The sequence below is a fragment of the Shewanella khirikhana genome, assembly GCF_003957745.1.
GTDB lineage: Bacteria > Pseudomonadota > Gammaproteobacteria > Enterobacterales > Shewanellaceae > Shewanella > Shewanella khirikhana.
This window is the reverse complement of the sequence record NZ_CP020373.1, coordinates 2,247,504-2,478,189: the sequence shown is the minus strand read 5'-3', so window position 1 is coordinate 2,478,189 and position 230,686 is coordinate 2,247,504. Positions and strand designations below refer to the sequence as shown.

187 protein-coding genes, 1 tRNA gene, 1 other RNA gene and 1 pseudogene (2 of these 190 only partly in view) are annotated in these 230,686 nt (G+C 53.4%); 129 read left to right on the top strand and 61 right to left on the bottom strand.

Annotated elements, in window-relative coordinates; translation table 11 throughout:
- The 5 genes from STH12_RS10790 to smpB form a co-directional block, all read right to left on the bottom strand.
- On the bottom strand, positions 1-494 hold the 5' end (the start) of the coding sequence (locus STH12_RS10790) for a TonB-dependent siderophore receptor (RefSeq protein WP_126167555.1). It extends 1,633 nt beyond the left edge of the window; the window shows 494 of its 2,127 coding nt (coding positions 1-494); its start codon is at positions 492-494; its stop codon lies off the left edge, out of view.
- Positions 495-693: 199 nt separating this feature from the next.
- A complete protein-coding gene (locus STH12_RS10785) occupies positions 694-1,158 on the bottom strand; it encodes a hypothetical protein (RefSeq protein WP_126167554.1) in 465 nt (154 codons plus the stop codon).
- Positions 1,148-2,311, bottom strand: coding sequence for a PepSY-associated TM helix domain-containing protein (locus STH12_RS10780; protein ID WP_126167553.1), 1,164 nt, complete (start codon positions 2,309-2,311; stop codon positions 1,148-1,150). The genes STH12_RS10785 and STH12_RS10780 overlap by 11 nt, the downstream gene beginning before the upstream one ends.
- A gap of 467 nt (positions 2,312-2,778) precedes the next feature.
- Positions 2,779-3,134: a transfer-messenger RNA gene (ssrA, locus tag STH12_RS10775) on the bottom strand.
- Between the two features lie 95 nt (positions 3,135-3,229).
- A complete protein-coding gene (smpB, locus tag STH12_RS10770; protein WP_011760500.1) occupies positions 3,230-3,712 on the bottom strand; it encodes an SsrA-binding protein SmpB in 483 nt (160 codons plus the stop codon).
- A gap of 181 nt (positions 3,713-3,893) precedes the next feature.
- Between smpB and STH12_RS10765 the strand changes: the two genes are divergently transcribed.
- Together STH12_RS10765 and STH12_RS10760 are read left to right on the top strand one after the other, a co-directional pair.
- On the top strand, positions 3,894-4,328 hold the full coding sequence (locus STH12_RS10765) for an SRPBCC family protein (protein WP_126167552.1): 435 nt from the start codon (positions 3,894-3,896) through the stop codon (positions 4,326-4,328).
- Complete coding sequence (locus STH12_RS10760; RefSeq protein WP_126167551.1) at positions 4,318-4,650, top strand: RnfH family protein; 333 nt, start codon at positions 4,318-4,320, stop codon at positions 4,648-4,650. The genes STH12_RS10765 and STH12_RS10760 overlap by 11 nt, the downstream gene beginning before the upstream one ends.
- A gap of 72 nt (positions 4,651-4,722) precedes the next feature.
- On the opposite strand, the gene STH12_RS10755 is transcribed toward STH12_RS10760, so the two are convergent.
- A complete protein-coding gene (locus STH12_RS10755; protein WP_126167550.1) occupies positions 4,723-5,211 on the bottom strand; it encodes an outer membrane protein assembly factor BamE in 489 nt (162 codons plus the stop codon).
- Positions 5,212-5,547: 336 nt separating this feature from the next.
- On the opposite strand from STH12_RS10755, the gene STH12_RS10750 reads away from it, so the two are divergent.
- From STH12_RS10750 to STH12_RS10725, 6 genes are all read left to right on the top strand, one after another.
- Positions 5,548-6,339 carry an SAM-dependent methyltransferase gene (locus tag STH12_RS10750; protein WP_126167549.1) on the top strand — a complete coding sequence of 264 codons (792 nt, stop codon included), beginning with the start codon at positions 5,548-5,550 and terminating at the stop codon, positions 6,337-6,339.
- Positions 6,340-6,500: 161 nt separating this feature from the next.
- On the top strand, positions 6,501-6,716 hold the full coding sequence (locus tag STH12_RS10745; RefSeq protein WP_126167548.1) for a hypothetical protein: 216 nt from the start codon (positions 6,501-6,503) through the stop codon (positions 6,714-6,716).
- A 69-nt stretch (positions 6,717-6,785) separates the two neighbouring features.
- Entirely contained in the window at positions 6,786-8,639 is a 1,854-nt protein-coding gene (locus STH12_RS10740) for a tetratricopeptide repeat-containing diguanylate cyclase (protein ID WP_164551189.1), read from the top strand.
- Positions 8,640-10,026: 1,387 nt separating this feature from the next.
- Positions 10,027-11,658: a malate synthase A gene (aceB, locus tag STH12_RS10735; protein WP_126167546.1), complete on the top strand. Its 1,632-nt coding sequence runs from the start codon at positions 10,027-10,029 to the stop codon at positions 11,656-11,658.
- A 78-nt stretch (positions 11,659-11,736) separates the two neighbouring features.
- The gene (aceA, locus tag STH12_RS10730; protein WP_126167545.1) at positions 11,737-13,056 is read left to right on the top strand and encodes an isocitrate lyase; all 1,320 of its coding nucleotides are present in this window, start codon (positions 11,737-11,739) and stop codon (positions 13,054-13,056) included.
- 277 nt (positions 13,057-13,333) lie between these two features.
- Entirely contained in the window at positions 13,334-14,800 is a 1,467-nt protein-coding gene (locus STH12_RS10725; protein WP_126167544.1) for an HDOD domain-containing protein, read from the top strand.
- Positions 14,801-14,832: 32 nt separating this feature from the next.
- Here STH12_RS10725 and STH12_RS10720 read toward each other — a convergent pair whose 3' ends face one another.
- The 6 genes from STH12_RS10720 to STH12_RS10695 all read right to left on the bottom strand — a co-directional run bounded on the left by STH12_RS10720 (position 14,833) and on the right by STH12_RS10695 (position 20,829).
- Positions 14,833-15,297, bottom strand: coding sequence for a nuclear transport factor 2 family protein (locus STH12_RS10720; protein WP_126167543.1), 465 nt, complete (start codon positions 15,295-15,297; stop codon positions 14,833-14,835).
- 38 nt (positions 15,298-15,335) lie between these two features.
- Entirely contained in the window at positions 15,336-16,160 is an 825-nt protein-coding gene (locus STH12_RS10715; protein ID WP_126167542.1) for a M90 family metallopeptidase, read from the bottom strand.
- Positions 16,161-16,237: 77 nt separating this feature from the next.
- Positions 16,238-17,986, bottom strand: a complete 1,749-nt coding sequence (locus STH12_RS10710; RefSeq protein ID WP_164551188.1) for a GGDEF domain-containing protein — start codon at positions 17,984-17,986, stop codon at positions 16,238-16,240.
- 5 nt (positions 17,987-17,991) lie between these two features.
- A complete protein-coding gene (locus STH12_RS10705; protein WP_126167540.1) occupies positions 17,992-19,431 on the bottom strand; it encodes an ABC transporter substrate-binding protein in 1,440 nt (479 codons plus the stop codon).
- Between the two features lie 323 nt (positions 19,432-19,754).
- Positions 19,755-20,066, bottom strand: coding sequence for a CopG family transcriptional regulator (locus STH12_RS10700; RefSeq protein ID WP_335925336.1), 312 nt, complete (start codon positions 20,064-20,066; stop codon positions 19,755-19,757).
- A gap of 19 nt (positions 20,067-20,085) precedes the next feature.
- Complete coding sequence (locus STH12_RS10695; RefSeq protein WP_126167538.1) at positions 20,086-20,829, bottom strand: AAA family ATPase; 744 nt, start codon at positions 20,827-20,829, stop codon at positions 20,086-20,088.
- Positions 20,830-21,267: 438 nt separating this feature from the next.
- On the opposite strand from STH12_RS10695, the gene STH12_RS10690 reads away from it, so the two are divergent.
- Together STH12_RS10690 and STH12_RS10685 are read left to right on the top strand one after the other, a co-directional pair.
- Positions 21,268-21,480: a DUF3820 family protein gene (locus STH12_RS10690; protein ID WP_126167537.1), complete on the top strand. Its 213-nt coding sequence runs from the start codon at positions 21,268-21,270 to the stop codon at positions 21,478-21,480.
- Between the two features lie 103 nt (positions 21,481-21,583).
- Entirely contained in the window at positions 21,584-22,588 is a 1,005-nt protein-coding gene (locus tag STH12_RS10685; RefSeq protein ID WP_126167536.1) for a GNAT family N-acetyltransferase, read from the top strand.
- Here STH12_RS10685 and STH12_RS10680 read toward each other — a convergent pair.
- Both STH12_RS10680 and STH12_RS10675 read right to left on the bottom strand, forming a co-directional pair.
- Positions 22,585-24,306 carry a bifunctional metallophosphatase/5'-nucleotidase gene (locus STH12_RS10680; RefSeq protein ID WP_126167535.1) on the bottom strand — a complete coding sequence of 574 codons (1,722 nt, stop codon included), beginning with the start codon at positions 24,304-24,306 and terminating at the stop codon, positions 22,585-22,587. The two genes, STH12_RS10685 and STH12_RS10680, sit on opposite strands and share 4 nt — an antisense overlap.
- Positions 24,307-24,636: 330 nt before the next feature.
- Positions 24,637-25,701: a CNNM domain-containing protein gene (locus tag STH12_RS10675; protein WP_126169490.1), complete on the bottom strand. Its 1,065-nt coding sequence runs from the start codon at positions 25,699-25,701 to the stop codon at positions 24,637-24,639.
- Between the two features lie 149 nt (positions 25,702-25,850).
- Here STH12_RS10675 and rlmN point away from each other — a divergent pair, with 149 nt between their 5' ends.
- The 8 genes from rlmN (at position 25,851) to der (ending at position 34,790) form a co-directional block, all read left to right on the top strand.
- A complete protein-coding gene (rlmN, locus tag STH12_RS10670; protein ID WP_126167534.1) occupies positions 25,851-26,972 on the top strand; it encodes a dual-specificity RNA methyltransferase RlmN in 1,122 nt (373 codons plus the stop codon).
- Positions 26,973-27,004: 32 nt separating this feature from the next.
- Complete coding sequence (gene pilW / locus STH12_RS10665) at positions 27,005-27,793, top strand: type IV pilus biogenesis/stability protein PilW (RefSeq protein ID WP_126167533.1); 789 nt, start codon at positions 27,005-27,007, stop codon at positions 27,791-27,793.
- On the top strand, positions 27,790-28,827 hold the full coding sequence (locus tag STH12_RS10660) for a RodZ domain-containing protein (RefSeq protein ID WP_126167532.1): 1,038 nt from the start codon (positions 27,790-27,792) through the stop codon (positions 28,825-28,827). Before pilW ends, STH12_RS10660 begins: the two co-directional genes overlap by 4 nt.
- A 26-nt stretch (positions 28,828-28,853) precedes the next feature.
- Positions 28,854-29,972: a flavodoxin-dependent (E)-4-hydroxy-3-methylbut-2-enyl-diphosphate synthase gene (ispG, locus tag STH12_RS10655; protein WP_126167531.1), complete on the top strand. Its 1,119-nt coding sequence runs from the start codon at positions 28,854-28,856 to the stop codon at positions 29,970-29,972.
- Between the two features lie 139 nt (positions 29,973-30,111).
- Entirely contained in the window at positions 30,112-31,386 is a 1,275-nt protein-coding gene (hisS, locus tag STH12_RS10650) for a histidine--tRNA ligase (RefSeq protein ID WP_126167530.1), read from the top strand.
- A gap of 37 nt (positions 31,387-31,423) precedes the next feature.
- The gene (locus STH12_RS10645) at positions 31,424-32,044 is read left to right on the top strand and encodes a tetratricopeptide repeat protein (protein ID WP_126167529.1); all 621 of its coding nucleotides are present in this window, start codon (positions 31,424-31,426) and stop codon (positions 32,042-32,044) included.
- An 11-nt stretch (positions 32,045-32,055) separates the two neighbouring features.
- Positions 32,056-33,243, top strand: coding sequence for an outer membrane protein assembly factor BamB (bamB, locus tag STH12_RS10640; RefSeq protein ID WP_126167528.1), 1,188 nt, complete (start codon positions 32,056-32,058; stop codon positions 33,241-33,243).
- An 80-nt stretch (positions 33,244-33,323) separates the two neighbouring features.
- Entirely contained in the window at positions 33,324-34,790 is a 1,467-nt protein-coding gene (der, locus tag STH12_RS10635; protein ID WP_126167527.1) for a ribosome biogenesis GTPase Der, read from the top strand.
- Positions 34,791-34,856: 66 nt separating this feature from the next.
- Here the strand turns inward: der and xseA are convergent, their stop codons facing one another.
- Positions 34,857-36,200 carry an exodeoxyribonuclease VII large subunit gene (gene xseA / locus STH12_RS10630; protein WP_126167526.1) on the bottom strand — a complete coding sequence of 448 codons (1,344 nt, stop codon included), beginning with the start codon at positions 36,198-36,200 and terminating at the stop codon, positions 34,857-34,859.
- 120 nt (positions 36,201-36,320) lie between these two features.
- On the opposite strand from xseA, the gene guaB reads away from it, so the two are divergent.
- From guaB to STH12_RS10605, 5 genes are all read left to right on the top strand, one after another.
- Positions 36,321-37,787, top strand: coding sequence for an IMP dehydrogenase (gene guaB, locus STH12_RS10625; protein WP_126167525.1), 1,467 nt, complete (start codon positions 36,321-36,323; stop codon positions 37,785-37,787).
- 96 nt (positions 37,788-37,883) lie between these two features.
- Positions 37,884-39,461 carry a glutamine-hydrolyzing GMP synthase gene (gene guaA, locus STH12_RS10620; protein ID WP_126167524.1) on the top strand — a complete coding sequence of 526 codons (1,578 nt, stop codon included), beginning with the start codon at positions 37,884-37,886 and terminating at the stop codon, positions 39,459-39,461.
- Between the two features lie 777 nt (positions 39,462-40,238).
- The gene (locus STH12_RS10615; RefSeq protein ID WP_164551187.1) at positions 40,239-56,819 is read left to right on the top strand and encodes a Calx-beta domain-containing protein; all 16,581 of its coding nucleotides are present in this window, start codon (positions 40,239-40,241) and stop codon (positions 56,817-56,819) included.
- A gap of 248 nt (positions 56,820-57,067) precedes the next feature.
- A complete protein-coding gene (locus tag STH12_RS10610; protein WP_418856615.1) occupies positions 57,068-58,426 on the top strand; it encodes a TolC family outer membrane protein in 1,359 nt (452 codons plus the stop codon).
- Entirely contained in the window at positions 58,423-59,028 is a 606-nt protein-coding gene (locus STH12_RS10605) for an OmpA family protein (RefSeq protein WP_126167521.1), read from the top strand. The genes STH12_RS10610 and STH12_RS10605 overlap by 4 nt, the downstream gene beginning before the upstream one ends.
- Before the next feature lie 193 nt (positions 59,029-59,221).
- Here STH12_RS10605 and STH12_RS10600 read toward each other — a convergent pair whose 3' ends face one another.
- Positions 59,222-60,079 (bottom strand): GGDEF domain-containing protein, encoded by an 858-nt coding sequence (locus tag STH12_RS10600; protein WP_126167520.1) that lies wholly within the window; start codon positions 60,077-60,079, stop codon positions 59,222-59,224.
- 142 nt (positions 60,080-60,221) lie between these two features.
- Between STH12_RS10600 and tadA the strand changes: the two genes are divergently transcribed.
- Entirely contained in the window at positions 60,222-60,701 is a 480-nt protein-coding gene (gene tadA / locus STH12_RS10595) for a tRNA adenosine(34) deaminase TadA (RefSeq protein WP_237158862.1), read from the top strand.
- 407 nt (positions 60,702-61,108) lie between these two features.
- Here the strand turns inward: tadA and mltF are convergent, their stop codons facing one another.
- Positions 61,109-62,542, bottom strand: coding sequence for a membrane-bound lytic murein transglycosylase MltF (mltF, locus tag STH12_RS10590; RefSeq protein ID WP_126167518.1), 1,434 nt, complete (start codon positions 62,540-62,542; stop codon positions 61,109-61,111).
- A 236-nt stretch (positions 62,543-62,778) separates the two neighbouring features.
- Here mltF and purL point away from each other — a divergent pair, with 236 nt between their 5' ends.
- The 5 genes from purL (at position 62,779) to STH12_RS10565 (ending at position 70,990) form a co-directional block, all read left to right on the top strand.
- The gene (gene purL / locus STH12_RS10585; RefSeq protein WP_126169489.1) at positions 62,779-66,660 is read left to right on the top strand and encodes a phosphoribosylformylglycinamidine synthase; all 3,882 of its coding nucleotides are present in this window, start codon (positions 62,779-62,781) and stop codon (positions 66,658-66,660) included.
- 1,119 nt (positions 66,661-67,779) lie between these two features.
- Positions 67,780-69,336: a cytochrome ubiquinol oxidase subunit I gene (locus STH12_RS10580; RefSeq protein WP_126167517.1), complete on the top strand. Its 1,557-nt coding sequence runs from the start codon at positions 67,780-67,782 to the stop codon at positions 69,334-69,336.
- Between the two features lie 15 nt (positions 69,337-69,351).
- Complete coding sequence (gene cydB / locus STH12_RS10575; protein ID WP_126167516.1) at positions 69,352-70,491, top strand: cytochrome d ubiquinol oxidase subunit II; 1,140 nt, start codon at positions 69,352-69,354, stop codon at positions 70,489-70,491.
- Positions 70,492-70,503: 12 nt separating this feature from the next.
- Positions 70,504-70,617, top strand: coding sequence for a cytochrome bd-I oxidase subunit CydX (gene cydX / locus STH12_RS10570; protein ID WP_011760460.1), 114 nt, complete (start codon positions 70,504-70,506; stop codon positions 70,615-70,617).
- A gap of 94 nt (positions 70,618-70,711) precedes the next feature.
- A complete protein-coding gene (locus STH12_RS10565) occupies positions 70,712-70,990 on the top strand; it encodes a TfoX/Sxy family protein (protein ID WP_164551185.1) in 279 nt (92 codons plus the stop codon).
- Between the two features lie 87 nt (positions 70,991-71,077).
- Here STH12_RS10565 and STH12_RS10560 read toward each other — a convergent pair whose 3' ends face one another.
- Positions 71,078-73,078, bottom strand: a complete 2,001-nt coding sequence (locus tag STH12_RS10560; protein WP_126167514.1) for a methyl-accepting chemotaxis protein — start codon at positions 73,076-73,078, stop codon at positions 71,078-71,080.
- A 200-nt stretch (positions 73,079-73,278) separates the two neighbouring features.
- Between STH12_RS10560 and STH12_RS10555 the strand changes: the two genes are divergently transcribed.
- Together STH12_RS10555 and STH12_RS10550 are read left to right on the top strand one after the other, a co-directional pair.
- Positions 73,279-75,969: a TonB-dependent receptor domain-containing protein gene (locus STH12_RS10555; protein ID WP_237158835.1), complete on the top strand. Its 2,691-nt coding sequence runs from the start codon at positions 73,279-73,281 to the stop codon at positions 75,967-75,969.
- 155 nt (positions 75,970-76,124) lie between these two features.
- Positions 76,125-76,370: a YdcH family protein gene (locus tag STH12_RS10550; RefSeq protein ID WP_126167513.1), complete on the top strand. Its 246-nt coding sequence runs from the start codon at positions 76,125-76,127 to the stop codon at positions 76,368-76,370.
- Here STH12_RS10550 and STH12_RS10545 read toward each other — a convergent pair.
- Together STH12_RS10545 and STH12_RS10540 are read right to left on the bottom strand one after the other, a co-directional pair.
- Entirely contained in the window at positions 76,358-79,426 is a 3,069-nt protein-coding gene (locus STH12_RS10545; RefSeq protein WP_126167512.1) for an efflux RND transporter permease subunit, read from the bottom strand. The genes STH12_RS10550 and STH12_RS10545 overlap by 13 nt on opposite strands.
- A 3-nt stretch (positions 79,427-79,429) precedes the next feature.
- Positions 79,430-80,542 (bottom strand): efflux RND transporter periplasmic adaptor subunit, encoded by a 1,113-nt coding sequence (locus STH12_RS10540; RefSeq protein ID WP_126167511.1) that lies wholly within the window; start codon positions 80,540-80,542, stop codon positions 79,430-79,432.
- A 154-nt stretch (positions 80,543-80,696) separates the two neighbouring features.
- Here STH12_RS10540 and STH12_RS10535 point away from each other — a divergent pair, with 154 nt between their 5' ends.
- Both STH12_RS10535 and STH12_RS10530 read left to right on the top strand, forming a co-directional pair.
- Positions 80,697-81,317 carry a TetR/AcrR family transcriptional regulator gene (locus tag STH12_RS10535; protein ID WP_126167510.1) on the top strand — a complete coding sequence of 207 codons (621 nt, stop codon included), beginning with the start codon at positions 80,697-80,699 and terminating at the stop codon, positions 81,315-81,317.
- Positions 81,318-81,370: 53 nt separating this feature from the next.
- A complete protein-coding gene (locus STH12_RS10530) occupies positions 81,371-82,267 on the top strand; it encodes a DUF6268 family outer membrane beta-barrel protein (protein ID WP_126167509.1) in 897 nt (298 codons plus the stop codon).
- An 86-nt stretch (positions 82,268-82,353) separates the two neighbouring features.
- On the opposite strand, the gene STH12_RS10525 is transcribed toward STH12_RS10530, so the two are convergent.
- The 3 genes from STH12_RS10525 to STH12_RS10515 form a co-directional block, all read right to left on the bottom strand.
- Positions 82,354-82,905 (bottom strand): chalcone isomerase family protein, encoded by a 552-nt coding sequence (locus STH12_RS10525; protein ID WP_126167508.1) that lies wholly within the window; start codon positions 82,903-82,905, stop codon positions 82,354-82,356.
- A 21-nt stretch (positions 82,906-82,926) separates the two neighbouring features.
- The gene (locus STH12_RS10520; protein WP_126167507.1) at positions 82,927-83,406 is read right to left on the bottom strand and encodes a DUF2947 domain-containing protein; all 480 of its coding nucleotides are present in this window, start codon (positions 83,404-83,406) and stop codon (positions 82,927-82,929) included.
- Positions 83,407-83,608: 202 nt separating this feature from the next.
- Positions 83,609-86,089 carry a motility associated factor glycosyltransferase family protein gene (locus tag STH12_RS10515; RefSeq protein WP_126167506.1) on the bottom strand — a complete coding sequence of 827 codons (2,481 nt, stop codon included), beginning with the start codon at positions 86,087-86,089 and terminating at the stop codon, positions 83,609-83,611.
- 303 nt (positions 86,090-86,392) lie between these two features.
- Between STH12_RS10515 and pseB the strand changes: the two genes are divergently transcribed.
- From pseB to STH12_RS10485, 6 genes are read left to right on the top strand one after another with little or no spacing between them, the layout of a single operon-like run.
- Entirely contained in the window at positions 86,393-87,388 is a 996-nt protein-coding gene (gene pseB, locus STH12_RS10510; RefSeq protein WP_126167505.1) for a UDP-N-acetylglucosamine 4,6-dehydratase (inverting), read from the top strand.
- On the top strand, positions 87,385-88,530 hold the full coding sequence (gene pseC, locus STH12_RS10505; RefSeq protein ID WP_126167504.1) for a UDP-4-amino-4,6-dideoxy-N-acetyl-beta-L-altrosamine transaminase: 1,146 nt from the start codon (positions 87,385-87,387) through the stop codon (positions 88,528-88,530). The genes pseB and pseC overlap by 4 nt, the downstream gene beginning before the upstream one ends.
- 12 nt (positions 88,531-88,542) lie before the next feature.
- Positions 88,543-89,313, top strand: a complete 771-nt coding sequence (rfbF, locus tag STH12_RS10500) for a glucose-1-phosphate cytidylyltransferase (RefSeq protein WP_126167503.1) — start codon at positions 88,543-88,545, stop codon at positions 89,311-89,313.
- On the top strand, positions 89,314-90,390 hold the full coding sequence (gene rfbG / locus STH12_RS10495) for a CDP-glucose 4,6-dehydratase (RefSeq protein WP_126167502.1): 1,077 nt from the start codon (positions 89,314-89,316) through the stop codon (positions 90,388-90,390). It abuts the gene before it with no gap.
- Positions 90,374-91,690 (top strand): lipopolysaccharide biosynthesis protein RfbH, encoded by a 1,317-nt coding sequence (gene rfbH, locus STH12_RS10490; RefSeq protein ID WP_126167501.1) that lies wholly within the window; start codon positions 90,374-90,376, stop codon positions 91,688-91,690. The genes rfbG and rfbH overlap by 17 nt, the downstream gene beginning before the upstream one ends.
- Positions 91,683-92,543, top strand: coding sequence for an NAD-dependent epimerase/dehydratase family protein (locus tag STH12_RS10485; protein WP_126167500.1), 861 nt, complete (start codon positions 91,683-91,685; stop codon positions 92,541-92,543). The genes rfbH and STH12_RS10485 overlap by 8 nt, the downstream gene beginning before the upstream one ends.
- Here the strand turns inward: STH12_RS10485 and STH12_RS10480 are convergent.
- From STH12_RS10480 to STH12_RS10395, 18 genes are all read right to left on the bottom strand, one after another.
- Positions 92,486-93,448 (bottom strand): glycosyltransferase family 2 protein, encoded by a 963-nt coding sequence (locus STH12_RS10480; RefSeq protein WP_164551184.1) that lies wholly within the window; start codon positions 93,446-93,448, stop codon positions 92,486-92,488. The two genes, STH12_RS10485 and STH12_RS10480, sit on opposite strands and share 58 nt — an antisense overlap.
- Positions 93,448-94,884 (bottom strand): B12-binding domain-containing radical SAM protein, encoded by a 1,437-nt coding sequence (locus STH12_RS10475; protein WP_126167498.1) that lies wholly within the window; start codon positions 94,882-94,884, stop codon positions 93,448-93,450. Before STH12_RS10475 ends, STH12_RS10480 begins: the two co-directional genes overlap by 1 nt.
- Before the next feature lie 9 nt (positions 94,885-94,893).
- Entirely contained in the window at positions 94,894-96,720 is a 1,827-nt protein-coding gene (locus STH12_RS10470) for a cytidylyltransferase domain-containing protein (RefSeq protein ID WP_164551183.1), read from the bottom strand.
- Positions 96,627-98,528, bottom strand: coding sequence for a glycoside hydrolase (locus STH12_RS10465; RefSeq protein ID WP_126167496.1), 1,902 nt, complete (start codon positions 98,526-98,528; stop codon positions 96,627-96,629). Before STH12_RS10465 ends, STH12_RS10470 begins: the two co-directional genes overlap by 94 nt.
- 2 nt (positions 98,529-98,530) lie before the next feature.
- The gene (locus STH12_RS10460; protein ID WP_126167495.1) at positions 98,531-99,754 is read right to left on the bottom strand and encodes an ATP-grasp domain-containing protein; all 1,224 of its coding nucleotides are present in this window, start codon (positions 99,752-99,754) and stop codon (positions 98,531-98,533) included.
- Positions 99,754-100,938 (bottom strand): class I SAM-dependent methyltransferase, encoded by a 1,185-nt coding sequence (locus STH12_RS10455; protein WP_126167494.1) that lies wholly within the window; start codon positions 100,936-100,938, stop codon positions 99,754-99,756. Before STH12_RS10455 ends, STH12_RS10460 begins: the two co-directional genes overlap by 1 nt.
- Before the next feature lie 9 nt (positions 100,939-100,947).
- Positions 100,948-101,682: an SDR family NAD(P)-dependent oxidoreductase gene (locus STH12_RS10450; RefSeq protein WP_126167493.1), complete on the bottom strand. Its 735-nt coding sequence runs from the start codon at positions 101,680-101,682 to the stop codon at positions 100,948-100,950.
- Positions 101,675-103,417 (bottom strand): thiamine pyrophosphate-binding protein, encoded by a 1,743-nt coding sequence (locus STH12_RS10445; RefSeq protein WP_126167492.1) that lies wholly within the window; start codon positions 103,415-103,417, stop codon positions 101,675-101,677. The genes STH12_RS10450 and STH12_RS10445 overlap by 8 nt, the downstream gene beginning before the upstream one ends.
- Positions 103,414-104,274: an N-acetylneuraminate synthase family protein gene (locus STH12_RS10440; protein WP_126167491.1), complete on the bottom strand. Its 861-nt coding sequence runs from the start codon at positions 104,272-104,274 to the stop codon at positions 103,414-103,416. The genes STH12_RS10445 and STH12_RS10440 overlap by 4 nt, the downstream gene beginning before the upstream one ends.
- A complete protein-coding gene (locus STH12_RS10435; RefSeq protein ID WP_126167490.1) occupies positions 104,271-104,570 on the bottom strand; it encodes a hypothetical protein in 300 nt (99 codons plus the stop codon). The genes STH12_RS10440 and STH12_RS10435 overlap by 4 nt, the downstream gene beginning before the upstream one ends.
- Positions 104,563-105,891: a motility associated factor glycosyltransferase family protein gene (locus tag STH12_RS10430; protein ID WP_126167489.1), complete on the bottom strand. Its 1,329-nt coding sequence runs from the start codon at positions 105,889-105,891 to the stop codon at positions 104,563-104,565. Before STH12_RS10430 ends, STH12_RS10435 begins: the two co-directional genes overlap by 8 nt.
- 802 nt (positions 105,892-106,693) lie before the next feature.
- Entirely contained in the window at positions 106,694-107,434 is a 741-nt protein-coding gene (locus STH12_RS21445) for a hypothetical protein (RefSeq protein ID WP_164551182.1), read from the bottom strand.
- A 142-nt stretch (positions 107,435-107,576) separates the two neighbouring features.
- Positions 107,577-108,314, bottom strand: a complete 738-nt coding sequence (locus STH12_RS10420; protein ID WP_126167487.1) for a hypothetical protein — start codon at positions 108,312-108,314, stop codon at positions 107,577-107,579.
- A 174-nt stretch (positions 108,315-108,488) separates the two neighbouring features.
- Positions 108,489-109,061, bottom strand: coding sequence for a class II aldolase/adducin head domain-containing protein (locus STH12_RS10415; protein WP_126167486.1), 573 nt, complete (start codon positions 109,059-109,061; stop codon positions 108,489-108,491).
- 83 nt (positions 109,062-109,144) lie between these two features.
- Positions 109,145-109,561 (bottom strand): hypothetical protein, encoded by a 417-nt coding sequence (locus tag STH12_RS10410; protein WP_126167485.1) that lies wholly within the window; start codon positions 109,559-109,561, stop codon positions 109,145-109,147.
- A gap of 51 nt (positions 109,562-109,612) precedes the next feature.
- Positions 109,613-110,611 (bottom strand): hypothetical protein, encoded by a 999-nt coding sequence (locus STH12_RS10405; protein ID WP_126167484.1) that lies wholly within the window; start codon positions 110,609-110,611, stop codon positions 109,613-109,615.
- Between the two features lie 1,257 nt (positions 110,612-111,868).
- Positions 111,869-111,944 (bottom strand) — tRNA-Arg (locus STH12_RS10400).
- A gap of 54 nt (positions 111,945-111,998) precedes the next feature.
- Positions 111,999-113,183 carry a flagellar assembly protein FlgT gene (locus STH12_RS10395; protein WP_164551181.1) on the bottom strand — a complete coding sequence of 395 codons (1,185 nt, stop codon included), beginning with the start codon at positions 113,181-113,183 and terminating at the stop codon, positions 111,999-112,001.
- A gap of 223 nt (positions 113,184-113,406) precedes the next feature.
- On the opposite strand from STH12_RS10395, the gene STH12_RS10390 reads away from it, so the two are divergent.
- Positions 113,407-114,039 carry a FlgO family outer membrane protein gene (locus tag STH12_RS10390; RefSeq protein WP_126167482.1) on the top strand — a complete coding sequence of 211 codons (633 nt, stop codon included), beginning with the start codon at positions 113,407-113,409 and terminating at the stop codon, positions 114,037-114,039.
- Positions 114,036-114,488 (top strand): LPP20 family lipoprotein, encoded by a 453-nt coding sequence (locus tag STH12_RS10385; protein ID WP_126167481.1) that lies wholly within the window; start codon positions 114,036-114,038, stop codon positions 114,486-114,488. Before STH12_RS10390 ends, STH12_RS10385 begins: the two co-directional genes overlap by 4 nt.
- A gap of 310 nt (positions 114,489-114,798) precedes the next feature.
- On the opposite strand, the gene STH12_RS10380 is transcribed toward STH12_RS10385, so the two are convergent.
- From STH12_RS10380 to flgA, 3 genes are all read right to left on the bottom strand, one after another.
- On the bottom strand, positions 114,799-115,224 hold the full coding sequence (locus tag STH12_RS10380) for a flagella synthesis protein FlgN (protein ID WP_126167480.1): 426 nt from the start codon (positions 115,222-115,224) through the stop codon (positions 114,799-114,801).
- 113 nt (positions 115,225-115,337) lie between these two features.
- Positions 115,338-115,673, bottom strand: coding sequence for a flagellar biosynthesis anti-sigma factor FlgM (gene flgM, locus STH12_RS10375; protein WP_126167479.1), 336 nt, complete (start codon positions 115,671-115,673; stop codon positions 115,338-115,340).
- A gap of 74 nt (positions 115,674-115,747) precedes the next feature.
- Positions 115,748-116,455: a flagellar basal body P-ring formation chaperone FlgA gene (gene flgA, locus STH12_RS10370; protein ID WP_126167478.1), complete on the bottom strand. Its 708-nt coding sequence runs from the start codon at positions 116,453-116,455 to the stop codon at positions 115,748-115,750.
- A gap of 204 nt (positions 116,456-116,659) precedes the next feature.
- On the opposite strand from flgA, the gene STH12_RS10365 reads away from it, so the two are divergent.
- The 50 genes from STH12_RS10365 (at position 116,660) to STH12_RS10120 (ending at position 164,716) form a co-directional block, all read left to right on the top strand.
- A complete protein-coding gene (locus STH12_RS10365; RefSeq protein WP_126167477.1) occupies positions 116,660-117,580 on the top strand; it encodes a chemotaxis protein CheV in 921 nt (306 codons plus the stop codon).
- Positions 117,581-117,740: 160 nt separating this feature from the next.
- Positions 117,741-118,574, top strand: coding sequence for a CheR family methyltransferase (locus STH12_RS10360; protein WP_126167476.1), 834 nt, complete (start codon positions 117,741-117,743; stop codon positions 118,572-118,574).
- A gap of 142 nt (positions 118,575-118,716) precedes the next feature.
- On the top strand, positions 118,717-119,115 hold the full coding sequence (gene flgB, locus STH12_RS10355) for a flagellar basal body rod protein FlgB (protein ID WP_126167475.1): 399 nt from the start codon (positions 118,717-118,719) through the stop codon (positions 119,113-119,115).
- Positions 119,116-119,117: 2 nt separating this feature from the next.
- Entirely contained in the window at positions 119,118-119,534 is a 417-nt protein-coding gene (gene flgC / locus STH12_RS10350) for a flagellar basal body rod protein FlgC (protein ID WP_126167474.1), read from the top strand.
- Positions 119,535-119,559: 25 nt separating this feature from the next.
- Entirely contained in the window at positions 119,560-120,288 is a 729-nt protein-coding gene (flgD, locus tag STH12_RS10345) for a flagellar hook assembly protein FlgD (RefSeq protein ID WP_126167473.1), read from the top strand.
- A 34-nt stretch (positions 120,289-120,322) separates the two neighbouring features.
- Positions 120,323-121,684 (top strand): flagellar hook protein FlgE, encoded by a 1,362-nt coding sequence (gene flgE, locus STH12_RS10340; protein ID WP_126167472.1) that lies wholly within the window; start codon positions 120,323-120,325, stop codon positions 121,682-121,684.
- A gap of 168 nt (positions 121,685-121,852) precedes the next feature.
- A complete protein-coding gene (gene flgF / locus STH12_RS10335; protein WP_126167471.1) occupies positions 121,853-122,596 on the top strand; it encodes a flagellar basal-body rod protein FlgF in 744 nt (247 codons plus the stop codon).
- Positions 122,597-122,608: 12 nt separating this feature from the next.
- A complete protein-coding gene (gene flgG, locus STH12_RS10330) occupies positions 122,609-123,397 on the top strand; it encodes a flagellar basal-body rod protein FlgG (RefSeq protein WP_126167470.1) in 789 nt (262 codons plus the stop codon).
- A 12-nt stretch (positions 123,398-123,409) separates the two neighbouring features.
- Positions 123,410-124,084 carry a flagellar basal body L-ring protein FlgH gene (gene flgH, locus STH12_RS10325; protein WP_126167469.1) on the top strand — a complete coding sequence of 225 codons (675 nt, stop codon included), beginning with the start codon at positions 123,410-123,412 and terminating at the stop codon, positions 124,082-124,084.
- 11 nt (positions 124,085-124,095) lie between these two features.
- Complete coding sequence (locus tag STH12_RS10320) at positions 124,096-125,187, top strand: flagellar basal body P-ring protein FlgI (RefSeq protein ID WP_126167468.1); 1,092 nt, start codon at positions 124,096-124,098, stop codon at positions 125,185-125,187.
- Positions 125,188-125,214: 27 nt separating this feature from the next.
- On the top strand, positions 125,215-126,318 hold the full coding sequence (gene flgJ, locus STH12_RS10315) for a flagellar assembly peptidoglycan hydrolase FlgJ (protein WP_126167467.1): 1,104 nt from the start codon (positions 125,215-125,217) through the stop codon (positions 126,316-126,318).
- A 21-nt stretch (positions 126,319-126,339) separates the two neighbouring features.
- The gene (gene flgK, locus STH12_RS10310; RefSeq protein WP_126167466.1) at positions 126,340-128,256 is read left to right on the top strand and encodes a flagellar hook-associated protein FlgK; all 1,917 of its coding nucleotides are present in this window, start codon (positions 126,340-126,342) and stop codon (positions 128,254-128,256) included.
- A gap of 12 nt (positions 128,257-128,268) precedes the next feature.
- A complete protein-coding gene (gene flgL / locus STH12_RS10305; RefSeq protein WP_126167465.1) occupies positions 128,269-129,474 on the top strand; it encodes a flagellar hook-associated protein FlgL in 1,206 nt (401 codons plus the stop codon).
- Positions 129,475-129,565: 91 nt separating this feature from the next.
- Positions 129,566-130,387, top strand: coding sequence for a flagellin N-terminal helical domain-containing protein (locus STH12_RS10300; RefSeq protein ID WP_126167464.1), 822 nt, complete (start codon positions 129,566-129,568; stop codon positions 130,385-130,387).
- A gap of 248 nt (positions 130,388-130,635) precedes the next feature.
- A complete protein-coding gene (locus STH12_RS10295) occupies positions 130,636-131,454 on the top strand; it encodes a flagellin N-terminal helical domain-containing protein (RefSeq protein WP_126167463.1) in 819 nt (272 codons plus the stop codon).
- 124 nt (positions 131,455-131,578) lie between these two features.
- A complete protein-coding gene (locus STH12_RS10290) occupies positions 131,579-131,986 on the top strand; it encodes a flagellar protein FlaG (RefSeq protein ID WP_126167462.1) in 408 nt (135 codons plus the stop codon).
- A 23-nt stretch (positions 131,987-132,009) separates the two neighbouring features.
- Positions 132,010-133,374 (top strand): flagellar filament capping protein FliD, encoded by a 1,365-nt coding sequence (fliD, locus tag STH12_RS10285; RefSeq protein ID WP_126167461.1) that lies wholly within the window; start codon positions 132,010-132,012, stop codon positions 133,372-133,374.
- A gap of 15 nt (positions 133,375-133,389) precedes the next feature.
- Positions 133,390-133,713 (top strand): hypothetical protein, encoded by a 324-nt coding sequence (locus tag STH12_RS10280; RefSeq protein ID WP_126167460.1) that lies wholly within the window; start codon positions 133,390-133,392, stop codon positions 133,711-133,713.
- A gap of 6 nt (positions 133,714-133,719) precedes the next feature.
- Positions 133,720-134,130, top strand: coding sequence for a flagellar export chaperone FliS (gene fliS / locus STH12_RS10275; protein WP_126167459.1), 411 nt, complete (start codon positions 133,720-133,722; stop codon positions 134,128-134,130).
- A 291-nt stretch (positions 134,131-134,421) separates the two neighbouring features.
- Complete coding sequence (locus STH12_RS10270; protein ID WP_126167458.1) at positions 134,422-135,852, top strand: sigma-54 dependent transcriptional regulator; 1,431 nt, start codon at positions 134,422-134,424, stop codon at positions 135,850-135,852.
- Between the two features lie 103 nt (positions 135,853-135,955).
- A complete protein-coding gene (locus tag STH12_RS10265; RefSeq protein ID WP_126167457.1) occupies positions 135,956-137,023 on the top strand; it encodes a sensor histidine kinase in 1,068 nt (355 codons plus the stop codon).
- Positions 137,016-138,356 carry a sigma-54-dependent transcriptional regulator gene (locus tag STH12_RS10260; protein ID WP_126167456.1) on the top strand — a complete coding sequence of 447 codons (1,341 nt, stop codon included), beginning with the start codon at positions 137,016-137,018 and terminating at the stop codon, positions 138,354-138,356. Before STH12_RS10265 ends, STH12_RS10260 begins: the two co-directional genes overlap by 8 nt.
- A 118-nt stretch (positions 138,357-138,474) precedes the next feature.
- On the top strand, positions 138,475-138,810 hold the full coding sequence (gene fliE, locus STH12_RS10255) for a flagellar hook-basal body complex protein FliE (protein ID WP_126167455.1): 336 nt from the start codon (positions 138,475-138,477) through the stop codon (positions 138,808-138,810).
- Between the two features lie 36 nt (positions 138,811-138,846).
- Positions 138,847-140,532, top strand: coding sequence for a flagellar basal-body MS-ring/collar protein FliF (fliF, locus tag STH12_RS10250; protein WP_164551294.1), 1,686 nt, complete (start codon positions 138,847-138,849; stop codon positions 140,530-140,532).
- Positions 140,525-141,562, top strand: coding sequence for a flagellar motor switch protein FliG (gene fliG, locus STH12_RS10245; protein ID WP_126167453.1), 1,038 nt, complete (start codon positions 140,525-140,527; stop codon positions 141,560-141,562). Before fliF ends, fliG begins: the two co-directional genes overlap by 8 nt.
- A complete protein-coding gene (gene fliH / locus STH12_RS10240) occupies positions 141,562-142,500 on the top strand; it encodes a flagellar assembly protein FliH (protein ID WP_126167452.1) in 939 nt (312 codons plus the stop codon). The genes fliG and fliH overlap by 1 nt, the downstream gene beginning before the upstream one ends.
- A complete protein-coding gene (gene fliI / locus STH12_RS10235) occupies positions 142,469-143,809 on the top strand; it encodes a flagellar protein export ATPase FliI (protein ID WP_126167451.1) in 1,341 nt (446 codons plus the stop codon). The genes fliH and fliI overlap by 32 nt, the downstream gene beginning before the upstream one ends.
- 3 nt (positions 143,810-143,812) lie before the next feature.
- Positions 143,813-144,256, top strand: a complete 444-nt coding sequence (fliJ, locus tag STH12_RS10230) for a flagellar export protein FliJ (RefSeq protein ID WP_126167450.1) — start codon at positions 143,813-143,815, stop codon at positions 144,254-144,256.
- Between the two features lie 109 nt (positions 144,257-144,365).
- Positions 144,366-146,099, top strand: a complete 1,734-nt coding sequence (locus STH12_RS10225; protein ID WP_164551180.1) for a flagellar hook-length control protein FliK — start codon at positions 144,366-144,368, stop codon at positions 146,097-146,099.
- A gap of 63 nt (positions 146,100-146,162) precedes the next feature.
- Positions 146,163-146,687, top strand: a complete 525-nt coding sequence (gene fliL, locus STH12_RS10220; RefSeq protein ID WP_126167448.1) for a flagellar basal body-associated protein FliL — start codon at positions 146,163-146,165, stop codon at positions 146,685-146,687.
- 40 nt (positions 146,688-146,727) lie between these two features.
- Positions 146,728-147,756, top strand: coding sequence for a flagellar motor switch protein FliM (fliM, locus tag STH12_RS10215; RefSeq protein ID WP_126167447.1), 1,029 nt, complete (start codon positions 146,728-146,730; stop codon positions 147,754-147,756).
- 11 nt (positions 147,757-147,767) lie between these two features.
- Positions 147,768-148,142, top strand: coding sequence for a flagellar motor switch protein FliN (gene fliN, locus STH12_RS10210; protein WP_126167446.1), 375 nt, complete (start codon positions 147,768-147,770; stop codon positions 148,140-148,142).
- A gap of 20 nt (positions 148,143-148,162) precedes the next feature.
- A complete protein-coding gene (gene fliO / locus STH12_RS10205) occupies positions 148,163-148,531 on the top strand; it encodes a flagellar biosynthetic protein FliO (protein WP_418856599.1) in 369 nt (122 codons plus the stop codon).
- On the top strand, positions 148,528-149,274 hold the full coding sequence (gene fliP / locus STH12_RS10200) for a flagellar type III secretion system pore protein FliP (protein ID WP_126167445.1): 747 nt from the start codon (positions 148,528-148,530) through the stop codon (positions 149,272-149,274). The genes fliO and fliP overlap by 4 nt, the downstream gene beginning before the upstream one ends.
- Positions 149,275-149,282: 8 nt before the next feature.
- On the top strand, positions 149,283-149,552 hold the full coding sequence (gene fliQ, locus STH12_RS10195; protein ID WP_126167444.1) for a flagellar biosynthesis protein FliQ: 270 nt from the start codon (positions 149,283-149,285) through the stop codon (positions 149,550-149,552).
- The gene (gene fliR / locus STH12_RS10190) at positions 149,552-150,340 is read left to right on the top strand and encodes a flagellar biosynthetic protein FliR (protein ID WP_126167443.1); all 789 of its coding nucleotides are present in this window, start codon (positions 149,552-149,554) and stop codon (positions 150,338-150,340) included. The genes fliQ and fliR overlap by 1 nt, the downstream gene beginning before the upstream one ends.
- Position 150,341: 1 nt before the next feature.
- Complete coding sequence (flhB, locus tag STH12_RS10185) at positions 150,342-151,475, top strand: flagellar biosynthesis protein FlhB (protein ID WP_126167442.1); 1,134 nt, start codon at positions 150,342-150,344, stop codon at positions 151,473-151,475.
- An 88-nt stretch (positions 151,476-151,563) separates the two neighbouring features.
- Positions 151,564-153,663 carry a flagellar biosynthesis protein FlhA gene (gene flhA / locus STH12_RS10180; RefSeq protein WP_126167441.1) on the top strand — a complete coding sequence of 700 codons (2,100 nt, stop codon included), beginning with the start codon at positions 151,564-151,566 and terminating at the stop codon, positions 153,661-153,663.
- 12 nt (positions 153,664-153,675) lie between these two features.
- Positions 153,676-155,070, top strand: coding sequence for a flagellar biosynthesis protein FlhF (flhF, locus tag STH12_RS10175; RefSeq protein WP_126167440.1), 1,395 nt, complete (start codon positions 153,676-153,678; stop codon positions 155,068-155,070).
- 4 nt (positions 155,071-155,074) lie between these two features.
- Complete coding sequence (locus STH12_RS10170) at positions 155,075-155,956, top strand: MinD/ParA family protein (protein WP_126167439.1); 882 nt, start codon at positions 155,075-155,077, stop codon at positions 155,954-155,956.
- Positions 155,949-156,668, top strand: a complete 720-nt coding sequence (locus tag STH12_RS10165) for an RNA polymerase sigma factor FliA (RefSeq protein WP_126167438.1) — start codon at positions 155,949-155,951, stop codon at positions 156,666-156,668. The genes STH12_RS10170 and STH12_RS10165 overlap by 8 nt, the downstream gene beginning before the upstream one ends.
- 43 nt (positions 156,669-156,711) lie before the next feature.
- On the top strand, positions 156,712-157,095 hold the full coding sequence (gene cheY / locus STH12_RS10160; RefSeq protein WP_126167437.1) for a chemotaxis response regulator CheY: 384 nt from the start codon (positions 156,712-156,714) through the stop codon (positions 157,093-157,095).
- Between the two features lie 13 nt (positions 157,096-157,108).
- Positions 157,109-157,855, top strand: a complete 747-nt coding sequence (locus STH12_RS10155; RefSeq protein ID WP_126167436.1) for a protein phosphatase CheZ — start codon at positions 157,109-157,111, stop codon at positions 157,853-157,855.
- 15 nt (positions 157,856-157,870) lie between these two features.
- On the top strand, positions 157,871-160,159 hold the full coding sequence (locus STH12_RS10150; RefSeq protein WP_126167435.1) for a chemotaxis protein CheA: 2,289 nt from the start codon (positions 157,871-157,873) through the stop codon (positions 160,157-160,159).
- Positions 160,160-160,189: 30 nt separating this feature from the next.
- Positions 160,190-161,302, top strand: coding sequence for a protein-glutamate methylesterase/protein-glutamine glutaminase (locus STH12_RS10145; RefSeq protein ID WP_126167434.1), 1,113 nt, complete (start codon positions 160,190-160,192; stop codon positions 161,300-161,302).
- Positions 161,295-161,744: a membrane anchored protein in chemotaxis locus gene (locus STH12_RS21615; RefSeq protein ID WP_237158830.1), complete on the top strand. Its 450-nt coding sequence runs from the start codon at positions 161,295-161,297 to the stop codon at positions 161,742-161,744. Before STH12_RS10145 ends, STH12_RS21615 begins: the two co-directional genes overlap by 8 nt.
- Before the next feature lie 36 nt (positions 161,745-161,780).
- Positions 161,781-162,572, top strand: a complete 792-nt coding sequence (locus tag STH12_RS10135) for a ParA family protein (protein ID WP_126167433.1) — start codon at positions 161,781-161,783, stop codon at positions 162,570-162,572.
- A gap of 25 nt (positions 162,573-162,597) precedes the next feature.
- Positions 162,598-163,749, top strand: a complete 1,152-nt coding sequence (locus tag STH12_RS10130) for a chemotaxis protein CheW (RefSeq protein WP_237158828.1) — start codon at positions 162,598-162,600, stop codon at positions 163,747-163,749.
- Positions 163,750-163,756: 7 nt separating this feature from the next.
- Positions 163,757-164,248, top strand: coding sequence for a chemotaxis protein CheW (locus tag STH12_RS10125; RefSeq protein WP_126167431.1), 492 nt, complete (start codon positions 163,757-163,759; stop codon positions 164,246-164,248).
- A gap of 66 nt (positions 164,249-164,314) precedes the next feature.
- Positions 164,315-164,716, top strand: coding sequence for a DUF2802 domain-containing protein (locus STH12_RS10120; RefSeq protein WP_126167430.1), 402 nt, complete (start codon positions 164,315-164,317; stop codon positions 164,714-164,716).
- Positions 164,717-164,844: 128 nt separating this feature from the next.
- Here STH12_RS10120 and STH12_RS10115 read toward each other — a convergent pair whose 3' ends face one another.
- Both STH12_RS10115 and STH12_RS10110 read right to left on the bottom strand, forming a co-directional pair.
- The gene (locus STH12_RS10115; RefSeq protein WP_126167429.1) at positions 164,845-165,147 is read right to left on the bottom strand and encodes an EscU/YscU/HrcU family type III secretion system export apparatus switch protein; all 303 of its coding nucleotides are present in this window, start codon (positions 165,145-165,147) and stop codon (positions 164,845-164,847) included.
- Positions 165,148-165,165: 18 nt separating this feature from the next.
- Positions 165,166-166,536 carry a hypothetical protein gene (locus STH12_RS10110; protein WP_126167428.1) on the bottom strand — a complete coding sequence of 457 codons (1,371 nt, stop codon included), beginning with the start codon at positions 166,534-166,536 and terminating at the stop codon, positions 165,166-165,168.
- 432 nt (positions 166,537-166,968) lie between these two features.
- On the opposite strand from STH12_RS10110, the gene STH12_RS10105 reads away from it, so the two are divergent.
- Both STH12_RS10105 and STH12_RS10100 read left to right on the top strand, forming a co-directional pair.
- Complete coding sequence (locus STH12_RS10105) at positions 166,969-167,733, top strand: MlaA family lipoprotein (RefSeq protein WP_126167427.1); 765 nt, start codon at positions 166,969-166,971, stop codon at positions 167,731-167,733.
- 67 nt (positions 167,734-167,800) lie between these two features.
- A complete protein-coding gene (locus tag STH12_RS10100; RefSeq protein WP_126167426.1) occupies positions 167,801-168,907 on the top strand; it encodes a response regulator in 1,107 nt (368 codons plus the stop codon).
- Positions 168,908-169,182: 275 nt separating this feature from the next.
- On the opposite strand, the gene STH12_RS10095 is transcribed toward STH12_RS10100, so the two are convergent.
- On the bottom strand, positions 169,183-170,691 hold the full coding sequence (locus STH12_RS10095; protein ID WP_126167425.1) for a peptide MFS transporter: 1,509 nt from the start codon (positions 170,689-170,691) through the stop codon (positions 169,183-169,185).
- Between the two features lie 415 nt (positions 170,692-171,106).
- On the opposite strand from STH12_RS10095, the gene rfaH reads away from it, so the two are divergent.
- The 31 genes and pseudogenes from rfaH (at position 171,107) to STH12_RS09945 (ending at position 206,688) form a co-directional block, all read left to right on the top strand.
- Entirely contained in the window at positions 171,107-171,610 is a 504-nt protein-coding gene (gene rfaH, locus STH12_RS10090; protein WP_126167424.1) for a transcription/translation regulatory transformer protein RfaH, read from the top strand.
- A 766-nt stretch (positions 171,611-172,376) separates the two neighbouring features.
- Entirely contained in the window at positions 172,377-175,121 is a 2,745-nt protein-coding gene (locus tag STH12_RS10085; protein ID WP_126167423.1) for an SLBB domain-containing protein, read from the top strand.
- Between the two features lie 83 nt (positions 175,122-175,204).
- Positions 175,205-176,179 carry a Wzz/FepE/Etk N-terminal domain-containing protein gene (locus tag STH12_RS10080; protein ID WP_126167422.1) on the top strand — a complete coding sequence of 325 codons (975 nt, stop codon included), beginning with the start codon at positions 175,205-175,207 and terminating at the stop codon, positions 176,177-176,179.
- Positions 176,180-176,322: 143 nt separating this feature from the next.
- Positions 176,323-177,513 (top strand): UDP-N-acetylglucosamine 4,6-dehydratase, encoded by a 1,191-nt coding sequence (locus STH12_RS10075; protein WP_126167421.1) that lies wholly within the window; start codon positions 176,323-176,325, stop codon positions 177,511-177,513.
- 9 nt (positions 177,514-177,522) lie between these two features.
- A complete protein-coding gene (locus STH12_RS10070; protein ID WP_126167420.1) occupies positions 177,523-178,668 on the top strand; it encodes a LegC family aminotransferase in 1,146 nt (381 codons plus the stop codon).
- 10 nt (positions 178,669-178,678) lie between these two features.
- Complete coding sequence (gene neuC, locus STH12_RS10065; protein WP_126167419.1) at positions 178,679-179,857, top strand: UDP-N-acetylglucosamine 2-epimerase; 1,179 nt, start codon at positions 178,679-178,681, stop codon at positions 179,855-179,857.
- 6 nt (positions 179,858-179,863) lie between these two features.
- Positions 179,864-180,937 (top strand): N-acetylneuraminate synthase, encoded by a 1,074-nt coding sequence (gene neuB, locus STH12_RS10060; RefSeq protein ID WP_126167418.1) that lies wholly within the window; start codon positions 179,864-179,866, stop codon positions 180,935-180,937.
- Positions 180,930-181,568 (top strand): acetyltransferase, encoded by a 639-nt coding sequence (locus STH12_RS10055; RefSeq protein WP_237158826.1) that lies wholly within the window; start codon positions 180,930-180,932, stop codon positions 181,566-181,568. Before neuB ends, STH12_RS10055 begins: the two co-directional genes overlap by 8 nt.
- A gap of 11 nt (positions 181,569-181,579) precedes the next feature.
- Complete coding sequence (locus STH12_RS10050; RefSeq protein WP_126167416.1) at positions 181,580-182,632, top strand: nucleotidyltransferase family protein; 1,053 nt, start codon at positions 181,580-181,582, stop codon at positions 182,630-182,632.
- A gap of 2 nt (positions 182,633-182,634) precedes the next feature.
- Complete coding sequence (locus STH12_RS10045; protein WP_126167415.1) at positions 182,635-183,612, top strand: Gfo/Idh/MocA family protein; 978 nt, start codon at positions 182,635-182,637, stop codon at positions 183,610-183,612.
- A complete protein-coding gene (locus STH12_RS10040) occupies positions 183,609-184,307 on the top strand; it encodes an acylneuraminate cytidylyltransferase family protein (protein ID WP_126167414.1) in 699 nt (232 codons plus the stop codon). Before STH12_RS10045 ends, STH12_RS10040 begins: the two co-directional genes overlap by 4 nt.
- Positions 184,297-185,061, top strand: a complete 765-nt coding sequence (locus STH12_RS10035; protein ID WP_126167413.1) for an oxidoreductase — start codon at positions 184,297-184,299, stop codon at positions 185,059-185,061. The genes STH12_RS10040 and STH12_RS10035 overlap by 11 nt, the downstream gene beginning before the upstream one ends.
- Before the next feature lie 13 nt (positions 185,062-185,074).
- Positions 185,075-185,728, top strand: a complete 654-nt coding sequence (hisH, locus tag STH12_RS10030; protein WP_126167412.1) for an imidazole glycerol phosphate synthase subunit HisH — start codon at positions 185,075-185,077, stop codon at positions 185,726-185,728.
- Positions 185,721-186,530, top strand: a complete 810-nt coding sequence (locus STH12_RS10025; protein ID WP_126167411.1) for a HisA/HisF-related TIM barrel protein — start codon at positions 185,721-185,723, stop codon at positions 186,528-186,530. The genes hisH and STH12_RS10025 overlap by 8 nt, the downstream gene beginning before the upstream one ends.
- Positions 186,531-186,542: 12 nt before the next feature.
- Positions 186,543-187,817 carry an N-acetyl sugar amidotransferase gene (locus STH12_RS10020; protein WP_126167410.1) on the top strand — a complete coding sequence of 425 codons (1,275 nt, stop codon included), beginning with the start codon at positions 186,543-186,545 and terminating at the stop codon, positions 187,815-187,817.
- Between the two features lie 3 nt (positions 187,818-187,820).
- Positions 187,821-188,927, top strand: a complete 1,107-nt coding sequence (locus STH12_RS10015; RefSeq protein WP_126167409.1) for an N-acetyl sugar amidotransferase — start codon at positions 187,821-187,823, stop codon at positions 188,925-188,927.
- 61 nt (positions 188,928-188,988) lie between these two features.
- A complete protein-coding gene (locus STH12_RS10010; protein ID WP_126167408.1) occupies positions 188,989-190,470 on the top strand; it encodes a lipid II flippase MurJ in 1,482 nt (493 codons plus the stop codon).
- Positions 190,463-191,296, top strand: coding sequence for an aldolase/citrate lyase family protein (locus STH12_RS10005; RefSeq protein WP_237158824.1), 834 nt, complete (start codon positions 190,463-190,465; stop codon positions 191,294-191,296). The genes STH12_RS10010 and STH12_RS10005 overlap by 8 nt, the downstream gene beginning before the upstream one ends.
- Positions 191,280-191,834, top strand: coding sequence for a sugar transferase (locus STH12_RS10000; protein WP_126167407.1), 555 nt, complete (start codon positions 191,280-191,282; stop codon positions 191,832-191,834). Before STH12_RS10005 ends, STH12_RS10000 begins: the two co-directional genes overlap by 17 nt.
- A 1-nt stretch (position 191,835) precedes the next feature.
- Positions 191,836-193,623: an asparagine synthase (glutamine-hydrolyzing) gene (asnB, locus tag STH12_RS09995; protein WP_126167406.1), complete on the top strand. Its 1,788-nt coding sequence runs from the start codon at positions 191,836-191,838 to the stop codon at positions 193,621-193,623.
- A gap of 82 nt (positions 193,624-193,705) precedes the next feature.
- Complete coding sequence (locus STH12_RS21440) at positions 193,706-194,527, top strand: hypothetical protein (protein ID WP_164551179.1); 822 nt, start codon at positions 193,706-193,708, stop codon at positions 194,525-194,527.
- The gene (locus STH12_RS09990; RefSeq protein WP_126167405.1) at positions 194,524-195,567 is read left to right on the top strand and encodes an acyltransferase family protein; all 1,044 of its coding nucleotides are present in this window, start codon (positions 194,524-194,526) and stop codon (positions 195,565-195,567) included. Before STH12_RS21440 ends, STH12_RS09990 begins: the two co-directional genes overlap by 4 nt.
- A gap of 24 nt (positions 195,568-195,591) precedes the next feature.
- Entirely contained in the window at positions 195,592-196,818 is a 1,227-nt protein-coding gene (locus tag STH12_RS09985) for a glycosyltransferase family protein (protein ID WP_126167404.1), read from the top strand.
- A 124-nt stretch (positions 196,819-196,942) separates the two neighbouring features.
- A complete protein-coding gene (locus STH12_RS09980) occupies positions 196,943-198,880 on the top strand; it encodes a polysaccharide biosynthesis protein (RefSeq protein ID WP_126167403.1) in 1,938 nt (645 codons plus the stop codon).
- Positions 198,881-198,947: 67 nt separating this feature from the next.
- Positions 198,948-200,313 (top strand): annotated as a pseudogene (glmM, locus tag STH12_RS09975) (phosphoglucosamine mutase).
- 231 nt (positions 200,314-200,544) lie between these two features.
- A complete protein-coding gene (rfbB, locus tag STH12_RS09970) occupies positions 200,545-201,621 on the top strand; it encodes a dTDP-glucose 4,6-dehydratase (protein ID WP_126167402.1) in 1,077 nt (358 codons plus the stop codon).
- Between the two features lie 34 nt (positions 201,622-201,655).
- Positions 201,656-202,651, top strand: coding sequence for a glucose-1-phosphate thymidylyltransferase RfbA (gene rfbA / locus STH12_RS09965; RefSeq protein WP_126167401.1), 996 nt, complete (start codon positions 201,656-201,658; stop codon positions 202,649-202,651).
- Entirely contained in the window at positions 202,648-203,568 is a 921-nt protein-coding gene (gene rfbD, locus STH12_RS09960) for a dTDP-4-dehydrorhamnose reductase (RefSeq protein ID WP_126167400.1), read from the top strand. The genes rfbA and rfbD overlap by 4 nt, the downstream gene beginning before the upstream one ends.
- Before the next feature lie 66 nt (positions 203,569-203,634).
- The gene (rfbC, locus tag STH12_RS09955) at positions 203,635-204,165 is read left to right on the top strand and encodes a dTDP-4-dehydrorhamnose 3,5-epimerase (RefSeq protein WP_126167399.1); all 531 of its coding nucleotides are present in this window, start codon (positions 203,635-203,637) and stop codon (positions 204,163-204,165) included.
- Between the two features lie 116 nt (positions 204,166-204,281).
- Entirely contained in the window at positions 204,282-205,640 is a 1,359-nt protein-coding gene (locus tag STH12_RS09950; protein ID WP_126167398.1) for a UDP-glucose dehydrogenase family protein, read from the top strand.
- 28 nt (positions 205,641-205,668) lie between these two features.
- Complete coding sequence (locus STH12_RS09945; protein WP_126167397.1) at positions 205,669-206,688, top strand: NAD-dependent epimerase; 1,020 nt, start codon at positions 205,669-205,671, stop codon at positions 206,686-206,688.
- 55 nt (positions 206,689-206,743) lie between these two features.
- On the opposite strand, the gene STH12_RS09940 is transcribed toward STH12_RS09945, so the two are convergent.
- The 13 genes from STH12_RS09940 to STH12_RS09880 all read right to left on the bottom strand — a co-directional run bounded on the left by STH12_RS09940 (position 206,744) and on the right by STH12_RS09880 (position 221,679).
- Positions 206,744-207,295: a copper resistance protein NlpE gene (locus tag STH12_RS09940; RefSeq protein WP_126167396.1), complete on the bottom strand. Its 552-nt coding sequence runs from the start codon at positions 207,293-207,295 to the stop codon at positions 206,744-206,746.
- Positions 207,296-207,330: 35 nt separating this feature from the next.
- On the bottom strand, positions 207,331-208,569 hold the full coding sequence (locus STH12_RS09935; RefSeq protein ID WP_126167395.1) for a CDP-glycerol glycerophosphotransferase family protein: 1,239 nt from the start codon (positions 208,567-208,569) through the stop codon (positions 207,331-207,333).
- A 38-nt stretch (positions 208,570-208,607) separates the two neighbouring features.
- The gene (locus STH12_RS09930) at positions 208,608-209,003 is read right to left on the bottom strand and encodes an adenylyltransferase/cytidyltransferase family protein (RefSeq protein WP_126167394.1); all 396 of its coding nucleotides are present in this window, start codon (positions 209,001-209,003) and stop codon (positions 208,608-208,610) included.
- An 11-nt stretch (positions 209,004-209,014) separates the two neighbouring features.
- Positions 209,015-210,541: a sugar phosphate nucleotidyltransferase gene (locus STH12_RS09925; RefSeq protein ID WP_126167393.1), complete on the bottom strand. Its 1,527-nt coding sequence runs from the start codon at positions 210,539-210,541 to the stop codon at positions 209,015-209,017.
- A gap of 10 nt (positions 210,542-210,551) precedes the next feature.
- Positions 210,552-212,513, bottom strand: a complete 1,962-nt coding sequence (locus STH12_RS09920) for a WecB/TagA/CpsF family glycosyltransferase (RefSeq protein WP_126167392.1) — start codon at positions 212,511-212,513, stop codon at positions 210,552-210,554.
- A 247-nt stretch (positions 212,514-212,760) separates the two neighbouring features.
- Positions 212,761-213,801, bottom strand: a complete 1,041-nt coding sequence (locus STH12_RS09915) for a glycosyltransferase family 2 protein (RefSeq protein ID WP_126167391.1) — start codon at positions 213,799-213,801, stop codon at positions 212,761-212,763.
- Positions 213,764-215,263 (bottom strand): oligosaccharide flippase family protein, encoded by a 1,500-nt coding sequence (locus STH12_RS09910; RefSeq protein WP_126167390.1) that lies wholly within the window; start codon positions 215,261-215,263, stop codon positions 213,764-213,766. Before STH12_RS09910 ends, STH12_RS09915 begins: the two co-directional genes overlap by 38 nt.
- A gap of 113 nt (positions 215,264-215,376) precedes the next feature.
- Positions 215,377-216,669: an O-antigen ligase domain-containing protein gene (locus STH12_RS09905; protein ID WP_126167389.1), complete on the bottom strand. Its 1,293-nt coding sequence runs from the start codon at positions 216,667-216,669 to the stop codon at positions 215,377-215,379.
- Positions 216,624-218,039, bottom strand: a complete 1,416-nt coding sequence (locus tag STH12_RS09900; protein ID WP_126167388.1) for a GumC domain-containing protein — start codon at positions 218,037-218,039, stop codon at positions 216,624-216,626. Before STH12_RS09900 ends, STH12_RS09905 begins: the two co-directional genes overlap by 46 nt.
- Positions 218,040-218,048: 9 nt before the next feature.
- Complete coding sequence (locus STH12_RS09895; RefSeq protein ID WP_237158822.1) at positions 218,049-219,422, bottom strand: polysaccharide biosynthesis/export family protein; 1,374 nt, start codon at positions 219,420-219,422, stop codon at positions 218,049-218,051.
- An 86-nt stretch (positions 219,423-219,508) separates the two neighbouring features.
- Positions 219,509-219,853, bottom strand: a complete 345-nt coding sequence (locus STH12_RS09890) for an STAS domain-containing protein (protein WP_126167387.1) — start codon at positions 219,851-219,853, stop codon at positions 219,509-219,511.
- 184 nt (positions 219,854-220,037) lie between these two features.
- Positions 220,038-220,430 carry an ATP-binding protein gene (locus STH12_RS09885; protein WP_126167386.1) on the bottom strand — a complete coding sequence of 131 codons (393 nt, stop codon included), beginning with the start codon at positions 220,428-220,430 and terminating at the stop codon, positions 220,038-220,040.
- Positions 220,411-221,679, bottom strand: a complete 1,269-nt coding sequence (locus STH12_RS09880; protein WP_126167385.1) for a PP2C family protein-serine/threonine phosphatase — start codon at positions 221,677-221,679, stop codon at positions 220,411-220,413. The genes STH12_RS09885 and STH12_RS09880 overlap by 20 nt, the downstream gene beginning before the upstream one ends.
- A gap of 249 nt (positions 221,680-221,928) precedes the next feature.
- Here STH12_RS09880 and STH12_RS09875 point away from each other — a divergent pair, with 249 nt between their 5' ends.
- From STH12_RS09875 to STH12_RS09860, 4 genes are read left to right on the top strand one after another with little or no spacing between them, the layout of a single operon-like run.
- Complete coding sequence (locus tag STH12_RS09875) at positions 221,929-222,870, top strand: phosphate/phosphite/phosphonate ABC transporter substrate-binding protein (protein ID WP_164551178.1); 942 nt, start codon at positions 221,929-221,931, stop codon at positions 222,868-222,870.
- A gap of 2 nt (positions 222,871-222,872) precedes the next feature.
- Complete coding sequence (locus STH12_RS09870) at positions 222,873-226,220, top strand: PAS domain S-box protein (protein WP_126167383.1); 3,348 nt, start codon at positions 222,873-222,875, stop codon at positions 226,218-226,220.
- A gap of 16 nt (positions 226,221-226,236) precedes the next feature.
- Entirely contained in the window at positions 226,237-227,766 is a 1,530-nt protein-coding gene (locus tag STH12_RS09865; RefSeq protein WP_126167382.1) for a sigma-54-dependent transcriptional regulator, read from the top strand.
- Between the two features lie 12 nt (positions 227,767-227,778).
- Positions 227,779-228,531, top strand: a complete 753-nt coding sequence (locus STH12_RS09860; protein WP_126167381.1) for a phosphatase — start codon at positions 227,779-227,781, stop codon at positions 228,529-228,531.
- Positions 228,532-228,600: 69 nt separating this feature from the next.
- Here STH12_RS09860 and STH12_RS09855 read toward each other — a convergent pair whose 3' ends face one another.
- Complete coding sequence (locus tag STH12_RS09855; RefSeq protein ID WP_126167380.1) at positions 228,601-230,154, bottom strand: capsule assembly Wzi family protein; 1,554 nt, start codon at positions 230,152-230,154, stop codon at positions 228,601-228,603.
- A gap of 277 nt (positions 230,155-230,431) precedes the next feature.
- On the opposite strand from STH12_RS09855, the gene cysQ reads away from it, so the two are divergent.
- On the top strand, positions 230,432-230,686 hold the 5' end (the start) of the coding sequence (cysQ, locus tag STH12_RS09850) for a 3'(2'),5'-bisphosphate nucleotidase CysQ (protein WP_126167379.1). It continues 537 nt past the right edge of the window; 255 of the gene's 792 nt are visible here — the first part of the coding sequence; its start codon is at positions 230,432-230,434; the stop codon falls past the right edge of the window.

Sequence of the window (230,686 nt, the reverse complement as noted above, 5' to 3'; positions counted from 1 at the left end):
ACCTGGTTGACCATGCCGCCCGGCGGGGCAGAGCCATAAAGTACCGAGGTCGGCCCCTTAAGGACTTCGATGCTGTCGGTGGCGAAGGCATCTACCTGGGGCACCAGATTCCACAGACCGTTATATTGCAATGGCAGGCCATCATAATAGTTACGATAGCTCTGGAAACCACGAATGGTGTACTGATCAAAAATGGTGGTGGTTGGGCGGTTTTCCGGTGTAATACCAGCTACATAGCGCAGCGCCTCGTTGACGCTGTCGGCCTGACGCAGTTTCAGCAATTCGGCGTCATAGACCTCATAACTCATGGGGGACTCAATGGGGCTCAAGCGAGACTTACTGCCCGTGGTTCTGTAGCCCTGAGAGTAGATAACCAGGCGTTCAATATCGGTTGCCTGTGATGCTGTGGACGCTTCCTGCGCGTGGGAAACTGCAGTCGCTGATGTGAGCGCCAGAGCGATGGAGGACCCCAGCAGCGTGATTCTTCCTTTCATTTCTTCACCATTGATTAATCTCACGGGAGTGAGTGTTATGAGAATGGTGAGCATTGTAAGTGATAAGCATTATCATTTGAATGCGTGGAATGTAAAGATTGAAACATTCCACGCCGGGTGGGGAAACGGATTGGCACAAAAACGATGCGACTAATAATAGCCGCAGTAGCTGGGGAATTAAGGTTTTTACTATCTGTTTTTATTGAATAAAGGTTTCGGGTAAAGGCCAGCTGGCTGAGTAAGTCTGGTTCTGCCAGGTTTGCACTGAAATCCAAAGTTTGTCTTCGGCCGTAAACTGCTTTGGTGATAGCGCATGCACGTGAAGCCCGTGTCGGCTTCCATGTAATATGCCCATCTCATGCTGCTCGAATTCAACGAGTGTCAGTGGCCGTGGGCCAATATTCACATATGCTTGGCGTATATCGCGGATATCACCCTGACTGAGGGTAAAGTAAAAGTCTTTCACATTGTCGCCATGGTGGCTGTATGGCCTATCCAAATCCAGCGGCATGGGAACGAAGCTAAATTCACCTACGTGCTGTGCTTCCCATGAAGGGGGAAAAGACGGAGTCAATGATTGGTACAAAAACCACCAGGGTAAAATCAGCAGCAGGCCGTTTATTTGGTATTTATACCTTTGCCAGAAGGTGGGTTCAGTCTGCATAAATTGCCTCCACCGCGTCCGGTTTCCTGATTGATTTGACGACGCGACTTCCCCACATCATAAAGCCGGTAATCGACATGCCGGAAATCAATAAGCCGAACACAAACCAGATGAGTTTGGTCCAAAGCCCGCCAAAGGTGCCAAAATGCAGTGGGTCTGCAATGTGGCTCAGGGTTTGAAGGGGAGTCATCGTTTCAGGGGATTGTGTATGGCTGATCTCGCCTGTCCAGGGATTGATGCTAAGGCTGTAGGAATAGCCATCAAATAAGAGTTCTCCTCCGCCACCGCTGAGGTGATACATATCCCGGGTATGTTCCGGCAAAGCAACATAGCTTGGCTGAAACTGAGGAAAATGCTGATAGGCAAGTTGCATGGCGTCTGCGAGGCTGACCTCGGGGGACTGCTTTTGCATTGGAAGCTGGCTGGCTGCAATCAGGGGGGCATGGGGCTCAATATCAACCTCTGCATGCCATAGCACGGCTTGGATGAGATACCACAGGCCTGTGACGCTCATTACAATGAGGAACCAGATAGACCAGACACCGGCCAAGCGATGAAGGTCAGCCAATATGGTCTTCTTCCCTTGATGAAACCGCAGTTTCGGCTGGGTAAAGCTGCGCCAGAAATTTTTGTAAATCACCAGGCCGGTGATCAGCGCTCCCAGCATCACAATAGCCATGGCAGAGACTATGTAATAGCCAATGCTGTAGTTGGTATGCCAGGGAAACAGCAGCCATCCGTGTAAGCTGCGCATGAAATCAATGAAAGAGAGCCCAAGATTAAGCTCTTGAATTTCGCCTGTATATTGATTGACGTAAGCAATAGCATGCGGTTTGTCATGGTCTGTGAACACGACTGCGGTGACCAGATACGGCTCGAAGACCAGCACGTTTGTCACATCCGCGCTTGGGTATTCGCCAACAACAACATCAACCAGTTCTGCAATCGGCTTGGGCGGGACACCCTGTGGATTTGTGGCCCGCGCCTCAGGGTTGGTCAGCCAGGTCAATTCATGACTTACCACGGCAATGGTTCCCGTTATGCATACAAAGGTGAATACCAACCAGACTGGCAACGAAAACCAACCATGTAACTGGAACCAGAATCGATTGCTCACCGTCGCCTCATTATCCCTATCGTCAAAGCGTGGCATGTTATCGGTAATGGGAATCGTTATCAAATGAATGAGCGAAATTTACATTGGCATTTGCGAATGGTGCAGGGGCTGTGTGACTCGGCGTCTGTATGCGAAAAGGTGCTTTCGTTGACCTTAGCTGCATCATCAATAAGCGCCCAGTAATCGACTGGCCTGAGTCAGCGGCTGAATAACTTCCACGACAGAGCAGCTTCCGCGATAGAGCAACTTGCAGAGTATGGCAATGACGTGGCTGCGCCTGTCTTTGATGTAATCGTTTGATTTTTTTGATTAATATTAGCAGGGGGACTGCAGGCTTGGCTTGCCAGGCGCTATCACCACTTGGCGCTGGAATACCAACTGGTATACGAAAGGCCTAAGGTTTAGTTAGATGTCTTGAGATTTTTTGAGACATTAATTTATTGATTTATATAAATTAAAGGCAATAAAAAAGACGTCCGAAGACGTCTCTTTTATTTTAGGTTTGGTGGAGGCGGCGGGACTTGAACCCGCGTCCGAAAAACCTACGCTCAAGGCGCTACATGCTTAGTCTCTCTTTTATTTAACCGCTCGAACTCCGAAAGACAGGATTTCTAACGGTGAGCCTGGAACTGTTTCGCGGTTCACCCCCAGACAAGGTTCCCTCGCTAGCACTATGTAAGGTGACCATCAAATCCACTGCCCATGTGCGAGACCTGTGGTAGATGGCTGGCGCTAATTAAGCGGCCAGAGCGTAGTTATCGTCGTTTGCAACTATAACTTTGCGGCTTTTTACGAGGCCAACCGCCCCTCGGCATGCTCCCGGAGTTTCGCGAATCCCGTCGAATCCAGAATCGCCCCCAAGAAACTTGATTGTACTCCCATGCTGCCCTGAATTCCAAGGCATAATTTGGCAGTGACAACCAACTGTCTGTTTTCCGCTCGAAAACAGGCAGCTTATTTGTTCTTCATCACCCGGGCTTTTTCAATATCCCAATCGCGCTGCTTGATGTCATCGCGCTTGTCGTGGGCTTTTTTACCTTTACCCAGACCAATCTCTACCTTTACCCAGGCGCCTTTGCGCCAGTACATGGAGATAGGCACGATGGCATAGCCCTGGCGCTCTACCAAACCGGCCAGCCGGTCGAGCTCGCGACGGTTAAGCAGCAGCTTGCGCGGGCGGGTAGGGTCGCACACCACGTGAGTGGAGGCGGCGTGCAGTGGGGTGATATGGCAGTGGTGCAGGAAGGCTTCACCGTTTTTCAGCATCACGTAGCTTTCAGAGATGTTGATTTTTCCGGCGCGGATAGACTTCACCTCCCATCCCATCAGGGACAGGCCTGCCTCGAATTTTTCATCGAATTTGTATTCGAAGGTCGCGCGCTTATTGCGGGCGATCGTGGCCGGCTGGGCGGCCTTTTTGGAGTTTTTCTTTACCATAGGCGGGCTATTATAACGTGGGGTGGCCAATTTGGAATTGACCGCCCAAGAATATTTAGCTGTTTTGCCAAGCAGATGTTTTTGTTGGTGAGTTTTTGTACTGGGTGACGTCTGCCATCTTTGGGATAAGCCGTGTTACAATCCGGCCCCAACAGTATTTCCAAACGATGATTTCAAGCGAATGCCCAAGGTGTCCCGAAGCGTGCTGGTGCGATTCAGTGCCCAGCAAATGTACGATCTGGTCAACGATGTCGAGTCCTACAAGGAGTTCCTGCCCGGCTGTGTGGGCGGCAAGGTGATTTCTTTTGATGGCCAAACCATGGTGGCTTCGGTGGATGTGAGCAAAGCAGGCATTGCCCGCACCTTTACCACCCGTAATCAGGTGGTGCCGGGCAAGCACATTGCGCTGGTGCTGGAAAATGGCCCCTTTAAACACCTGCAGGGCGAATGGCGCTTTACTGAGCTTACCGAGGATGCCAGCAAGGTGGATTTTGAACTGGATTTTGAATTCTCAAGTGGCCTGGCAGATTTAGCATTTGGTAAGGTATTCAAAGAGTTGGTTTCATCCATGGTAACGGCGTTTACCAGTCGGGCGAAGGTAGTGTATGGCCAGTGATAATGAAAAGTTTGGTGTAGATGTGATTTACGCCCTGCCGGAGCGGCAAAAAATTGTGCATGTGATGATTGCGCCTGGCACCAGCTTTATCGAGGCGGTGCGCCAGAGCAATATCGCCAGCTTCTTTCCTGATCTCGAACTCGACAAGGTCAAGCTTGGCAGTTTCAGCCGTTTGGTGAAGCACGATGATGAGGTGCTGCCCGGTAACCGGATTGAGATTTACCGGCCGCTGATTGCCGATCCTAAGGATGTTCGCCGTCTGCGGGCCGAAAAAGCCAAAGAAGAAGGGCGCGCCAATAAGATAACCGGCGCCAAGCTGTGACCGGCTAGCCGTACCAAAACAAAAAAAGCGCCCATGGGCGCTTTTTTGTTGGCTGTCTTTTCGGGCAAGTGCTTAGAACTTGCGGATAGCCTTGGGATCGTTCTGGCCTTCTTCAACCAGTGGCTTGCTGTCGCCGCGCTGCTCGGGTACCAGCGGCTGGTCGTCACCGGCGGTAACGGTTGGCAGCTTGCTTTGCTCAAGCGGCGTATTGAACTCGGTTGACAGCTCATAATCGCCGCTCACTTTGGCGAGACGATCGTTTTCAAAGTGCAGCACCAGCTCTTTGTGGATGATGCTGGCATCGCGGCCACTCTTGAAGTGGTACACATAATACCAGGTGTTGTCGGCGAAGCTGTCTCTGAGTACCGGACGGCCCAGCACGTATTCCGCCTGCTCCTTGGTCATCTCAATACGCAGCTTTTCTACCTGTTGTGGCTCCATGTAGTTGCCCTGAGGGATGTCAGGCTTGTACACCAGCCAATCGAAAACACTGCAGCCAGACAGAGATAATGAGAGGGCTGCGGCCCCCAGCAGGGTGAGACTATGCTTCTTAATCAACATCGTGTGTGCTTATTCCTTAAAAACTGCGGCTCATCATACCCAAGGGCAGGCCAGACTGACAAGGGCAGCAGCCCAAAAGGCGTCAGCTGCAGCATTTTGACCGCGCCTTCTGCGCAAGGTTCAGCTGATTTTCTTCATCCGGGTTTACCACAATGTCAATCAAAGGTATGAAAGCCTGAATTCTGCTGAGAGCGCACATCAGCGCAGCTTGATGAATTTCAACAATATCAGTTGGATAAACTTTACAGTATGGCGTATCAAAATTGCTCCAACATATTGCATTGCTGCCAGAAAGTTATAAGAATGTGACTTTTAGATGAGTTGTCGGAGCAGTAATTGGCTAGCTTGGTGTGTGTAGGAACAGGGATTGGCCTTGCGGGGCAAATCAGTGTGCGGGCCAAAAGCCATATAGAACATGCTGATATCGTATTCAGCCTGATGCCCGATGGCTTTGCTCAGCGCTACCTTGAAGGGCTCAATGCCAATGTGGTCAATCTGCAGCAATTTTATGCCCAGGGCGATGAAATAAAGAGTCGTCGCCTGACGTACGAGCAGATGACCCAGGCCATGGTTGAAGCGGCCCAGAGTGGCAAGAGAGTGGTGGGGGCCTTTTATGGTCACCCCGGCGTTTTTGCCTGTGTGCCCCATATGGCGATCCGCCGCTGCAAGGAGGCGGGTATCGAGGCCTGGATGGAGCCTGGTATTTCGGCCGAAGATTGCCTGTGGGCCGATTTGGGCATAGACCCGGCGCAGAGTGGTCATCAGAGCTTTGAAGCCAGCCAGTTTATGTTTTTTCGCCATCAGCCAGACCCCTGTTGCCACTTACTGCTGTGGCAAATTGCTCTGGCGGGGGAAAACACCCTGACCCAGTTTCACACCAGTCGCGACCGACTGCAGGTATTGGTGAGACAGCTCAGCCAGTGGTATCCACTTGAGCACGAGATTATTTTGTATGAAGCGGCATTTTTGCCTGTTCATCAGCCACGGATTAGCAGGCTGGCGCTGCAAGACTTGCCGGACGCTGAGATGAATCCAGCCACTACTTTATTGGTGCCACCGGCACGAAAGCTTGAGCACAATCTTGAGGTGCTGGCCATGCTGGGGCTGACGCCAGCAGATCTGGCTTGAGTTGCCAGCATGGCCAACTAAGTATTCGCGATGCAGTAATCGCAATAAGGGTACAAAACCGAGATAGCCAATACATTCAGATACAGCGGCAAAAGCCGAGGGGCTAACAAGCCAAGAGAAAAAGACTCAACAACAACCCATAACAATGAGTGGAGAATAGGATGACAACACTGAACGAGTTTTTAAAGCAACTGGGCGAAGATGCCGCGCTGCTGGAAGCCTACAAAAAAGACCCTGAAGGGGTGATGCGTGCCAATGGCCTCAGTGAAGATGAAATTCAGGCGGTGATGACCGGTGATAAAAGCAAACTCAGGTCTCTCGGTGGGGATGAAGAGTACCAGACGTTTGTGGTCGTTAACCACGGCAATGATGCCTGACATTTGATGCGCTACGTTCTGATTAGCAGCCTTTTAGCCTTATCCCTGTCTTGGGGTGAGGCTTTTGGCATGACAGTCGATGAGTCTTTAGCTCAAATCGAAGAATCACTCAGAACCTCGCCTGAAACTGCAATCAAGGAACTGCGGCTGTTAGATAAAGGAAATTTGTCGGAACAGCAGCAGTTAAAGTACGCGACCTTAGTCGGCATCTATCATATTTTTACTGCCGACTATCAGAGCGCCCAAAAATCCCTGGAGGAAGTCTTACCCCAAATCACCAGTACACCGGAAAGAGTGAAAGTTCTGGGTTACCTGGCAACGGTAAGGCTAATTCTCAAGCAATTCCCCGAATCGATGCAGGCTATTAGTGACATGTTGTCACAGATTAGCTCCATCAACGACAAAGACATTCAGCGCAACGCTTATATCCGCCTGGCCAGTCTCTACTATCAAATGAGTTTGTTTGAGCAAGTAGGCGTTTACGCTGAGAAAGCGCTGAACCTGGCGCCTGATGATGCCGTCACCGATATCTGTTATTCCTACCTGTATATCGCAGCCTCGCTGATGGAGGCGGGAAAAATAACCAGAGCGGTTAGCGCATTTGATGAGACTCGCGATTACTGTGAGACCAACAAACTTCCTCTTATCGCCACCATGGCTACCAAAGGGCTGGGCTGGACTTATCTGCGTGACAATCAGGTTAAAAAAGCAATAGGCCCCCTTCAGCAGGCCCTCGATAAATATAGAGAATTTGGTTTTGAGCTTGAAATTGCCAGCACCCAGAGCTTACTGGCGCAAGCCTATCTGGACGCCGGTGAATGGGATAACGCCGGGGCTGCTGCTGATGAGGCGATTGATAACGCTGCCGCAGATGACACATCGCTCCGGGGGGCCTGGAAGGTGTTGGCGGCTGTGTACGCCCGTAATGGCGACTTTAAAGGGGCCTTTGAGGCTCAACAAAAAGAAGCGGAATATTCCACCCGTCTGATTGATGAAACCAAGGCGCGGGAGATGGCCTATCAGGCGGCCAAGTTCAACTTTGAAGAGCAGCGGCGGGAAATCTCCTTGCTAAACAGCGAACGTGACGGTTATCTGGTGCGTCAGGAAACCATTTCCCGCGAGCATTCTGGCTCGCTGATGGCCTCCACTGTGCTGCTGGGGATGTGCCTGTTTTTATCGCTGTTTCTTGCAGCGGGTCTGTCACAGCGGAATCGCTTTATGCGGCTGGCGCAGCGGGATGGATTAACCGGTGCCTTTAACCGCGCCACCGGGCAGGAGAAAGGTGAGAATGCCCTGGTGCGCTGCATGGCCCGAGGCGAAGATGCAGCTATGATCCTGATGGACCTTGATAAATTTAAGTCTATCAACGATGAATGCGGCCATGCCACCGGCGATTGGGCCCTGAAAAAGGTGGTCGAAGTCATTCGTCCTGAGCTTAAGAGCGAGCACATCCTGTGCCGTTTTGGCGGTGAGGAATTTATGATAGTGCTGCCGGGCTGCAGTGGGCAGGAAGCTGCCGAGATTGCCGAAGCCTGCCGTCGCGCGATTGCCAACGTCGACACCCATTACTCGGGTAACCGCTTTATTCTGAACGCCAGTTTTGGGGTGACCAGCTTGGATGAGCGGGACTTAAGCCTCGACCCCATGTTGCGACGGGCCGATAAGTCTCTCTATTGCGCCAAACACCTGGGGCGCAACATGGTCGTGTGGGATCAGGAGCGTTATCCGCCGGTTAGTGCAGGCGCTGCGGTGAGCCGTCCAGCTGACGAGCCAAAGGCTCAAAACGCTTCTGACAGCGCTGGCCCCGCTCAGGCAAGTGTTCCGCAAACTGACCCTGTTACTGCCGAGGCGAATAACGCCAGTGCCACCAATAACACAACAGTGGCGACCTCTGGCGACAAACCCACTGCCGTTGCCAACTAAGTCTGCAGCTCAAGTAGCTGGCTATTTCCAGCACCCATGCGGGCAATCTTCGCTCACAAGCATCGCTGACAAGAATCACTGACAAGAATCACTGACAAGAATTGCTGCCACCAAATGCATATCCTGACCTCTCCCCGCGACTGATATCTCTTCCGCTCACAGCTACGAGCCATTTTCCAATCCGCTTGTTACTCAATAGCGCCGTTTTGCAGTGACTTGTTCACGTGGTCTGGATTTCCCAAACCTTAGCTCCTTCCGGCGCTGTTGATTGACGGAACCTATCAGCTCGCTTTCTGAGCGTACTAACAGATGCTGCCATGGCGATGCTGTTCTGAGTGGTGCTGCCGGCCTGCAAACTTACCCAGGACGTTTAATGAACGCGTTCAATAGCCGCTGCTGTAGTGGCCCTTATCCTCTAAAGAGTGTACCTGTGCCAGCGGCAGCGCCCCTTACTTGCTAAAGGAGCCATGCCTTGGCGTGAGCTGCACCTCTGCACCATTTCGGCCTGGCGGCCGGACAATGGATTTCTATACAACAGCTCAACCCGCGAGCTCGATGCGACAGCTCAAACTGAGAGCTCCGTGCAACAGCTCCACGTGACAAGCGGGCGGAATAACTTAATGCGTCAGCGCGACATAATTCAGATGCTTGTTCATATGGTTGCGGTGCTTCGATGTGCTGCTGAATGTGGAAAAGGCCACGAATTGAGTGTCAGCCAAGACCCGATTGAATGTTATCGTCGCTAATTCGCTATTTTTTGCAAAAAAATTTAAAAATTTTGAATTTTTTTCGCTCTGAACCAATTGTTACTTCCTTGTTGATCTGGCGACGAAAGGGCTGTGGCTGATCTCTGCCAAACCTTTCAATGTCACCTTTACGTAAACGTAACATTAAAACACCTGTTTGAATCTAGCTTTTGGGGTGTTAAGGCTAAGACTTTGAAATAACTGTAAATTCATCCTTTACGCGTCATGCGGTTCAAAACAAAAAGCCGTGCTTAGACCAAAGTCAAATTACACAACTCATGTTCACAATTAGTTACTAATGGTAATTAAATTACGTAATAAATTACTTTGTTGGCTTATTGGTTATTTGGTAAGACAAATTTCTGTGGTCAGCGATGATTATAAATTAAGTGAGTAAATAAAGTGTTTTAAAACAAAGCGTTGTGTGTGCCTCTCGCTCTTGGTCTTACCAATTTCACAAGATATTTCAGCCTGTTTTTTAGACGTTTTGCTAAGTTTTGGACTGTTGCATTTACAAATGTTTGTCGCTAGTTTTTGGTCTGAAACGAACATTTGGCGGTTTTTTGAAGCCGTGTAATGGATGGGCAGGACAAGCTCCTTCCTGATGCGACGACAAACTGCGACAGCCGGGGACAACGACAATGACAGAGCAAATTTTGGATAACGCACAGATAACAAAGGGACTGGAAGTTACCGGTCATCCGGTTCAGGGCCAGGACGAGATATTCACCGAGGGTGCGCTGGCATTACTCGACAGCCTGTGCCGCCAGTTTGCTGCAGATGTGGATGGTCTGCTGGAAAAACGCCAGCAGCGCCAGGCGCGTATAGATAAAGGTGAGCTGCCAGACTTCCTGCCCGAAACCCGTGCCATCCGCGATGGAAAATGGTCAATCCGTGGCATTCCAGAAGACTTGCAGGACCGCCGGGTCGAAATCACCGGCCCTGTGGATCGCAAGATGATCATCAACGCCCTCAATGCCAACGTGAAGGTGTTTATGGCCGACTTCGAAGACTCACTGGCACCCAGCTGGGAAAAGGTGGTCACGGGTCAGATTAACCTGCGTGATGCGGTGCGGGGCACCATTGAGTACACGGCGCCTGAAACCGGTAAGCAGTATCGTCTCAACGATAACCCTGCGGTGTTGATTGCCCGGGTGCGCGGCCTGCACCTGAAAGAAAAGCATGTGCAGTTCAATGGCGCCGCAGTGCCTGGTGCACTGGTGGATTTTGCCCTCTATTTCTACCACAACTACCGTCAGTTGCTGGCCAAGGGCAGCGGTCCTTACTTCTACGTGCCTAAGCTTGAGAGCCATCTCGAAGCGCGTTGGTGGGCCAAGGTGTTTGCCTTTACCGAAGAGAGATTCTGTCTGCAGCCCGGCACCATCAAGTGTACCTGCCTGATTGAGACCCTGCCGGCGGTGTTCGAAATGGATGAAATCCTCTATGAGCTGCGCTCGAACATTGTCGCGCTGAACTGTGGCCGCTGGGACTATATCTTCAGCTATATCAAAACCTTGAAAAATCATTCTGACAGAGTGCTGCCAGACCGTCAGCAGGTGACCATGGATAAGCCATTCCTCAGTGCCTACTCGCGATTGCTGGTTAAAACCTGCCACAAGCGCGGCGCCCTGGCCATGGGCGGCATGGCGGCCTTTATCCCCGCCAAAGACGCCGAAGCCAATCGTCTGGTGCTGGAGCGGGTGTGCCGCGATAAGGAGCTCGAAGCCCGTAACGGTCACGATGGCACCTGGGTGGCTCATCCGGGGCTGGCAGACACCGCTATGTCGATATTCAACCAGTACATTGGCGATGACCATTGCAACCAGCTGCACATTACCCGCGATGTGGATGCGCCCATCCTGGCGAGCGAGCTGTTACAGCCCTGCGAAGGTGAGCGCACCGAGCATGGTATGCGCCTCAATATCCGTATCGCACTGCAATACATTGAGGCGTGGATCAGCGGCAACGGCTGCGTGCCTATCTACGGCCTGATGGAAGATGCTGCCACGGCGGAAATCTCCCGCGCCTCCATCTGGCAGTGGATCCGCCATGGCAAGAGCCTGTCCAACGGCAAGCCGGTGACCAAGGCACTGTTCCGCGAGATGTTGGTTGAGGAGCTTGCCAACGTCAAAGAAGAGGTGGGCAGCGAGCGCTTTACCCACGGCAAGTTCACCCAGGCCGCCGTGCTGCTGGAAGAAATCACCACCAGCGACGAAATGGTGGAGTTCCTTACTCTGCCGGGCTACGAGCTGCTGACCAAACAAGAACACTGATTATTCACTGAAAACACTGAACATCTTACCCGCCACCCGAGTGGCGGGCAGACCCTAACACCCCAAAGGAGAGTCACCATGAGCAAGTACATCAGCCGCCAGGAACAAATCGACGCACTGAAAAAAGACTGGGCCGAAAACCCACGTTGGAAAGGCGTTCGCCGCCCATATACCGCCGAGGAAGTGGTGTCACTGCGTGGCTCATTTGTGCCTGAAAACACCGTGGCTCAGCGCGGCGCTGAAAAGCTGTGGGAACTGGTAAACGGCGGAGCCAAAAAAGGCTACGTAAACTCACTGGGCGCCTTGACCGGTGGCCAGGCGGTACAGCAGGCCAAAGCCGGTATCGAAGCCATTTATCTGTCTGGCTGGCAGGTTGCTGCCGATGCCAACCTGGCCGGCACCATGTACCCTGATCAGTCGCTGTACCCAGCCAACTCAGTGCCTGCCGTTGTGGGTCGTATCAACAACTCGTTCCGCCGCGCCGACCAGATCCAATGGAGCAACGGTGTGGGCCCGGAAGATGACAAGTTTGTTGATTACTTCCTGCCAATCGTGGCCGATGCCGAAGCCGGCTTTGGCGGCGTGCTCAACGCCTATGAGCTGATGAAGGGCATGATTGAAGCGGGCGCTGCCGGTGTGCACTTTGAAGATCAGCTGGCGTCAGTGAAGAAGTGTGGCCACATGGGCGGTAAGGTGCTGGTTCCAACTCAGGAAGCGGTACAGAAGCTGGTTGCAGCCCGTCTGGCGGCCGACGTGTCTGCCGTGCCTACCCTGGTGATTGCCCGTACCGACGCCAACGCGGCCGATTTGCTGACCTCTGACTGCGACCCATACGATGGCGACTTCATCACCGGCGAGCGCACCAGCGAAGGCTTCTATCGCGTCCGTGCCGGTCTGGATCAGGCCATTGCCCGTGGTCTGGCATATGCGCCATACGCCGACCTTATCTGGTGTGAAACTGCCAAGCCAGATCTGGAAGAAGCCCGCCGCTTCGCCGAGGCAATCCATGCCAAGTACCCTGATCAGCTGCTGGCTTACAACTGCTCACCTTCTTTCAACTGGAAGAAGAACCTGGACGACGCCACCATCGCCAAGTTCCAGCAAGAGCTGTCTGACATGGGCTACAAGTACCAATTCATCACTCTGGCCGGTATCCACAATATGTGGTTCAACATGTTCGACCTGGCGTACGACTACGCTCGCGGCGAAGGCATGAAGCACTATGTTGAGAAGGTACAGGAAGCCGAGTTTGCCGCCGCCAGCAAGGGTTACACCTTCGTGGCGCACCAGCAGGAGGTGGGCACCGGCTACTTCGACAAGATGACCAATATTATTCAGGGCGGTGAGTCTTCTGTGACCGCGCTGACCGGCTCCACCGAGGAGGATCAGTTCCACTGATTTTTTGTTGTCCCACAGCCTTGCTGTGTTTTACTCCGCGCGGTGTTCCTACGCGCCGCGCGGAGCTTTTCCAGTGAAGAGACTTCCCACCCTTTTACTGTTGTTTCAAACCACGTTGCTTGTGTTTTCGCGGCCTTCCATGGGCCGCCTTTTTTTGCCTGTGATGCAGCGCGCGGCGTAATTTTGACCTGATGTGCAAAAGTTGACGCACTTGTATCGCCTAAGGGGCAAATCCCTGTCTATAATCGAAAAACAGTGTATTTAATGTGATTTTATCTTGAAGAGCATTGCCAACGAACCCAAAGGGGTAGATTACTGGACCAAGCGGATCAGCGAGCAGGAAATGCCAGCGCTGTGCTCAACGGTCAAAACCCTGGAAAAATTGGCCAAGGACGATGTGTCCTCCATGGCCATACTCGGGCGCAGTGTAATGCACGACAATGCGCTCACTTCCCGTATTTTGCGGGTTGCCAACAGCGCCACCTACAACAAGGGCATCAGCCAGGTCACCACAGTCAGCCGAGCCGCGGTGGTGCTGGGCTTTGATACCATCCGCAATATCTGCATTACCGCCAAACTGCTCTCAAGCCTGCTGGAAAACAAAAATCTCACCCCAGGTGTGTACCAACGGCTTTTGAAATTGATGGCGCGCTCGTTTCAGGCAGCCATGCTTGCCAGGATGATGCTGGCAGGCCACGACGAAGAAATGCAGGAAGAGGCCTTTATCGCCGCGCTCCTGTATCACCTGGGTGAGAGTGCCTTTTGGAGCATGGGCGGGCCACTGGCCAATGAGCTGGATAGGGCGCTGGAAGGCGTTGAAGATCCTGTGACACTCCTTGGCCTGGTCAGAGAGCATCTGGGCACCAGTTTTGGTCAGCTCACCCAGGGGATTGCCCGTAACTGGGGCCTTGGCGAAGTGCTGATGAAGTCGCTTAATAACCCCGATGAACGCACCCCGGAGATCCGCGCGATTTTTGTGGCCAACAAGTTGTCGCAGGAGCTGTCAGAAACCTATCCGGATCATGCCGAGCTTGAGAAACGGGTACGCCAGGCGGCCGAAATGATGGGGCTTAAGCCGGAGGAGTTCAAACACAGAGCCATCCAGTGCGCCAACGCTACCCACAAGTTGGCCGAAGCCTATGGCGCCAAGGTGTTGGTGGACTACTTGCCTAAGCCTGAGCGGCTGCTTGAGTCGCAGGAAAGCCTCAGTGCCGGTCGTTGGCGCGAAGCCGATGTGGGTATTCAGCTTAAAAAACTCAAAGAGTTAACCGGTTTTGCCGTCAGCAAGGCCGATATCAATCAGGTGATGCAGACTACTCTTGAAGGCATTTTGCATGGGGTAGGGGTGGACTCCTGCGCCGTGCTGTTGCTGTCGCCAAGCCGCAAGATGTTGCAGCCGCGGATTGTGCTGGGTGAAAACAGCGAAACCATCAAGCGCGAGTTCGTGGTGGATATTACCGAGCCCGATCATCTGTTCCGCCAGGCAGTGGATTTAAAGCAGCCAATGTGGATAGACTCGCCCGACTCACCCCGCTGGCGTCTGAATATCGATGAGCAGCTGAGGAAGCGACTCGCCAAGCACGGTTTTATGTTGGCGCCCATGATAGTGGATAGCAAGGTGATTGGTATCTTCTATGCCGACCGGGGGATTTCCGGCCGCAGTTTTGGTGAAGAAGAATTCGATAACTTCACCCATTTCACCCAACTGGCCAATGTGTGTTTTTCGGTGTCCGTTAGGCACTGATGCTTTTTTTAGTTGGAATTTTCGTTGACCACTCAGCGTCCAGACTGGCTTTTCTCAAATGCCATAATGGTTTGAGTAACCTCTTTTGCCACCTCATTGGGTACCGGGAAGCTTAAATGGTATTGCAGTACCTGCCAGCCTTTAGCGGTTTTCACCATGGCGCCTGTGCCTCTGGATGTGCCGTACTTGTCGTTGTAAAGGATTTCATCGAACAGCAGGGTATCACCGTGTTCGATAAAGTGGCGTGATTTGGGCTGATAGTCCCACCCCTTGGTGGGCGTGGCGTAGCGGCGAAACTCGTCCATATTCCAGCGCTCTTCGACTGCGGTGCCAATAAACACCGCATTGTCGGTATAAATGGCGAAATACGCGGGCCAGTCGGCTTTGGCGGCATGGCTGTGCAAGGCATCCAGCACGGCACCTGCCTCAGACTCGTCAGTCGCCATGGCGAAGGGGGAAAGGAGTAGGGCTGCGATAAGAAGCGATTTGTTTATCATGATGTTATCTACTAAGGCTTCGAATTTTTGCCACCATATCATTGCCATCCGGCGGGATCCAGCCGGTAGTATGTGGCCAGTTCGCGGTACAGCGCCGGGTGCAGCGCGGCAAAATCCCTGGCCTTGGTAAAGAAAACTTCGGTGATCACCGCGAAAAATTCCGCAGGCTCGGTGGCGCCATAGTAGTCGAACAGGCTCTGCTCGCCCCATTCAGCGGCGCGGCAGAGGGCGTCGTATTCCTTTTGCATCACCTCGGACCAACGGCGGTAGCGCTCGCGGCTTGGCAGTGGCGGCGCGCCATCGGCGCGGCCATCTTCCTGATCCAGCTGGTGGGCAAATTCATGCATCACCACGTTAAAACCATCGAACGGATGGGCGCAGTCTTCTTCGATATCTTTCCACGACAGCAGTACCTGCCCCTGACTCCAGGACTCGCCTGACAGCAGCGCATGGCGCTCCCACACCACACCGGCAGCATCCTTTTCGGTGCGATCCACATAGAAGGCATTGGGATATATAAGAATTTGCCGAAGACCCGGGTAAAAGTCGGTGTCGCGATTGAGCAGCAGCAAACAGGCCTGGGCGGCCACAGTGACTCTCACCTCGTCGGTGATTTCGAAGCCATTGCAGCCGATAAACTGCTTTTCGCCCAGGAAAATCAGTATCTTTCTGCGAAGCTCTTGCTGCAGATGATCCGGCAGTCTGCCGTAGGCAAATACTCGGCGCTTTAGAATGGCACGCCAGGGCGCGGGGAAGGTGGTGTCGGCAAGTTGCTGCCGGCGATATTGGGCGCGCCTTGGGCCTGATGCTATCCAAAGGATGGCGCCAAGGCCCAGTAAGGTCACAATAATCAGCGCTGTCATGGCATTCCTGTGGTGTTTTTTTCAGGAATGGGGTCAGTCTGCCGGGAAATCAAGGGCAGGGGGCGGACGATAATGACTCAGCTTGCCGGTGAATCCATGGCTTCCGGCAGGGCATTTGGCGCCATGACCAGGATTTCAGAGCAGTTTTTGCCACGATTCTTGGCCCGGTACAGGGCCTTATCGCCCATGGCAACAAGCTCGGCGGCGCTGCTGTGCACATCGGCAGGCAACAGGGCGCCGCCAATGCTCAGGGTGACTATGCCCTGCATACTGTGGCTGTGGGGGATAGTCAGCGCCTCGACCCCGGCGCGGATGTTTTCGGCCATATCTACCAGATTGCCCCAGTCTGAGCCCGGCAGCAGCAGCACAAATTCTTCACCGCCATATCGGGCAAAGGTTTCTCCCCGGCCCGGCAGCAGCTTGCGAACCTGCTTTACCACGTCCTTGAGGCAGGCGTCCCCCGCCAGATGGCCGTAGCAGTCGTTGTACTGCTTGAAGAAGTCCAAATCGAACAGCAGCAGCCCCAGATTGCTGTGGCCGAGGGGATGGGTTGCCATGGCGGTGGCCAGCTGCAAATCGAAGTAGCGCCGGTTGTGGATACCGGTGAGACCATCGATTTCGGAGATGGCCTTCACCTGTGCGGCGTAGCTTTTCAGGGTCTCGAGTGAGCTCATCATTTGCTGTAATTCGAGGTTATCGGCCTTGGGCAGTTCGGTATCGAGTTTCTCGTTGACGATATCGTTCATGGCGTTGCGAGTGGCGATAACCGGCTTGATGATGCCCTTGGCAATGAAATGCCAGTTGGTCAGCCAGATAAAGCCGCAGTAAAGAATGCCGGCCACCACAATTAGCACCAGAAATGCCACCGCATCGCGCTTCAACTCCACCCCGGCGGCTTGGATATTGGCGTCTTTGCGTCTGAATTCATCCTGGAAAAAGTCGGCGCTGGCACGGGCGCGCAGGGCATGTTCTTCGAGATGGGTATAGGCCACACTGTAGCGGCGTTGCAGGTTGCGGGCGAGTTCGAACAGGTTATCACTGCCCACCATTTCGTGGCGCAGTTGCGACAGCCAGTTTGCTGCCTTGTCTTTATCGGTCAGGGTTAGCGCCAGCGACTCCATCTCGAGTAGCTGACGCAATCCCTGTCGCTGTAATGTATTGATTTCATTACTGCTCAAATGTTCTGTGGTGCGCTGCAGGGTGGAGAACAGCCGCTCGCCCAAATACAAGAACTCGGCGCTCTGGCGGTGAATGTCGAGGGCTTGGCTTAACCGTGGCAGTGCCCGTTGGTCGAGCGCCGCCTTGGCGCTGCTGTCCTGCTGATCCAGTATTGCCCGGTACTCGCGGGTGAAACCCGATTGCACACCCGCCAGATTGTGGGTGATGTTGGCCATCTGCGCCCGGGCCTGCAACACCTCCTTGGTAAGAGCATCGAGCCGTGGCAGCTTGGCGAGCATTACTTCCTGGGCCATGGCTTCCTGATTCAGACCGGTGCGCAGTGCATCATCCGGATGATGCTCAATCAGCTCGCGGGTGCCTTTTTGCAGCAACAGCCACTGGGCCTGCAAATCACCCAGCAGGGTATGGCGCTGGCTTTCTTCGGTGACGTTTTGCAGCCTGGCGATGGTGGTTTGCAGCTGCTCGGCCTGACGGATTTGGGTCATGGCAAGCCGCACTTCTTCCAGATCGCCTGCCACCATGGCGTCCACCTGTTGCTTGAGCGACTGCGACAGGGACACCGCAATAAACCCTATGCCCACCGTCATCAAAAAAATCAGGTAGAACACCATGGTCAGCTTGCGCTTGAGGCTTTGCAGAGGTCGCATCGTCATCATCGCTCCAGCGCCGCTTTTTCGCCGAAGGTGTTTTGCAGCCGCAGGATAGTCTGATTCAGCTCACCGAAATACTGTCCGGCTCGGGCGGGATTGCGGCTCACGGCAAAGCAACTTTTGGCCAGTTCGGGGTAAATCTGCCCCATGGCTGAGCTGGTGAAATGACCAAGCTTGTGTACGCCATCCCCCCAGCCAAGGTTAGCCTGATGGCTTGCCAGAAAAGCGCCGCCGATGGCTTTAAGGTCGGGCTTTTGAAAGTCAGTATGGGTTGCCACGTCCATGCGACAGGGGTTGCCGCCACCCATGGCGTAGTCATATTGGGCCTGATACGAGCCCATGTATTTCAGCAGCCAATACGCGGCCTCGGGGTTGCGGCTGTCGTAGCTGACCGCGAAAGCATAGGCTCCCACATAAGGATGGCCGCCCGGCACCTGCGCTACATCCAGCACGGCGCCCTCAATCCGCTGCTCGACCGCAGCAGACTTGTACCAGAGGTTATTGTAGGCAAAGGGCCACATGGCAGTGCGGCCATTGGCCAGGGCGTCGGCGGCTTCATTGAAGGCGAAGTTATCATCTGCCGGCACCGCGAAGTTTTTCAGATCCTGATACAGGGCGGCGACTTTGATTTTCTTTTCAAGATTTCTTGATACATCAAAGTGATGCACTTCGCCATTGCTGTCATAAACCGGTGCAAACCAGTTGTCGCCTTCACTCCACAGCATGGCGGAGAACTCATCATTGATATGCGGTCTGTCGCCGGACATCAGCGCAACGCCGTAGAAGGGATAGTCGAGGCGCTTTCCCGCCAGGCTGTCTCCGGCTTTGCGGGTAAAAAAGGCAGCTATGTCTCTGAGCTGGGCCAGGGTGCCCGGCGGCGCCAGCGGGTAGCCGAAGCGTTTACTAAAGGCGCGCTGCTCGTCCGGATGCTCGAACAGATCGCGGCGGTAATGATTGCCCATCACATAGTTGTTATAGGGAATCGCATGCACTTCGCCATGGTATGACAGGATACTGAGCAGCGCCGGATAGTAAGGCTCAAGATAGTGGCTCATGGCCTGGGTGCCGCCGGGATCGTACAGATTGGCCAGCTCCTCAAGTGGCACTGTGTAGCCATTGGCGGCCCACTCCTTTGCCCAGCCGGCCTCCATGGTCAGCAGGTCGTAACTGCCTTTGGCGGTTTGCAGTGAGTCTTGCTGCAGCGCAAACATATCATCCAAAGGGGTGCTAACAACCCGCACCTGCACACCGGTTTGACGGGTAAATGCCGGCAACATTTGCTCGCGCAAATAGTCGGTCCAGAAGCCGGTTTCGGCCACCAGAGTGATGGGGGTTTTATCTTTGATGGGAGGGATCTGATCCAGGGAGAAGTCGGCCCATAACGGGCTGCACACCAGGCTCAGCAGCAATCCCATGCCGCCAATCTTAGTGAAAAGTGCCATCTGTTAACTGGTCCTACAGAAACTTCCGAATGTTTCGTTCGGTAAGACAATGGGAAGCTTCATACTTTTGCCTTCCCTGTTTTTTAGCGAATTATGTACTCTTGAGGCAGCAAATACCAGACGTAGGCTGAGAGCTGGATAAAAAAACTGGCAGCTCAAGGACAAAAAAGTCTTTCCATGCTGCCAGAAACGAGGGTGGGAGATTGATTAACGCAGTTTGGGGGAACCGCACAGTGCTTATTTTCGGGTGAAACACTGTGCGGCTCAGGCATCAGGAAGAGGTAAACCGTAGGTTTTGTATTGGCCGCCGGTATGCCGCTTCCTTAATCTATTTTCAGTTGCTGTTCTATCAGTTGGCGCTCTTCCGGCGTCAGCTGATAGTGATACTCGATTAAATATCGCACCAGCTTGGACTTGGCGATGTCGCAATCGGTCGCCATTTCAGCCAGATGTGCAATTGCCGATTCGCTTAAGGTAAAGGTGGCCTTGCGAAACGGCGGTGTACGGCGGGGCTCTGCCTGTTGATTGGCAACGCCGCGGTGACGCAGTTCTTCCAGCGAAATCACCGCGCCCCGTTGCTGTGGCAGACCCATGGCGTAGCGATTGGCGCCATCGATGAAATCATCGATGGACATCGCCAGCTGCATCTGCGCGTTAGACCGCGTAGAGTTTTTCTTGAGATCTGCCAGACCCATATTGACCTCTCATCTTGCCTATCTGAGCTTGTTGCAACTGATTGCGCACTTCGGCGGCATCGCGAGCCTGCAGCAGTTCACAGGCAATGGCACGGATTTCATCGGCCGCTTTGCCTTTTGGCTCGATTTCAATCACCGACAGACCGGACTCTTCGCTGTCATCATAGATGTTGCGTGAGTAGGTAATGGCATCCAGCACATTGATATCGTAGGTGCGGCAGACTTCTTTCGCTTCTATGATGCGGCTGCCCTGGCTTGGCAGGGTGGGGCACTGGGTGATAACGAAGGTGGCGCGCATCTTGGGGTTGATCATCATACAGGTGGCGACCACGTCGTCCATGTGGCTCACGGTCTTGAGGTCGCGGCGCTTGGGGCGCAGGGGCATCAGGATGTGAGAGGCAACCGACATGGTCGCACGCAGTGCCAGGTTGTCCTGACCACCACAGTCCACAATCACATAGTCGTAGTGTTGCTCCAGGCTCAGCAAGTCATTGCGGATTTTGCCGTAGAGCTGGACACAGTTGATGGCCGGCAACTTGGGGTTGTTGTTACGGGCCTGGATCCAATCTGAGGTGGTACGCTGCGGGTCACAATCCACCATGATGACGGAGCCACCACATTCTTTGGTGAGGAACACCGCGATGTTTTGGGCGAGGCAACTTTTGCCACTGCCACCTTTTTCGCCGCCGACCAGAATAATCATCGTTTTACCCCTTTATTTCGCCTGTGGGCTTAGACTTATCGCGATAGAATCGCTATCGCACACTCTACGGTAAGGCCAATCTAAGTCCTGAGGGTTAGTGGGTCAATTACCTGATTTTTGACGCTTTTTTAAAAATGACGCGGCGACGTAACTCTGACGCTTTGGGTGTATTAGTCAAAAAAACGGCATAAGCACCGGGCTGCTAATAACAATTTGGTAAAAACCTTTACAAACAAACTGTTAATTGTATTTCTTTGGTTGCAAGCCTTGGACCTTTGGGTGTTGATTGGTCGCTTTGAGCTAATGCTAAGGTATGTATATTCTCAGACTTAATTAAATTCCTATTTGTTAATAGCTAAATGTTCTATCAGGTGGTGGCAACAACTCGGCTTGCATTGGTAGGCTTAGGCCCCCAAAAGGTGCTGGACGGTGTGAGTTATGGATCCCAAGCTGTTGAAAGTTGCTATAAATCGAAAAATGCCCTTCGGAAAATATGCCGGGCGGCGTTTGCTTGAATTGCCTGAGCCCTATTTGGTGTGGTTTAAGTCCAATGGATTTCCAGAAGGGCAATTAGGGGAGGAGTTGGCGCTGGTGTATGAGGTTAAGCTCAACGGCCTGGAAGCCATGTTAAGGCCTTTGCTGGATGACTGAAGCTGGCGGCGCATTGCCGACTTCAATCGGCTTTCCGATGATAACCTTTTCCGAAAACCTTTTCCCATAACCATTTCCGATAACTATTTGGTATTCAATCGCTATGACTGACTTCGCCGCTGCTTCGGCCACAGTAACTTCATTGCCAATATCGGGTGTGGGCCGCCGCTCGGTAGCGCTTGGGCCCGATCTCCTGAAACAGCTCGCCGCCCTGTATCACAACGCAGTGGCGGCACTTGCCGGTGTCCATTACCGCGACGCCCAGTGCCGGGCCTGGAGCGCCTGCGCGCGAGACTGGCGCTACTGGCGCGCCCGTTTGGCCAGCAGCTATGTTTGCTGGGCGAGTGTTGATGGCAAGCCTGTGGGCTTTATTGCCTGTGAGCTTCGCTTCAATGAGCGCGGTTACATCAGCCACTTGTATGTTGAGCCTGACTATCAGGGGCAGGGTATTGCCACTGAGCTTATTCGGCAATTAATCAATGCGGCGCCCGCGCTTGGGATTGCCCGCCTCAGCACCGATGCCTCCCGGGTATCCAAAGCGGTATTCGAGCGCTGCGGCTTTACGTTGCAGGGGCGATGCTATCAGCAAAAGTCTGCCGAGGTGTTTGAAGGCTTTCAGTTATCGTTCAAGCCCACTTTTTATGTGGATGCCATGAAGGCCAGCGATGTGCCCGATATTGCGCGGCTGTTTCACCAAGCAGTGCAGGGGGCGGGCGAGTTTTACAGTGAGGCTGAGCGCAAGGCCTGGTCGCCTGCCATTCGAAGTGATGCGGTGTGGAGCGCGCGCCTGGCACCGACCCAGGTGTGGGTTGCCCGCAGTGACGATGGGCTGGTTGGCTTTATCAATCTGTTGCCAAAACAGCCGGGCGAAGCTGAAATTGACTGCCTGTTTACCGCTCCGGGGCTGGCCCGCGCCGGTGTTGGCAGCGCACTGTATCGGGCGCTTGAGCAAAAGGCGCGGGCGAGCAGGGTCAAACTGCTGACCGTCGAAGCATCCTATTTCGCCAGGCCCTTCTTTTTAAAGCAGGGATTTTACGAAATTCGCCGTAACGAGCATCCCCGTCACGGCGAAATCTTGGTGAACTTCAGTATGGAAAAGCCGCTTTAGCGCAGGTGGCTGATGTAGGACAGCTGCGGCAGCATCTCCTCGGCAAATCCACCATGACGTTCAATAAAGCGGATAAAGGCGCCCGGCAGGGTGAGATTGGGCACTGGCTCCTGCCAGTGGCACAGTGACAGCGCCTGATAGCCCTCTTTCCCCGATGCCGTGTAGGCCGTCGATACCCCCACGTACACCTTGCCGGCTTCCACCGGCACCCACAGGCCACCCTGAGACAGGGTCAGCGACAGGATCCGCTCGCCCTGAGGCCGTCTGCCATCGTAGTGGTATTTAAGCCCGAAGGTGTAGGGGAAACTGCCGGCGCCGGTGCCGATAACACTGTTGTTGGTGGCGCTGTTAATCGCTGACTCCAGCGCTTCAATCAGGTATTGGCCTTCGATGGCGTACTTCACCAGCGGCAATTCGAATGGCAGCAGGCGGCCGAGCACGTCGGCCAGGGTTATTTTGCCCTGACTCATGGACTGACGCACGCCGCCGGCGTTGTGCAGCGCAAACTGCACAGCGCCATCGAGAATGCGGGTTTCTTCGTACATGGCCCGGCTGACCCAGGGGGCCACCTCGCTGCCGTGGGGCAGGGATTTGCTCGGCAGGCGGGTATGGATAAGTTCCCGCGGCACCATGGCCAGCACCTGATGATCAAGGGCGGTAATGGCCGGACGGAACTCTTTATCGATTATCGACTGAATGCCGGGCTCGGCTTCACACCAGAGGATCCCGGGATGTGCCTTCAATTGATTGAGCGCCTCGGCTCTAAGCTCTGCGCTCAGGTTGTCCACCAGTGGGTGTTCATCGAGCATCAGATAGTTGCCGCCGTCCAGCGCGGTCACCCGTCCCTGCGCATCGAAGACAATTTCGGCAAGACCTATGGTTTCGGCGTATTTGCCGGCGTGGAGAATTGGCGTGTTATTAACCCGCTCGCCCCAGGGCACGCAGGGCAAACCCAGATTGGTAAAATCACCCATCAGGGTATGGCTGTGGCCACCTACAATCAGGCTGATGCCATCCACCGCGGCGGCCAGTTTGCGATCGCCATCCAGCCCCAGATGGCTGAGCACCAGAATATGATGGATCCCATCGGCTTTCAGTGCGTTAACGGTTGCGCGGCAGGTGTCGATGGCGTCCCTGAACTGGGTATCGGGATCAGGCCTGGCAATCACCTGCATCTGGTCGAGGGTGATACCCACAATCGCCATTTGTTTATCGCCAAGTGGTTTTTTCAGCACCTGGGCGCAGCCGCGCTGGTGGTCGTAGTACAGCAGGTTGCCCAGGGTTGCCAGCGCAAAGCCCTTGGTGGGGTCTTCTGCGGATAAATCCATGTTGCCCGCCAGCATCGGAAAATCGATGGCTTCGATAAAGCGGCGCAGCGGCGCGTTACCGCTGTCTATTTCATGGTTGCCCAGCACTATGGCGTCGGGTTTTAGCAGGTTGAGCAATCTGGCGTTGGCTTTGCCGCGAAATTCATTGAAATAGAGAGTGCCCTGGAAGGTGTCGCCGCCATGGAGGAACAAAAAGGGCGTATCTGCTGCTTCGGCCTCGGCGCGGGCATTGGCAAGCACAGTCGCAAGACGGCCGTAGCCGCCGCTATGGGCGGCAACCTTGATGGGCTCGCCGGCGCCGCTGACTTTAAGCGTCAGCGACACAGGGTCAAAATTACTGTGGCAATCGTTGATATGTGCCAGTCGCAGTGTGTAGGGAGAAGTCTGCAAAGAAAAACCTTAACCTTAGGAAGGTGCGAACAAGTCGTCGCACAGCTCTGGCTTTGATAGCAGCGACAGTTCAAGGCATTCAACTGAGGGCATGGCTGGGCGCCCCCGCCGTCCGGCTGAAGTTGAATAACGCTGAATTTCTGCTTCAAAGCCCCGCAGGGCGTGGCTTACAGCGGTATCTGCTGCGTTACAGTTCTTGCGAAGGACTAAGGCCATTCGCTGCGAACTGTGCCTTGCATCTATCCACTTTAAGCACACGCAGAGCAAGCACGGGACTTATTCGCACCTTCCCTTATAAAAAACTTGCCCGGCTTCAGGCCGGGCAGGGGATTATTGCTGTTCGTTGTCCTGGTCGTCCGACAGGCGTATGCCCTTATCCTTCATTCGACGTTTCCACAGCTGCCTTGCCAGACGCTGCATGTCGATGGCCGGATCGTTCAAATCGACAATCTCGAGTCCCAGCATGGATTCGATAATGTCTTCCTGGGTCACCAGACCCTGGGCCGAGCCGTATTCATCAACCACCACCGCAATTTGGGTGTTGCGTTTGATCATCAGCTCCAGCAGCGGCAATACCTTGGCGGTTTCGGGCACCGCCAGCAGGCTGCGCTTGATGCTGGCGAGGTTGGCATCGGGTGCATCGTGGGCACCAAGCAGAATGTCAGTACGGTTTACAAATCCCTGGATATCGTCGGTATCGACGCCATACACCGGCAGGCGGCTGAAGGGCTTGGCGATATATTTTTCGACAAACTCCTTCTGAGTCATGCTCATGGGCACAGAAAACATCACGGTGCGCGGCGTCATAATGGCGGTGACCGGCATTTCTTTTACCGACAGAATTTGGGTCAGGATCCGCGACTCCTGGGCATCCAGTTCGCCGGACTCATGGCCCATGCGCGCCATGGCGCTCATTTCCTGACGGATGTATTGGCCTTCCTCGCCTTTACCCAGCAATTTGGTGACTTGCTGCGACATCCAAATCAGCGGTCGGGTGGCACGCTCCATCCACAGCAGCGCCAGACTTACAGAAGGCGCCAGACTGCGCCAGTAGTTGGCACCAATGGTTTTGGGGATGATTTCAGAGAAAAACAGAATGATGAAGGTCAGTACCGCTGAGAACACGCCCAACATTTCATCGCCAAATACATAGGCGGCCTGGGCACCGGCAACGGCTGCACCCACGGTATGGGAAATTGTGTTCAGGGTGAGAATCGCCACCAGGGGCGCTTCAACGTTATCTTTTTGAGCCCGCAGGCGCTTGGCCGCGGCGGCGTTATCCTGTTCGAGAGAGGCAATATAACTTGGGGTGACGGATAACAGAACGGCTTCAAATACGCTGCACAGAAAGGACACGCCAACGGCAACGATTATGATAATAATGAGGGTGACCATATAAGGTACAAACAACTCCATCGCATAGGCCAATATTGACCGGCGGCAATGGTAACACAGACTTCGTCTGGCTGCTGGCGAAATTGTCGCTGCATCGGTATAATTCGCGACCCCCCGGGTGGGAATAACTGGTTTTTGAGGTTTGTCTGATGAGTGAAAAGAAGATCAATTTGCTGGACCTGGATTTACAGGGACTGAAAGCGCTGCTGACTGAAATGGGGGAAAAACCCTTTCGGGCTCAGCAGATCATGCAATGGATCTATCATTTTGGTGTCAGCGACTTCAGCGAGATGACCAACATCAACAAGGTGCTGCGCGGCAAGCTTGAGGCTCGTTGTGAAATCGTTGCGCCTGAAATCACCAGTTACCAAAAATCCACCGATGGCACCATTAAGTTTGCCATTAACGTGGGTCAGGGCCAGGAAGTGGAAACTGTGTACATCCCTGAAGATGACCGCGCGACCCTGTGCGTGTCCTCCCAGGTGGGTTGTGCGCTGGAGTGTACCTTCTGCTCTACGGCGCAGCAGGGCTTTAACCGTAACCTGGCCGTGGGTGAAATCGTAGGTCAAATCTGGCGTGTGTCCCATTTCCTGGGCTTCCAGAAAGAAACCGGCGAGCGCCCGATTTCCAACGTGGTGATGATGGGCATGGGTGAGCCTCTGCTCAACATGGCCAACGTGGTGCCCGCCATGAATATCATGCTGGACGATTATGGCTTTGGCCTGTCCAAGCGTCGGGTGACGTTGTCGACGTCCGGTGTGGTGCCGGCGCTGGATAAGCTTGGCGACATGATTGATGTGGCGCTGGCGGTGAGTATTCACGCGCCAAACGATGAACTGCGCGATGTATTGGTGCCCATCAACAAAAAGTATCCGCTGCAGCAGTTTTTGGCCTCTATCCGTGGCTATCTGGAAAAATCCAACGCCAACCGTGGCCGCGTGACTGTTGAGTATGTGATGCTCGACCACATCAACGACAGCACAGATCAGGCCCATGAGCTGGCGCAATTGATGAAGGATACTCCCTGTAAAATCAACCTGATCCCATTCAACCCCTATCCGGGTTCACCCTATGGCCGCTCGTCGAACTCCCGTATCGACCGTTTTGCCAAGGTGTTGATGGAGTACGATCTGACCGTGATCGTGCGTAAAACCCGTGGCGACGATATCGATGCCGCCTGTGGTCAGTTGGCCGGAGATATCCGCGATCGCACCAAGCGTTTGACAAAAAAACGCATGCAAGAAAGTCAGATTTCAGTCACAATGAAATAACTCATTGTTTGCACAGATTAATAGGTTTGCACATGAAGCAAGGATTGCCCTTCTTATCTCTGATCCTGGTTTTGTCGGCGGGTGTGACAGGTTGCGTCACCGAACAAACCTATTCGGGCACCGATATTCCGGTGTCCGAGCGCAAGTTTGATAAGGTCGGCGCCGCAAAAGAGCGGACTCAGCTTGGGCTGATGTATCTGCAGCGCGGCAACATGGAGCAGGCCAAGTTCAACCTCGATAAAGCCATGAGCTACGCACCTGAGCTTGAAGAGGTGCATGTGGCCATGGCTTACTTCTATCAAACCGTGGGTGATGTGCCACGCACCGAAGAAGCCTACCGCCGTGCAGTTCGCTCCAGCGATGCCAGCGGCGACTCCATGAACAACTTCGGCGTGTTTCTGTGCCAGCAAAAACGTTTTGACGAAGCCGAAGAGATGTTCCTCAAGGCCATCGAGCAACCCAATTACACCCGCACCGCCTCCAGCTATGAAAACCTGGGCATTTGCAGCCGTGATGCGGGCCGCATAGAAAAAGCGCGACACTACTTTGATATGGCGCTAAAGTATGACCCACGGCGCGCTTCCTCCCTGTTGGAACTGACAGAAATTGCCCTGGACAGCCAGGATTACCTGGCGGCCAAACAAACGCTTGAACGTTTGCATACCGTGGTTCCCCAGTCGGCTCAGAGCCTGGCATTGGGAGTGGAAATCGAGCGCCAACTGAATAATACCGACGCCAGCAGCCGTTATGGCATTTTGCTGCTGGCCAAATTTCCTGCTTCACCAGAAGCCAAAGCATATCGGGCCAGTTTGAATCAATGAGCGAAGAATTGAACGCTTCTTCAGCGGAACCCCAGGAGGCTCCCGAGCAGAGTCTGGGTGTTATCCTCAAGGCCGCCCGCGAAGCGCGGGGCATGTCCGTCGCCGATGTTGCGACGGCTTTGCATTTACGGCCTTCCATCGTAAAAGACATCGAAGCTGACGATTTCAGCAATATCTCCTCAACCACCTATGTTCGCGGTTACGTGAAAAACTTTGCCCGCATCGTTGAGGCCGACAAGCAGCAGGTTGAAGCCTGTCTCGCCCGCCAGGCACCTGGCGTCAGTCAGCCCACCATGCAAAGCTTTTCCCGCAAAACCGTACGTCAGGCCCGTGACAGCCGTTACCAGATGGTGACCTGGCTGGTCATAGTTATCCTGCTGGCACTGATGGTGTTTTGGTGGCTGCAAACCAGCAAGTTTTTCAACAGTGCCGGGGTAGACTTCTCCAAACCTACTGCCGAAGAAGTCGCGGCCTCCAGCGCTGAAACTGCGTCCATGGGACAAATTCGCATTGAAGAGCGCCGTTTGTCCTCTGCAGACCAGTCGGTAAATGACCCGCTTGCAAGTGACCAGCTCGCAAGTGACCAGCTCGCAAATGAATCGAGTGCACAGGAGCTTGCGGCTCAGGCGCAAGCTGGCGAACGTGCTGCCGCTGAACTGGCGCAGGCTCAGGTTCAGACATCAACCCAGGCACCTAGTGAGTCTGGCGCCCAGGCAAATCCGGCCACTGATGCGGCTTCCATGGATGCGCCGAATACCCAAGCCGGGCAGAGCACGCCCGCAGCAGGTCAGGCGTCGGTTGAGCTCGCCCTCAGCGCCGATTGCTGGATCCAGGTAAAAGATGCCACCGGCAAGGTGCTGCTGGCTGACCTTCGCAAGGCCGGACAGGCCGTAAGCCTCAGTGGCAAGGCGCCATTTAAGCTGATCCTTGGCGCGCCCCAGGCTGTGACTGTGACCTTCAACGGTGAGGCCGTGGGCCTCAATGAGTTTCCTGCTGGCAAGGTGGCCCGCTTCACCCTGCCCAAAAACGGTTAAACGCAAGGCATAAGAAGTATTTGACCATGTACAACGAGACCCCCATTAAACGTCGCCCATCCACCCGGATTTACGTGGGTAATGTGCCCATCGGTGATGGTGCGCCTATCGCCGTCCAGTCCATGACCAACACCCGTACCACGGATGTCGAGGCCACGGTGGCGCAAATTCGCGCGCTGGAAAAAGTGGGCGCCGACATAGTGCGGGTGTCCGTGCCCACCATGGATGCGGCCGAAGCCTTCAAGCTGATTAAGCAGCAGGTACAGGTGCCGCTGGTGGCCGATATCCACTTCGATTACCGTATCGCCCTCAAGGTGGCCGAATACGGCGTGGACTGTCTGCGCATTAACCCCGGCAACATCGGCAACGAAGAGCGCATTCGCGCCGTGGTTGATTGTGCCCGCGATAAAAATATTCCCATCCGCATCGGTGTTAACGGTGGCAGTCTTGAAAAAGACCTGATGGACAAATACAAGGAACCCACGCCCCAGGCGCTGCTGGAATCGGCCATGCGTCACGTGGATATCCTCGATCGCCTCAACTTCGACCAGTTCAAGGTGAGCGTGAAGGCCTCTGATGTGTTCCTCGCGGTTGAGTCTTACCGCCTGCTGGCCAAACAAATTCAGCAGCCGCTGCATTTGGGAATTACCGAGGCCGGCGGCGCCCGTGCCGGTGCGGTTAAATCCGCAGTAGGCCTTGGGATGCTGCTCGCCGAAGGCATTGGCGATACCCTGCGTATTTCGCTGGCGGCCGATCCGGTGGAAGAAATCAAAGTCGGTTTTGATATTCTCAAGTCGCTGCGCATCCGCTCCCGAGGCATCAACTTTATTGCCTGTCCGTCATGCTCCCGTCAGGAGTTCGATGTGATTGGCACCGTGAATGAACTTGAGCGTCGTCTCGAAGACGTCACCACCGCCATGGACGTGTCCATCATCGGCTGTGTGGTGAATGGTCCCGGCGAAGCCCTGGTATCTCATCTGGGGCTGGCCGGTGGTCATAAGAAGAGCGGTGTGTACGAAGATGGCGTGCGTCAGAAAGAGCGTTTTGACAACGACAACTTAGTGGATGCCCTCGAAACCAAAATCCGTGCCCGTGCTGCGTTGATGGAAAGTCGGATCCCGGTCAAAGACGCGGGCAACGACTGAGGTCGCGGTTTTACCTTTGGGCGCCAACCCCCTATAATGCGGAACGCTTTTTTGTCGCCAAGGCGGCAAAAAGGCTCCGGTGGCTTTAAGCCAACAGATTGAATTATTGATATTTAAGCTATCCAACGAGTCGATTACAGTGGCAAAACAGATCCAAGCGATTCGCGGAATGAATGACATTCTGCCAACCCAGTCTCCCGTGTGGCAAAAACTCGAAGGCGTTCTGCGCGAGAGCGTTGCAGCCTTTGGTTACAGCGAAATCCGCACCCCCATCGTGGAAAGCACCGATCTTTTCAAGCGCTCCATTGGCGAAGTCACCGACATCGTTGAGAAAGAAATGTATACCTTCGAGGACAGAAACGGCGACAGCCTGACCCTGCGCCCCGAAGGCACCGCCTCGACGGTTCGCGCCGGTAACGAGCACGGTTTGCTGTACAACCAGGAACAGCGTCTGTGGTACACAGGCCCGATGTTCCGCCACGAGCGCCCCCAGAAAGGTCGCTACCGCCAGTTCCACCAGTTTGGGGTGGAAGTCTATGGTATTGGCAGCGCCGACATCGATGCCGAAGTGCTGATGTTGTCCAACATGCTGTGGCAAAAGCTGGGGCTGACCGAGCATGTGACTTTGGAAATCAACACCCTGGGTGACAGCGCCGAGCGCGCCACTTACCGCGAAGCCCTGATTGCCTTCCTCGAGCAGCACAAAGACAAGCTCGATGAAGACAGCCAGCGCCGCATGTACAGCAACCCACTGCGGGTGCTGGACACCAAGAATCCTGAGATCCAGACCCTGCTGGCCGATGCGCCCAAGCTGATGGATTACCTGGGTGATGAAACCAAAGCACATTTTTCCACTTTGTGTGAACTCTTGGACGCCGTTGGCATCCAATACCGGGTTAACCCACGTTTGGTTCGCGGGCTGGATTATTACAACCGGACTGTGTTTGAATGGGTCACCGAGAGCCTGGGTGCCCAGGGCACAGTGCTTGCCGGCGGCCGTTACGACGGTTTGGTAGGCCAGCTTGGCGGTAAAGATACCCCGGCAGTGGGCTTCGCCATGGGCCTTGAGCGCATTGTGCTCTTGCTCGAAACCCTGGAGCTCGCCAAAGACGTTCCGGCGGCCGTGGATGTGTATGTCACCGCCATGGGCGACAGCTGTGTACCAGCGGCCTTTGCCATCGCCAATGAGCTGCGTCAGGCCATGCCAGGGGTTCGCATTATGAACCACTGCGGCGGCGGTAACTTCAAGAAACAGATTAAGCGTGCCGACAAGAGCGGCGCGGCGGTAGCCCTGATTATCGGCGAGAACGAACTGGCCGAGGGCAAGGTGGCCATCAAGCCACTTCGCAACGATAACGAACAACAGCTGGTGGCCCGTGAGGCCCTGGCAGAAGCAATCAACGCATTGATTTAAGTCCCTCGACGGGGATGGATTACAAGGGGACGTGCGCGTGGAAATTTATAGCACAGAAGAACAACAGGTAGAGGCCATCAAGAGCTTCTGGAAAGAATACGGTACCTCCATCGTGGTGGGTGCAGTGGTTGGCCTGGGTGGCCTTTATGGCTGGAACACCTATTCCGATATGAAAGTGGCCAAGGCCGAAGCCGCCTCTGTGGCGTATCAGCAGCTGAGCGTTAACCTTGCTGATGAAGCGGCGCTGCTTAAAGCTGCGGAAAGCTTCAAGGCTGAGCACAGCCAGGCCGGTTACGAGCTGCTGATTGAGCTGATGGTCGCCAAAAGCGCCGTTGAGGCCAAAGACTACGCCAAGGCTGAAGAGTCACTGAAAAAGGTGATTGCTGCCAAAGATGCAGGTTCACTGGGCAGCGTTGCTGCATTGCGTCTGGCACGTATTCAGGCTGAGCAAGGCCAGGAAGCGGTTGCGCTTTCTACCCTGGAAGCCGTGAACGACCCTGCGTTCGATGCACAGCGTGATGAAATCAAGGGTGATATCCTGGCTCGTCAGGGTGAAACCGATAAAGCCAAGGCTGCCTATCAGGCCGCAATGGACAAGGGCGGTGTGTCCGTCAGCCCACTGCTGAAAATGAAGCTGGATAACCTGAACCAGGCATAAGGAATTCGCCGATGAAGTCTTGGTGTAAAAACCTGCTGGCCGCTGGCCTGAGTTTGGCCGTGCTGTCTGCCTGTTCTTCCAACGATGTGGAAGAGGAGCCGGTCAGCGAACTGAAAGAGCTCAATGCGACCGTATTCCCGGAAGTCAACTGGAGCACCAGTGTGGGTGATGGAGTAGGCGACTACTATTCGCGCCTGCGTCCTGCGGTGGAATACGGCAAGATTTTTGTTGCAGACCGTGATGGTCTGGTGGTGGCGTTCGAAGAAGAAACCGGTAACAAGGTTTGGGAAGCGGATTTCAGCAACCTGTTTAAAGACCGCTTGCTCGGTAAAAACAAAGGTGCCCGCCTGGCAGCTGGTATCACAGTAGCCCGTAACAAGGTGTTTGTAGGCGGCGAAAGTGGCCTGCTGGCTGCGCTCGATGCCGAAACCGGCGAAGTCGTCTGGAGTGCCCAGGCCTCCGGCGAACTGCTGTCTGCCCCTGCGGTTGGTGACAACACTGTGGTGGTAAACGCGAGCTCGGGTTCACTGGATGCGTTTGACGTAGACACCGGCGAGAAGCGCTGGAGCTATGAAAACGCGCTGCCCAACCTGACCCTGCGCGGCACAGGTTCGGCGGCATTCCAGGCCGGTGGTTTCTTTGTGGGTACCGCCGATGGCAAAGTGGCCGTGGTGATTAAAGACAACGGTCAGGCCGCTTGGGAGCAAGCCATTTACACCCCTAAGGGTGGTAACGAATTCAGCCGCATGGCCGACGTGGATATGACGCCGCTGCCAGTTGGTGAAAACCTGTATGCAGTCAGCTACAACGGCAACCTGGTGGCCATGGAAATGCGCTCCGGTCGTATTTTGTGGTCACGCAAGTACTCCAGCTTCAACGAGCTGGCTGCCAGTGGCGTGCAGTTGTATCTGGTGGGCGACAGCAGCCGTATTTACGCGGTAGACCGTCGCAACGGCCTGGAGCTGTGGAGTAATTCCGAGCTGGCCAATCGCGAACTGACCTCGCCAGCTGTGGTGGGTAACTACCTGGTAGTAGGTGATTTCGAAGGCTATCTGCACTTTATCGACCGTAACGACGGCAGCATTGCCGGTCGTATCGAAATCGACAGCGACGGCCTTTACAGCCAGCCGCTGGTTATCGATGGTAAGATATACGTACAGGGCCGCAGCGGCAAAGTGGCCCGCATCGTACTTCCTTAAGTCAAGGTTTAACCTTGCCAAGCCCCTGGAAGTACGTTCCGGGGGCTTTTTATTGAAAAGATTGTAATAGAGGCAAACACATGATCCCTGTAGTGGCCCTGGTGGGTCGCCCCAATGTGGGCAAATCGACCCTGTTCAACCGACTCACGAGAACCCGGGACGCCTTGGTAGCGGACTATCCGGGGTTGACCCGTGACCGCAAATACGGCCGTGCTTACCTGTCCGGCTACGAATTTATTGTGGTGGACACCGGCGGTATCGACGGCACCGAAGAAGGCATCGAGACCAAGATGGCCGAGCAGTCACTGGCAGCTATCGAAGAGGCCGATGTAGTGCTGTTTATGACCGACGCCCGCGCCGGTTTGACCGCCGCCGACCTCGCCATTGCCCAGCACCTTCGCAGCCGCGAAAAGGTCACCTTTGTGGTGGCCAACAAGGTGGATGGTATCGATGGTGATTCAGCCTGCGCCGAGTTTTGGCAGCTGGGTCTGGGTGAGGTATACCAGATGGCGGCGGCTCAGGGCCGCGGCGTAACCGGCATGGTGGAATATGCGCTGGCACCTTTTGCCGAGGCCATGGGCATCACCCGCGACGGCGAGGAAGAAGAAAGCCCTGCCGAGCGTTTCTACACCGAAGAAGAAGCCGAAGCCGAACAGCAGCGTTTGATGGAGCAGCCCATCAAGCTTGCCATCATAGGTAAGCCCAATGTGGGCAAGTCGACCCTGACCAACCGCATTCTGGGTGAAGAGCGGGTGGTAGTGTACGACCAGCCTGGCACCACCCGTGACTCTGTGTACATTCCCATGGAGCGCGATGGCCGTAACTACGTGCTTATCGACACCGCTGGTGTGCGTCGCCGCGCCCGGGTGCATGAGGTTATCGAGAAGTTCTCGGTGATTAAGACCCTCAAAGCGGTTGAAGATGCCAACGTGGTGCTGCTGGTGATTGATGCCCATGAAGGCATTGCCGAGCAGGATCTGGGTCTTTTGGGCTTTGTGCTCAACGCTGGCCGCGCGCTGGTGATTGCGGTGAACAAGTGGGATGGCCTGGATCAGAACGTGAAAGACCGTGTGAAAACCGAGCTTGACCGTCGCCTTGGCTTTATCGATTTTGCCCGTATTCACTTTATTTCGGCGCTGCACGGCACAGGTGTTGGTCACTTGTTCGAGTCTATCGAAGAGGCTTACGAGAGTGCTACCCGCCGCGTGGGTACCGCCATGCTGACCCGTATCATGCAGATGGCCCAGGACGATCACCAGCCACCTATGGTGAATGGTCGCCGGGTGAAGCTCAAGTACGCCCACGCCGGTGGTTACAACCCGCCAATTGTGGTGGTACACGGCAACCAGGTGAGCAAGCTGCCGGACTCCTACAAGCGCTACATGATGAACTACTACCGCCGCTCGCTTAAAGTGGTGGGTACGCCTATCCAGCTGCGCTTCCATGAAGGGGATAACCCGTTCGAAGGCAAGAAGGAAAAGCTGACCATGAGCCAGGAGCGTCGCCGTAAGCGGATGATGAGCCATATCAAGGCCAAGAAGTCCTGATAGTAGCCATCCAGCAAAAAGCCGGGCAATGCCCGGCTTTTTTGTGTCCAATTTTTGCGGTTGAGATTAGTCGGTAAACACCTGGATCACTTCGGCGCTGAAGCGGCCGGATTTGAGCTGGGTTTCTACTTTGTCGCCCGGGTTTAAGTTGGCAGCCGATTGCAGCACCTTGCCATCGATGTCCTTGGTAATGGCGTAGCCCCGTGACAGGGTGGACAGCGGCGATACCGCTTCGAGCTGATGGGCAAACCTGCCAAGGCGGCTGTGGGCGTCTTCCAGGGCGTCTTTCAGCGCCGCGTGCAGCCTTGCATCGAGATAGCCAAGGCGCTGGGCTTCAAGGCGCAGCTTTTGCGCCGGAGACTGGCGCTCAAGCCTTGCTTTCAGTCTCTCGATCAACATGGCTTCGCGGGCAAGGCGTTTGTCCATGGCGGCGCCGAGGCGCAGCTCCAGTTCATCGAGGCGCTGAATTTGCTGGCCCAGTGCCCGTTTGGGATCCTGCCTGTCGAGCCTTGCCTGTAAGGCGGCGAGCCTGGCCTGGCTGCCAAGCAGATAATGGCGCCAGCTTTGCTGCAACCGCGAGAAGGTGGCCGCAAGCTTGTGGCTTTTATGGCTCTGATCGCCTGAAAGCAGCTCGGCGCCCGCCGAGGGGGTGGGGGCGCGCAGATCGGCCACATAATCGGCGATGCTGGTGTCCACCTCGTGACCCACGGCGCTCACTATGGTCAGGGCGCTGTTGTAGATGGCATGGGCCAGGGCTTCGCTGTTAAAGCACCACAGATCTTCGAGGCTGCCGCCGCCGCGGGTAAGCAAGAGGACATCCACCTCAAGCCGCGCATTGGCAAGCTCGATCGCGCGAATAATTTCCCTGTCAGCGTCTTTGCCCTGCACGGCGGTGGGATAAATCACCACTTCTATGCCAGGGTCTCGGCGCTTTAATACGTGCAGCACATCGCGTATCGCGGCGCCGGTGGCAGAGGTGATAACCCCGATGCGGCGAATGGATTCAGGTAATGGCCGTTTGGTTTCCAGCGCAAACAGGCCTTCGGCGGCCAGTTTCATCTTCAGCGCTTCAAACTGGGCTGCCAGCATGCCATCGCCCGCGGGGAACATGGCATCAATCAGCAGCTGATAGTCGCCCCTGGGCTCGTACACGCTGATGCTGCCGCGCACCAACACCTGTTGGCCGTTGGCTGGGCGAAAGGTGACTGTGCTGTTGCGGCCTTTGAACATGGCGGCGCGGATTTGCGAGTGGTTGTCTTTTAAGGTCAGATACCAATGGCCGGAGGAGGGCGAGGAGAAATTGGAGATCTCGCCGCTGAGCCAAATCCGGCCCAATTGCCCTTCCAATAACTGCCGTACTTCGCCGTTGAGGCGAGAGACGGTATAAACATCATTTTTAGGGACTTGCATTGAAATTTCCGGGCAAATGGTAATTTTTCACAATTTTGCATTTACCGACCCCCACTTGCAAGGTATAATGCCGCCGCAATATTTCACCTCTACTTATCCTACCCAAGGGGAGATGTTGCAATGCTACGTTTAATCAAAGAAGCGCTGACTTTTGACGATGTGTTACTGGTCCCAGCGCACTCTACAGTCCTCCCTAATACCGCAATCCTCAAGACTCGACTGACTCAAAAAATCGAGCTCAACATTCCTTTGGTGTCTGCCGCCATGGATACCGTGACTGAAGCCCGCTTGGCAATTGCCATGGCTCAGGAAGGTGGTTTGGGCTTTATTCATAAAAACATGAGCATCGAGGCCCAGGCTGAAGAAGTCCGTAAGGTTAAAATCTACGAAGCCGGTGTGGTACAGGACCCTGTGACAGTGACTCCGGGCACCACTCTGGCTGAGCTGCGCAAGCTCACCGAGCGTAACGGCTTTGCCGGTTACCCCGTGGTGAACGAAGCCAACGAACTGGTAGGCATCATTACTGGCCGTGACGTACGCTTTGTGACCGACTGGTCCAAAACCGTACAGGAAGTGATGACGCCAAAAGATCGTCTGGTGACAGTGCCTGAAGGCACCAAGCTGGAAGACGTGCAAAAGCTGATGCATACCAACCGTATCGAAAAGGTACTGGTGGTTGATGACAGCTTCTGCCTTAAAGGTCTTATCACAGTGAAAGACTTCGAAAAGGCTGAGCGTAAGCCAAACGCCTGTAAAGACGAACTTGGTCGTCTGCGTGTGGGCGCAGCCGTGGGCGCAGGCCCTGGCAACGAAGAGCGTGTTGATGCCCTGGTGAAAGCCGGCGTTGACGTACTGCTTATCGACTCTTCCCACGGTCACTCTGAAGGCGTGCTGCAGCGCATTCGCGACACCCGTAACAAGTACCCTGAACTGCAAATCATCGGTGGCAACGTGGCCACGGCCGAAGGCGCGCTGGCGCTGGTTGAAGCCGGTGTAAACGCGGTGAAAGTGGGGATTGGTCCAGGCTCTATCTGTACCACCCGTATCGTGACCGGTGTGGGCGTACCACAAATCACTGCGGTGTCTGACGCTGCCGAAGCCGTGAAGCATCTGGGTGTACCTGTGATTGCCGACGGCGGTATCCGCTTCTCCGGTGACCTGGCCAAGGCGCTGGCTGCCGGTGCGTCGTGCATCATGGCAGGCTCTATGTTTGCCGGTACCGACGAAGCCCCGGGTGAAACCGAGCTGTATCAGGGCCGTGCTTACAAGTCATACCGCGGCATGGGTTCCCTTGGCGCCATGAGCCAGGGTTCGTCTGACCGTTACTTCCAGAGCGACAACGCCGCCGACAAGCTGGTACCTGAGGGTATCGAAGGTCGCGTGCCTTACAAGGGCAAGCTCAAGGAAATCATTCACCAGCACATGGGCGGTCTGCGTTCCTGTATGGGCCTCACCGGCTGCGCTACCATCAAAGAACTGAACGAAAAAGCCCAGTTCGTGAAGGTGACCTCCGCCGGTATGGGCGAGTCCCACGTGCACGATGTGACCATCACCAAAGAAGCCCCTAACTATCGTACCGGTGGCTGATTGAAAAGGGCGGCCCCGGGTCGCCCTTGCTGTACCTGATGTCCGGGCCTTTGGGCGCCGGAACAAGATAAATGCCAAATGAGATAAAGGTTTTCCATGAGCAACATTCATGAGCACAAGATACTTATTCTGGATTTCGGCTCTCAGTACACTCAGCTGATCGCCCGCCGTATTCGTGAAATCGGTGTGTATTGCGAACTCTGGGCCTGGGATGTGACCGAAGCACAGATCCGCGAATTTGCCCCTAACGGTATCGTTCTGGCCGGTGGCCCTGAGTCGGTAACCGAAGAAAACTCTCCCCGCGCCCCCGAGTACGTGTTTAACGCCGGTGTGCCTGTGCTGGGTATTTGCTACGGCATGCAGACCATGAGCGAGCAGCTGGGCGGCAAGGTTATCCAGGGTGTTGGCGAGCGTGAGTTCGGTTATGCCCAGGTGGAAGTGCTGAGCGACAGTGCGCTCTTGCGTCACATCGAAGACGGCATTTCCGATGCCGGTAAGCCGCTTTTGGACGTGTGGATGAGCCACGGTGACAAGGTGTCGGCCATCCCCGAAGGCTTTGTGGCCGTCGCCAAAACCGAAACCTGTCCGTTTGCCGTGATGGCCAACGAAGACAAGAAGTTCTACGGCGTACAGTTCCACCCCGAAGTGACCCACACCCGTCAGGGCAAACGCATGCTGGAACACTTTGTGATGGACATCTGTGGTTGCGATAACAAGTGGCAGCCAGCCTCCATCATCGAAGATGCGGTAGAGCGTATCAAGGCTCAGGTGGGCGACGATGAAGTGATCCTCGGCCTCTCCGGCGGTGTGGATTCATCCGTAACAGCCATGCTGCTGCACCGCGCCATCGGCAAGCGTCTGACCTGCGTATTCGTTGACAATGGCCTGCTGCGCCTCAACGAAGCCAAGCAGGTAATGGAAATGTTCGGCGACCACTTTGGTCTCAACATTGTTCACGTTGACGCCGAAAACCGCTTCCTCGAGGCCCTCAAGGGCGAAAACGACCCTGAAGCCAAGCGTAAGATCATCGGCCGCGTATTCGTGGAAATCTTCGATGAAGAAGCTTCCAAGTGCGTGAACGCCAAGTGGCTGGCCCAGGGCACCATCTACCCTGACGTGATTGAATCTGCAGGCAGCGCCACCGGCAAAGCCCATGTGATCAAGTCGCACCACAACGTGGGCGGTCTGCCGGATGACATGGAGCTGGGCTTGGTAGAACCGCTGCGTGAACTCTTCAAAGACGAAGTGCGTAAGATTGGTCTGGAACTCGGCCTGCCTTACGACATGCTCTATCGCCACCCATTCCCAGGCCCAGGTCTTGGCGTGCGTGTACTTGGCGAAGTGAAGAAAGAGTACTGCGATCTTTTGCGCCGCGCCGATGCCATCTTCATCGAAGAGCTGCACCGCGCCGATCTGTATAACAAGGTCAGCCAGGCGTTCACCGTGTTCCTGCCGGTTCGCAGTGTGGGCGTGATGGGCGATGGCCGTAAATACGACTGGGTTGTGTCGCTGCGCGCCGTGGAAACCATCGACTTTATGACTGCACACTGGGCACACCTGCCATACGATTTCCTTGGCCGCGTATCCAACCGCATCATCAACGAAGTCGACGGCATCTCCCGCGTCGTGTACGACATCTCCGGCAAGCCACCTGCGACCATCGAGTGGGAATAATTGCTGAGTAAAAGCGGCTGAGTTAATCACCGCCAATAATAAAGGCCGCCAATGGGCGGCTTTTTTATTGCCTGTGCAGCGCCCTTGTAGGTTATGAACTGCAATGAGGTCGAAAATGCTGCTTTTATTTGCACTTTTTAGTCTGGCTGACCGCTTCGAGTTACTACGCTACAACTTCCGCCTTATTTGCTCAGCAGACCAGTGTGGATTGATTGGGTTTTTAGAATATCCCACTGGCTTTTCTTTTTTATACCAACAAAATCGCTGAATTCGATATTGGCCGCTGCATTATTCATGTATCTATCGATGGCAAGCACGCAACTGGCCAAGGTTTCTGGTGTGTTTGTACCACTCCCGCTAAGTGACATCGTCTCCAAATGCCCGCAGAGCAAAGCTTTGGGCGCAGCGTTTACTTTTCTGGCGTCCCACTGGCTTACAAATCAACACAGTTATCCGGTTTCCCTTCGTTACCGCACAAGTGGCTCTCTTTTACCGGCGAGCTGTTTCTTACACAGTCTGCAAACAAAATATACAGAATGTCGTTCATTATTTTTGCAAATATTTCGGGTGTTTAGTGGTGTCGTCAATAAATTGACACAATGTGGCTCTACTGTTAGATTTCGCGTATAAGTGGATTAAAATCCTTAAAAATCAATATTTACAGTATAAAGTTCTGTTTGTTGCCCAAGAGTAAGAGTCGCTTTGCTTTTCAAAGATGGTAACGGAAGAACCTATGGTCGAACACAACGTGGGGGTAGTGTTATGGGTTTATTTGTCATGCAAAAGACAGGCTTACTGAAGTTTGTCGACGGGCAGATAAAGATGGATGCTGATGGGGCTGCCAAGGCCGTATCAGTCGGGGATACCATTCCAGAAGGGGCTGTGCTGCTGATCGCAGACAACACCCGTTTCGAGATGGTGTTAAACGATGGCTCCCTGTTGGTCGGCGCTGATGCCGAGTCCCAGGGGGTGATGACGCTTATCGAAGAAGAGGCGGTAGACCCGAATACCCTCAGTGAAATCAAGACCCTGCAGGAGCAAATTCGCGCAGGCGACGACCCGACCGAAGACTTGCCCGATACCGCTGCAGGTAATGCACCGGCCAATCAGGGTGATTCAGGCTATGTGAGTCTGGCTCGTACCGGCAGCGAAACGCTGGCCGCTGCGGGTTTTGATACCACAGGCGAAGCGCCAGGCGCTGTTGCTGCTGTGGTCGAACCACAATTGCCCGGCGATTACGCGACTGCTGCCCTGAATGATGAAGTAACCGTTGAAGAAGGTGCGGTTGCCAGTGGCAACGTGCTCAGCAACGATGTGGATATCGACTCCAGTCTGAGCGTGGCCACCTTTGAAGTGGAGGGCAGTACCTATACTGCGGGCACCTCTGTGGTGCTGGCTGGTGGCGTGCTGATTATCAATGCCGACGGCAGCTTCACCTTTACCCCCAACGAAGACTGGAATGGCACAGTTCCCGTTATCACATACACCACCAACACAGGCGCGACCGCGACGCTGACCATCAATGTGACTCCGGTGGATGACCCAACCACAGCGGTGAACGATGTGGTGACCGTGGCCGAGGATACGGTTGCCACAGGCAATGTGCTGGATAACGACTCTGATATCGACTCTGAGCTCAGTGTGGTGAGCTTCGAAGTTGAAGGTAATAACTACGGCGCAGGCAGCAGTGTTGAACTGACCGGCGGCGTGCTGATTATCAATGCCGACGGCAGCTACAGCTTTACCCCCAACGCCGACTGGAATGGCACAGTTCCCGTTATCACCTACACCACCAACACGGGCGCTACCGCTACCCTGACCATCAACATTACCCCGGTTGAAGACGGTGCGCCCATAGTGGTGATTAACACCGATGCCAACAACGATGGTTTCATCAGCAATGAAGAGCTGGGCGGCGCGACTACGGTCAATGTCACCATTGATATTACCCCAACCGGCGCCATTGCCGGTGACACCCTGACGGTGAATGGAGTCGATATTGTCCTGACCCAGGAAGATATTGATAACGGCTTTGTGAACATGGACTTGCCATCACCAGGCGAGGGCGAAACCATCACTGTGGTGGCCACAGTGACCGATCAGGCCGGCAATGAATCACCCCAGGGCAGCGATGCTGCTTTGCTGGATACCACGCCCCCCGTGATAACCGTGGATGCGCCGGATAACAGCAACGACACCACCCCGACCATTACCGGTACCACTGATGCCGAGCCTGGCAGTACAGTTACCATCATCATTACCGACAGCGAAGGTGGCACCCAAACCCTGACCACCACGGTGAATGAAGACGGCACCTATGCGGTGGATGTGACAGACCCGCTTCCAGAAGGCGGCTATACCGCCGATGCCAGTGTGACCGACCCGGCTGGCAACACTGCCACCGACAGCGACGATGGCAGCGTGGATATCACCCCGCCGGTGATCACCGTCGATGCACCCGACAATACCAACGACACCACGCCTGTGATCACGGGTACCACGGATGCCACCCCCGGCAGTACGGTCACTATTATCATTACCGACAGTGAAGGCGGCACTCAAACCCTGACTACCACAGTCAACGAAGACGGCACCTACGAGGTTGAAGTGACCGATCCGCTGCCTGGTGGTAATTACACCGCCGATGCCAGCGTGACCGATGCTGCCGGTAATACCGCTACCGATACCGATGATGGCAGCGTGGATGCCACTGCGCCCACCATTATCGTAGAAGCGCCCGACAATACCACCGATGACACCCCCACCATCACAGGTACCACGGACGCCGACCCGGGCAGCACAGTGACCATTGTCATTACCGACAGTGAAGGCGGCACCCAAACCCTGACCACCACGGTCAACGAAGACGGCACTTATTCTGTCGATGTGGCCGAGCCGCTGCCAGAGGGCGGCTATACCGCCGATGCCAGCGTCACCGACACCGCCGGTAACACAGGCACCGACAGCGACGATGGTGATGTGGTTTACCCTGAAGTCATCATCAGTGCCAATCAAACTGACGTGAGCGAAGGCGACAGCGCAAGCTTTACCGTGAGCCTGGATCAGGCTGCCACCGAAGATGTTACCGTCAGCTTCAGCTATTCCGGCACCGCCGCCGATGGCAGCGACTTTACCGGTGTGGTCAGCGTGGTGATCCCTGCCGGTCAAACCAGCGTGACCGTGGATATCGCCACCATCGACGATACCATCTACGAAGGCAGCGAAGACTTCACCATCAGCATCAGCGGCGTAAGTGGCGGCAACGCCACCATTGGCGCGAACAGCAGCGCCAGCACCAACATTGTTGACGATGGCACAGGCCCAGGTCCTAACCCCAACGACGACCGGCCAACCCTGTCGGTGACCGATGCCGGTGAAGTGAGTGAGGGCAGCGATGCCATCTTCACCGTCGGGCTTTCCAATCCCACTGAAGCACCACTGACCATCAACCTCGGGCTGAACCTCGGCAGCGCCGAAGCGACTGATCTTGGCACCATGACTGTCACCTACGTGGACGGCAACGGCCAGACCCAAACCTTAACCGTGGCTGCCAATGGCGATGTGACTGTTCCCGCGGGTGTCACCAGCCTGACCGTGACCGTGGCCACCACCCAGGACAGTGTTTACGAAGGCGACGAAACATTCAGCCTGCAGGTGACCGAAAGCGGTGGCATTACCACCAACGGCGCCACCGGCGTGAGCGGTGATGCCACCATCGTTGATGATGGCTCGGTGACCCCACCGGGCGGCGGCACGGCGGATGATGACCGTCCGACTTTGTCAGTCACTGATGCCGGTGAAGTGAGTGAAGGCAGTGATGCGGTGTTCACCGTGGGCCTCTCTAATCCAACCGAAGCGCCACTGACCATCAATCTCGGCCTCAACCTCGGCAGCGCCGAAGCGACCGATCTTGGCACCATGACCGTTACCTATGTGGACGGCAATGGCCAGACCCAAACCCTGGCGGTCGATAGCAGCGGGAACGTCACTATCCCCGCGGGCGTGACCAGCCTGACCGTGACCGTGGCTACCACCCAGGACAGCGTCTACGAAGGCGACGAAACCTTCAGCCTGCAGGTGACTGAAAGCGGTGGTATCACCACCAATGGCACGGCCGGTGTCACTGGCGATGCCACCATCGTCGATGACGGCTCAGTGACCCCACCGGGCGGCGGCATGGCGGATGATGACCGTCCGACCCTGAGCGTGACCGATGCCGGTGAAGTGAGTGAGGGCAGCGATGCCATCTTCACTGTGGGCCTCTCTAACCCCACTGAAGCGCCACTGACCATCAACCTGGGTCTGAACCTCGGCAGCGCCGAAGCGTCTGATCTTGGCACCATGACTGTCACTTACGTGGACGGCAATGGCCAGACCCAGACCTTAACTGTGGCCGCCAATGGCGATGTGACTGTTCCCGCAGGCGTGACCAGCCTGACCGTGACCGTGGCCACCACCCAGGACAGCGTCTACGAAGGCGACGAAACCTTCAGCCTGCAGGTAACTGAAACTGGCGGTATCACCACCAACGGCGCCACCGGCGTGAGCGGTGATGCCACCATCGTCGATGATGGCTCGGTGACTCCACCGGGCGGCGGCACGGCGGATGATGACCGGCCAACCCTGTCGGTGACTGATGCCGGCGAAGTGAGTGAGGGCAGCGATGCGGTGTTCACCGTGGGCCTCTCCAACCCCACCGAAGCACCACTGACCATCAATCTGGGGCTGAACCTCGGCACTGCCGAAGCGACTGATATTGGCACCATGAGCGTCACTTATGTGGACGGCAATGGTCAGACCCAGACCTTAACCGTGGCCGCCAATGGCGATGTGACTGTTCCCGCAGGGGTGACCAGCCTGACCGTGACCGTGGCCACCACCCAGGACAGCGTCTACGAAGGCGATGAAACCTTCAGCCTGCAGGTGACCGAAGCCGGCGGTATCACCACCAATGGCGCCACCGGTGTCACTGGCGACGCCACCATCGTCGATGATGGCTCGGTGACCCCACCGGGCGGTGGCACGGCGGATGATGACCGGCCGACCTTGAGCGTCACCGATGCCGGTGAAGTCTCGGAAGGCAGTGATGCGGTGTTCACCGTGGGCCTCTCTAACCCCACCGAAGCGCCACTGACCATCAATCTCGGCCTCAACCTCGGCAGCGCCGAAGCGTCTGACCTTGGCACCATGACCGTTACCTATGTGGACGGCAACGGTCAGACCCAGACTCTGGCGGTAGATAGCAGCGGGAATGTCACCATTCCTGCGGGCGTGACCAGCCTGACCGTGACCGTGGCCACCACCCAGGACAGCGTTTACGAAGGCGATGAAACCTTCAGCCTGCAGGTAACCGAAGCCGGTGGTATCACCACCAATGGCGCCACTGGCGTGAGCGGCGATGCCACCATCGTCGATGACGGCTCGGTGACCCCACCGGGCGGCGGCATGGCGGATGATGACCGTCCGACCCTGAGCGTGGCCGATGCCGGTGAAGTGAGTGAGGGCAGCGATGCCATCTTCACTGTGGGCCTCTCTAACCCCACTGAAGCGCCACTGACCATCAATCTCGGCCTCAACCTCGGCAGCGCCGAAGCGACCGACCTTGGCACCATGACCGTCACTTATGTGGACGGCAATGGCCAGACCCAGACTCTGGCGGTCGATGGCAGCGGTAACGTCACCATCCCCGCAGGCGTGACCAGCCTGACCGTGACCGTGGCCACCACCCAGGACAGCGTCTACGAAGGCGATGAAACCTTCAGCCTGCAGGTGACCGAAGCCGGTGGCATTACCACCAACGGCGCCACTGGCGTGAGCGGCGATGCCACCATCGTCGATGACGGCTCAGTGACCCCACCGGGCGGCGGCATGGCGGATGATGACCGTCCGACCCTGAGCGTGGCCGATGCCGGTGAAGTGAGTGAGGGCAGCGATGCCATCTTCACTGTGGGCCTCTCTAACCCCACTGAAGCGCCACTGACCATCAACCTGGGGCTGAACCTCGGCAGCGCCGAAGCGTCTGATCTTGGCAGCATGAGCGTCACTTACGTGGACGGCAATGGCCAGACCCAGACCTTAACTGTGGCCGCCAATGGCGATGTGACTGTTCCCGCAGGCGTGACCAGCTTGACCGTGACCGTGGCCACCACCCAGGACAGCGTTTACGAAGGCGATGAAACCTTCAGCCTGCAGGTAACCGAAAGCGGTGGCATTACCACCAACGGCGCCACCGGCGTGAGCGGTGATGCCACCATCGTCGATGACGGCTCGGTGACTCCACCGGGCGGCGGCACGGCGGATGATGACCGTCCGACCCTGTCAGTGACCGATGCCGGTGAAGTCTCGGAAGGCAGTGATGCGGTGTTCACCGTCGGCCTCTCCAACCCCACCGAAGCGCCACTGACCATTAACCTGGGGCTGAACCTCGGCACTGCCGAAGCGTCTGATATTGGCAGCATGAGCGTCACTTATGTGGACGGCAACGGCCAGACCCAGACCCTGGCGGTCGATGGCAGCGGTAATGTCACCATCCCCGCGGGCGTGACCAGCCTGACCGTGACCGTGGCCACCATCCAGGACAGCGTCTACGAAGGCGATGAAACTTTCAGCCTGCAGGTAACCGAAGCCGGTGGGATCACCACCAATGGCGCGACTGGCGTGAGCGGTGACGCCACCATCGTCGATGACGGCTCAGTAACCCCACCGGGCGGCGGCACGGCGGATGATGACCGTCCGACTTTGAGCGTGACCGATGCCGGTGAAGTGAGTGAGGGCAGCGATGCGGTGTTCACTGTTGGGCTAAGCAACCCCACCGAAGCGCCACTGACCATTAACCTCGGCCTCAACCTCGGCACTGCCGAAGCGACCGACCTTGGCACCATGACCGTCACTTATGTGGACGGCAATGGCCAGACCCAGACTCTGGCGGTCGATGGCAGCGGTAACGTCACCATCCCCGCAGGCGTGACCAGCCTGACCGTGACCGTGGCCACCACCCAGGACAGCGTCTACGAAGGCGATGAAACCTTCAGCCTGCAGGTGACCGAAGCCGGTGGCATTACCACCAACGGCGCCACTGGCGTGAGCGGCGATGCCACCATCGTCGATGATGGCTCGGTGACCCCACCGGGCGGCGGCACGGCGGATGATGACCGTCCGACCCTGTCGGTGACCGATGCAGGAGAAGTGAGTGAAGGCAGTGATGCGGTGTTCACCGTGGGCCTCTCCAATCCCACCGAAGCGCCACTGACCATCAACCTGGGGCTGAACCTCGGCAGCGCCGAAGCGACCGATATTGGCACCATGAGCGTCAGCTATGTGGACGGCAATGGTCAGATCCAGACTCTGGCGGTAGATGGCAGCGGTAACGTCACCATCCCCGCAGGTGTCACCAGCCTGACCGTGACCGTGGCCACCACCCAGGACAGTGTTTACGAAGGCGATGAAACCTTCAGCCTGCAGGTAACCGAAGCCGGTGGTATCACCACCAATGGCGCCACTGGCGTGAGCGGCGACGCCACCATCGTTGATTCCCTGGCGCAGCCAGGTGTCTCGATCAGCGACGCAGGCACCATTAATGAAGGCGACATTGCTGCTTTCACTGTCACACTGAACGCAGTGTCTGAAGCCGACACCGAGGTCAAACTGACCCTGAATGCCGGTGATACCGATGCGGCCGACATGGGCAACCTGGAATACTTCGACGGTAGCACCTGGCAAGCGGTACCGGCCGATGGCATCGTGACCATTCCGGCGGGCAGCACCAGTCTGCAGCTGCGGGTCCAGACCACCGACGACAGCGTCTATGAAGGCGCCGAGAACTTCAGCGTCACCGTGACCGGCCAGACCGGCGTCACCGGCACCGATACCGGCACCGCGACCATCGTTGATGACGGCTCCGGCCCGGGTCCGAACCCGGACGATGACCGTCCGAGCGTCACTATCAGTGATGCAGGCAGTGTCAACGAAGGCAGTATCGCCAGCTTCACGGTGAGCCTGAGCGCCGCCGCAGCCACCGACACCGAGGTCAAGCTGACCCTCAATGCCGGTGACACCGATGCGGCCGACATGGGCAACCTGGAATACTTCGATGGCACCACCTGGCTGGCGGTACCGGCCGATGGCATCGTGACCATTGCGGCGGGCAGCACCAGTCTGCAGCTGCGGGTGCAGACCACCGATGACAGTGTCTATGAAGGCGCCGAGAACTTCAGCGTCACCGTGACCGGCCAGACCGGCGTCACCGGCACCGATACCGGCACCGCGACCATCGTTGATGACGGCTCCGGCCCGGGTCCGAACCCGGACGATGACCGTCCGAGCGTCACTATCAGTGATGCAGGCAGTGTCAACGAAGGCAGCATCGCCAGCTTCACGGTGAGCCTGAGCGCCGCCGCAGCCACCGACACCGAGGTCAAGCTGACCCTCAATGCCGGTGATACCGATGCGGCTGACATGGGCAACCTGGAATACTTCGATGGCACCACCTGGCTGGCGGTACCGGCCGATGGCATCGTCACCATTCCGGCGGGCAGCACCAGTCTGCAGCTGCGGGTCCAGACCACCGATGACAGCGTCTATGAAGGCGCCGAGAACTTCAGCGTCACCGTGACCGGCCAGACCGGCGTCACCGGCACCGATACCGGCACCGCGACCATCGTTGATGACGGCTCCGGCCCGGGTCCGAACCCGGACGATGACCGTCCGAGCGTCACTATCAGTGATGCAGGCAGTGTCAACGAAGGCAGTATCGCCAGCTTCACGGTGAGCCTGAGCGCCGCCGCAGCCACCGACACCGAGGTCAAGCTGACCCTCAATGCCGGTGACACCGATGCGGCCGACATGGGCAACCTGGAATACTTCGATGGCACCACCTGGCTGGCGGTACCGGCCGATGGCATCGTGACCATTGCGGCGGGCAGCACCAGTCTGCAGCTGCGGGTGCAGACCACCGATGACAGTGTCTATGAAGGCGCCGAGAACTTCAGCGTCACCGTGACCGGCCAGACCGGCGTCACCGGCACGGATACCGGCACCGCGACCATCGTTGATGACGGCTCCGGCCCGGGTCCGAACCCGGACGATGACCGTCCGAGCGTCACTATCAGTGATGCAGGCAGTGTCAACGAAGGCAGCATCGCCAGCTTCACGGTGAGCCTGAGCGCCGCCGCGGCCACCGACACCGAGGTCAAACTGACCCTCAATGCCGGTGATACCGATGCGGCCGACATGGGCAACCTGGAATACTTCGACGGCACCACCTGGCAAGCGGTACCAGCCAATGGCATCGTCACTATTCCGGCGGGCAGCACCAGTCTGCAGCTGCGGGTCCAGACCACCGATGACAGCGTCTATGAAGGCGCCGAGAACTTCAGCGTCACCGTGACCGGCCAGACCGGCGTCACCGGCACGGATACCGGCACCGCGACCATCGTTGATGACGGCTCCGGCCCCGGCCCGAACCCGGACGATGACCGTCCGAGCGTCACTATCAGTGATGCGGGCAGTGTCAACGAAGGCAGTATCGCCAGCTTCACGGTGAGCCTCAGCGCCGCCGCGGCCACCGACACCGAGGTCAAGCTGACCCTCAATGCCGGTGATACCGATGCGGCCGACATGGGCAACCTGGAATACTTCGACGGCACCACCTGGCTGGCGGTACCGGCTGATGGCATTGTGACCATTGCGGCGGGCAGCACCAGTCTGCAGCTGCGGGTGCAGACCACCGATGACAGTGTTTATGAAGGCGCCGAGAACTTCAGTGTCACCGTGACCGGCCAGACCGGCGTCACCGGCACCGATACCGGCACGGCGACCATCGTCGATGACGGCTCCGGCCCCGGCCCGAACCCGGACGATGACCGTCCGAGCGTCACTATCAGTGATGCAGGCAGTGTCAACGAAGGCAGCATCGCCAGCTTCACGGTGAGCCTCAGCGCCGCCGCGGCCACCGACACCGAGGTCAAGCTGACCCTCAATGCCGGTGATACCGATGCGGCCGACATGGGCAACCTGGAATACTTCGACGGTACCAATTGGCTGGCGGTACCGGCCGATGGCATCGTCACTATTCCGGCGGGCAGCACCAGTCTGCAGCTGCGGGTGCAGACCACCGATGACAGTGTTTATGAAGGCGCCGAGAACTTCAGCGTCACCGTGACCGGCCAGACCGGCGTCACCGGCACGGATACCGGCACCGCGACCATCGTTGATGACGGCTCCGGCCCCGGCCCGAACCCGGACGATGACCGTCCGAGCGTCACTATCAGTGATGCAGGCAGTGTCAACGAAGGCAGCATCGCCAGCTTCACGGTGAGCCTGAGCGCCGCCGCAGCCACCGACACCGAGGTCAAGCTGACCCTCAATGCCGGTGATACCGATGCGGCTGACATGGGCAACCTGGAATACTTCGATGGCACCACCTGGCTGGCGGTACCGGCCGATGGCATCGTGACCATTCCGGCGGGCAGCACCAGTCTGCAGCTGCGGGTCCAGACCACCGATGACAGCGTCTATGAAGGCGCCGAGAACTTCAGCGTCACCGTGACCGGCCAGACCGGCGTCACCGGCACCGATACCGGCACCGCGACCATCGTTGATGACGGCTCCGGCCCGGGTCCGAACCCGGACGATGACCGTCCGAGCGTCACTATCAGTGATGCAGGCAGTGTCAACGAAGGCAGTATCGCCAGCTTCACGGTGAGCCTGAGCGCCGCCGCAGCCACCGACACCGAGGTCAAGCTGACCCTCAATGCCGGTGACACCGATGCGGCCGACATGGGCAACCTGGAATACTTCGATGGCACCACCTGGCTGGCGGTACCGGCCGATGGCATCGTGACCATTGCGGCGGGCAGCACCAGTCTGCAGCTGCGGGTGCAGACCACCGATGACAGTGTCTATGAAGGCGCCGAGAACTTCAGCGTCACCGTGACCGGCCAGACCGGCGTCACCGGCACGGATACCGGCACCGCGACCATCGTTGATGACGGCTCCGGCCCGGGTCCGAACCCGGACGATGACCGTCCGAGCGTCACTATCAGTGATGCAGGCAGTGTCAACGAAGGCAGCATCGCCAGCTTCACGGTGAGCCTGAGCGCCGCCGCGGCCACCGACACCGAGGTCAAACTGACCCTCAATGCCGGTGATACCGATGCGGCCGACATGGGCAACCTGGAATACTTCGACGGCACCACCTGGCAAGCGGTACCAGCCAATGGCATCGTCACTATTCCGGCGGGCAGCACCAGTCTGCAGCTGCGGGTCCAGACCACCGATGACAGCGTCTATGAAGGCGCCGAGAACTTCAGCGTCACCGTGACCGGCCAGACCGGCGTCACCGGCACGGATACCGGCACCGCGACCATCGTTGATGACGGCTCCGGCCCCGGCCCGAACCCGGACGATGACCGTCCGAGCGTCACTATCAGTGATGCGGGCAGTGTCAACGAAGGCAGTATCGCCAGCTTCACGGTGAGCCTCAGCGCCGCCGCGGCCACCGACACCGAGGTCAAGCTGACCCTCAATGCCGGTGATACCGATGCGGCCGACATGGGCAACCTGGAATACTTCGACGGCACCACCTGGCTGGCGGTACCGGCTGATGGCATTGTGACCATTGCGGCGGGCAGCACCAGTCTGCAGCTGCGGGTGCAGACCACCGATGACAGTGTTTATGAAGGCGCCGAGAACTTCAGTGTCACCGTGACCGGCCAGACCGGCGTCACCGGCACCGATACCGGCACGGCGACCATCGTCGATGACGGCTCCGGCCCCGGCCCGAACCCGGACGATGACCGTCCGAGCGTCACTATCAGTGATGCAGGCAGTGTCAACGAAGGCAGCATCGCCAGCTTCACGGTGAGCCTCAGCGCCGCCGCGGCCACCGACACCGAGGTCAAGCTGACCCTCAATGCCGGTGATACCGATGCGGCCGACATGGGCAACCTGGAATACTTCGACGGTACCAATTGGCTGGCGGTACCGGCCGATGGCATCGTCACTATTCCGGCGGGCAGCACCAGTCTGCAGCTGCGGGTGCAGACCACCGATGACAGTGTTTATGAAGGCGCCGAGAACTTCAGCGTCACCGTGACCGGCCAGACCGGCGTCACCGGCACGGATACCGGCACCGCGACCATCGTTGATGACGGCTCCGGCCCCGGCCCGAACCCGGACGATGACCGTCCGAGCGTCACTATCAGTGATGCGGGCAGTGTCAACGAAGGCAGTATCGCCAGCTTCACGGTGAGCCTCAGCGCCGCCGCAGCCACCGACACCGAGGTCAAGCTGACCCTCAATGCCGGTGATACCGATGCGGCCGACATGGGCAACCTGGAATACTTCGACGGCACCACCTGGCTGGCGGTACCGGCTGATGGCATTGTGACCATTGCGGCGGGCAGCACCAGTCTGCAGCTGCGGGTGCAGACCACCGATGACAGTGTTTATGAAGGCGCCGAGAACTTCAGTGTCACCGTGACCGGCCAGACCGGCGTCACCGGCACCGATACCGGCACGGCGACCATCGTCGATGACGGCTCCGGCCCCGGCCCGAACCCGGACGATGACCGTCCGAGCGTCACTATCAGTGATGCAGGCAGTGTCAACGAAGGCAGCATCGCCAGCTTCACGGTGAGCCTCAGCGCCGCCGCGGCCACCGACACCGAGGTCAAGCTGACCCTCAATGCCGGTGATACCGATGCGGCCGACATGGGCAACCTGGAATACTTCGACGGCACCACCTGGCTGGCGGTACCGGCCGATGGCATCGTCACTATTCCGGCGGGCAGCACCAGTCTGCAGCTGCGGGTGCAGACCACCGATGACAGTGTTTATGAAGGCGCCGAGAACTTCAGCGTCACCGTGACCGGCCAGACCGGCGTTACCGGCACGGATACCGGCAGCGCCACTATTGTGGATACAGCCGATCTGCCCGTGGTGAACTCGGTGGTAGGCAATACGGTCGTTGAAGGTCAGTCAAACACCTTTGTGGTGACTTTGAGTAACGCCAGTACCACAGCAACCTCAGTTACCCTGGCGCTTAGCAGCGACAGCGCCACTGTGGGCACAGATACCGGCACCACCTACATGGTGAGCTTCGACAATGGCGCCACATACACAGCCGTGATCGGCAGCACTGTGACTGTGCCTGCGGGGGCGAGCAGCTTCCTGGTGCAGGTGGCAACCCTTGACGACACCATCTTTGAAGGCAGTGAGCAATATCGCCTGAGCGCGACCGCCAATGGCACCGGCGCCAGCGGCATTGCTACTATCACCGACAATGACAGTGCCCCTGTGGTCGGCAGCATCGTCGGCAACACTGTGGTGGAAGGTGATGTAAACACCTTTACGGTAACAACCGGCAATACCTCCACCACAGACACAGTGCTGAATCTGACGCTGGCGAATGGTACCGCCGTGAAGGGCGCCGACTACACAGGCAATCAGGTCACAGTGGTTATCAATGGTGTAAGCCAAACGGTTTCGGTTGCCGCCAACGGCAGCTTCAGCGTGACATTGCCTGCCGGGCAAAACAGCTTCCAGGTGCTGGTACAGACCAAGCAGGATTCGGCAGCCGAGCCTACCGAAACCTATACCCTAAGTTCAGGTTCTGTCACCGGCACAGCCACCATTATCGACAACGATATCCATGGCGGTGGCTCAGTAAATCTGGCGCTGCAGGATGCAGATACTAAAGGCAGCAATCAGGACACTGCGACCCAGTCACTGTCGTTTACTGCCAGTGGCGCGGCCGATGTCACCGGCTTCAGCTTCGGTTCAACCGCAGGCATCACGGTATCGGGCTTGAACGGCAACTTTGTCTGGACCCAGGATGCCGCCACCGGCAACCTCATCGGCAGCATCGGCGGGGTACAGATGGTAATTCTGTCCCTGAGCGGCTCAGGCATTGGGGCAGGTGAGACCGGCAGTGTCAGCGTCACCGCGACCTTGCTGGACGATCTCCAGCATCAAAGCAGCCCGAATGCTGATGAGGTCGTGGTGTCGGGTATTCAGGTTGTCGCGACAGACTCGCTTGGCAGCACAGCAACAGGCACAGTGGCTATTACTGTGACTGACGACAATAACCAGGCTAATGATGATAACGGCAGCGTCAGTATCATTCAGGACAGCTTCCTGGTGTCGGGTATTGTTGCCGATTGGAAAGTACCTACAGGCGGTTCAAACATTGATCGGTTTGATGGCACCAGCAACCCCAATGGTGGTGGTTTGGATAACGACAGCGGCCTTGATCAGCTGCGTTGGGGTAACCCAACATCCACCTATAAATCGGGTTACGGTTTTATCGACAATGACGCGGCACTGTCGGGCTCTTTGGGGCTGAATGAGGACATAGTGCTGGGTACCTTTACCCACTACAACTGGCCTACTGCAGCTGGCACGGCAATTACGGCCGCATCCATGGACGTCACCTTCTCGGTAACCGACTCCTATGGTGTGGTCACGCCGGTCACCCTGACCGTTGACTTTGCCCATGACGAGACGACCAACAATCCGAACGATCCTGAAGCCTCCAAGGACATAGTGACCGTCAGTCAAACCAGTGTGACCTTCAACTATGAAGGCGCTTTCTACACCCTGCAGGTGATAGGTTTCAGAGATCCTGTGACCGGTCAGGTGGTTACCGAAATTCGCACTGCCGAAAACGCTGCCTCCAGCTATGAGCTTGTGGTGCGTGTGGTTGCAGGCGATGGCTATGAGCTGCCATCAACCAGCGGCAATGTGCTGACCAACGATGTTATTGGTGCCGATGACACCATTACCCTGATTGGGGTGCAGGCGGGCGACCACAAGGCCGATGGCGTGAGTGGCAATGTGGGGACGCAGATCGTTGGCCAATATGGTGTGCTGACACTCTACAGCGACGGCTCTTACGACTATCAGGTCACCGTCAATAACAGTGATATCCCACAAGGGGCGGTAGATACCTTTACCTACACTGTGCTGGACGGCGACGGCGACGAGAGCAGCGCGCTGCTGAATATTGACCTGAATAAGGTTGATTTCCAGCAGGTTAAAGCGAACCTGGATACCAAAACCGGTCTGGAAGACGGTGGGCCTATCGAAGGTAACGTGCTGGACAACGATGGTGATAACAACACCGACGTTGTCAGCTTCAAGGTTGCCGGTGACAGCAGCGAGTACGCGCCTGGCGCCCGTTTGCAGCTGGCTGAAGGTGAGCTGACCCTGAATGCCGATGGCAGCTATATCTTCAAACCTGCGGCCGACTGGAATGGTACTGTGCCTTCAGTCACTTACACGACCAACACGGGTGCAAGTGCGGCCTTGATTATTCAGGTTACGCCGGTTGATGATGCCAGTGTGCTTGCCCCAGACAGCAAGACCATCAATGAGGATCAGACCGCTACCGGTAACGTGCTGACCAATGACACCGATGTTGACAATACCTTGTCAGTGACCAGCTTCCAGGTTGCCGGCAGTAACACAGTCTACACCGCGGGTTCAACCGCTCATGTGTTGGCGGATGGGGTGCTTACCCTTAACAGCAACGGTAACTACAGTTTTGTGCCTAACAACAACTGGAATGGCACCGTGCCTGAGATCACGTACACCACCAATACCGGCAGTACTTCGACCCTCAATATCACAGTCAATGCCGTGGCCGATGCGCCTGTGCTGACGGTAGGAAACTACACCAGCGTTGCCGCCATCAACTTTGAAGACGTGAGCTTCAATGGTCCCTGGGACGGGGTTGTGGCCAATGAGATTTCCGGCCTCAATACCATAGGCACCTGGTACACCAGCAACGCCAATGGTCAAATCGAAGTCGGTTATGAGAAGACGTATCTTGGTGGCACCTCCACCAATAAGGTGATGGAAATTGAATTCCATAACGGTGACAAAACCCTCTACACCGATATGTCTCTCGAGGCTGGCCGTTTCTATGAGCTTGGCTTTGATATCGCGGCACGTAACACCACAAGCAGTGGTTTGACGGTGAAACTGGTGCCATTGGATGCCAATGGTCAGCCGCTGCTTGCCGAGGCGATTACGCTGTATGACTACAATCCGACCTCGACGGCCTGGCTGCTCGATCAGAAGGTGACGCTGCCGGTGAATGCCACAGGTAACTATCGCCTGCTGTTTGAAGCCGATAACGCCGACTCGGTAGGCGCCATTCTGGATAACCTGTCGTTCAGTGCAGTCGATAACTACGGCTACAAAGACGACTTTATCAAACTCGGCAACATAGGTTCGTCTTTGGTGGATGCTGACAACTCAGAGAGTCTGAGTGTCCAACTCCAGGGGCTGCCTGTTGGCGCTGTGCTGAAGGATGCCAATGGCAATCAGGTTACCGTAGACGCCAATGGCAGCGTTGATATTACCGATTGGGATAAATCCAGTCTGCAAATCAAGGTGACCACTCAGGGCAACTATACGGCGACGGTCGTGGCCACCAGTGTGGAGTCATCCAATCAGGATACCGCGCAAAGCAGCGTAGACTTCCAAATCACTGTGCTTGGTGCCAACCCAGTGATGGGGGATATAGGTCTTAAATCCTTGCAGCTTAACCAGATGCAAGACAACAGCCTCCTGGCTGCACGGTCACTGATGAGTGAGTCATCCACAGAGCCGCTGCAGGGTTCTGAACCGGCCCATGCAGACGCTGAAAAGGCGGCGCAGTTGGCCTTCGGTGCGCCAGAGGTTGCTGACACCCCTGAGGCTTCAACCGTCCAGCAAAGCACGGCTTCCGGTGAGTTTACCGTGGCAAAAGAAGTGGCTGATGCCCTGGATGACAGCCAGCCACTTGCCCCAGACAATGCCATGCTCGTTAACAGCTCTGCGCCGCAGGACGCTGCCCAGAATGGTGATCCCGGACAAGCCAGCAATGGTGACTCCGGCCTGGTTGACGGCTCACTGCTTATTCAGGATGGCAGCACCATTGTGGGGCTGGGTGATGAGGTGTTCCACGGCACCGACGGCGCCGACACCTTTGTGTGGAAGGCCGGTGATACGGGCACTGACCATATCATCGACTTCGACCTGGCAAACGATAAGCTCGACCTGAGCGATCTGCTGCAAAACGAAGAGCATCACAGCCTCGAGGATTACCTCAGCTTCGATATTGTCGACGGTTCCACCACCATCGCCATTGACGCCAATCTCGACGGCAAGGTCGATCAGCGCATCGTGCTCGATGGCGTGGATCTGGCCGAGCAGTATGGTCTGGATGTCAACGATGAGAGCGGCATCATCAACGGCCTGATTGGCAACGGCGATGGTCCGCTGATTGTGGATACCGATGCAGGGGACTTCCAGCCCGTGGGCCGCATGCTGTCACTGGAAGATGAAAACAAGGGCGACATTCTGCCCTGATGCTGCAACCTGTTAGCTGCCGGACCATGACGTCATGGTCCGGCACGCCGTTTTCAGGCATTCAAGCAACGTCCCAAACATAAAGGCGTGAGCGACAGGCAAAGCTTTACTCTGATAACCAGAATACCAATTCAAAGAACCCTGAATGTTGTACTCAAGGAAACACAGGGCTCTGACTAAACCGGGAGGGTTTAACCATGTTAAAAACACGCTTGCATCAGCTACGCCTTGGCGTACTGGCGGCCGCCATGGGGGGTATGATGTTGCCTCTGTCGGCGTCAGCCATGACGCTGGAACAGGCGGTGGCGCATACCCTGGACAGTAATCCAGAACTGCGCGCTGCTTTCAACCGCTTCAAGGCCCGCGAAGAGCAGGTCAATCAGGCGATTGCCGGCTATATGCCCACGGTAGATCTCACCGGTGGCTATGGTTGGGAGCAAACCGACAGCCCATCGACCCGTCGCCGCTTTGGCCGCGACAATGGTGACTTTGAACTCGAGCGCGGCGAAGCGGGCATCAGTATCCGCCAGATGCTGTTTGACGGTTTCTACACCTCCAGCGAAGTCGACCGCTTAAGCTTTGAAGCCAGCGCCGATCAGTGGGCCCTGTTTGCCGCCGCCGAAGACATGGCGCTGGATGTGACCAAGGTGTACATCAACTACATCCGCACCGAGCAGGTGATGAACCTGGCCGAAAAGAACCTGGCGACCCATAAGGAAATTTACGATCAGATCAAGCAGCGCACCGACTCAGGTCTGGGCTCGATTGCGGATCTGTCGCAAATCACCGGTCGTCTGGCCCGCGCCAACGCCAACCTGATCTCCGCCCGCAACAACTTCTTTGATGCCAAGGCCCAGTTCAGCCGCGTGGTCGACAAGGCCCCGGATGACATGATTGTGCCCGTGCCCGATGCCGACATGCTGCCAACCGATTTGGCAACCAGCATGACGCTGGCCCAGGACAACCACCCGGTGCTCAAATCCGCTGCCGCCGACATTGAAGCGGCCCAGAACGAGCGCTCTTCGGCGCAGTCCGGCTACTACCCCAAGGTCACCCTGGAGCTGGACGGTAACTGGAACAACAACCTCGATGGCGAAGACGGTGTGTCCGGCTCAGGTGCGTTTCGCAGCGACGTAGGCGGTTACAGCAACGATCTGGTTGCCATGGTGCGGGTACGTTACAACCTGTTTGCCGGCGGTAAGGATCTGGCCCGCGAAAAAGAAGCGGCCTACAAAATCGGTGAAGCCAAAGAAATCCGTCAGCGCGCCTACCGCGAAGTGGTGGAAGGGGTGAACCTGGCCTGGAACGCCTATGAAATGCTGACGCCGCAGAAAGACTATATCCGCGATCACGTCAAAGCCGCCAAGGAAACCCAGGTGGCCTACACCCAACAGTTCAACCTCGGCCAGCGCACCCTGCTCGACTTGCTGGATACCGAAAACGAACTGTTTGAAGCCCGCAAAGACTACCTGCAGGCCGAGTACGACGAAATCGTGGCCAAGTACCGGGTGCTGAACGCCACCGGTCGTCTGCTGGATTCTCTGAAGGTAACCCGCCCGACAGTGTGGCAGGGAGAGCGTGAATATGAAGGGGGAGTAACAAAATGAGAACCACACTACTGATCCTGGCCCTGCTGAGCCTGGGCGCGTGCTCGATGCGCGACACCGTGAGCATGGACGGCAGCACCGAGCAGGTGTTCGACCTGAACGATCCGGACCGTGACGGCGTTATCGAAGCCCGTGAGCGCTGCGCCGGTACCGTTAATGGCGCCGCCATCGACAACTACGGCTGTGGTCAAATCAAGGCCATCAACGAGCGCCGCGAACTGAAAATCCTGTTCCCGAACGACTCAAGCTACCTGGCGCCGCAGTACTACGGCCAAATTGAGGAACTGGCGGGCTTTATGCGCCAATTCCCCAACACCGCCGTGACCATTGAAGGTCACTGCAGCCGCACCGGTGGTTACGACTACAACATGGACCTGTCCCAGCGCCGCGCCAACGCGGTCACCGAAGTGCTGGTGCAGCAATACGGCATCGAACCCGGCCGCCTCAAGGCTATCGGCTTTGGTTACAACAACCCTGTTGACCCGAGTCATACCGCCGAAGCCCATGATAAAAACCGCCGGGTTATCGCTGAAATCATCGGTGACGACACCACTGCCGACATGAAGTGGAATATCTATACCGTTGATAAAGAAATTAAATAGCTAAGAAATTAAATAACTAAGAAATTAAATAACTAAGAAATTACATAATTAAGAGATCACATCGCCGGCGAACAGCCGATTTGACCTCATGTGCAAACGCCCGCGCTAAGCCCGGGCGTTTTTTATGGGCGACTGTATTGAAATAAAGCAGCAGGACTGGGGGCGCCTTGACGAGGGTATTGCCGTTTTGAGCTCAGGCGCACAGCACCTGATTACGGCCCGCTTCCTTGGCGCGGTACAGGGCTTCATCGGCAGCCTTAATGGCCTTCTCCAATCCGCCCTGCACCGGGCTGACGGCGCAAAGACCGGCACTGATGGTTACCCTGATACTCTGGCCGGCAAAATTAAAATGGCTCGCTTCAATCAAAGCGCGCAGCGCCTCGATGCGCAGGCTCGCTTCTTTAAGCTCAGTGTCCCTAAGTTCCAGCAAAAACTCTTCGCCGCCCCAGCGGAAAAACTGATCGCTTTGACGGATTTGGCTGCTGATGAGTTTGGCAAGCTCCACCAGGACAAAGTCACCGGCGGCATGGCCCAGGGTGTCATTGATTTGCTTAAAGTGGTCCACATCCATTAATACAAACACCGAATTGCCTGTGCCAGCTGGCTGCACCAGCGCCCGGCGATTAAGGGCGCCGGTTAGGGGATCGGTACCGGCAAGCTTTTGCAGCAGTTGGTTTTGCTGATGCTGATGTTTCAGTAGTTTGAGCAGGCCAAAGCCCGACAGCAATAAGCCCGCAGACTGCATCACATCCTCCACCGGATGAAAGGGGGCAATGCTCAGCACTTCATCGAGCCAGTCGAGCAGGGCGCCAAGGTACGATAGCGCCGTGCCACAAAGGAGCAGCAGATACAGCCTCCCCAGATGGGATGTCAGCCTGGCTTGAAACATCAGCACCAGCCAGAAGATGACCGGAATGGTTTCCATAATAAATTCGGCGTACTGGGGCGTGTCCTGTGCTTCTTCACGGTAAAGCAGCAGCCCTGCCAGCACAATGCCCAGCAGGGTAATAACGGGGGGTAACAAGCTTGTGGCAGACGACTTCGGCGGCATAGCGAAAACCTTGTCCGATGCTTGCCCTGAGTGTAGTTCGCAAGGGGGATTTTGCCAGCGGGTGCCAGCGGCAGTTATACTTGCGCCAGAAGTCACAGTGGAAGTTCTCGCCTTGCAACAATCTGAGCAAGATATCCTTTTTATGTCGATGGCCCTGGAGGCCGCCAAAGAAGCCGAGCAGCGAGGTGAAGTGCCTGTGGGCGCGGTGCTGGTAAAAGACGGTGAAGTTATCGCCCGGGGCTTTAACCACAATATTGGCCTTAACGATCCCAGCGCCCACGCCGAAATGCTGTGCCTGCGCGAAGCGGGCAGGGCGCTTGGCAATTACCGGCTGCTGGATACCACCTTATATGTGACTCTGGAGCCCTGCGCCATGTGTGCCGGTGTTATGGTACACAGCCGCATCAGCCGTCTGGTGTTTGGCGCCCGGGACGAGAAAACCGGCGCCGCAGGCACCGTGGTCAATCTGGTGCAACACCCCGCATTTAACCATCAGATAGACGTGACCGCTGGCGTGCTGGCCGACGAGTGCAGCGGGATGCTGAGCAGCTTCTTTCGCCGTCGCCGTAAGGAGCAAAAAGCACTGAAACAGGCTACTCGCACGGAGCAGCCTGAGTCTTGATTTAAGGTGGGAGAGCCGGGCGATAAAAGAGAGACTGTCGCCCCTAAGGTTGGTGAGACGGGATTAGTCTTCCGGTTGGATTAAGCTGAAGAAGAGTTTCTGTCGACGCAGCAAGCGGCTGTGACGGAACTTAATCAGTGTACGGCGCCGAGCTGCCGCATGGGTGTGGTTGTTATTCGCTTTTCTTTTCATGTAAGGCCCCTTTTAACGCATTGGTCCTTAACGGCCAATTTCTTTTTCTTCCAAGCACATTAGCAGTGGTATCAGCCCCTTGCAAGAGCGCCAAAGCATGGTTTGCGCGTCGCTGATGCTTTTATCATCGGCAGTAAACCAGCTTGGTGCGTGTCTTTGGTTACGGGGCTGTTTTGCCCTGCTCACAGCCGATATTAGCGCCTTTGGATGACAGATTATTTGGGCGCCTGTGTATCTTCTGTGACCACAGTAGTGGAGGCGGTTTCTTCCGGCAACACTGCATCGGGCGCGGGATCTTCCAGCGGTTTATTCTGGTTATCGACCCACACCAGGGTGTCGTAGTAGCGGCGGATGGAGTCCACGTAATGCACCGCCTCGCTGCCACGGGCGTAGCCATAACGGGTTTTTGAGTAGAACTTGCGCTTTTGCAGCAGCGGCAGCACTTGTTTTACATCGCGCCAGGCGCTGGGATTGAGCCCCTGAGCCTCGGCCAGACGACGGGCATCCTCCAGGTGGCCAAGACCAATGTTATAGGCGGCCAGTGCAAACCACATCCGCTGGTTTTCAGGGATGGAGTCCGGCAGGCGGCCAATCAAATCACGCAAATACTGGGCGCCGCCTTTGATACTCTGACGCGGGTCGAGGCGGTTGGTGACCCCAAGAGAACTGGCGGTTGCGTTGGTCAGCATCATCATGCCGCGCACCCCTGTAGGCGAGCGTGCATTGGGGTTCCAATGGGATTCCTGATAGCTGGCGGCGGCAAGCTTTCGCCAATCCAGATCGCCGGCGTATTCTTCAAACAATGGCCGGTAGCGCGGCAGCTTGGCGTCGATGGCGCGGATAAAGGCGCGGGTATCGACATAATCGAAGCGTTTTACGTGGCCAAAATACTTTTCATTCAGGTGTGCAAGGGTGCCTGAGCGCTTCTCCAGGTGCCAGAATGCCAGTAATTGGCTCATCAGTTCATCGCTGTTTTTGGCGGCGAGCAGCCATACCACAGGCACCTTTTCTTCCAGCACCAGGCCGGAGCGCAGCTCAGGCATATAGCGGCGGTTGATATCCAGGGTTGTGGAGTGCGCCAGGGTGAACGGCAGCTCCCCTGCATCAATCAGGGCGATAAGCTCGTCGTTATCCTTCTCGCCGGTTTGCTCCCAGCTTAAGTTAGGGCTGGTTTGCTGCAGCCGGGTTAAGGTTTCCACAAAGGCGGAGTCGGCCACCACGGTGAGCCTGCCGCTGAGCTGCTCAATGGATTCCGGCGGCCGGGTACCCTGCTTATAGACCACCACCTGATTCACACTGTACAGCGGCGGCCCCATACGGAAGCGGTTGCGGCGGTTGGGGGTCTCGGTCAGACCGGCGGCAATAATGTCGATATCGCCCCTTGAAAGGGCATCATAGAGTTCGCTGCGGCTGTTATAGGGCTGCATTTCCAGCGGCTTGCCAAGGTAGTCGGCAAAACGCTGCGCCAATTCATAATCAAAGCCCGACAGACCCTGACCTGTGCTCATATACACCTGAGCACCATAGAGAGTGCCGACTCTGAGGGTAGGGGATGGGGTGGAAGGCTGGTTTTCAGCCACGTCGACCACTGGCGGCTGACAGGCAGTCAGCACCAGCAAGGCGGCGAGCAATATCCAGACTCTTCTCATAATAATCAACGCATTAAACCCATTATTAGCAACATCAGCGACCAAAAGCGGCGCTATTCTACCCTAATTCTTCTAAGCCTTGGCTGAACAGCAGGTTAATCCTTGTCAATCTCGGCTTGTTATATCACAGGAAACTCTGTTTTGAGTATGCGAGGCAGGTGATTTACGGGGCGTATTTCCCTATAATAGCGCCACCTCTGACCCTGTAATTATAAAAAGTAAGGTGAATTGACGTGATGGAGATCATCCGTGGAGCTCCTGCACTCTCGGCGTTTAGAGTGCAAAAGCTGATGGAAGCCTGTGAAAATGCAGCACTTCCTGTACGCCAAATCTATGCTGAATTTATTCATTTGGCGGATTTGAATGAGGCACTCGACGCAACTGAGCAAGAGCGACTCGCCAAAATCCTGACCTACGGTCCCGCCATCGAGCCCCATGCCCCCACAGGAAGCCTCCTGTTTGTCACTCCCCGCCCCGGCACCATCTCTCCCTGGTCCTCCAAAGCTACCGACATTGCACACAACTGCGGCCTTGAGAAAATCAAGCGTCTGGAACGTGGTGTTGCTTATTATGTTGAAGCGGATGCCCTGAGCGATGCCCAACACAAAGAGCTTAAAGCCCTGATCCACGACCGCATGGTGGAAGTGGTATTGGCGAGCTTTGATGATGCGGCGGTGCTTTTTACCCACACCGAGCCCAAGCCTTTTACCAGCGTCAACATCCTCGGCGAAGGCCGTGCTGCGCTGGAACTGGCCAACCGCAACATGGGTCTGGCACTGGCGGAAGATGAAATCGATTATCTGGTCGAAAACTTCACCCGTCTGGGTCGTAACCCCAACGATATCGAGCTGATGATGTTTGCCCAGGCAAACTCTGAGCACTGTCGTCACAAGATTTTCAACGCCGATTGGACCATCGACGGCGCCGAGCAGCCCAAGTCGCTGTTCAAGATGATCAAAAACACCTTCGAAAAGACCCCGGACAATGTGCTGTCTGCCTATAAGGATAACGCCGCCGTGATGGTGGGTACCGAGGCTGGCCGCTTCTTCCCGGACGCAGACGGTGTGTACAACTACCATCAGGAACCTGTGCATATCCTGATGAAGGTGGAAACCCACAACCACCCAACCGCCATCAGCCCGTACCCAGGTGCTGCCACGGGTTCCGGCGGTGAAATCCGTGACGAAGGCGCCACCGGCCGCGGCGCCAAGCCAAAGGCAGGTTTGACCGGTTTCAGCGTATCCAACCTGAAGATCCCAGGCTTTGTTCAGCCTTGGGAAGGCAACTATGGTAAGCCAGACCGCATAGTGACGGCGCTGGACATCATGACCGAAGGCCCGCTCGGTGGCGCTGCCTTTAACAACGAGTTTGGCCGTCCGGCGCTACTCGGTTACTTCCGTACTTACGAGCAGGAAGTCGCCAGCCACAACGGCGTGGAAGTCCGTGGTTACCACAAGCCCATCATGCTGGCCGGTGGTATCGGTAACATCCGCGAAGACCATGTACAGAAAGGTGAAATCACCGTTGGCGCCAAGCTGGTTGTGCTGGGTGGCCCTGCAATGAACATTGGTCTTGGCGGCGGCGCGGCTTCTTCTATGGCCTCGGGCCAGTCCAGCGAAGATCTGGATTTTGCCTCGGTGCAGCGCGACAACCCTGAGATGGAGCGTCGCTGTCAGGAAGTGATTGACCGCTGCTGGCAGATGGGCGACAAGAACCCCATCCAGTTTATCCACGACGTGGGTGCCGGTGGTTTGTCCAACGCCCTGCCTGAGCTGGTAAACGATGGCGACCGCGGTGGCCGTTTTGAGCTGCGCAAGGTGCTGTGTGACGAGCGCGGCATGAGCCCGCTGGAAATCTGGTGTAACGAGTCCCAGGAGCGCTATGTGCTGTCTGTGGCTGCCGAAGATATCGACACCTTTGCCGCCATCTGTGAGCGTGAGCGTGCGCCATTTGCCGTAGTGGGTGAAGCCACAGCCGAGCCGCACTTAAGCCTCAATGACGAACACTTCGACAACACCCCAATCGATCTGCCACTGGAAGTGCTGCTGGGCAAACCGCCCAAGATGAGCCGCCAGGTTGAAACCAAAAAGGCGGTAAGCCCTGCGCTGGATCAGAGCAAGATTGCCGTTGGTGAAGCCGTGAAGCGCGTATTGTCGCTGCCAACCGTGGCTGACAAGACCTTCCTTATCACCATCGGTGACCGCACTGTGACCGGCCTTGTGGCCCGCGACCAGCTGGTTGGCCCATGGCAGGTGCCTGTGGCTGACTGCGCCGTAACCGCCGCCACCTTCGACACCTACGCCGGTGAAGCCATGTCAATGGGTGAGCGCACCCCGCTGGCTCTGCTGGACTTTGGCGCTTCTGCCCGTATGGCAGTGGCCGAGTCCATCATGAACATCGCCGGTGCCGACATTGGCTCGTTCAAGCGCATCAAACTCTCTGCCAACTGGATGGCCGCTGCCGGTCACCCGGGTGAAGACGCAGGTCTCTACGAAGCGGTGAAAGCCGTGGGCGAAGAGCTGTGTCCTGAGCTTGAACTCACCATCCCTGTGGGCAAGGACTCTATGTCCATGAAGACCGCCTGGGAAGTGAACGGCGAGAAGAAAGCCGTGACCGCGCCTATGAGTCTTATCATTTCCGCCTTCGGTGCGGTGAATGATGTGCGTAACACTGTGACCCCAGAGCTGCGCTCCGACAAGGGTGACACCAGTATCCTCTTTATCGACCTTGCCAATGGTCAGAACCGCCTCGGTGGTTCGTGCCTGGCACAGGTGTTTGGTGAGCTGGGTGACGTTGCGCCGGACCTGGATAACGCCGCCAGTCTGCGCGGTTTCTTCGAGACCATGCAGAAGCTGGTTGCTGCCAAGCAGGTGATGGCATACCACGACAAGAGTGACGGTGGTCTTTTCACTACTCTGGTGGAAATGGCCTTTGCCGGTAATACGGGTCTGGACATCAACCTGGCTGGCATCGCAGGCTCAGACCTTGAGCGCCTCTTCAACGAAGAGCTCGGTGGTGTGATTCAGGTAAGTGCCGGCGATGAAGCAGCTGTACGCAGCGCCTTCGAAGCTGCCGGTCTTGCCGTACACGCCGTTGCCAAGCTGAACAGCGATGGTCAGGTACGCATCCACGATGGCGAGCGTCTGGTGTTTGCAGACAGCCGCGTAGCCCTGCGCACTCTGTGGTCCGAAACCACCTACCGTATGCAGGCGCTGCGTGATAACCCTGAGTGTGCCCGCCAGGAGTTTGAACTGAAGCAGAAAGCTGACGAGCCGGGTCTGACCGTGAAGCTGGGCTTCGACCCAAGTGACGACGTGGCAGCGCCTTATATCCTCAAGGGCGCCGCGCCCAAGATGGCTATTCTGCGCGAGCAGGGCGTTAACTCCCACGTGGAGATGGCAGCTGCGTTTGATAGAGCCGGTTTTGAGAGCCGCGACGTGCACATGTCCGACATCCTCTCTGGCCGCATCAGCCTCGAAGAGTTCCAGGGCCTGGTGGCCTGTGGTGGTTTCTCTTACGGTGACGTGCTGGGCGCAGGTGAAGGCTGGGCCAAATCCATCCTCTTTAACCAGCGTGCCCGCGACGAGTTCAGCCGCTTCTTCGAGCGCGACAGCAGCTTTGCCCTCGGGGTGTGTAACGGCTGTCAGATGATGTCTAACCTTAAAGACATCATCCCGGGTGCCGAGCACTGGCCACGTTTCGTGCGTAACCGCTCCGAGCGCTTTGAAGCCCGCTTCAGCCTGGTGGAAGTGCAGTCGAGCCCCTCGCTGTTCTTCTCTGGCATGGAAGGCTCACGCATGCCAATCGCCGTGTCTCACGGTGAAGGTTTTGCCGAGTTCGCCAACGCCGAGGCACTGGCCCGAGCCGAAGCCACAGGCACTGTGGCGCTGCGTTATGTGAATGGTCATGGCGAAATCGCCACCCAGTACCCGCAGAACCCCAACGGTTCGCCAAACGGCCTGACCGGTATCACCACCCTGGATGGTCGCGTCACCATCATGATGCCGCACCCAGAGCGGGTATTCCGCACAGTGGCCAACTCCTGGCACCCAGACAACTGGGGCGAGGACAGCCCATGGATGCGCATGTTCCGTAACGCCCGGGTGAAACTGGGTTAAGCGGCAGTGATAGTCAGGTTGTAAACCTGAGTACAAAAAAGGAGCGATGAGAATCGCTCCTTTTTTTATTGATGTAACACAATGAAATATTGACGTTAATTCAGTTGTATCCAGCTGCAATTACCCCGAGTTTGGCTTTCGGCCCTTTGGCGGAATAACTGCCTCCAAATGGGTATAACCGTACGACAGATAAAAAAATGCCCCGGACCTGTCGGTCTGGGGCCGTTTTGCGCTAACAAAACATCAATCACTTCAAGGGAATTGCTTACAGCGTCAATTACAGTGGCTTGGCGGTGTAGAGTTCAACAAACACGCGCTTGTAGGCCTTGATGACACGGTCAAAAAAGTTTTTCATGGGACATCTCCACAGTCAGGTTCAAGGGTGCGGAGTGAGCCCCGCCGCACGTCTGGTGGGGGCCGTCTCCTTAACTTGGGCATATAGTAGCCAGTTCAATTCAGCTTCTCAAACGAGTTAAATTTGTCATTTCGATTAGAAAAACTTATCTATCATTATGGATAATGTTTGTAGGCTCATCTTAATTGTATGATATTAAAAAGTAAATAATTATCTCGCTGTGATTTTGTCTAATGTCAGTTTATCTGTGAAAGTTGTCTGTTTGTGTTTTTATGGCTTTGTTGCTTTATTTGTAATTTACGGCCTGAAAATAGCTGTTTTTACCCTGGTTGAAGGCTTGCCTATTCCATGGCGGTTGGGGTGTCAATCACGGCGCGAGCCAAAGTGTGTGCTACTTGGCAATTCCGGTTGAAAGCGGCGAGTTTGATTGATTTGTATCAATTCCAGGTGGTATAAATTTCCTGCCAAATTCCTGTTGATTGTCAGTGTAATTAGCTGATTGCAAAAAATTTTAGGGGGTTTGACACCCGCTGGCGCAGGGTGGCCGTCACAAACTGCTGTGAAAGCGTGATCCGGATCGACAATTCCGGGGTTGCAGCAAGCAAGGGCAGGGGCGATGTGCCTGAACGTCAAAAAAGCGCCTTGGTTTTAACAAACCGTGCAAAGGCGAAAAAAACTAAATTTTAACTATCCTACAAAGGTTGCCTCCCTCGTCGATGGGGATCGGATGAAGGTGGCAGGACGCACCAAGTAAGGAGTCACTGATGATTGTTGAAGAGGTTGTTGAGCTATCGCGCCTGCAGTTTGCACTAACGGCCATGTATCACTTCCTGTTTGTTCCCTTAACCCTGGGCATGGCCTTCCTGCTGGCTATCATGGAATCGCTTTACGTGATGACCAACAAGCAGATCTATAAGGACATGACCAAGTTCTGGGGTAAGCTGTTCGGGATTAACTTTGCCCTTGGCGTGACCACGGGTCTGGCCATGGAATTCCAGTTTGGTACCAACTGGTCTTACTATTCTCACTATGTAGGCGACATTTTTGGTGCGCCGCTCGCCATTGAAGGCTTGATGGCCTTCTTCCTCGAATCCACCTTCGTGGGTATGTTCTTCTTCGGTTGGGACAGATTCTCCAAGCGTCAGCACCTGGCAGTGACCTGGTTGATGGCACTGGGTACCAATATGTCTGCACTGTGGATTTTGGTGGCCAATGGCTGGATGCAAAACCCTGTGGGCTCTGTGTTCAACTACGAAACCATGCGCATGGAAATGACCAGCTTTGCCGAAGTGGTCTTTAACCCGGTTGCCCAGGTGAAGTTTGTACACACAGTGGCTTCTGGCTATGTGGCCGGTGCCATGTTTGTACTGGCTATCAGTGCTTACTACATCCTGAAGAAGCGTGACCTGCCATTTGCCCGTCGCTCCTTTGCGATTGCCGCAAGCTTTGGTATGGCGTCTATCCTGTCGGTTATCGTGCTCGGTGACGAGTCAGGCTACAAGGTAGGTGAAGTGCAGCGTGTGAAACTGGCTGCCGTTGAGGCCGAGTGGCACACAGAGCCGGCTCCAGCTTCCTTTACCGTGGTTGGCTTCCCGAATCAGGAAACCATGCACACCGATGGCGCCATCAAAATTCCTTATGTGATGGGCATTATCGCCACCCGCTCTATCGATGAAGAAGTTACTGGTCTTCGCGATCTGGTGGATGAGCACGAGGTGCGCATTCGTAACGGTATGAAGGCCTACGCCATGCTCGAAGAGCTGCGTGCCGGTAACAAGGACCCAGCACTCAAGGCTGCATTTGAAGAAGCCAAGGTTGACCTGGGTTATGGTCTGCTGCTTAAGCCCTACACCGACAAGGTGGTGGATGCGACTGAAGAGCAAATCAAGGCCGCTGCCAAGGATTCTATCCCGAATGTGGCGCCGCTGTTCTGGTCGTTCCGCGTGATGGTGGGTCTGGGCGTTATCATGCTGTTTGTGTTCGCTGCTGCCTTCTGGCAAAGCACCCGTCACAAGATTGAAGAGAAGAAGTGGGTTCTCAAGGCCGCGCTCTACAGTCTGCCGTTGCCGTGGATTGCCATTGAGTGTGGTTGGTTTGTGGCCGAGTATGGTCGCCAGCCATGGACCATCTCTGAAGTGCTGCCAACCTACATGTCGGCTTCCAGTCTGACGGTCAGTGACCTCTGGTTCAGTATTATCTCCATTACTCTGTTCTACTCAGTGCTGCTGGTGATTGAGCTCTTCCTGATGTTCAAGTATGCCCGTCTTGGCCCAAGCAGCCTGAAGACCGGCCGCTACCACTTCGAGAAACAGGAAGCCTAAGGGAAGGAGTCGACTATGTTTGATTACGAAATCTTGCGTTTTATCTGGTGGGCCCTGGTCGGCGTTCTCTTTATCGGCTTCGCCGTGACCGACGGTTTTGACATGGGTGTAGGTGCCTTGCTGCCGATTATCGGCAAAGATGATACCGATCGCCGGGTGATGATTAACACCGTTGCCCCGCACTGGGACGGCAACCAGGTGTGGCTTATCACCGCCGGTGGCGCGCTGTTTGCCGCCTGGCCTATGGTGTATGCCGTGTCTTTCTCGGGCTTCTATGTAGCCATGGTGATAGTGCTGCTGGCGCTGTTCCTGCGTCCAGTGGGCTTTGACTATCGCTCCAAGATTGAAGCGCCACAATGGCGTAAATCCTGGGACTGGGCGCTGTTTGTGGGCTCCTTTGTGCCGCCGCTGATCATCGGCGTGGCCTTCGGTAACCTGCTGCAGGGCGTACCGTTCAACTTTGACGAGTTCCTGCGTGCCAAGTACCACGGTGGTCTGTTTGGCCTGCTCAATCCATTCGGTCTGCTGGCCGGCCTTATCAGCGTAAGCATGTTTATGATGCAGGGCGCAACCTGGCTGCAAATGAAGACCGAAGGAGAGCTGCGTGTACGTGCCACCAATGCCGCTCAGCTGTTCGCGCTGCTGCTGGTAGTGCTGTTCGCCGCCGCCGGTTTCTGGGTTGCCAACGGTATCGACGGTTACGTGATCACCTCAGGGCTTGATACCCATGCGGCCTCCAACCCAGTGGGTAAAACCGTTGAGCTGGTGACCGGCGCCTGGATGTCGAACTACCAGACTTACCCCATCACCATAGCTTTCCCTGTGCTGGGTCTGGCGATGCCTCTGCTGGTTATCCTGTTCAGCCGCATGAACCGCAGTGGTTTTGCGTTCCTGTTCAGCTCGCTGGCCGTTGCCGGTGTTATCCTGACCTGCGGCGCAGCCATGTTCCCGTTCGTGATGCCATCATCGCTGGAGCCGAACGTGAGCCTGACCATGTGGGATGCCACTGCCAGTGAAATGACCCTGACCGTGATGACCTGGGCTGCCATCATCTTTGTACCGATTGTGCTCTCGTACACTATCTGGACTTACTACAAGATGTATGGTCGTCTGAGCCGTCAGTTCATCGACAACAACAAGCATTCACTGTACTGATAAGGAGTCGCTATGTGGTATTTCACCTGGATTCTGGGCGTACTCTTGGCCTGCTCCTTCGGGATTATCAATGCCCTGTGGCTTGAAAACACCGAAAATATGGACCGCAAGTCAGACGACGAATAAGCGCCTGTCATCTTACAAACCCCGCCCTGTGCGGGGTTTGTTTTTTCTGGCCAGGGGTTATCCTGTGGTTTCAGTTCCCATCGGTATTTTCGCTATGACCGCCATAAAAGATGCCGCAAACCTTGGCCCAAAGTCCGCCCTCTGGCTGGCACAGATTGGTATTACAGAGCTTGAGCAAGTAGCTGCCATCGGCAGTATCCAAGTGATGCTGCGTCTTAGGCGCGCCGGTATGCCTGTGAGCCTGAACCTGCTTTATGCCCTGGAAGGGGCGCAGCAGGGGTGTCACTGGCAGCAGGTAAAGCGGGAGAGAAGAGGGGAGCTGGCACTGCTGTGGGACGCGGCCTTAGCCCATGATGCTGAGCACAATCCATGATAGCCACTCGTTGGTGGTCTGATGGGGCCCTGGGCTCTTTGGGGAAAGAAAAGGCCGCCCACCGGCGGCCTTTTGGTTGGCTTTCCCTTAGGTTCTGAATACCTCGACCTGCTTTTTCAGCTCCAGCGCCAGACTGCCCAGCTTGTCGGCACTCATCACGGTTTCGCTGGCACGGGTTTCACCTTCCCGGGCAAGGTCGCTTATCAGGTGCAGGTTGTGGGTGATGTCCTCGGCCACAGTGCTTTGCTGATGGGTGGCGCTGGCGATGCTGGCCGACACTGTAGCCATATCGCCGATGCGGCGGGTGATGCCCTCGAGTTCCTGGCCTGTGGTGGTGCCCTGGCTGGCACAGGATTGCCCCAGCTGATGGGCTTCATCCATTTGGCTCGCGGTGGCGCGCACCTTGTGTTGCAGATTACTGATGGTCTGGCCGATTTCGGCAATGGAAGCCTGGGTGCGGCTTGCCAGCGTACGCACCTCATCGGCGACCACGGCAAAGCCCCGGCCCTGTTCACCGGCACGGGCCGCTTCGATGGCGGCGTTCAGCGCCAGCAGATTGGTCTGCTCGGCAATGTTGTTTATCACCTCGGTGACCTTGCTGATGGCTTCACTTTCCCGCGCCACTTCTTCCACGGCTACGTGGCTGCTTGCCAGCCGCTCGCTGAGGGTGCCTAAATCGGCCACCATGCCATTGAGCATCCGCTGGCCATCCCGTGCCGCCTCATCCACGCGCTGGCTCTGATTGGCGCCTTCGCTGGCGTGCTCGGCAACGTCGCGAATAGAGGTGGACATTTCCTCGATGGCGGTGGCTATCTGGTCGGTCTGCAGCATCAGAGCGGCGGCTTCTTCGCCATTTTGATGGGCGATATGGCGCGACTCCTCGGCCATGGTACCCAGGGTCAACACCGATGACTTAAGGGATTCAATCAGCGCTTTCAGGTTTGCCGCCATGGTGGCAACACTGTTGCGGATATGCTGCACCTCGTTTTGGGTGTGCTCGGCACTGGTTTGCCAGCGCTGATCCAGCTCACCCCGGCCAAGCCCTTCGAGTTGCTGTTTAAGCTCGGTCAGGGGCCGCAATGCCCGCACCAGCACCCAGGACAGACACAGGGTAATCACCAGAATGCCGACAGTTGAGAGTAGGGCATTGATTTTCAAAAGGCTGATGCTCTCTTCATGCAGCTCAGCAGTGGGCACTGTGGCCAGCAGACGCCACTGCCAGCCGGGCACTTCCCTAAGGATGAGGTAGCGCGACTTGCCCTGATCGTCGGTGAAAGCCAGGCCATCTGATGAAGTGGGCAGCTCAGCTGGTGACAGGCCATCGAGCAGGGCACTGCTCAGGGGGCTGCCGACCTCGGCGCCGCTGGCAAAAATCAGCTCATCTTTGCGGTTTACCAGCATAAAGTGGCCGGTGGTTTCCACCTTGAGGCGGGCAACGGCGGCACGCAGTTCCTTGAGGGAGTCGGTGATATCAAAGCCGATATAGAGCACCGCCACCACGTCGCCATTGGTATCGCGCAGCGCACGGTAGATGGTCATGTAGTCGCGGCCAAACAGGTTGGCATAGCCTTCGTAGCTGCCGCCGGACATCAGCGCCTGATAGGCGGGGTGGCTTTTGCCAAGATAGGTGCCCAGAGCCCGGCTGCCATCGGCTTTTTTCAATGAGGTGGAGATCCGAAGGAAGTCGTCGCCATCGCGCACAAACACGGTGGCAGTGCCGCCGGTGAGATTGGCGTAGCGGTCAACCTTACTCTTGGTGGCATTGATTTGCTCTTTTTCGTGCATCAGCACCGGGGTGTCCTTGCCCAGCACTTTGACGCTGCGGCCCGGTTTATGGAAGTTGCCCGGATACATTTCCCGCAGTACGTCTGCGTTACGGCGGGCAAGGGCAGCGAGACTCTGATACTGCAATGCCAGCATATCGGTGACCGCATCAGACTTGGCCGACATGGCGGTCATGCCCTTGGTTTGCAGCGCACTGGAGGCGCTTTGATAGGCGATAAAACCCATCAAACTGAACACCAAAAATGTCAGCGCAGTCGCAAGAACCCCTATCTGTTTCGCCAGAGGCCATTCTTTATAGTTCATTATTTTTCCTTAAGTTCTTGTAAGGTCAGCCCAATTTACCCCAGCTCCAGTTGCGAAAAATTGACCAGCGTCCAACTCTGCTCACTCTTTCATTAACCAAGATAAAACATATTGTATACAAAATAATGTATGTGATATAAAAGTTGCGCTTTTTGTATCCGGCTTGCCGGACATAACAACAACGACTAGGGAGAGAAAACGTGAAACAAAGCAAACTGGCACTGAGTTTGGCGCTGATTTTCGGGGCGCCAACCTTTATCGCGGCCGCAGAAGAGGCCCTGGATGAGAACAAGGTGGAGCGCATTGCCGTCACCGGCTCCAACCTCAAGCGCATCGATATGGAGGGTGCCACCCCCATTACCACCATTACCGCAGAAGAGCTGGCCAAATCAGGTTTTGCCACCGTGGGTGATGCCCTCAGAAGCTCTAACCTCAACGCCTTTGGTTCCTGGGGCGGCGGCTCCAACAACGGCTGGGGCTCACAGGCCACGGTACAGCTGAAGGGCGCCTCGGCGTTTCACACCCTGACCTTGCTCGATGGCAAGCGGATGGCCAAGTCACCTGTGATGGATGGCGGCGCCGCCAACATCAACACCATTCCAATGGCAGCGGTGGAGCGCATTGAAATTCTGACCGACGGCGCCTCAGCGATTTATGGCACCGACGCCATTGCCGGGGTAGTGAACATTATCCTTAAGAAAGATTTTGAGGGTATTCAGTTAGATGGCCGTATGGATCGTCCCGAGCAGGACGGCGGTGAGTCATCCAACTTGTCTTTCACCGGCGGCCTGAGTTCAGACAAGGGCCATCTGGTCTTTACCTTCGAGCACTACGAAGTGGCGCCCATCATGCAGTCCGAGCGCTGGTACACCCAGCCGTTCCTCAAAGAAGGCGGCAACCCCAATGACTATCAGGACTGGGTCAACATCAGTCCAACCGGTCGTACCCTGACCCAGGGCGGCGCCGGTGGCTGGGTATATTCTGCCCCCTTTGCCAATGCCGACAGAAGCTGCGCCGATGTGTATGGCGACAAGTTTTTGGGTGTGCTGGATGATTCTGACTACCCGGGCGACACCCTGTGCGCCTTCGACTACACCAAGGCCGCTGCGACCAGCGTAGATGCACGCCGCGACAATACGCTGCTGCACTACAGCTACGATTTGACCGCTGATATTCAGCTTACTGCCCGTGCTTACTGGGCCGCCAACGAGACCCTGGATATCTCAGCGCCTGTGCCTTCGTGGATTTCCATTCCTCAGGGCTTGCCTGCTTACACCACCGCCGATGGGCTGCAGTTGGTGGAGCTGGTTGCCGACCCCGATGCCGGTATGAACTTCCGTTTCGATACCGCCGGTGACCGCCTGGCCGAGCACCACGACAACATCTATGACTACATGCTGGCCCTGAACGGCAGCCATGAAAGCATTGCCTGGGATCTGGCGGTGAACTACAACAAGTACGCCAACTTTACCTGGGGTACCGGCTATCAGCTCAAAGGTGCCACCACAGATCTGGTGGGTCACTGGGATGCGGCCAGCAACAGCTTTGTGGGCTGGGATCCCCGCGACCCCAACTCGCCGATGCCAGGTGGTGCGACTGCCAACTACGATAAGCGCATGACCGCTACCTATCTGGATATTTCCGGTGGTGTGTCTGTTGACCTGTTTGATTTGCCGGGTGGCATGTCGGCCATGTACGTGGGCGGCTCTTACCGTGAAGAAAGCCTGGACTCCAAGGTGGATGCACTGGCGGAAGCCGGCCACATTGTTGGTGGCAACGGCGGCAGCGGCGGTCATGGCGAGCGTGATGTCAAAGCGCTGTACGCCGAATGGGTGCTGCCGATATTTGACAGCCTCGAGCTGAACCTGGCCGGTCGTTACGATGACTACTCCGACTTTGGCGGCACCTTTAACCCGCAGGTTTCTGTGCGTTACAAGCCAATGGATGCTCTGTTGCTGCGCTCCTCCTGGGGCACGGGCTTCCGGGCGCCAACCCTGTCGGATCTGTATCAGGGCACCTCTGAGGGCTATGGCAATATCACTAACTACCTCAACTGTTACAGCAATGGCGAAGACATCGACTCCTGCGGTCGCCGCGACTATGCGCCAACCCGCACTGGCGGCAACGTAGATTTGGAAGCTGAAGAGTCTGAGTCACTGAACTTTGGTGTGGTGTGGAATATTACCGACGATGTCAGCTTCTCCGCCGACTACTGGCAATTGGAAACCACCAACCTGATTGAAGAGCTGTCGGCCAGTGAAATTGTCCGCACCCAGGCCAAACTGTGGCAGGCGGCAGACGCCTTGGGCGTGCCACGTCCCGATGTGTCCAGTGTGTACGCCGGCACCTCTATTTCCCAGCAGGGCAATGGCCGTATCGACTATGTATTCAGCCAGAAACTGAACCTGGGTCTGTCTGAGCGAGAAGGTTTGGATGTGAAGGCGGATGCCAGATTCGCCACCGACTTCGGTGACTTCAAACTGGGGCTGGGCTGGTCGCACTACTTCAAGTACAAAACCACCTATGCCGATGCCGGTGTGCAGATCCTCGGTGACAACCTGGCTGGCCGTGAAGGCGTGCCGGAAGACCGTCTCAACCTGACTCTGGATTACAGCTTCGGCGATCACTCGGTGAACTATTACGGTAACTTTGTTGGTACTCAGCAAAGCTGGGACTACATCGACGGCAGCGAAGAGCTGTATGAGCTCGACAGCCTGTGGACCCATAACCTGAGCTACACCTACAACATGCCGTGGAACAACAGTGTGACTGTGGGTGTGACCAACCTGACCGACGAAGATCCCGTGTTTGCCTACGACGGTACTTACAACGGCAATCTATACGATATCCGTGGCCGTATCTACTGGGCATCCTTCCGTCAGTCGTTCTGATTCGACGTAAGGCTGAACTTTGTGACAGGGCGCCCTCGGGCGCCTTTTTCATTTGCGCAACCCGGTGGCCGGGATTATGTTGAATAGGTTGTACAAAAAGCGGGCAGCCCATATGGGGCTGCCTTCTTATCCATTCAAGTCTCACGGAGGTTAACATGCTGGGAGAAAACCACCTGCTTTCCAACGAGTTTCCGCAGTACAGCGATCTTATCCAAAGCCTCAAGGCCAATGACAGCGACTTCAGTGCCAAGGCCAGACGCTATCATGAACTGGACCATAAGATCCGCGGATTGGAGGTCAACAAGGTGCCCACCACGGACGAACATTTTTCAGCGCTGAAAATCGAACGCGCTGAGCTCAAAGACCATATCTACCACGCACTCAAAGCTCACGCCGGTTGATGACATCCCTGAGGCTGAGGCATTTTTTGCATCAGCAACCGATACATCACAGGCACCCACAACAGCGACAACATGGTCGTTAATGCCGTGCCCCCCGCAATCGCCACCGCGAAGGGGGGCCAAAACCCACCTCCGGCAATGATAAGCGGTAAAAAGCCGCCCACAGTGGTAATGGTGGTGGAGGTGATATGGCGGGTACAGCTGGCCACTGTTTTCACCAGCGTCTCCAGGCTCATTCCGCGTTTCTCGGGCACATCTTCAAGTTCGGCCAGGATCACAATGGCGGCGTTGATGGCAAGGCCCATCAAACCAAGCAAACCTATGATGACCGTAAATCCAAACGGATAATCAAAGAGATATACCGCAAGCAGCCCAAGGCCTGCCGACTGTGCGGCGCTCAGCAATATGATGCCGGTGAGACGGAATGAGTTGAAGCTCAGCACCACTGTGGCCAGCAGCAGTGTCATCACCAATGCCACCGACGACAGCAGATTACCCACAGCCTCGTTGCGCTTGGCGCTCTCGCCGCCCACCTCGATACGGTAGCCTGGGGGCAGCGCCAGGGCATCCACCTGCTGCTGCACTTCCCTGAGTACCTTGGCTGGCAGCACCCCAGTTTGGATATAGGCCTCGACGGTATTCACCCGCTGGCCGTTACGTCTTGGGATGGCGCCGCGGCTGACGCTGATTTGCGCCTCTGACAGGGCTGAGAGCGGAATGCCGCGCCCGGACTGGGACACAAGCTCAATGGCGCCCAGACGGCCTTGCTGTTCACGCATGCTGTCATCCAGACGTACCCGTACCGGCAGCGATTCGGTCTGCTCGAGGATACTGCCGCCGCTGCGACCTGTGGTGGCCATTTGCACCTGATTGGCAATATCACTCAGCGACAGGCCGCTCATCATGGAGGCGTCTTCATCCACCGCCAGTTTTACCTTGGGCGCTCCTGGACTCAAGGTGGAGCGGGTATGGATAACATCGCTGTGGCGCACCAGAATCGAGCGCACCTCGTCACCCAGGCGTTTAAGCTCCTCAAGGGACGGGCCGTAAATCAGCAGTTCGACCGGGGCGTTGAAGGGCGGGCCCTGTTCGAGTTTGCGTACCAGCACCTGGGCCTCGGGGAAGTCCAGATCCAGCTTGCGCTGCAGCCGGGGGATAAGCTCGTTTGCGGTCTCGAAATCCTTTACCTTCACCATCGCCTGGGCGTAGTTGGCCGCCCCTTGCTGGCGCTGGGTAATGTTGTAGTAAAACGAGGGGATATTGCCACCCACCACCCAGTCGATGCGCTCTATGCCATCGGTTTGTTCAAGCTGCCTGTCCATGGCGGCCACGGTGGCCTGACTGCGCTCAAGACTGACCTGGGACGCCATATACACTTCGATTTGGAACATGTCCCTATCCGAAGGTGGAAAGAACTGTTCGGTCATGCGGCCGGCGGCCATAAAGCCGAGCAGCGGCAACAGACCAATCAGCAGCGCACTTCTGATAGGGGTATGCAGCAGTTTGCTGAGCAATGCCTCGTAAGCGGCCGCAAGCCTTGGCATCCGCACCCCGTGGGCGCGCCAGTCGTGGCCTTCGGTGGCCGGGCTGAAACGTCCGGCAAGCCCGGCTATCAGGGTGTGGGAAATAAGGTATGAGCCCACCAGGGCAAACATCACCGAAATCGCGATACCGCCAACAAATTCACCGGCAGCGCCCGGCATCAGCACAATCGGGGCGAAGGCGAGTATGGTGGTAAGGGTGGAGCCTGCCAGCGGCAACCACAGGTGTTTCAGGGTGTTGGAGACGGCTTCGAGGCGGCTTTGGCCCGCCTGTCGGCGCTGGGAAATCGCATCCACAATCACGATGGCGTTATCCACCATGATCCCGAGCGCCACCACCAGTCCGGTCACCGACATCTGGTGGATTGGCAACCCTACTGCGCGCATACAGGCCAGGGTGAACAGGGCCGTCAGCGGCAGCGACAGCGCCACGACCAATGCGTTGCGGGTGCCCAGGGTCAGCATCAGCACCAGCAGGATCAGCACAAAACCCTGCAACAGGTTAATGGCCAGTTCGCCAAGACGGCTGCTGGTATAGCTTTCCTGCTCGAACAGCCATTGCACCTCAATATTGCCGGGCATTCCGGATTCAAGCTCGGCTACTGTGGTACGCACCTGTGCCAGCCACTTATCGACCCGGGTGTTGTTGAGCATACGGGCGCTGACCATCAGCCCCCGTTCACCGGCAAGCAGCGCCACACTGTCGGGGGGCGTTTTGTATTGGCGCGAGACATTGGCCACATCGCCAAGGCGGATGATCTGCCCGGTGCCATCAATTTTCAGTGGCACCTGACGGATACGGGTTTGCGAATCAAGCTCGCCTGACACTTCCACCAACGCCCGGAAATGGGCGTTGTGGATTTCACCGGCGGAGATTTTACTGTCGGCGGCGGCAAGAATACGGGCGATGGCGCCGGGCGTGAGATCCAGCTGATTGATTTTATTGCCATCAAGTTCAACCAGAATTTCCTCTGTCGGCGCACCGTACAGGCGGGCAAAGTCGGTACCCGGCAACAGCCGCAAGCGGCTTTGCAGCTCCTTGGCGTAACGGCCTAGGATATCGACCCTGGGCTCGCCACCACCGCGCCAGGCCAGTCCCAAAATAACGGTATTGGCGTAACCAATCTGGTCATCCAGGGTGGGGGATATGACCCCATCCGGCAGCGACTGGCGCGCATCGGCCATCAGATCCCGGGCGCGGGACCAGACGGGGTCGGTCAGGTCGATTTCATCTTTCAGCTCCAGCTGGATAACCGAAATGCCCGGCCGCGAGGTGGACTGGATAAGCTTGAGCTCCTCAAGGCGGCGCAGCTGATTTTCCAGCACTTCAGTAACCAGCGCCTCAACCCGCTCGGCGGAGGCGCCCGGGTAGTGGGTTATTACCGATGCATATCTGTTGGTGATATGGGGGTCTTCCATGCGGGGCAGGGCCGACAGCGCTCCGAGACCGGCAACGATAAGCAGGGCGATAAAAAGCGCCGCCAGACGGCCGTTTTCAACAAATGCCTTGACCATGGCTTACCTCGTCGCGACCTGAGTGGAAGGGCGAACCTGTTCACCGACCACGAGTTTATGCAGCCCCTGGGTGACAATCTGATCGCCCTCGGCGAGCGCCCCGGTGAGGAAGGCCCTGTCTTTGTCGGTGTAGAGGATCTCCACATCGCGCCGCTCAATGACAAATTCGCCCTGGCCTTGCCCAACCACCACATAGAGGTTCCACAGGCCGCGCAGGCCGTCGGTGAGCGCAGACACAGGCACCCAGAAGCCGGGCTTATCCACTTGCTGGCGATGGCTTAGGTAAATGATTTCGCCGTTCAGCACCTGGCTGTCGGCTGGCATGGAGAGGCGAATTTCCACGGTGCGGGTCACCGGATTGATGGCAGGGCTGATGCCTTCAATCTGTGCCCTGAGGTGACGGCTGCCGGTGCGAAGCTCAACCCACTGGCCTTGACTCAGGCTGCGGGCAACATCCGCCGGCACCCCAACATGGCCCTGGGGCGCGCTGTTTTCTACCAGGGTGAACACCGGCTGCCCCAAGGGAACCACTTCGCCGAGGTTAAAGCTGCGCTGACTGATGCTGCCATCGAAGGGCGCCAGCAGCCGTGATTTTTCCTGCTTGAGACTGTTGGCATAAAGGCTGGCATTGAGGCGCTCGCGCGCACCTTCTAGACTGCCAAGCTTGCCTTGTAATTCATCCAGTTGCTGCACTGAGGCATAGCCTTGTTTTTTCAGCTCCTGACTGCGCTTTAAGGTAGAGCGGGCCAGATTGAGATCGGCACTGTTTTGCGCCAGTGCCGCCTCCAGTTCACGCTGCTCGGCAACCAGCAAACTGGTGTCCAGGGTGGCAAGCAGCTGGCCCTTGTTGACCTGGTTGCCGCTGTCGGCCAGCAGGCTGCTGAGTTTACCGGCAAGCTCAAAACCTACCCCGGTGGTGTTGGCGGCCCGCACTGTGCCACTGAATTCCAGTTGGCGGCTGTAGCCCTGGCTTTGGCTTAAGGATTCGGTGATGACGGTAGGCAGGTGCTTGCTGTCGAGCGGGACGGCATCCTTGTCCTGACAGGCGCCAATCAGGCCCAGCCCCAAAAGGAGCGGCAAGGCCTTAATCCATGGTTGGCGATTCACTCTGTTCATGGCAGTGTCCTGGCTGTAGGTTAAAAAGTGGTTAAACTGGACTGTCTAGTCTATTTTGGTAAAACTGGACTGTCTAGTCTATTTTATGGTTAAATCTATATCGTTTTCTTATCACCCATAAGTTGACTCCAGTCAGCGCAGCGGATTAATCAGTATGAGTTCCACCCCAAACAACAGCCTTAGCCGCAGTGAGCAAAAGCGTATGGCCATCCTGGAATCGGCCATCGAACTCTTCTGTGGTCAGGGTTTTCCGAATACCAGTATGGATGAGGTGGCTAAAAAGGCCGGTGTCTCCAAGCAGACCGTCTATTCTCATTTTGGTAACAAAGACGAGCTGTTTGTGGCTTCCATCGAGTCCAAATGTGTGATGCACGACATCACCCCGGACATGCTGGCAGATGTGGTGCATCCTGAGCGGGTACTGACGCAGTTTGCTGCCCGCTTTGGTGCCATGATTGTCAGTGAAGAAGCGCTGACGGTGTACCGCGCCTGTGTGTCTCAGGCCGACACTCACCCTGAAGTGTCGAAGCTGTATTTTGCCGGTGGCCCGAGTGTGATGCTGGCGCTGCTGAGTGACTACTTTCGCCGGGTCGAGGCCGAGGGCAAGTACCGCTTTGGCGATACCCGCCATGCCGCCATTCGTCTGTGTCTGATGTTGTTTGGTGAGCGGCGGCTAAGGCTTGAGCTCGGCATGCCGATTGAAGACAGCGACGAAGAGCGCAGCCGCTATCTCGACGAGACCATCAACATGTTTTTGCGTGCGGCAAGGGAATGATCCAAACCGCCTGATGCTACGTATTGGCGGGAAAATTCATCAAGGAGTCAGGGATGCGCTGCGCTAACCCATTAAACCGCTTTACCCGTCCGGTCTCAGTGCTGACTGTCGTTGCCGCTGGCATGGCGTTGCCAGCGTTGGCCGATGGCAGGCCGTCTCCCTTTTCACTGCAGGCGGCCTGGGTGTCTACCGATAAGGCCGATGTGGGGGATGCAACCCTGGGCCGCAATCTGTATATGTTTGATGCCAAAGGCAGTTATGCACTTTCGCGCCAATGGTCTGTTGGCTGGGGCCTTGGCTACGATGTGCTGGATTACAGCTGGCGCACCGCCGATGGCAAGCTGCTTGGCGGCGCTGCTAACCCCTGGAGTTCGATTAATCGCTACAATGTGTCGCTGAATATTGGTTATCGGACCGGTAACTGGCTGTTTGGTTTCAGCCCCATGTTGCAATACGCCTGGGCTGATACGGCGTCGTCGTCCGATGCCCGCAGCTGGGGGCTGGTGGCCAGCGCCATGCACAGGTTTGAGGATGGCAATCTGCTCGGGGTGGGCGCGATTTACCTGGATGACATAGGGGAAACCCGTGCGCTGCCGTTTCTGGCGGTGCGCTGGCAACTGACTGATTCACTGACCCTGGCCAACCCCTTTGACGCCGGATTCAGCGGGCCTGCGGGCCTTGAGCTCAGTTATCGATTCAACCCCAAATGGGAACTTGGGCTTGGCAGCTCCCGCCGCAGTCAGCGTCTGCTGCTGAATGACGATGGTCAAACGGTGGAAATCGATGAATGGGTGTCGTTTTTACGCCTTGGCTGGCAACTGGGGCAGAAGGTGAGCCTGAATGCCTACGCTGGCTACATGTTTGGCGGTGAAATGGAACTTGGCAGCGGCGAGCGAGAGGACCTGTCGGCCGAAGGCGCCGGCGCCATTGCTTTCTCTGTAGCTTTTTAATCATCGCCGCCATGAAAAAAGGACCATTTGGTCCCTTTTTTACGTTATTGCTCCGGCGTTATTCCAGCGGAGTTATAGCAGCGCCATCATTGCCCCAGCATATCTTGCTTCAGGCTTTTTTGGGCGGGTTTGTCGCCAAGCCAGATATTCAGCAGGGCTTTGGCAAAGTCGGTATCACCGATTTTTGGCCCGGCCACGCCGTTTTTCACCGCAATCACGCCATCATTGCCTGTGTGCAGCACAAAGCGATCGCCGGGTTTGATTTCAGCATCAAACAGCGCCATAAAGGCGGCAATATTCGCCTTCATGGCGGCATCCTGCTTGCCTTTGGTGGCAGCATCAAAGCCTTCATTGATGGCGTCACGCATCTTATCGCTGGTAATCAGGCCAGACAGAATATCTAGCTGGATAATGGCGTTTTGCTGCGCCAGCACCTGCTCGCTGGTTTGCGCCCTGGCAGGCAGATACAGGCTGCCAACGTACAAATCCATAAAGAATTTACTGCGGACACCGGCGCCGTTGAGTTGATAGGCCTGATTGTCCTGGGTCAGTGAATCGGCCAGGTCCACGCCGGACACTTCTTTGGCGGATGCGAAAAGCGGCAAAACGCACAACAGCAATGCGAGTAGAGACTTCATAAAAACTCCAAATAATGCGAATTAACTGCGAACGCCCAGCTGCACGTTGCCGTCTTGCAAAAACAGCGCAACCTGAGGCTGGCTGTCGCAGATCAGCAGTGGACCATCATCGAAAAACAGGAAGCACTTCCAGTTGCGCACAAACACATCCCAGCGGGTCTCGATGGCCTGGTATTTGTCGTAGCAAAAGAATACCCGGGTGTCGTCGGCCCATTCAATATGGGCTTCTACCACGGCGGGGAGGGCGGGATCTTCGCTGTCCCACGGGCCTTGCCAGGTATCTGATTTCACCCAGCTTTTAGGGCGTCCGCCCCAGTCGGCCTTGGAGAAGTGTTCGGAGGCACTGGCCTTATCGCTCACCAGTTGTTTCCACACCAGCATGGCACTCTTTTCATCCAGCGGATAAATACAGGCCTTGTCGTCGTCGCTCACGGGTAAATCTTTGTTGTTGAAAATCCACTTGCGACGATACTGCTCGAGGGGAATATGGCTGGTTTGCAAAAGACACTCCTGGTTAGGTGGCAAGGTTAGGTCGAAAAGTTGCCCGGAAAAGGTATTTAGGGAAGGTGCGAACTGTGCCTTGCATCTATCCACTTTAAGCACACGCAGAGCAAGCACGGGACTTATTCGCACCTTCCTTAGAAAAGCACATGGGCTGGGCGGCATTATAGCCAGATGCCGCCCACAGGCAAAGGTGCAGCCACTATTGGCGGTAGAGTTCGCTCAAATACTGCTTGGCCAGCGCATTGCCCGGATCGGCCTGTTCGGCCTGATGAAAGGCGCTGATGGCCATGTCCCGCTCACCGGCTTCCACCATAAACTGGCCAAACTTAATCCAGGTCACCACATCGCCGGCGTATTTGTTCAGGTACTCAAGGTAGGTTTCTGCCGCCGCCTGATACTGACCTGTCAGCTTAAGTACGCTGGCATAAAGCGGTAAATATTCATCGCTGGACTCAATCAGTTTCGACAGCGCCAGCAGCGAGATTTCCGGCTGCTTTACCTTAAGCCCCAAGGAGGCCATTTCCTTGTATTCGCGCTCGGTGAGATGGGTTTCGTCTATTTCCAGCAGGGCAGCAAGTGCGTTGCCGGGCTCATTTTTCAGAGAGAAGGCCAGGCTTTTGGCGAGTTGGCAAAGCCGCTTGGCTTCCGCATCTTTGCCGGCAAAACCTTGCAGGATGCGGGACATCTGCTGCAGCCCGCCTATGTGGCGCTCACCAAAAAGCAGCAGGAGTTTCTGCTCCACTCTGTCTAGCGAGTTGTGCCCTGATTTCATCTCCTTCGCCACAGGTGGCGCCGTATAGAGCTGAGCCTCAAATGCTTTACTCAGTGACTCCAACTGGGCGTTGGTGCTCGATGGCGGCTGTTGTGGGTGACGGCGCAGCCAAAGTTGGGCGCGCCCCGGCTCCTGATACTGGCGCCAACCATCGGCCAGTTTGGCTATATCAGCACCGGGCACTATTTCATCCAGTCGCAGCTGGTTCTTGGCAAGGGCCTCGTTACATAAACCGATGAGCATGTCGGCATTGACTTTAAAGGCGCGGTAATAATCCTGACTCATTTTATAGACAGCATCCTGCTGCCATTCACTGCTTTGGGCCGGGGTGAGGAAGGAAGTGAATTCTGAAAATCCAAAAAACTTAATGAAATGCGCCAAAACCCGATACTTGCCCAGCAGTGTGCTCTCAATGCTGTCGATACGTTTTTGCAGGCTTTGAAAATAGTCACTGCTGTGGCCTTTTTGCTGAATTGCCAGTGCAAGCTTTTTACTGTGATTGTGGGCTTCTTCGGCCAGCATTGCGATTTCACGGAATGCCTGGCTAGCTTGAGTGAGCTCGGAGTGCACCCTGGCAAGAAACGCGCTTTGGCCATCGCCTGGATAGCTGCATACCAATCGGTGAAGCGTGGCGGTCTTGTCCCCGGCTGGTGTCAGTCCTGAAATCCTTTCCGGTGCCTGAAACGAAATCCCCTTTGCAACAGCGGCGGTGTTCGACAGGTTGATGATCTCTTGATGTGACGAGCAGTGTTTTGCCTCTTCTTCCAGCGCTTGCAGTGCATACAGCAGCTGCATGGAGGTTTCGGCATCTTCGCCGTCATAGGTTTTTACCCATTCCCCGACAATGGTGAGGTTGGGGCCGGCTGCCGCTTCGTAACTGCCACTGGCGTGGGTGAAGCCGCTGCTCGAAAAACACAGGTCCATCCCGAGCAGGAATATCCGCTTAAAGCCCATTTTCAAGGCTAAATGCAGCGCGGCGTTGGTGACCGTCGGGCCTTGGGTGTCGATATTGGGCTCTTCCTGCCACGGCAGTCTTGCCCCCATGTAAAGCGCATGGCCATGCCACTGGGATAACAGCCGCGGCTCAACATAGGTGCTGTGAACGAAGAGGGCTTTTTCATCCAGGTGCAGCATGTCTTTACTGAGATCAAAGCTGACTTCCTGGGGGTCGACAGAGAGCACCACGTCTGGCGTGAGTTGATGGGCCAGCAGATTTTTACTGATCCTGGATACGGCAAAAATGGTGAGGCAGTGCTGATGCTGCTTGACCCACTCGATATGCCTGTCCAGGGACGGGCCACCGGCCAGGATCACACAATCTTTGTCGGTAAATCGCCCCTCAAGATGCGCCGCCGGAATGCGGCAGTCAGAGGCGTTTTCAAGGGTTCGCTTGGCAAATATTTTTTGTGTAAGACCAATGGATTGATTGAAGGTCTCTAAATCCATGCGCTTTTCAACCACAGTACACAGCTTGATGTAGTCGGGTAAAAACGCCATTTTCGCGCCCTGGGAGCGATGTAAGCTGGTGGACTTTTTAGTGAAGTACACCGGATAGACCCCTTCACTTACCCGTTCGCAGAAGGCGCTTAAGGGCAGCACCTCAACCTTTTCCTGCAGGGCCAGCGGAATTTCCACATTCAGCAGCGCCAGCACTTCATCAAGTTCTACAAACAGGTAGCGGCTGCCTTTTGGAAGCGGGCCTTCCATGACGTAATTGGCCAGGAGTCCCGAGTCCATTCCCACTAAGACATGCAAATGATTTTCTTTGCTGAACAGCTCAGGATAGGCGTCTTTGTACAGTGCCGCTGAGCGAACCGACTCAAACTGACGGCGGTTAATTGAGGGCAGGTAGGCTTCCCCAAAGGGACTGACAGCAAAAATGGGTTGTAGGGTGGTGGCGTCTGTCATGTGCTCTCCTGCCTGTGTGGGCGCAGCGTCAAAACTTTGTCTTTTTGGGTAAACCGTGACTAGTGAAGCGCGTGTTAGTGCTTAACCTGTGCAGTTAATGCAATCCTTATACCATCAACTATCAGAAAAACATGACACTTTTATCTATGGATCACTTTTTGCTAAGCATTGTTTGTTTGATGCGTGAACGGTTACAGCAAAGACGTGTCATAGCGCTGGACTTTTATGTCTGTCAGATTATGCTTTCAACTAATAGCTTGAATTTTACTAGAATATCAAGGTTTTGGTTGGCAGGGGGAAAGGATGTTTAATAACAAATCAATACTCATCACCGGTGGTACCGGCTCCTTCGGCCGCAAGTACGTGCAAACCCTGTTGGCACGGTATAAACCCAAACGCCTGATCATTTATTCCCGCGATGAGCTGAAACAGTACGAAATGCAGCAGATTTTCAATGAACCCTGCATGCGTTACTTCATCGGCGATGTGCGGGATGCCGACCGCTTGATGTATGCCTTCAAGGACGTCGATTTTGTTATCCACGCGGCAGCCATGAAGCAGGTACCCGCTGCTGAATACAACCCCATGGAATGCATCAAAACCAATATCCATGGAGCCGAAAATGTTATCCGGGCATCCATTGCCAATCAGGTCAGCAAGGTCATAGCGCTGTCGACGGATAAGGCCGCTAACCCCATTAATTTATATGGTGCGACTAAGCTGGCATCGGACAAGCTTTTTATCGCCGCCAACAATATCACCGGCGGGGGCAAAACCCGTTTCTCGGCGGTGCGGTATGGCAACGTGGTTGGCTCCCGTGGTTCGGTGGTGCCCCTGTTTAAAAAACTGATTGCCGATGGCGTCGATTCCTTGCCCATTACTCATCCGGATATGACCCGCTTCTGGATCACTCTGCAGGATGGGGTTGATTTTGTTCTGAAAAATTTTGCCAGGATGCAGGGCGGTGAGCTGTTCGTGCCCAAGATCCCCTCGATTCGTATTACCGATCTGGCCAGTGCTTACGCGCCTGAGCTTAAGCAGGCCATCATAGGGATCCGTCCGGGGGAGAAAATGCATGAAATCATGTGTCCGGCCGACGATTCCCATCACACCCTCGAATTTGACGACCACTTCGTTATCACCCCCAGCATTAAATTCTTTGGCCGTGAATCCGATTTTTGTACCAACGCCCTTGGTGAAAAAGGTAAGCCGGTCGAGATGGGCTTTGAATACAACTCTGGGACCAACCCACACTTTTTGACAGTGGACGAGATTATCGAACTGGATGCCAAGGCATGATCCCCTACGGCAAACAGGATTTAAACCAGGCTGATATCGATGCTGTTGTTGAAGTACTTCAGTCTGATTGGTTGACCCAGGGCCCTAAGGTGCCTGCGTTCGAACAAGCGGTGTGTGACTACACAGGTGCGAAATATGCGGTGGCGGTTAACAGCGCCACCTCGGCGCTGCACCTTGCCTGTCTGGCGCTGAGCGTTGGGCCCGGTGACCTTGTGTGGACCTCGCCAATTACCTTCGTTGCTTCTGCCAACTGCGCACTTTACTGCGGTGCCGATATCGATTTTGTTGATGTGGACGCAGCCACAGGCAACATGTGCCCCAAAGCACTGCAACAAAAACTGATTGATGCCAACGCCAATGGCAAGTTGCCAAAAGTGGTTATTCCTGTGCATCTGTGCGGCCATAGCTGTGATATGGAAGCCATCGCAGCGCTTGCCAAAGAGTATGGCTTCAAGCTGATTGAAGATGCCTCCCACGCCATTGGCGGCAGTTTTCACGGCCACAAGATTGGCAGCGGCTATTACAGCGACATCACTATCTTCAGCTTTCATCCGGTGAAAATTATCACCAGTGCCGAGGGCGGGATGGCACTGACCAACAGTGAAGCACTTGGGCAAAACATGGCCGCACTTCGAAGCCATGGTGTGACCCGCGATGCATCGCAGTTACATCGCCCTGACGAAGGCGGTTGGTATTACGAGCAGCACCAGCTTGGTTTTAATTATCGGATGACTGAGCTTCAGGCCGCGCTTGGGCTGTCACAAATGACCAGGCTTGATGAGTTTGTGAGCCACAGAAATCGCATCAGTGAGCACTACGACAGTGCGCTTGCGCCGCTGCCACTTTCGATAGTTAGGCCGCTGGATAACAGCATCAGCGGCCGACACCTGTATGTTATTCGCCTGCAACAGCCCGAGAAGCGCCGCGCGCTGTTTGACGAGCTTCGCCAACAAGGGATCCAGGTACACGTGCATTACTTCCCGGTGCATTTACAGCCGTTTTACATGGGCTTGGGGTTTAAGGAAGGTGACTTCCCGAACGCTGAACACTTCTATAAAGCGATATTGACGCTCCCGCTTTTTCCAACATTGTCCGATGTGGAAAGGGATTACATATGTTCGCAAATTGCGCGAGTTATTTAGTTTGGAGAGCTTATGAAGGTGGTTATTTTAGCGGGGGGCTTTGGCACCCGCTTAAGTGAAGAAACGGCTATTCGACCTAAGCCCATGGTGGAAATAGGTGGTAAACCTTTGTTATGGCACATAATGAAAATCTATTCAGCACATGGGTTGAATGAATTCATCATACTGTGCGGTTATAAATCAGAGGTTATCAAGCAGTACTTCAACAATTACCACTTACTTGGCTGCGATCTCACGCTGGATTTCGCTACCGGTGAACGCATCATTCACGATAATGCGCCCGTCCCCTGGCGTGTCACCTTGGTCGATACCGGCATAGACACCATGACCGGTGGTCGACTTAAGAAAATTCGCGAATTGGTTAGTGAAGATGAGGCGTTTTGCATGACCTATGGTGATGGCCTTGCAGACGTCGACATCGGCGCCGCCATCAGTTTTCATCGAGACCACAAAAAACTGGCAACCTTGACCGCTGTTGTGCCTCCGCCCCGTTTTGGTGGCTTAACCCTGGAGGGGGACAAGGTGACCAAATTCGATGAAAAGCCAGCGAATGAAGGTGGAAGGATTAATGGCGGATTTTTTATTCTGTCACCTAAGGTGTTGCAGTATATCGACGGCGATAACACCTCGTGGGAGCAAGAACCGCTTCGTCATTTAACTGAGTGCGGCGAGTTGATGGCCTATGTTCATAACGGCTTTTGGCAACCCGTTGATACGCTTAGAGATAAACTGCATTTAGAAACCTTGTGGAACTCGGGCAAGGCACCATGGAAGATTTGGTAGATGAAAGGCAATTTCTGGCAAGGAAAACGGGTTTTAGTCACAGGACACACTGGCTTTAAAGGAAGTTGGCTCACCTTACTGCTGCATGGGTGTGGCGCGCAGGTGTTCGGCTATTCCGATAAGGTGGAGTCGGGTGGCCTGTTCGACCTGGCGTCATTGGATACGGTTTGTGACCATGAGCTGGGTGATATCAACGATGAGCATCGACTGCGTCTGTGTGTAGAACGCGTGAGGCCCGATGTGGTTTTTCATCTTGCGGCCCAACCCTTGGTGTCTGAAGGGTATAAATTTCCGCTGCTGACGCTGGAAACCAATATTCTTGGCACGGCCCGGTTGCTGGAAAACTTTCGAAGCTGGGACTCCCAATTAGCCATCGTGGTCATCAGTTCAGACAAATGCTACAAGCCGCAGCATGATACAAAAGGATTTGTTGAATCCGATCCCCTGGGCGGTTTCGACCCTTACTCCTGTTCCAAAGCCGGCTGCGAAATGGTGGTTGAGTCCTACCATGCGTCTTACTTCTCCAAACAGCCGTTAATCGGTCTGGCATCGGCAAGAGCTGGAAACGTTATCGGTGGTGGTGATTATGCTGCGAATCGCATTGTGCCCGATACCGTAGCCGCGATTTTGCGTGATCAGCCGGTAGCCCTGCGTAATCCCACAGCGGTGCGCCCCTGGCAGCATGTGCTGGATGCGCTTTATGGTTACCTGCTACTTGCTGAAAAGTTGTATCGGCAACCCGATGCTTACTCAGGTCCATGGAATTTCGGCCCTGCGACAGAGGATGCATGCAGTGTCGGCGAGTTGGTTGCTCGCTGTTATGCCGAGATGGGGCTTGGGTTTCAGTCTGAAAAACAGGAACTGGGCTTTAATGAAACGCAGGTGCTGTTATTGGATAGCAGTAAGTCGAGAAGGGAGCTGCAGTGGACTCCTCGCTGGCCGTTGGACGTCACCATCCATAAGGTGCTCGAGTGGTATGTCGGGGTTGCCGACAACCAAGACCCGAGGATCCTCACCGAAAAACAAATAGCAGACTATCTTGCGAACGAGGGCAAACTGAATGCGTCGGTTGGATGATTTACAGCAGCAGATACTGGCTCTGACGCGGGAATACGCCGAGGTTAAATATCAGCAACGGCTGTTTATCGGCGGTGAAAACTACATACCCGTATCAGGTAAAACCTTGGACGGCGATGAAATAAGCGCCATGGTCGAGGCGTGTCTCGATGGTTGGTTAACCACAGGGCGTTTCAATGACGCATTCCAGCAGCGCCTCGCCGACTGGATTGGTGTTGAACACCTTTTGACTACATCATCAGGCTCGGCTGCAAATTTATTGGCGTTTTCCGCACTCACGTCTCCCAAGCTGGGGGACAGGGCTATTGTTCCCGGTGACGAAGTGATTACAGTTGCCGCCGGGTTTCCCACAACCGTGAATCCCATTATCCAAAATAACGCCGTACCTGTGTTTGTCGATATTTGCCCGCAAACCTTGAATATTGACGTTAGCCAGCTGGAACAGGCATTAAGCCCCAAAACCAAGGCGGTAATGGTTGCCCATACCTTGGGAAATCCTTTTGATTTGGCTGCCGTGAGTCGTTTTTGTGAGCAGCATGATTTATGGCTTATTGAAGACTGCTGCGATGCGCTGGGGAGCCAATATCAAGGGCAACATGTGGGAACCTTTGGTGATTTGGCCACCCTCAGCTTTTATCCGGCGCATCATATCACCATGGGTGAGGGCGGGGCGGTTTTTACCCGTTCAAAAAAGCTCGCCAAAATAGTCGAATCTTTCCGTGATTGGGGGCGTGACTGTTATTGTGCGCCGGGCGCTGACAATAGCTGTAAGCGGCGGTTTGATTGGCAGTTGGGGGAGCTTCCCCATGGTTACGATCACAAGTACATCTATAGCCACATGGGCTACAACTTAAAAATCACTGATATGCAGGCAGCCTGCGGATTGGCTCAGTTGGATAAGTTGGATGCATTTTGTGAGGCCCGCCGACAACACTTTTTGTTTCTCAAACAAAGGCTGTCTTCTATCCCCGAAATTGAAGTGTGTAAAGCCACGGCGGACGCCGATCCTTCCTGGTTTGGGATCCCCATTACATTGAAAGGGGCGCTCGCCGGTCGTCGTCAGGAATTTGTGAAGGCGCTTGAGGAGGCAAAAATTGGCACGAGATTACTGTTTGCAGGAAACCTGACCAAGCAGCCATATTTCAAGGGTGTCAATTACCGTGTTGTTGGTAACCTGGATCACACCGATGAAGTGATGAACAACACCTTTTGGCTTGGGGTTCATCCCGGACTGAACCGGGGTATGCTGGAATATGTTGCAGACACAGTAGCAGAGTTCACCCGGAGGTTCATTGTCTAAACGTGTGGTTGTTACTGGTGCCAGCGGTTTCCTGGGGCGTCATCTGGTCGGGGCGGTCAGGTCCCGGGGCTTAGAGGTGTTGCCGATACAGCGGCAAGCGTCCCAGGATGGACTGGCGTTTGATTGCCCCAATCTTGAAGCAAGTTTGTCTGAGTTTTCTCCCGACGCTGTGGTGCATTTAGCTGCAGCCTATGGCGCAGAGGCGAGAGGGGTTGGACTCAATGCCAATATCTTGTTGCCACTGAGGTTATTGAACTGGGCAGCCACACAGGCCGATGTGAAATTCATTGTAACCGGCAGCTTCTGGCAGTTTGGCAATCAGCAGCATAACTCACCGCTCGATTATTACAGTGCCAGTAAACAAGCGCTGGCAGTGTATCTGGACTACTTTCGAAACAGAGAAAAACTCGAAGTTTATCAATTGGTATTGTCATCCACTTACGGTCCGCAGGACCCCAGAGGAAAACTGGTTGATTATTTAATCCAGCAAGCCTTCACCGGTATGCCAGCCAACCTGGGTGACCCAGGAAAGCGTTTTGCGCTCACGGATGTAAGGGATGTGGTCAGTGCCATTATTGGTTTGTTGGAAGCGCAAACACAACTGCCCGATTTGACGTACAAAGTCAGGCAAGAACATCTTTACGGCTTTGACGAATTATCGGCTTTATTCTCGGAGCTGGGCTATCCAATTCAGATGAATTTCAGCGCACAAACTTCGGGCATTGAGATATCCCAACCTGCAGATAGCCCGATTCAAACTCTTCCTGGTTGGCATCCGCAATATCGGCTGGAGGACTACGTGAGGCAGAGATTTGCTGATTTAACGGGCTCGGCCTGTTCGGGCAAAGGATAAGGGGCTCCTACGGCAATTCTATTGGGCGAGGGGCCAAGCTTTACCAACTGATGCTCGAGCTCCGAGGCTTGACCTCTATAATGTTCGGCGGCATTTGAGAAGCCTTTTTCTGCCATTTGATTGGAGTAGAGTACGGCAAGTTTAAGGTTATTCGAGCAGGCTCCCCAAAGTATGCTTCTGTCCGTTATCTCCTGTCTGGAAATAAACTCGTCCTTCATTGCAATCACTTCTTCCAGCGCGAGTAAATCCCGAACACATCTGTTGGTTTCGTTTGCTGCGTGATGACGATACAGTAACAAAGGCTCATCGATATACAGAACCTGCTTTGCAATGGCACTCATGTTTAACCATGCATGCCAGTCGGTACAAAAGTGTTTGCTCTCATCGAACCAGGATATTTGTTGGATCAACTCTCGCCTGAACATACACGCCGATAAAGGGAAGTTATTTCCTTTTAGAAAAATTTCAGCTTGTCGCATGCCCGGGATCAGTGCGCTTGACTGATAAAAGGGGACTTTGTTTACCCGTTGCTGATTGATGAGAAAGTCATACTCAAAAAAAACGGCTTGAGCATCCTGGGATTGTGCAGCCTTTATCAACCTGGCGAGGCTACCCGGCAGTAAAATATCATCCGAACACAGCACAATAATCCAGGGGGTATTGGCAGATTTCACCAGGTAATTCCAATTTTCGGCCATCGGAATGGTGGATGGTTGGCGAAATACCCTTAATTGAGGATGGTCGCTGAAACGATTGATCTCGTTCATGCTGTTATCGTTGGAGGCATTGTCTGATACTAAAACCTCTACGTCATTGAGATCCTGGCTGAACACCGCGTCAAGCGTTTGCCCAAGTACTTGCCCGTGATTGAAGTTTGGAATGCAAATGCTGAGTATCGGCGTCATTAGAGTATTCCTGTACCTTCCTTGCGACTGGAGGTGGCGTAAACCGGAGCACACCATTGCCGGTCATAGGATGAGTAATGCACACCATTTTCTTGATTTTTCTGGTTAATACGTGCCCGTATTTGGGAGCCATACTCAAAGGCTTTATTCACCAGGGCTGCCGGATACTCAGGTAATTCCACCATGGAGCCATAACTGCCGTCGTAATCCGATGAGGTAGCGATAAGCCAGTTTTCTTCCTTTGCTTTGTCGAAGAATGGTGTCCCCTGAAGCGGCGTGTTTATTGACAGCGAAAACTCCTGTATATAACCCTCGGCATGTAACTTCTCTATCGTGTTTAACGATTCGATATCGGAATCATAGTTCGCGCCGACGGTGCCGACTGACATGGTGCCGTAGACTTTAATCCCCAGAGCTCTGCAGTCATGCAATACATCCAAAAGGCGGCTGACATTACTTTTGGAGCGAAATTTTGATATGTGCTGCATCACAGACTCATCAAGACTTTCCAGGCCGATACGAACTTTGTAATAACCCGCCTCTTTCATTAACTTAAGCGTCTCAGTGTCGAGGGTGTCATAATTTCCCATGCAATTGAATTTTAGGGTTTTATTCAATCCTTCTTCTATCAGGCGTCGGCACAGATCCCGTAAGTAATTTCGATTGATTGTATGTGCTTCTTCGTTGAAGAAAATGCCTTGCAGATCCGGTATGGTTTTCTGCAGGTATTTGATTTCCGCTATCACATTGTCAAGGCTTCTGGTTCTGTGATTGGGCTTTCCGTAGTACACGTTGGCCACGACACAAAAATTACACATAACAGGGCAGCCGCGAGTGACCCACATTTCAACTTCGTTGTATTCAGAGCCGTATAAGCGACAATAATTCCGGCGGCTAACATCTTCATCCTCGGGAAATGGCAGCGAATTAACATCGAGTAACTTTCTTCGGCCATTTGGATAAATGCCTTCCACATCCTTTGAAAAGTCAGCGTTAATAAGTTCAGTGATGGATTCTTCAAACTCACCTGTGGCGACAAAATCCACACCGTTTGCCAATGCCTCTGTCGGAGAGGCCGAAACCTGAGGACCACAGGCAATAATTTTCAGCGTGGGATGTGCCTGCTTCAATGTGCGGAAGATGGCCATCTGCTTGCGATAGATGATGGAGTCAATTTCTACGATGAGAATATCGGGCTTCAGCTGATTAACAATCGACAGATACTCATCACTGTCAACGCCATAGTAATTCATGTCGACAAAGCGAACTTGATGCCCGGTGTCTCTTTTCAGCATTGACGTAAGATAGGCCAAATTAAACGGGAAGAAGGTTGTGACTTTGTACTGCCCCGAACTTCCGCTCCATCGGCTTGGAAAATAGTCTATTTGCTCACCCAACTCTGTACGGCCCACGGGAGTAGTTACCAGAATGAACATAATTAATCCTTAGCTGTGTTGGCTGGTTGGCAGAAGCTTTTTGATTGCTTGAATCAAAATTGACATACCATTCGAACCAGCAAAAAGTGAGCCAGCTTTCATGGACAGCGTGTCTATCTGGGTGGGGGATGATTGCAGTGTGGCCAGTAGCTGCGCGGCCTCTTCCGGGGTGTGACTGATAAGACATGATTGGGTTTCGGCCAAGCCGGCTAACTCATCAGCCTCGCACAGGTGCTGTACCGGCAGCAGAATGACTGCCGCGCCGCTGGCCATCGACTCGAACAAAGACAGGCCATAGCAAGTGACTATGATTTTGGCTTTGGCAATCAGCTTTGCCAGCTTTGGGGGATTGAACAGGAGTTCAATTTGCTCAATACCGGCCAATTCCGGCGTGGGAGCCAGTGGACCTTGAACCCAGACGTAGCGCCATTGCGGGCGCAAAATCTTGTGTAATTCAGCTGGAAGAGATTGGCCAAATCCAAGTGCATCGCTCCCGCCTGATAAAAACAATACCAAATCTTCTTTGGGCTCTTGGCTGATGTCATCAAATAAGTAGTGATCCCAACCGAAACTGACTTTGGCATCATCAAGTCGGGTAAAAAAGCTGGGCACGAACAGCAGATCCGCACAGGGAAGCAGGGAAGACATCTTATCCATCGCCACAATCGCGGCCCCCCGCTGTTTCACTTGTTTGCAGCTATCAATCAAGGCAGCTTCGTCGATGAAGTTGGGGTGGAAATCCAATATCACCAAGCTATTTGTGTCCGATTTCAGCTTGGCAAACAGCTGTAAGTCGTGTTCAAGCCAATGGACGTTAGTGCTGAGCCAGGGCAGTTCTCGGCGCTCGCCAATGACAAAGATTTCTGTGCCTGTTCCCAATTGCTCCTGCAGCGCCTGTGCAATCAGGATGCAACGCTTGAGGTGACCCAAGCCGATGGCCGAACTCAGATGACAGTACAAACTGATTTTGGCGTAGTCTTTATCGGGGCGCTTTTGCTGAACATGCATATTGATTTGTCGCAGCGCCGGCTCTTCCAAAAGCAACTGCTGTACCCACTGCAGACTAACAACGGAGTCAGCGCCATGAGTGCTATACCAGCGTTGGTAAACTTCAGCCATGAAACGATAATCTGCCTGGGTATCAACAGAAATTCTGTGTTTTACCAAGGAGTAATCCGCACTGTCATCGATTGCCAGCGTATCCAGAACCTGCGTTAGTTTATCGCCATAACCTACGTGCTCGCGGGACATGGCGCACTGGCTGACCGACATCAACTTATCCCAGCCATTCTTGCTGTAAAACCCCATGCCTTCATGCAAGCTGTTCACACCCGGATGCAGACAGATAGTGTCGCTCATCGACGCCTGTAACTGCGTCAGGGCATGATCGATAAATTCAGGGTCTATCAGTGGACAGTCACCGCAGATATACAGGATATAGTCGGGTTGATGCCTTTGAATAATCACATCGAGCCGGCCCATCAAGTCGTTCACATCGCCTTCGAAAGGCTGGCACTGGACATGATTTTCATAAGCCCAATTCACCAAGGGAGCGTTATAGTCATCGGCTGTGGTGGCAAGTTCAATGCTGCCCAGCTTTTTACAGGCGCTGAGCCGGGCAAGCAGGTGACCTATCATGGGCTTGCTGCCGCCAGAGGCATCAGCTGGCAGGGGTAACAGATGCTTGCCGGGGAGGCGGCTTGAGTTAAGGCGAGCGCCAATAATGGCGAGGGTCTTAGACATTAACTTAGCCTCACAGGTTTGATACACATACTGAAATCCAGCAGGCTTCCACCCTGTTTCAGGGTTTCGTCCGCTTCCGCCAGTGAGAACCACAGCCGGTTAAGATACTCTTCATCAATCTGCTTGCTGGATATCATGGGCAGGGCGGCGCACCTGGCCGGGTCCCAGCTAAGGCTCACGCCGAGTTTACCGGTGCCAAAGCGGATATGGCCATCTGTTGCCCCCAGGGCACTGGATGCTGAAACGATAGACGAAACCGGGGCGCCCTGATCCATATCTGCGCGGATGTGAAAGGTTTCATTGTGATTGCCACCGAGCTTGGTGTGATACCAGGCGCGCTCGGCGCAGTTCAGCAGGGTGATAAACCCAAGCCTGACCGAGGCTTCCGGCCGCTGCTTATCCTCAAAATATACGCCAGTGTGAACCGCCTCTTCCTCAATTCGATACCACTTGATGATGGCGCCACTTTTAAGCGTTTGACGGCAATACACCACCGGATAGCCATCTTGCTGGGCCAGTTCAAAGCTGACCCGGTTCAGATCCGCAACCCTGTCCCGATCACGAAAGCGCTCCAGCAGCAAATGGTTGGAGTAAAAGTCTGCCCCATAACTGATATGGTCGAAATGGCCGTGGGAGAGGGTGCCTATGACCGGCTCAAAGTCGTGTGACAAAAACGCCAGTTGGTCGATGGCCAGGCCACGGTTGCCGTTAAGACTCAGCTGCACCGAGGCAGTACGGATATGCAGGCGTCTGCGCTCAGTATCGTAGTGAATGTCCACCGCGGCAGTGTCTTGCCAGGGGCTAAACTGCGGCGCCTGGGCGGCGACCGCTGTCAAAGGCAAGGCGTTATAGCGGGTCTGGGTGAGGTGAGTGCGCAGATCGCTCGCCCACATCCGGCACAGGTTTCGCCATTCGTCATCCGAGGCGTGCGGGCTGTGTTGGAGCTTGGCCAGCGCGCGGTAGCAGTGGCTGTTAAGCAAGAGGTCGTTGCGGCCGCTAAGGCCCCAGCGGCTGATATTGTACTTGGCCTGTTTTTTCACCGAGACAGGGTGCTCGGCATTGGTCAGACTCAGAGGCTCACCCGGTTGCCAAAACGTAAGCAAGCTGGAAGGTAAGCGCCATTGGTATTCGCTCATGCTGTTCAGCGCGTTGAACAGTGTCGCTATGCGTTGCCACTCGCCACTGACCTGCGCGGCTTCGGTTTGATAACGGCCGGGGCGGAAATCAAATACTTCGGCATCGCTGCCATACACAGGAAACGCCAGCATCCCGGGTCTGAGCACTTTCACCAAATAGTGCAAATAATCCGCTAACGTCAGCTCACCGTGGACATAACGCTGAAACTTTTGGAACGCAATGGCGTGATTCCAGATGACTTTAATGCTTCTGCCACTGGCGCTTTTCAGGCTTTGCGGCCGGTTTAATCCATCTTTTGACCAGTCGGGATTATGTGAAAAGGGGTTATCCCACTCTACCACCACAGCATCGAAGCCTTCGTCGATATAGACATCGAGCAGCCCGGCAGACACCGCCTGCTCGTTAAGATAAGCGATGTTTGGCCTCACGCCCACAAGCCGGTGATAGGCATCCTGGCCCAAGCGCAGGTTGGCATGGTTCACCGCCGCCGGAATTAGCGGGCCGATAATCTGGCTGTCACCGCTGGCAACGAGTTCACATTTACCTTCGGCAATCAGCTGCTTAAATTTGGTAACCCAATCCGGGGCCAGGTGATTGACAGCTTCCAGGGTGTAAGCCGTCATCTCAATGCCAACCGGAACCCCGGCCTCAGCCAGTTGCAGCAAGGGCCAATAGCAGTGTGTAACCACATCGCCATGCTGCTCGACTTCGATGGAAGAGAAGGCCAGGTTTAAGTGAAATACGGTATAGAGCGCAGTGGCCATGCTTAGTCGTTCCTGAAGCTGACGCGTATACGGTCAAGGGCGTCATTGGCCCGTGCGATAGCCTGGGCCTTGGTATCGGCAACGGCAATGGCAAAGCCTGCTCTTTGGGTATGATTTGACAATGTTTCTACCTTAGAGCCCGGGCCAATAAAGACCTTGAGTAAGCTTACCCCGGTGGCGGTGGCAGCTTCATCTACGCCTGCGATTGCCGCAACTGTGCCGCTTGGCAGGTCAAGGTAGCGGATAGCAACAGCCTGCTCGCGAATGGGGGTCACTTCTTCGGGAGTGAGTGTCTCGCCCAAGGCCAGCTTGATGGCTTTTTCAATAAAGTTCACCCCGGTCGCCAGCGGAATTTGGGTCGTGGAGAAAAAGCCCCCGGACAGGCGCCCGGCGATTTCGATAACCTTGGCGCCGTCTTCGGTGTACACCATATCGCCCTTGGCAACCCCCTGGCGAATACCAAGGGCGGCCGCCGCCCGCTCGACGGTGGCAATCACCTCGGCCTTAACCGCGGCGCTCTCGCCGGTTGGCGCATCGCCGCCGTTTTCGATAATGAATGGCTTGGTGCGTGGCAGCCACTCGTAATTGCGATCGGCAAAGCCAAGGGTGTAGCACTTGCCGTCATCAATCAGGGTTTCGGTGCTGAATTGCGGGCCGCTGAGGTACTCTTCCAGCATCACCCTGGCGGTGGGGGACTCTTTGGCTGCCGCCGCCCAGGCATCTTCCAGGGCAGCTTCAGCGTCGATGAGCTGCACGCCCCGGGCGCCGCGACTGTCCACGGGTTTGATTATCAGTGGAAAGCCAATTTCGCGGGCGCGGGACTTAAGCGTTGCAATATCAGTCACATCGGCGAAGCGGGGAATGGGAATACCTTCGGCGGCTAACCTTGTTTTCATCGCCAGTTTGTCAGACACCCAAAACGCAGATCCCAACGACAAACCGGGCAAACCAAGGGCATGGGTGACTGTGGCCACGCTCAAGGGGACATCGGCGCACATGGCGATAGCGCCGTGCACGGCAATGCCGTCATCCTGAAGGCGGCGTACGGCCTCCAGGATGGCCGCGCCATCATAGGTGCTGGCGATAATTTGCCAGTCGGCCATCGCCAGTCCGGGCGCCGCCGGATTGCCATCAGCAATAATAAGCTTGAGCCCCATGTCCCTGGCGATTTTTATGCCTTCACAGGCTTCGATGCCTGCGCCCACAATCAGGAGATGTTTTGTCATCAATGTGTCCGGGTGTCGTCAACGTTGTGAAGTCGTAAAGTGGTCACGCCTTTATCTCTAAGCCATTGCAATGCATCAAAAATTTCTTTTTCACTGGCATAAGATGAGATAAGCACGCAGTCGCCCTGTTGCCAGTCGATGCTGTCAGGCGCCTGACACAGCCAGTCACCCTGCCTGAGCCCCCACTTAAGGTTGGATGTGTCAGTGAGCCCGGCAATGGTGCACTCGGTAATTAAGTTGGTGTTGGCGACGATTTGGCTGGTATGTATACCGGCGCCCCACAGGAATACGCGCTTGCTTTGCTTCAGCGCAGGCAAGATCGCATCCAGGCACCCCTGCCAATAGGCCACTTCCTTGGCGCGGTATTCACTGAGAATGGCACGATTACGGCTGATTTCGGCATGGAAATCATCACAGTGATCCTGCCGGCGGGTACTTGCCAGCACACCAATGATAGGTGACAGGTTGCTGTTGTAATGCTCAACCAGGGACACCACCGAGTAACCGGCTTCGGCCAGACTGCGTACCAGGTTATCGCGGGTGTAGTAGTTGATATGTTCAAAGGAGAAAAAACCGGGGCACAGGCTGGCAGGCTTTGCCATCAGCGGCACTTCAACGTAAATAAACGCCTCTTCTGCTTGCTGTTGCAGGCTGCGGCACTTTTTCAGTGTGTCCTGTGGCTGATACAGATGCTCAAGCACGTGGGTCAGAATAATCAGCTCGAACTGCTCGTCTGTGTGGAAATCTTCTGCACTGCCATGAATACAGTCAATTTGGTAAAGGCGTTTGGCGAGCTCCACCGATGCGGTGCCGGGCTCGACCCCAAGCACCCGGCTGACACCGGCATCACGAAAGCGTGACAGGGTATAACCATCGGAACTGCCAATTTGCAGCGCCGATTGTGGCAGGTGGCCAATGCCGCGGCGGATAAAACGGATTTGCTCATCCAGATCCCGCACCTTGGCATCGGTGGGCTTTTCCGCTCTGCCCGGATTGGTATAGACCGCCATTGAGCTGTAAAAAGTCATCATCTCATCAAAGCTTACCGACGGACTTTGGCACACAGAGCCGCACTCAGGGCAGACCGAAAAGCCAATTTCCCTTGGCGCCAATCCCGGCAACACCCAGGTTGTGGAGAACACCACCTCGGTGGCCGATTGGCAAAGAAAACAATGTCTTTTCATGGAAGTTCCTTAACCGAAATACATGCCGCCGTTGGCATTGAGGGTTTGACCGCTGAGGTAGTCGCTCTGGGTGGATGCCAAAAACAGCGCCAGCGGGGCAATATCGTCCACTGTGCCCACACGCCCTACGGGAATGGCGGCGGCCTTTTGCTTACCGGCTTCGGTGCTGAGCTCATGCTCGGTCATCTCGGTGGCCACCAGGCCAATCGAAATGGTGTTGGCGCGGATGCCATCACGGGAATAAATTTTTGCGATGGACTGCCCCAGGTTAATCAGGCCCGCCTTGGCTGCGGCGTAATGCACCTGGTTAAAGCCGCCCCACTGACCACCGATGGAGCCGATATTGATGATCCGGCCAAACTGCTGCTGTTGCATGGCCGGAATACAGGCCTGAGCCAGTAGGAAAGGGCCCCGCAGGTTGGTGTTCAGCATCTGGCTGAAGTCATCGGCACTGATGTCGGCAAAGGGCTTTTCCTGGGCGATGGCACCATTGTTGATGAGCACATCGATGCTTTTGGAAAAGTGCGCTTCAATGGCCTGAATGCACTCACGGATACTGGCAGGATCTGCTTGATCCAGCGCGAAAGCGGCGACCTTGTCGCCTAAGGTCGCGGCCAATGCTTCGGCCTTTTCTTTGCCACGGCAGTAGGTGAGGGCAACACTGTAGCCGGCATCGGCAAAGGCTTTGACCAAACCGGCGCCAATGCCTCTGCCGCCGCCGGTGATAAGTACCAGTTTATTCATCCACGCTCCCCTTGCAGGGATTGCCCTGCATGTCGAAGTAGGGCCACATCTTGTCGGTCTGCTGGCCGCCCAGCAGCATTGGCAACACGTCGTGACGTTTATCGATTTCAAGGTGCAAAAGCACAGGCCCAGAGGCTTCAATAAAGCTGTCCAGAGCGGGCTTTAGCGGCTCATCCATGCCGCAGTGCAGCGCCTCGATGCCATAACCTTTGGCGATGGTGGCAAAATCCGGTGACTGCTTGTTGCCACAGGCGGTGTCGGTTTCCCAATTCATCAGCTGGAACTGGGACACCAGCCCCAGCCTGTGGTTATCCAGCACCAGGATTTTCAGCTTGAGCCCCAGCTCAGCAATCATGCCAAGCTCTTGAATATTCATCTGAATTGAGCCATCACCGGCAACACACAAGACGCATGAGTCTGGCGAGTGAATGGCGGCGCCAATGGCGCTTGGCAGGTCGTAGCCCATGGTGCCGTGGCCGGCGGATGTCATCAGGCGGCGGGTTGGCAGTGCAAAGCGGAAGTGTCTGGCAACCCAGTGCTGATGCGCGCCAACACCCGTGGTAACTATGGTTTCCTGCGGCAAATGGTCGCTGAGATACTCCAAAATGGCCTTGGGCGCTGCGCCCGGATACTCGGGATAGGGCCACGGCAAGCTGGCACGCCAGTCGTTAATTTGCGAAAGCCAGGGACTAAGATCCGGGCTTGTGTTGTCAGCAAGGGTTTGCTTCAGTGCTGCCAGAGCAGGTTCAAGGGCCGAGCACAGGGCACTGTGATGGGCTATGCGGCTGTATTCGAGTTCATTGGGATCAAAATCAATCCGGAAAATACGCGCCTGCTTGGCGAAGTCGGCCTTAAGAGTGCCGGTTTGGCGCACGTCCAGCCGTGAACCCAATACCAGCAACAAGTCAGCTTCGGCAATGGCCTTGCCTGCAAGCTGACTGCCGGTATGGCCATGAAAGCCAAGACAGCCCGCATCATGGCTGTCCAGGGTGCCAACACCCAGCAAACTGTGGCTCACCGGGGCTGGCCAATAGTCGCGGATGGCGCTGAGTAAGCTCGCGTTTTGCGCATTGGCCATGCCATTACCGCAGATAATGACCGGACGCTTGGCGCTGTTGATGGCGCTTAAAAGCTCGCTGATAAAAGGCGTGATAGGCGCGGCAGGGGCGTCTGCGCTTGCCAGCGGCGCAATGATGCCGTCAAAAGCGCCGCGCTGAACATCCATCGGCAAGTCCAGCGACACCGGCCCCATGCGACCTTCCAGTGCTATCTGCCAGGCTTTGGGCAGCACATCGACCAGTTCGGCAATGGTTTTTGGCTGAAATTGCGCCTTGGTAATCGACTTCATCAGTGCCGGGGTGTCCACTTCCTGAAAGCCAGATTGACGCACGGGTTTGCCAGCCGTTAAGTCGCCAGTGCCCACCTGGCCGGTGAACACCAGCAGCGGAATACCGTCAAAGAAGGCGTCGGCGACCGGTGTAAGCACGTTGGTGACGCCCGGTCCAGAGGTGACGGCCACAATTCCGGGCAGGCCGGTTAACTTGGCCTGTGCCAGGGCGGCGTAGCCGGCACCCTGTTCGTGTCTTGAGGTATAAACCCGGATCCCGAATCGGTTACAGGCATCCAGCAGCGGCGCTATGGTGCCGCCGGGGTAATTGTGCAGTGAACCTATTCCTTGGGTTGCCAGAAAGTGGATTACGGCGTCGGCGGCGACCTGAATTGCAGGGTGGTTCATTGGTTAACTCCAAAGGTACTTCTGATGTGTATTAACGGGCGCAGACCATCGCTTGGATCGGCGCGCCAGTCTCTATCGGGGGCTTCGCTGGGGGCAAGCACCTTGTCTGGGCTGCCGTCGAGTATGCTCGCCTCGCGGCACTCGGCTATCAGTGGTTGCATTTGCTCCGGCAGCCAGCAGTGGCCTGCGGCGTATTCTGCGCCTTGCTTATCAAGGTCGATATGAAACTCAATGCAGTCGGCCTGCCAGCGATTGACGGCGCGGCGGATAACCTCAGGTGCCACGCTGTGATCTGACCAACCCACCTTAATGCCATAGCGCTCGCGGAAGTGCCCCAGCACTGCCAGATTGCATTCGGCCCTGGGGGTAGGGTAGGCCGAGACGCAGTGCAGCAGGGTGATGTCTTCACAGCCTGCGTTTTTAAGCACCTGCACCGCATGGTCGATTTCATCGAAATTGGCCATACCGGCCGAAAACACCACGGGTTTGCCTGTTTTGGCACAGGCGATTAACAGCTCGTCCCACAGCAGCTCGTAGGAGGCGATTTTGTAGAAATCCACATAGGGTTCAAGCTCGGCTACTGCATCCAAATAAAAGGGGGTGCAGGAAAACTGTATACCAGCCTCATCGCAGCAGCGCTTGAGTTCGGGTAAAAAACTGACTGGTAACTCCCAGGCCTTGCGGGCCCTGTGCTGTTCGCTGCGCTGCAGAATTTCCGGGGCAAACAGCTCTTCAATCCGAAACAGCTGAAACTTTACCGCATCGCAGCCAATGGCCGCCGAAGCCTTGATAAACTCGAAGCAGCGCTCGATATCCTGATGATGGTTACTGGACACTTCGGCGATAAAGAGTGTCATCTGTGGTTTCCTTCTGAGTGCAGTTGCTGGCAAATATCCAGCAACTCATATTCGATATTATCGGCAAGTCCCAGCCAATCTTTGCGTTCCTGTGCGGCCAGCATCTGCGGCAGCAGGGCAATAAAGTCGCTGTTTGCCATTAAGCCATGGTTTGCGGCCAATGCCGAGATGATATCTTGCCAAAGCGAGGCTGCCAGCGCCTCTTGTCCCAATCTGAATGCGTGGGCACAGCGAAGCAGCTGCGCTTTATGAAGCGGATTGGCGTTGTCATGGGGCGGCGGTGTCAGCTCAGTCATGGGCAAGGGGCCTCCAGGTCGTGCCCTCAATCATGGCGCCGGATTGGCTGGCACGGTAAAAGCTCACAGCAGTGTTTGCCGCTATAAAGCGCTCGAGTGCCCGCAGATAGGTGCTGAGATTGAGCAGGGTGTTCACTCTTTCTCCGCGCCCATTAATCACCCAGTGATCGGCGGCCTCTACCTGCTGCTTAACCGTTGCCGACCAGTCTTTGCCGGTTTCATCGGATTGGGGATGGCTGTGCCAAAAGGCATGGCTCTTGTTGTCGCAAAAGCAAAAATCGCAGCCGAGCAGGGTTATCTCTTTTGCCCCCAAACGGCAGGCTAAATCCACCGCCGGATGCACTACGCTGCCACCGCAAAAAAGTCGTGGCAGGGCATGCTGGCTTGCCAGCGTATCGTAGCTGGCAGATGTGCCCAGGGCGCTGTACCTTGGGCCTTGCCATTGCGACAGCAGCTCGGTATCGAGCCCCGGAAAATACACCAGCGCCGAGTCAGCGCTGTGCTCAAGCGGTAAATGATAGGCCCCAATCAGCTTATCTATGCTGACCACAATATCGGGCTGAACGCCATGGCTCACAAGCCCTTTCATTGCTGTATCGACTGCGATAATTAAAGGTGCCTTGCCGTTGATTTGTGCCCGTGCCAGATGTGCGTAGTCTTCTTCAAGGGAAGGGCCTGCGCCAATCACCAGCACATGTTCGCAGGACTTGCCTGGCTTAAGCGTGGCAGCACTGGGGTCAGACACTAAAAAGGCTTCATTGGCTTTAAAGCGGCTTAGCAGCAGCTCGTCGCTCGCCAGATGTTTGCGGTTGGTATGGCTGCGGTTTAGCTCCCGCAGCAGGTTGTCTCTTAGGGGCGCCATCGCATCAGAGCACAGCTTAAGGTCGGCAATCATGGCGATAAAATGGTCGGGCAGCAGATGGGCATTGTGGCTGGATGTGAGCTCAAGCCTGGGATCAGCGAGCCATTTTGAATAATCACAGTAGTGGCAAAGAAGGCAAAAGATTGCCGGGTTCATCAGCACCACTGTCAGGGATTTCAGTGCACTTCGCTCAAGGGCAAACTCGGGTAGGTCTCCCATGCCTGAGCCAAACAAGGTCAGCTCAGTGGCATCTTCAGGAACGGTTGACAGCAGCAGCCGAACTTCGGCAACCCTGTCATGACGGCTGCTGAGCTGAATACCATTGATGCTGATAGTCTGGGTGCGGCCCTCGGTCAGCGTGGCATCGAGTCCACTCACATCCTGAGTACTGAGCACCTGTGCCAGCGCTGGCCAGCGGCTGGCAATTATCTGCAGATTGGCATCAAAAAGTTCTGTCATGCACCTGTCCCGAGGTCAAAGGCCCCATCATCCGTTCCCGTTACATCTGCTGTTATACAAACTCAAATAATACAATGAATTGCCACAGTTTTCGCCCTTGCCTGTCAAATGCAATCCAAGCCACGCCTTAACCGACCATTTAAAAGGCGGTTACCCTGGGTAAAACTCAGGCAACGCCATAAAAACACACAGCAAAATCATTTAGGGAATAGCCAAAGCAAAACACGTTCCAGCTTTTAAGCCAGAAAACTGACACTTGCCGTGGGACACGAGGCTATGGGGCTACGGGCGAAGGGGCTACGGTGTTATGGGGGGAGGGGTTACGGGGAAGGAGGAAAAGGAGAAAGGAGGTGACCAGCCACGCTTTCAGGCGAACCACAGTCATTTGGAGCGTGATGCGTGGTGGCGTGTCTTGGTTAGGATGCAACCCAGCAGTAGGCTATGACCTAAAACCCTACGGCTGCCAAGCAGGGAACTCAGCAAGACCCAGCACCTGCGCATGCTTTGGATAAAGAGTGGAGCTGGTAAGAAGTGAGCTTGGGATCACCAGAGTGGCTTTGTTGGGGGAGAGGTCAGGGGTTGGAGGCTAGGCAGGTCAAAAGCAGGATAGAGCAGTTGGTCAGGCTGATGTGAAATAGAAAGGGGGAACTCTCGCAGGAAGAGCGGCGAGAGTTGATGGACAGAATTTAACGCCCGCTTAAGGGGCAGCCAACCAAACTGTACTCAAACCAAACCGCCGTAACCACTAATGTTCATTGGAACTAAAAATGCCATGCGTTGGCTGTCCCTCTTAAAGCGTTTGTTAGGCCATTTCTCTACGACTGCTTTCTAAGTGAGTATTATATCTCCTAAACCAATCTCGGAACTTCATTGATGCATCCCCCTGCCATTCATCGAAATAATCAACTTTCTTATCGCACCATTCAATTGGATGGGAAAACAACTGGCTCTCTATAACAGCATAATCTTTAGTCACATCAGCTATATCTGGACAAGTTAACCATATGTCATGACTACAGTGATCACCATTAAAGTAACCAGAAGACTCAACACTTCTTCGTAATGTAAGTGAATTTACAATAGCCAAATAAAGAGCCGCAAGAACATAGGAGGCAACACGTAAAGTGCCTAACTTCATATTAGTAACTCTATCGTGCTTAATTTTATTATAAGCATCCCACCAGAAAAGCTGTTGGTACTGCTTACTCCCTATCCATACTTTAAATGGTTGAATAAGATAGCCATCATCACCCCAACAAACTACCCATTGATGCGATAAACTGTCTTTATGATTTTTATAATGCGTTAATATATTTACTTTCCCTGATGCGTGCTCAATAAATATGCCATTTTCTTTACGAACTGTGCAGTATCGTAACAACGAATCAAGTTGACTAGCAGCTTCCAGAATAATTGTTACAAGCTGAGGAGACCAAACATTGAGGTGATTAGATTCAAGAGGTACCACATCCATAAAGGACAGTAGCTGTTTTTCCAAATTTATATAACTAGCAACAACAGCTTTTCTTTGAAATTGCTCCACATAGCCTCCATATGGCCTAACGCCCTGTTAAGGTGTGAGCAACGCAATACCGAAGCTCCCGCATACCACCTTAAACACTAAAACCAACGCATAGCAAAAATGCCACGCGTTGCGAATCACTCTTAAACAGTTTGTTATAGCGCTACTCGGTTGACATACCCATTTGCTTTTTAAAAACATAAGTGTAGAGGTCAAATGCGATCTTGTAGCTAGTTTCACTAGTGGAAACTTTTTCTTCTGTAAATTGCTTTATCAGTGCTTTGGCTTGATTTTCATAATACTTTTGAGAATATTTATCCACTTGCTCATTTTCATCAACTTCTGCTTTCTTCATTAATGCATTGTATAAGTTAAAACGATCTGACTCATCAGAATTGCTATATACAAGGGATGTACTGCCGCGGATTCCATCATTTACAACTTCATTTACCACACGATAAACATAAAATGCTACAGCTGCATTTTCTGAACTATTCAGTGATTTTGTTAACTCTTGCAACTCCTTGTTCTTTTGACCAACATCAAGTTGAAGTTGTGCTAACAGCGCCTCTTTTGAGGTTATTTCTTCAAGCTTATTTTCAAGTTTAATTTCCAGATTAGATAATTTTCTCTCAGTACTATCTAGCTTGTACTGTGTCTCATTTAAACTGGACGATGTTCTTTCCAAGCTTTCAGTGCGTTTCTTAAGATCTACAGAGGTAGCACTTAGCTTCTCTTGCGTTGTTTGCAACTGGCTAAGAGCAACATTGCGCTCTCCCTCTAGATCTTTCACTTCGCTAGCTAATGTTTCTACCAAAGAGCTTTTTTCATTTAGTTCTTGTTGCTTATCGAAGACTGGTTTTACAGAAAATATATACGAATACGCCACAAAACCTAACATCAATGGAGCACATAGCTTATACACTCGATCGAGATATAAGTCTTTCTTATTACACAAATTCATTCTCCAAACATGAATATATCGCTGCGCTATAACGCCTAGCACAGCGGCTGGTAAAATTGGCGCTTAAATTGCGCGAGCAATTTGAGTGACACTTTTGACAGTCCGCTGCTGCTACTTGTTAAGCGATTTCACCTCAATTCTCGAGACTTCATGCCCTGAAAAGAAAGCGTAATCACCTAACCCTGCGGCCTCATTTATATTGTTTATAATTCTTTGAGTGCTCTCTATTGATTTTTGAGCATTTTCTAAAACAGTAAACTTTTCCCATTCCGATCTTTGAACAAAAGAGAAATCACCCTCAGATTTTTTTACTGGCTTTTTTAATTCAAGATCTTGAGTAATACCATGCGCCATAGTATCTCTGTATCTGATAAGTCGCCTTACTCTTTGACAATCACCTCGAGAGTAATCTGGCGACTCAATAGAAAGCTTTTCACACACTATTGAATACTTCTCAAGAATTGGTATTCGTGCATCTTTAGTCCAAAGATCAAAATGCTTAATTCCAATATGATTCAAATAAGCTTCAAATGAGAATGCACAAAGGGTTAATGCACTCATTATGCAATAGTAACCACCCTCAATGCCTGATTCTGCTTTATTGAGCATAGAGTCAGCACCAGACATAAGTTCAACATATGTCTTAACCTCTCTCCTGCTTTCTTTAACGATCTCGATGTTCATATTCGCTTAACGCCCAAAGCAGCGGCGCGCGTTAGTGCGTCCAGCCCGCAGGGCGATGCTGCCTTTGTTTGTTAGCTGATTATTCATGGAACTGCATGTGTTCCATGATTAAACTCCCGCAACCTTGAGTCTTCTTCATACCACTCAATATCAGTAATTTCTGGATCAGATTGCAGAAACTCATCTAATGAAATAAGAAAATTTCTATGTACATCATGGGGCAATGCGCGCTTTAGTAGCCGATCGATAAATGACGGCTTTAAATGCATTGAAATTTGCCAAATATTGCCCTCAACGTAACCGCAAGCACCTTCTAACTTAGCTTCAACAGGATCTCCTACAAATAGTAGGCAATAATAATCTTCATCAAGATAATCTAGATTAAACTCTTCGCGAAACCTTTCAACAAGCCAGCCCGCCAATTCAGTTGAAGGGAAAGGCTCACCATCATTTTGAGGAAGCTTAAATTTTTCTGTTCGGAATCTTACGTTTGTTCGCACGTGATCCTTTCCTTGATACAGCTAACGCTTGGTTCAGGTGCGCCGTAGGCGTCACCTGGAACCACTTGTTATGTTTCGTTGTGGAAGTAGTTTCTGAATCTCGTTTTCAAAGGACTCTTGGCTTTTTTGGTCTTGATTGTTTGAGACATCAGACAATTTTAGCTTTTCTAAAACGTTCATAACAGAGTTTATATTTTCTAGAAGTCGAGCTAGTATTTTAACTCTATCAACTCTATTCGGATCAGCTTTAGGCCAAGTAACACTGTATTTTCTTTCAGGCCAACGCCCATCACCATAAACATCTTCATAGTTAGCATTTTTAAGAATATTATTTTTAATATCTTGAACTGTACTCTTTGCCTCAAGAAGGTGAACTATGGCATCGGGATTAAAACCAATATTTTCCATGCAGGCACTATGCATGATGCTGTTCCAATTGAACTCCCCATTATAAAAGTCTGATTCAGACTTTAACAAATCAACTATCAAGTTCCTTATAGAGTTACAGTGCTCTGTGATGATGTAGTCAGATTTAATTGAATTGATATCAATGCCTGCTGTTGTATGAATATTGCAGAGTAAAACCTCAATAAAAACTTCAATATCATCAGACAATCTAAGAAGTGCTTCTGTTTTTTCATTTTTGTGGTAATTCTGACCTTCATGCGTAGTTTGAAAGGTTCTTTTTAACTCTGGAAGTCTAGTATGTATCCAGTTAGAAACTTCTTCAGCATCTCTTAATAATTGAGCGCTCATTTGACATAGCATGGATTCGTGTGTAATTGTTCTCAAACGCATCCATGTATTGAAAACAGTAGCTCTTTTAACAGCAAGCTCTTTGTTTTCTCTTTGCACTAATTTTCCTTCTAATTCATTGTGGTAGTATTCTACTACAGATTTAAAATCATAAACTGTGACTTTGTGAGAACTGCTATCTTCTTGCGCAAGAAGTGGTAAGAAATCACTTAAATCTCTTTCATCAACAGCTTTGATGTATTTCCCAGTTCCTTTGTCAACCAGCAAAGAACGAACAGACAAGTCTTGATTCATATTGCTTACAACTACTTCTAAAATTTTAATTATACATTGATGTTAAATGTATGCTAGAGAAACATAACATTTGCATAACGTGCCGGCTCGTTTATCACCTCAGACCAGTAAAAAGCGTGCCGGGGAATTTGTTTATTATTCTTCGGGTTAGTCGATTTTGTCCATATCAATTTACAAGCAAAGCGTGCCAGCACGCTTTGCGCTTTTTTATGGCCTGTTATCTGAAACCCAACATCAGATAATGTCATGATTTAAAACGGTTATTTAGTTGGTGTTCAGATGAAACCGTGCCATCGTATTCATGAAACCGTGCTCGCATTTCAGCCAAACACAATAACACTGTTCATACATACAGAAGAATTGTGGGTGTCCTCATTCTATAACATGGTGTCCTCATTCTTCGTTCTAAGGAAGGAGGTGATTTATGTATCGGCGAAGCAAAAAGTACCAAGAGCAGGTTACGAATTCAGTCTATGGGCGAGCCGAACGGGAACGAAAGCAGCATGGCTTATCCATTCTCCCCCTTCAGACACGCTTCCGATTATTCCGCACATCCTGTACTTCACCCTTCGGGACAGCTAAAGCCGTTCAAAAATGTTCCCGACATTTTTGTCGCGTGGCGGGCCAGAGGCCCTTCGGCTCCAGCTAAGCGACAGAAACTGTTCTGTCGCTTGTCTTTCAGACACGCTTCCGCCCCTGGATTTCGGATTCCAGCGTTCCTGTTGCTCCTTGGGGCACCCCTAAGGGTATGATTGTATGGAACAAGTGTTCCACTTAGTACGAACGTACCACAGCACTTTCCAATCGTCTGTAGGACTTTTGCTCTTTCTTACAAAAAGTTGCGTTTGCTCAACTAACTGCTTTTAGGGCTTCTTGCTTACCTTATTCCTCAAGGCTAATCGTCCTCTGAGGTGGGGGCTTCATCGCCGTAGCGCTTGGTTTTGATTGGCGGATTATTTTTGAAGGTCTGTAATGCAAACAGTGCCGAAGCTGCAACGGCAACGGCAACGGCAACGGCAACTGAAACGGCAACTGAAACGGCAACTGAAACGGAAAGTTACGACAATTTTAGGCATGTCCCCGGAAGTTGTCGGAGCGATACAAGGTAGCCATAGTGCAAGGGGCACAAAGGCGTTACAGCCAACCTAAAAGGCGCTGTCAGCGGGTAGAGCAGCTGAATTGAAACACCTGAGTTGGCAGAAAAAGGATCAAAAGAAAAGCTTTGAGTTTGTGCAAGCAGGCACAAAATGGAAATGATGGTCTCCCCACAGGGACTCGAACCCCGATCGGTCGCTTAGGAGGCGACTGCTCTATCCTGTTGAGCTATAGGGAGACCCGCTGATTATACTCGTTTTGCCTTTGATTAAAAGTCTTGATTTTTAACTGGTTAATTCTTGGGCGACTGGTTTTTTATCACCATGTCGCTGACCTGAATATTGTTCACTGTGCCGATGCCGGTTAACTCTGCGCGGGCACTGTTTTCGGTAACCTGGGCTATCTTGATGTTTGTGTTGCTGTTATTGCCGGTGGTGCGGTTGCTGTTAAAGCGGTCCGACAGGTTTTTGGCCAGCACGATAGACAGCTCGTCTCCCACCCGGATCCCATGGCGGCGGCCCAGATTGAGGATCAGGGTTTCGCCTTGTTTGGCCACTACCTGACCCAGCACCGGACGACACATAAGCGCATTGTCGAGTTCTTTGGCGGCCTGGGCGATGACTTTGTCGACACTGCGGCCATAGGCTGAGCGCCAGAAGCGGTCGCTTTCGGGGGCGACTATTTCGTTGCGGTCAAACTCCCAGGGCGCTGAGGCGGAAAAGCTTTGCCGCCAGATGATTTCGCCGCTTATGCCGTGAAACAGGGTCAGGGTGAGGGCGAATTGGCGCAGTGGGTCTTCACTCATCAGGCCAAAGTAGCTGCTTTGAGCCGGTTCGGTGGAGGCATCGGTGACTTCCGGGTACAGCACGTACTGGCTGTCGCTGGCATTGGCGAGGTAGCTTGGCAGGCGATAGCCCTGAATAGCGGCCTGGCGTGAGTCAATGGCCAGTCGCGAATTGGCCTGCAGATTGGCAAAGCCGGTGGCCGAAAAGTCATCCAGTTTGCCGGCAAGTTTAATCGACAGCGCTTTGCCGAGGCTGTTGAGTTGCCCCTGGGCCAATTGGCTGCGGTGGCTGATGGTGGTTTCCGGCACCAGAATACCCGCTTTGAGTGGTGAGGCCAGGCATTGCTCGGCCGGGTCGGCAAGCAGTTCGACCCGTAAATGGACCCGCAGGCGGTTGTTTTCAATCTGTTCGCTAAGAAGCTGCACCGGCCCTGTCATCATCGACTGATCCATCTGGAAGCTGCTACCGGTGAGGCGCCCCCCTTCGGAGGTTTGGTTGGCTTCAAAGCTGACACCGGATTGCAGGCTGGCGTAGCTGATGGCCTGTTCAATGGCTTCGCTGCGGGCCTTGCTGATGTCGCCATCGACAATAACGGCTTCGCCCTTGGCTTCAACCCAGTCGGCGTGCGCAGGCGCGGTGCAAAGCCCGAATGCCAGTCCAAGAAAAAGCAGAGTCGATTTGTAGGGTGCCATGTGCCAGTCCTGTTTGTGTAACGTGCCTTGGGCCATAGCCGCTCGGCGATTAACGGATAACAGCCGAAGTTAAGCAAAATCCGTGCCTTGGACGCTTGTGCCCGGTGCATTCGGGCGAAATTAAGGGGTAAAGTTTCTGCGCCCCGTGCCGATAGCTGTTTATCAAGGGATTGGCCTTCACGGCCTTTCTGGTAATTAGCCTTTAATTTCATGGGGTTGATTTATGTACGGGAAAACTGCCGTCGCGCTGGCCCTTATGCTGGCGCTGCAGCCTGCCATGGCGGCCACCAAAACGCCCCAGTCCATTGCTTATGGCGAAGAGGGCTATCCGCAGCGGGAGCAAGTCAATGTTCTGGCGCAAAAGATAGTCAACGAACTGCTGCTGACCAATGATGTGTTGAGTCCGACTCAGCCTATTGTGGTGACCACCCCCGTGAACGTGGACGACTTTAGCCGCACCGGCAGCTTTGCCCGCCAGTTGCAGCAGGGCATGATGGCCGCGCTGCACGCCCGTTACTACAACGTGGTAGACACCGGCATTGGTCAAACCCTGCGGGTGACCGACAAGGGTGACTTGCTACAAAGCCGCGACTGGCAAAGGCTGAGGGACGTGGCCGATACCCAGCATGTGCTGGTGGCCAGTTACAGCCTCGGCCGCGACGGCCTGACCATCAACAGCCGGATTGTGGATATCAGCAACAGCCGGGTGGTGGCCTCGTCACAGTCGTTCAGCCGCCCGGGCGATCTGCGTGGTTACCTGGCCTATTCTGAGCAGGTAGTAGCCAAAGATGGGCTGCTGTATCGCTACGAAGCCCCCGGAATGGATGCGGTTAGCCTGCTGGGAGAAGACAAATGAGACAAGTGGTACTGATGATGTTGGCCGCGTTTTTACTCGGCGCCTGCAGCAGCAATGACCGTTACGTGCAGTGGGAAACTGTGGCGCCGGAAACCTTTCCCAAGCTGACCGCCATAGGCTACGCGCCGCTGGAAACTCAGCCAGCCAAAACCCAGGCTGAAAAGGTACTGATGGCGATGCAGGCCTCCAAGCTTGCCGCTTATCGCGAGCTTGCCGAGCAGGTGTATGGTCAGAAAATCTCTGCCAGTTCCAGCGTCAATGATTGGGCGATGCAGAACGACAATATCAAGGCGTCGGTGTCCGGTGTTATCCGCGGCGCACGGGTCGTGAAAAGTTATCCGGTGGGTGAGCATTATGTCACTGAACTTGAACTGGATTTTGCCAAAGTATGGGCCGTATACCAGCAGCAAAACCGGCCGCAGCGGGTTAAAGAGATCACCTATTTTTAAGACCGTTTCAGGCTGCAAATCCAACGCCTGATACTCGATGGCATCCCAAACTTATACCGAAAAGCCCCGCATTGGCGGGGCTTTTTTACATAAATGGGTAGGGCATTTATGAGCAAGTGTTGGCCAGGGCTTGCGCTAGCCCGGACTTTTTTCTCCGTGTATTTGATTCCGGCGTGTTTGGCAAAAACACAGTCAGGGCGTTTTTTGAAGCGGAGCGGCTCAGTTGAAGTTTTAGTCGCAGGCTCAGGCTCAGAACCGGGCTTAGGTTCAGATTAAGCGTTAGAGGTTCAGGCTCAGATTCCGGAAACGCTCACACTTCGATGCTGTTACCGAGCGTAGAAATAGTGGAGGTTTTGCCCTTGTCGGTGTAGGTGAGGGAGCTTGCGTTACGGCTAACCTGCAGCGCCTGGGCCAGGCGGTTGATGCTGGCTTCGTTGTGTTCAATCAGCTGGGCATTGAGGTGATTGGCCTGCTTGCAGCGAAGCAGCGTGGCCTGGGCGGCTTCTACCTTGCCCACCAGGGCCTGATCTTCTGTCAGCAGCTGTTTGGCAGGATGCAGCGCCAGCGCGTCATCATTCTTTTTGAGTGCCAGCAGGGCGGCAGATTTTGCTTCGGCGAGGCGTAGCAGCTCACTGGCGTCCTGGGCTATCAGCGCGGTTTTTTCGGCGTCTATCAGGACAAGCAGCTCGTCTAGCAGGGATTGCTGGTGGTCGAGCAGGGAAGTGAGTTCATTCATGGGGAAACCTCAGGCCGTGTTTGCAAAAATTTGGCGAATACAGATTACAAATTTTAAATGCAAAAAGCCGGCCACTGTTGAGTGACCGGCCGCAACCCGATGCCAAAGAAGGCTTATGCGTCTTGGTCGAGATCCTGCATTTCTTTTTCGAAGCGAGCGATATTGGCAGCCAGCTTCTCAGGATCGATTTTGTAGCGGCCTTCAGCGATAGCCTGCTTGATTTCGGCCACTTTCTTCTGGTCGACTTCAGGCAGCGATGCCAGCTTGGACTGGACGCTTTGCAGTTGCTGGGCCTGACTGGTGATCACGACAGAGTCTGCTTTTTGCGGCACCTGAGCCTGCGCGGTTTGTGCGGCAGAAGCCTGGGCACTGCGGGCGCTGGTCAGTGGGCTTGCGGTGTTGCCGACACGGTTGGCGGCGGCATTATTTTTGGGTAATTCGATGGCCATCGGGGGCTCCAGTGTTACGGATTCGGGTTTCTTAGCACTCTTATCGGCCGTAGCCAGCAAAGCTTTAGGGTATTTTACATTTTGACTTCCACTTCGCCAACGCCGATGACAGTAGCTTCCAACACCTTGTTTGAGTTGGTGTTTCTGATGCGAATTCGATCACCTTCGTTACCATCCGCCAGGGCTTCGCCCAAGGTTTTTATCTCAAAGCTGGCAGTTTTTGCATAAATCGATACCGCATCGCCTTTGCAGACAAAACACAGATTGGCGGCAAAAATCGGCGAGTCCTGTGCAATTCGGCGTTTGACCCGGGTGCCCAGCAACTGACTGGTATCGGCAAACTGCTGGCCACGCAGCACGGTTTTATCAACATAGCGCACTTCAACGGCGGCTTCATCGAGCAAATCGCCACTGGTCAGCGGCCGTTTGGCCACCACCACGGGAAAGAGGATTTCGGCTCTTACCGAGAGAAACATTTGCCAGGGGTAGTCGAGATCCGGGCTGGTACAGCTGATGCGTACAGTATTGTTGCGGGAGATAGGCCTGTCGCTGGCCAGGCGCGCACTGACGGGCCCCTCACAGCGGGGCAGGTTGACCCGACTGTCGAGGCTTTGGGCCTGGATGCTTATCCTGGCTCCGGCCGGGGCGTCAATTTTTTTGGCAACCGCCTCTTCAGCCGCCGCAGCGATGGCCGATAAGTTGGGTTGTTGTGGGATCTGTGTAGCCGATGCCCCGGTTACCCATAAAAGGCTTGCCAAAATTTGTGCTAACTTTACTTTCATAATGAACAGACTAGCGTGTCACGCCAGAATACACCTATACTTTCTGTCAGGGCCGGACCACCTTTGTACAAGCTTGCTGGCATGGCTGTCAGAAGATTGACGAAGTTGGGGCACAGGTTGTCGGTGACAATTCGAAAGCAAGTTACATGCCTATGCTCCACGGAGCCCGGGGCGCCATTCAATCAAGACAACTAAGGCGAAGTTATGTCGAGCATTCTTGAGTCAGTCAACAAGCGTACCCAACTGGTGGGACAAAACCGCCTGGAGTTGCTGCTGTTCAAATTGAACGGGCGTCAGCGTTTCGGGATCAACGTGTTCAAGGTAAAAGAAGTCCTGCAGTGCCCCCCTTTGACCGGTCTGCCCAAACTCAATCCTTATGTGCGGGGCGTTGCCCACATCCGTGGCTCCACCATTTCGGTTATCGACTTAAGCGCGGCAACCGGTGGCCGCCCCATTGAGAATACCCAAAACTGCTTCATTATTATTTCTGAGTACAACCGCAGTGTGCAGGGCTTTTTGGTGAGCTCGGTCGAGCGCATCATCAACATGAATTGGGAAGCCATTATGCCGCCACCACAGGGGGCTGGGCGCTATTCCTACCTGACTGCGGTGACCGAGATCGAAGGCGAGCTGGTTGAAATTCTCGATGTGGAAAAAATCCTCGATGAAATCAGTCCGGTGAAGACCGCGATTTCTGAAGATGTGGACGCCAAGCTTACCATCGACCGCGAGCAGCACTTTCACATTATGGTCATTGATGACTCTGCGGTGGCCCGCAAGCAAATCATCCGAGCGCTCACGTCGCTGGAGCTGCAAATCGATACCGCCAAAGACGGCCGCGAAGCGCTCGATAAGCTTAAAACCATCGCCAGTGAAGTGAGCAATGTGGCCGACGAAATTCCGCTGATCATCTCGGATATCGAGATGCCCGAGATGGATGGCTACACCCTGACGGCAGAAATTCGTGACGATCCCAAGCTCAAAGACATCAAGGTGATTTTGCACACCTCCCTCAGCGGTGTGTTCAACCAGGCCATGGTGCAAAAGGTGGGCGCAAACGACTTTATCGCCAAGTTCAACCCGGACGAATTGGCCGCGGCGGTGAACAAACACCTGAGCTTGTAACTGTGATGGCATTCCCCTTGGGTGGGGTTATACTCCACCAAGGGAGCTTGTGTTCCCGTGGGTGATAATGTATAAAGCAGCGCTTGTTTTTGGGGAATAAAATCAGAAGGTTAATGAGATGTTGCGTTAATCTTCTCCACTAGGTGCAGGATGGGATACGGTGTCGGACAAATCACTGGCTGAAGCGGAATATAATCAATTCAGGTTGTTCCTTGAACAACACAGCGGCATAGTGCTTGGCGAAAACAAGCAGTATCTGGTCCGCAGCCGCCTGGCGCCTCTGATGGGCAAATACAACCTGCCATCCCTGTCTGAAGTGGTTAAGCATTCAATGAAACCCACCGAGCGGCAATTGCGTGCCGAGGTGATTGATGCCATGACCACCAACGAGACCCTCTGGTTTCGTGATAAGTACCCCTTCGAATTGCTCGGCAATACCCTGTTGCCCGAATACGCCCGTCTCGGCCGGCCATTGAAAATCTGGTCTGCCGCCTGCTCCTCCGGGCAAGAGCCCTATTCGCTGGCAATGACCATCCTCGAGTTTCAGCAAAAGCGTCCGGGCGGACTGCCGGGGAGTGCCAGCATTCAGGCAACCGACTTGTCGCCTTCGATGCTGGAGCGCTGCAAACAGGCCGAATACGACAGCCTGGCGCTGGGGCGGGGTCTGTCTGATGAGCGCAAGCGCAGCTTTTTTGACGCCTTGCCCAACGGCAATATGCGGGTGAAAGACAACGTACGCCGCATGGTGAGCTTCCGCGCTCACAATCTGCTGGAAAGCTATACCTTGCTCGGTAAGTTCGACATCATCTTTTGCCGTAACGTGCTTATCTATTTTGCCCCTGAGGCAAAGGCAAAAATCCTGCGGCAATTTGCTGCCGCCCTGAATCCCAAGGGCATCCTGTTTCTGGGGGCTTCCGAGTCGATTGCCGGTTTGACCGATGAATTTGACATGGTGCGCTGTAACCCAGGTATCTACTATCAGAAAAAGACCTGATGCAGTAACAATAAGATTTTAAAAAGAAAATCGACCTTTGATGCGTCGGTTTTTTTATGCCTGCAGCATAGTCTATGGCGTTATCCAATATTTGGCACATGAATTGCTTTTGTTTTGCCATTCAGGCGTAGGAGGCAATTTTATGGCGATCAGTTTTGATAAGGCTCTTGGGGTGCATCAGTACACCCTCGGGATCCGCGCAGAGCGGGCAGAAGTGCTGTCGAGCAACATCGCCAACGCCGATACGCCCCATTACAAAGCCAGAGACGTCAATTTCGCCGATGCCCTTGCCGCCGCACGCAGCCAGCAACGCAGCATGCAAATGGCCCAAACCAGCGAAGGCCACTTTGACTTGCAAGCATTGAGCCGCCAGCACGTCCAGTACCGTGTACCCAACCAGCCTGATACCGGGGATGGCAACACAGTGGACATCCAGCAGGAGCAGGCCGCCTTTATGCAAAACGCCATCGAATACCAAATGTCACTGGGCTTCCTTGAAGGCAAGTTCAATGGCATGAAAAAGGCCCTCAAAGGAGATTAATCATGAGCTTATTCAATATCTTCAATGTGTCGGGCTCGGGGATGACTGCACAGTCGGTTCGCCTCAACACCACCGCCAGTAACATCGCTAATGCCGATTCAGTGTCCAGCAGTGTCGATAAGACTTACAAAGCGCGGCATCCGGTGTTTGAAGCCGAGCTTGCCAAGGCCAGTCAGCAGCAACAGGTGTCCCGCGGCGTGAATGTCAAAGGCATTGTTGAGAGCGATAAGCCGCTGCAAAAGGAATACAACCCCGATCATCCCATGGCCGATGCCGATGGCTTTATTTACAAACCCAATGTGAACGTGATGGAAGAAATGGCTGACATGATTTCTGCCTCCCGTTCGTACCAGATGAATGCCCAGGTGGCAGAGGCGGCCAAAAGCATGCTGATGCAAACCCTGAGAATGGGCAAATAATCCGGTGGCGCTAAGGAGGTAAGCCGTGAGTTTTCTTAACTCTATTAATCAGGCAGCGGCGGCACAGTCTACCCAGAGCACCGGCAACCCGTTTTTGGACGGCGTTCGGCTTCAAAGTAAAGAAGCGGTACCCGAGGCCAAAAAGCAGGAGCTGACCCAGGAAGACTTTTTTGCGCTCTTGTCGCAGCAGTTGTCGATGCAGGACCCGTTTAAGCCGGTGGAAAACGACCAGATGATTGCTCAGATGGCGTCATTCTCAACCGTGGATGGTATCGCCAAGCTGAACGACCACATTGTGAATCTCAATACCGTGATGACCTCAAGCCAGGCGCTGCAGGCATCCGGGCTGGTAGGGCAGAAGGTGCTTATCCCATCGTCTACCGGCCATGTGTCCAGTGAAGATCCAACCGTGAAAGGCGTGATAAGTACGCCATCCAAGATAGACAGCATCACGGTGCGAATTGAGGACTCCAAGGGCCAGCTGGTCACCACCTACACGGTGGATGGCAGCGAAGGCGGCAATATCGATGTGAACTGGGATGGACTGGATGCCGAAGGCAAGCCCGTTCCAGAAGGAAACTACACCATCAAGGCCAGTGGCAAGGTCGATGGCAAGGCAGAGGAATTGCCTGTTTCAACCTATGCCCATGTGTCCAGCGTGTCACTGGGAACCGCGGCAACCGGCGCTATCTTGAATTTACGTGGCGTTGGTGGGATCAAACTATCGGATGTTCTGGCGGTAGCTGAAGGCTGAACCAGAATCAGGGGATTAGAGAGGTAACTGACTTATGTCTTTCAATATCGCACTCAGCGGCATCGCAGCCGCCCAGAAAGATCTGAACACCACGGCCAACAACATCGCCAACGTGAACACCACGGGCTTTAAAGAGTCCCGTGCCGAGTTTGCCGATGTGTATGCGGCATCCATTTTCGCCAACAGCAAAACCCAGGTGGGTGGCGGTGTGACCACGACGCAGGTGGCGCAGCAATTCCACCAGGGCAGCTTGCAGTTCACCAGTAACGCACTGGATATGGCTATCAGCGGCGGCGGCTTCTTTGTCACCTCTGCGGACCCATCCGCACGCGACTACAGCTTTACCCGTGCCGGCGCCTTTAAGGTCGACAGCAACAATTACCTGGTGGATTCCTCCGGTAACTTCCTGCAAACCTTCCCGGTGGACAAGTTTGGTAACTCAACCTCGGTGAGCTTGACCACCACCCGTCCGGTGCAAATTCCTGACACCGCAGGGAGTCCGGTCATGTCTGAGAACGTGGGTATTGCCATGAACCTGAACGCCGGTGAGAAGACCAAGGATCCTGCCGCGTTCGATCCGGATGACCCAACCACCTTCAACAACTCGACCTCATCGACCATTTACGACTCCCTCGGTGAGCCCCACATTCTGACCACCTACTTTGTGCGTCCGAACGATGGCGCCTACACAGGTGAGAACAACTGGGTGGCTTACTATGCACTCGACGGCCAGCCGGTGAATCTTGGCGCTGGCGCAGGTTCCTACCAGGTCGATACCAACGGCGATGGTACCCCCGATGGTACTGCCAATGCCCAAACCACGGGCGGCTGGACAGGTGCAGTACTGACCTTCAACAGCACAGGTACCTTCACCGGCACCAACCCGGCCATTATCACCACAGAGCCGCTGGGTATTGGTGGCGCCGGGATCCTCGGTCCGGGTGCCGATGGCAACCAGACTATTACCATTAACTTTGCCAATCCGACCCAGTATGCATCGGCTTTCGAAGTGACCGAGCTGACCCAGGACGGTACCACTGTGGGTCGCCTGACCAACGTGGAAGTAGGTGAGGATGGTTTGATTAAAGCCGCGTACAGCAACGGCAGCACTGTGCCATTGGGCCGTGTTGCGCTGGTGCGCTTCCCCAACGAGCAGGGCCTGACCCAGGTAGGGAATACCTCCTGGAAAGAAAGCCTGGCATCGGGTACTGCTCTGGCCGGTGAGGCCAACAGTGGCACTTTTGGTTCCATTCGCTCAGCGGCGCTGGAGCAATCCAACGTGGATTTGACCACCGAACTGGTTGACCTGATTTCAGCCCAGCGCAACTTCCAGGCCAATAGCCGGACCCTGGAAGTGAACAACACCCTGCAGCAAACCATTCTGCAGATCCGCTAAGCCAAATCCCCCTTTATTGCCGCCTTCGGGCGGCAATTTTTTGCCTGTGTTTTACCTGTCTGCAAGCCCTGCTTCTTTTATTCCCGCCAATTCAAACGCTTAGTGGCCAATTTCTTGGCACGTAGTTTGCTTTTAAGCCGTTATGCTAATTCTTTGACGGAGCCCAGCGTGGACAAGTTTCTTTATATCGCCATGAGCGGTGCCAAGCAAAACCTCAATTCGCTGGCGGTGCGGGCCAATAACCTGGCCAACGCCAACACCGACGGTTTCAAGGCCGATTTGGAACAGTCCCGTGCCATGCAGGCCTTCGGTGAAGGCTTGCCAACCCGGGTGTTTTCCATGACAGAAAACCCGCAGGCAAGCTTCCGTCACGGTCCAATTAACGCGACCGCCCGGGATCTGGATGTTGCCGTGAAAGGTGATGGCTGGATAGCCGTGGAAGATGCTGACGGCAATGAGGCTTACACCCGTGCCGGCAGCCTGAAATTTGACGAAACCGGCCTGCTGACCAACTCACAGGGACGACCTGTGATGGGTGATGCCGGCCCCATAGTGCTGCCGCTGCCCATCGACAAGGTGGAGATTGCCCAGGATGGCACCATTACCGTCCGGCCACAGGGCGCTACCGCCGAAGTGGTAGAAGAGGTGGCCCGTATCAAGCTGGTTAATCCCGGCAATCAAAACCTGATGCGCGGTGAAGATGGTCTGTTCCGTCTGATGGATGGCACCACTGCGCCGCTCGATGAAGCGGTGGCGCTTGAGAGCCGCGCCGTGGAAGGCAGCAACGTTAACCCCGTCGAAGAGATGGTGGCCCTGATTGATATCCAGCGGCAATTTGAGCTGCAGGTAAAAATGATGAAAACCGCAGAAGAAAACGATAAGGCTTCTGCTCAACTCGTACGCATTGGCTAAGGAGACAGGATTATGCATCCCGCATTATGGATCAGTAAAACTGGCTTAGATGCACAGCAAACGGATATCGCCGTGATATCCAACAACGTCGCCAACGCCAGTACCGTCGGCTACAAAAAAAGCCGCGCCGTGTTCGAAGATTTGCTTTACCAAACCGTGAACCAGGCCGGTGGTATCAGCGCCTCCAACACCAAGCTGCCCAATGGTCTGAACATTGGCGCCGGTACCAAGGTGGTGGCCACCCAGAAAATGTTTACCCAGGGCAACATGCTCACTACAGACAATGCACTGGATCTGATGATTGAAGGTCCGGGCTTTTTCGAAGTGCAACTGCCCGATGGCACCACTGCCTACACCCGTAACGGTCAGTTCTCTTTGGATGACACCGGCCAGATTGTGACCCCAGGCTCAGGCTATGTGCTGCAACCTGCCATCACCATTCCGGACAACGCCACCAGTATTACCGTATCGGCAGAAGGTGAAGTGTCGGTGAAAACCCCTGGCGCCGCCGAAAATCAGGTGGTTGGCCAGCTGACTATTTCAGACTTTATCAATCCGTCCGGCCTCGACCCGATTGGGCAGAACCTGTATCTGGAAACCGGTGCCAGCGGCACACCCATTCAGGGGACTGCTTCGTTGGATGGCCTGGGTGCCATTCGTCAGGGGGCGCTTGAAACCTCCAACGTGAACGTGACCGAGGAACTGGTCAATCTTATCGAAAGCCAACGCATCTACGAGATGAACTCCAAGGTTATCTCTGCTGTGGATCAGATGCTGGCTTACGTGAACCAGAATCTGTAAGGAGTCTTGGCCATGTTTAGGACCTTGCTGCTTGGCGCTGCGTTGGTACTGGCCGGTTGTGCCAGCACCGACAAAAAGCCCATCCCCGATGACCCCTATTTCGCCCCTGTCTATCCCGAAGAGGCGCCGGTGGCTCTGGAGCCAACGGGTTCCATCTTCATGGACTCTCAGGCGGCAAGCCTCTACACGGACATTCGTGCTCACCGGGTGGGTGACATCATCACTGTGGTGCTGACCGAATCGACCCAGGCAAGTAAAAGTGCCAACAACGAGATTAAAAAGGGCTCGGACTTAACCCTCGACCCCATCACCGCCATGGGCGGCCCTATAACCATCAAGGGCAGCCCGATAGACCTTGGCTACAAGGACAGCATGAACACCAAGCGTGAGGCCGATGCCGATCAGAGCAACAGCCTCAAGGGCAATATCTCGGCCCATGTGCTGCAGGTGCTGGCCAACGGCAATCTGGTTATTCGCGGTGAAAAATGGATAAGCATCAACAATGGCGATGAGTTTATCCGCGTCACCGGGGTTATCCGTCCCCAGGACATTACCCCGGACAACACCATTCAATCGACCCGGGTGGCCAACGCGCGTATCCAGTACAGCGGCACCGGCACCTTTGCCAACTCCCAGAACGTCGGATGGCTCAGTCAGTTCTTCCTGAGCGACTGGTGGCCCTTCTAAGGAGCAGTATCATGAAGATTAGACTTCTGTTGGCGGTGGCCCTGATGGCCATGGTGGTTCCGGCCAAGGCCGAACGTATCAAAGACATAGCCGCAGTGCAGGGTGTGCGCAGCAACCAACTGATTGGTTATGGTCTGGTGGTGGGTCTGCCGGGCACAGGTGAAAAGGCAAGCTATACCGAGCAAACCTTTACCACCATGCTGAAAAATTTCGGTATCAACCTGCCATCCAACGTTAAACCCAAAATCAAGAACGTAGCGGTAGTGGCGGTGCATGCCGACATGCCACCCTTTATCAAGCCTGGCCAGACCCTGGATGTGACTGTCTCCAGCATAGGTGAAGCCAAGAGCCTGCGTGGCGGCACCCTGCTGCAAACCTTCCTTAAAGGGGTGGATGGCAACATTTATGCGATTGCCCAGGGCAGCATGGTCGTAAGTGGTTTCAGCGCCGAGGGACTGGACGGCTCCAAGGTTATCCAGAACACCCCCACAGTGGGCCGTATTCCCAACGGTGCCCTGGTTGAACGTGCTGTGCCATCGGCCTTTGCCAACGGCGATTTTCTGACATTCAACCTGCACCGGGCGGACTTTTCCACCGCCAAGCGCATGGCCGATGCCATTAATGATTTGCTTGGTCCGGATATGGCACGTGCCCTGGATGCGGCGTCTATTCAGGTGTATGCCCCGCGGGATGCCTCGCAGCGGGTTTCCTTCCTGGCGACCCTTGAGAACATCGAAGTGGAGCCTGCGGATGAGTCGGCCAAGATAATCGTTAACTCCCGCACCGGCACTATTGTGGTGGGGCAGAACGTCAAGTTGCTGCCGGCCGCGGTGACTCACGGTGGCCTGACCGTCACCATCGCCGAGAATCAACAGGTTTCTCAGCCCAATGCGCTGGCTGGCGGCGATACCGTGGTGACCGAGCAGAGCACCATCGATGTGGCGCAGGACAACCGCCGGATGTTCCTCTTTAACCCCGGCACCAGCCTGGATGAGTTGGTTCGTGCGGTCAATATGGTGGGTGCGGCCCCTTCGGACGTGCTGGCCATCCTCGAGGCGCTAAAGATGGCAGGCGCCTTGCATGGTGAGCTTATCGTTATCTGATTTTTGTCGGAAAATTGGCAAACCACCATGGAAAAGCTGTCAAACGCATCCCATTTCCTCGACATCGGCGGCCTGGACAAATTACGTGCCCAGGCCAAGGCCGATGACAAGGCGGCACTGAAAGAAGTCGCCAAGCAATTCGAGGGCATCTTCGTGCAGATGCTGATGAAAAGCATGCGCGATGCCAATGCGGTATTCCAGTCCGACAGCCCCTTCAACAGTCAGTACACCAAGTTTTACGAGGAAATGCGCGATCAGCAGATGGCGGTCGATATGTCACAAAAGGGCATATTGGGACTGGCCGATCTGATGGTGCAGCAGCTGTCGCCCAAGGACAGCCCCATTACGCCGGCCTCGATACTGGGCGGCGACAAACGCTTCGCCATGGGGGACGCCCCCATGATGCTGCGCCGCGAAACGGCTGAAAATGCAGGCGATACACATGATTTGGCCAGGGCCGGGGCGGCAACCGAAAAGGATGCAGGGCGGCAAGCGCTTGCCACCGCTGTGCCCCTCGATGCCGCCTTGGTGGGGTTCCACGAAGCACCACAGTTTAACAATGCCGCAGTGGCTGCTTTCGATGATTTGGTTGCCGGCCGCGCCACTGCCTCTGAGCAGCTTGCCAGAGAGCGTGACAATGTCCGCTTCAACGACCGTAAAGAGTTTATCCGTACCCTGATGCCTCTGGCCGAAGCCGCCGCCAAGCGCTTGGGTACTCAGCCGGAAGTGCTGATTGCCCAGTCGGCACTGGAAACCGGTTGGGGCCAAAAGCTTATTCGTCGCCCCGATGGCAGCAGCGGCAACAACCTATTCAACATCAAGGCTGACAAGCGTTGGCAAGGTGAGAAAGCGGCGGTGAACACCCTCGAATTTGAGCAGGGTGTGGCCGTGAAGCAGCGTGCCGACTTCCGGGTTTACGACACCCTGGAGCAAAGTTTCGGCGACTTTGTCGAGTTTCTTAAGCGCGGCGAGCGCTACAGCGAGGCCCTGAGTCAGGCCGCCAGACCCGCCGCCTTTGTGCAGGGCCTGCAGAATGCGGGCTACGCCACCGACCCCCAATATGCCGATAAGGTGATGAGGGTAATGCAGGCGGTGAGTTCTGAACTCAAAGCCATGGCCCTTGGCAACTAACCCTGAGAGGCGCAGATAACCATGAGCATTGATTTATTAAATATCGCCCGAACCGGGGTGCTGGCATCTCAGGCCCAGCTTGGGGTAACCAGTAACAACATTGCCAACGTGAATACCGAGGGCTACAACCGTCAGGTCGCGACCCAGGCAACTCACTTATCCCAGCGCTCCGGTAACAGCTTTTATGGCACGGGTACCTATGTCTCGAGCGTAAAGCGGGTGTACAACGAGTACGCTGCCCGCGAGCTGCGCATCGGTCAGACCGCCAAGGGCGCTGCTGAAGTCACCCACACCAAGATGAGTGAACTGGACCAGCTGTTCTCACAGATTGGCAAAGCCGTGCCTCAGTCGCTGAACGACCTTTTCTCCAACATCAACAGCCTGGCGGACTTGCCCGGCGATTTGGGGATCCGCGGTGGGGTATTGAGCTCAGCATCGCAAATGGCCAGCGCTATCAATGAGATGCAGCGTCAGCTCGAAGGGCAAATGAAACAGACCCACGAGCAAATTGAAGCCATCACAACCCGTATCAATGAAATCAGTACCGAGCTTGCCAATATCAACCGCGAGCTGATGAAAACCATGGGCGAGGACATGCAACTGCTGGACAAGCAGGATGCGCTGATCATGGAGCTGAGCCAGTACGCCCAGGTGAATGTGATCCCGCTGGAAAATGGTGCCAAGAGCATTATGCTTGGCGGCGCCGTGATGCTGGTGTCATCCGAAGTGGCCATGAGTATGGGAACGGCCAAGGGCGACCCATACTCGGATGAGCTGAGGCTCACTGCCACGTCCGGCTCCTCTACGCTGGTGGTGGACCCGTCCAAGCTGGGCGGCCAGCTGTCGGCACTGTTTGAATTTCGCGATAAAACCCTGATCCCGGCTGAAAATGAGCTGGGACAATTGGCACTTGGGATCACCAATGCCTTCAATGAGGCACAAAAAGCCGGTTTCGACATGAACGGCGAGATTGGCGGCGACCTGTTTTTGGATATTAACGACCCTCTGATTGCCCAGAGCCGGGTAGGGTCTTACTCCACCAACACAGGTACGGCGGCGCTGAGCGTCAACGTAGATGATGTGGGCGCGCTGTCCGGCAGTGCCTATGAGCTTAAATACACCGCCCCCGGCACCTACGAGCTGACCGATACCCTCACAGGTGTGGTGACACCTCTGACCTTAAGCGGCACCACCCTGACTGGTGGCGATGGCTTCTCCATCAATATTGATGCCGGTGCATTGGCCGACGGCGACCGCTTTCAGATAAGGCCCACTTCAGGCGCTGCAGCGCAGATGTCGGTGGTGATGACAGACCCGAAAGGCATTGCCGCCGCCGCGCCCAAGGTGAGCGCCGATGCGGCCAACTCCGGCAATACCTCGGTTAAAGTCACCAGCATCGATAACCGCGCCGCGGCCAACTTCCCGGTCACCGGCAGCGAGCTGACCTTCAGCATCAACACAGGCGCCAATACCTATGATGTGATCGACGCCAGCGGCGCTGTGATTGCCACCGGCGTGGCTTACACGCCGCCTTCAATCAGTGCCTACGGTTTTACCTTTGAAGTGACCTCAAGCGGCGCCGCCACCGACAGCTTTACCTTCGATTTAAGCTACGCCGAAGGTGACAACAACAACGCTCTGGCCATGGCCGAAATGGCCGACGACAAGCTGATGAACGGCGGTAAGTCGACCCTGATTGACGTGTTTGAAAATACCAAGCAGGACATAGGCTCGCGCACCAAGGCCGCCGAGGTGCGGGTGGGTTCGGCTGAGGCAATTTATCAGCAGGCTTACAGTCGGGTGCAGGAAGTGTCCGGGGTGAACCTGGATGAAGAAGCCGCCAACCTGCTGCGTTTTCAACAGTCGTATCAGGCATCGGCCCGGATCATGACCACCGCCCAACAGATATTTGACACCCTGTTCGCCTCGGTGCGTTAAGAGGATTGAGTGATGCGTATTTCTACCTCGCAAATGTTCACCCAGAACACCAACAACATTCTGCAAAAGCAGACTGATACCGCGAAACTGCTGGAACAGCTGTCCAGCGGCAAGAAGGTGAATACCTCTGGCGACGATCCTGTGGCGGCGCTGGGGATTGACAACCTTAACCAGCAGCAGGCGCTGGTGGATCAGTTTTTAAAGAATATCGATTACGCCAAAAACCACCTGGGCATTACCGAGAGCAAACTCGGCAGCGCCGAGGAGTTGGTCATGGGGTTGCGTGAACAGATCCTGCGTGGCGTCAACGGCGGACTTTCGCCAACAGAGCGGCAAATGATTGCCGATGAGATGCGCGGCAGCCTCGAAGAACTGCTGAACATTGCCAATACCCGCGATGAATCCGGCAATTACATGTTTGCTGGTTACAAAACCGACACGCCACCTTTTGCCTTCGATAACGCCGGCAATATGGTCTACAGCGGCGATTCCGGCGTACGTGATGCCATGATTTCCCGCGGCATTTCCATGGGCACCAATATTCCGGGCGATCTGGCCTTTATGAAGGTGCCAAATGGGCTTGGTGATTATGCCGTCAATTATTTGTCGACCCAGGTGGGTGAGTTCAAGGTGCAGAGTGCGGCTATCGCCAATCCTGCCACCCACGTGGAAGACACCTATACCTTTAATTTTATTGATAATGGCGCTGGCGGCGTGAACCTGGAAGTGCGCGATAGCGCCAGTGCGCTGGTGACCACCGTCAATAACTTCGACGCCAGCAATCCCGTGAGCTTCAACGGCATTGAGGTGAAGCTTGAGGGCACGCCTGCTGCTGGCGACAGCTTCAGCATGGCGCCACAGGCCGAAGTCAATATTTTCGAGACTATTAACAAGGCTATCGCCCTTATTGAGGACGATACCCGCATGAATTCCCCTGCGGGCATAGCCGAGTTGGCACAACTTTTGAATAACACTGATAGCGGATTGAATCAGCTCAGCACCGCCAGAAGCGTGGCAGGCAACAGTCTCAAGAGCCTTGAGAGTTACGCCGGACGACACGCCGAAGAGCAGGTCGTCAATACCTCGGCGCTGTCACTGCTGGAAGATCTGGATTACGCGTCCGCGATTACGGAGTTTGAGAAGCAACAGCTTGCCCTGAATGCCGTATCGAACGTGTTTAGCAGAGTGGGTTCTGTGTCGCTGTTTGACTATCTGTAACAGATGCACTGCCACTCACTGGAAGCAACTTTGTTAACTAAATTAGCCAAGCTCCAAGCCTTGGCGGTAACACTAGGAAGAGGAACTCAACATGGCTATTACTGTTAATACCAATGTGACCTCCATGAAGGCCCAGAAGAACCTGAACATGTCCAGTGGTCAGTTGGCGACTTCTATGGAGCGTCTGTCATCCGGTCTGCGCATCAACAGCGCGAAAGACGATGCGGCCGGTCTGGCGATTTCTAACCGCCTGAACAGCCAGGTGCGTGGTCTGGAAGTGGGCATGCGTAATGCCAACGACGGTATCTCCATCGCCCAGATTGCTGAAGGTGCGATGCAGGAACAGACCAACATGCTGCAGCGTATGCGTGACCTGTCTATCCAGGCGGAAAACGGCGCCAACAGCACCGACGACCTGCAGGCTCTGCAGGATGAAATCAACCAGCTGATTTCTGAAATCACCGCAATTGGTAACTCTACCGCCTTTGGTAACACCAAGCTGATGACCGGTGACTTCTCTGCCGGTAAGAAATTCCAGGTAGGTCACCAGGAAGGCGAAGACGTTACCATTACAGTAAAAGAGAACAACTCCGCTTCTCTGTCTGTTAACTCCATTACGGTTATGACCTCTGCAGGCCGTGACTCGTCTCTGGCACGTATCGATACCGCCATCAAGACCATCGATACCCAGCGCGCAGCCCTCGGTGCGGTGCAAAACCGTCTGGCCCACAACATCAGCAACAGTGCCAACACCCAGGCCAACGTTGCCGATGCAAAGAGCCGTATCGTGGACGTGGACTTCGCCAAAGAAACCTCAGCCATGACCAAGAACCAGGTACTGCAACAAACCGGTTCCGCGATGTTGGCTCAGGCAAACCAGTTGCCACAGGTTGCCCTGTCTCTGCTGGGTTAATAACGACAGGCATCAGAATGCGACGATGCCTGCCAGGCGGCAAAAAATTGCCGCAGGTCAGGCTAGTCGCGCTGTTTTTTTCGACAGCAAAATGTTGACTAAAAAAGAAAAATAAAAAATCTGCAGAATTTTTCAAAAAAGCCCTAAAGGATAAAAAGACACTGCCGCTAAATATACTGTAACGAGTATGACCGCCTGGCTGCACAAGACAGGCTAGTCTTAAGCCAGGTAACCAAGAGGATTCGATCATGGCTATTACAGTAAACACCAACGTCACTTCAATGAAGGCACAAAAGAACCTGACTTTGTCTAACCGTGATCTGGCAACCTCCATGGAGCGTCTGTCCTCAGGTCTGCGGATCAACAGTGCCAAAGACGACGCGGCAGGTCTCGCCATCTCCAACCGCCTGAACAGCCAGGTTCGTGGTTTGGAAGTGGGTATGCGCAACGCCAACGACGCTATCTCTATCGCCCAGATCTCTGAAGGTGCGATGCAAGAGCAAACCAACATGTTGCAGCGTATGCGTGACCTGGCTATCCAATCTGAAAACGGTGCCAACAGCTCAGCTGACCTGCAGGCCCTGAAAGATGAGATGGACCAGCTGGCTACCGAAATTACCGCTATCGGTAACACCACAGCTTTCGGTAACACCAAGCTGATGACCGGTACTTTCTCTGCCGGTAAGAAATTCCAGGTAGGTCACCAGGATGGCGAAGACGTCACCATTACTGTGAAGAAGAACGATGCTACCACTCTGTCTGTGAATGCGCTGACTGTACTGACCTCTGCCGGTCGTAACTCAGCTCTGGGCAAGATTGACGCGGCTATCAAGAACATCGATACCCAGCGCGCTTCCCTCGGTGCTATCCAGAACCGTCTGGCTCACAACATCAGCAACAGTGCCAACACCCAGGCTAACGTTGCCGACGCCAAGAGCCGTATCGTGGATGTGGACTTCGCCAAAGAAACCTCAGCCATGACCAAGAGCCAGGTACTGCAGCAGACCGGTTCTGCGATGCTGGCCCAGGCCAACCAACTGCCTCAGATTGCCCTGTCTCTGCTGTAATAACAGGCACTTGACGAGGAGGCGGGGGAGGTTCGGAAACGGATCTCCCTTTGCCGTATCTGAGGCGCTTCCCGACACGTCATACCGTATGGCAGCGGGAAGCCCGATTGGTGAGAGGTGAGGTATGGATATTGCATTAGCTGGCGCACCGTCGCCACAGCAGCAACAGCAAAGAGCTGAACTGGCCGCAACGTCTGTCAAACCTATGGCTCCAAAGGATGCGGAGCTTAAACGACAGGATTTGGCACAGCCAGTGGATGGTGCTCAAAAGGCCAATGCCAAGGCGCAGGAAGAAGAGCGGAAGGCCCGGCAGGATGAGCTCAACGCCCTTGCTGACGATATGTCGAGTATGATGTCCTTTATGCGTAAGGGCCTGGCGTTTCGCGTTGACGATAAGTCCGGCGAACCCGTGGTCAGCGTGTTGGACGTAGATTCGGGAGATGTCATTAGACAAATCCCCAGTGAAGAAGCGCTCAAGCTTGCCCAGAAACTCACAGAGGTTACCGGCCTTTTGATGAAAACTGAGGCATGACAGCGATGTAAACAGAGGTTGTTATGGCATTAACTGCAACAGGTATTGGTTCCAATCTGCCGATTAACGACATGGTTTCGGCCATTGTTAACGCAGAGAAGACCCCGAAAGAGGCGCTGTTCAATCGGACAGAAGACACCATCAATGCCAAGGTTTCTGCCATAGGCACCTTAAAGAGCGAACTGGCCAAGTTTCAGGATGCCCTGAAAAAACTGCAAAAGGGCAGTGAACTCAGTATTCGAAAGGTCAATACCGGCGACAGCCAGTATTTTAAGGCCACAGCCGACAAGTTTGCCCAAAATGGCACCTACGCCATCAAGGTAGAGCAGCTTGCCTACGCCCATAAAGTAGCTGGTACCAACACCGCTGCTGCCACCGATACAGTCGGTGAAGGTCGGCTCGACTTTACCATCAACGGTGAGAGCTTTGGTGTCGATGTTGACGCTGCCGACGACCTCAATGCCATTGCCAAAAAAATCAATGATGCCAGCGATAACAAAGGCGTAGTCGCGACTGTTATCACCAGCGATGCCGGCAGCCGTCTGGTGTTTTCCTCAGAAGAAACCGGTACGGCCAACCAAATCAGCGTCACCGCTACCGACACCACAGGCACAGGGCTGAACGACATGTTCAATGGTGCCAACCTGTCTGAGCTGCAGCCGGCTCAGGACGCCATTCTCTACGTTGATAACCAGAAAATCACCTCTGCCAGTAACGAAGTTAAAGGCGCCATTACCGGTGTTACCCTGGAGCTGACCAAAGCCGATGTGGGTGAGGTCGGAACCCTGACAATCAGTCAGGACGATGAAGCGGTAAAAGAGAATATTACCGGCTTTGTCGATGCCTACAATGCGCTGTTGGACTCCATCAACAAGCTCTCGTCTTACGATGCCGACAAGAAAAAGGCCGCGGCGCTGCAGGGCGACTCGATGATCCGCTCTCTTGAATCGCAGCTTCGCAAGATGATCAGCGAACGGGTCGATGTGGGCGGTAAAACCGTTGCCCTGTATGACATGGGCATCAAAACTGACAAATATGGCAAGCTGGAAATCGACAGCACCAAACTGGACAAAGCCATTTCTGAAGATATGGCGTCCCTGGAAGGGCTGTTCTCCACCGAAGACACCGGCCTTGCCAATCGCCTGTCTGATCTTGCCAACACCTATACCAAGGCTGGCGGTGTCATCAGCACCCGCAACGATACCTATAACGGTGAAAAGCAGCGCCTTGACGATCAACGTGAGGCATTCAGCCGTAAAATGGCGTCTCTGGAAGCCAGGCTCTTTAAGCAATTCAATAACATGGATCTTGTGGTTGCCAGCCTCAACCAACAAACCAATGGCCTGATTGACCGGTTGAATTCGCTCCCCGGCGTAATTAAGAGCTAAACTTAAGGACGAGGCATGACACAGGCTATCCGAGAGATTAACTCGCAGCTTCAGACACTGTTTGCGGCATTGGAAAACATCACGGCAGAAGATGAACGTTGTGACGACTTGGTATCACAATTGCAAGAGACCATCGTCAAGCGTCAATTTTTATTGCAGAACCTGACCGATGCCGATGGTGGGGCCGACAAAGCCTTTCTGGAAGCAGAGTTAATGCTCAGCCAGCGTTTTATGACGCAGGCCCGGGCACTGAAGGATCACCGGCAGCAAATTTTGCATGCCAGCAGTAAAAGTAAACGCCAACTCAATGTTTACAGAACAATCGATGCAAATAGGTAGGTACATATGAGAGGGTCACTGCAATCATATCGTAAGGTTTCACTGGAAAGTGAAATTGCCGTTGCTTCCCCCCATCGTATCATTCAGATGATGTTTGCCGGTGCGCTGGAGCGTCTGGCACAAAGCCGTTATGCCATCGAGCAAAACGATTTGGAAAGCAAGGGTGTGTTTATCAATAAGGCCATTGGCATCATTACCGGGTTGTCCAACAGCCTGAATATGGAAGCCGGTGGGGAAATCGCCCGCAATCTGAACGAGCTTTACGATTTTATGCTGCGCAGAATAAGCGAGGCCAACCTCAACAATGACCCTCAGGCCATTGACGATGTGATGGCGGTGCTGCGGACCATCAAAGAGGGTTGGGATGCGATTCCCGCTGACCAACACCATCTGACGTCACACAGCGAAGCTGTTTGATTTTTGAGTAAAAAACACGCATAAAAAGAGGCGCACCCGGTGCGCCTTTTTTGACTCTAGCCAGAGAATTGACCAAAAGGGTCGGAACAGAGGGAAAATTGGTCTAGAATCAGAACCAAAAGAGTTTATTGTAAAGCAGAGACTTGCTTCTCGATTGCCGATAATACAATATTCGACATGGTGTGAATGACCGGCAGTTTTTCCCCGGAGTAACAGCATTGACGCCCTGTGAGCAACTAACACAAATAATTAATGCGATTCATTAGATATTCGAGCGTTACGGCCAACTGAATGATGCAGACAGACCAGAGAATCTTGCTTGTAGGAACCCAGACAGAGCGTTTGACCCGTCTTTCCTGCATTCTTGAATTTTTAGGCGAACAGCTGGTGTTCCAAGTCGCTTCCGGCGTGGAAGATCAGGTTAAAGAGACCCGCTTTCGGGCTCTGATTGCCGACCTTAACGAATTTCCCCTGGAAAAAGTCAAAGCCTTGGCTGCCCAGCTGCCGTGGCAGCCGATCCTGCTGCTTGGCGATATCGATACCGTCTCCGGTAACCTGATTGGTACCATAGAGGAGCCCTTCAACTATCCACAGCTGACCGAGCTTTTGCATTTCTGTCAGGTGTTTGGCCAGATGAAGCGCCCGGACGTACCTACCAGCGGTAACCAAACCAAGCTGTTCAGAAGCCTGGTGGGGCGCAGCGATGGCATTGTCAATGTACGTCACCTGATTAACCAGGTTGCGCCTTCTGACGCCACTGTGCTGGTGCTGGGGCAGTCCGGTACCGGTAAAGAGGTGGTAGCCCGCAATATCCACTACCTGTCTGAGCGCCGTGATGGCCCCTTTATTCCGGTTAACTGCGGCGCTATTCCACCCGAACTGCTTGAAAGTGAACTCTTTGGTCACGAAAAAGGCTCCTTTACCGGCGCTATTAGTGCCCGTAAAGGCCGGTTTGAGCTCGCCGAAGGTGGCACCCTGTTCCTCGATGAAATTGGCGATATGCCGCTTGCCATGCAGGTAAAACTGCTGCGGGTGCTGCAGGAGCGTGTTTTTGAGCGGGTAGGGGGCAGCAAGCCCATCCAGTCCAATGTGCGTGTGGTGGCAGCCACCCACAGAAATCTTGAAAAGATGATTGAAGAGAACGAGTTCCGTGAAGACCTCTTCTATCGCCTTAACGTATTCCCCATCGAAATGCCGGCGCTGTGCGAGCGTAAAGAAGATATTCCACTGCTGCTGCAGGAGCTGGTAAGCCGGGTCTTCAACGAAGGCCGTGGCAAGGTGCGCTTTACTCAGCGTGCCATTGAATCGCTTAAAGAACACGACTGGTCCGGTAACGTGCGGGAACTGTCGAATCTGGTTGAGCGACTGACAATCCTGTATCCGGGCGGCCTGGTTGACGTGAACGACCTGCCGGTTAAATATCGTCATATTGATGTGCCTGAATACTGTGTTGAAGTCAGTGAGGAAATGTTGGAGCGGGATGCACTGGCGTCGATTTTCAACGACGACGAGCCGGTTGAAATCCCCGAGACCCGTTTCCCCAGTGAGTTGCCTCCGGAGGGGGTAAACCTGAAGGATCTGCTGGCAGAGCTTGAAATCGATATGATCCGTCAAGCACTGGAGCAGCAAGACAACGTTGTGGCCAGGGCGGCTGAAATGTTGGGAATACGCAGAACCACGCTGGTGGAAAAAATGCGTAAGTATGGAATGAGTAAGGATTAATCTCACACTTTAAGTAAAAGGATTTACGCCCCTTTCCCTTGGTGCCACTCTGGCACACTATCTGCATCCACCCCGTTAACAACGACTTTTTGACGGGGTGCGTATGTCAGCCAAAGCTTTAGCCAAGATTGCCGAATTTCCGCCGCAGGCTCGCCTGAAACAGGTGAATGCCGGCGTATCGGCGTCGTCTGAGCAAATGGCTCATATCCTCGAAGCCATGCCGTCCGGCGTGGTCATTCTCAATGAAGAAGGCATAGTCACCCTGGCAAATCCGGTGGCGGCCTCTTTACTGGAGCGGCCGCTGGAAGGCGAGCGCTGGATCAATGTGATAAGCCGCGCCTTCTCACCTCAGGATGACGACGGCCACGAAGTGTCCCTCAAAAATGGTCGCAGGGTGAAGCTGGCGATTACGCCGCTGGAGCGCGGTCAGCTGATTGTACTGACCGATTTGACCGAAACCCGGCTGCTGCAGCGTAATCTGGCGCACATGCAGCGACTGTCGGCGCTTGGCAAGATGGTGGCGACCCTGGCACATCAAATTCGTACGCCGCTGTCGGCGGCACTGCTTTACGCCGCCAATCTTGGCAGTCCGCGCCTGAACAATGAGGCCCGGGGCAAATTCCAGCAAAAGTTGGTGGACCGATTGAATGAGCTTGAGCGCCAGGTCAACGACATGCTGCTGATGGCTCGCGGCAAAGTGGAAGCGCCCATGGAGCCTATGGTGCTTGAGGATATTCTCGCGCCTGTAGTGGCCAGCTGTGCGCCCATTGCCGAGTCAAGCGGCTGCGCGGTGAAATTGCAGGATGAAACTGGCGGCGCCTTGATGGCCGCAAGCCAGAGTGCGCTCAGCTCCGCCATCAATAATCTGGTGATGAACAGCCTCGAGGCCGGTGCCAAGCATATTCTGCTCCACGGCAGCGTGCGCGATAACGCCCTGATGCTGGCAGTGGTGGACGATGGCAAGGGGCTGGAGTCCGGTACCGAGTCCCAGGTGATGGAGCCGTTTTTTACCACCAAAAGCCAGGGCACCGGCCTTGGTCTGGCCGTGGTGCAAACCGTGGTACGCAACCACGGCGGCGAGCTTAAAATGCAGTGCGCGGCCAATCGTGGCTGCAGTGTCATGCTTAAATTTCCACTGATTACCCATGCCGAGGAGGTTCGCCATGGCTGAAGGCAAACTGTTGCTGGTTGAGGACGATGCCTCGTTGCGCGAGGCACTGCTCGACACCCTGATGTTGTCGCAGTTCGACTGCCAGGCGGCTGCCAGTGCAGAAGAGGCGATTATTGCGCTCAAAGATCAGCGCTTTGATATGGTGATCAGCGATGTGCAGATGGAAGGTATCGGCGGCATGGGCCTGCTGGGTTACCTCAAACAGCATCACCCCAAAATTCCGGTATTGTTGATGACGGCGTTTGCCACCATCGACAGCGCCGTCAGTGCCATTAAACTGGGCGCCGTGGACTACCTTGCCAAGCCCTTCGCCCCGGAAGTGCTGCTCAATCAGGTGACCCGTTACCTGCCGCAAAACGCCGACAAGGGCGATCCTGTGGTAGCGGACGAGAAAAGCCTGGCGCTGCTGGCGCTGGCTGGCCGCGTGGCAAAGTCTGATGCCTCTGTGATGATCCTCGGGCCATCCGGCTCGGGTAAAGAGGTGCTGGCACGCTATATCCACAACCACAGCCTGCGGGCCGATGGGCCTTTTGTGGCCATTAACTGTGCCGCCATTCCAGAGAACATGCTCGAAGCCACCCTGTTTGGCTATGAAAAGGGCGCCTTTACCGGAGCCTATCAGGCCTGTCCGGGTAAGTTTGAGCAGGCCCAGGGCGGCACCTTGCTGCTCGATGAGATTTCAGAAATGGATCTGGGGTTGCAGGCCAAATTGCTGCGGGTGTTGCAAGAGCGTGAAGTTGAGCGTCTCGGTGGCCGCAAGACCATCAAGCTGGACGTGCGGGTACTGGCTACGTCCAACCGCGAGCTTAAGGCCATGGCCGAGCGCGGTGATTTCCGTGAAGACCTGTACTATCGCATCAACGTATTTCCGCTGGCCTGGCCTGCGCTGAATCAGCGTCCCAAAGATATTCTGCCACTGGCGCGGCACTTGCTTGGCCGCCATGCGGAAAAGCTCGGCACCTCAGTGCCTGAGCTGGATGAGTCGGCCTGTCGGCGTCTGCTGGCGCACCGCTGGCCGGGCAATGTGCGTGAACTCGATAACGTGGTGCAGCGGGCACTGATTTTGTCTGCCGGCGAGCTGATTTCTGCCCAGGACATCATTATTGACGCCATGGATGTGACCCAGATTGCCCAGGAAGAACCAGTGGCCCGCGCTGAGCCAGAGGGCCTTGGCGATGAGCTTAAGGCGCAGGAGCACGTGATTATTCTTGAAACCCTCAGTCAGTGCCGTGGCAGCCGCAAGCTGGTTGCCGAAAAGCTTGGCATAAGTGCCCGCACCCTGAGATACAAGATGGCCAGAATGCGGGAAATGGGCATTCAGCTGCCGGCTTAGGCGGTAAAATCAGCAAAAAAGCAGGCTTGGCCTGCTTTTTTTGTTTTTTGGCAAGCCTTTTGCTTTACACCTGTTACAGAGATTAATCCCGTCAAATTCATGGCGAAGGGAGCAGGATATGCAAATAGGTCCAACTTCATTTATGCAGGAAATGCAGGCACTGCGCAGCGAAATCAGCCCCCTTGGTGGCCAGGAGCTGCAACCCCTTCGTCAGGTGGGTAATACCAGCGGCGCCGATTTCGCCAGCTTATTGGCCCAGGCTGTGGGCCAGGTCAACGAGCTGCAGCAAACCTCCTCAGGCCTGGCCACCCGCCTGGAAATGGGCGACACCCGCGTTACCCTTTCCGACACCGTGATTGCCCGCGAAAAAGCCAGTGTGGCTTTCGAAGCCACAGTGCAGGTGCGCAACAAGCTGGTGGAAGCCTACAAAGAAATCATGAGTATGCCCGTCTAAGTCGGCCATTGAAGGATAACCAACGTGAGCACTGATATGATTGTGAGCACCGACGACGGTATGAGCGGTGTACAACAGGAAAACAAGTCCGGCGTGTTGGGCGGCTTTGGCGGCACCGACATGATGCGCCAGATCACCATGATCCTCGCCCTGGCCATTTGTTTGGCGCTGGCGGTGTTTGTGATGATGTGGGCGCAGGAGCCTGAATACCGTCCTCTGGGTAAGTTTGAAGCCCAGGAGATGATCCAGGTGCTCGACGTACTCGATAAAAACAAGATCCCCTACAAGGTGGATTTTGATGTGCTGCGGGTGCCGGAAGACAAGTATCAGGATATACGTCTGCTGCTGAGCCGCGCCGGTGTCGACGCCGCTTCCGGCAGTGAGAAAGACTTCCTGACCCAGGACATGGGCTTTGGTGTCAGCCAGCGTATGGAGCAGGCGCGCCTGAAGCACAGCCAGGAGCAAAACCTCGCCCGTGCCATTGAAGAGCTTAAAAGCATCAGCCGCGCCAAGGTGATTCTGGCGCTGCCTAAAGAAAACGTATTTGCCCGCAACAAGTCTAAGCCCAGCGCCACCGTGGTGGTGACAGTGCGCCGTGGCGGTCTCGGTCAGGAAGAAGTCGATGCCGTGGTGGACATAGTGGCTTCTGCAGTGCAGGGGCTTGAACCTACCCGGGTGACAGTGACAGACTCCAACGGCCGCCTGCTCAATTCAGGCAGTCAGGATGGGGTGTCTGCCCGTGCCCGCCGTGAGCTTGAACTGGTAAAACAAAAAGAGGCCGAATACCGCGCCAAGGTAGACGCCATTCTGATGCCAATTCTCGGGCCGGAAAATTTCACTTCCCAGGTGGATGTGACCATGGACTTTACCGCCGTGGAGCAAACCGCCAAGCGCTTTAACCCTGACTTGCCCGCCGTTCGCAGTGAAATGACCCTGGAAACCCAGAGCACAGGCGAAGGCAGCATGGGGATCCCGGGTGCGCTGTCCAATCAGCCGCCGATGGAGTCCAACATACCCCAAACCCTGAAAGAAGCGCAGGATCAACAGCAGGCCAACGGTAACTCTCACCGCGAAGCCACCCGTAACTATGAGCTCGACACCACCATCAGCCACACCCGTCAACAGATTGGCACAGTGCGCCGGGTGAGTGTGTCGGTAGCCGTAGATTTCAAGGCCGGCGATGCCAATGGCGAAGGTCAGGTGAGCCGCGTGCCCCGCACTGAGGCCGAGCTTGCCAATATCCGTCGTCTGCTGGAAGGCGCTGTGGGCTTTACCACTCAGCGCGGCGACAGCATAGAAGTGGTTACTGTGCCCTTTATGGATCAGCTTGTTGAAGAAATGCCCGAGCTGCCCATGTGGGAACAGCCCTGGTTCTGGAAGGCGATGAAGCTTGCATCCGGTTCGCTGGCGATTCTGGTGCTCATTCTGTTTGTGGTGCGGCCGCTGCTGAAGAAACTGCTGCTCGCCGACAAGGTGGACATGCCGGAAGATGGCCGTCTGGGGCATGAGCTGGCTGAAATTGAAGATCAGTTCGCCGCCGATACTCTGGGCATGCTCAACACCACCGAAGCCGAGTACAGTTATGCGGATGACGGCTCAATCCTTATCCCGAACCTGCATAAAGATGATGATATGATTAAGGCTATCCGCGCTCTGGTTGCCAACGAACCTGAGCTTTCCACTCAAGTCGTGAAGAATTGGTTGCAACAGGAAAATGGCTGAAAATAAAGAAAAATCTGAATCCGGGATCAAAGCAAGCGATCTGTCCGGCATTGAGAAAACCGCGATTTTGCTGCTGAGTCTCAGTGAAGCTGACGCCGCGTCAATTCTGAAACACCTTGAGCCCAAGCAGGTGCAAAAGGTGGGTATGGCCATGGCGGCGCTGGAAGACTTTGGGCAGGAAAAGGTTATCGCCGTTCATAAGCAGTTTTTGGATGATATTCAGAAGTTTTCCTCCATTGGCTTTAACAGCGAAGAGTTCGTGAGAAAGGCGCTGACCGCGGCGCTGGGTGAAGACAAGGCCGGCAACCTGATTGAGCAGATCATCATGGGCAGCGGTGCCAAGGGTCTTGACTCGCTCAAGTGGATGGATGCCCGTCAGGTGGCTTCTATTATTCAGAACGAACACCCACAAATTCAAACCATTGTGCTTTCTTATCTCGAGCCGGATCAGGCGGCGGAGATTTTCTCCCAGTTCCCTGAAAACACCCGTCTCGACCTGCTGATGCGCATCGCCAACCTCGAAGAGGTACAACCGGCGGCATTGCAGGAGCTGAACGACATCATGGAGAAACAGTTTGCCGGTCAGGGCGGTGCCCAGGCGGCGAAGATGGGCGGTCTCAAGGCGGCGGCCAACATCATGAACTATCTGGATACCGCCATCGAAAGTCAGCTGATGGAAACCATGCGCGAAACCGACGAGGAAATGGCGCAGCAAATCCAGGATCTGATGTTTGTATTCGAAAACCTTATCGATGTGGACGACCGTGGTATTCAGGCCTTGCTGCGTGAAGTGCAGCAGGACGTACTGATGAAGGCACTTAAAGGCGCCGACGATCAGCTCAAAGACAAAATCCTCGGCAATATGTCCAAACGGGCTGCCGAACTGCTGCGTGACGATCTTGAGGCCATGGGCCCTATCCGCATCAGCGAAGTTGAGCTGGCCCAGAAAGAAATTCTGTCCATTGCCAGACGCCTGTCTGACGCCGGTGAAATCATGCTCGGCGGTGGCGGCGGTGAAGAGTTTGTTTAATGACTGACACCAAGCGCCCCAAGACAGTCCTCAGAGGGGAAGAAAAGGACGAATTCAGCCACTGGCGCTTACCGGAGATGTCCGGTGATATGCCCAAGGCGCCAGAAAATATGCTTGGGCGTCGCCCCGGTGAAGTCTATGTGGCGCCCGAGGAGGAAGAGTTTCGTCCGCCGACCCTCGCTGAAATTGAGGCCATACGTCAGGAAGCTGAACTTGAAGGTTTTGAAGCGGGTAAAGCTGACGGTTACGCCGAAGGGCTGGAAGCCGGACGCCTGCAGGGGCTCAAAGAGGGCCACGAAGAAGGCTTGCGTCAGGGCCAGGAGCAGGGGTTGTCTGAAGGCCTTGCTGAGGGCAAAGCCATGCTGGCCCGGTTTGAGTCGCTGCTTGGGCAGTTTTCGGCGCCGCTTTCCCTGCTTGATAACGAAATTGAGCAGGAGCTGTTGGAGCTGTCGATGACACTCGCCAGGCAGATTTTGCTGCATGAGCTGAAAACCCATCCCGAACATATTCTTGCTGCCCTGCGTCAGGGCATCGACTGTCTGCCGGTGAAAGATCAGCAAGTCAAAATTCGCCTGAATCCCGACGATTTAACCCTGGTTAATGGGCTTTATGAGCACAGCGAGCTTGAGCGCAAGCGCTGGGAGCTCGAATCGGATCCGCTGCTTGAGCGCGGCGAACTGGTGATTGACAGCCATCGTTCTCGGGTCGATATGCGCCTCGAAGAGCGAATTGCTGCTGCGTTGGCGACGCCGGCCGAACGGCTCGAAGCCCTTGGACGTGATGCCCGGATCCAGCAGGAAAAACTCGCCCGCGATGAGGCGCCAACGGCTCAGGCGACCAGCGAGCCGCAGGAGCAGATTGAACACAGCAGCGGCGCCGAACAAGCCAGCGCCGGGGAGGGCGAAGATGATAGCCCGCAAACACCACCTGCTGAATAACTTAAAGCAGCTTAAACAAGCGCTTCCCATGTCGCATCCGGTTGCCGAAGGCCAGCTGGTGCGGGTGGTCGGGCTGACTCTGGAAGCCAGCGGTTGCCGCGCTCCGGTCGGCAGCCTGTGTGCCATCGATACCATGGGCGGCGAGCTGATTGCCGAAGTCATCGGCTTCGATGAACATCTTCTTTACCTGATGCCCATTGAAGAGCTGAAAGGGGTGCTGCCCGGTGCCCGGGTGCGGCCGCTCGGTGAGCAGGGCGGTATTGCCGTGGGCATGTCGCTGCTTGGCCGTGTGCTCGATGGCGGCGGTGAACCTTTGGACGGTCTTGGCCCCCTTGGCACCACAGATGTCGCCCCGCGCCATGGCCCAGCCATCAACCCCCTTGCCAGGCGGCCAATCCACGAACCCCTCGATGTGGGCATTCGCGCCATCAATGCCATGCTGACCGTCGGCAAAGGCCAGCGGATGGGATTGTTCGCAGGCTCCGGCGTCGGTAAGTCCGTGCTGCTTGGCATGATGACCCGCGGCACCACTGCGGATGTGATTGTGGTGGGCCTGGTTGGTGAACGTGGCCGCGAAGTAAAAGAATTTATTGAAGAAATTTTGGGCCCTGAAGGCCGTGCCCGCTCGGTGGTGGTGGCCGCGCCCGCCGACACCTCGCCGCTGATGCGCCTGCGTGCCTGTGAAACCTCCACCCGCATTGCCGAATATTTTCGCGATCTTGGCTTTAACGTATTGCTGCTGATGGATAGTCTGACCCGTTATGCGCAGGCCCAGCGGGAAATCGCCCTTGCCGTGGGTGAGCCGCCTGCCACCAAGGGTTATCCACCGTCGGTGTTTGCCAAGCTGCCACGGCTGGTTGAGCGCGCCGGTAACGGCGGTCCGGGTCAGGGCTCTATCACCGCCTTTTACACAGTGCTGACCGAAGGCGATGATTTGCAGGACCCGATAGCCGATGCGGCCAGGGCTATCCTCGATGGTCACATAGTGCTGTCGCGTACGCTTGCCGATTCCGGGCATTATCCAGCTATCGATATTGAAGCCTCCATCAGCCGTGTGGCGCCCATGGTGATTAGCCCGGCGCATCTTGAAGCCATGCGCAAGGTGAAGCAAACCTATTCGCTGTATCAGCAAAACCGTGATCTGATTTCCATCGGCGCCTATGCCCAGGGCAGCGACCCCCGCATCGACAATGCCATCAGGTTGCAACCGGCAATGAACGCCTTCCTGCGTCAGGGAATGCGTGATGCCATCAGCATGGGTGACAGTGAAACCATGCTTGGCCAGCTTGCGGCCCAGTGCAGGGGGTAATCCATGGCACGCCCAGACCCGTTACTCACGGTATTGAAACTGGCACAGGAAGCTGAAGAGCAAGCGGCACTGGCGCTGCGCGCTGCGCAGTTGGACCTTGGCAAGCTTAAGCAGCAGCTCGATGCCCTCAATCATTATCGTCTCGACTATATGCGCCAGATAGCCGCCAAAGAGGGCACCAATATCGGTGCCAGCGCGTATCAGCAGTTTCATCGGTTTATCAAGCAGATCGATCAGGCCATTGCCCAGCAGGTTCAGGCCGTGCAGGGCGCTGACAAGCAACTGGCCCACAGGCGCCAAACCTGGATGGAGCGGCAACAAAAACGCAAGGCGGTCGAACTGCTGCTTCAGCACAAAGCCGATAAGCGCGAGGCAGTGGCGCTGCGTCAGGAGCAAAAACTGGCGGATGAATTTGCCATGCAGCAGTTTATCCGGCGCAGATCCTGAGTCGATTGGCATGGCATTTGCTGTATTTTCGCCAAGTGAGTGAGATTTAAGCTAAACAGCATTGCAGATGGCACACACAGGCTTGCCATTCAATGCAGGGAGAGCCCTGATGCAACAAATCATGAATGTGCTTTTAAGCAGCCCTGAAGTTTCTCAGGGAGCATCAAAAGGTGCCCCTGTGGGCGCCGACTCTACAGCTGAACGCGATGGTATGGATTTCGAGTCTATCATTGCAAAAACAAATGCTTATGCTGAAAACCCTCGGCCAAAAGCAACAGGTCAAACCGCGGCGGAACAGTCGAAGGCGACCAGGACTCAGGCACAGACGCTTGGCAAGGCTGGCGATGCTGAAAGCGCGGATGATGTATCCAACGTGCTTGCCCAAATCCAATTCTCCCGTCAGATTGCCGATCCCGATGAGATTGCCGCCGACGGCGATTTGTTGCCGCAAGCGCTCAGCGAAGATGACATTCTGGCGCTGGTCATGCAGGCACTGACCGCCGATGGGCTTGGCACTGATGACATCAAAGCTGCTGATGAGGTGGCAAATGACGCCGATGCCATCGCCACCGACGATTTGTTCGCACTCTTCAGCGATCTAATGAAAGGCGCCGATTCCGAAACCCGCCAGCAACTGGCTGATTTGCTCGGCGTAGAGGCTGATGCTTTGGCAAGCCTCGATGGCGAAGCCTTTGCCGCCTTGCTGCAAGCGTCGCCGGCGCTGAAGGATGCGCTGGAGATGTTTGCTGCCGCCGGTTTGGATGAAGGTGTTTTTGGTAATCTGAGTCAAGCCACGTCAATGGCAACCCAGGTAAGCGCCGCGCCAGAGCAGGGCGCTGCCAATGCTCACGCTAATGCAGACGGTGCCAGGGCGCTCAGTGCGCTGATAGCCGCTGCGCAAAAGGCGCCTGAGGGCACCCGGGGGCTGGAGATTGCCAGGAGCGCTGTAATGGCTGCGCAGGGCAACCAAGCTGAGCCCACGGACTCTGAGCTTGCCGGCTTGGCTGACGCTGACGGCGAGCAGGTGCCAGGCTTGGATAGCAAACTCAAGGGCCGTGAAAACCTGCCGCAGGCTTTGCTTGCCGATGCGAAAACTGAACCTGCGAATGCTCAGAAGGCCCAGAATCCCCTGCTTGCCGCCCTGGCGGGTGCTGATAACGAGATAGCTGCCGGCAATTTGCCGAAAGACAAAACTGACGTTGCTGCCGCCGTGAAAGAGGCGCTGGCCATCTCCTCTGCGCAGGGAACTGAAAACAGCGCCAAACTTATGCCGGAGCACAGGCTTTCAGGCCTTGAGCGCGCCGAAGCACAGCCTGCACAGGACACGACCCCTCAGCAGGGATTTGAGCAGCGACTTACCCAACTGCAACGGGGAGACTTGAGTCAGGTGCAGCTGTCACTGCGTCACGGCAATGAGCGCCCTGTGACCACCGCCGACATGGTGGCAAGGTTTGCGCCTGTGATGAATGCGCAGCTGGTGGCCATGGTGCGTGATGGGGTGCAGCAGGCAGAAATTCGCCTCGATCCGCCTGAGCTTGGCTCCATGATGGTTCGTATTCAGGTTCAGGGCAGTGAAACCCAGGTGCAGTTCCATGTGAGCGCCGCGCAAACCAAAGATGTGGTGGAGCAGGCACTGCCGCGGCTCAGAGAACTGCTGGCACAGCAGGGAATGGAGCTTACCGATGGTCAGGTATCCCATGATAAACGGGGTAACGGCCAGTCGGGTGATGGTCGCAGCGCCGAAGAGCACTTCGCTGCCATGGATGAAATTCCAGCAGAAGAGTTACAATTAAGCGTAAATCAGACAACAAGTTATGCTTCGGGTATAGATTATTACGCCTAAGCAGGTAACCTATAGTCTTATCCGGAGTTGGCCGCGATGGCCTGTGACAGAAAGGAATAGCCGATGGCGGAAGAAGAATCTCTACAACTTGAAGAAACCGGCGGCAAAAAGAGTAAAAAGCTGCTGTTTATCATTGTTGGCGTGGTCGTGGTTGCCGCTTTGGGTGTGGGAGGCTGGCTGTTTATGGGCTCGTCCGACCCGGCTCCCGCTGAAGGTGAAGTTGCCGCAGAAGGTCAGAGCACTGAAGCGGCCGAAGGCGCCAATGCCCGTGAGGCCTTCTATGTCGCCATGCCAAGACCGTTTTTATTTAATCTGCCCGGCCAGCCCCGCAGCCGTCTGGTGGAAATCAAGGTGCAGCTGATGGTGCGCGGCGCCGATGACGATGTGATGATCAAAAAGCATATCCCCTTGATTGAAGATGCGTTGCTGACCACCTTCAGCAGTGGTGACGTGCAAAAGCTTTCTACCCAGGCCGGTAAAGATGAGCTCAGACAGCTGGCGCTGCTCAACGTACAAAACACCCTGCAGCCGGTGACCGGTCGTAAGGTGGTCGAGAAAGTGCTCTTTACCGGGTTTGTGATGCAATAGTGACAATTGTCCTTTGACAACAACTATATAAGGCAAAATTGTGACGGATTTACTTAGCCAAGACGAGATTGATGCGCTGCTTCACGGCGTAGACGATGTCGAAGAAGAAGAGGTCAGTGAAGCGGGGATAGCGGCCCGCAATTACGACTTTTCTTCTCAGGACAGGATCGTCCGTGGCCGTATGCCCACCCTCGAGATTGTGAACGAGCGTTTTGCCCGTCACCTGCGGATCAGCATGTTCAACATGATGCGCCGCGCGGCCGAGGTGTCCATTAACGGGGTGCAGATGCTCAAATTTGGCGAGTATGTGCATACCCTGTTTGTGCCAACCAGTTTGAATATGGTGCGTTTTCAGCCGCTTAAAGGTACTGCTCTGATCACCATGGAAGCCCGCCTGGTGTTTATTCTGGTGGACAACTTCTTCGGTGGCGACGGCCGTTTCCACGCCAAGATTGAAGGCCGTGAATTTACCCCCACTGAGCGTCGTATCGTTCAGCTGCTGTTGAAAATCATCTTCGAAGATTACAAAGATGCCTGGGCGCCGGTGATGGACGTCGAGTTCGAATACCTGGACGCCGAAGTGAACCCGGCGATGGCCAACATCGTCAGTCCCACCGAAGTGGTGGTGGTGAACTCGTTCCACATCGAAGTGGACGGTGGTGGCGGTGACTTCCACATCACCATGCCGTATTCGATGATTGAACCTATCCGGGAACTGCTTGATGCCGGTGTGCAGAGCGATAAGCAAGACACCGATATGCGCTGGTCGCAGGCATTGAAAGACGAAATCATGGACGTGGAAGTGGGTTTTGATGCCACCCTGGTTGAACATGAAATCAGTCTGCGGGATGTGATGGAACTCAGTGCCGGTGATGTGATCCCGGTGGAACTGCCAGAATTTGTGCTGATGAAAATTGAAGACTTGCCCACCTACCGCTGTAAGCTGGGTAAATCGCGGGATCATCTGGCACTGAAGATTTGTGAAAAAATCCCTCGTCCTGAGACGGTAAAAACTGAATTGCAGCTGGTGACCCGAAAGGGTAAAGCCCGAGATATCAATGACCTGTAAGGTGATGTGAGATGAGTACCGAAGACGATTGGGCCGCAGCGATGGCCGAGCAGGCACTGGAAGAAGCCCAGGCCGCAGAATTTGAAGAACTGAAAGACGAAACCAAGCCGCTTTCCAGCGAAGAAGTCGCCAAGCTGGATACCATTATGGATATCCCGGTGACCATTTCCATGGAAGTGGGGCGCAGCTTTATCAGCATCCGTAACCTGCTGCAGCTCAACCAGGGCTCGGTGGTGGAGCTTGACCGTGTTGCCGGTGAGCCGCTGGATGTGATGGTTAACGGCACCCTTATCGCCCACGGCGAAGTGGTCGTGGTGAACGACAAGTTCGGTATTCGTCTGACCGACGTGATAAGCCAGACAGAGCGTATCAAAAAACTCAAATAAACCCAGAAGAGGGAGCCTGCGTGTCTTCAACCCTACTTTCAGTGGCCGCGACAACCTCACCCGGCGGCGCCGTCTCACAAGGCTATGCCAGCACGCTGGCCAGCATGGTTGGCGGCTTGATTTTGGTGCTGGTGGTGATTTTTGTGCTGGCCTATGTGGTCCGCAGGCTCAATTTAGTGCCCGCCAGTGGTGGTGTCATTAAAACCCTGGCCGCCAGTCCGCTTGGACAGCGTGAAAAGCTGGTACTGGTTGAACTCGATGGCCAGCAGTACCTGCTGGGGGTGACGGCGCAGCAAGTGACCTTAATCGATAAGCTGGATTCCCCGGTCACCCTGTCGGAAGAAGGGTTTGCCCGCCGCCTTAAACTGGCTAAGGACAAACAGTCATGATGCGCCTTGCCTTGCTCCTGATTGCCTTACTGACGCTTGCTGTTGCGCCTGCGATGGCGGCCGATGGGGTGCTCCCCGCCGTTACCGTTACCACCACTCCAGATGGTGGCACTCAATATTCGGTCACCCTGCAGATTTTGATGCTGATGACGGCGCTGAGCTTTCTGCCGGCCATGGTCATCATGCTCACTTCCTTTACCCGCATTATTGTGACGCTGTCGCTGCTGCGTCAGGCAATTGGTTTGCAGCAGGCGCCGTCCAACCAGGTGCTGATTGGCCTTAGTCTGTTTATGACCTTTTTCATCATGGCGCCTGTGTTCGATAAAATTTATGAGCAAGGGGTCAAACCCTACATGGATGAAACCCTGACCATAGATCAGGCGTTTGAGCGCGGTAAGGCGCCACTGAGAGACTTTATGCTTGCCCAGGTGCGGATAACCGATCTGGAAACCTTCGTGAACATCGCAGGTTACGACAATATTAAAACCCCCGAAGAGGCGCCTATGTCGGTGCTGATCCCGGCCTTCATCACCAGTGAACTGAAAACTGCGTTCCAGATTGGCTTTATGCTGTTTGTGCCCTTTTTGGTGATTGATTTGGTAGTGGCCAGTATCCTGATGGCCATGGGTATGATGATGCTGTCGCCGATGATTGTGTCGCTGCCCTTTAAAATCATGTTGTTTGTGCTGGTGGATGGCTGGACCCTGGTAATGGGCACCCTGGCCAACAGCTTTGCGACCTGAGGCGCACCATGACTCCAGAAGCCCTGATTGATATCTTCCGTGAAGCCCTGGCCGTTATTGTAATGATGGTCTCGGTCATCATTGTGCCCGGGCTTATCGTGGGGCTGATTGTGGCCGTGTTTCAGGCGGCCACCTCTATTAACGAACAAACCTTAAGCTTCCTTCCCCGTTTGCTGGTGACCCTGTTCGGCCTGATGCTGGCCGGCCACTGGCTGGTGCGCACCATGATGGATTTCTTTATGGAGATGGTGCAGCTGATCCCACAGGTCGTTGGCTGATGGAAGTCTTACTCGATACGCTGATGGGTACCCTGAAGGCGTATCTGTGGCCGCTGTTTCGTATTTCCGCCATGTTCATGGTGATGCCGGTGTTCGGCGCCAATACCACCCCGGTACGGGTTCGTTTGCTATTGTCTGTGGCGGTGACCTTTGCCATCAGTCCTATGCTGCCACCCATGCCTGAGGGCGAACTTTTCGCGTTAAGCTCGGTATTTGTCAGCGCTCAGCAAATTCTGATTGGCGTGGCCATGGGGATGGTTGCGCTGATGATGATGCAGATTTTTGTGCTCACCGGCCAAATCATAGGTATGCAAACCAGTTTGGGTTTCTCCTTTATGGTTGACCCGGGTTCTGGACAGCAAACCCCTGTATTGGGTAACTTTTTCCTGCTGCTGGCGACGCTGATTTTCCTTGCCGTGGATGGCCATCTTTTGATGATCCGTATGCTGGTGATGAGCTTCGATACCCTGCCTGTGTCCATCAGTGGCATCAGTATCGAAAACTATCGCGCGCTGGCGCTTTGGGGCAGCTACATGTTTGGCGCTGCGCTCACCATGTCGCTGTCGGCGATTGTGGCCTTGCTGCTAATCAACCTGTCTTTTGGGGTGATGACCCGCGCCGCGCCTCAGCTCAACATTTTCGCCATCGGTTTCCCGGTGGTGATGATTAGCGGTCTTTTCATTCTTTGGCTCACCCTGGCGCCTGTGATGTCCCACTTCCATGAAATCTGGGAAGCGGCACAGGTCTTGCTGTGTGATATCACCCATTTTCAGTGTCAGGTGAACTGACATGGCAGAGAACGATACCAGCCAGGAACGCACAGAGGAGCCCACGGGGAGGCGACTCGAACAGGCCCGGGAAAAAGGTCAGGTCGCCCGTTCCAAAGAACTTGGCACAGCTGCAGTACTGCTTGCTGCAGCCACCGGCTTTTTGATGATGGGCCCAAGCCTTGCCAAGGCGCTGCATAACGTGATGACCCTGGCCTTTAATCAAAGCCGTGAGCAGATCTTTGACACCAACTCCATGCTCAACATCTGGGCGCCAATTGCCAAAGAGTTGGTGCTGCCGGTGCTTGGTCTGGTGCTGGTGCTGGCGGCACTGGCCTTTGCCGGTAACATCGCCCTTGGCGGCATCACCTTCTCAAGTAATGGCATTCTTCCCAAGGGCAGTAAGATGAGCCCCATTGCCGGTTTTAAGCGGATGTTTGGGGTGCAGGCGCTGGTGGAGCTCACCAAGGGGCTGGCCAAGTTCTCGGTGGTGGCGCTGGCAGCCTATGTGCTGCTGTCGTTTTATTTTATGGAGATTATCCAGCTCTCGGCGGAGCATCTGCCGTCCAATGTTTACCATGCCCTCGACCTGCTGGTGTGGATGTTTCTGCTGCTGTGCTGCTCGATGTTGTTCATTGTGGTGATTGATGTGCCGTTTCAGATCTGGAACCACAAAAAACAGCTGAAAATGACCAAGCAGGAAGTGAAGGATGAATACAAGGACACCGAAGGTAAGCCTGAAGTAAAGGGTCGTATTCGGCAGATGCAGCGTGAAATTGCCATGCGCCGTATGATGGCAGAGGTGCCCAATGCCGATGTGATTGTGGTTAACCCCGAGCACTATGCGGTGGCGCTGAAATACGACGCCAAGCGCTCGCCAGCGCCCTTTGTGGTGGCCAAAGGCGTGGATACCGTAGCGTTCAAAATCCGTGAAATTGCCCGGGAATACGATGTGGCCATTGTATCGGCGCCGCCATTGGCACGGGCGATTTACCACACCACCAAGCTTAACCAGCAGGTGCCCGATGGCCTTTTTACCGCGGTGGCGCAGATACTGGCGTATGTGTTCCAGCTCAGGCAATACCGCAAGGGGCGCGGCCGTAAACCCACTCCCATCCCACTTAACCAGCCTATTCCTGACGAGTTCAAATACTGAGCATTGAATCGTTTGGGCTCAGATCTTCCCTGATGTTGGCTTGGAACTTGCTACCCACAGACAAAGCGTCAATTTTGGGTAGCGTCGAATGGATGTAATGGGCCAGCTTGGGCAGATTAAGAAGATAAAACCGGCAAATTTGCAGGGACTGGGCACACCAGCCCTGGTGCTTGCTGCCCTGGCAATGATTGTATTGCCCATGCCGGCATTTTTGCTGGATATCCTGTTCTCGTTCAACATCGCCCTTGCGCTGGTGGTGCTGCTGGTGGCTATTTACACCAACAGGCCGCTGGATTTTGCCGCATTCCCCACAGTGCTGCTGGTTGCTACCTTGCTGCGACTGGCGCTGAACGTTGCTTCTACCCGGGTAGTATTGCTTGAAGGTCACAATGGCGCCGACGCTGCCGGTAAAGTGATTGAAGCGTTCGGCTCGGTCGTGATTGGCGGCAACTATGCCGTGGGTCTGGTGGTGTTCCTAATCCTCATCATCATCAACTTTGCCGTAGTGACCAAGGGTGCAGGCCGTATCTCCGAGGTGAGTGCCCGCTTTACCCTGGACGCCATGCCCGGTAAACAGATGGCCATCGATGCCGACCTTAACGCCGGTCTTATCAATCAGGAACAAGCCCGTACCCGCCGCGCCGAAGTGACCAAGGAAGCCGATTTCTACGGCGCCATGGACGGTGCGTCCAAGTTTGTGAAAGGTGACGCCATCGCCGGTATTTTGATCCTGGTGATCAACATCCTGGGCGGCTTCATTATTGGTATGGTGCAACACGGCCTGGATTTTTCCAGTGCGGTTGAAATCTATACCTTGCTGACCATAGGTGATGGTCTGGTGGCGCAAATCCCCGGCTTGCTGCTGTCGATTGCCGCGGCGCTGATGGTGACCCGTCAGAACGAAGAAGGTGATATGGGCGGCATGGTGATGAGTCAGATGTTTGACAATCCCAAGTCGCTGGCCATTGCCGCCGGGGTATTGTTTGTGATGGGTATTGTGCCCGGCATGCCCCATATGGCGTTTTTGTCGTTTGCTCTGGCCACCGGGGCCGGTGCCTTTTTCCTCAATAAGCGCATCGAGAAGCGTAAAGCCGAAGCCCTGGAAGCCGCGGCCAGTGGCACTGTCGATAAGCTGGATAATTCGCCCAAAGAGCTTGGCTGGGACGATGTGCGCCATGTGGATACCATCGGCCTAGAGGTGGGTTACCGTTTAATCCCATTGGTGGATAAAGGTCAGGGCGGTGAGCTGCTGTCCCGTATCAAGGGCGTACGCAAGAAGCTGTCGCAGGAATTGGGCTTTTTGGTGCCTGCGGTGCATATCCGTGACAATCTGGATCTGGCGCCCAGTACTTACCGGGTGTCGCTGATGGGCGTGGTTGTGGGTGAGGCGGAAATCCGCCACGACTGCGAGCTTGCCATTAACCCGGGGCAGGTGTTCGGCCAGCTCGATGGCGTCGTGACCCGCGACCCGGCCTTCGGTCTTGAAGCTGTGTGGATTGCCCCTGAGCTGAAAGAACACGCCCAGACCTTGGGCTACACCGTGGTGGATGCCTCAACCGTGGTGGCAACCCATATCAGCCAGGTGCTGACCAACAATGCGTCCAAGCTGCTCGGCTACGAAGAAGTACAGCAGCTGATGGATATTCTCGCCAAGCATTCGCCCAAGCTGGTGGATGGCTTCATTCCCGATGTGATGTCCCTTGGCAACGTGGTGAAGGTGATGCAAAACCTGCTCAACGAAGGGGTATCGGTGCGGGATCTGCGCACCATAGTCCAGACACTGCTGGAATATGGTCCCAAGTCCAACGATACCGAAGTATTGACTGCGGCGGTACGTATTGCGCTTAAACGTATGATTGTTCAAGAAATCGCCGGTCCAGAGGCGGAAATCCCTGTCATAACTTTGGCGCCAGAGTTGGAACAGATGTTGCATCAGTCTATGCAGGCTTCCGGGGGCGACGGTCCCAACATCGAACCCGGATTGGCCGAGCGGATGCAACAGTCACTGGCTGACGCCGCTCAGCGGCAGGAAATGGTGGGTCAACCCGCTATCCTGCTGACCTCGGGAATGCTGCGCTCGACGCTGTCGCGCTTTGTGAAATACACCATTCCCAACCTGAGGGTGATTTCCTACCAGGAAGTCCCCGATGAGAAGCAGATAAGAATTGTGTCAGCCGTGGGCCAGTAAGAGGGTAGTACAGTGAAAATCAAACGTTTTTTTGCAAAAGATATGCGCGCCGCTCTGGCCCAGGTCAAAGAAACCCTCGGCGCTGATGCCGTGATCATGTCCAACAAAAAAGTCACCGGTGGCATCGAGATTGTGGCCGCGGTGGATTACGACGAGCCCAAGCCTAACCTCGAGCCAAAGCCAGCCATGCCCAATCCGTTTGAGCAGGTTTCGGAAGATAAAGTCTCTTTGGGTGGCCGCCAGCCTGTGCGCGCCAGCCGTCAAAAAGTTAACGAAGCACCGGCCGATTCATTGCAGGCGCTGCTGGAGCGTCAACAAAGCCGCATGAATCAGCAAATGGGCCGCGTGGTGGAAGAAGATGATATGCCAGCCTGGGCCCGTGGCCTGGAAGCGCCCGCCGCGCCAAAGATGAAAGACGCACCCCGTCAGGCTACTTTTACCCCGGATGCGGACAAATCCCGCGCAGGTGGCCGCCAACAAATTGAGCTTGATGCCATGAAAGAAGAGCTGGCATCGCTGCGTAATTTGCTGACTCATCAGGTTTCTTCTTTGATGATGGAGCAAAAAAAGCGCACCGATCCTGTGGGTGCCATGCTGGAAACCCGGCTGCTGGAGGCGGAGTTTTCACCTGCAGTTGCATCCAAGCTGGCAGGGCTCGCTCAGCACTATACACCGGCAGAACTGGTGAAGGCATTGCCACAAAGTTTGGCAAATATGCTTGATAATCAAGGTGATGACATTGTTCGTCGCGGCGGTGTGGTGGCCTTTGTTGGTCCAACCGGCGTGGGTAAAACCACCTCGATTGCCAAAATTGCCGCCCGTTTTGCAGCGCATCACGGTGCCGATCAGGTGGCTTTAATCACCACAGATCATTATCGCATCGGAGCCTTTGAGCAATTGGCAACTTATGGCAAAATCATGGGATGTCCTGTGAAGCAAGCTCATGATCTCAATGAGTTGCAACAAATTCTTTATCAGCTGCGCAATCGCAAGCTAGTATTGATAGATACCGCCGGTATGGGCCAGCGAGATATGCGCCTGGTTGAACAACTGGACAATTTGACGGCGAACAGCGCCTTGCCGATTCGCAGTTATCTGGTATTGTCAGCTACATCGCAGCGCCGGGTGCTTCAGGACGCCGTTAAGCACTTTAAGCGCATCCCTCTGTCGGGGGCTGTGCTGACCAAACTGGATGAATCCGTGTCTCTGGCAGGAGCACTGAGTATCCTTATTCAGAGTGGCCTGCCGCTGAGTTATGTAACCGACGGACAACGTGTGCCCGAGGATATGCAGGTGGCAGATACTCTGTCGCTGGCTAAGCAGGCGCTCGATGCCCTGAATGAACCTGAGTATCAGGGTATCGATAATAATTTATGGTCGGATAACACGACCTGTGCGTTTGAGTGAAGCTATGACCCGTGATCAAGCAAGCGGTTTACGTATGATGAATCAGCCATATAACGAAAAAGTAAAAGTCATTGCCGTCACTGGCGGCAAGGGTGGGGTAGGCAAAACCAGCGTTTCCATCAATACGGCTGTGGCTCTGGCAGAAAAGGGCAAGCGTGTGTTGGTGCTGGATGCTGACTTGGGTCTGGCCAACGTCGACGTCATGCTGGGGCTTCGCGCCGAGAAAAATCTTTCCCACGTGTTATCGGGCGATGCGGAGCTCGATGACATCATTCTCCGTGGTCCCAAGGGGATTGGTATAGTGCCAGCCACTTCCGGTACCCAGGCCATGGTGGAATTAACCTCTGCACAGCACGCCGGACTTATCCGCGCTTTCAGTGAAATGCGCACCCAGTTCGATGTACTGATTGTGGATACCGCAGCCGGTATCTCTGATATGGTACTGAGCTTCTCCCGCGCCGCCCAGGATGTACTGGTGGTGGTGTGTGATGAGCCTACGTCCATCACGGATGCTTATGCCCTCATTAAGATCCTCAGCCGCGAACACGGTGTGTTCCGGTTCAAAATTGTTGCAAATATGGTGCGCAGTCTCCGGGAAGGTATGGAGTTATTTGCTAAACTCAGCAAAGTAACTGACCGCTTTCTGGATGTGGCACTGGAATTGGTTGCAACAATTCCCTTCGATGAAAACTTGCGAAAATCAGTACGTAAGCAAAAATTGATCGTAGAAGCCTATCCGAAGTCTCCAGCCGCGATTGCATATCACGGTTTGGCCAACAAGGTGCTGAGCTGGCCTATACCCCAGCAGCCCGGTGGTCACCTGGAGTTCTTTGTAGAGCGTCTGGTGCACCGTCCCGAGTATCAAGAGGACAGAGCGAGTGAATAAAGCCGCGGCGTATACCTCCATGGAGGATAAAACCTCCATCGTTGAACAGTACGCACCGCTGGTAAAAAGAATCGCGCACCATATGTTGGCCAGATTGCCGGCATCCGTACAGTTGGACGACTTGCTCCAGGCAGGCATGATTGGCCTGCTGGAGGCCTCGACCAAGTTTGATGGTGGCAAAGGCGCCAAATTTGAAACCTTCGCCGGGATCCGCATTCGCGGCGCCATGTTGGATGAAATCCGCAAGGGCGACTGGGTGCCACGGTCAGTACACCGTAACCAGCGAAGAGTAGCCCAGGTCATTGATGAGTTAGAGCAGGAGCTGGGGCGGGATGCCCGCGACAGTGAAATTGCCGAAAGACTTGATATGTCGCTGGATGAATACCATCATATTCTCAATGATGTTTCTGTAGGGAAAATCATAGGGATAGAAGATTTGGGCGTATCTCAGGATGTGCTGGTTCCCGATGGGGAGCAAACAGACGACATCTATGACGACCTGGCGGGTAGCCAGTTTCAACAGGCCTTGGCAGATGCCATTCGCCAGTTGCCGGAGAGAGACGCATTGGTGTTATCGCTTTATTACGATGAAGCACTGAACTTAAAAGAAATAGGTGCCATTCTTGACGTCAGCGAGTCGCGGGTATGCCAGATCCACAGTCAGGCGATGCTCAGACTCAAGGGCAAGCTCAAGCATTGGACACACGTATAATTCATTATCGAGCAGTTAGAGTGTCAGCTCACCGGAGGAAACCTTGGACAAGAATATGAAGATTCTTATCGTTGACGACTTTTCAACGATGAGACGTATCATCAAGAACTTGTTGCGAGACTTGGGATTCAATAACACCCAGGAAGCAGATGATGGCTCAACCGCCTTGCCAATGCTTCAGAAGGGCGATTTCGACTTTGTGGTTACCGATTGGAACATGCCCGGCATGCAGGGTATTGATTTGCTCAAGGCCATCCGCGCCGATGAGAGTCTGAAGCATATCCCTGTGCTGATGGTGACCGCCGAAGCCAAGCGTGAACAGATCATTGCTGCCGCTCAGGCTGGGGTAAATGGCTATGTAGTGAAGCCCTTTACCGCTGCGACACTGAAAGAGAAGCTGGATAAGATCTTCGAACGACTTGGTTGAGCAAGGATGAGCTATGCAGGCACAAACATCAGGGCTCATTAGTCTCGAACAGGCACAGGAACTCGTGACGCTGCTCAGCAGCGGCGAGCAGGAAAAAGCCGATTTGCTGATCCGCGAATTGGCGGCCCCCATTCAAAAGGAACTCTTTGACGAAGTCGGCAAACTGACTCGTCAGCTTCACAGCGCCCTGGTGGATTTTCAGCTCGACAGCCGTCTGGCGGAATTGGCCAGCGTCGATATTCCTGATGCCAAAGAGCGCCTCAATTATGTTATCGACATGACTGAGCAAGCCGCCAACAAGACCATGGATGCCGTGGAAGAGTGTCTGCCATTGGCCGATGCCTTAATCAACCATATTAAAACTGTCACACCAACTTGGGACAAACTGATGCGGCGTGACATTGAACTGACTGAATTCAAGAGCTTGTGCCACGACGTTCAGCAATTGATGACCCGTAGTGAACAAGACTCAGAGCGGCTGCGTGAGCTGCTCAATCAAATTTTGATGGCGCAGGACTTCCAGGATCTGACCGGACAAATGATCCGGCGGGTAATCGACTTGGTTCGGGAAGTTGAAAACAGCCTGGTCTCCATGTTGACCGTCTTTGGCGAGCAACCGGTAACAGAAATGACCCCGCGTACCAGCCCAAGCGTCAACACCATTGAAGCCGAAGGGCCGATTATGAACGCCGAGCTTCGTCAGGACGTGGTAACGGGTCAGGACGAAGTCGACGATCTGCTCTCCAGCCTGGGTTTCTGATAAGGAGTCAATTTAATGGCATTCGATGTTGATGAAGAGATTCTGCAGGACTTTCTGATTGAGGCCGGTGAGATTCTGGAGCTGTTGCAAGAGCAGTTGGTTGCCCTTGAAAACAACCCGGAAGACACAGATCTGCTCAACGCCATTTTCCGTGGCTTCCACACCGTAAAAGGTGGCGCGGGCTTCCTTAGCCTGGCGCCCATGGTGGACGTGTGCCACGAGTCGGAAAATACCTTCGATTTATTAAGAACGGGTAAGCGCCATGTCAGCGCCGAACTGATGGATATCATCCTTCAGGCGGTCGATGCCATTAATACCATGTTCGCCCAGACCCAAGCCGGCCAGGAGCAGGAACCTGCATCGCCAGAGCTGCTGGACAAGCTTAAGTTGCTGGCTTCGGGTGAGCCTTTGCCATCAGAAGGCGGCGCCAGCGAGCCAGAAATTGTTGAAGCGCCTGCTGAGCCTGAGCCGGAAATCCCGGGTGTTGACCTGTTTGATGCTCCCGCAGCAGGCGGCGATGATGTGCTTTTTGACGAAGCGCCTATCGCCGGCGTCGACCTGTTCGATGAGCCAGCCGCCAGCGACGGTGGCATTGATGAAATAAACGAAGCCGAATTTGAAGCCTTGCTCGATGCCTTGCATGGCAGCGGTAAAGGCCCAAGCGTAGCAGACACTGCGCCCAAAGCGGCAAGCTCAGCACCAGCGGCTCCTGCCGCGGAGCCGGGCGGCGACGAAATTACCGACGATGAATTTGAAGCCCTGCTTGATGAGCTTCACGGCGCCGGAAAGTTCAAAGCCACCGAAGACAAAGCACCTGCCAAGGTCGAGCCGAGTCCAGCTGACAACGTCGACACTGACGAAATCACCGATGACGAGTTCGAAAAGCTGCTTGATGAGCTGCACGGTAAAGGTGCCGGTCCCGGTGCTGAAACGGCTGCTGCTGCGCCAGCAGCGCCGAAAGCCGCTGAAAAACCTGCTGCACCTAAAGCGCCGGCAGCGGCTGCCAAACCTGCCGCAGCGCCCAAAGCTGCGCCAGCGGCTGCGCCCAAGCCTGTAGCTGCAGCGGAAAAACCTGCCGCACCAGCACCGGCCAAAGCGCCTGCACCTGCGGGTAACAGCGTGCCTCAGGGCGAAACCACGGTTCGGGTAGATACGGCGCGGCTCGATCAGATCATGAACATGGTCGGTGAGTTGGTACTGGTACGTAACCGCCTGGTGAGCCTTGGTGTCACCCGTGAAGATGAGGAAATGTCCAAGGCGCTTGCCAACCTGGATTTGGTCACAGCCGACTTGCAGGGCGCGGTAATGAAAACCCGCATGCAGCCCATCAAGAAGGTGTTTGGCCGTTTCCCCCGGGTTGTACGTGACCTGGCCCGCAGCCTCAACAAAGAAATTGACCTTATTCTGGTGGGTGAAGAAACCGACCTGGATAAAAACCTGGTGGAAGCCCTGGCCGACCCCTTGGTTCACCTGGTCCGTAATTCGGTTGACCACGGCATTGAAATGCCCGCAGACCGTGCTGCCAATGGCAAACCCAGAACCGGTACCATCACCTTGTCTGCCAGTCAGGAAGGTGACCATATTCTTCTGAAAATTGAAGATGATGGCGCCGGTATGGATCCTGAAAAGCTTAAGTCCATCGCCATCAGCCGTGGCGTGCTGGATGAAGACGCCGCCGCGCGTATGTCAGACCATGAAGCATATAATCTGATTTTTGCGCCTGGCTTCTCCACCAAGACCGAAATTTCCGACATTTCCGGCCGTGGTGTTGGCATGGACGTGGTGAAAACCCGTATCACGCAGCTCAACGGTACTGTGCACATTGACTCGGTAAAGGGCAAAGGCACCATCCTCGAGATTAAAGTGCCGCTAACACTGGCGATTATGCCCACCCTGATGGTGGAAGTGGCCAAGCAGGTATTTGCCTTGCCACTGTCCAGTGTGAACGAGATTTTCCACTTGGATTTGACCAAAACCAATATCGTTGATGGTCAACTCACTGTGATTGTGCGTGAGAAGGCAGTGCCACTGTTTTATCTTGAAAACTGGCTGAGCCGCGTCAAACGTAACTTTAAGCATGGGGATAAAAAGCACGGGCATGTGGTTATTGTTCAGCTTGGCACCATGCAAATCGGCTTTGTGGTAGATGCCCTGATTGGTCAGGAAGAGGTGGTTATTAAGCCTCTGGGCGCGCTGCTGCACGGTACTCCCGGCATGGCTGGCGCTACCATCACATCTGATGGTGGTATTGCACTGATTTTGGACGTGCCAGGCCTGCTTAAACACTATGCCAAAAGGAAATAAACGCGGCGAACGCATTTGGCAGGAACATAAATGACAATAAAAGTATTGGTCGTTGATGACTCAAGCTTTTTCCGTCGCAGGGTCAGCGAGATCATGAATCAGGACCCTGAGCTGGAAGTAGTCGCAACGGCAGCCAACGGCATGGAAGCCATCAGAATGGCACAGGAGCACAAGCCCCAGGTCATTACCATGGACATCGAAATGCCGGTAATGGACGGGATCACGGCCGTGAGAGAAATCATGGCCAAGGTGCCCACGCCAATTCTGATGTTTTCTTCGCTGACCCATGATGGGGCAAAAGCTACCCTGGACGCTCTGGATGCCGGGGCGCTCGACTTTTTGCCGAAACGTTTTGAAGACATAGCGACCAATAAGGATGAAGCCACCAAGCTGCTGCAGCAGCGGGTGAAGGCCTTGGGTAAGCGACGCGTCTTCAGACCGGTCACCTCAAGGCCTGCGGCGCCAGAACCTGTCGCGAGACCGACCATTGGCTCACGGCCTCCGGCTCAGTTGCAGCCGCGTGCTGCGGCGCCTGCTCCGAGTGCGCCCATTCGCGCCAGCGGCAAGAGTTACCGACTGCTGGCCATAGGCACCTCCACAGGTGGTCCGGTCGCACTGCAAAAGGTATTGACCCAGTTTCCGGCCAATTATCCGCTCCCGATATTGCTTATTCAGCATATGCCCGCAGCTTTTACTCCGGCGTTCGCACAGCGTCTTAACGGTTTGTGCCGGATCTCGGTAAAAGAAGCGGCCAATGGCGATGTACTGCAGCCCGGCTGTGCCTATCTTGCGCCTGGCGGCATGCAGATGATGATTGAAAAGTCCGGGGCTACCGGACGACTGAAAATCGTCGCTGGCAGCGCTGATATGAACTACAAGCCCTGTGTTGACATTACCTTCGCATCTGCATCAAAAAGCTACGGCGGTGATGTGCTTGCTGTGGTGCTGACCGGCATGGGCGCCGACGGCCGTGAAGGGGCCCGAATGCTCAAGAATGTCGGCGCGACTATCTGGGCGCAGGATGAGGCCAGTTGTGTTGTGTATGGCATGCCTCAGGCTGTGACAGCGGCCGGGATTTCGACACAATCGATTTCCCTGGACAACATGGCGGACGCTATCTTAAAAGAGTCCGGCCGTGGCTGATAAAAGGGCTGCAATGCCCCTGTGGGGGCTGTTGTCGATTTTTTTGTTGGTGGTTATCTGTGCAGTGATGACCATTCTGTATCTGGACCTCAGGCACAAGTTTGCCAATTTGGAAGCCAAGAACAGAGAGCTTGCGGCAAGCCAGGTGCTGCTGATGGTACCGGATGACCAGGCTGAAGCGTTGGCAGCCTGGCTTGAGTCCCATCCGCAGCAAACCGAGCAGTTGCTCAAGCGGGTTGAGACCAAAGCTAATGACGGGGCAAAACCATCCCCTGCAGCCAAGGCGGATGGCCCGTTGAAACCAGATGCTGCCGTGCCCAATCAAGAGGCACTTCCCGATGCCTTGGTGCCAGAGGTCATTTCGGAAAACGATGATGGGGTAAAAGTGATAGTGCTGCCCCATGGTGGAATACGGGTTACTACCCGTGAAGAGAAAAACTGAATAACAATAACGAGTGCGCATCCGGGAGCCTGAGACTTGAAAGTCTGGACCATAGCAAACCAAAAAGGTGGCGTGGGTAAGACCACCACAGTAGCCAGCCTGGCAGGACTTCTTGCCAAGCAGGGCAAACGAGTGCTGATGGTGGACACAGATCCCCATGCGTCCCTTGGATACTACCTGGGGATCGATTCTGAAGAAGTCCCCGGCTCGCTCTACGATGTCTTCGTCGCCCATAAATCACTGACACGGGATCTTATCCGTCAGCACACAGTGCCAACACTGGTGGAAAACCTCGACCTCATTCCAGCCACCATGGCGCTGGCGACCCTTGACCGGGCGCTTGGCCATCAGGAGGGGATGGGGCTCGTGCTGCGTAATCTGCTTAAACTGATGGAAGACGATTATGATGTTGCCTTGATTGACTGTCCGCCGGTACTGGGGGTGTTGATGGTCAATGCCCTGGCAGCCAGCCAACATATTGTTATTCCCGTTCAAACCGAGTTTTTGGCCATTAAGGGCCTGGATCGTATGATTAAAACCATGGAGCTGATGGGTCGCTCCAAAAATACCAAATACAGCTACACCGTGGTGCCGACTATGTACGACAGGCGCACCAAGGCGTCGCCTGCTGCGCTGGAAAAATTGGCGCAGCTCTATGGCGATACTTTATGGCCGGATGTGATCCCGGTTGATACCAAGTTTCGTGATGCCAGTCTTGCCCATTTACCTGCCTCTCACTATGCGCCGGGTTCCCGTGGAATTAAGGCCTACGAGCGCCTGCTCGAGTTTCTGATGGCAGGGGAGTTTGACCATGTCAAAGTCCGTTGATGAGACAGTTGTCGACTTCTTTCGCTTGCTGCTGAGTGAAGAGACTGAGGTTGTCGAGCTGGACGCTGCCGCTTCCAAGCTTAACGCAGGCGTAATAGCAGATGGGCATGATACTTCATCGCTGGCGACGGCCACCAACGGTGAGGATGCCGCGCCAGCAGCGCTGAAAGGCGAAAAGGCGCAGCCAGCAAACAAGTCCGCAGGGACAGGCGTACCTGAAACGGCTAAGCCATTGGTACAAACGTCTACACCGACGACAAGAGCCGCACCAGAGATAAAAGCTGCGACAAGGGGCAAAGCTGCACCAGAGATAAAAGCTTCTCCGCTACTTGTTACGCCCAAGATGGCGCCAAAGGCGACCGTCACGGACGCGTCAGCTGGCACAGTCGATAAGGCTGTACTCGATAAGGCGGCGCTGGAGAAGCTGCTGGCGCCTGTGTTTGACCCCAAAACGGTTACCCAACCCACAGTGCCCGAGACAGATACTGCTGCTAACGCTGTGGTGGCGACAAAGACAAAGGTAGAAATCTCAACGCCGGTTGAAGTGCAGCCAAAGGTTGAGGTTCCACCAGAGACTAAGTCAGAGCCAAAGTTAGCGACGGCACAGGTACCCGAAACTGAGGTGAGTTTGCCTGTCGTTGACACGGATATCGGCGCCCCGGTATTGCAGACTCAAACCGGTGCCACGCCGCCCAGTATTACAAAAGATTTGCAGGCCGAGCTCGATGATGAGTTTCAGGTACTATTCTTTAAGGTAGCGGGGCTGACGCTTGCGGTGCCCTTGGTGAGCTTGGGCGGAATAGTGAAGGTTGATCGCATCAATCAAATCTTTGGCCGCCCCAATTGGTTTTTGGGGGTGCAGACCCACCGCGACTCCCAGCTGAACCTGGTGGACACCTGTGCTTGGGTTATGCCGGAAAAATACGACGAAGAACTGGCGCAAAGCGTAAATTATCAATATCTTGTATTATTAGAAGACAGTAACTGGGGATTGGCCTGTGAAACCTTGGTCAACTCAGTGCGGATTAAGCAATCCGAAGTCAACTGGCGAACCACCGCGGGGAAACGCCCCTGGCTTGCCGGTGTGGTAAAAGAGCAGATGTGCGGCATCTTGAATGTTCAGGCATTGATCCAGATGCTCAATGCGGGTTTAGGTTGTCAGGATCCTATTAACTGAGGTAGATATGACAGACTCAAGAAATGTGGCTGTAGCAGCCGGTAAGGATGACGCAGTATTACAGTGGGTAACCTTCAGGCTCGATAACGAGACCTACGGGATCAACGTAATGCAGGTGCAGGAAGTACTGCGTTACACCGAAATAGCACCGGTTCCCGGCGCGCCGCATTATGTTCTGGGGATCATTAACCTGCGCGGCAACGTGGTAACCGTTATCGATACCCGTTCCCGTTTTGGCCTGCCATCTTCCGAGGTGGATGATTCTACCCGTATCGTGATTATTGAGGCGGAAAAGCAGGTTATTGGTATTCTGGTCGACAGCGTGGCCGAAGTGGTTTACCTGCGCCGCTCTGAAATCGATAATGCCCCCAATGTGGGCACCGAAGAGAGCGCCAAGTTTATCCAGGGCGTCAGCAACCGTGACAACGAGCTGCTGATCCTGGTGGATTTGGATAAACTGCTCTCTGATGAAGAGTGGGCTGAACTCGCTCAAATCTAAGGCAGTTTTGCGATAAGGCCGCCTGAATGGCGGCCTTTGGCGTATTTAAAGGAGTTGTGGCATTCAATGGAAAATGGGTTTCTGATAGCTGCTCTGGTTTATGTTATCGCCTGTTTGGGATTGGTTTTGTTCCTGCAAAAGCAGCTTGGCAAACTCAGAACCAAGGTGGATGCGCTGGCGACCTTGCTCAAAGAATCTGATAAGCAACGTGAAAGTGTTAAACGCGAGCTGCACGAACTCAGAAGTGGCACCATCGGCGTTGGTAAAAGGGTCCTTGAGCTTGAGAAAAAGCTGGCCCAGCAAGACGCCCGCATTGATGAAACCCGTGAACAGGACCCACAGGCAAGGCTGTATACCCGTGCCATGAAGATGGTGTCTCTGGGGGCTGGGATTGATGAGTTGATGGCCGAATGCGAGCTCCCGAGAGCCGAAGCTGAGCTGTTATTGCGTCTTCACGGCAATCGCTGAAGCATCCTGCTGGCCTGCTGCTGTTATTGCACCCTAAACACTTTTACAGCTTTTGGCCTAAGTTCCGCCGTTACTGGTCACCTAACTAAAAAAGCCGCCTTGGGGCGGCTTTTTTAATGCAGTAAAACCTAGGCCGATGCGCTGATTTTATGATGCAGTCTTGCCCATTCTTCCGGGTATCTGCCATCGAGCATATACACAAACGACAACAGCTCGGCTATCAGCACGAACAGTTCCCTTGGAATGGGTTCATCAAGCTCAAGGGTTGCCAAAAAATTTGCCAGCGCCGGGTCTTCGTGGACATGCACGCCACATTCTTTGGCAAGGGCGATAATCTCCTCTGCCAGCAGCGCCTCGCCCTTGGCGGTCACTCTGGGTGCCCCGTCGCCGTCATATTGTAAGGCCACGGCAATTTTTTCATTTTGGCTCATAATCACCCCCGCAAATAATCACACCCGCAAATCGAAACTGAACTGCTCATCTGGCAGCAGGGAAGGGGGCACCTTACCCTGTTGGCACTGAACTTGGCCAATGGCAAAACCCAGTGCCTGTAAGTGCTCACTCAGTATGGGGACAAAATTGCTGATCCTGCGTGTAAGCTGCGGCGCGGGGCTGATGAAGGTGACAGATAAGTCACTTTGACGCCGATTTGCCTTTACCATCAGCTCGCCCTCGGTGAGAGAGAATTTGAGTTTTAATTGCCAAAGGCATGCGCTGCTGTCGTCGGCGTTGCGGCGATTGTGCCTTTGGAAGTGGCCTTCGAGGGTTTGCTGCCGGTCGCCCAAAAGATAGGGCAGGGCAAAGTACCAGCCCGCTCTTTCATTGGATGCTGTCACCAGCTCGCGGCGACTGGTGGCAAGCTTGCTGACATCGTCAAGCAGTTCGTCAGAGGCCAATTGGGCTAAATCCTGGCTGCTGAGTCCCGCTTTTTTGGCAAGCAGCGAAATCCAGGTTTGCAGCAGCGGGGTAAGTGGTTGCTCCTGCTTTAACGCCATACCACCAAGGAGTAACTGAAACACCAGTGCAAGCGGCTGGGATTGAAACAGCTCGGCGATGCTGAGCTGCTTTGGCAGCAGCGAACTGCTCGCAGCACTTTCGATAGCGCTTCGCATGGCGTCTGCGCCCATCAGAGCGTTGACCGGCAGCGGTTTTAACAGCGCGAGCAGGCGCCTTGCGGGCTCGAAGTTGCTGCGCTCTGTGGTGGTAGGATCTGAGTCTGTTTGTGGCAAGAGCGCACCGGTTTTCTCTAACGCTGAGCTTAAGCGGTTTGTGGCTGTGTAAGTGCCCGCTTCGCGGCTTTGGCCTATTGTTGAGGTTATCGCTTCTGCGCCAGGTTGCTGTCGGGATGTCTCTCTTGCAGTTTGTCCGGCTGCCGATGTGGCGAGCAGTTTCTTTTCCATGCTGACAAGAAGCGCCTGCGGCGTGGTTCGAAATCGGGCTTGCACTTCGCTGATTTGCGAAGAAATAGCCGTCAGGGAACTATCTTTTTGCGTAATCCGTGAGAGGGTTACCGGCAGTTCCTCGTCTATAGCATCAAGCAGTAACGAAAGTTCGCCGCCCCTCAGTCCAAGGCGCGCCCTGACGATACCGCTCGCTGCGCCCTTTGGCGCCGGAAACACCTGACCTGAATCAAATTTAAGCTTGCCAGCTTCTACTTTGGCGAGCCCCAGTAAATAACCCTGGCTGCCACGGGCCTGTGCAAGCAGCTTATTCCGGTCATCACCCGTTTTGGGAATGAGCGCCGCCAGTGCCGGCGGCAGCGGAAATGTGCTGGATTGGCCTACCCTGAATAGCACGGCATTGAGGTCGGTTGCAGACACTAACGATTGCTGCGGCAAACGCAGTAGCAGCGGATGTTTCAGCAGCGCTTGCAGCTGCACACCGTTAAGTGATTGAGTTATAGTAAAACTTGCGTTTGCGGTCTGCAGTGTGATGCCAGCGGCTGTACCGCTTATGGTCACTGGTATCGTGACCAATGACGAGCCGCCCGCGACATTGCGGGGACCTTGGGTAGCGGATAATGCTGGGATATCTGTCATTGTCAGGCTCATCTGCTTGCTGTGGGCAGTCATCAAATTTCACAAATTACTGATTGACCTTATCGTATGGGGAAGTATGCTTAGCCGTCAAAGCGAGGCAATACTTAAGGCTGAAGCACTTAAGGCTGAAGCCTTTTTACCGGGCCCTGTTATTCATATCGTCCGCCGAGCCGCTTTCTAAAGCCAATTCAGGCGAAGTAAACAGAGAGATTTATGAAGTTGAAATGGATTACCCTGCCACTGATGTTATTGGCGGGGTTCGCTCAGGCTGAGCAAACCGACAATACACCGCAGGAAATGGTTGAGGTTGTCTACAACGACCCCCGAGATCCGTTCGAAGGTTTCAACCGCGCCATGTGGGACCTTAACTACAATGTGCTGGACCGGTACATCTATCGGCCGGTTGCCCACACCTATAAAGATTATGTGCCGCGGCCGGTAAAGTCGGGCGTGAACAATTTTGTGCGTAATCTTGAAGAGCCAAGTGCCTTGGTCAACAACACCCTGCAGGGTAAGTTTGGTTGGGCGGCCAACGCCGGTGGCCGCTTTGTGGTGAACTCCACGGTGGGCCTGCTTGGGGTAATTGATGTGGCAGATATGATGGGCATGCCGCGCAAGCAGGACGACTTCAACGAAGTGCTGGGCTACTACGGCGTGCCAAACGGCCCATACTTTATGGCACCTTTTTTTGGGCCATATGTTACCCGCGAACTCGCGACCGATTGGGTCGATGGACTATACTTTCCTCTATCAGAGTTCACCATGTGGCAATCGGTGGTGAAATGGGGCCTCAAGAGCCTTCACACCCGTACCGAAGCCATTGATCAAGAGCGGCTTCTCGACAACGCTCTCGATCCTTACACCTTTGTCAAGGATGCCTATCTTCAGTATATGGATTACAAGGTGTATGATGGGAATGTTCCATCAAATCAAGATGATGATGAGCTGCTTGACGAATATTTGCAGGAGCTGGATTAGCAGCCTGAAACAGGCTCTCAACTGAGGTGATTTTCACCCGGCGCTATCAGCTCCCAGAGGGAAGTATATGGCGCTGAAAGACGTTTCTGTGTTGTTGGTTGAAGACGATCCTGTGTTTCGCAGGGTCGTCGCGTCATTTTTGGACAGTCGTGGCGCCATGGTCACCGAGGCGGACGACGGGGTTCAGGGGCTTGATTGGTTCCGGCGGCAAAACTTTGATGTGGTGCTGGCCGATTTGAGTATGCCTAACCTGGGTGGTCTCGATATGCTGCGGGAGATGTATCGGCTCGACCCCGCCATGCCTTCCATTGTTATTTCCGGCAATAACGTAATGGCCGATGTGGTCGAAGCACTGCGTATCGGTGCGTCAGACTATCTGGTTAAGCCGGTATCCGATCTTTATATCATCGAACAATCCATTCGCCAAAGCCTTGGCAATCAGGTGCAGCAGGGCAGTGAAATTCAGGATCTGGATGAGCTCTCACGGGTTGAGCTTGAAGAAAATCTGAAGGTACTCGAGCAAAATACCGAAGCTGCCAAACACATCCAAAAAGAGTTGTTTCCCGCATCCCAGGTGCTCTATCCCCAGGCACGTATTGATTACAGCCTGTACAAGAATGATGGCATCAGCGCGTTTTTTATCGACTCCACTATGGCTGACAGTGAGCATTTGGTGTTTTACATGGCGCATTTTCATCCGGAAGATAACCGCGCTGCCTTTGCCAGTGTGCTGCTGCGAAGTTTTGTAAACCACAAGCTGAAGGCTTATCGCAACGGTGTGAGCAGTGCTGTGATTGAGCCCTATAACATGCTCAGCTATTTAAATGAGCGTATCGTAAAGTCTGGGCTCGAGATCACGGTTGATATTGTGTACGCCGCCATTGAGCTTAAACACTTCCGGGCGTCTATTTCTCAAGCTGGGCATGGTTTGCGCTGTTACTTACGGAATGAAAAAGGACTATCGCCACTGGCGCTGCCAGATGCGCTGCAACTCGGTTTACTCGACTGGGGCAAGCCAAGCAGTCAGTTTCGCTCTCTGCTGCCCGGAGAGAGCCTGTGCATCGCCACATCCGACCCAACTCACAGGGAGATGCTGCTGAACAACCGCTTCGAAGGACTGGTGTGCAGCGATGGAGTGCTGGCGGGGGGATATGTGCAGGCAAGTTTCAGCTGATTAGGCTCATACGCTCGGTGGGGGATTAATTGGTTTATCTCAGTTTTGTCCCATGCTCGATATTCGCTTGCGCACGCGTATAGCGGGATAAAACGCCCGTCAAGCTCGTTGGTTTGTAGCAACAGATGAGCCCGGATGATATTAATTACGGCATTGTATTTACTGATGCCTTTTAATATTCCGAGTCGCGTTTGAACAAGAAGCGCAATTTAAACCAATAAAAAAGCCTCCCAATGGAGGCTTTTTTTAATCCCGGCAAAACTGCCGAATCGATATTAGCTGCGCTTCATCGCTTCATGCTCGCCAGTAACGGCAATTTCTTCTTCCAGCGCTTCTTCTTCGGTGTGGTGAGTCTTGCTCTCAGCACCATGCATCCAGTCAACCAGCTTGTCGGCCATAAAGTACAGGATAACCCCTGAAATGGCAGCGGTAATGGCGATACCGGCGAAGATAGACATAGCGTTGGCAAGTTGCTCTTCTTTCTCACCGCCGTGGCCAATGAAGGAACCTACCAGGCCTGCAACCTTGTTTGCCGCAGCGATAAACAGGAACCAGGCGCCCATCATCAGCGAAGCAATACGCAGCGGAGCCAGTTTGGTCACCATAGACAGACCGATAGGAGACAGACACAGCTCACCCATGGTGTGGAAGAAGTAGGCACCAACCAGCCACCACATGCTGGACTTGGCAGTTGGGTCGCCACCCATTTCAACCACGGCACCGATCATAAACAGGAAACCAATACCAAGCAGAACGAGGCCCAGAGCGAATTTCACCGGAGAGTTAGGTTCACGGTTACCCATGCGGATCCAGATGGAAGCCACTACAGGCGCAAACAGCACGATGAAGATGGCGTTCAGCGACTGGAACCAGGTAGTTGGGACTTCGAAGGTGCCAACCATGCGGTCGGTGAAGTCGTTGGTGAACAGGTTCATCAGGCCGCCAGCTTGCTCAAAACCAGCCCAGAAGATGATGGTAAACAGGCCCATCACCATGATGACCTTAATACGATCGCGCTCGACCTTAGTCAGTGGCTCTTTACGAACTTCACCTTTTTCAGCGTTTTTCTGGCGTTCAAGCTTGGCAGCGGGAACAGTACCGATATTGCCCAAGAGCTTTTTGGCAAACAGGAACTGAATGATCAGCGACAGCACCATACCAACACCGGCACAGAAGAAGCCTGCCTGCCAGTTGTTGATCAGCACTTCTTTACCCTCTACCAGCTCAGTGTGACCAAAGTTGGTGTAGGCCCAGGCTACGACGAAGCCAGACAGCGCCGCACCCAGGTTGATGCCCATGTAGAAGATGGTGAAAGCGCCATCACGACGGTGATCACCTTCCTGATATAGGTCACCCACCATGGTGGAAATGTTGGGTTTGAAGAGACCATTACCCAGAATAAGTACACCTAAACCAAGATAAAAGACTTCGGTTTCCATTCCTGGGATCCAGGTATGAGGCGTTGCCAGCAGGAATTGTCCTGCGGCCATCAGAGCGCCACCAATGTAGATTGCTTTACGTTGACCCAGGAAGTTATCGGCTAGCCAGCCACCGAAAAGCGGCGTGAGGTAAACCAGTGCGGTGAAGGTACCATAGAGTCTCAGTGCGTCAGCCTGGGTCCAGCCCAAACCACCGCCGCCTTGATTGTTTACCTGATCTACCAGATAGAGCACCAAAATGGCGCGCATGGCATAGTAACTGAATCGTTCCCAGAGTTCTGTGGTGAACAGGAGGAACAGCCCCTTTGGATGCCCGAGCATCGTACCTTGGGAATTTACGCTCATTAAGTCTTCCACCTTAAGCTTGTGATTGCCCGCAAGTATCGGTCTTGCAGAAAAATTAAACGATGCATTCATTCCGGCTGGAAACACATTGGTTCAAGTGTTTGTGTTACTTGAAGTTTGTATGTCTCTTATTGCCAGAAACGTTAAGGCACCTTTACGTGATTTTTATAATTACACCGACATTCGTCGGAATTTAGCCAAAAAGGCCACCTTTATATACCCTTTGAAGGCTGGATGTGTCAATTTTACCGGCGGTTCGCCGAGTTGAATTTAACCGATGGCGCCGGGTTTGGGGGCGATTGAACGATTGCTGAACAGACGATCTTGAGCTGCAAATTTTGGTTCAAAAGAAGGGTTGGTTTTGGTATGCTCTACGGCCGTGAAGGGACGTCACTCAACCGTAAAGAGACGACAGATGAAGGCTTGGTATCTCGTTTACTGTAAGCCCCGCAATGAAGCGCGGGCGCAGCAAAATCTCGCATTGCAAAACCTGGAAACTTATCTTCCGATGTATCGTCGGCAGGTGAGGGCCAAGGGTGGTGAGGTTTCTGTCGCCGAATCTCCGTTATTTCCCAATTATCTGTTTCTGAATTTTGACCCCTCCGTCACCAGTGTGCGCAGTATCCATGCCACCCGCGGTGTGGCCCGTATCGTGGGCTGCCGTGAAGATATGACACCGCTGGAAGACTCACTTATTCGCGCCATTAAAAGGCGTGAACTGCAGCTGGAAAAGCTGCCTGAAGAAGTTGCACTGCGTGCTGGAGACAAGGTTAAATTCTGTGAAGGTCCTTTCACTGATTTGGAAGCCATCTTTCTTGAGCAGGATGGCCTTAAGCGCTGTTTGGTGTTGTTTGAGTTTATGGGACAACAAAAGCAGCTTGATGTGGAACAGTCCAGCATTTCCCGTATATGTGCGTAAGCCCCCTCAAAGGTTGTAAGACATTTGCCATAGTAGCGTCTATAGTTGCTGTGGCTTTCGTCATTTTTATGGCTGGAAAAATTCAGTCAGTACAAGGAGTTGAGGCTTACTGAAAGTTGGCGACAAAATCTTGTCACCAAAAGTGTTTAAAAATCGGACGCTTATCATGTTGTTTGGTCGCTTTTTCGACTGAAACACGACTGAACGTGGGGTAGAATCCCAAGGTTCGATAGCTTTTCGGCACAGAGTTGAAACTCACTTTCACCTCTGTGCTTTATGAGTTGTGATCTAGCCGCAAGCAAGTGTTAAGCATTAGATTATTTCGCAACTCTCTGAAAAATAAGAATCTCGCATTGCGAGGGGCACGTTGGAAGCCGAAATCCATGGGCGGTAGCGTGCCTGAAGGGCAACGAACAGAATAGTTTCTGTTCGTTAGTGGACGCCGAAAATGATTGCCGGGAGCAATCATTAACAGCTTTAGCTGGCCCACAGGGTGACATGCAGGGAGCATGTCATAGACCCCGCAGGCGTGCCACGCGGCTCGATAGTGCGCCTGAAGGATTGTGAGGGGATAACCTTACTCTCTCTATTTGTTGAGTGACTATTGTTGAGTGACTATTAGGGATGCCGCAAGAGCTTATGCACTTGGCTCATTACTAACCAGCAGGGCTTTTTTAAAAGTGACTGCCTGCCGTTGGGATAGCCCACTCAAACGCTAAAAATCTATTTCATTACGTTTAATCACCTAAAAAAACGGAGACATCTGGTGTTACAACAACTAAAACGACTGATGATTGCCAGCGTTAGTGCGCTGGTTTTGGTTGGGGGACCAAGCGCGGCGATAACTCCGTCACCGCAGATGATTGAACAGTTCAAAAACTTGCCAAAGTCTGAGCAGGAGCGCATTGCACGTCAGTACGGTATCGATCCGTCCATGCTTGGCGGCACTACCCAAGGTAGCAAGAGGCTTGAACAGCCAGAGTTGATGTCCGAGAGGCTATCAGAGCGGGATTTGGACAAAGACAAAGAAGGCAAGAAGAAATCTAAAGACGACTCCGTAGATTTCTCACAGGACGCGTCAAAAAGCGAGCTTAAGCGTTTTGGATACGAACTGTTTGCCGGAGAGCCTTCCACTTTTGCGCCAGTTTCGGATGCGCCGGTGCCAGCGGAATATCAAATTGGCCCGGGCGACACACTGAATGTTCAGCTCTACGGGAAGGAAAATAAGAATTTCAGCCTGACTGTTGGCCGTGACGGTACAGTGCAGTTCCCCGATTTAGGCCCCATTTCCTTGGTTGGTATGAGTTTCTCCGAAGCCCGTAGCCTGCTGCTGGATAAGATTGCCAAGTCGATGATTGGTATTCAGGCCAGCATCACCATGGGAGAGCTGCGCTCAATCCGTATCTTCGTGGCTGGTGATGCCTATAAACCTGGTTCATACACGGTATCCAGCCTGTCAACTATCACCCAGGCGCTGTTCGTTTCCGGTGGTATCAATGAGATTGGCTCACTGCGTAACATTCAACTCAAGCGAAACGGTAAGTTGATTGGTTCACTTGACCTTTACGATTTGCTCCTCAAAGGTGATGCGTCCAAAGACCTTCGACTGCAATCCGGCGACGTGGTGTTTATTCCTGCCGTTGGCGGTTTGGTATCTGTCGATGGAGAAGTACGTCGCCCGGCAATATACGAGCTTAAAAAGGGTGAAACGGTAAAGGATGTGGTCAGCATGGCAGCAGGACTCATGCCTGGTGCTTACCCCAAACAAAGCGTGCTAGAACGGTTCGGTTCAGACGGTCTTAAAACACTTATCAATCTGGATTTAACTTCTACCAAAGGTTTGTCGGTTTCTGCCAAGCCAGGCGATTATATCCGGGTTAAAAGTGCGTCAGCCCAATTTGATAATGCCATCACAGTCGTTGGTGCCGTGGTACGCCCGGGTAAATATCAGTGGGCACAAGGTAAGCGCGTAAGTGACATTCTTCCTTCGATTTGGGGGGATTTGGAGATTAACGCTGATCTTGACTTTGGTTTGGTTGTTCGCGAAGTAAATCAGTTCGGAGATATTGAGGTATTGCAATTTGCCCCCGGACACGCAATCTCAACTCCGGCATCCTCTGAAAACCTTCAGCTAGCTGCCAGAGATAAAATTGTTATCTTCAGCTTCAGTGATGATACTCAAAACCGATATGAGCTGAATCGTCTGGTAAAGAGCCGTGTTGCCAAGGTCAGTGAGCTTAAAGGTGACTCGCTTATCCAAGGGGATATCTTTAAAGCAGGTTTCAGTAGCATCAATCAGAAGAAGCTCAAGTCGCGCACTGAATTGGCTGGGGTTGTCATTGACCAGGATAAGGCAGAAGAAGAACAACTGGTTGCCGACGAAGTGGCAAAAATGCTGGCCAATTTGTTCGATGACCGCGACCTAATTCGTCTCTCTGGGGTGATGAGCCGTGAAGAGTTGCTCTATCCTGTTGTTTCTAAACTGACCAGTCAAAGCCGGGCAGGGCAGGGCGCAAAGCTTGTCTCCGTTGCTGGCCAGGTTCGTCACCCTGGTGTCTATCCGTTGAGTCAAAATGCGTCGGTCAAGTCGCTTGTAAAGGCCGCTGGTGGGCTTAAAGAAGGCGCTTACACTGTACGTGCTGAGTTGAGTCGTACTAATATCGACGCGAACGGTTCTACTCTGGAGCACATCAACGTCGATTTAGCAGCTGCTCTCTCGGGAGGCGAAGAGAATCTGCGTCTGCAAGGGCGAGACAGCCTCACTGTAATGACAACCCCCGAATGGCAGGAAACTCAAACCGTAGAAATTCGCGGCGAAGTGAAGTTCCCTGGTGTTTACAGTATTCGCCGCGGTGAGACACTGTCGGAAGTGATTGCAAGGGCTGGTGGGTACACCGACTTTGCCTACTTGCCTTCGGCGGTATTTGTGCGTGAGAGCGTGCGTAAGCAAGAGCAGATCGAAATTAAAAAGCTGGCTGACCAACTGCGCCGTGATCTGGCAACCCGTGGCGTTTCCAAAGATGGAAACGTTCTGAACTACAGCGAAGCTCAGTTAATGCTCAAAGACCTTGAGATGATTGAAGCTGTAGGCCGTCTTGTGGTCGATCTGCCCGCGCTGTCAGTAGGCGTAACAGAAGCCGATATCCAACTCGAGCAGGATGACGTGCTTTATGTGCCATCAACTCGCCAAACCATCGCTGTGATGGGTGAAGTTCAGCATCCCACCTCCCATCGTTACAAAGATGGCATCACACTGCAGCAGTATATCGCCATGTCAGGTGGCGCCCGTAAGCGTGCCGATGATGATAGAACATATGTAATCAAAGCAAATGGTTCGGTAATGCTGCCGAGAGGCTCATTCTGGTTCAGCGCTGAAGATGAACTCATGGCTGGTGACACCATCATTGTGCCATTGGATACAGAGTACAAAGACAACCTTACACTCTGGAGCCAGATTACTCAGATCATCTACAACACCGCCGTGGCAGTAGCAACTATTTCAGGACTCTAAAGGCCTAAAAATCGTCAATTCAACACGTGATGGAGGGCGTAACGCCTTCTTGGATAAACCAGAACAACGACCAAAATATAATTATGGCCAATCATATTAAAAGTTATCCAGATGTCAAACTTGAGCAGCTTAAACCGTCAGTGAATTCAGATGAAATTGATCTTCGAGAGGTCTTTAGCGTTATCTGGGAAGGTAAGTGGCTTATCATTGCAATCACAGCAATATTTGCAACTGGTTCAATAATTTTTGCGATTAATCAACCTAACATTTACAAGGCCGAGGCACTGTTGGCGCCTGCAAGTAGTGAAGGCAGCAGCGGTGGTCTAGCAGCACTCACTTCGCAATTCGGAGGTCTCGCCAGTATGGCTGGTATTAACTTGGGTGGGACTAATGGTACAGATAAAACCCAGCTTGCCATCGAAGTGCTAAAGTCGCGTCGGTTTTTAGGCGATTTTATTGAAAGGCATCAAATTCTACCTGAATTGATGGCCGTAGATAAATGGCATATAGACGATAATGTACTTAGTTTCGACCCTGAGCTTTATAACGGAGAAACGAAAAGCTGGGTGCGTAAAATGCCTCCACCCTTTAAATCAGAACCTTCATTGTTAGAGGCTCATAAAGCGTTTTTAGAAATTCTCAGTGTGAGTAAAGATAAGGACAGCGGTTTGGTAAAACTTGCCGTTGAGCATCAATCTCCTTTTATTGCAAAACATTGGGTTGATTGGCTAGTCGCAGATATCAATCAGGTGATGAAAGAGCGCGAAGTTGGTGAGGCCGAGCGCAGCACCGAATTTTTGAACAAACAGATTCAACTCACAAATGTTGCTGATATTCGCGCCATTCTGTACAAGTTAGTAGAAGAACAGGCCAAGACTATCATGTTTGCTGAAGTTCGCGATGAATACGTATTTAAAACATTAGATCCAGCCTTGATCCCGGAAGAAAAAGCAAAACCAAAGAGAGCATTAGTTTGCATATTGGTGACCATGTTTGGAGTTACGATCGCGATTATGATTGTACTATTAAGGCATTTCATTAGGAATCATGATAAGTGAAGCTTCTGGCTTGATCTGCGATAGGTATTTCGCGCATGATGAACTTTATGTGTAATTAGACGATGCTGATTTTGAATGAGTGTCGTGAATAATAATATCTCGCAAAATAAATCTTGAATTAAATTATTTGGGGATGAAAGTTAATGAGCAATATATTGTCATTGATTGGACGTGAAAAAGAGTTATTTTCTGAAGATATACGCCTTAATGGTGAAGATTTACAGCGTATTGTATCGCAATCTAGATTCCTCGTATTAGGTGGTGCTGGTTCAATCGGCCAAGCCGTTACCAAAGAAATCTTTAAACGCAATCCACAAAAGCTCCATGTGGTGGACATTAGCGAAAACAATATGGTTGAGTTAGTGCGAGATATTCGTAGTTCATTTGGCTATATTGAGGGTGATTTCCAAACATTTGCTTTAGATATAGGCTCGTTCGAATACGACGCCTTCATAAAGGCTGATGGTCAATATGATTACGTATTGAACTTGTCAGCCCTTAAGCATGTCCGCAGCGAGAAAGACCCTTTTACCTTAATGCGCATGATTGATGTCAACGTGTTCAACACAGAGAAAACAATACAGCAGTCGATTGATGCTGGTGTTAAAAAATACTTTTGCGTTTCTACTGACAAAGCTGCTAATCCAGTCAATATGATGGGTGCATCCAAACGCATTATGGAAATGTTTTTAATGCGTAAAAGCGAGCAAATTGCAATCTCAACTGCACGTTTTGCTAATGTGGCCTTTTCCGATGGTTCGTTGCTGCACGGTTTTAACCAGCGCATTCAAAAAGGCCAGCCAATAGTCGCACCAAATGACATCAAACGATATTTTGTCACTCCACAGGAGTCGGGCGAACTTTGTTTGATGTCTTGCATTTTTGGCGAGAATAGAGACATTTTTTTCCCAAAACTGAGTGAAGCTCTGCATTTAATCACATTTGCTGATATTGCTGTGAAATTCCTCAAGCAGCGAGGTTACGAACCACACTTTTGTGCTAATGAAGATGATGCCCGAGAGTTAGCGAAGACCCTCCCTGCAGAAGGTAAATGGCCTTGTCTTTTTACCGCAAGTGATACGACTGGTGAAAAAGATTTTGAAGAGTTTTTCACAGATAGGGAAGTGCTTGATATGGAGCGTTTTGAAAATCTCGGGATTATTAAAAATGAACTTCTTTATCAGCGAGAGTTGTTGACTGTGTTTGAAGAAAAAATTGCTCTGATGAAAGCTGATAAGTCTTGGACTAAAGAACAGATCGTAGAACTCTTCTTTACCATGATCCCTGACTTTGGCCATAAAGAAACGGGTAAATACCTCGACAGCAAGATGTAAGGAATGAGCATGAAACCGTCATTGATTGTCGAGTTTGTTCGTGACATTTACCAAACCAACGACTTCATTCCACTGCATGCGCCCATTTTTGATGGCAATGAAAAAGCGTATGTGATGGAAACCATCGACAGCACTTTTGTATCCAGTGTGGGTAAGTTTGTTGATGAGTTCGAGCGTAAAATGGAAGCCTTTACAGGGAGTGCGCGAGCGGTCGCAACTGTTAATGGCACTGCCGCACTGCACGCTGCGCTGTACATGGCGGGCGTCGAACGTGGTGATTTGGTCATTACACAGGCGCTGACTTTTGTAGCGACTTGTAACGCGCTCTATCACATGGGTGCTGAACCGATTTTTGTTGACGTATCTCCAGTTAGCTTAGGGCTGTGCCCAAAGGCTCTTGAAGCATTCTTAGCAGAAAATGCTGAGATCACTAATGAAGGGTGTGTCCATAAGCAAACGGGTAGAAGAATTAAAGCTGTCGTGCCAATGCACACATTCGGTCACCCAGTTCAGCTCGATGAGCTGGTAGCAATTTGTCTTAAATGGCAGCTTGTTCTAGTGGAAGATGCAGCTGAAAGTCTGGGTTCTTTCTACAAAGGCAAGCACACCGGGACTTTAGGCGATTTTGGTGCAGTTAGTTTTAACGGCAATAAAATCATTACCACTGGTGGCGGTGGAGTTGTGCTTTGTGCCACAGAAGAGGCTGGGAAACACACTAAACATGTTACCACCACGGCGAAAGTGCCGCATCCTTATGAATTCTTCCATGATGAGCCTGGTTTTAACTACCGTATGCCCAACTTAAATGCGGCACTGGGTTGCGCACAGATGGAGGCGATCGAAGGTTATCTTCAACAAAAACGCTTATTGGCACATCGATATCACGAGTTTTTCGTTGGGAGTGACGCCACTTTTGTGGTTGAACCAGAGTATGCGCAGTCGAACTACTGGCTCAACGCCGTTATTTGTGCCAACCCAGAGCAGCGTAATGCGCTGTTAGAAGAGACTAATGCTTCGGGTGTGATGACACGTCCTATTTGGCAGTTGATGCACCGCTTGCCAATGTTTGAAAATGCTTTTCGTGGAGATCTTACGTATTCAGAGTTTATTGAAGCTCATTTAATAAACCTACCGAGTACGCCTGTGGGTAGATAGGCAAAGGAATATGAGCGACAACATTAAGAAAGTAGCGGTGTTTACCGGCACTAGAGCAGAGTATGGTCTGCTCTTTTGGCTTCTAAAAGACATTGAAGCCGACCCTGAACTTCAGCTTCAACTACTCGTCTCCGGTATGCATTTGTCCCCTGAATTCGGTGAAACATATCTGCAGATAGAAAAAGATGGTTTCAAGATAGACGAAAAAATCGAAATCTTACTCTCATCGGATTCTTCAGTTGGCATTGCGAAAAGCATGGGACTGGCGGTTTTAGGATTTGCAGATGCACTGGCGCGGTTAGCCCCTGATGTATTTATTATTTTGGGTGACCGTTTCGAAGCGTTAGCTGCAGCGCAAACCGCGATGATTCAGCGTATTCCGGTAGTCCATTTACACGGTGGTGAGATCACTGAAGGTGCATATGACGATGCAATTCGCCATGCGATCACTAAAATGAGTTACTTACATGGGACGTCGACAGAAGCATATCGACAGCGTGTGATACAGCTAGGAGAAGCACCGGATCGTGTAAAAAATATTGGTGCAATTGGACTCGAACATTTAAAACGAGCACAATTTATGGATGTGCCGGCGCTGGGCCGTTCTCTTCAATTTTCTCTGACCAAGCCATATTTCTTGGTGACATATCACCCGGTCACTTTGGGAGACGAGTCACCAGAGAACAGTTTTAAGGCTTTGTTGGATGCGCTTGACTCATATCCCGAGCACCAGGTAATTCTAACTTATCCGAATGCGGATGATGGTGGACGGCGAATAATTCCCTTGCTCGAAGCGTATGCGGCAGAGAATGCACAACGCGTACTTGCCATCCCGTCTTTAGGGCAAACACGTTACCTAAGTGCTGTCAAGCACGCCAGTGCTGTCATAGGGAATTCATCCAGTGGCATCATCGAAGTACCGGCTTTCGGTGTGCCTACGGTGAACATAGGCGTACGCCAACAAGGGCGGTTGGCTGCTAAAAGTGTGTTGCACTGTCAGGCAACCAAAGAACAGATATCTCAAGCGATCAATAATGCCATTACTGGTGCCTATAAAAATGGCAACGAAGTTATCGACAACCCTTATGGTCAGGGTGACAGCAGTTCACAAGTAATAGCAATGATAAAGTCACTGCGTTTTAACCCTAGCAAGTCGTTTTATGACTTATCCTTTGAACCAATTGAGTAAAGCTGTATGACACTGATAATTGCAGAAGCTGGTGTAAACCATAACGGTGATGAAGCACTGGCATTTCAACTGGTTGATGCGGCCCACAGGGCTGGATCTGACATCGTTAAATTTCAGACCTTTAAAGCAAAAAATTTGGTTACATCCAACGCTAAGCAAGCAGATTACCAAGTGGCTAACACTCAAAAGCAAGAGTCACAGTTGGCTATGCTCAGCCGCCTTGAGTTGTCTTACGAAGCTCATCATAAGCTGGTCGAACATTGCAATTCACTGGGAATTGAGTTTCTTTCCACGGCCTTTGATTCTGAAAGCTTAGATTTCCTCGTCAACGATCTAGGGTTAACTCGTCTAAAACTGCCTTCTGGTGAACTGACCAATGCGCCACTGGTGCTTGAGCATGCGCGTACCGGTTGTGATTTGATTGTTTCCACCGGAATGGCCACTCTTGCGGAAATTGAAATGGCTTTAGGGGTCATAGCCTTTGGTTATACGGCAGCGATTAACGACGCACCCTCGATGGTAGCGTTTCAGCAAGCTTATGCTTCAGAAGCAGGACAGAATGCACTTAAACAGAAGGTGACAATCTTGCACTGTACAACTGAATACCCCGCTCCAATGGCTGAAATTAATCTGAGAGCGATGGATACACTCGGTAGTGCTTTTGACTTGCCTGCGGGATACTCTGACCATAGTGAAGGGATCGCGATACCGATTGCAGCCGTAGCACGTGGTGCGGTTTTGATCGAAAAGCATTTCACCTTGGATAAGAATATGGAAGGTCCAGATCACAAGGCCTCTCTTGAGCCTGATGAGCTTTCGGCTATGGTAAAGGCTATTCGTCAAGTAGAGCTGGCGCTGGGTTCGGCGGTAAAATCCCCAACCGTATCTGAAGTTAAAAATAAATCAGTTGCTCGTAAAAGCTTGGTAGCAAGTCAGACTATTAGAGTGGGTGACCTCTTCAGTACTGATAACCTGACAATTAAGCGTCCAGGTAATGGAATGTCTCCTTACCAGTATTGGGATATGCTTGAGCGCAAAGCTAGCTTGGACTATCAGCCAGGAGACCTCATCATTGAATAAACCATTACCGATCGTTTTGATTGGCGGAGGTGGCCACGCAAGTGTTTTGGCTGACATCTTGATTGGCCAAGGACGAGAGATACTTGCTATCATTTGCCCAGATGACATCTCATCCAAGGTAGTATTCGCGGGTATTCCACATTTTACAGAAGACGTTGACGTTGAACGATTTAACAAAACTGAAGTGTTTCTTGTTAATGGAATAGGATCGCTACCAGGAAGCAACTTACGATTTAAGGTTCATATGAGCTTTAAGCGATTAGGTTATACGTTTATGACTGTAGTGTCATCAAATGCTATTGTTTCAGAATTTGCAGTATTGGCTGAAGGTGTTCAGGTCATGCCAGGATGTATTGTGAATACAAATGTAACGGTTGGCGAGGCTACTATTTTGAATTCTGGATCAATCATTGAACACGATTGCAAAATAGGAAAACACAATCATGTAGCGCCAGGTGTTGTACTCAGCGGTTCAGTGATTACCGAAGATTTTGTCCATATAGGCACCGGTGCGCAGGTAATTCAAGGCATTCAAATCAGGGAGCACGCTTTAGTTGGTGCGGGCGCTACAGTTACTAAAAATTTAGAAAGCAATAAAATATTGTACGTCGCGAAACCATTTTTGCGCTAAAGGATTTTTAAATGAGTTATGACTGGAAAGAAATCTTAGTTAAGCCTGAACAGCCTATTCTCGAAGCCCTTCAGAAAATTGATACGGGTTCACTAAGAACAGCACTAGTTGTCGACGATGAGTACCATTTGTTAGGCGTAGTCACTGACGGCGATGTTCGACGCGGGTTATTAAAAAATTTGAGTCTATCTAGTCCAGTAAGTAGCGTGATGAATACTCATCCATGTACAGCAAAACTTGGGACTGCACGGAAAGAACTTGTTAAGTATATGGAAGAAAAGCAATTGCTTGCGATCCCATTACTTGACGGCGAGAAGGTAGCAGGTTTAGAAACCCTACAAAGATTGGGCCAGCAGTCTAAGTATCAAAACCCGATATTTTTAATGGCTGGTGGTTTCGGAACAAGACTAAGGCCGTTAACCGATAATTGCCCTAAGCCGTTATTAAAAGTTGGCGACAGACCTATTTTGGAAATATTGCTGAATAGTTTTATCAAAGCCGGTTTTGAAAACTTTTACATTTCGACACACTACTTACCGGATATGATACGAGAATATTTTGGTGATGGTTCTAAATGGGATATAAAAATAACTTATGTGCATGAAGAGAACCCACTAGGTACAGGCGGTGCGTTAGGGCTATTGCCTGAGAGTGCGCCAAAATTACCACTGATTTTAATTAATGGTGACGTGTTGACGAATGTCGACTTTGAAAGAGTCTTAGAGTTTCATAATAAACATAATTCTGCAGCGACAATGTGTGTGCGTGACTACGAATACCAAGTGCCGTTTGGAGTGATTAATAGTGACGGAAACAAAATCATAAGCATGGTAGAAAAGCCAATTCAACGTTTTTTCGTCAATGCAGGCATTTATGTGGTTAGTCATGAGGTTTGGCGTTCAGTTGATCAGAACTCAAGAATAGATATGCCTTCGTTACTTGAGCAATTTATTGCAAAAGGTTCAAATGTTTTGATGTTCCCGATTCATGAATATTGGCTTGATATTGGGCGAATCGAAGACTACAACAGAGCACAAGTTGATATTCGAAATTTGGAGTTCTAACAATGGACTACTATGCAGTAGTTGGGATGGGTAGTATTGCCAAAAGACATATAAAAAATTTAAAATTTTTATATCCAAATGCTCAAATTTATGTGGCTTCATCAAGTGGTAAAAATTTTGATTTACCCGAAGGAGCAAGTGCCGTTGTAAGTTTGTCAGAGATAATAGCATTAAAACCGAACTACGTAGTGCTTGCATCGCCAGCATCTTATCATGTCGAAACCGCAAAACTTTTGCTGGAAAATAAAATTCCAGTCTTAATTGAAAAGCCATTGACAGCTAAATTCAGCGATGCGGCCGAGTTTCTCAACTTTTATGAGTCCAAAAAGTACCCGCCTGTGGCTGTTGGATATTGCTTACGGTTCTTGCCATCAGCGCTTGCTGTGAAAAGCTTTTTAGAATCAGGTGGTTTAGGTACGGTTTACAATGTGCACAGCGTCGTAGGGCAGTTTTTGCCGAGTTGGCGCTCAGATAAAAGTTATAAAGATTCGGTTTCGGCAAAGGCTGAACTTGGAGGCGGGGCACTTCTTGAATTAAGCCATGAATTAGATTATCTGCAATGGATTTTTGGTCCGCTGGTACTGCAACATAGTTGGTTAAGAACAACTGAGGAATTAGGGCTTCAGGTTGAAGAAATAGCCAATCTGATTATAACGACAGAAACAGGTGTTTATATATCTGTACATCTAGATTTCGTGCAAAAAGCTACGCAACGAAAATGTGAGTTTATAGGTGAAAAGGGCAATCTATATTGGGATTTAGTAGCGAATACAGTTACGTTCAAAGATTCGAATAGTACCTCTATGATTTACGCAGATGAGCAATACGATAAAAATACCATGTATCTGGATATGCTAAAAGCCTTTGCTGATGTTGAAAACCTTGGCCGTCGAGAACTTGCCTCAGTTAGAACCTCAGCTAAAGTTATCGAACTTATACAGCTGGCGAAACAGTCTAATAAAGGAAACGTGCTCTCGTGAAAACAATTGCATTCATTTTTGCACGAGGGGGGTCGAAAGGCCTCCCAGGAAAGAATATTAAACCACTAAATGGCAAACCGCTTCTCCAATACTCTATAGATACTGCAAAAAATGTCTCTCAGATAGATGATGTTTTTGTGTCTACAGATTGTGATTCGATTGCCGACGTTGCGTTAGCTTGTGGTGCAAAGGTTATAAGAAGACCAGATGAGCTCACTACAGACACTAGTCCAGAATGGCTTTCTTGGAGGCATGCTATTGAGTACGTCCGTTCCAGTTATGGTGATTTTGATGTGTTTGTCAGTTTACCAGCCACTAGCCCACTTCGTGGTGAAACCGACGTTAGTGTGGCCATAAAACAACTTTCAGATACTGGAGCCGATATCTGCATTTCCGTTACACCAGCAAATCGTAGTCCATATTTCAATATGGTGAAAGAGAACGAAGATGGCTATGTGGAGTTAGTCAACAAGCCTGCTACTGGTGTGTACAGAAGGCAAGATGCTCCCGAAGTTTTTGACATAACAACAGTAGTTTACGCCGCTAAACCTGAGTTTGTTCTTGATAAAAATGCGTTGTTTGATGGAAAAGTGACAAGTGTACTAATCCCAAAAGAAAGAGCGGTGGACATTGATGATATTTATGATTTCATGCTGGCAGAAGCAATAGTTAAGAGAAAATTAAATGATGCTTGAAGGAAAAAAAGTAGTAGTGGCCGGTGCTGCAGGCCTACTGGGTTCTCAACTCGTCCATAAGTTGATACAGCAAGGCGCAGAGGTCATTGCAATTGATCGAGACCTAATCAGTTTAAACGATAAGCTATCCAAGTCCGGGGTGGATATCAATAGCACAGCTTTGCAAAAATCTATATTGGATCTGTCTGAAGAGTCTGCCGTAATCAAATTTTTTGACTCGGCAGAGGGGATTACAGGGGCTGTCAATTGTTCTTATCCAAGAAACAAGAATTATGGTAAACACTTTTTTGAAGTAGCTCAGGCAGATTTTAACGAAAATATCTCTCTGAATCTTGGGTCTTCATTTTTATTTATGCAACAATGTGCCAGATATTTTGAGCAACATCAGACAGAGTTTTCACTGGTCAATATATCTTCTGTTTATGGTGTAATCCCGCCTAAATTCAATATTTACGACAACACCAAAATGACTATGCCTGTCGAATATGCTGCTATCAAATCAGGTCTTATTCATCTATCACGTTATGTGGCAAAATACGTCGCGAACAGTAAATTCCGAGTCAACCTTGTAAGTCCAGGCGGTATCTTTGACCATCAGCCTGAAGATTTTCTTAAAGCTTATAAAAATGAAACCCTTGGAAGGGGCATGCTAGACGTTTCTGATGTTTTGGGTTCAATAGTTTTTTTACTGTCGTCAAATTCGAATTTTGTCAATGGACAGAACTTAATTGTAGATGATGGCTTCTCGTTGTAATGGTAGGATAAAAATGGCTGATAAACTTAGTGTAGCGATTATCGACTACGAGATGGGAAATGTGAAGTCGATCGAAAATGCGATCGCCCATATTGGTGATTTCAATGTTGTAATTACTGCCGACAGTAGTGTGATATTGTCATCTGACATCATTATTCTACCAGGTGTTGGTGCCTTTCCAGACGCTATGAAAAAGCTCTCGGAAAAGGGGTTGATCTCCGTGCTGAATGAAGCTGTGAAAGAGTTGAAGAAACCAACTATCGGTATCTGTCTCGGTATGCAGCTGTTGTTTGATAGTTCGGAAGAAAAAGAAATTACAAAAGGGCTAGGCTGGATTCCGGGAAAAGTATCCTATATGCATCCGGAAGGTGATTTAAGAGTCCCCCATATTGGCTGGAATTCTTTAATTCTACAGCCAGCAGACATCATTTTTGATTATCTCCATGCAGATAAAGATTTCTATTTTGTACACAGCTTGCATGTAGTCTGTGATGAACGGTACACAATGGCAAAATTCGATTATGGTGGATTAATGACTGCAGCGGTGAGAAAAGATAACGTCGTAGGCATGCAGTTCCATCCTGAAAAAAGTCAGAAAAATGGTTTACTAGCATTAAGTAGTTTTTTCAAATGGGCAAGTTCAATGGTTGGTCAACACAATGCTTAAGACGAGATTGATTCCTTGTATTATTACAAAAAACGATTTGGTGGTTCAAAGTTTTAACTTTAACAAGTATTTACCTATTGGTAATGTAAAAACAGCCATTGAATTCTTTGTCAATTGGGATGTCGATGAAATTGTTATTATCGATATTGATGCAACCAAAGAGCTTAGAGCTCCTAATGTCGAGTTAGTAACTTGGGCTGCTAAAGAGTGTTTTGTTCCTCTGACAGTTGGTGGTGGTATTAAAACATTAGAACATATCCAAAGTCTACTCAAAGCCGGTGCAGATAAAGTATGTCTTAATTCTGTTGTGCGCAATAACCTTGCATTTATCACTGAGGCTTCAAACATTTTTGGTGATCAGTGCATTACAGTATCAGTTGACGTAGTGAAAACTGACTCTGGTTATGCGGTATATGATTATCTGAGCAAAGAAGTGTCTGGTATGGATCTGAAACATCATTTGCAAGAGATTGAAGCTGCGGGGGCAGGGGAAATCTTATTAAACTCTGTTGAGCGTGACGGTTCTCGTTTAGGATATGACACTGAATTACTTAAAGAAGTTAGTTCCTCAGTGAATATTCCTGTTATTGCTTTAGGTGGTGTTGGACGATTCGAGCATTTAGCTGACGCTGTGTTAAAAGGTGGCTGCCAGGCTGTCGCAGCAGCAAACATTTTTCAGCACATGGAACACAGTACAATTGCTGCTAAGGCTCAAATGCGTAGTTCTGGATTGGAAGTTCGTTTGAGCTCAGAAGTAAAATATGAAGATTTTTCCTTGGATATTCTCGGTCGGCCATTTTAAGGTATAGATATAATGAAATTTTGTAATAGATGCTTATATCCTGAAAATCATGCGCTAAATCTTATTTTAGATGACCAGGGAGTCTGTAGCGGCTGTCGTGTGCATGAAGAAAAATATGAAATCGATTGGGATGCCAAAGAAAGAGAACTCGATGCATTATTGTCTCAATACAAAGGTCGTTCAGGAACATCTTATGATTGTGTAATCCCTGTCGTTGGAACGGGAGATGATTTCTTTATTGTTGACTTGGTGAAAAATAAGTACGGGTTAAATCCATTGCTTGTCACCTACAACACGCACTTCAGTACGAAGGTTGGTATTCGTAACCTAGCGCGTTTGATTACCGAGCTTGATTGCGACCATATGATGTCTACCGTTGGTCCTGATACCATCAAAGAAATTACAAAAATTACTTTGCAGAAATTTGGTGATATGTATTGGCATGTGTTGGCGGGTAGTCAAACCTTCCCGGTGCAGGTCGCAACCAAATTAGACATCCCACTGATTATTTGGGGTGTTAATGGTTGGTTGGATCAAGTCGGTATGTTTAGCCACCACGACCGCGTTGAAATGACTAAAAAGGTAAGAAAAGAGCACGCAATGCGTTGCGTTGATGCTGAGTCATTAATTGGTGTTTCTGACAAAGTCACACATAAAGATCTGCAAGCGTTTACTTATCCCTCCGATGCGCAACTTGAAAAATCAAGAGTTCGTGGTTTGTATATTGGTAACTATGTTTTCTGGGATTCGCAGACGCAAATAGAAAACGCTATTAGTAAGTTTGGATACGAGACTCATATCCAAGAACGTACCTACAATACTTACGAATCCATACATTGCTTTAACAACGCAAGTGTGCACGACTATGTTAAATATCTTAAGTTTGGGTATGCTAAAGTTTCTGATCATGTAGCTCGTGATATACGTTTGAAAAGAATTAGCAAGTCTGAGGGTTTAGCACTTATTAAAAAATATATTGAAGTTAAACCTAAAGCGCTTGAAGTTTTTCTTGATTGGGTGGGGTTGTCAGAAGAAAAATTTATGTCATTTGTTGACCAATTCCGAGATCCATTCGCTTGGGAAAAAAATGAGGATGGTAGCTGGTTCTGCAAAGGAAGTGTTTTAGAGCATGATATCAACTTCGACACTGGCTTTGAGGTTGAAGTTTCAGATCCAAGAGAGTATATGCTTACAGATTTACTAGAGGATCAGTCTACCTTTAATGAATATATATTGCTTGGCCGGACTTACATGGATAAACGTAATTATAAGGCTGTTGAGGGTTAATGTATGAAATTTTGTTCAAACTGTGTGATGCCTGATACTAAGCCTGGCGTATGGTTGGATGACAGAGGTTATTGTAACGCATGCCGTACTAAAGAAGTAAAAGCAACTATTGATTGGGATGCACGTTTCAAAGATCTTGAGCTGATTGTTGAAGATATCAAAAAGGCCAATCATCCATTTTATGACTGTATAGTAGCAGTAAGCGGTGGAAAAGATAGTTGGTATCAAGCTGCAATTCTTGCAGAACATTTCGGTTTAAAAGTGTTGTGTGTAACTTTGGCTGCACATTTGCCAACGACTGAAGGTATAGAAAACCTTAATAATATGATTAAAGACCTAAATGTCGATCATATGAAGATTACAATTAAGCCGAGCACATTTAGAAAAATCCGTCAGAAGTGTTTCCTACGCCAGGGAGAACCAAATTGGGCGGAACATTGTGCAATGTTCTCAAGCGTTGTTAACACAGCTTTAATCTATGAAGTTCCGTTGGTTGTTTGGGGTGAAGATATAGCCTTTGAATTTGGTGGTTTACAGCGTAGTGAAAGTAAGCCTTCCGCTTTGGCAATAAATAAGAGCGATTTGGTTAAAGAAAAGACTGTTTTTGACTGGCTTGATGATGACGTATCTGAGCGCGACGTTTTTTTCTATAAATACCCTGATTACAATAAGCTTGAAGAAGCAGGGGTACAGAGTATCTATCTTGGGCACTTTGTTAAATGGTATGGCCGACAAAACTATGAGTTCGTTTTGCCACGCGGTTTTACGGGGAGAAGGGCGGGTCCATTACCAGGTAATTATTTAGATTATGACAATATAGACGAGAAACTTTGCGAAATTAATATTTGGTTTAAATATCTAAAATTCGGATTTTGGCGCGCAACAGATCAAACCTGCTACGATATCTGGAATGATCGTCTTTCTCGTGAAGACGCTGTAAGGATAGTTAATAGTTTACAGGACGAAAAACCGTTCAATGATTTGGAAGACTTTCTTAATTTCCATATGATCACTTTAGAGCAATTTGAAGAAACTGTAGAGAAATTTAGAAATAAAGAGTTATGGGAGTTTGTGAATGATCAGTGGAAGCTAAAATTTAAAGTTAAATAATCTATCATCATTGTTCAAGGTTATTATAGGCTAACCTTGAACAATAAGTAAAATAATTGAAATGAATAAAGTATTGTTAGCTGGACTCAGTGTTTCATTTGCTCTATTTCTCGGTAGAGTAACAGGGTTCCTGAGAGATGTGATCGTAGCTTCTAGTTTCGGCATATCATTAGATGCCGATATGATAATTCTGTTGCTTACTATTCCTGATATTGTCGTTAATATATTGGTAGGCGGAGCAATCGGCTTAGTATTAATCCCAAGGTTTAAGGCTCATAATTATGTTGACAGAAGTGCGCTCTATATTCAGGCATTGCTAATCTCCTTTGTAGTATTTTTAGCAATTAGTTTTTCTTTATCGTTTTTTTCAACAAGTCTGTTATCTTTGTTATCACCCGGAATTGTTGATATGGTCAGCGCAGACTTTCTTTGGAGTCTAAGCGTTGTTTTATACTCAGTCCCATTAATTGTAATGTCGGGTGTAACAACAGCTTTTTTGAATTCTAATGACAAATTTTTTGTTGCTGCATTAGGCACTCTGATCTTTAACGTCGTGGTAATATTCTTTATAACATTTTACTTTAAGTTTAATTTAGATAGCTCTGTATTTAACTATGTAAGTATTTCTGTGATAGTAGCTGTAACGGTAAGATTTTTATTTTTGTTTTACTATAGTGGATTAAATAACTTTCAACCATCCGCGGTTTTTAGAACTGATCTAGTGGATAAAGAGTTAGCGAGACAATACATATTTTGTGTATTGGGTTGCGTCGCAACACTTAGTTTTCCTATATTGGTAAGGGCGTATATATCTTTGGATGGTGAAGGATATTTAGCAATATCTAACTTTGCGATGAAATTGGTTGATTTGCCGCTAGGTGTAGTATTAACAGTTTTCTCAATTGTATTTTTCCCTAAACTATCTGAGACTTTAGAACCTCGACATTTTTCGAGGACATTTACTAACGTAGCTTGTATAATTATTGTTATTTCTATTGTTATCACTTTAGTATCTTATAATTGCTCTACCTACATCGTTGAGTTGGTATACGGTAGAGGGAGTTTTACTCAAGACGATATAAATACAGTAGCAAATTTTTTTAAGGTTTTTTCCCTTTCGTTAGGACTTCAAGGATTAATTAGTTTTATTGTGGCTGCGTTTGCAGCTAAGGCAGATAACTCAACACCATTATGGATATTAGCAATTAATATATCTATTTGTATCGTCAGCATCCATTTGCTAGGTCTCTCTTCAATAGACGCATTAATAGCAATGAATATTGGTTTTTTGTCTATAACAATTTCGTTGTTAGTCGTGCTGAATGTTAAACATCAGGTAAGATTTTTCCACTTAGGGGATGGTAACCTAGTTCAATTATCAACTGCTTCCATTACATCTGTTCTCTATCATTTAGTTTTTAGTTACCTAGACAGTTCTTTCTTTTGGATATCTACTTTTACTTTAATATACATTTCTCTAAACCTTATTCCACTTTATCAATACGGTGTCCCAGGCTTGTCTAAGAGGTTAGTACGTGAATAGAATAAAGTTAATGCTAATAACAAATAGCCCCGAGGTAGCTCAATTTGCTCAGAGCTGTGGCGTTGAAAGAATATTTTTGGATTTGGAAATAATTGGTAAATATGAGAGGCAGGGACATCTAGATACCGTTATTAGTAACCATACGTTGGAAGATGTCTCTAAAATACGTAAGGTTTTGAATAAATCTGAACTTTTAGTCAGAATTAACCCTGTCCATGATAATACTGAATATGAAATTGAACGTGTTTTATCAGCAGGGGCTGACATAGTAATGTTGCCAATGTTTACTTCTGTCAGTGAAGTGAATTTTGTATCAGAATTAATTGATCATAGGTGTCAGTTCATTCCGCTAGTTGAAACCGCAAAAGCAGCAAATTGTATTCAGGACGTCGCGAACGTTAAAGGCGTCACTGAGGTCTATATAGGTTTGAATGATTTACACCGAGATCTCGGTATGTCTTTCATGTTTGAGCCTTTAGCTACGGGATTGTTGTCGGAGTTAGTTTATAAATTAAAGCAGTCTGGAAAACCATTTGGATTTGGTGGAATTGCGTGTATCGGGCAAGGTGAATTGCCAGCAGAACTAATTCTCTCAGAGCATATAAGACTGAATTCGTCTAGTGTTATTCTGGCACGTGCTTTTCATAAACGAGCAAAAAATATAGAAGACCTAAGAGATGCAAATTTCGAATTTAATATATCACAGCTCAGGACAGAAGAAGAGAAGTTGAGAGGAGAGTCTTCATGTGTTATTGATATTTATCATGAGCAGTTAATATCTACTATTAATAAGGTCGTGGGAAAGAATTTTGAAAAGAATATTTGATTTTTTTTGTGCACTGTTGGCTATAATTATACTTTTTCCTTTGTTGATCTTTGTTTCTGTATTTATAAAACTCGGCGATCGCGGTCCGGTAATATTTAGACAAAACCGAGTAGGTAAAGCTGGTAAAGTTTTTCAAATATATAAATTTAGAACAATGGTCACTAATGCCGAATCTATAGGATCCTACAGTACATCGAATCATGATCCAAGAATTACAAAGGTTGGCAGATTTCTGAGAAAGTCAAGTATTGATGAGTTGCCTCAGTTATTTAACGTATTGGTCGGTGATATGAGTATCGTAGGGCCTAGACCTAACGTAGAAGCGCAAATTGAGTTATATCGAAAAGTTGATTGGGATAAGAGAAATTCTGTTATACCCGGTATCACTGGATTGTCGCAATGTACAATCCGTTCATCAGGTACCGAAAGGCAGCGACTGAAGTACGATCTTTTTTATGTTGAAAATCAGAGTTTCTATTTTGATTTGATTATTATTGCAAAAACAGTTAAGCAAGTAATTTTTAAGGGCGGAAATTAGAATGTGTGGTATTTTTGGACATTTTTCGTTTGATAAAACTGACATGACGAGAGATGTGATCAGGTCGTTGGGTGATATTATCAATTATCGAGGTCCTGACGGTCAAGGAATATACTTTGGCGATGGTGTTGCAATCGGAAACCAGCGTCTTGCGATAATTGATGTTGAGGGTGGTTCCCAACCTTTTTATTCAGACGATGGAAATGTGGTAGTGGTTCAAAATGGTGAGATTTTTAATCACATTGAGCTAGCGGAGGAGTTGAGTAGTACAGAGTTTAGCTGTAAAACCCATAGTGATACTGAAGTCATTCTTAATCTTTACCTTACGTATGGTATCGAATTTGTCAACCGTCTAAACGGTATGTTTGCGATAGCAATTTATGATGCGAGAATTGACGAGTTATTTATTATCAGAGACCGAGTTGGTGAAAAACCATTATATTTTTATCAAGATGCGAAAAACTTCATCTTTGCATCTGAGATTAAATCAATTCTTAATTTCCCTATAAAGCGAGAATTGAATTTGCAAGCATTGGATAGCTATCTAGCTTATAACTACGTTCCTGCGCCATTAACTATGTTTGAAGGGGTGGTGCATATGCTTCCTGGTACTTATGTAAAAGTGTCTTCAAACGGGTTAGAGAGTTATACGTGGTGGCGTTTGGATGGTAGATCTCAAAATGATGTCTCAGAGGAGCAGTGGGTTGAGCGCTTTAACGAGACAATAGATGACGCTGTAAGGTTGAGGTTAAGATCTGACGTGCCTTTCGGCGCTTTTCTTTCCGGTGGCGTGGATTCCTCAACTGTTGTAGGTTTTATGGCTAAGCACCTTGCTTGCCCGGTCAAGACCTTTTCTATAGGATTTAACGAAGAAAAATACGATGAATCACCCTTTGCATTAGAAGCGGCGTTAAGGTTTTCGACTGAACATGAGTGTGAAAAAGTAAGTCCTAATTTGTTATCATACTGGGACAAGGTAATATTCCATTGCGATCAACCCCATGGAGATGTTTCATTTATTCCTACGCTTAAGGTCGCGGAATTAGCTTCAAAAAAAGTTAAAATGGTCCTGACCGGAGATGGGGCCGATGAATTATTTGCAGGTTATGACAAATATAGAGAGTTATTCGAATCTACCGATCCCTCTCTACCTGATGATGATTTTTTTGACGCCTTCATAAACACGTTGTCATTGTTTAGCGAAGAATCTAGAGTCAGGCTTTTGAACCCTGCTACACAGATAGTGACTACCTTCGACCATACTCGGGAACTAATTAGCAATAGGTTCTTTGAGTTAAATGATAACGATAGAATTAACAAAGTTCTCTATGTTGATACTATGTTACTGCTCAGTGGAAATAACTTGGTTAAGCCTGACAGGATGGGAATGGCTGTATCTATAGAAAACAGGTCCCCCTTTCTAGACTACAGAATGATCGAGCTCGCATTTTCTATGCCAGGTTCGATGAAGTTAAAAAATGGGGAAACTAAATATATTTATAAGAAGGCCGTAAGCCCCCTTATCGGCGAGAATCTTACATACAGGAAAAAGCAGATGTTTACCGTTCCTATAGGGGAGTGGTTAAAACATGAACTTAAAGATATGGTATATGATTTGCTGCTCTCTGAAAAGGCTAAATCACGAAACCTTTTTGATTATAAATTTGTTCAGTCGATGTATGAAGAGCACTGTAAAGGGGAATGTAACTATACGAGGGAAATTCGTGCTTTAATGGCTCTTGAAGTTTGGTTTAGACAGTTTTTACCGGATTATCGGTATGAAGCGTAGTTGTTATTTGGAAAAGCATAGACTTTGCTCTATGCTTTTTTGTATTGTTTATGTATCCTTGGCAGGAACTTTAAACGTTACTATGTTTGAGGATATCTATAACGATGGATTTTATTCACAAGTAAGCTATGTTTTCGAAAATTATAATAATGGTTCAATATTCTCTCCATTGTTTATTATCCATTCTTTACGCTTATTTATAGTTTTTCCATTTTATTTGGCACACATAAACGGCTGGTCTACTTATTTGGAGGCCCTACTTTATCTCGTATATATATTCCCTCTATTTTCGGCTAGAGATAGGGTTGTTGTTTTATCAGGTTGGCTATTGCTATTTTTTCCTTTGCTGCTTAGTTACCGAACTGTTCTTGGAATGCTTGGTTTAGGATACCTATATCTATGTTTGTTTTATGAAAAAGGCAGGTATTTTTTACTTATCTTTTCGGCACTCCTTGCTAATCTTAGTTCTGGTATTGTTGTGGGTTGGATATTTGGCGTTATTACCTCTTTTAAGTATTTGAGGAAATATTACCCATTGGTTATACCTGTTTTCATCGTTATGTTGATAGGTTTCTTCGGTTCCTTGGCTCATAAATATGAATATATGTTTAGCTCAGCCGGTTCGGCTTCCAATGGGAATTTTTTTGAACGTAGTACATTCTATGTTGCTATGGAGTATCAGCAGTATAGTAGACTAATAATATATACTACTGTAACCATTGTTCTTCTATTCGTCATAGTATCTGGTACATGTAGTTCGAGATTTTCTAGTAGAGCCGGCTTATTTTTTTTTGGGGGGATACCACTGATTTTTTTCGAGGGAGTAGGGCTTATATCTTATGCGCTATGTCTTTTGATCGTTTTGGTTCGTGCGTTTAGAATATTATTTTGGAGAGCCGGGTGAATAACGAAAGATATTATTCTCTAGATTATTTTAGAGGGCTTATGGCACTTTCTATCATGATTTACCATTATTTATCATGGCAGGGAATTGAATTAGATAATTCTGATTTGATAGGAAAGTTAGGAGTTTACGCTGTCGCCGTGTTTTATATATTAAGCGGTATAAGTTTAGGTGTTGTCTATCTTCGTCAGAATTCTTTTGAAATAAAACGTTTCTATATAAAAAGACTGCTGAGGATATGGCCGCTTTATTTTTTTGCAGTACTGGTAACTCTCTTCTATAAGCTAGCTCAAAGTGTGATTTCCGGCGACCAATTCAATTTGGACACTGTAGAGGTTTTTTTGAACCTTACGCTGCTTTTTGGCTTCTTTTCACCCGACAGTTATGTCCCAATAGGAGGTTGGTCTATTGGTAATGAAATGGTTTTTTATTTGCTTTTTCCATTAGTCGTGCTTTTAATACAGAATCGGCTTTATAAGATTTTATGGTTTTTATATGGTTTAACTGTTATCATTTTTTTGTATTACGCACTTTTTCTTATAGAGCACACGGGAGATATTGCTGAAACTTGGTCATTGTACGTACATCCCGCAAATCATTTTTTCCTTTTCTTTTCGGGAGTTCTCATTGGTCATTATATAAGACCTGCCACAGGCGGAAGCCTTCGAATTTATTGGTTGATTCTTTTTATCTTTTTTTTCGTTTTTACGTTATATCCAGTCGACAACGGTAGGTCGGAGTTGCTCGCAGGGTGGGGAAGAGTATTTTTGACATCTTTAGTCGTTTTGTTTTTGCTTATTTATTATTATATTAATCCCGTTCTATCTGGGCGCACTCATCGTTTTCTATCTTGGCTTGGTGATCACTGTTACTCCATATACATACTTCACCCCTTAGTGTATTTCCCTATTAAATTTTTGTTTGGCGACATTTTTAGTGGGTTATTGGTGTTTTTTGTCGCTTTACTCTCTACTTTTCTTGTTTGTTTCTTTTCGTTTAAGTATATCGAGAAGCCATTTTTGAAATTAGGCTTTCGTTAGGTTAACATTTTGGAATTGGATTGTATGGTTCGGAAATTTAAGGTTTTTCTTATTGCTTATGGCGGAGGTCACATTAAGATGTTACTTCCGATTATTCGGCAGCTTAAGCTGGAAGGTAATGTTGAATTAGTAGTGTTTGGCTTGACTACTGCTTTAGCTGTATTGGATTCTGAAGGTGTTGACTATATTTCATATTCAGATTTCTCTACCGATGACCACATCGCCCTAGGTAAGAAGTTACTTGCTGGGATTCAGCTAAGTTCTTCTGTTCCGGAATCTGAATCTTTTGCGTATCATGGAGTTAATTTTCATGAGCTAAAAAACAGGCATGGAGCGCTCGCTTGGGATATCTGGATTGACAAGGGACGGCAATCTTTTTATCCACTTGAGTTTTTCAAAAGTGCTTTGAAGGACCTTTCACCCGACCTTGTTATAGCTACTAATTCACCTCGCTCAGAAAGAGCTGCTCTCGACGCAGCTGCATTTCTCGGAATATCTTCCATTTGTTTAGTGGACATGTTTGCTCTTCAAGAGGCCGCATGGATTTCTCAACCAAACTATGCTACTAAAATCTGTGTTTTGAACAATTCAGTTAAGGATTTTTTTGTCAAGAAAGGATGCGATTCCTCGACGATCGTTGTTACTGGGAACCCTGCTTTTGATTCGGTATACGACGAGAGTTTTTTTCATAAAGGTCGCGATCTTCGTAAAGATTATGGTTTGAGTTCTCGAGACTTTCTGATATTGTATGCTTCTCAACCAGAACCCGTGATGCATCCGTTTTGTAATAGAGTTGGAGACCCAGCTTTACCTAGAAATATTGAACATTATCTTAGGGACTATGTTCGAGATAAACTAGGTGTATATTTAGCAGTGAGGTATCATCCAAGTGAAAATGTGCAGTTTATTGCATCTGAAAACGTAATTTATAGCAACGTAACCGATGAACTATATTCGATTGTCCACGCATCCGATTTAGTCGTTGTCACTGCTTCCACCGTAGGACTTGAGGCTAGTTTAGTAGGGAAGCAAGTTATATCATTAGATTGTTCAATTTTCACAGAGGATGCACCGTTTAGTAAGATGGGTATTTCAAACGGTGTGAGTTGTATAGAAGCTCTTGGCCATCAACTCGATGAGCAAATAGATGTTTTTTCTAGGTCTGAAGATCGCTATTCTATAGCGCCCAGGAAGGACGCTACAGGTGCAGTTTGTGCTGAGATCTACAAGGCTTTAGATCTACTTCGCTAATTGAAACCAGTTTTTATTTAAATATGGTTCTGGATTTAGTGCATCTTTTTTGGTTATTTTCATCTGTTCCACATGTTGTCACGTTTGCGAATTTTTTCTTATGTGAGTCTAAGGATTACATTCTATGGCTTTTCTACAACTCTTGTTTTCTCTTAATCGATTTCAAAAACGCATTGTTAGTGTGGTCCTAGACTCTGTGTTTTTGGTCTTCTCATTTTGGTCTGCATTGGTGATGAGGCTTGACACATTCGACGTGTTTTCGAATAGTCAGTATTGGTTGTTGGTTACATTCGTGTGCCCATTAAGTATTTTTGCATTTGTTAAGCTTGGTTTGTATCGGGCGGTATTGCGGTATCTAAGCGCTCAAGCGATGACAGCTATTTCTCTAGGTATTTTTATAAGCACGATAGCTATGTTAGCCTTTGCTTATGTGCTACAAGTGGATCTCCCTCGTACGGTACCTTTTATTTATGCCGTATTCTCACTGGTACTCGTTGGTGGAGCAAGGGGGATTATGCGCTCAATGGTCGGTATTGGTTTAAATCGTCGCGGTGAACCTGTGATTATTTATGGAGCAGGAGTGAGCGGGAGACAAACAGCTTTAGCATTAGCCCAGAGTCATGAATATCACCCGTTTGCTTTTGTTGACGATGACGAAACATTTCATGGTACTGTTATTCAGGGACTTCATGTTCATTCACCGTCAATCATTCGTAAACTAATCAAGCAAAAGCAAGCCACTAGGGTTCTTCTAGCGATGCCCAGTGCGAGTAGGGCTCGTCGTCAACAGATACTTCAAACTCTTGTTCCGCTTTCCGTAAAGGTAATGACTCTCCCTTCAATGGCGGATTTGGTGAGTGGTAATAAACTTTTTAGTGATGTGAAAGAAGTTGAAATTGAGGACTTGCTAGGGCGTGATGCAGTTGCTCCAAGAACCGACTTAATGGCAGCAAATATTACAGCGAAAGCTGTGATGGTTACTGGAGCGGGGGGCTCCATAGGCTCGGAACTTTGTCGGCAGATCATACGCCTTGCACCGAGTAAATTGGTTTTGTTTGAGCTTTCTGAGTTCGGGCTTTATTCCATAGATAGAGAGTTGCATGCTATAAAAGCAGATCTCGGCCTAACGGTGGATATATTTCCTATGATGGGCTCCGTACAGCGTCAAAATCGTGTTCAAGCCGTTATGGAGGCATTTAACGTACAGACTGTTTACCATGCGGCAGCCTATAAGCATGTACCTTTGGTAGAGCACAATGTTGTAGAAGGCGTGCGTAACAATGTGTTTGGTACCCTCTACACAGCTCAAGCAGCAATCGCAACAGGTGTTGAAACGTTTGTTCTTATTTCTACCGATAAAGCGGTCCGACCCACCAACGTAATGGGAACCACTAAACGGATGGCAGAGCTTGTGCTTCAGGCGCTGTCAAAACAAAATACATCGACGCGCTTTTGTATGGTTCGGTTTGGTAACGTGCTCGGCTCCAGTGGTTCTGTAGTTCCATTATTCCGTAAACAAATTGCCAATGGTGGCCCGGTCACAGTAACCCATCCAGAGATCACGCGTTTCTTTATGACAATTCCAGAGGCGTCCCAGCTTGTCATCCAGGCAGGTGCAATGGGGCGTGGTGGAGATGTGTTTGTGCTCGATATGGGGCAGTCGGTTAAGATTGTAGACCTCGCTCGGAAAATGATACGTCTATCTGGTTTTGAGGTAAAAGACGAGCATAATCCTGACGGCGATATCGAAATCCAGTTCAGCGGTCTTCGGCCAGGTGAGAAACTTTATGAGGAGCTGCTGATTGGTGACAATGTTGAAGGTACGGAACATGAGCGGATCATGACTGCAAACGAAGTGTGCCTCATGTGGGATGAGCTTAAAGTCTTGCTTGATAAACTTGATATGGCCTGTCATGCATTTGACCATGAGACTATCAGAGAGCTGCTTCTCAAAGCACCAACAGGCTTCAATCCCACCGATGGTATTTGCGATCTCGTTTGGATGAATAAACAGAAAGATTTAAACGATGCTAAAGTTTTGTCTATAAAGGTCGGCGTTTAAGTCAGTTTAAATTCGCGCAAGTTTTTCAGGCCGAGTTAGCCCGGCCATTTATTTTCCGGGGATTAAGATGTCAAGGATGTATTTTGGTACCGATGGTGTACGTGGAAGGGTAGGTGAGTTTCCGATACCCCCCCGATTTCGCACTTAAACTTTGCTGGGCCGCAGGCACTGTGATGGCAGCATCCGGTACTAAAGAGGTCATTATCGGCAAAGATACTCGCCTGCGTGGTTATATGCTGGAATTTGCTATGGAAGCAGGTTTCTGTGCAGCCGATGTCAATGTGGCCCTAACTGGCCCCATACCCACCCCTGCGATTGCCTATCTTACCTCTGCCTTCAGGGCCAATGCTGGAGTGGTGACTAGCGCTTCACATAACCCCCATTATGACAACGGTATTAAATTTTTCTCCAACACTGGTACCAAGCCAACCGACGAGCAAGAGCTTGAAATCGAGCGACAGCTGGTTTCTGCCATTGAAGATGGTGCAATGGCTTGCGTAGCGTCTGACAAGCTTGGCAAGGTTCGCCGAATCAACGATGCAGCTGGTCGATACATTGAATTCTGTAAAGGCACTTTTCCCAATCACCTCTCTTTGACTGGTCTGAAAATTGTAGCCGATAGTTCCCATGGCGCCGCATATCACATTGCCAAGAATGTGTATCGTGAGCTGGGTGCTGAGGTTATCAGCATCAATGATAAGCCCGATGGCGTTAACATTAACGAACATTGCGGTGCTACCTATATGGACAGTCTGCAAACGGCTGTGATGATCCACGATGCAGCTTTGGGGATAGCACTTGATGTTGATGCCGACCGCTTGATGATGGTTGACAATAAAGGCCAGGTTGTAGACGGTGATGCCTTATTGTATTTGCTTGCTAAATCCGCCCAGATGCGTGGTGAGCAGGTCTCTGGAGTGGTAGGCACCCTGATGTCCAACCTTGGTTTTGAGCAAGCTCTGGGCAATCTTGGTATCCCGTTCAAGCGTGCTAAAGCGGGAGACAGGTACGTAGTTGAACTGCTTAAGGAGACGGGTTGGCGCTTTGGCGGTGAAAACTCCGGGCATCTGTTGACGCTTGACTTCACCACCACAGGGGACGCAATAGTGGCTTCGCTTCAAGCGCTGAGGGCATTGCTCGAATTCGATTTAGGCCTTGCTGACGCCATTACCGAGCTTGAGATGTTCCCCCAGGTACTTGTTAACGTGCACTTGGACGGCGATGCAGCCGTTGCCTTACCGCATCCGTCGGTATCCCATGCGCTAGCAACTGCCGAAACAGCTCTTGGCACTGAAGGGCGCGTACTGCTACGTAAATCAGGCACCGAACCTCAACCTCTTATCCGGGTAATGGTTGAAGCCAAAGAGGCTCGACAGGCCAATCAGTATGCAGAGCTGATTGCAAATGCAGTACGAGCCGTTTTTCCTGGCTGATTTATAGAGTTATTTGCCACACTTAAAGCCAGCAAGGTAGACTTGCTGGCTTTTTTGTATTCTGGGTAAAGTTCATCGTGTGGTGTTATGGTGGCTCAAAGAGCGCTGCGAGCGGCTACAGGGTGCAGTGGAATAGATCATGGAATTTAGAAGCGAAGCATTCTGCATTTTCTAGCATTCGCTTGGCGACGTTCTAAAGGATTAAATCAGCCAAACATTTTGAGGATGTAGATGAAGATTCTTGTCACAGGTGGCTGTGGTTTTATTGGCTCTGCAGTTGTCCGGCAGTTAATTCGCGACACAGAGCACTGTGTAGTGAATGTGGATAAGCTCACCTATGCTGCGGATCTGTTGTCGGTTGCCGAAGTTAGTCAGAGCGGTCGGTATGTGCTTGAGCGAGCGGATATCTGTGATAAGTCAGCGCTTGAGGCGATTTTTGCCTGCTACCAGCCAGATGCGGTGATGCACCTGGCGGCAGAAACCCATGTTGACCGCTCGATATCAGGTGCTGATGCCTTTATTCAAACCAACATAGTGGGCACTTACATTTTGCTGGAAGTGGCTCGACAATATTGGCAGCAGCTTGAAGATGAGCGTAAAAACACGTTTCGTTTCCATCATGTTTCCACCGATGAGGTATTTGGCGACTTGGCGGATGTGAGTGATCATGCCCGCAGAGCCAGCAATTCCCGCAGTTCCAGTTCTGACAGGTGCGATGGCTTTACCGAGTCCAGCGCTTATGCACCTTCTTCGCCGTATTCGGCATCAAAGGCGTCCAGCGATCATTTGGTGAGAGCTTGGTACAGAACCTATGGGCTGCCAGTCGTCATCAGTAATTGCTCAAACAATTATGGGCCTTTCCAGTATCCCGAAAAACTCATACCCCTGGTTATCAATAATGCGTTGGCAGGCAGAGGATTGCCTGTGTATGGACGGGGCGATCAGCGCCGTGATTGGCTTTATGTGGAGGACCATGCCCACGCGCTTTACGCAGTGTTGACGCGTGGACGTCTTGGTGAGACCTACAACATTGGTGGTGGCGCTGAGAAGCAGAACCTTCAAGTGGTTGAAGCTATTTGTACTCTATTGGAAGAGTTTGCGCCGGTTAAGCCGCGAGACATTCAGCGTTATGCATCGCTAATCACTCATGTTGAGGATAGGCCCGGTCATGACGTGCGTTATGCCATTGATGCCAGTAAAATTACTTCAGAATTAGGATGGTTGCCGCAGGAGACCTTCGAGTCTGGTCTGCGTAAAACAGTGGCCTGGTATGTCCAACACTTCCAAGCGCAGGCAGCTAATCGATAAGCATCTGTCACGGCGCAGCACACAAGGCACTAGTATGAAAGGTATTATTCTGGCAGGCGGCAGCGGGAGCCGGTTATATCCCATTACCCGCGGTGTATCAAAACAGCTACTGCCGGTGTACGACAAGCCCATGGTTTATTATCCGCTGTCGGTGCTCATGCTCGCCGGCATTCGTGACGTTCTGCTAATCTCAACCGCAGCCGATATCACAGGTTTTCAAGCCTTGTTGGGAGATGGCAGCAATTTTGGGGTTCACATCAGCTATGCTATTCAGCCGAAACCTAAGGGCATCGCACAAGCGTTTTTGATTGGAGAAGAGTTTATTGGTAACGACCAGGTAGCACTAATCCTTGGCGATAATATTTTTTATGGCCAGAGCTTTTCAAAGCAGCTCATGCAAGCTGCCAGCAATCGCATTGGCGCAACCATTTTCGCGTATCATCTTACGAACCCTGAACGATTTGGGGTAGTGGAGTTCGATGATGCAGGGCGTGCCGTCAGCATTGAAGAGAAGCCTGCTAAACCTAAGTCGAACTACGCGGTTACCGGATTATATTTTTACGACAATCAAGTTGTAGAGTTTGCTAAAAACCTAAAGCCTTCCGCAAGGGGCGAGCTTGAAATCACTGATATCAACAATGCGTATCTGGCGGCGAATCAATTACAGGTCAGTGTGCTTGGCCGCGGGTTTGCCTGGCTTGACACCGGTACCCACGATGCCTTAATGGAAGCAGGGCACTTTGTCCAAACCATCGAAAAGCGCCAGGGGCTAAAGATTGCATGCCTCGAAGAGATTGCCTATCGCCAAGGCTGGATTTCTAAAGCGCTGTTACTGGAACATGCAGATGCACTTAAGAACAGTGGTTATGGTGATTACCTCCAACGACTGGTCGATATGGGTGATTATCTGAGTCCGGGCGACTTTATATCTGCCGACCTCACATCTGATGGTCTCAACATAGATCCCAATGAGCAGGGCTTGAACGGCCGAGACTCTGCTGGGTTGGACCAGGACAAACATAATTCATGAACGTTGTGATTCTTGGCGGCAGCGGTCAGGTTGGGCGGGCATTGCAGGCATCTAAGCCGTTAGCTTGGAAAGTACTGACGCCCTCAAGGGATGAAGTGGACTTTCTCGAACCGGACTCCATAGCCGATTATCTGTCGTTTCACCGGCCGCAACTCGTCATCAACTGTGCTGCCTACACTGCGGTCGATAAAGCCGAGTCTGAGCCTGCACTGTGCGGTCAAATCAATGCTGATGCCTGTGGTTATCTTGCCAAGGCGACAACAGCAACTGACGCTGCGCTTATCCATATTTCTACCGATTATGTGTTTGATGGCCAAATGCGCCGCCCGTATCGCGAGGATGACACGCCCGCACCTTTGTCCGTTTATGGACAAACCAAATGGCTCGGTGAGCAATTGATTGCCAAGCACTCATCCAGATACTTGATCATCAGAACATCCTGGGTTTTTAGTGGCGAAGGTAAAAGCTTTGTAAACAGCATGCTGAGGATGGCGGCGTCCAAGCCAGAGCCTGAGGCTAAGGCTAAGGCTAAGGCTGAGGCAACCCTTCGCATAGTGGCCGATCAAATTGGCGCACCTACTCCGGCCATTGAACTTGCTAAGGTAATATGGCAGCTCGCACAGCATACCAGCGCTGACAATTGCTCTTGGGGGACCTACCACTTTTCCGGCCAGCCCTTTGTTAGTTGGTACGAGTTTGCCGAGGTCATTTTTGCTGAAGCATACAGGCTCGGCGTGGTTGGACGTTGTCCGCAATTGATCCCCATAAGCACTGAAGATTTCCGAGCTTTGGCGCGAAGACCCTCAAATTCGAGGCTTGATAGCTGCAAAATCGAGATGGCTTTCGGAATTAAAGCTGCTGATTGGCGTAGTGAGCTGACTAAACTATTGGAAACAAAGGCAGGGGCTGAAGATTGATTTATTATCTCAGCTCTTCACTTCTGTTTTCTTCTTTTCAACCACATCGACTAATCGGAGTCGTGCATGCAGGTAATAGCTACTGCACTCAATGAGGTAAAGCTTATTGTCCCAAAGGTGTTTCGGGATGATCGCGGGTATTTTTTTGAATCCTGGCAACAGCAGAAATTTGCCGAGTTAGTGGCACCCATTCATTTTGTGCAGGACAACCACTCACTTTCAGTTAAAGGCACACTGCGAGGGCTGCATTGGCAGGAGCAGCATCCGCAGGATAAGTTGATATCTGTTTTGCAGGGTGACATCTTTGATGTCGCGGTGGATATCCGCAAAGACTCGCCGACCTATGGCAAGTGGGTTGGAGAGATACTGTCCAGCGATAACCATAAGCAGATGTTCATCCCTAAAGGTTTTGCCCACGGTTTTTATGTGCTTTCAGAAACTGCCATGGTGAGTTACAAATGCAGCGATTTTTATCATCCAGCATCCGAGCGTTGTATCCGCTGGGATGACCCCGTACTTGCCATACACTGGCCGCTCTCATCGTCGCCACTTATTTCCGAGAAAGATAACTTGGGTATGGCTTTTGTGGATTTGTAAGCTGTCCTCTCATTAATTCCCGCCTGAATTTCATTTTTATCCTGTTTGTCATATGCTTGCTGCAAATGGTATGGCATGCTTTTGCCGTGTGCGTACGTTAAATGTTCGGAGCAAGGATGAAGGTAACCGTATTTGGTGTTGGCTATGTTGGGCTGGTGCAGGGTGCTGTGCTGGCTGAAGTGGGCCACGACGTGCTGTGCGTTGATATAGATGAAGCCAAAATCGCCGGGCTGCAGCAGGGGCAAATTCCCATCTATGAGCCGGGGCTTGAGACTCTGGTGAAAGAGCAGGTGGCGCAGCATCGCCTGACCTTTACCACAGATACTCAGGCCGGGGTTAATCACGGCGAGGTGATTTTTATCGCCGTGGGTACGCCCCCCGATGAAGACGGCAGCGCCGATTTGGTTCACGTGCTTGGGGTGGCCAAGGACATAGGCCTGCATATGTTTGACCCCAAAATTGTGGTTAACAAGAGCACAGTGCCGGTCGGAACAGCCGATAAGGTGCGGGATGCCATTGCTGCTGAACTTGCTTCGCGGGATCTGAATATTTGCATCGAAGTGGTCTCGAACCCTGAGTTCTTGAAAGAGGGGGCGGCGCTGGAGGATTGTCGCCGCCCTGACCGTATTATTGTCGGTACCCACAGCGATGAAGTGGAAGAGGTGATGCGTGAGCTCTACGCGCCTTTTAACCGCAGTCGCGACCGTATGCTGTTTATGGATGTGCGCAGCGCCGAGCTCACCAAGTACGCCGCCAACTGCATGTTGGCGACCAAAATCTCCTTTATGAACGAGATGGCTAATATTGCCGAGCATCTTGGTGCCGATATCGAAATGGTGCGTAAGGGCATAGGCTCAGATCCGCGCATCGGCTATCAGTTTATCTATCCTGGCTGCGGTTACGGCGGCTCCTGTTTCCCGAAAGATGTGAAAGCGCTGGTGAAAACCTCCGAAAAAATCGGTGTTGATGCACGGGTGCTGAAATCGGTTGAAGCGGTAAATCATCAGCAAAAACAGCGTTTACCTGAACTGGTGAAGCAGCACTTTGGTGACGATCTCACCGGGCTGGTGTTTGCGCTTTGGGGCCTGTCTTTCAAGCCTCAAACCGATGACATGCGTGAGGCGCCAAGCCGGGTGGTCATTGAGGCGATTATCGCGGCCGGTGGCACAGTGCAGGCATTCGACCCTGAAGCCATGGCAGAAGCCCAGCGCATTTACGGTGTACGTGACGAGCTTAAACTGCTTGGAACCAAAGAGGCCGCCCTCAGCGGCGCCGATGGTCTTATTGTTTGTACTGAATGGCTGAGTTTCAGAGCCCCAGATTTCAGCGAAATTAAACGTCTTTTGAAGCAGCCGGTGATTTTCGATGGCCGTAACCTATACGATCCGGCCCGGCTTGAGGCCAAGGGCATTGCCTATTACGGCATTGGCCGAGGCCGCTCGGTGAAGCATGCAGATGTGCGCAAGGTACTCTAATGATTGATGACAGTGTAAGGGGAATAAAGTGAGCCACTCCAGCACAGTATTGGTAACGGGCGCAGCGGGCTTTATTGGCGCCGCGGCGTGTAAAAGGCTGCTTGCCGAGGGGCACCGGGTTTATGGCATCGATAATCTTAACGATTACTACGATGTTTCGTTAAAGCAGGCGCGCCTCGCCGGGCTTGAAGCTTATGCTGATTTTCAGTTTCAGCGGATGGAACTGGCTGACCGCAGCGCGATAGCAACGCTTTTCGATACCTTAAAGCCTGCCTGGGTGCTGCATCTTGGCGCCCAGGCGGGGGTGCGTTACTCCATCGATAATCCCCACGCGTATGCAGATGCCAATTTGGTGGGGCACCTCAATATTTTGGAGGGTTGTCGCCAAAGCGGGGTAAAGCATCTGGTGTATGCTTCATCGAGCTCTGTGTATGGGCTGAATAAAAAGCTGCCGTTCGCAACGACTGACTCGGTAGACCACCCCATTTCCCTCTATGCGGCCACCAAAAAAGCCAATGAACTGATGTCCCACAGCTACGCCCATTTATATGGTGTGCCCTGCACAGGCTTGAGGTTTTTTACCGTCTATGGCCCTTGGGGCAGGCCGGATATGGCGCCCATGCTGTTTGCCAGGGCGATTATGGCGGGTGAGCCCATCAAGGTGTTTAATCAGGGCGATATGAGCCGCGACTTTACCTTTATCGACGACATCATTGAAGGCGTGGTGGGCGTGCTGCCGCTGCCGCCCGCAGTATCACCTGCTTGGTCGGTGGAAAGCGGCAAAAGCTCGGAAAGTTCAGCGCCATACCGGGTACTGAATATAGGCCATGGCAGCCCTGTGTCATTGATGCACTTTATTGAAACCCTCGAAAATGCCCTTGGCCGGAAGGCCATCAAGCAGTTTTTACCGATGCAGGATGGCGATGTGAAAGCCACCTGGGCCGATACCGAGGACTTATTTGCTATTACGGGCGTGCGCCCGAAGGTCGCAATTGAAGAGGGTGTAAAAGCTTTTGCCGACTGGTATCTTGGCTTCTACCATCCCTGACCATAAGTGTTAAAAAACGCGCCTTCGGGCGCGTTTTTGCTTCTTGGCCACAGCGTTACAGCTGTTTGCCGAGGCGATAGTGGTCAGCAAGGGCGCCCGTGATGCGCTTACCGTCACGGTCCAGCATAAACAGCTGATTTTCTCCTACCTGATACCAGGCGCCGCTTTCAAGTTGGATAGCGCCGCCGCTGGCGTTCCAGCTGAAACTGCCACGCTCTTCAAATACCTTGGGCTCGGCTCCGGCTTCTTGCTCACCCAGATACTGAGTCTCGAGCAGATAAGTACCATCACTATTGAGCACCAGGCGGGTGTTGATGCCTTCACAGCTGGCGCAGGGAACCACGCCTTCATAGCTGCCATTCCAATCCAGCGAGGTGCGGCTGCTGTCACCAACGGGCAGGGCTTCTGCGCTGTTTGGTGTCTCGCTCGATACCGCAGGTTGAGTGTTTTGCTGCTGTTGAGGTGCAGACTGCGTTTGCGCTGAAGGCTGCTCTTGCGCTGAGGGCTCCTCTTGAGCTGAAGGCTCTTTTGTCGCTGAAGGCTCTGAGCAAGCGCCAAGCGCCAGTGGCAGGAGGGCAATCCACAGTGTCTGTTTAAACGCTTTCATCTTAACACCTTGATAACAGTGTTTATTTCAAGGGTTCAGCTTAAGCTATCGCTGGGGTGGCTGCAACCGACCTCAGGTTGATTTTCCGCTGTAGTCAGCCCAAGTTCAGTTTCGATAATCGCAAAGGGGTCAGCCAGTGGCTCTTGCCAATAGAGCTGCCTGTGGCGGTGGCGCAGCTCGGCCGAGCCGGCTTTGGTGAGGCAGTCCTGTTGCTGCAGCAGCGCAATCAGCTCATCTGGGGTGCGCACCACGGGGCCGGGGGGCTCCAGCGCATCGGCGAAATGATAGGCGTTGCGGCAACACTGCATGTATTCGGCTTCATCGAACCGATAAAACGCCAGCGGCACGTCAAACAGCAGTGCATCGATGTAAAGCGATGAATAATCGCTGATAAGCAAGGATAGCTCTGGCAGTAAATCGTACACATCTTCCCGGCTGCTGATATCCACTATTTGCGGGTGCGACGGCAGTTTGATGCCTTTTTTTACATCGTTGGGGTGTAACCGCAGCAGCAGTGTGGCATTCAATCGCTCAAGCATAGGGGCAAGCGTTGCTGCTGGCAGCAGCGTGTCCAGCCCTTGTTTTGTGCCGCCATCGCGCCAGGAGGGCGCGTAGAGAATCAGCCTTGGGCGCCAGCTGGCAGGCCGTGCTGGTTTGGCCGCTGGATAGCGTTGATAAAAGGCACTTCTTGGGTAAGCTGCGAGCTTTATGTCACTTTCTGCCAGCCTGAATGCCGAGGCAAAGCATGCTCTTACCGGCTCGCTTGGCGCCAACATCAGATCTGGCCTTAAGTATTCCTGATGGTACTTGAGCCGTTTCAACAGCCCATATGGGGGCTGAAAACGCTCGGCCATGGGGCCTGTGGTTATATCAAACTCAATCGCTTTCATCGGCGAGCCGTGCCACAGATTCATCCTGCGAGCACCTTTCCCAAGCCATTGATTAATATCGCCAACATAGGCGCTGTACACGTAAGTGCCTGCGGTCAGCGCATGCCAGATCCCTTTAAGTGACCAGCGCTCAGCGGCATTAAGGCCCTGTTCGTTTAACCTTGCTGCCAGTTCGCTGTCACCGGTTACCCAGATAACCTTGAGCTGCGGTAGTGTCGACAGGTGCAAATACAGGTACTTACTGTTATCGGTAAAACGATTTTGGTATGCGCCCACACACACTTTACCCGCTTGCCTTGGGAACAAGCCACTTAAGCCGTAAAGCAGCTTGCAAAGCAGTCTGGCGCCATAAAAAGTCAGTGTTTTTAGCCCGAAACCCGCCATATCCAGCCTCCCGTATCCTTTTGCGTATCGATTTCAACTCACAGATGAGGCGCCCCCAAGCTGGCGCGGATCTCTGTGGTGGATACATATTCGGTGCGGGGCAGGTACAGCACTCTGCACAGGGCCGAGAGATGGTCGAACTTGCCCTGCCAGTCATCGCCCATGGCAAATACATCCACGCCATAGCCACTGATATCCCGGACTTTTTGATCCCAGTGGGTTTCGGGAATCACCAGCGAGACAAAACGGCAGGCGGCAACAATTTCTGCCCGCTGCTGATAGCTGAAAAACGCCGCCTTACCCTTGATGGCATTGAACTCGTCGGTGGAGACACCAACAATCAGCCGGTCTCCCAGCGCTGCCAGACGGGCAAACAGGCGTACATGGCCGTAATGGAACAAATCGTAGGTGCCGTAGGTAATGATGGTAGTCATGATGAGGCTCCTTATTGGGCTTTGTGGCCTGAATGCAGATGGCTGTCATTGGCGGCCTTGAGCGGCTGCCGGCACTGGCCTGTATGGGCAAACTGGATATCTGCGGCAAGGGGTTCAGGTTCCAACAGGGCTGACATCTCTGCCTCTCGGGCTTTATGCGCCGGGTTTAGCGATGCTTTCAGGTGCTGATACAGCCACTGCCACAGGCGTTTCGCCCGCCCAAGTCCGGTAAGCGCGGCGAATTCCTGATTGACCAGCAGTTGCTCTTCTGCCGGCGCATCCGCCAGCAGGCCAAGTTGCAGCGGGCCGAAGAGGCCGGGCTTTTGCACCGGCTGGTATTTTGAACCGGTTTGGCGGGGCAGCTTGATAGACGCCGCCTCGCCCCCAGGGCTGGATGATGCCAGCGCAGACAGGGAAACATTCGCGGGACCAAACAGGGTGGTTGCTCCCCGCAGCAGTTGTGAGATGCCGGACAGCGGTGCAGGCAAGCTTAGCTGCAACGCCCGCGCCGTCAGCGCTGCCAGCGGCCACAGTGGCAGCAGGCCCAGCAGGGCAAGGCCCGTTAGGGTGCTTTGAAGCGATACTTTTTCCTGCCGGACGCGGCGACTATCCCCCAGCAGAGCCGGGTCGAATACGTCAATGGCGCCGCCACTCACTGGGTCGATAAGCAGGCCACGGGAGACAATTTTGTTTTTAAGATACAAGCCCTTGCCAAGGGCTGAGTCGGCCAGGATCAGGCTGTCGTTGATGACCACATCCCGGGCAGCAATCACCCTGTCACCGAGCACATTGATACCTTCCAGACGCACGCTGGTATCCAGCGAACAGTCATCGCCGATAATCCCAAAACCCTGCTGAAAGTGCAGCCCTGGCACCCGGCTGTGGGCGCCAACATAAAAGGGGAAAGATGCATTGCCCGATGGGCGGCGGGCGCCTCTGGGACTAAGGCCGGTAAATCGGCCCATGGCGAGCAGGCGACTGGTGTCCATCAAGGCGCTTAAGTCTTCAAAGTGGCTGCAATGGCCGTGCAGCACTTCCACGATGCTGTTGCTGTCTGGTCGCGGCATTTTCAACGGCCAGGCAAGCTGGGTCAGCGCCAGTGGACTGGGCTGGCCACACCAAAGCCCGGGCGAGCGGCGGTCGAGCCTTGGGATGAGCCGCTCCGCGCCCAGGCGATGGGCGAAGGCCATATAGCCTTTGATGCAGGGACTTCTCAGGATATCGCCGCGCACAAACAGATACTGGCTGTTGTCATCAAGCCCCAGTCGTGGCAGCAATCTGGCGGGGGACTCCTGTGGGTGGGACAAGAAATAGCTCACCTGTAAATCCCAGCGTTTGCCATCGCCGATAAGCGCCTCAATGGCATCCGCCATCGGCCCTACTATCAACCTTACCTTATGAATTCCTGCCTCTTTCAAGTCGTCAAGGGTGTACTCAAGCAGTGCCCGATTGGCCACGGGCAGCAGTGCAGGGCAGTAGTGCTCGTGCAGGGGCTTGAGTTCCCGGCCATGGCGATTGGCAAAAACAATGGCTTCCATAATCGGCTCCTCAGTAAGCGCCGCGGGCTGTCAGCACCGCCGGAATGGTTTTGGCCAGCAGGCACACATCGGCCCACAGGCTCTGGGTGTGGATGTACTCCAGATCCAGCTCAACCTGGGTGTCGAAGGGGATATCCGAGCGGCCGGATACCTGCCAGATACAGGTGATCCCTGGCTTGACCGCCAGGCGCTGGCGGGCATTGGCGGGGTACTGCTCGACTTCCCTTGGTAGCGCCGGACGGGGGCCCACCAGCGACATATCGCCTTTGAGCACATTCCAAAGCTGAGGCAGCTCATCAATGGAGGCCTTGCGGATAAAGCGGCCCACCAGGGTAATACGTGGATCGCGGCGCATCTTGAACAGCACGCCGCCGCTCATCTCGTTATCGCTTTGCAGCGCGGCGAGCCTGGCTTCAGCATCCAAATACATGGAGCGAAACTTCCACATGGTGAAGGGACGATTGCCCGCACCGGCGCGGGTTTGGCTGTAGAGTACCGCCCCTGGGCTTTCGAGGCGGATAGCCAGCGTCACCAGTAAAAACATCGGGGTAAGCAGTAACAGCGCCAGACTGCTGACAAGGATATCCAGGCTGCGTTTGCCAATGCGGCCACAAAGCAGGCGCAGTTGATGGGGGCGAGGGCTTTGGACTTTGCCTGCCTGCCAGTCAAACTGGGGCAGCGGGGTTTGTGGTTTGGGGGCTTGCTGCAAACGGCGGCGCTCGGCCAGCACCCGCAGTAAAAACAGCGGATTGCCAATCAGATAGCGGCGCCACATCCGCGCAGGCTCCTGCATCAAGCGCCATACCCATTCAAAACCAAGCTGGCGCAGCCATTGGGGGGCTCTTGGAATACGGCCCGAGTAAAAGTCGAACAAACCGCCCACACCCAGGGCAACGCCCACGTTGAGCTGTTTGGCGAAACTGGCTATCCAGCGCTCCTGTAGCGGTGCGCCCATGCCGACCAAAAGCACAGCGGCGCCGCTTTGATTGATTTGCTCAATAACTTTCGGCCAGTCATCGGATCCCACAAAGCCGTGGTGCACGCCGCTGATGGTCAGAGAAGGATATTGCTGCTGCATCTTTTTCGCCGCCGCATCGGCAACCCCGGGGGCGCCGCCAAGGAGAAAGAGGCCCAATCCTTCCTGTGCAAGGCGCTGGCACAGCAGCGGGAACAGGTCGGTGCCGTTGAGATTGTCCCGCAGACCCTGGCCGGTGAGATGGCAGGCAAGACGCACGCCCATGCCGTCGGCAAACACGCCATCGCAATTGCCCAATAAAGCACGGTACTCTGTGTCTTTGGCGGCAATGTTGAGGCAATCGGTATTGATAAAGGCGTAGTGCTCTGGCTTGTCTGTGGCCCTGGCTTTGTCGGTAAGTCTGTCATTGGATTTGACTCTGGCGCCGGCTTTGATGGCAATCTGGCTGATAAGGCCTGGCATCGACAGGTTGTCTATCCCAATGCCAAACAGCGACACCCGCCGCATGCCCGGATGAACCCGAGGAACCAGCAGCAGGCACAAAAGCGCCCGGCCAAGGCCCATCAGGTAGGCGGTGGCGCTGGCGTGAAGCCGTTTCAGCTCAGTGCTGTCGTCCTGATAGCCAAGCCCCATGCGCCGCAGCACATCCTCAAGGGCGATAACCCCGGGCCAGGCGCGATATTGACCATAGCGCATTCCCTGGTACTGCAAGGGGCCGCCGAGGAGGGCAAGTCCGCCGCAAGGCACCCACAGCAGCTCACTCATGGCTGGCAGCAGACCCTCGCCGCGAACCCGCAGTACCGACATAGGCCGGTAATTGGCACCTATCAAATGAATGCGTTCCAGTGCCTGCTCACCTTTGAGTAACCGATAACTGCAAAGCAAAAGCAGCGGCAGGAAAATCAGCGCCAGCACTGTGATAGCCAGCAGCCCATCGATGATACGGCACAGCGCTTTGGGTCTGCTGGGGATAGTCAGGGGTGTTCTTGCGGCCATGGTATGTCCTCCCTAGTGTCATAGGGGAGATAGCACATGGCATGCCATATTTTATTGTCTTTATATTCAGTTGCTTATGTTTTTGGCTGCAGCGGGAGTGCAATTTGCGATGCGGCTTGCAAAATGAAAAACGCCCAGGATACGGGCGTGCGAAAGACGAAACCGTGCGCTGGCTCGTTGCTTTAAGGCCAGGTCTTGATGGGATATCAGCTGGCCAGCAGTGCCGACAGCCTGATATCTATCAGCCTTAAAGCAGCGAGCTTTGGACCCCATCGGCACGGATCCGCCGCTGCTGCTGCCAGCCAACCAGCGCCTGGCCGAGGCGTTCGCACTGGGAATACAGGCTGGTGGGCAACAGCCATTGCAGATAGGCGGCCGCCACTGTGCACAGGGTGCGGCCGGTTTCATGGGTGAGGATGCCGGGGGCGGTGACCAGCGCCTTATTACACAGCTTCACCGCCATGGCGCCATCCCCCAGGCGGATAGCCTGGCGCGCCAGATAACGCAGCTGATAACCTCTGGCATGGCGCTCATGACGTTTCAGCAGTTTGGGCGCAAACCGGCGGGCTTTTTCGACCATTTTTTCCCAGCTTTCCAGCTGCTTGAGCAGATTGGCCGACAAACCACCATGGTTGAGGCGATAGAAGGTCAGCGGCTCGGGGATCCCTTCCATTTTCCAACTGGTGGTGGCGAGGATCCGCAGCCAGCATTCGATATCCTCCGACTGGCGGAAATTCTCATCGAAGTAGCAGGAATAGTCTTCGCGGTGATTGAGCGCCTGAAATCGAATGTCCGTTAAGGTTTCCCGCCTTAAAACCGGCGCCGAGCCGTTGCCCACCGGGTTACGGCAAAGCAGGTGCGCCGGAGTGATATTGGTCAGCTGTGGCATCTGATAGCAATGGATGGGCTGGCCCAGATAATCGATAAAACTCGAGCGGCTGAAGCTGATCCCCACCGCAGGGTTTGCATCCAAATGGTTGATATGCAGCCGCAATTTGTCTGGGTGCCAGCGATCGTCCGAGTCCAGAAACGCCACATAGCGACCTATGGCATGGCGCACGCCGGTATTGCGCGCGGCCGCCAGTCCCTTGTTGTGGGGATGGTTTACGATGCGAATACGATGATCGCGAAATGTCTGGCACAGCAGCAGGCTGCGATCGGTGGAGCAGTCGTTGACTATGATGAGCTCCCAGTGAAGAAAGCTTTGATCCAGTACCGACTGAATGGCCTCTTTTACAAAGGCTTGCACGTTATACACGGGCATTACGACTGAGACTCTGGGGGTCATGGTGTACCTCCTCGCTGGGGTCAGATGATGGGGATGAATTGGCAAAGTGTGTGAGTTGTCGGCACTGCTGCGTACCGCTTTGCTCACGGCAGCGGCGGCTGGCGTAGAGCGCCATCAATGGCATGCCAAGGCCATAAATACTGAGCACTGTGGCTGCCACCGCCAGCAGAGAAAACTGCACCGCCAGCACAAGCCCGGCAAACAAAAAGGCGCTGAATAACAGATTCATCAGCAAGTTTTCCCGGGTCAGACCGCGGGAGAGCAGCAGTTGGCTTGCCGCTTCGCCAAGAGGCCGGCACAGGCCCGACAGGCACAGCAGCACAAAAATCGGCAGGGCACCGGCATCCACCCAGTGGCTGCCATACAGCAGTGGCACATACCAGGGGGCAAGCAGGCACTGCAGCGCAATCAAAGGGCTGGTGAGCAGGGACACCGTCATCAGTCCGCCGACGAAGCTCACCCGCTCCTGAGGTTTTTGGCTGCAAAGTCGGCTGTAAAAGGCGGTACCAAAACTCTGAATGATGCCCATGGTGATCCCAAGGGCGGCATTGCTGGCAAAAAAGTACACCCCGAGCGCAGGCAGACCCAGAAAAGCCCCCACCAGCAGCGCATCCAGGCTCGTACGAAGGGCGCCGACAAAATCGGCAAGGCCGGTTTGCAGGCCGGACTCCCACAGGCTGCTGATGCCAGGCTGTGTTGAAGCCCTGGCTGTTGAAATCCTGCCCGTTGAAGCCAAGGCCGTTGGCAACTGGCTGTTGCGGCGGTGGATGGCGGCCCACACCAGGGTGGACAGTACCTTGGGAACTATGATTGCCCACAGACCCAGCCCCATCAGCGCCAGGGCTATGGTCATCAGGCCATCGGCAATGGTCTGCCACAGCAGGGCGCTGCCGAGCACCCGCATCCGGTTGGCTCTTTGGTTGAGGGCGGCGTGGAGCATGCCAAGTGGCATTAACAAGTAGCTTGTTGCCATGAGTATCATCGGCCCCGGCAAAGAAGAGTCCTGAAAATACAAGGCGACGGGGAGGCTGAGTAAGCTCATGGCAACGAAGGCGAGTACGCAGGCCAGACGATTGAGCACAATGGCCGCCCGCAGGTGGCGGCCAAGGTCGGTATCGTCCATGGGTATCAGTCTGGCACTGGAAATACGGCGGATAAGGGTCGCTATCAGCTCAAAGCTGGTGAGTATGATGGCGGCCTGACCGAACACTTCTGGGGTGAGCATGCGGGCAAGCAAGATACTGCCAAGCAGCCGCACACAGCGGCCCAATACCTGGGCGCTGCCAAGCCACATCATACCGCCCAGCATGGCACTGACCGCACCTGAGCCCGCCCGGTTGTTGGCAGTATGGTCAGCCGACTGAGCGCGGTTATATACTGTGGCGCTGGCTCTGGCTCTGGCTCTGGCTGTGGCACTGGCACTGGCTGACGCATTAGCGCGGGCCCTTTGGCGTGTTGGCATCGCGGTGCTCCTTTGGCTGTTTGCTTATCCTGAAAACCTTGATTCACACTGACTAATCAGGAATCGTGCCAGTCAGAAAATATTTTTAACCATCTGTTATTCATTGATTATTTTTATTTGCTTTCAGAGGTGACTCGGGCGTTTTGCATTTTGCGAATGGCTTTGCCACAGTCGATATGCGCTCTGCCAATCAGCATCAGCGCAGGCCAGAAGAGGTAGGAGAGGATCTCGAGGTTCTCGCCGAAGGTGTACAGAAACAGCATCAGCAGCAATGACAGTCCAAGCCTTGCCGATGACAAGCGGCTGACATGGGGCAGCAGGTGCAAAAAGCTGGCGCCAAATGCAAATCCAAGGGCGATGGCGCCTGCCAGGCCTTTGACAAACAAGAGTCCGTACCAGGTGTGGTGGGAGCCGATGGGCATGTACTCCACCATGTGCGGGCCGCGCTCCACTATGCCGTGACCCCAAACGATGGCTTCGTTCCACCAACGCTCAAGTGCAATATCCCCGAGGGCCTGCCTGACCCGGGTCGAGCCTGCGCGGGCGGCCTTGACCGCCTGCATACCCGCCTCGGCCCGCTCGATGATGACGCCGCCGACGCAGCCCGCCAGCATCATGCCGGGGGCGGCAAGCAGATAGACCCAGGGATGGCGGAAGCTTGCCAGCAGCAGCCTGAGGCCGATAACCAGCAGCACGCAGGCGATGGCGAGCCGGGATTGGGACAAGAGGATCATCAGGATGCTGCCGGCCAAGCCCCAGCGGCGATAGCCTGTGTGCTTCTCTTCCAGTGCACAGATGAAGTACAGATTCCCCATCAGCCCAAGGGCGGGGGCCCAGGGGGTAAACAGGCGCCAGCGCGGGGTGTGGCTGCCTGGGTCGATTTCATAGAGACTGACGCTGAAAAACTCCGGCCCCGGGCCACCAATCAGCTGGGTGGGGGAGACCCACAGGGTTTGCGGCAGATGCAGCAGCCACGCCAGAACAAACAGTGGCATTAACAGCACTGCCTGTTTGCACACCAGGCAGCAGGCGCGAAAAATCACTTCCGGGCGCACCGGCAGCGCTGCGGCCAACATAAACAGTGCCATCAGGGCCCAGCCCTTGGCCCAGCCGATGGAAGATTTAATCAGTTTGGCAGTGCCAAGCTCCATGGTGAGGTGGCCTATCACCAGCGCCAGCAGCATGACCACCATGGCCAGCGCCCAGGCATACAGCGGCCAGCTCAGCGGCTTGTCATGCTTTGGCTGGCTGAGCTTGCGCCGCACGAGGCGGGCCAGCAGCACCCAGCCGAGCACAGGCGCCAGCAGGTACAGACCGCCCAGCAGCCAAACGACAAAGGTGAGGCTGATGGCCCGATAAATCAGGCGCTCATCAGCAGTTTGTGCAATATGGGTTTGCGGATCCATAACAGGCTCAGTCCGGCAATGATGCTGATAGAGGCCGCGATGCCGCCAACCAAAATCAGCAGCGGCCCCACGGGATCGGGTTGTTTGGGCATTTGTGGCGCAGCCATCAGTTGCAGCATGGGGTAGGCGGCGTAAATGTCGGCCTTGCCTACATCCATTCTGGCGGCGGCCGAGGTGAATACGGCGGTGGCCAGCTGATGCTCGCGGTTTAAATCTTCAAGCCTGGCGGCGTCTTTCTTGCTGGCTTCGAGGCGGGTTTCCCACGCGCTTATCTCGGTACTTAAGGTCTCAAGCTCCCGGCGTTTGCCGTCTGCCTCGGTGGCGAGGCTTATCAGCTGCTGCATCAGCTGCGCGCGGCCATCCATATCGTCCGCCGAGAGCATCAGCATCCGCGACACATCGCAGTGGCCAAGCAGTTCGGTGCAGCGGCGTTTCAGCCCCTGGCGGACGCTGGCAGCTTCGGCGCTGAGAGTTTGCATTTGTGGATGGCGTGGCCCAAGGCGGCCGCCAAGTTCGGTCAGGCTGGCACCAAGACGGGTGTCTGACATCAAGAGTGCCTGAAACAGCTGATCGTTTTTAAGTTTGAGCAGGGCGGCGGCCTCAGAGACATCCAGCCCCAGATGGCGCTCAAGGGTCGCCAGACTGGCATCGAGACCACGCACCTGAGACTCAATGCCGGTGCGGCTTTGGCGCAACCTTTCGGTGGTCAGCGCCAGCTCTTTGAATTGATCGAGCGACACCAGACCGCGCTCGGACTGATACATCAAAATCCGCTGCTGGCTTTCACTGACCTTGGCGGCAAAACCATCGAGCCCCTGACGCACACCGGCTTCGCGCTGGGCAATCTCATCCAGCCTCAGGGTCGACAGTGTTTGCTGCAGGCTTTGATACAGTGCCCAGGCCCTGGCGTTGGCAAGCTGCGGCGTGGCGCCGACACTGGCAAACTCCATCAGTCCGGTTTGGCTGGGCAGCTTGAGTTTGGGTTTGCCAAAGGCGCCTACCGACTCCTTTAGCTGCTCGGCCGCCAGCATTAATACCGGGTCTGAGAGCACAATGGCCTTGTAGTTTTCCCTTGGGTCGATAGCTGATGACAGATACGGGGAGCTGGTGGAGGCGCTCGCCTGACCGAGGCTGTCGAGACTCACCATCGCGCCTGCGCCGCTGCCGGGCAAAATCAGGGTCCAGCGGCTGACGTACTTGGCGGGGGTGAGCCACATCAGCAGTGCAACCAGACACCAGATCAGCGCCAGGCTGTAAAAGCCGGTTTTGAAGTAGAGTTTGCGGCGCGCCGCCGGGGTGAGGCGGGAGCCTTCCACTGCGGCCCGTTTTAGCCACAGAAGTTGCCGCGCGTGGGGCTGAGAGCGTTTCATGGTTGCCTCCTACAGCAGTCCGGCCAGGGTGAGTGGCAGCAGCAGATCGCTGAAGGTGCGTGCCAGTTCGCGCATATTGGTGACCGAGGAGTCATAACAGGCAATGCCATCACCGGGCAGCAGCACAGGATTCATCTCCGGCCGCCAGGCTTCTTTGAGCAGCCCGTCCAGGGAGCGCTCGACCACCTCGGTTTGGTCGGTGAGCGGGTTTTGGGTCACCAGCAGTACCTGACGACTGGCATTGCTGGTTTGGGCGCCGCCGACGCAGTTGGCGGCAATGGCGCCGGCCAGCAGGCGGGTGCCGTAGGGGAAGCGGGTCGCTTCTCTGTCTACCGCAGATTGGCTGTTGCTGCTGGCAGGCTGAGTAAGGTTGGAGATAAACACCCGAATGCCGGGCACGGTGATTTGCGATGGTCGCACCAGGGTTTCATCAAACTGTTTGCTGCTGGGGACATGGATACGATCGCCTGCCTGCAGCAGCCACTCCGGCACCCTTTCGCCGCTTAAGGTGCCACTGAGATCGAGCTCGACTTGTGCATTGCCGCGTGTCAGCAGGATACGGCTGGGGTTGGCATCGGGGCGAATGCCACCGCTGGCGCGAAGGGCGGCAGCTATGGTGCGCTTTTCCCCCAAGTCGCCGCTTTGCGACTCGCCGGGATCCATCCGCTCAGGCCTTTGGTTAATCAGGTGCTGCCCCGGCTCAAACACGGCGCCGGACACCAGCACTTCAATCGGTGCCCAGCTAACAGGGCGAACGCTGACCCGTACGGCTGTTGGCAGCATCAGTTGCTCATCCACAATGGCGTGGTGGATGGCGCGCTCAAGCTGTTGCAGATGGCGTCCGGCGGCACTGATGGGGGGCAAAAAGTTAAGGTACACAAAGCCGTCGGCATTGATTTCCACTTCATCGCTGAACTCAGGGCCATTGAGCACCATCACCGACAGCCGGTCCCCCACGGAAAAGCGGGGATTGGATAGACCAGCGGTTAAGTCCTGCTGCCCAGCCTCGGCAGTTGCCGCACTGGAAGCTGTTGTGCCGTCAAGCTGTTCCGCGCTTGGGTGGGTGACGCTGTTCGTGTGATCCAAGCCGCCCGGCGTTGCCGCCACGGTGCGAACATAGGGGGTGGCAGGGCCATAAAAGTGACACTCGTTCGGATTGCAGCCTCTATGACTAAGGGAAGGCGTGGTGCAGGCCGTCAGCAAACAGCTGGCTGCCAACAGAGAGCAAAGGCTCAATCGCAGAGTACTGAGCGTAAGTCGCAGCGTGCAGAGGCTCAATCGCAGCGCGCAGAGATTGGCCCACAGGAAGCAGCGCCCTGGCTTGGCAGCCATTGGGGCATGACCTTTGATGGCGGTTTTAACTTGCTGGGTTGCTGCTTTCATGGCGCTGTCTCCCTGCTACTGGCGGCTTTATTGGTTGCTGCTGCATTTGCCGACAAGCGGCATGCCGGCACCGGTTAACGCTTTGGTCAGTGCTCTGTACTGACGTAGCGGATAGCCGCCTGACGGTCTTCATAAATATCGAAAATCTGATGCAGCCGGGTCAGCTCAATCAGCGCCCGTACCCCATCGGTGGGGCCAAGCAGCACCACATCACCTGAAAGTTCTTTAGCGCGTTTGTATACGCTGACCAGCACCGACAGGCCGCTGGAGTCCATGTAGCGCACCTGGGTTAAATCCAGTACCAGGCTGGTGGCACCGGCATCCATATGCTTGAGCAGCGCCGTTCTGTGGGTGGGGGTTTGCGCCATGACCATTTCGCTTGGCAGTGTGATAAGGCTGGCGTGGCCGCCGGGCAGTGGACTGAATTTCATGGTGTGCTCCTGGAGGGGCTTGCCCCGGTTATCAAAGACCTCTTAGCCTGAGCAGGAGTTGTGCCAAAAATTTAATGCTTAAATAACATGGGGATATGGATTTTGTATGGCGTGTTTTATTGGGATTTGCGTTTTGCTTTTGCAAAATGCAACACGCCGGGAGGCCCCGGCGTGTGTGGTGGCATCAGTGCCTCAGTAGACTGAGGCGCAGGTGGGTGCCGCTGATGGCATGCTGAAAGTTCACCTTGTCCATCCAGTTGTAGAGGATCCACAGGCCGCGGCCGTTTTCGCCGTCCCGCTCGGGGCAGTGGCTCGGCATGTCGAGCTCGGGGGACACAGATGGGTCGAGTAAATCCACCGTCAGGCAGTCGTGGCTGCAATGGATAATCAGGATCACCTTATCCAGTGGGCTTTTGCCATGGTGCAGTACATTGCCGACCGCCTCGAGCACGCAGGTGATGAGTTTGAAGCGCTGTTTGGGATGCACATTGTTTTGCAACAAGAATTGCTCCAGTTCCAAAAACAACTGATTTTGCTCCCAAAGATGTTGGTTGAGATTAAGCTGCAGACTGTTCATGGGACCTCCCGTCGGGGTTGGATTGCGCCGGGGCGCACAGCAGCATCAGCGATACATCATCCTGAAACACGCCCCCTTGCCACAGGTGAATGGCATGGTAAAGGTGTGAAATCAGGGCGCTGTGACTGAGCTGCGCGCCTGAGTGGGCGAGGCGTACCAGTCTGCCATGACCAAAGCGGCCATGGTTGGCGTGCAGACTCTCGTAGGCGCCGTCGGAAAACAGCAGCAAACGATCGCCGCCATTAAGCTGAAGTTCAATGTTGGGGTATTGGCTGGCATCCATAATCCCAAGCGGAAAGCCTGCCGCTGCCAAAGCCGTGTCGATGACCTGGTCGCCGTCTTCGCCCTGACTGTTCCTGCGCAGCAGGATAGGTGCCGGATGGCCCGCGCTGGCAAGGCTCAGCTGGCCGTTTTGGGTATTCAGTTTGCCAATCAGTGCGGTGGCGTACTGGCCCTGTTCGCCAGGGTCAACAAAGCCCTGATTGAGCATCGACATCAGCCCCGCGGGCGTTTGTTTGTGCCAGTCACAGCGACAGGGCGAGAGCATCATCGCCAATGAAAATGCCTGCATCGCGGCGGCGCTGCCGTGCCCGGCAACATCAATCAGGTAAAAGCCAAGGTTTTGCTCATCGAGACGGATGATATTGAACAAGTCCCCCGCCAGCATGTTGGCGCTGGCAAAGCGGCTCAGGCAATGCCAGCCGTTGATATCTTCCATTGGTGCCGGCAGCAGTGATTGCTGCAACAGCGCGGCCTGGTGCAAGTCGGCCTGCAGCTGTTGATTGGCAGCAGACACCTCGGTAATGGCGCGCTCCAGCGCCGCATTTTGCCTCGCCAGGGCTTGATTGAGCTCAATCAGCCGCACCGCTGCCAGCAGCCGCACCCTCAGTACCGCCGGTGCAAAGGGTTTGGGCAGGTAGTCATCGGCGCCAGATTCAATGCCCTGAATAAGAAAGCCGGTATCGGCATTGGCGGTCAGCATCAGCACATAGGGTGGTTGGGGGCGCGATTTTATGATGTGGCAAAGTTCTGGCCCTGACATGCCGGGCATGCGCCAGTCGCTTACCACCAGGTCAATATGATGCTCGTTCAGCCGCTCGAGCGCCTCTTCTGCCGATGCGCTCTCTATCACTTCAAAGCCCTGCTGATGCAGCAACTCGGCAATATAAAAGCGTTCGCTGGCGGTGTCTTCCACCAGCAGCACCTTGATGCCGACGGCGGTATGGGCGGCGTTGATTGTCATCCCCATGCTGTTTGCTCCCTCATGTCGTAGCTGTTCCCGATTGCCAGGCGCCTGAGGTTGCCCGTTTTGCTGCGGTGGCCTCGACGCTTTCAGGGTTAAGCGAAGGCCATGCCAGTGTGGATATTGTGTTTTCTATCAGAAGATTAGCGCGCTCCTTTCGTAAGAAATGTGCGGAATGCCGTGCGGTTTTTTGCAAAATGCAACGGCGTCTACCATAGTCAATCCAAGGCGCTGGCAGGGCGAATGGGGGTAAGAATGAGCACAGGGATCCGCGACAGTATGCACAGGCTGGCAAGACGCTTGTTAAGCGCAAAGCACGGCCTGCTGCTTGCGTTATGCCTCGGTTGGGCCGCTATGGGGCTGGCGGCTGAGGCTACTGCCCCAACGGAGCCTGCACTGCCTGGCGAGCTTGTGTTTGGCATAGTGCCGCAGCAGTCAGCCAGCACCCTGGCAAGGCTATGGGCACCGCTGCTGGCAAGGCTGTCCAAAGACACTGGTATTCGACTGAGATTCGCCACTGCCCCGGATATTCCGGAGTTTGAGCGGCGTTTGGCTGCGGGCGAATACGATGTGGCCTACATGAATCCCTTTCACTACGTGGTATTTCACGACAAGGTGGGTTACCGCGCCCTGGTCAAAGAGGCCGACAAGCGCCTGAAGGGCATTTTGGTGGTGGCAAAGGAGTCTCCCATCGCTTCCCTTGATGAGATTAACGGGCTGGAACTTGCGCTGCCGGCGCCTGCGGCCTTTGCAGCCAGCGTGTTGCCCCGCGCAACCCTTACGCAAATGGGCATTGAGGCCAATTATCGCTACGTAGGCTCCCACGACTCTGTGTATCTGGCGGTATCCAGAGGTTTTTTTGCCGTGGGCGGCGGCGTGATGCGCACGCTTAAAGCTCAGGCGCCTGAGGTGCAGGACAAGCTGCGCATTCTGTGGCAAACCCCGGGACACACGCCACACGCGTTTGCGGCGCTGCCATCGGTGACTGATGCCGCTTCGCTAAAACTTATCAGCGCTTTTGAAGCCTTGAGCGGCGATGATGAAGGCAAGGCCATGTTGTCGGCACTCGGATTTGGTGCGCTAAAGCGGGCCAAGGACAGCGACTGGGATGATATCCGCGCCCTGAAGCTTGGCGAGCTGCCGCAAACCGGCGCCGACGCTGCCGTTAATTTCCCCGCTGACACGCCAGGGCTCTAGTCATGTCCTTTCGGCTGAAAACCATCCTTGGCATCGCCCTGATTGAAGGGGTGCTGCTGCTCCTGCTGGTGTATACCAGCGTCGATTACCTGCGAAAGTCCAATGAGGCCGAAATCCTCAAGCGCGCCCAAAGTACGGCGGTGTTGCTGGCGGCAGCGGCAAAGGATGCGGTACTGAGCACAGATCTGTCGACCCTCGAAGCCCTGGTAGATGAAGTGGCCCGCGAAACCCAGGTGCGTTACGTCGAAATTTATGGCGACGAGCGGGTACTGGTGTCCCGCGGTGATTTAACCGGCCACCAGGAAGCCCATGATGATGAGGCGGCAAGGCACGATCTGGTGGCGGTTGAGGCGCCCATTACCGAGTCGGGCTATCACTTCGGTAAGGTGGAAATTGGCCTCGATACCCTGGCATTGACCTCCTTTATCAAGGACGCGTCGCTGCGGATTTTATCCATTGCGGCGCTCGAAATGGTGCTGGTGGCGCTGTTTTCCTGGGGGCTTGGTTATTTGCTGAGCCGCAACCTGCTGCAGCTCAGGGATGCCAGCGCCGGTCTGCTAAGCGGCGACCCCCATGTGCCCCTGCCGGTGCGCGGCAATGACGAGATTGCCCGTACGGCGCAGGCGTTCAACGAGATGGTGCAGCGGGTAGAGCAGCGCACCTCGGCTCTGGAGGAGGCCAACACCCGCCTGGCTGCCATTTTGGAAACCGCCACCGATGGCTATGTGCTGATGGATACCCAGGGCGTGCTTAAAGAGGTGAATCCCGCCGTCAGCCGTCTGTTCGGCTATGATGCCAGTGAGCTGATTGGTGCAAACGTGGCCGTGTTGATGCCGGCGGACATTGCCAGGCAGCACCAGTCTTATCTCGACCGTTTTCTTGCCGAAGGCGATGCCAGGGTGCTGGGTTCGGGGCGCGAGGTAGTGGCCCGGCGTAAAAATGGTGAGGAATTTCCCATTGAGCTGCATGTCAGTTTGATAGAAATGGCCGGTGAGCGGCTGTTTCTTGGTTTGATTGAAGATTTGTCGGAAGAGAAGCGCCACGAGGCTGAAATCAAACGCAATGAGTCGATTTTGGTGGCTACCCTCGATGCCAGCCGCGATGCCTTCGTGACCATAGATATGGCGGGAAGGGTGCAGGAGTTTAACGATGCTGCCACCCAGATGTTTGGTTACCGCCGTGAAGAGGCCCTTGGCGAACTGCTGGAAGAGCTGATTATTCCCCTTGAATATCAGGCGGGCCACAGGGCCGGGCTTGAGCACTTTAAGGCGACCGGTGAAGGGCCGGTGCTGAATCGGCAGGTGGAGCTGTCGGCCTGTCGCAAAGATGGCAGCGTACTGCCGGTGGAGCTGACGGTGATCCCGGTGAAGCTCGATGATGAGATGCTGTTTGCTTCTTTTTTGCGGGATATCTCTGAGCGTAAACAACGCGAAAATGAGCTTAAGGCTGCCAAAATTCAGGCCGAGGCGGGCAGCAAGGCCAAGTCCCGCTTCCTTGCCACCATGAGCCATGAAATCCGCTCGCCTTTGAATGCGGTGCTTGGCAGCGTGACCTTGCTGCTGGAATCCGGCCTTGGCAAGGAGCAGCGGCTGTACGCCAACACAGCGCGGGAAGCGGGCACTGCGCTGCTGTCCACCATCAACGATATTCTGGATTTTTCCAAAATCGAAGCCGGGCAAATGGTGCTGGAGCAGCGCAGTTTCGAGCCTGACAAGCTGGTGGCGCAGGTGCTGCAAATTCTGGCGCCCAAGGCGCAGGAAAAGGGCATTCAGCTCGCCAGCTTTATTAACCGCAATGTGCCCCAGCATCTGATTGGTGATGGTCAGCGTCTGCGCCAGGTGTTGCACAATCTGGTGGACAACGCCATCAAGTTTTCCAGCCGCGGCACTGTGTCGGTGCAAATGTGGATCCCGGACAATCATCAGGAGCGGGTACAGCTGTGTTTTCGGGTGCAGGATCAGGGTATTGGCATGTCGCGGCGGGCCCAAAAGAAACTCTTCAGCGAATTCTCTCAGGTGCATGACGGCAGCAACACCAGTTACAAGGGCAGTGGCCTCGGTCTTGCCATTTGTGCCGAGCTATTGAAGATGATGGACGGCGGCATTGAGGTGGAAAGCACCCCGGGCGTCGGCACCTGCTTCAGCGGCCATGCAACCCTGGCAATTTCGGAAGAAGAAACCATTCATTTCTGGCATTTGCCGGAGCACCCAAGGGTACTGCTGCTGTATCCGGTAGAAGAGGTGGCCAGCCTTATCAAAAAGCAATATGCCCAGTATGGGGTGGAATGTGTCTGGATTGGCAATGTCACTGATTTTCAGGACATCGCCCGGGTCAGCGGCCGCTTTATGCTGATCATGATTGATGATTCCTGCCTGATGAGCCTGGATGCGCGCCAATGTCGGCTGCTGCGCGAAGGCTACCTGTTCGAAGATGGCAACATGGTGGCACTGGTGGCCGGGGTGCGGCCGGAGGTGCAATCCATGCTCGATGCGCTTGGTATCAAGCATCAGGTGAATAAACCACTGAGCCGCGCCATGTTGCTGGAACTGATTTCCACCATGCCCGATGAAGATGCCGGCAGTAAACTTATCAAGCCAGACTTCAGCCACCTGGACGGCAAGACAGTGCTGTTGGCAGAAGACAGCCCGGCCAATCAGCTGGTGGCCCGCAGCCTGCTGGAGCGGGAGGGAATGCGGGTGGATGTGGCCAACAATGGCCAGGAAGCCTGCGCCATGGCGCTCGATGGCTGCTACGATCTTATCCTGATGGATGTGCGTATGCCCATTAAAGATGGCCTGCAGGCCAGCAAAGAGATACTGGCTGTGCGCCCCGATTACACCATTCTGGCGATGACCGCCAACGTGTTCAAAGAAGAGCTGGACGCCTGTATTGAAGCCGGGATGAAGGATGTGATCCCCAAACCCATCAGCCGTGATGAGCTGCTTAAACGGCTGGCGGGTTGGCTGCCGACTGAGGCGGCGGTTGACGTCATGGAACCCGATATCGACCTGAGCACGCTTTTGAATGAAAAAGTGATAACCGAGCTTGAAGACGCCCTTGGCCATCAGAGTGTTGCCAGCATGGTGCAGGTTTTCTGGCAGGAGACCGAGGCCCGGCTTGAAACCATGGAGCAGCGCTGGCAAGAGGGCGACCTTCGCCGCCTCGAAGATGAGGCCCACACGTTAAAAAGCAGTTCAGGCTCCTTTGGGGCCCAAACCTTGTATGAGCGGGCACGGGTTCTGGAAGAAAAGGCCCGCAGTGGCAAGCCGGAGGGGATCCGCCCGCTGATGGATGAAATCCGCACGCTTGCCGCGCACACCTTCGATGCCATGGCGGCACGGTTTAAGTAAGTCAAGGAGGTATTCAATGAGTTTCAATGCCTTACTGGTTGAGGACAGTCAGTCACTTGGGGCGCTTTACAGTGAATACCTGCGCGCCGAAGGTGGGCGGGTTACCCATGTGCATTTTGGTGAAGACGCGCTGGCTGAGCTTGAACGTGAAAAACCCGACTTACTGTTTCTCGATATCAAGCTGCCGGATATGTCGGGGATGGATATTCTGGAGCGGGTCGCTGCCGATTGCCCATCGGTGACCGTTATTATGATGACGGCCCACGGCACCATCGACATCGCTGTGGATGCCATGCGTCTGGGTGCATTCGATTTTTTGGTGAAACCTTTCGATGCCAAACGCCTTGGGATTACCGTGCGCAATGCCTTGAAACAGAGGGAATTGCAGCAACTGGTAAGCCGCTATGAAAAAAGTCTGCCCACCGCCAATTTTTGCGGTTTTATCGGCGAGTCTCTGGCGATGCAGGCGGTGTATCGTACCCTGGAGAATGTTGCCGACAGCAAGGCATCGGTGTTTATTACCGGCGAGAGCGGTACCGGCAAAGAGGTCTGTGCCCAGGCCATTCACAGCCTTGGCAGGCGTAAGGAGGGGCCTTTTATTGCCCTTAACTGCGCCTCCATTCCGCGGGAACTGATGGAAAGCGAGATATTCGGCCACGTGAAAGGCGCCTTTACCGGTGCCACCAGTGGGCGTCAGGGCGCCGCTGGCCGGGCCCATGGCGGCACCTTGTTTTTGGATGAAATCTGCGAGATGGATTTGGATTTGCAGGCCAAGCTGCTCAGATTTATTCAAACCGGCGTTTATACCCCGGTGGGCGGCGGCAAAGAAGAAACCGTGGATGTGCGTTTTGTGGCGGCGACCAACCGCCATCCCTGGCAGGAGGTTAAGGCCGGGCGGTTTCGGGAAGACTTGTATTATCGGCTCTACGTGATCCCGGTGGAGCTGCCGCCGCTGCGCTCCCGTGGCAAAGATGTGCAGCTGCTGGCCAAAAAGCTGCTGAAAGAATACAGCCGTGAAGAGGGGAAGGCGTTTAAGAGTATGTCGGCCGATTGTCTGCGGCTGCTAAGCTCTTATGCCTGGCCTGGCAATGTACGGCAATTGCAAAATGTGATGCGTCAGATGGTGGTGCTCAATCAGGGTGATACACTGACCGAGCCCATGCTGCCGGAGTTTGTCCGTGGCGGTCATGACAAACCAAGATTGGTGGCTCTCGTGGCTGCCGCAGAGCCGAGGCATGTTCAGGACAAGGAGCACTGGCGCGAGCCTGACGACAATATGCCGCCTGACGCTCACGGCTATGGGACACAGTCGCCCACTAGCGATGACTCATTTGGCAGTCACAGTGGCAGTCACACTCATGCCCACATGGGTTCTGGCGAGTCAGCAGACGGGATCAAGCCGCTGTGGCTCGCTGAAAAAGAGATTATTGAGCAGGCCATTGAAGCCTGTGAAGGCAATATTCCCAAGGCCGCCGCGCTTTTGGATATCAGTGCCTCTACCATTTATCGCAAGCGTCAGGCATGGGAGGAAGCCCAGCAGGCCTGAGACGGAGAAAAGATGCAGTTCCCGGTCGATACCCACAGCCACACGGTGGCTTCAACCCACGCCTACAGCACCATTCACGATTATCTGGCGGTGGCCAAACAGAAGGGCATTACGCTCTTTGCCACCACAGATCATGGCCCGGCGATGAAGGATGCGCCGCACTTTTGGCATTTTGTGAATTTACGGGTGTTGCCCAGGGTGTGGGATGGGGTGGGAATTCTACGGGGTATCGAAGCCAACGTCATGAATGTAAAGGGCGAAATCGATTATTTCGGCGAGTATTTGTCGGAGCTGGATTTGGTGCAGGCAGGCTTTCATGAGCCTGTGTTTGCACCAAGCGATAAACTGACCCACACCAAAGCCATGATAGCCACCATGGAGTCGGGGCTGGTGGACATCATCACCCACCCGGGCAATCCGGCATATCCCATTGATATCGAGGCCGTAGTCGCAGCCGCCAAGGCCTGCAACGTGGCGCTGGAAATCAATAACTCCTCCTTTACCGCATCGCGCAAGGGCAGCGAAGAAAATTGCCTGGCCATTGCCCATATGGCCGCCAAACTGGACGCCCAATTGGTGATGGGCTCCGACTCCCATGTTGCCTTTGATTTGGGCGGCTTTGATAACGCCCTTGCGATAGTCGATGGCGCGGGCTATCCAAGGGAGCGACTGCTCAACCGCTCGCCGATGGCGCTGCTGCGCTTTTTACAGCAGCGAGGCCATCAAACCCTCGACTCGCTCATCGACCATTTCAGTGCTGCATGAATGAGGCGCTTTGTTTTACATCGTTTTTAAAAGGCCTTTAGTCATCAGCAGGTAAACTCCAGGTTGATGTTAAAAGCGCCGTTCGTAACGCACCGCTGCGAACGGGCTCCAGTCGTTGCCGTTTACCGCGGGGTACTCGCTGTAGGCGAGTGAGGCTTCCAGCAACAGCTCGCCACCTTCAAAGGGCATTCGATACTGGCTTTCCAGCTGATAAACCCGCTCATAGCGACCGGGAGACTGCGGATTGCCACCGGGGGCGCCGGTGTCAGTGCCATCCACATTGAGCCTTAGCCAGCGAGCCTTGGTGATGAGTTTCTCGCCGCCGGCTAAATGGGTCACGGCGCCCAGCACCAGCGCTTCGGTGTCGTTATCGTAGCTGCTGCCAAGGCTTCGGCCGTAGTAGCGATAGCCTGAGCGATAAAACCCGTGCTCATACATGCAGTTGTAATAGTTTGGGTCGGGGCTGCAGGCGGCCTTGGTGTCTGAATACTCCACAAATACCAGGGTGTTCAAGCCATCAAGATACAGGTCCACACCGCCGAGGTTGGATGCGTTGATAAGCTGTTTTTTTCCATGATGAAAGTCTTCGTGGATACGCTCGTAATAGAGGCCCACAGGCGTGCCGAACAGGTTGGCTGAATAGCGAAAATCGTAACCAGCCAGCATATTTTCCTGACCGTTCTCGACTTCACTCTCGCTTTTGCCGCCGTTGAACAGGCCATTCCACCAGTCCTTGAGGCTATTTCCATAACCTTCGCCGCCCCATTGCATGGCCCAGGAGGCGCCCAGTTCCAGATTGGACAAGGGCTTGATAGTGGCGCGCGCTGCCCAGTGGCGCGCATCGGGTACGTGTCGCTCGCTCTCCATTTGACTGAATGCGGTGGTAAAGGTCCAGGGGCCGAGCCATTCGAGCAGCGGCAGGTCAATGGCTGCTGAATTGTCCCGGGTCAGGCTGATGCCGGGCATGGGGCGGGCGTTGGTGGTTTGGATAAGGCCAGTGTCCCAGCCCGGGCCCCAATACCTGGGGATGCTGCCAGCCGCCAGCACCCAATTGCCAAGGCGCAGGGCGCCAAAACTGTCATCTAGGCGGGCCTGATTGCCTTCCTCTGTGCTCTCGTGCCAGCTGCCGGCAAGTTGCACTATGCCCCAATCGTTTTGTGCCTGCAGCGTGGCAGTGGCCGAGGCTTTATCAAGCTGGGTATCTCCAAAGCCGCGAAAACGGCGCTCATCGCTGGCAAGACCGAATTTACCCTCCATGCTCACAGCAGGCTTGGCCTTGGCTAGGGCGGCCTGAACCCTGAAAAGTGCATCACGATTGGCATTGCTGAGGCTGACCGGATCGGCAGCCCGCAGGTCTTTTTCAACAGCTGACCACATCAGCGGATAGGTGAGTACCGGGGCGGTTATTATGCCGCTGTCGGCCAGACGCTGAATATCGGCCCTGAGCGCCAGGTCATCCGGTGAAATCCACCAGTCGGCAAGCGCCAGACCAGGCAGCGCAGCGCAAACCAGCGCAAAAGCGCGAAGCGGCCGTACCGGGTTTGCTCGGACGGCAAAGGGGGCAGAGAAAAGGGAGCGCGAGAAAAAAGAGCGAGCAACAAAACGGCGATTGAGTTGGGTCATGGAGAAACTGCCAGGCTGAATTAAGCGAGTGAAAACCGGATAAAAAACCGCATTCTACGGCGGGGCCAGCCAATGGCAATCACAACCGCCTTGTTCTGTCTGGCTTGTGAATACGAATGCACAGCTGTTAGCGGCTCTTTTCTGAAATCCGGTGCTGCCTTAGTATCTTTGGCACTGAATTTAACGAATTTGTTATTATTTCCTGCGCTTTGGCAGTGGCATAATTGCCGTTTTTGCCCAGCCCAACGACAATGGGCCACAAAATGCAGGAGGATGTATGACATTGGTGGCATTGGATAAGCAGACACTGGTGACCCTGGGGCAGATTGCCCGCAAGGCCGGTGACGCCATTATGACCGTGTATGGCGAAGGGCAGGTGGCTGTCACCCAAAAAAGCGATGACAGCCCGGTTACAGCGGCGGATCTTGCCAGCCACAGAGTGATTGTGGATGAGCTGACTCACGCATTTCCTGCCACCCCAGTGCTTTCTGAAGAAGAGGTTATCGATTGGGAAACCCGCCGTCACTGGCAG

Bases quoted from the DNA above. Each gene is read 5' to 3' on its own strand.
- STH12_RS09895 (WP_237158822.1), bottom strand. From the start codon at position 219,422: ATGAAAGCAGCAACCCAGCAAGTTAAAACCGCCATCAAAGGTCATGCC.
- STH12_RS10145 (WP_126167434.1), top strand. From the start codon at position 160,190: ATGACAATAAAAGTATTGGTCGTTGATGACTCAAGCTTTTTCCGTCGC.
- guaA (WP_126167524.1), top strand. From the start codon at position 37,884: ATGAGCAACATTCATGAGCACAAGATACTTATTCTGGATTTCGGCTCT.
- cydX (WP_011760460.1), top strand. From the start codon at position 70,504: ATGTGGTATTTCACCTGGATTCTGGGCGTACTCTTGGCCTGCTCCTTC.
- flhB (WP_126167442.1), top strand. From the start codon at position 150,342: ATGGCAGAGAACGATACCAGCCAGGAACGCACAGAGGAGCCCACGGGG.
- STH12_RS10715 (WP_126167542.1), bottom strand. From the start codon at position 16,160: ATGACAGCGCTGATTATTGTGACCTTACTGGGCCTTGGCGCCATCCTT.
- STH12_RS10155 (WP_126167436.1), top strand. From the start codon at position 157,109: ATGCAGGCACAAACATCAGGGCTCATTAGTCTCGAACAGGCACAGGAA.
- STH12_RS10740 (WP_164551189.1), top strand. From the start codon at position 6,786: ATGACAGTCGATGAGTCTTTAGCTCAAATCGAAGAATCACTCAGAACC.
- STH12_RS10080 (WP_126167422.1), top strand. From the start codon at position 175,205: ATGGCCAATCATATTAAAAGTTATCCAGATGTCAAACTTGAGCAGCTT.
- STH12_RS10780 (WP_126167553.1), bottom strand. From the start codon at position 2,311: ATGCCACGCTTTGACGATAGGGATAATGAGGCGACGGTGAGCAATCGA.
- STH12_RS09880 (WP_126167385.1), bottom strand. From the start codon at position 221,679: ATGGGGATGACAATCAACGCCGCCCATACCGCCGTCGGCATCAAGGTG.
- STH12_RS09925 (WP_126167393.1), bottom strand. From the start codon at position 210,541: ATGGAAGCCATTGTTTTTGCCAATCGCCATGGCCGGGAACTCAAGCCC.
- STH12_RS09875 (WP_164551178.1), top strand. From the start codon at position 221,929: ATGAGCACAGGGATCCGCGACAGTATGCACAGGCTGGCAAGACGCTTG.
- smpB (WP_011760500.1), bottom strand. From the start codon at position 3,712: ATGGTAAAGAAAAACTCCAAAAAGGCCGCCCAGCCGGCCACGATCGCC.
- STH12_RS09910 (WP_126167390.1), bottom strand. From the start codon at position 215,263: ATGCCAACACGCCAAAGGGCCCGCGCTAATGCGTCAGCCAGTGCCAGT.
- STH12_RS10095 (WP_126167425.1), bottom strand. From the start codon at position 170,691: ATGAGCGTAAATTCCCAAGGTACGATGCTCGGGCATCCAAAGGGGCTG.
- rfbC (WP_126167399.1), top strand. From the start codon at position 203,635: ATGCAGGTAATAGCTACTGCACTCAATGAGGTAAAGCTTATTGTCCCA.
- STH12_RS10785 (WP_126167554.1), bottom strand. From the start codon at position 1,158: ATGCAGACTGAACCCACCTTCTGGCAAAGGTATAAATACCAAATAAAC.
- STH12_RS10380 (WP_126167480.1), bottom strand. From the start codon at position 115,224: ATGAATGAACTCACTTCCCTGCTCGACCACCAGCAATCCCTGCTAGAC.
- mltF (WP_126167518.1), bottom strand. From the start codon at position 62,542: ATGAGAAGAGTCTGGATATTGCTCGCCGCCTTGCTGGTGCTGACTGCC.
- STH12_RS10480 (WP_164551184.1), bottom strand. From the start codon at position 93,448: ATGACGCCGATACTCAGCATTTGCATTCCAAACTTCAATCACGGGCAA.
- STH12_RS10265 (WP_126167457.1), top strand. From the start codon at position 135,956: ATGTCAGCCAAAGCTTTAGCCAAGATTGCCGAATTTCCGCCGCAGGCT.
- STH12_RS10540 (WP_126167511.1), bottom strand. From the start codon at position 80,542: ATGAACAGAGTGAATCGCCAACCATGGATTAAGGCCTTGCCGCTCCTT.
- STH12_RS10705 (WP_126167540.1), bottom strand. From the start codon at position 19,431: ATGGCACTTTTCACTAAGATTGGCGGCATGGGATTGCTGCTGAGCCTG.
- STH12_RS10045 (WP_126167415.1), top strand. From the start codon at position 182,635: ATGGACTACTATGCAGTAGTTGGGATGGGTAGTATTGCCAAAAGACAT.
- STH12_RS10270 (WP_126167458.1), top strand. From the start codon at position 134,422: ATGATGCAGACAGACCAGAGAATCTTGCTTGTAGGAACCCAGACAGAG.
- pseC (WP_126167504.1), top strand. From the start codon at position 87,385: ATGATCCCCTACGGCAAACAGGATTTAAACCAGGCTGATATCGATGCT.
- fliH (WP_126167452.1), top strand. From the start codon at position 141,562: ATGACTGACACCAAGCGCCCCAAGACAGTCCTCAGAGGGGAAGAAAAG.
- STH12_RS10685 (WP_126167536.1), top strand. From the start codon at position 21,584: ATGACTGACTTCGCCGCTGCTTCGGCCACAGTAACTTCATTGCCAATA.
- STH12_RS09865 (WP_126167382.1), top strand. From the start codon at position 226,237: ATGAGTTTCAATGCCTTACTGGTTGAGGACAGTCAGTCACTTGGGGCG.
- rfbA (WP_126167401.1), top strand. From the start codon at position 201,656: ATGAAAGGTATTATTCTGGCAGGCGGCAGCGGGAGCCGGTTATATCCC.
- STH12_RS10675 (WP_126169490.1), bottom strand. From the start codon at position 25,701: ATGGTCACCCTCATTATTATCATAATCGTTGCCGTTGGCGTGTCCTTT.
- STH12_RS10450 (WP_126167493.1), bottom strand. From the start codon at position 101,682: ATGAATAAACTGGTACTTATCACCGGCGGCGGCAGAGGCATTGGCGCC.
- fliQ (WP_126167444.1), top strand. From the start codon at position 149,283: ATGACTCCAGAAGCCCTGATTGATATCTTCCGTGAAGCCCTGGCCGTT.
- fliL (WP_126167448.1), top strand. From the start codon at position 146,163: ATGGCGGAAGAAGAATCTCTACAACTTGAAGAAACCGGCGGCAAAAAG.
- flgM (WP_126167479.1), bottom strand. From the start codon at position 115,673: ATGGCCATCGAATTACCCAAAAATAATGCCGCCGCCAACCGTGTCGGC.
- STH12_RS10365 (WP_126167477.1), top strand. From the start codon at position 116,660: ATGTCGAGCATTCTTGAGTCAGTCAACAAGCGTACCCAACTGGTGGGA.
- STH12_RS09855 (WP_126167380.1), bottom strand. From the start codon at position 230,154: ATGACCCAACTCAATCGCCGTTTTGTTGCTCGCTCTTTTTTCTCGCGC.
- STH12_RS09915 (WP_126167391.1), bottom strand. From the start codon at position 213,801: ATGACCCCCAGAGTCTCAGTCGTAATGCCCGTGTATAACGTGCAAGCC.
- STH12_RS10475 (WP_126167498.1), bottom strand. From the start codon at position 94,884: ATGTTCATTCTGGTAACTACTCCCGTGGGCCGTACAGAGTTGGGTGAG.
- STH12_RS10465 (WP_126167496.1), bottom strand. From the start codon at position 98,528: ATGGCCACTGCGCTCTATACCGTATTTCACTTAAACCTGGCCTTCTCT.
- STH12_RS09950 (WP_126167398.1), top strand. From the start codon at position 204,282: ATGAAGGTAACCGTATTTGGTGTTGGCTATGTTGGGCTGGTGCAGGGT.
- STH12_RS21440 (WP_164551179.1), top strand. From the start codon at position 193,706: ATGTTTGAGGATATCTATAACGATGGATTTTATTCACAAGTAAGCTAT.
- STH12_RS10395 (WP_164551181.1), bottom strand. From the start codon at position 113,183: ATGGCACCCTACAAATCGACTCTGCTTTTTCTTGGACTGGCATTCGGG.
- STH12_RS10015 (WP_126167409.1), top strand. From the start codon at position 187,821: ATGAAATTTTGTTCAAACTGTGTGATGCCTGATACTAAGCCTGGCGTA.
- flgL (WP_126167465.1), top strand. From the start codon at position 128,269: ATGCGTATTTCTACCTCGCAAATGTTCACCCAGAACACCAACAACATT.
- STH12_RS10070 (WP_126167420.1), top strand. From the start codon at position 177,523: ATGAAACCGTCATTGATTGTCGAGTTTGTTCGTGACATTTACCAAACC.
- STH12_RS10430 (WP_126167489.1), bottom strand. From the start codon at position 105,891: ATGACAGAACTTTTTGATGCCAATCTGCAGATAATTGCCAGCCGCTGG.
- STH12_RS09920 (WP_126167392.1), bottom strand. From the start codon at position 212,513: ATGGCCGCAAGAACACCCCTGACTATCCCCAGCAGACCCAAAGCGCTG.
- aceA (WP_126167545.1), top strand. From the start codon at position 11,737: ATGAGCAAGTACATCAGCCGCCAGGAACAAATCGACGCACTGAAAAAA.
- flgJ (WP_126167467.1), top strand. From the start codon at position 125,215: ATGGAAAAGCTGTCAAACGCATCCCATTTCCTCGACATCGGCGGCCTG.
- STH12_RS10280 (WP_126167460.1), top strand. From the start codon at position 133,390: ATGACACAGGCTATCCGAGAGATTAACTCGCAGCTTCAGACACTGTTT.
- STH12_RS10300 (WP_126167464.1), top strand. From the start codon at position 129,566: ATGGCTATTACTGTTAATACCAATGTGACCTCCATGAAGGCCCAGAAG.
- pilW (WP_126167533.1), top strand. From the start codon at position 27,005: ATGAAGCAAGGATTGCCCTTCTTATCTCTGATCCTGGTTTTGTCGGCG.
- STH12_RS10720 (WP_126167543.1), bottom strand. From the start codon at position 15,297: ATGATAAACAAATCGCTTCTTATCGCAGCCCTACTCCTTTCCCCCTTC.
- STH12_RS10530 (WP_126167509.1), top strand. From the start codon at position 81,371: ATGCGCTGCGCTAACCCATTAAACCGCTTTACCCGTCCGGTCTCAGTG.
- STH12_RS10035 (WP_126167413.1), top strand. From the start codon at position 184,297: ATGATGCTTGAAGGAAAAAAAGTAGTAGTGGCCGGTGCTGCAGGCCTA.
- STH12_RS10755 (WP_126167550.1), bottom strand. From the start codon at position 5,211: ATGTTGATTAAGAAGCATAGTCTCACCCTGCTGGGGGCCGCAGCCCTC.
- STH12_RS10515 (WP_126167506.1), bottom strand. From the start codon at position 86,089: ATGACAGACGCCACCACCCTACAACCCATTTTTGCTGTCAGTCCCTTT.
- STH12_RS10760 (WP_126167551.1), top strand. From the start codon at position 4,318: ATGGCCAGTGATAATGAAAAGTTTGGTGTAGATGTGATTTACGCCCTG.
- STH12_RS10050 (WP_126167416.1), top strand. From the start codon at position 181,580: ATGAGTTATGACTGGAAAGAAATCTTAGTTAAGCCTGAACAGCCTATT.
- STH12_RS10415 (WP_126167486.1), bottom strand. From the start codon at position 109,061: ATGAACATCGAGATCGTTAAAGAAAGCAGGAGAGAGGTTAAGACATAT.
- fliF (WP_164551294.1), top strand. From the start codon at position 138,847: ATGATTGTGAGCACCGACGACGGTATGAGCGGTGTACAACAGGAAAAC.
- STH12_RS10545 (WP_126167512.1), bottom strand. From the start codon at position 79,426: ATGGTCAAGGCATTTGTTGAAAACGGCCGTCTGGCGGCGCTTTTTATC.
- STH12_RS09940 (WP_126167396.1), bottom strand. From the start codon at position 207,295: ATGAAAGCGTTTAAACAGACACTGTGGATTGCCCTCCTGCCACTGGCG.
- STH12_RS09860 (WP_126167381.1), top strand. From the start codon at position 227,779: ATGCAGTTCCCGGTCGATACCCACAGCCACACGGTGGCTTCAACCCAC.
- STH12_RS10525 (WP_126167508.1), bottom strand. From the start codon at position 82,905: ATGAAGTCTCTACTCGCATTGCTGTTGTGCGTTTTGCCGCTTTTCGCA.
- xseA (WP_126167526.1), bottom strand. From the start codon at position 36,200: ATGCAAGTCCCTAAAAATGATGTTTATACCGTCTCTCGCCTCAACGGC.
- neuC (WP_126167419.1), top strand. From the start codon at position 178,679: ATGAGCGACAACATTAAGAAAGTAGCGGTGTTTACCGGCACTAGAGCA.
- rfbB (WP_126167402.1), top strand. From the start codon at position 200,545: ATGAAGATTCTTGTCACAGGTGGCTGTGGTTTTATTGGCTCTGCAGTT.
- flgE (WP_126167472.1), top strand. From the start codon at position 120,323: ATGTCTTTCAATATCGCACTCAGCGGCATCGCAGCCGCCCAGAAAGAT.
- STH12_RS10580 (WP_126167517.1), top strand. From the start codon at position 67,780: ATGATTGTTGAAGAGGTTGTTGAGCTATCGCGCCTGCAGTTTGCACTA.
- rfbG (WP_126167502.1), top strand. From the start codon at position 89,314: ATGAAAGGCAATTTCTGGCAAGGAAAACGGGTTTTAGTCACAGGACAC.
- STH12_RS10710 (WP_164551188.1), bottom strand. From the start codon at position 17,986: ATGCGACCTCTGCAAAGCCTCAAGCGCAAGCTGACCATGGTGTTCTAC.
- STH12_RS10020 (WP_126167410.1), top strand. From the start codon at position 186,543: ATGAAATTTTGTAATAGATGCTTATATCCTGAAAATCATGCGCTAAAT.
- STH12_RS10225 (WP_164551180.1), top strand. From the start codon at position 144,366: ATGCAACAAATCATGAATGTGCTTTTAAGCAGCCCTGAAGTTTCTCAG.
- STH12_RS10320 (WP_126167468.1), top strand. From the start codon at position 124,096: ATGAAGATTAGACTTCTGTTGGCGGTGGCCCTGATGGCCATGGTGGTT.
- STH12_RS10690 (WP_126167537.1), top strand. From the start codon at position 21,268: ATGGATCCCAAGCTGTTGAAAGTTGCTATAAATCGAAAAATGCCCTTC.
- STH12_RS10440 (WP_126167491.1), bottom strand. From the start codon at position 104,274: ATGACACTCTTTATCGCCGAAGTGTCCAGTAACCATCATCAGGATATC.
- STH12_RS10605 (WP_126167521.1), top strand. From the start codon at position 58,423: ATGAGAACCACACTACTGATCCTGGCCCTGCTGAGCCTGGGCGCGTGC.
- fliS (WP_126167459.1), top strand. From the start codon at position 133,720: ATGAGAGGGTCACTGCAATCATATCGTAAGGTTTCACTGGAAAGTGAA.
- STH12_RS09900 (WP_126167388.1), bottom strand. From the start codon at position 218,039: ATGAAACGCTCTCAGCCCCACGCGCGGCAACTTCTGTGGCTAAAACGG.
- fliR (WP_126167443.1), top strand. From the start codon at position 149,552: ATGGAAGTCTTACTCGATACGCTGATGGGTACCCTGAAGGCGTATCTG.
- STH12_RS10560 (WP_126167514.1), bottom strand. From the start codon at position 73,078: ATGAACTATAAAGAATGGCCTCTGGCGAAACAGATAGGGGTTCTTGCG.
- rfbH (WP_126167501.1), top strand. From the start codon at position 90,374: ATGCGTCGGTTGGATGATTTACAGCAGCAGATACTGGCTCTGACGCGG.
- STH12_RS09890 (WP_126167387.1), bottom strand. From the start codon at position 219,853: ATGAAATTCAGTCCACTGCCCGGCGGCCACGCCAGCCTTATCACACTG.
- STH12_RS10100 (WP_126167426.1), top strand. From the start codon at position 167,801: ATGGCGCTGAAAGACGTTTCTGTGTTGTTGGTTGAAGACGATCCTGTG.
- STH12_RS10115 (WP_126167429.1), bottom strand. From the start codon at position 165,147: ATGAGCCAAAATGAAAAAATTGCCGTGGCCTTACAATATGACGGCGAC.
- rfbF (WP_126167503.1), top strand. From the start codon at position 88,543: ATGAAGGTGGTTATTTTAGCGGGGGGCTTTGGCACCCGCTTAAGTGAA.
- ispG (WP_126167531.1), top strand. From the start codon at position 28,854: ATGTACAACGAGACCCCCATTAAACGTCGCCCATCCACCCGGATTTAC.
- flgC (WP_126167474.1), top strand. From the start codon at position 119,118: ATGAGCTTATTCAATATCTTCAATGTGTCGGGCTCGGGGATGACTGCA.
- STH12_RS10385 (WP_126167481.1), top strand. From the start codon at position 114,036: ATGAGACAAGTGGTACTGATGATGTTGGCCGCGTTTTTACTCGGCGCC.
- asnB (WP_126167406.1), top strand. From the start codon at position 191,836: ATGTGTGGTATTTTTGGACATTTTTCGTTTGATAAAACTGACATGACG.
- STH12_RS10405 (WP_126167484.1), bottom strand. From the start codon at position 110,611: ATGAATCAAGACTTGTCTGTTCGTTCTTTGCTGGTTGACAAAGGAACT.
- STH12_RS10125 (WP_126167431.1), top strand. From the start codon at position 163,757: ATGACAGACTCAAGAAATGTGGCTGTAGCAGCCGGTAAGGATGACGCA.
- STH12_RS10600 (WP_126167520.1), bottom strand. From the start codon at position 60,079: ATGCCGCCGAAGTCGTCTGCCACAAGCTTGTTACCCCCCGTTATTACC.
- fliI (WP_126167451.1), top strand. From the start codon at position 142,469: ATGATAGCCCGCAAACACCACCTGCTGAATAACTTAAAGCAGCTTAAA.
- STH12_RS10435 (WP_126167490.1), bottom strand. From the start codon at position 104,570: ATGACTGAGCTGACACCGCCGCCCCATGACAACGCCAATCCGCTTCAT.
- STH12_RS10550 (WP_126167513.1), top strand. From the start codon at position 76,125: ATGCTGGGAGAAAACCACCTGCTTTCCAACGAGTTTCCGCAGTACAGC.
- rfbD (WP_126167400.1), top strand. From the start codon at position 202,648: ATGAACGTTGTGATTCTTGGCGGCAGCGGTCAGGTTGGGCGGGCATTG.
- flgH (WP_126167469.1), top strand. From the start codon at position 123,410: ATGTTTAGGACCTTGCTGCTTGGCGCTGCGTTGGTACTGGCCGGTTGT.
- fliE (WP_126167455.1), top strand. From the start codon at position 138,475: ATGCAAATAGGTCCAACTTCATTTATGCAGGAAATGCAGGCACTGCGC.
- flgB (WP_126167475.1), top strand. From the start codon at position 118,717: ATGGCGATCAGTTTTGATAAGGCTCTTGGGGTGCATCAGTACACCCTC.
- STH12_RS10120 (WP_126167430.1), top strand. From the start codon at position 164,315: ATGGAAAATGGGTTTCTGATAGCTGCTCTGGTTTATGTTATCGCCTGT.
- flhA (WP_126167441.1), top strand. From the start codon at position 151,564: ATGGATGTAATGGGCCAGCTTGGGCAGATTAAGAAGATAAAACCGGCA.
- STH12_RS10535 (WP_126167510.1), top strand. From the start codon at position 80,697: ATGAGTTCCACCCCAAACAACAGCCTTAGCCGCAGTGAGCAAAAGCGT.
- flgG (WP_126167470.1), top strand. From the start codon at position 122,609: ATGCATCCCGCATTATGGATCAGTAAAACTGGCTTAGATGCACAGCAA.
- flgA (WP_126167478.1), bottom strand. From the start codon at position 116,455: ATGAAAGTAAAGTTAGCACAAATTTTGGCAAGCCTTTTATGGGTAACC.
- fliG (WP_126167453.1), top strand. From the start codon at position 140,525: ATGGCTGAAAATAAAGAAAAATCTGAATCCGGGATCAAAGCAAGCGAT.
- STH12_RS10615 (WP_164551187.1), top strand. From the start codon at position 40,239: ATGCAAAAGACAGGCTTACTGAAGTTTGTCGACGGGCAGATAAAGATG.
- pseB (WP_126167505.1), top strand. From the start codon at position 86,393: ATGTTTAATAACAAATCAATACTCATCACCGGTGGTACCGGCTCCTTC.
- cydB (WP_126167516.1), top strand. From the start codon at position 69,352: ATGTTTGATTACGAAATCTTGCGTTTTATCTGGTGGGCCCTGGTCGGC.
- bamB (WP_126167528.1), top strand. From the start codon at position 32,056: ATGAAGTCTTGGTGTAAAAACCTGCTGGCCGCTGGCCTGAGTTTGGCC.
- guaB (WP_126167525.1), top strand. From the start codon at position 36,321: ATGCTACGTTTAATCAAAGAAGCGCTGACTTTTGACGATGTGTTACTG.
- STH12_RS10290 (WP_126167462.1), top strand. From the start codon at position 131,579: ATGGATATTGCATTAGCTGGCGCACCGTCGCCACAGCAGCAACAGCAA.
- STH12_RS10610 (WP_418856615.1), top strand. From the start codon at position 57,068: ATGGGGGGTATGATGTTGCCTCTGTCGGCGTCAGCCATGACGCTGGAA.
- STH12_RS09980 (WP_126167403.1), top strand. From the start codon at position 196,943: ATGGCTTTTCTACAACTCTTGTTTTCTCTTAATCGATTTCAAAAACGC.
- STH12_RS09870 (WP_126167383.1), top strand. From the start codon at position 222,873: ATGTCCTTTCGGCTGAAAACCATCCTTGGCATCGCCCTGATTGAAGGG.
- STH12_RS10025 (WP_126167411.1), top strand. From the start codon at position 185,721: ATGCTTAAGACGAGATTGATTCCTTGTATTATTACAAAAAACGATTTG.
- STH12_RS09905 (WP_126167389.1), bottom strand. From the start codon at position 216,669: ATGGATCCGCAAACCCATATTGCACAAACTGCTGATGAGCGCCTGATT.
- rlmN (WP_126167534.1), top strand. From the start codon at position 25,851: ATGAGTGAAAAGAAGATCAATTTGCTGGACCTGGATTTACAGGGACTG.
- purL (WP_126169489.1), top strand. From the start codon at position 62,779: ATGGAGATCATCCGTGGAGCTCCTGCACTCTCGGCGTTTAGAGTGCAA.
- STH12_RS09885 (WP_126167386.1), bottom strand. From the start codon at position 220,430: ATGAACAGTCTGCAGCTTAATCTCAACCAACATCTTTGGGAGCAAAAT.
- aceB (WP_126167546.1), top strand. From the start codon at position 10,027: ATGACAGAGCAAATTTTGGATAACGCACAGATAACAAAGGGACTGGAA.
- hisH (WP_126167412.1), top strand. From the start codon at position 185,075: ATGGCTGATAAACTTAGTGTAGCGATTATCGACTACGAGATGGGAAAT.
- STH12_RS09930 (WP_126167394.1), bottom strand. From the start codon at position 209,003: ATGACTACCATCATTACCTACGGCACCTACGATTTGTTCCATTACGGC.
- tadA (WP_237158862.1), top strand. From the start codon at position 60,222: ATGTCGATGGCCCTGGAGGCCGCCAAAGAAGCCGAGCAGCGAGGTGAA.
- STH12_RS10460 (WP_126167495.1), bottom strand. From the start codon at position 99,754: ATGACAAAACATCTCCTGATTGTGGGCGCAGGCATCGAAGCCTGTGAA.
- STH12_RS10420 (WP_126167487.1), bottom strand. From the start codon at position 108,314: ATGTTAGGTTTTGTGGCGTATTCGTATATATTTTCTGTAAAACCAGTC.
- STH12_RS10745 (WP_126167548.1), top strand. From the start codon at position 6,501: ATGACAACACTGAACGAGTTTTTAAAGCAACTGGGCGAAGATGCCGCG.
- rfaH (WP_126167424.1), top strand. From the start codon at position 171,107: ATGAAGGCTTGGTATCTCGTTTACTGTAAGCCCCGCAATGAAGCGCGG.
- STH12_RS10390 (WP_126167482.1), top strand. From the start codon at position 113,407: ATGTACGGGAAAACTGCCGTCGCGCTGGCCCTTATGCTGGCGCTGCAG.
- STH12_RS10260 (WP_126167456.1), top strand. From the start codon at position 137,016: ATGGCTGAAGGCAAACTGTTGCTGGTTGAGGACGATGCCTCGTTGCGC.
- fliJ (WP_126167450.1), top strand. From the start codon at position 143,813: ATGGCACGCCCAGACCCGTTACTCACGGTATTGAAACTGGCACAGGAA.
- fliN (WP_126167446.1), top strand. From the start codon at position 147,768: ATGAGTACCGAAGACGATTGGGCCGCAGCGATGGCCGAGCAGGCACTG.
- STH12_RS09935 (WP_126167395.1), bottom strand. From the start codon at position 208,569: ATGGCGGGTTTCGGGCTAAAAACACTGACTTTTTATGGCGCCAGACTG.
- STH12_RS09985 (WP_126167404.1), top strand. From the start codon at position 195,592: ATGGTTCGGAAATTTAAGGTTTTTCTTATTGCTTATGGCGGAGGTCAC.
- STH12_RS10700 (WP_335925336.1), bottom strand. From the start codon at position 20,066: ATGTCCATCGATGATTTCATCGATGGCGCCAATCGCTACGCCATGGGT.
- STH12_RS10010 (WP_126167408.1), top strand. From the start codon at position 188,989: ATGAATAAAGTATTGTTAGCTGGACTCAGTGTTTCATTTGCTCTATTT.
- fliD (WP_126167461.1), top strand. From the start codon at position 132,010: ATGGCATTAACTGCAACAGGTATTGGTTCCAATCTGCCGATTAACGAC.
- STH12_RS10295 (WP_126167463.1), top strand. From the start codon at position 130,636: ATGGCTATTACAGTAAACACCAACGTCACTTCAATGAAGGCACAAAAG.
- STH12_RS10765 (WP_126167552.1), top strand. From the start codon at position 3,894: ATGCCCAAGGTGTCCCGAAGCGTGCTGGTGCGATTCAGTGCCCAGCAA.
- STH12_RS10660 (WP_126167532.1), top strand. From the start codon at position 27,790: ATGAGCGAAGAATTGAACGCTTCTTCAGCGGAACCCCAGGAGGCTCCC.
- STH12_RS10455 (WP_126167494.1), bottom strand. From the start codon at position 100,938: ATGAAAAGACATTGTTTTCTTTGCCAATCGGCCACCGAGGTGGTGTTC.
- flgK (WP_126167466.1), top strand. From the start codon at position 126,340: ATGAGCATTGATTTATTAAATATCGCCCGAACCGGGGTGCTGGCATCT.
- fliP (WP_126167445.1), top strand. From the start codon at position 148,528: ATGATGCGCCTTGCCTTGCTCCTGATTGCCTTACTGACGCTTGCTGTT.
- STH12_RS10445 (WP_126167492.1), bottom strand. From the start codon at position 103,417: ATGAACCACCCTGCAATTCAGGTCGCCGCCGACGCCGTAATCCACTTT.
- neuB (WP_126167418.1), top strand. From the start codon at position 179,864: ATGACACTGATAATTGCAGAAGCTGGTGTAAACCATAACGGTGATGAA.
- STH12_RS10170 (WP_126167439.1), top strand. From the start codon at position 155,075: ATGACCCGTGATCAAGCAAGCGGTTTACGTATGATGAATCAGCCATAT.
- STH12_RS10075 (WP_126167421.1), top strand. From the start codon at position 176,323: ATGAGCAATATATTGTCATTGATTGGACGTGAAAAAGAGTTATTTTCT.
- STH12_RS10105 (WP_126167427.1), top strand. From the start codon at position 166,969: ATGAAGTTGAAATGGATTACCCTGCCACTGATGTTATTGGCGGGGTTC.
- STH12_RS10150 (WP_126167435.1), top strand. From the start codon at position 157,871: ATGGCATTCGATGTTGATGAAGAGATTCTGCAGGACTTTCTGATTGAG.
- STH12_RS10695 (WP_126167538.1), bottom strand. From the start codon at position 20,829: ATGATTATTCTGGTCGGCGGCGAAAAAGGTGGCAGTGGCAAAAGTTGC.
- der (WP_126167527.1), top strand. From the start codon at position 33,324: ATGATCCCTGTAGTGGCCCTGGTGGGTCGCCCCAATGTGGGCAAATCG.
- STH12_RS10565 (WP_164551185.1), top strand. From the start codon at position 70,712: ATGACCGCCATAAAAGATGCCGCAAACCTTGGCCCAAAGTCCGCCCTC.